General features: G+C 72.3%; 191 protein-coding genes, 2 tRNA genes and 1 pseudogene. 74 read left to right on the top strand and 120 right to left on the bottom strand.

Going from position 1 to position 211,794, the window contains the following annotated elements; all coding sequences use genetic code 11:
• Positions 1-126 precede the first annotated feature (126 nt).
• On the bottom strand, positions 127-498 hold the full coding sequence (locus ACIRSU_RS33860) for a glyoxalase (protein WP_403800576.1): 372 nt from the start codon (positions 496-498) through the stop codon (positions 127-129).
• Positions 498-1,331 carry a trans-aconitate 2-methyltransferase gene (locus ACIRSU_RS33855; protein ID WP_403800573.1) on the bottom strand — a complete coding sequence of 278 codons (834 nt, stop codon included), beginning with the start codon at positions 1,329-1,331 and terminating at the stop codon, positions 498-500. The genes ACIRSU_RS33860 and ACIRSU_RS33855 overlap by 1 nt, the downstream gene beginning before the upstream one ends.
• Before the next feature lie 163 nt (positions 1,332-1,494).
• On the opposite strand from ACIRSU_RS33855, the gene ACIRSU_RS33850 reads away from it, so the two are divergent.
• Positions 1,495-1,992, top strand: a complete 498-nt coding sequence (locus ACIRSU_RS33850) for a MarR family winged helix-turn-helix transcriptional regulator (protein WP_403800570.1) — start codon at positions 1,495-1,497, stop codon at positions 1,990-1,992.
• Here ACIRSU_RS33850 and ACIRSU_RS33845 read toward each other — a convergent pair.
• The 8 genes from ACIRSU_RS33845 to ACIRSU_RS33810 all read right to left on the bottom strand — a co-directional run bounded on the left by ACIRSU_RS33845 (position 1,951) and on the right by ACIRSU_RS33810 (position 12,749).
• Complete coding sequence (locus ACIRSU_RS33845) at positions 1,951-2,673, bottom strand: LuxR C-terminal-related transcriptional regulator (protein ID WP_403800567.1); 723 nt, start codon at positions 2,671-2,673, stop codon at positions 1,951-1,953. The two genes, ACIRSU_RS33850 and ACIRSU_RS33845, sit on opposite strands and share 42 nt — an antisense overlap.
• A 373-nt stretch (positions 2,674-3,046) precedes the next feature.
• A complete protein-coding gene (gene galK, locus ACIRSU_RS33840) occupies positions 3,047-4,195 on the bottom strand; it encodes a galactokinase (protein WP_403800565.1) in 1,149 nt (382 codons plus the stop codon).
• Complete coding sequence (galE, locus tag ACIRSU_RS33835; RefSeq protein ID WP_403800616.1) at positions 4,192-5,169, bottom strand: UDP-glucose 4-epimerase GalE; 978 nt, start codon at positions 5,167-5,169, stop codon at positions 4,192-4,194. Before galE ends, galK begins: the two co-directional genes overlap by 4 nt.
• Before the next feature lie 8 nt (positions 5,170-5,177).
• Complete coding sequence (gene galT, locus ACIRSU_RS33830; protein WP_403800613.1) at positions 5,178-6,215, bottom strand: galactose-1-phosphate uridylyltransferase; 1,038 nt, start codon at positions 6,213-6,215, stop codon at positions 5,178-5,180.
• Between the two features lie 116 nt (positions 6,216-6,331).
• A complete protein-coding gene (locus ACIRSU_RS33825; RefSeq protein WP_403800563.1) occupies positions 6,332-7,006 on the bottom strand; it encodes a LuxR C-terminal-related transcriptional regulator in 675 nt (224 codons plus the stop codon).
• A 162-nt stretch (positions 7,007-7,168) separates the two neighbouring features.
• Positions 7,169-8,899 (bottom strand): PQQ-binding-like beta-propeller repeat protein, encoded by a 1,731-nt coding sequence (locus tag ACIRSU_RS33820; RefSeq protein ID WP_403800560.1) that lies wholly within the window; start codon positions 8,897-8,899, stop codon positions 7,169-7,171.
• 49 nt (positions 8,900-8,948) lie between these two features.
• Positions 8,949-10,811, bottom strand: coding sequence for a PQQ-binding-like beta-propeller repeat protein (locus ACIRSU_RS33815; RefSeq protein ID WP_403800558.1), 1,863 nt, complete (start codon positions 10,809-10,811; stop codon positions 8,949-8,951).
• Between the two features lie 135 nt (positions 10,812-10,946).
• A complete protein-coding gene (locus ACIRSU_RS33810; RefSeq protein WP_403800555.1) occupies positions 10,947-12,749 on the bottom strand; it encodes an ABC-F family ATP-binding cassette domain-containing protein in 1,803 nt (600 codons plus the stop codon).
• 293 nt (positions 12,750-13,042) lie between these two features.
• Here ACIRSU_RS33810 and ACIRSU_RS33805 point away from each other — a divergent pair, with 293 nt between their 5' ends.
• Positions 13,043-14,023, top strand: a complete 981-nt coding sequence (locus ACIRSU_RS33805) for an SMP-30/gluconolactonase/LRE family protein (protein WP_403800553.1) — start codon at positions 13,043-13,045, stop codon at positions 14,021-14,023.
• Between the two features lie 4 nt (positions 14,024-14,027).
• Here the strand turns inward: ACIRSU_RS33805 and ACIRSU_RS33800 are convergent, their stop codons facing one another.
• The 6 genes from ACIRSU_RS33800 to rsmI all read right to left on the bottom strand — a co-directional run bounded on the left by ACIRSU_RS33800 (position 14,028) and on the right by rsmI (position 19,485).
• Positions 14,028-14,924 carry a 4-(cytidine 5'-diphospho)-2-C-methyl-D-erythritol kinase gene (locus ACIRSU_RS33800; RefSeq protein ID WP_403800551.1) on the bottom strand — a complete coding sequence of 299 codons (897 nt, stop codon included), beginning with the start codon at positions 14,922-14,924 and terminating at the stop codon, positions 14,028-14,030.
• A complete protein-coding gene (rsmA, locus tag ACIRSU_RS33795) occupies positions 14,921-15,805 on the bottom strand; it encodes a 16S rRNA (adenine(1518)-N(6)/adenine(1519)-N(6))-dimethyltransferase RsmA (protein WP_403800548.1) in 885 nt (294 codons plus the stop codon). Before rsmA ends, ACIRSU_RS33800 begins: the two co-directional genes overlap by 4 nt.
• 57 nt (positions 15,806-15,862) lie before the next feature.
• Entirely contained in the window at positions 15,863-17,017 is a 1,155-nt protein-coding gene (locus ACIRSU_RS33790) for a ubiquitin-like domain-containing protein (protein ID WP_403800545.1), read from the bottom strand.
• A 72-nt stretch (positions 17,018-17,089) separates the two neighbouring features.
• Positions 17,090-17,959, bottom strand: coding sequence for a TatD family hydrolase (locus tag ACIRSU_RS33785; protein WP_403800542.1), 870 nt, complete (start codon positions 17,957-17,959; stop codon positions 17,090-17,092).
• 67 nt (positions 17,960-18,026) lie between these two features.
• Positions 18,027-18,467 (bottom strand): hypothetical protein, encoded by a 441-nt coding sequence (locus ACIRSU_RS33780; protein WP_403800540.1) that lies wholly within the window; start codon positions 18,465-18,467, stop codon positions 18,027-18,029.
• 139 nt (positions 18,468-18,606) lie between these two features.
• Entirely contained in the window at positions 18,607-19,485 is an 879-nt protein-coding gene (gene rsmI / locus ACIRSU_RS33775) for a 16S rRNA (cytidine(1402)-2'-O)-methyltransferase (RefSeq protein ID WP_403800537.1), read from the bottom strand.
• A 60-nt stretch (positions 19,486-19,545) separates the two neighbouring features.
• On the opposite strand from rsmI, the gene ACIRSU_RS33770 reads away from it, so the two are divergent.
• The 5 genes from ACIRSU_RS33770 to ACIRSU_RS33750 all read left to right on the top strand — a co-directional run bounded on the left by ACIRSU_RS33770 (position 19,546) and on the right by ACIRSU_RS33750 (position 25,111).
• Positions 19,546-21,300: a dolichyl-phosphate-mannose--protein mannosyltransferase gene (locus ACIRSU_RS33770; protein ID WP_403800534.1), complete on the top strand. Its 1,755-nt coding sequence runs from the start codon at positions 19,546-19,548 to the stop codon at positions 21,298-21,300.
• A 115-nt stretch (positions 21,301-21,415) separates the two neighbouring features.
• Entirely contained in the window at positions 21,416-23,059 is a 1,644-nt protein-coding gene (locus ACIRSU_RS33765) for a penicillin-binding transpeptidase domain-containing protein (RefSeq protein WP_403800532.1), read from the top strand.
• A gap of 54 nt (positions 23,060-23,113) precedes the next feature.
• The gene (locus ACIRSU_RS33760; RefSeq protein WP_403800529.1) at positions 23,114-23,602 is read left to right on the top strand and encodes a YbaK/EbsC family protein; all 489 of its coding nucleotides are present in this window, start codon (positions 23,114-23,116) and stop codon (positions 23,600-23,602) included.
• Positions 23,599-24,450: an EamA family transporter gene (locus ACIRSU_RS33755; protein ID WP_403800526.1), complete on the top strand. Its 852-nt coding sequence runs from the start codon at positions 23,599-23,601 to the stop codon at positions 24,448-24,450. The genes ACIRSU_RS33760 and ACIRSU_RS33755 overlap by 4 nt, the downstream gene beginning before the upstream one ends.
• 145 nt (positions 24,451-24,595) lie before the next feature.
• Positions 24,596-25,111 carry an RICIN domain-containing protein gene (locus ACIRSU_RS33750; RefSeq protein WP_403800523.1) on the top strand — a complete coding sequence of 172 codons (516 nt, stop codon included), beginning with the start codon at positions 24,596-24,598 and terminating at the stop codon, positions 25,109-25,111.
• Positions 25,112-25,133: 22 nt separating this feature from the next.
• Here ACIRSU_RS33750 and ACIRSU_RS33745 read toward each other — a convergent pair whose 3' ends face one another.
• The 4 genes from ACIRSU_RS33745 to ACIRSU_RS33730 form a co-directional block, all read right to left on the bottom strand.
• Positions 25,134-26,324 (bottom strand): serine hydrolase domain-containing protein, encoded by a 1,191-nt coding sequence (locus ACIRSU_RS33745; protein WP_403800520.1) that lies wholly within the window; start codon positions 26,322-26,324, stop codon positions 25,134-25,136.
• 121 nt (positions 26,325-26,445) lie between these two features.
• Complete coding sequence (locus ACIRSU_RS33740; protein WP_403800517.1) at positions 26,446-27,201, bottom strand: energy-coupling factor ABC transporter ATP-binding protein; 756 nt, start codon at positions 27,199-27,201, stop codon at positions 26,446-26,448.
• Positions 27,189-27,950 (bottom strand): cobalt ECF transporter T component CbiQ, encoded by a 762-nt coding sequence (cbiQ, locus tag ACIRSU_RS33735; RefSeq protein WP_403800515.1) that lies wholly within the window; start codon positions 27,948-27,950, stop codon positions 27,189-27,191. The genes ACIRSU_RS33740 and cbiQ overlap by 13 nt, the downstream gene beginning before the upstream one ends.
• Position 27,951: 1 nt before the next feature.
• A complete protein-coding gene (locus tag ACIRSU_RS33730; RefSeq protein ID WP_403800512.1) occupies positions 27,952-29,004 on the bottom strand; it encodes an energy-coupling factor ABC transporter permease in 1,053 nt (350 codons plus the stop codon).
• Between the two features lie 150 nt (positions 29,005-29,154).
• Between ACIRSU_RS33730 and ACIRSU_RS33725 the strand changes: the two genes are divergently transcribed.
• On the top strand, positions 29,155-29,550 hold the full coding sequence (locus ACIRSU_RS33725) for an SsgA family sporulation/cell division regulator (RefSeq protein ID WP_403800509.1): 396 nt from the start codon (positions 29,155-29,157) through the stop codon (positions 29,548-29,550).
• A gap of 126 nt (positions 29,551-29,676) precedes the next feature.
• Here the strand turns inward: ACIRSU_RS33725 and ACIRSU_RS33720 are convergent, their stop codons facing one another.
• Together ACIRSU_RS33720 and ACIRSU_RS33715 are read right to left on the bottom strand one after the other, a co-directional pair.
• The gene (locus ACIRSU_RS33720) at positions 29,677-31,866 is read right to left on the bottom strand and encodes an MMPL family transporter (RefSeq protein WP_403800507.1); all 2,190 of its coding nucleotides are present in this window, start codon (positions 31,864-31,866) and stop codon (positions 29,677-29,679) included.
• Positions 31,867-31,999: 133 nt separating this feature from the next.
• Positions 32,000-32,572 carry a TetR/AcrR family transcriptional regulator gene (locus ACIRSU_RS33715; protein WP_403800504.1) on the bottom strand — a complete coding sequence of 191 codons (573 nt, stop codon included), beginning with the start codon at positions 32,570-32,572 and terminating at the stop codon, positions 32,000-32,002.
• Between the two features lie 160 nt (positions 32,573-32,732).
• On the opposite strand from ACIRSU_RS33715, the gene ACIRSU_RS33710 reads away from it, so the two are divergent.
• On the top strand, positions 32,733-36,290 hold the full coding sequence (locus ACIRSU_RS33710) for a S41 family peptidase (RefSeq protein ID WP_403800501.1): 3,558 nt from the start codon (positions 32,733-32,735) through the stop codon (positions 36,288-36,290).
• On the opposite strand, the gene ACIRSU_RS33705 is transcribed toward ACIRSU_RS33710, so the two are convergent.
• The 5 genes from ACIRSU_RS33705 to ACIRSU_RS33685 form a co-directional block, all read right to left on the bottom strand.
• Positions 36,233-36,796 carry a GNAT family N-acetyltransferase gene (locus ACIRSU_RS33705; protein ID WP_403800498.1) on the bottom strand — a complete coding sequence of 188 codons (564 nt, stop codon included), beginning with the start codon at positions 36,794-36,796 and terminating at the stop codon, positions 36,233-36,235. The two genes, ACIRSU_RS33710 and ACIRSU_RS33705, sit on opposite strands and share 58 nt — an antisense overlap.
• Positions 36,797-36,939: 143 nt before the next feature.
• Positions 36,940-37,188 carry a hypothetical protein gene (locus ACIRSU_RS33700; RefSeq protein WP_403800496.1) on the bottom strand — a complete coding sequence of 83 codons (249 nt, stop codon included), beginning with the start codon at positions 37,186-37,188 and terminating at the stop codon, positions 36,940-36,942.
• Positions 37,189-37,300: 112 nt separating this feature from the next.
• Positions 37,301-38,182: an SDR family oxidoreductase gene (locus ACIRSU_RS33695; protein ID WP_403800494.1), complete on the bottom strand. Its 882-nt coding sequence runs from the start codon at positions 38,180-38,182 to the stop codon at positions 37,301-37,303.
• Positions 38,179-39,087 (bottom strand): alpha/beta fold hydrolase, encoded by a 909-nt coding sequence (locus ACIRSU_RS33690; protein WP_403800491.1) that lies wholly within the window; start codon positions 39,085-39,087, stop codon positions 38,179-38,181. The genes ACIRSU_RS33695 and ACIRSU_RS33690 overlap by 4 nt, the downstream gene beginning before the upstream one ends.
• The gene (locus tag ACIRSU_RS33685; protein WP_403800489.1) at positions 39,084-40,613 is read right to left on the bottom strand and encodes a flavin-containing monooxygenase; all 1,530 of its coding nucleotides are present in this window, start codon (positions 40,611-40,613) and stop codon (positions 39,084-39,086) included. Before ACIRSU_RS33685 ends, ACIRSU_RS33690 begins: the two co-directional genes overlap by 4 nt.
• A 310-nt stretch (positions 40,614-40,923) precedes the next feature.
• On the opposite strand from ACIRSU_RS33685, the gene ACIRSU_RS33680 reads away from it, so the two are divergent.
• On the top strand, positions 40,924-41,544 hold the full coding sequence (locus ACIRSU_RS33680; RefSeq protein ID WP_403800610.1) for a MerR family transcriptional regulator: 621 nt from the start codon (positions 40,924-40,926) through the stop codon (positions 41,542-41,544).
• An 11-nt stretch (positions 41,545-41,555) separates the two neighbouring features.
• On the opposite strand, the gene ACIRSU_RS33675 is transcribed toward ACIRSU_RS33680, so the two are convergent.
• Positions 41,556-42,359 carry an exodeoxyribonuclease III gene (locus tag ACIRSU_RS33675; RefSeq protein WP_403800486.1) on the bottom strand — a complete coding sequence of 268 codons (804 nt, stop codon included), beginning with the start codon at positions 42,357-42,359 and terminating at the stop codon, positions 41,556-41,558.
• 68 nt (positions 42,360-42,427) lie between these two features.
• On the opposite strand from ACIRSU_RS33675, the gene ACIRSU_RS33670 reads away from it, so the two are divergent.
• Positions 42,428-42,919 carry a GNAT family N-acetyltransferase gene (locus tag ACIRSU_RS33670; RefSeq protein ID WP_403800483.1) on the top strand — a complete coding sequence of 164 codons (492 nt, stop codon included), beginning with the start codon at positions 42,428-42,430 and terminating at the stop codon, positions 42,917-42,919.
• Between the two features lie 153 nt (positions 42,920-43,072).
• On the opposite strand, the gene ACIRSU_RS33665 is transcribed toward ACIRSU_RS33670, so the two are convergent.
• From ACIRSU_RS33665 to galU, 7 genes are all read right to left on the bottom strand, one after another.
• A tRNA-Ala gene (locus ACIRSU_RS33665) sits at positions 43,073-43,146 on the bottom strand.
• Between the two features lie 97 nt (positions 43,147-43,243).
• Positions 43,244-44,386, bottom strand: a complete 1,143-nt coding sequence (gene glpR / locus ACIRSU_RS33660; protein ID WP_403800481.1) for a gephyrin-like molybdotransferase receptor GlpR — start codon at positions 44,384-44,386, stop codon at positions 43,244-43,246.
• Positions 44,387-44,542: 156 nt separating this feature from the next.
• Complete coding sequence (locus ACIRSU_RS33655; RefSeq protein WP_403800479.1) at positions 44,543-45,172, bottom strand: GNAT family N-acetyltransferase; 630 nt, start codon at positions 45,170-45,172, stop codon at positions 44,543-44,545.
• Complete coding sequence (locus tag ACIRSU_RS33650; RefSeq protein WP_403800607.1) at positions 45,169-45,660, bottom strand: molybdenum cofactor biosynthesis protein B; 492 nt, start codon at positions 45,658-45,660, stop codon at positions 45,169-45,171. The genes ACIRSU_RS33655 and ACIRSU_RS33650 overlap by 4 nt, the downstream gene beginning before the upstream one ends.
• A gap of 113 nt (positions 45,661-45,773) precedes the next feature.
• Positions 45,774-46,259 carry a cyclic pyranopterin monophosphate synthase MoaC gene (gene moaC / locus ACIRSU_RS33645; RefSeq protein ID WP_403800476.1) on the bottom strand — a complete coding sequence of 162 codons (486 nt, stop codon included), beginning with the start codon at positions 46,257-46,259 and terminating at the stop codon, positions 45,774-45,776.
• Between the two features lie 57 nt (positions 46,260-46,316).
• A complete protein-coding gene (gene glp, locus ACIRSU_RS33640; protein ID WP_403800603.1) occupies positions 46,317-47,594 on the bottom strand; it encodes a gephyrin-like molybdotransferase Glp in 1,278 nt (425 codons plus the stop codon).
• 88 nt (positions 47,595-47,682) lie between these two features.
• On the bottom strand, positions 47,683-48,582 hold the full coding sequence (galU, locus tag ACIRSU_RS33635) for a UTP--glucose-1-phosphate uridylyltransferase GalU (RefSeq protein ID WP_403800473.1): 900 nt from the start codon (positions 48,580-48,582) through the stop codon (positions 47,683-47,685).
• Between the two features lie 44 nt (positions 48,583-48,626).
• Between galU and ACIRSU_RS33630 the strand changes: the two genes are divergently transcribed.
• The gene (locus ACIRSU_RS33630; protein WP_403800471.1) at positions 48,627-49,235 is read left to right on the top strand and encodes a 5-formyltetrahydrofolate cyclo-ligase; all 609 of its coding nucleotides are present in this window, start codon (positions 48,627-48,629) and stop codon (positions 49,233-49,235) included.
• 50 nt (positions 49,236-49,285) lie between these two features.
• Here the strand turns inward: ACIRSU_RS33630 and ACIRSU_RS33625 are convergent, their stop codons facing one another.
• Positions 49,286-52,009, bottom strand: coding sequence for a penicillin acylase family protein (locus ACIRSU_RS33625; RefSeq protein WP_403800468.1), 2,724 nt, complete (start codon positions 52,007-52,009; stop codon positions 49,286-49,288).
• Between the two features lie 245 nt (positions 52,010-52,254).
• Here ACIRSU_RS33625 and ACIRSU_RS33620 point away from each other — a divergent pair, with 245 nt between their 5' ends.
• The 5 genes from ACIRSU_RS33620 (at position 52,255) to mscL (ending at position 57,215) form a co-directional block, all read left to right on the top strand.
• Complete coding sequence (locus tag ACIRSU_RS33620) at positions 52,255-53,817, top strand: potassium/proton antiporter (RefSeq protein ID WP_403800600.1); 1,563 nt, start codon at positions 52,255-52,257, stop codon at positions 53,815-53,817.
• 245 nt (positions 53,818-54,062) lie between these two features.
• Positions 54,063-55,340, top strand: a complete 1,278-nt coding sequence (locus ACIRSU_RS33615) for an MFS transporter (RefSeq protein WP_403800465.1) — start codon at positions 54,063-54,065, stop codon at positions 55,338-55,340.
• A 68-nt stretch (positions 55,341-55,408) separates the two neighbouring features.
• Positions 55,409-55,723, top strand: a complete 315-nt coding sequence (locus ACIRSU_RS33610) for an FmdB family zinc ribbon protein (RefSeq protein WP_403800463.1) — start codon at positions 55,409-55,411, stop codon at positions 55,721-55,723.
• Between the two features lie 325 nt (positions 55,724-56,048).
• Positions 56,049-56,585, top strand: a complete 537-nt coding sequence (locus ACIRSU_RS33605; protein WP_403800460.1) for a hypothetical protein — start codon at positions 56,049-56,051, stop codon at positions 56,583-56,585.
• 114 nt (positions 56,586-56,699) lie between these two features.
• Positions 56,700-57,215, top strand: coding sequence for a large conductance mechanosensitive channel protein MscL (gene mscL / locus ACIRSU_RS33600; RefSeq protein ID WP_403800457.1), 516 nt, complete (start codon positions 56,700-56,702; stop codon positions 57,213-57,215).
• A gap of 19 nt (positions 57,216-57,234) precedes the next feature.
• On the opposite strand, the gene ACIRSU_RS33595 is transcribed toward mscL, so the two are convergent.
• On the bottom strand, positions 57,235-57,450 hold the full coding sequence (locus tag ACIRSU_RS33595) for a hypothetical protein (protein WP_403800455.1): 216 nt from the start codon (positions 57,448-57,450) through the stop codon (positions 57,235-57,237).
• Between the two features lie 383 nt (positions 57,451-57,833).
• On the opposite strand from ACIRSU_RS33595, the gene ACIRSU_RS33590 reads away from it, so the two are divergent.
• From ACIRSU_RS33590 to ACIRSU_RS33570, 5 genes are all read left to right on the top strand, one after another.
• On the top strand, positions 57,834-59,018 hold the full coding sequence (locus tag ACIRSU_RS33590) for a low temperature requirement protein A (protein ID WP_403800453.1): 1,185 nt from the start codon (positions 57,834-57,836) through the stop codon (positions 59,016-59,018).
• Positions 59,019-59,245: 227 nt separating this feature from the next.
• Positions 59,246-62,056, top strand: coding sequence for a BTAD domain-containing putative transcriptional regulator (locus ACIRSU_RS33585; protein ID WP_403800451.1), 2,811 nt, complete (start codon positions 59,246-59,248; stop codon positions 62,054-62,056).
• Positions 62,057-62,234: 178 nt separating this feature from the next.
• The gene (locus ACIRSU_RS33580) at positions 62,235-63,035 is read left to right on the top strand and encodes an SDR family oxidoreductase (protein WP_403800448.1); all 801 of its coding nucleotides are present in this window, start codon (positions 62,235-62,237) and stop codon (positions 63,033-63,035) included.
• 21 nt (positions 63,036-63,056) lie between these two features.
• Positions 63,057-64,217, top strand: coding sequence for a P1 family peptidase (locus ACIRSU_RS33575; protein WP_403800445.1), 1,161 nt, complete (start codon positions 63,057-63,059; stop codon positions 64,215-64,217).
• A 170-nt stretch (positions 64,218-64,387) separates the two neighbouring features.
• Positions 64,388-65,167, top strand: a complete 780-nt coding sequence (locus ACIRSU_RS33570; protein ID WP_403800442.1) for a DUF6227 family protein — start codon at positions 64,388-64,390, stop codon at positions 65,165-65,167.
• Between the two features lie 12 nt (positions 65,168-65,179).
• Here the strand turns inward: ACIRSU_RS33570 and ACIRSU_RS33565 are convergent, their stop codons facing one another.
• The 3 genes from ACIRSU_RS33565 to ACIRSU_RS33555 form a co-directional block, all read right to left on the bottom strand.
• Positions 65,180-66,784, bottom strand: a complete 1,605-nt coding sequence (locus ACIRSU_RS33565; RefSeq protein ID WP_403800439.1) for a glycosyltransferase family 39 protein — start codon at positions 66,782-66,784, stop codon at positions 65,180-65,182.
• Between the two features lie 10 nt (positions 66,785-66,794).
• Positions 66,795-67,967 carry a glycosyltransferase gene (locus ACIRSU_RS33560; protein WP_403800437.1) on the bottom strand — a complete coding sequence of 391 codons (1,173 nt, stop codon included), beginning with the start codon at positions 67,965-67,967 and terminating at the stop codon, positions 66,795-66,797.
• 265 nt (positions 67,968-68,232) lie between these two features.
• Entirely contained in the window at positions 68,233-68,847 is a 615-nt protein-coding gene (locus ACIRSU_RS33555) for a hypothetical protein (RefSeq protein ID WP_403800434.1), read from the bottom strand.
• Positions 68,848-69,447: 600 nt separating this feature from the next.
• On the opposite strand from ACIRSU_RS33555, the gene ACIRSU_RS33550 reads away from it, so the two are divergent.
• A complete protein-coding gene (locus tag ACIRSU_RS33550) occupies positions 69,448-69,852 on the top strand; it encodes a hypothetical protein (protein ID WP_403800431.1) in 405 nt (134 codons plus the stop codon).
• A gap of 235 nt (positions 69,853-70,087) precedes the next feature.
• On the opposite strand, the gene ACIRSU_RS33545 is transcribed toward ACIRSU_RS33550, so the two are convergent.
• A complete protein-coding gene (locus ACIRSU_RS33545; protein WP_403800429.1) occupies positions 70,088-71,656 on the bottom strand; it encodes an MFS transporter in 1,569 nt (522 codons plus the stop codon).
• Positions 71,657-71,718: 62 nt separating this feature from the next.
• On the opposite strand from ACIRSU_RS33545, the gene ACIRSU_RS33540 reads away from it, so the two are divergent.
• A complete protein-coding gene (locus ACIRSU_RS33540; RefSeq protein WP_403800426.1) occupies positions 71,719-72,678 on the top strand; it encodes a helix-turn-helix transcriptional regulator in 960 nt (319 codons plus the stop codon).
• Between the two features lie 129 nt (positions 72,679-72,807).
• Here ACIRSU_RS33540 and ACIRSU_RS33535 read toward each other — a convergent pair whose 3' ends face one another.
• A complete protein-coding gene (locus tag ACIRSU_RS33535; protein WP_403800424.1) occupies positions 72,808-73,812 on the bottom strand; it encodes an RNA polymerase sigma factor RpoD/SigA in 1,005 nt (334 codons plus the stop codon).
• Positions 73,813-74,250: 438 nt separating this feature from the next.
• Entirely contained in the window at positions 74,251-75,042 is a 792-nt protein-coding gene (locus ACIRSU_RS33530) for a dioxygenase (RefSeq protein ID WP_403800422.1), read from the bottom strand.
• Between the two features lie 140 nt (positions 75,043-75,182).
• Here ACIRSU_RS33530 and ACIRSU_RS33525 point away from each other — a divergent pair, with 140 nt between their 5' ends.
• On the top strand, positions 75,183-75,671 hold the full coding sequence (locus tag ACIRSU_RS33525) for a MarR family winged helix-turn-helix transcriptional regulator (protein WP_403800419.1): 489 nt from the start codon (positions 75,183-75,185) through the stop codon (positions 75,669-75,671).
• Positions 75,672-75,744: 73 nt separating this feature from the next.
• On the opposite strand, the gene ACIRSU_RS33520 is transcribed toward ACIRSU_RS33525, so the two are convergent.
• Both ACIRSU_RS33520 and ACIRSU_RS33515 read right to left on the bottom strand, forming a co-directional pair.
• Positions 75,745-77,265 (bottom strand): MFS transporter, encoded by a 1,521-nt coding sequence (locus tag ACIRSU_RS33520; protein ID WP_403800416.1) that lies wholly within the window; start codon positions 77,263-77,265, stop codon positions 75,745-75,747.
• A gap of 166 nt (positions 77,266-77,431) precedes the next feature.
• The gene (locus tag ACIRSU_RS33515; protein ID WP_403800597.1) at positions 77,432-78,037 is read right to left on the bottom strand and encodes a TetR/AcrR family transcriptional regulator; all 606 of its coding nucleotides are present in this window, start codon (positions 78,035-78,037) and stop codon (positions 77,432-77,434) included.
• A 496-nt stretch (positions 78,038-78,533) separates the two neighbouring features.
• Here ACIRSU_RS33515 and ACIRSU_RS33510 point away from each other — a divergent pair, with 496 nt between their 5' ends.
• Positions 78,534-79,808: a M6 family metalloprotease domain-containing protein gene (locus tag ACIRSU_RS33510; protein ID WP_403800413.1), complete on the top strand. Its 1,275-nt coding sequence runs from the start codon at positions 78,534-78,536 to the stop codon at positions 79,806-79,808.
• A 100-nt stretch (positions 79,809-79,908) separates the two neighbouring features.
• On the opposite strand, the gene ACIRSU_RS33505 is transcribed toward ACIRSU_RS33510, so the two are convergent.
• The 5 genes from ACIRSU_RS33505 to ACIRSU_RS33485 all read right to left on the bottom strand — a co-directional run bounded on the left by ACIRSU_RS33505 (position 79,909) and on the right by ACIRSU_RS33485 (position 84,672).
• The gene (locus ACIRSU_RS33505) at positions 79,909-81,687 is read right to left on the bottom strand and encodes a class I adenylate-forming enzyme family protein (RefSeq protein ID WP_403800594.1); all 1,779 of its coding nucleotides are present in this window, start codon (positions 81,685-81,687) and stop codon (positions 79,909-79,911) included.
• A gap of 222 nt (positions 81,688-81,909) precedes the next feature.
• Entirely contained in the window at positions 81,910-82,686 is a 777-nt protein-coding gene (locus tag ACIRSU_RS33500) for a TetR family transcriptional regulator (protein ID WP_403800410.1), read from the bottom strand.
• A 248-nt stretch (positions 82,687-82,934) separates the two neighbouring features.
• Positions 82,935-83,621: a ScbR family autoregulator-binding transcription factor gene (locus tag ACIRSU_RS33495; protein WP_403800407.1), complete on the bottom strand. Its 687-nt coding sequence runs from the start codon at positions 83,619-83,621 to the stop codon at positions 82,935-82,937.
• Positions 83,622-83,812: 191 nt separating this feature from the next.
• Positions 83,813-84,247: a MarR family winged helix-turn-helix transcriptional regulator gene (locus ACIRSU_RS33490; protein WP_403800405.1), complete on the bottom strand. Its 435-nt coding sequence runs from the start codon at positions 84,245-84,247 to the stop codon at positions 83,813-83,815.
• Positions 84,247-84,672, bottom strand: coding sequence for a polyketide cyclase (locus tag ACIRSU_RS33485; protein ID WP_403800402.1), 426 nt, complete (start codon positions 84,670-84,672; stop codon positions 84,247-84,249). The genes ACIRSU_RS33490 and ACIRSU_RS33485 overlap by 1 nt, the downstream gene beginning before the upstream one ends.
• 148 nt (positions 84,673-84,820) lie before the next feature.
• Between ACIRSU_RS33485 and ACIRSU_RS33480 the strand changes: the two genes are divergently transcribed.
• A tRNA-Arg gene (locus ACIRSU_RS33480) sits at positions 84,821-84,893 on the top strand.
• Between the two features lie 71 nt (positions 84,894-84,964).
• On the opposite strand, the pseudogene ACIRSU_RS33475 reads toward ACIRSU_RS33480, so the two are convergent.
• The 3 genes and pseudogenes from ACIRSU_RS33475 to ACIRSU_RS33465 form a co-directional block, all read right to left on the bottom strand.
• Positions 84,965-85,410 (bottom strand): annotated as a pseudogene (locus ACIRSU_RS33475) (tyrosine-type recombinase/integrase); the annotation flags it as partial.
• Between the two features lie 73 nt (positions 85,411-85,483).
• On the bottom strand, positions 85,484-86,572 hold the full coding sequence (locus ACIRSU_RS33470; protein ID WP_403800399.1) for a helix-turn-helix domain-containing protein: 1,089 nt from the start codon (positions 86,570-86,572) through the stop codon (positions 85,484-85,486).
• Positions 86,573-86,598: 26 nt separating this feature from the next.
• Complete coding sequence (locus ACIRSU_RS33465; RefSeq protein ID WP_403800396.1) at positions 86,599-87,231, bottom strand: hypothetical protein; 633 nt, start codon at positions 87,229-87,231, stop codon at positions 86,599-86,601.
• Positions 87,232-87,744: 513 nt separating this feature from the next.
• Between ACIRSU_RS33465 and ACIRSU_RS33460 the strand changes: the two genes are divergently transcribed.
• On the top strand, positions 87,745-88,575 hold the full coding sequence (locus tag ACIRSU_RS33460; RefSeq protein WP_403800394.1) for an oxidoreductase: 831 nt from the start codon (positions 87,745-87,747) through the stop codon (positions 88,573-88,575).
• A 133-nt stretch (positions 88,576-88,708) separates the two neighbouring features.
• Here the strand turns inward: ACIRSU_RS33460 and ACIRSU_RS33455 are convergent, their stop codons facing one another.
• Together ACIRSU_RS33455 and ACIRSU_RS33450 are read right to left on the bottom strand one after the other, a co-directional pair.
• Positions 88,709-90,553: an MFS transporter gene (locus ACIRSU_RS33455; RefSeq protein WP_403800391.1), complete on the bottom strand. Its 1,845-nt coding sequence runs from the start codon at positions 90,551-90,553 to the stop codon at positions 88,709-88,711.
• Between the two features lie 314 nt (positions 90,554-90,867).
• Positions 90,868-93,156: a D-alanyl-D-alanine carboxypeptidase gene (locus tag ACIRSU_RS33450; protein ID WP_403800388.1), complete on the bottom strand. Its 2,289-nt coding sequence runs from the start codon at positions 93,154-93,156 to the stop codon at positions 90,868-90,870.
• Between the two features lie 188 nt (positions 93,157-93,344).
• Between ACIRSU_RS33450 and ACIRSU_RS33445 the strand changes: the two genes are divergently transcribed.
• The 3 genes from ACIRSU_RS33445 to ACIRSU_RS33435 all read left to right on the top strand — a co-directional run bounded on the left by ACIRSU_RS33445 (position 93,345) and on the right by ACIRSU_RS33435 (position 95,848).
• Complete coding sequence (locus ACIRSU_RS33445; RefSeq protein WP_403800385.1) at positions 93,345-94,073, top strand: GPP34 family phosphoprotein; 729 nt, start codon at positions 93,345-93,347, stop codon at positions 94,071-94,073.
• A gap of 427 nt (positions 94,074-94,500) precedes the next feature.
• Positions 94,501-95,394, top strand: coding sequence for a helix-turn-helix domain-containing protein (locus tag ACIRSU_RS33440; protein WP_403800383.1), 894 nt, complete (start codon positions 94,501-94,503; stop codon positions 95,392-95,394).
• Positions 95,395-95,647: 253 nt separating this feature from the next.
• On the top strand, positions 95,648-95,848 hold the full coding sequence (locus ACIRSU_RS33435; RefSeq protein WP_403800380.1) for a DUF397 domain-containing protein: 201 nt from the start codon (positions 95,648-95,650) through the stop codon (positions 95,846-95,848).
• 148 nt (positions 95,849-95,996) lie between these two features.
• Here the strand turns inward: ACIRSU_RS33435 and ACIRSU_RS33430 are convergent, their stop codons facing one another.
• Positions 95,997-96,767, bottom strand: a complete 771-nt coding sequence (locus ACIRSU_RS33430) for a hypothetical protein (protein ID WP_403800377.1) — start codon at positions 96,765-96,767, stop codon at positions 95,997-95,999.
• Between ACIRSU_RS33430 and ACIRSU_RS33425 the strand changes: the two genes are divergently transcribed.
• The gene (locus ACIRSU_RS33425; protein ID WP_403800375.1) at positions 96,739-97,023 is read left to right on the top strand and encodes a hypothetical protein; all 285 of its coding nucleotides are present in this window, start codon (positions 96,739-96,741) and stop codon (positions 97,021-97,023) included. The genes ACIRSU_RS33430 and ACIRSU_RS33425 overlap by 29 nt on opposite strands.
• A gap of 21 nt (positions 97,024-97,044) precedes the next feature.
• Complete coding sequence (locus tag ACIRSU_RS33420) at positions 97,045-97,827, top strand: SDR family oxidoreductase (RefSeq protein WP_403800373.1); 783 nt, start codon at positions 97,045-97,047, stop codon at positions 97,825-97,827.
• Positions 97,828-97,841: 14 nt separating this feature from the next.
• Here ACIRSU_RS33420 and ACIRSU_RS33415 read toward each other — a convergent pair whose 3' ends face one another.
• From ACIRSU_RS33415 to ACIRSU_RS33405, 3 genes are all read right to left on the bottom strand, one after another.
• Positions 97,842-98,966 carry an ADP-ribosylglycohydrolase family protein gene (locus ACIRSU_RS33415; protein ID WP_403800370.1) on the bottom strand — a complete coding sequence of 375 codons (1,125 nt, stop codon included), beginning with the start codon at positions 98,964-98,966 and terminating at the stop codon, positions 97,842-97,844.
• A gap of 139 nt (positions 98,967-99,105) precedes the next feature.
• Positions 99,106-101,709 (bottom strand): bifunctional FO biosynthesis protein CofGH, encoded by a 2,604-nt coding sequence (locus ACIRSU_RS33410; RefSeq protein WP_403800367.1) that lies wholly within the window; start codon positions 101,707-101,709, stop codon positions 99,106-99,108.
• Positions 101,710-101,739: 30 nt separating this feature from the next.
• Entirely contained in the window at positions 101,740-102,570 is an 831-nt protein-coding gene (locus tag ACIRSU_RS33405; protein WP_403800364.1) for a TIGR03619 family F420-dependent LLM class oxidoreductase, read from the bottom strand.
• Between the two features lie 92 nt (positions 102,571-102,662).
• On the opposite strand from ACIRSU_RS33405, the gene ACIRSU_RS33400 reads away from it, so the two are divergent.
• A complete protein-coding gene (locus ACIRSU_RS33400; RefSeq protein WP_403800361.1) occupies positions 102,663-104,150 on the top strand; it encodes a CehA/McbA family metallohydrolase in 1,488 nt (495 codons plus the stop codon).
• On the opposite strand, the gene ACIRSU_RS33395 is transcribed toward ACIRSU_RS33400, so the two are convergent.
• A complete protein-coding gene (locus tag ACIRSU_RS33395) occupies positions 104,132-104,752 on the bottom strand; it encodes a hypothetical protein (protein ID WP_403800358.1) in 621 nt (206 codons plus the stop codon). The genes ACIRSU_RS33400 and ACIRSU_RS33395 overlap by 19 nt on opposite strands.
• A 38-nt stretch (positions 104,753-104,790) precedes the next feature.
• Here ACIRSU_RS33395 and ACIRSU_RS33390 point away from each other — a divergent pair, with 38 nt between their 5' ends.
• Positions 104,791-105,549 (top strand): GNAT family N-acetyltransferase, encoded by a 759-nt coding sequence (locus tag ACIRSU_RS33390; RefSeq protein ID WP_403800355.1) that lies wholly within the window; start codon positions 104,791-104,793, stop codon positions 105,547-105,549.
• On the opposite strand, the gene ACIRSU_RS33385 is transcribed toward ACIRSU_RS33390, so the two are convergent.
• Complete coding sequence (locus tag ACIRSU_RS33385; protein WP_403800352.1) at positions 105,480-106,022, bottom strand: GNAT family N-acetyltransferase; 543 nt, start codon at positions 106,020-106,022, stop codon at positions 105,480-105,482. The genes ACIRSU_RS33390 and ACIRSU_RS33385 overlap by 70 nt on opposite strands.
• Positions 106,023-106,100: 78 nt before the next feature.
• Here ACIRSU_RS33385 and ACIRSU_RS33380 point away from each other — a divergent pair, with 78 nt between their 5' ends.
• On the top strand, positions 106,101-106,319 hold the full coding sequence (locus tag ACIRSU_RS33380; protein ID WP_403800350.1) for a hypothetical protein: 219 nt from the start codon (positions 106,101-106,103) through the stop codon (positions 106,317-106,319).
• Between the two features lie 87 nt (positions 106,320-106,406).
• On the opposite strand, the gene ACIRSU_RS33375 is transcribed toward ACIRSU_RS33380, so the two are convergent.
• From ACIRSU_RS33375 to ACIRSU_RS33350, 6 genes are all read right to left on the bottom strand, one after another.
• Positions 106,407-107,972, bottom strand: coding sequence for an APC family permease (locus tag ACIRSU_RS33375; RefSeq protein ID WP_403800347.1), 1,566 nt, complete (start codon positions 107,970-107,972; stop codon positions 106,407-106,409).
• Between the two features lie 227 nt (positions 107,973-108,199).
• Positions 108,200-109,672, bottom strand: coding sequence for an aldehyde dehydrogenase family protein (locus ACIRSU_RS33370; protein ID WP_403800344.1), 1,473 nt, complete (start codon positions 109,670-109,672; stop codon positions 108,200-108,202).
• Positions 109,669-111,408, bottom strand: a complete 1,740-nt coding sequence (locus ACIRSU_RS33365; protein WP_403800342.1) for an amidohydrolase family protein — start codon at positions 111,406-111,408, stop codon at positions 109,669-109,671. The genes ACIRSU_RS33370 and ACIRSU_RS33365 overlap by 4 nt, the downstream gene beginning before the upstream one ends.
• A 234-nt stretch (positions 111,409-111,642) precedes the next feature.
• Entirely contained in the window at positions 111,643-112,767 is a 1,125-nt protein-coding gene (locus tag ACIRSU_RS33360; RefSeq protein WP_403800339.1) for an LLM class flavin-dependent oxidoreductase, read from the bottom strand.
• Between the two features lie 90 nt (positions 112,768-112,857).
• Positions 112,858-113,619, bottom strand: coding sequence for an SDR family NAD(P)-dependent oxidoreductase (locus ACIRSU_RS33355; protein ID WP_403800336.1), 762 nt, complete (start codon positions 113,617-113,619; stop codon positions 112,858-112,860).
• A 14-nt stretch (positions 113,620-113,633) separates the two neighbouring features.
• Positions 113,634-114,554 (bottom strand): TIGR03619 family F420-dependent LLM class oxidoreductase, encoded by a 921-nt coding sequence (locus tag ACIRSU_RS33350; protein ID WP_403800335.1) that lies wholly within the window; start codon positions 114,552-114,554, stop codon positions 113,634-113,636.
• Between the two features lie 280 nt (positions 114,555-114,834).
• Between ACIRSU_RS33350 and ACIRSU_RS33345 the strand changes: the two genes are divergently transcribed.
• Positions 114,835-115,305, top strand: a complete 471-nt coding sequence (locus ACIRSU_RS33345; RefSeq protein WP_403800332.1) for a DUF2690 domain-containing protein — start codon at positions 114,835-114,837, stop codon at positions 115,303-115,305.
• Between the two features lie 32 nt (positions 115,306-115,337).
• Positions 115,338-115,814, top strand: a complete 477-nt coding sequence (locus ACIRSU_RS33340; RefSeq protein WP_403800329.1) for a DUF2690 domain-containing protein — start codon at positions 115,338-115,340, stop codon at positions 115,812-115,814.
• 53 nt (positions 115,815-115,867) lie between these two features.
• On the opposite strand, the gene ACIRSU_RS33335 is transcribed toward ACIRSU_RS33340, so the two are convergent.
• Positions 115,868-117,088 (bottom strand): amidohydrolase family protein, encoded by a 1,221-nt coding sequence (locus ACIRSU_RS33335; protein ID WP_403800326.1) that lies wholly within the window; start codon positions 117,086-117,088, stop codon positions 115,868-115,870.
• Between the two features lie 177 nt (positions 117,089-117,265).
• On the opposite strand from ACIRSU_RS33335, the gene ACIRSU_RS33330 reads away from it, so the two are divergent.
• Complete coding sequence (locus ACIRSU_RS33330; protein WP_403800323.1) at positions 117,266-120,301, top strand: BTAD domain-containing putative transcriptional regulator; 3,036 nt, start codon at positions 117,266-117,268, stop codon at positions 120,299-120,301.
• Between the two features lie 238 nt (positions 120,302-120,539).
• A complete protein-coding gene (locus tag ACIRSU_RS33325) occupies positions 120,540-120,755 on the top strand; it encodes a hypothetical protein (RefSeq protein ID WP_403800320.1) in 216 nt (71 codons plus the stop codon).
• Between the two features lie 447 nt (positions 120,756-121,202).
• Here ACIRSU_RS33325 and ACIRSU_RS33320 read toward each other — a convergent pair whose 3' ends face one another.
• Positions 121,203-122,741 carry a FadD3 family acyl-CoA ligase gene (locus tag ACIRSU_RS33320; RefSeq protein WP_403800317.1) on the bottom strand — a complete coding sequence of 513 codons (1,539 nt, stop codon included), beginning with the start codon at positions 122,739-122,741 and terminating at the stop codon, positions 121,203-121,205.
• A gap of 105 nt (positions 122,742-122,846) precedes the next feature.
• Between ACIRSU_RS33320 and ACIRSU_RS33315 the strand changes: the two genes are divergently transcribed.
• Genes ACIRSU_RS33315 through ACIRSU_RS33305 form a run of 3 tightly spaced genes read left to right on the top strand, consistent with a single transcriptional unit; the run spans position 122,847 to position 125,196 of the window.
• Positions 122,847-123,989: a lipid-transfer protein gene (locus ACIRSU_RS33315; RefSeq protein ID WP_403800314.1), complete on the top strand. Its 1,143-nt coding sequence runs from the start codon at positions 122,847-122,849 to the stop codon at positions 123,987-123,989.
• A gap of 2 nt (positions 123,990-123,991) precedes the next feature.
• Entirely contained in the window at positions 123,992-124,423 is a 432-nt protein-coding gene (locus ACIRSU_RS33310) for a Zn-ribbon domain-containing OB-fold protein (protein WP_403800311.1), read from the top strand.
• Entirely contained in the window at positions 124,420-125,196 is a 777-nt protein-coding gene (locus tag ACIRSU_RS33305; RefSeq protein WP_403800308.1) for an enoyl-CoA hydratase/isomerase family protein, read from the top strand. Before ACIRSU_RS33310 ends, ACIRSU_RS33305 begins: the two co-directional genes overlap by 4 nt.
• Here ACIRSU_RS33305 and ACIRSU_RS33300 read toward each other — a convergent pair.
• Positions 125,183-125,821 (bottom strand): hypothetical protein, encoded by a 639-nt coding sequence (locus ACIRSU_RS33300; RefSeq protein WP_403800305.1) that lies wholly within the window; start codon positions 125,819-125,821, stop codon positions 125,183-125,185. The two genes, ACIRSU_RS33305 and ACIRSU_RS33300, sit on opposite strands and share 14 nt — an antisense overlap.
• A gap of 131 nt (positions 125,822-125,952) precedes the next feature.
• Here ACIRSU_RS33300 and ACIRSU_RS33295 point away from each other — a divergent pair, with 131 nt between their 5' ends.
• Positions 125,953-126,663 carry a hypothetical protein gene (locus ACIRSU_RS33295; protein ID WP_403800302.1) on the top strand — a complete coding sequence of 237 codons (711 nt, stop codon included), beginning with the start codon at positions 125,953-125,955 and terminating at the stop codon, positions 126,661-126,663.
• Between the two features lie 26 nt (positions 126,664-126,689).
• Here ACIRSU_RS33295 and ACIRSU_RS33290 read toward each other — a convergent pair whose 3' ends face one another.
• Complete coding sequence (locus ACIRSU_RS33290; protein ID WP_403800299.1) at positions 126,690-129,170, bottom strand: PQQ-binding-like beta-propeller repeat protein; 2,481 nt, start codon at positions 129,168-129,170, stop codon at positions 126,690-126,692.
• A gap of 225 nt (positions 129,171-129,395) precedes the next feature.
• Complete coding sequence (locus ACIRSU_RS33285) at positions 129,396-130,181, bottom strand: VOC family protein (RefSeq protein ID WP_403800296.1); 786 nt, start codon at positions 130,179-130,181, stop codon at positions 129,396-129,398.
• 231 nt (positions 130,182-130,412) lie between these two features.
• Here ACIRSU_RS33285 and ACIRSU_RS33280 point away from each other — a divergent pair, with 231 nt between their 5' ends.
• On the top strand, positions 130,413-131,060 hold the full coding sequence (locus ACIRSU_RS33280; protein WP_365348631.1) for a TetR family transcriptional regulator: 648 nt from the start codon (positions 130,413-130,415) through the stop codon (positions 131,058-131,060).
• A 115-nt stretch (positions 131,061-131,175) separates the two neighbouring features.
• Here the strand turns inward: ACIRSU_RS33280 and ACIRSU_RS33275 are convergent, their stop codons facing one another.
• Positions 131,176-131,628 (bottom strand): nitroreductase family deazaflavin-dependent oxidoreductase, encoded by a 453-nt coding sequence (locus ACIRSU_RS33275; protein ID WP_403800591.1) that lies wholly within the window; start codon positions 131,626-131,628, stop codon positions 131,176-131,178.
• Positions 131,629-131,649: 21 nt separating this feature from the next.
• Entirely contained in the window at positions 131,650-133,032 is a 1,383-nt protein-coding gene (locus ACIRSU_RS33270) for an acyl-CoA dehydrogenase family protein (protein WP_403800294.1), read from the bottom strand.
• A gap of 116 nt (positions 133,033-133,148) precedes the next feature.
• Here ACIRSU_RS33270 and ACIRSU_RS33265 point away from each other — a divergent pair, with 116 nt between their 5' ends.
• From ACIRSU_RS33265 to ACIRSU_RS33250, 4 genes are all read left to right on the top strand, one after another.
• Positions 133,149-134,315 carry a thiolase C-terminal domain-containing protein gene (locus ACIRSU_RS33265; RefSeq protein WP_403800293.1) on the top strand — a complete coding sequence of 389 codons (1,167 nt, stop codon included), beginning with the start codon at positions 133,149-133,151 and terminating at the stop codon, positions 134,313-134,315.
• 98 nt (positions 134,316-134,413) lie between these two features.
• Positions 134,414-135,649, top strand: coding sequence for an FAD-dependent monooxygenase (locus ACIRSU_RS33260; protein ID WP_403800290.1), 1,236 nt, complete (start codon positions 134,414-134,416; stop codon positions 135,647-135,649).
• Between the two features lie 160 nt (positions 135,650-135,809).
• Positions 135,810-139,187: a hypothetical protein gene (locus ACIRSU_RS33255; protein WP_403800287.1), complete on the top strand. Its 3,378-nt coding sequence runs from the start codon at positions 135,810-135,812 to the stop codon at positions 139,185-139,187.
• Between the two features lie 39 nt (positions 139,188-139,226).
• Positions 139,227-139,892, top strand: coding sequence for a pyridoxal 5'-phosphate synthase (locus ACIRSU_RS33250; RefSeq protein WP_403800285.1), 666 nt, complete (start codon positions 139,227-139,229; stop codon positions 139,890-139,892).
• Between the two features lie 166 nt (positions 139,893-140,058).
• Here ACIRSU_RS33250 and ACIRSU_RS33245 read toward each other — a convergent pair whose 3' ends face one another.
• The 4 genes from ACIRSU_RS33245 to ACIRSU_RS33230 are packed head-to-tail and all read right to left on the bottom strand — an operon-like array spanning position 140,059 to position 143,715.
• Entirely contained in the window at positions 140,059-141,309 is a 1,251-nt protein-coding gene (locus tag ACIRSU_RS33245) for an ABC transporter permease (protein ID WP_403800282.1), read from the bottom strand.
• Positions 141,309-141,998 (bottom strand): ABC transporter ATP-binding protein, encoded by a 690-nt coding sequence (locus tag ACIRSU_RS33240; RefSeq protein WP_403800280.1) that lies wholly within the window; start codon positions 141,996-141,998, stop codon positions 141,309-141,311. Before ACIRSU_RS33240 ends, ACIRSU_RS33245 begins: the two co-directional genes overlap by 1 nt.
• Positions 141,995-143,206, bottom strand: coding sequence for a peptidoglycan-binding protein (locus tag ACIRSU_RS33235; protein ID WP_403800277.1), 1,212 nt, complete (start codon positions 143,204-143,206; stop codon positions 141,995-141,997). Before ACIRSU_RS33235 ends, ACIRSU_RS33240 begins: the two co-directional genes overlap by 4 nt.
• Complete coding sequence (locus ACIRSU_RS33230) at positions 143,203-143,715, bottom strand: hypothetical protein (RefSeq protein WP_403800275.1); 513 nt, start codon at positions 143,713-143,715, stop codon at positions 143,203-143,205. The genes ACIRSU_RS33235 and ACIRSU_RS33230 overlap by 4 nt, the downstream gene beginning before the upstream one ends.
• An 89-nt stretch (positions 143,716-143,804) precedes the next feature.
• On the opposite strand from ACIRSU_RS33230, the gene ACIRSU_RS33225 reads away from it, so the two are divergent.
• Complete coding sequence (locus tag ACIRSU_RS33225; RefSeq protein WP_403800273.1) at positions 143,805-144,464, top strand: response regulator transcription factor; 660 nt, start codon at positions 143,805-143,807, stop codon at positions 144,462-144,464.
• On the top strand, positions 144,461-145,705 hold the full coding sequence (locus ACIRSU_RS33220; RefSeq protein WP_403800270.1) for an ATP-binding protein: 1,245 nt from the start codon (positions 144,461-144,463) through the stop codon (positions 145,703-145,705). The genes ACIRSU_RS33225 and ACIRSU_RS33220 overlap by 4 nt, the downstream gene beginning before the upstream one ends.
• A 131-nt stretch (positions 145,706-145,836) precedes the next feature.
• Here the strand turns inward: ACIRSU_RS33220 and ACIRSU_RS33215 are convergent, their stop codons facing one another.
• The 4 genes from ACIRSU_RS33215 to ACIRSU_RS33200 all read right to left on the bottom strand — a co-directional run bounded on the left by ACIRSU_RS33215 (position 145,837) and on the right by ACIRSU_RS33200 (position 149,634).
• Entirely contained in the window at positions 145,837-147,177 is a 1,341-nt protein-coding gene (locus ACIRSU_RS33215; protein WP_403800268.1) for a dicarboxylate/amino acid:cation symporter, read from the bottom strand.
• A 375-nt stretch (positions 147,178-147,552) separates the two neighbouring features.
• Positions 147,553-147,819: a DUF4229 domain-containing protein gene (locus ACIRSU_RS33210; protein WP_403800265.1), complete on the bottom strand. Its 267-nt coding sequence runs from the start codon at positions 147,817-147,819 to the stop codon at positions 147,553-147,555.
• 106 nt (positions 147,820-147,925) lie between these two features.
• The gene (gene mqnE / locus ACIRSU_RS33205; protein WP_403800588.1) at positions 147,926-149,089 is read right to left on the bottom strand and encodes an aminofutalosine synthase MqnE; all 1,164 of its coding nucleotides are present in this window, start codon (positions 149,087-149,089) and stop codon (positions 147,926-147,928) included.
• Between the two features lie 89 nt (positions 149,090-149,178).
• Positions 149,179-149,634 carry an Lrp/AsnC family transcriptional regulator gene (locus tag ACIRSU_RS33200; RefSeq protein ID WP_403800263.1) on the bottom strand — a complete coding sequence of 152 codons (456 nt, stop codon included), beginning with the start codon at positions 149,632-149,634 and terminating at the stop codon, positions 149,179-149,181.
• A 125-nt stretch (positions 149,635-149,759) separates the two neighbouring features.
• Between ACIRSU_RS33200 and ACIRSU_RS33195 the strand changes: the two genes are divergently transcribed.
• Positions 149,760-149,885, top strand: coding sequence for a hypothetical protein (locus ACIRSU_RS33195; RefSeq protein ID WP_403800618.1), 126 nt, complete (start codon positions 149,760-149,762; stop codon positions 149,883-149,885).
• A 7-nt stretch (positions 149,886-149,892) separates the two neighbouring features.
• On the opposite strand, the gene ACIRSU_RS33190 is transcribed toward ACIRSU_RS33195, so the two are convergent.
• Genes ACIRSU_RS33190 through ACIRSU_RS33180 form a run of 3 tightly spaced genes read right to left on the bottom strand, consistent with a single transcriptional unit; the run spans position 149,893 to position 152,942 of the window.
• Positions 149,893-150,561: a UbiX family flavin prenyltransferase gene (locus ACIRSU_RS33190; protein WP_403800585.1), complete on the bottom strand. Its 669-nt coding sequence runs from the start codon at positions 150,559-150,561 to the stop codon at positions 149,893-149,895.
• Positions 150,562-150,591: 30 nt separating this feature from the next.
• The gene (gene mqnP / locus ACIRSU_RS33185; protein ID WP_403800260.1) at positions 150,592-151,494 is read right to left on the bottom strand and encodes a menaquinone biosynthesis prenyltransferase MqnP; all 903 of its coding nucleotides are present in this window, start codon (positions 151,492-151,494) and stop codon (positions 150,592-150,594) included.
• A complete protein-coding gene (locus ACIRSU_RS33180; RefSeq protein ID WP_403800258.1) occupies positions 151,491-152,942 on the bottom strand; it encodes a menaquinone biosynthesis decarboxylase in 1,452 nt (483 codons plus the stop codon). Before ACIRSU_RS33180 ends, mqnP begins: the two co-directional genes overlap by 4 nt.
• Before the next feature lie 112 nt (positions 152,943-153,054).
• Here ACIRSU_RS33180 and ACIRSU_RS33175 point away from each other — a divergent pair, with 112 nt between their 5' ends.
• Positions 153,055-153,351: a PLD nuclease N-terminal domain-containing protein gene (locus tag ACIRSU_RS33175; RefSeq protein ID WP_403800255.1), complete on the top strand. Its 297-nt coding sequence runs from the start codon at positions 153,055-153,057 to the stop codon at positions 153,349-153,351.
• Between the two features lie 13 nt (positions 153,352-153,364).
• Positions 153,365-154,243 (top strand): LysR family transcriptional regulator, encoded by an 879-nt coding sequence (locus ACIRSU_RS33170; RefSeq protein ID WP_403800252.1) that lies wholly within the window; start codon positions 153,365-153,367, stop codon positions 154,241-154,243.
• Here the strand turns inward: ACIRSU_RS33170 and ACIRSU_RS33165 are convergent.
• From ACIRSU_RS33165 to ACIRSU_RS33155, 3 genes are all read right to left on the bottom strand, one after another.
• Positions 154,155-155,075, bottom strand: coding sequence for a DMT family transporter (locus ACIRSU_RS33165; RefSeq protein WP_403800249.1), 921 nt, complete (start codon positions 155,073-155,075; stop codon positions 154,155-154,157). The genes ACIRSU_RS33170 and ACIRSU_RS33165 overlap by 89 nt on opposite strands.
• Positions 155,076-156,194: 1,119 nt before the next feature.
• Complete coding sequence (locus ACIRSU_RS33160; RefSeq protein WP_403800246.1) at positions 156,195-156,542, bottom strand: hypothetical protein; 348 nt, start codon at positions 156,540-156,542, stop codon at positions 156,195-156,197.
• Positions 156,539-156,868 carry a hypothetical protein gene (locus tag ACIRSU_RS33155; protein WP_403800243.1) on the bottom strand — a complete coding sequence of 110 codons (330 nt, stop codon included), beginning with the start codon at positions 156,866-156,868 and terminating at the stop codon, positions 156,539-156,541. The genes ACIRSU_RS33160 and ACIRSU_RS33155 overlap by 4 nt, the downstream gene beginning before the upstream one ends.
• A gap of 166 nt (positions 156,869-157,034) precedes the next feature.
• On the opposite strand from ACIRSU_RS33155, the gene ACIRSU_RS33150 reads away from it, so the two are divergent.
• Positions 157,035-157,283 (top strand): GntR family transcriptional regulator, encoded by a 249-nt coding sequence (locus ACIRSU_RS33150; protein ID WP_403800240.1) that lies wholly within the window; start codon positions 157,035-157,037, stop codon positions 157,281-157,283.
• 19 nt (positions 157,284-157,302) lie between these two features.
• On the opposite strand, the gene ACIRSU_RS33145 is transcribed toward ACIRSU_RS33150, so the two are convergent.
• Positions 157,303-158,538, bottom strand: coding sequence for an acyltransferase family protein (locus ACIRSU_RS33145; protein WP_403800237.1), 1,236 nt, complete (start codon positions 158,536-158,538; stop codon positions 157,303-157,305).
• A gap of 254 nt (positions 158,539-158,792) precedes the next feature.
• Here ACIRSU_RS33145 and ACIRSU_RS33140 point away from each other — a divergent pair, with 254 nt between their 5' ends.
• A complete protein-coding gene (locus ACIRSU_RS33140) occupies positions 158,793-160,889 on the top strand; it encodes a hypothetical protein (protein WP_403800234.1) in 2,097 nt (698 codons plus the stop codon).
• Between the two features lie 4 nt (positions 160,890-160,893).
• The gene (locus ACIRSU_RS33135) at positions 160,894-162,447 is read left to right on the top strand and encodes an ABC transporter substrate-binding protein (protein WP_403800231.1); all 1,554 of its coding nucleotides are present in this window, start codon (positions 160,894-160,896) and stop codon (positions 162,445-162,447) included.
• A 49-nt stretch (positions 162,448-162,496) separates the two neighbouring features.
• On the opposite strand, the gene ACIRSU_RS33130 is transcribed toward ACIRSU_RS33135, so the two are convergent.
• From ACIRSU_RS33130 to hemL, 8 genes are all read right to left on the bottom strand, one after another.
• The gene (locus ACIRSU_RS33130; protein WP_403800228.1) at positions 162,497-163,030 is read right to left on the bottom strand and encodes an SRPBCC domain-containing protein; all 534 of its coding nucleotides are present in this window, start codon (positions 163,028-163,030) and stop codon (positions 162,497-162,499) included.
• Between the two features lie 37 nt (positions 163,031-163,067).
• Entirely contained in the window at positions 163,068-164,147 is a 1,080-nt protein-coding gene (gene ccsB / locus ACIRSU_RS33125) for a c-type cytochrome biogenesis protein CcsB (RefSeq protein WP_403800226.1), read from the bottom strand.
• Complete coding sequence (locus tag ACIRSU_RS33120; RefSeq protein WP_403800224.1) at positions 164,144-165,919, bottom strand: cytochrome c biogenesis protein ResB; 1,776 nt, start codon at positions 165,917-165,919, stop codon at positions 164,144-164,146. The genes ccsB and ACIRSU_RS33120 overlap by 4 nt, the downstream gene beginning before the upstream one ends.
• Before the next feature lie 10 nt (positions 165,920-165,929).
• Positions 165,930-166,673: a cytochrome c biogenesis CcdA family protein gene (locus ACIRSU_RS33115; protein WP_403800221.1), complete on the bottom strand. Its 744-nt coding sequence runs from the start codon at positions 166,671-166,673 to the stop codon at positions 165,930-165,932.
• 13 nt (positions 166,674-166,686) lie between these two features.
• Positions 166,687-167,292: a TlpA family protein disulfide reductase gene (locus ACIRSU_RS33110; protein ID WP_403800218.1), complete on the bottom strand. Its 606-nt coding sequence runs from the start codon at positions 167,290-167,292 to the stop codon at positions 166,687-166,689.
• A 101-nt stretch (positions 167,293-167,393) separates the two neighbouring features.
• Positions 167,394-168,656, bottom strand: a complete 1,263-nt coding sequence (locus ACIRSU_RS33105) for a hypothetical protein (protein WP_403800215.1) — start codon at positions 168,654-168,656, stop codon at positions 167,394-167,396.
• A 168-nt stretch (positions 168,657-168,824) separates the two neighbouring features.
• On the bottom strand, positions 168,825-169,499 hold the full coding sequence (locus ACIRSU_RS33100) for a histidine phosphatase family protein (protein ID WP_403800211.1): 675 nt from the start codon (positions 169,497-169,499) through the stop codon (positions 168,825-168,827).
• A complete protein-coding gene (hemL, locus tag ACIRSU_RS33095) occupies positions 169,496-170,812 on the bottom strand; it encodes a glutamate-1-semialdehyde 2,1-aminomutase (RefSeq protein WP_403800209.1) in 1,317 nt (438 codons plus the stop codon). The genes ACIRSU_RS33100 and hemL overlap by 4 nt, the downstream gene beginning before the upstream one ends.
• 655 nt (positions 170,813-171,467) lie before the next feature.
• On the opposite strand from hemL, the gene ACIRSU_RS33090 reads away from it, so the two are divergent.
• Positions 171,468-172,037 carry a hypothetical protein gene (locus ACIRSU_RS33090; RefSeq protein ID WP_403800582.1) on the top strand — a complete coding sequence of 190 codons (570 nt, stop codon included), beginning with the start codon at positions 171,468-171,470 and terminating at the stop codon, positions 172,035-172,037.
• Here ACIRSU_RS33090 and ACIRSU_RS33085 read toward each other — a convergent pair.
• Positions 171,982-174,015, bottom strand: a complete 2,034-nt coding sequence (locus ACIRSU_RS33085) for an APC family permease (RefSeq protein WP_403800206.1) — start codon at positions 174,013-174,015, stop codon at positions 171,982-171,984. The genes ACIRSU_RS33090 and ACIRSU_RS33085 overlap by 56 nt on opposite strands.
• Before the next feature lie 97 nt (positions 174,016-174,112).
• Here ACIRSU_RS33085 and ACIRSU_RS33080 point away from each other — a divergent pair, with 97 nt between their 5' ends.
• A complete protein-coding gene (locus tag ACIRSU_RS33080; RefSeq protein WP_403800579.1) occupies positions 174,113-174,490 on the top strand; it encodes a MerR family transcriptional regulator in 378 nt (125 codons plus the stop codon).
• 183 nt (positions 174,491-174,673) lie between these two features.
• Here ACIRSU_RS33080 and ACIRSU_RS33075 read toward each other — a convergent pair whose 3' ends face one another.
• The gene (locus ACIRSU_RS33075; RefSeq protein ID WP_403800203.1) at positions 174,674-175,555 is read right to left on the bottom strand and encodes an ABC transporter substrate-binding protein; all 882 of its coding nucleotides are present in this window, start codon (positions 175,553-175,555) and stop codon (positions 174,674-174,676) included.
• A 175-nt stretch (positions 175,556-175,730) separates the two neighbouring features.
• Between ACIRSU_RS33075 and ACIRSU_RS33070 the strand changes: the two genes are divergently transcribed.
• From ACIRSU_RS33070 to ACIRSU_RS33060, 3 genes are read left to right on the top strand one after another with little or no spacing between them, the layout of a single operon-like run.
• The gene (locus ACIRSU_RS33070) at positions 175,731-175,979 is read left to right on the top strand and encodes a hypothetical protein (RefSeq protein WP_403800202.1); all 249 of its coding nucleotides are present in this window, start codon (positions 175,731-175,733) and stop codon (positions 175,977-175,979) included.
• Positions 175,980-176,033: 54 nt separating this feature from the next.
• The gene (locus ACIRSU_RS33065; RefSeq protein WP_403800199.1) at positions 176,034-177,035 is read left to right on the top strand and encodes a DUF6597 domain-containing transcriptional factor; all 1,002 of its coding nucleotides are present in this window, start codon (positions 176,034-176,036) and stop codon (positions 177,033-177,035) included.
• A 14-nt stretch (positions 177,036-177,049) separates the two neighbouring features.
• A complete protein-coding gene (locus tag ACIRSU_RS33060) occupies positions 177,050-177,583 on the top strand; it encodes a GNAT family N-acetyltransferase (protein ID WP_403800197.1) in 534 nt (177 codons plus the stop codon).
• Here the strand turns inward: ACIRSU_RS33060 and ACIRSU_RS33055 are convergent.
• The gene (locus ACIRSU_RS33055) at positions 177,564-178,007 is read right to left on the bottom strand and encodes a GNAT family N-acetyltransferase (protein ID WP_403800194.1); all 444 of its coding nucleotides are present in this window, start codon (positions 178,005-178,007) and stop codon (positions 177,564-177,566) included. The two genes, ACIRSU_RS33060 and ACIRSU_RS33055, sit on opposite strands and share 20 nt — an antisense overlap.
• Before the next feature lie 391 nt (positions 178,008-178,398).
• Here ACIRSU_RS33055 and ACIRSU_RS33050 point away from each other — a divergent pair, with 391 nt between their 5' ends.
• Positions 178,399-179,133, top strand: a complete 735-nt coding sequence (locus ACIRSU_RS33050) for a Mut7-C RNAse domain-containing protein (RefSeq protein WP_403800191.1) — start codon at positions 178,399-178,401, stop codon at positions 179,131-179,133.
• Positions 179,134-179,146: 13 nt separating this feature from the next.
• Here ACIRSU_RS33050 and ACIRSU_RS33045 read toward each other — a convergent pair whose 3' ends face one another.
• The gene (locus tag ACIRSU_RS33045; protein WP_403800189.1) at positions 179,147-179,632 is read right to left on the bottom strand and encodes a MarR family winged helix-turn-helix transcriptional regulator; all 486 of its coding nucleotides are present in this window, start codon (positions 179,630-179,632) and stop codon (positions 179,147-179,149) included.
• A gap of 463 nt (positions 179,633-180,095) precedes the next feature.
• Entirely contained in the window at positions 180,096-180,656 is a 561-nt protein-coding gene (locus tag ACIRSU_RS33040; RefSeq protein WP_403800186.1) for a TetR family transcriptional regulator, read from the bottom strand.
• A gap of 123 nt (positions 180,657-180,779) precedes the next feature.
• On the opposite strand from ACIRSU_RS33040, the gene ACIRSU_RS33035 reads away from it, so the two are divergent.
• Positions 180,780-182,228 (top strand): FAD-dependent monooxygenase, encoded by a 1,449-nt coding sequence (locus ACIRSU_RS33035; protein ID WP_403800183.1) that lies wholly within the window; start codon positions 180,780-180,782, stop codon positions 182,226-182,228.
• 87 nt (positions 182,229-182,315) lie between these two features.
• Here the strand turns inward: ACIRSU_RS33035 and ACIRSU_RS33030 are convergent, their stop codons facing one another.
• Positions 182,316-182,786: a hypothetical protein gene (locus ACIRSU_RS33030; RefSeq protein ID WP_403800182.1), complete on the bottom strand. Its 471-nt coding sequence runs from the start codon at positions 182,784-182,786 to the stop codon at positions 182,316-182,318.
• Positions 182,787-182,895: 109 nt separating this feature from the next.
• Between ACIRSU_RS33030 and ACIRSU_RS33025 the strand changes: the two genes are divergently transcribed.
• The 3 genes from ACIRSU_RS33025 (at position 182,896) to ACIRSU_RS33015 (ending at position 184,795) form a co-directional block, all read left to right on the top strand.
• Positions 182,896-183,231 (top strand): YnfA family protein, encoded by a 336-nt coding sequence (locus tag ACIRSU_RS33025; RefSeq protein ID WP_403800179.1) that lies wholly within the window; start codon positions 182,896-182,898, stop codon positions 183,229-183,231.
• Positions 183,232-183,293: 62 nt separating this feature from the next.
• A complete protein-coding gene (locus ACIRSU_RS33020; protein ID WP_403800176.1) occupies positions 183,294-184,058 on the top strand; it encodes an SDR family NAD(P)-dependent oxidoreductase in 765 nt (254 codons plus the stop codon).
• 65 nt (positions 184,059-184,123) lie between these two features.
• Entirely contained in the window at positions 184,124-184,795 is a 672-nt protein-coding gene (locus ACIRSU_RS33015) for a DUF2278 family protein (protein ID WP_403800173.1), read from the top strand.
• Positions 184,796-184,829: 34 nt separating this feature from the next.
• Here the strand turns inward: ACIRSU_RS33015 and ACIRSU_RS33010 are convergent, their stop codons facing one another.
• Positions 184,830-186,023 carry an RtcB family protein gene (locus tag ACIRSU_RS33010; protein ID WP_403800170.1) on the bottom strand — a complete coding sequence of 398 codons (1,194 nt, stop codon included), beginning with the start codon at positions 186,021-186,023 and terminating at the stop codon, positions 184,830-184,832.
• A gap of 181 nt (positions 186,024-186,204) precedes the next feature.
• On the opposite strand from ACIRSU_RS33010, the gene ACIRSU_RS33005 reads away from it, so the two are divergent.
• The 3 genes from ACIRSU_RS33005 to ACIRSU_RS32995 all read left to right on the top strand — a co-directional run bounded on the left by ACIRSU_RS33005 (position 186,205) and on the right by ACIRSU_RS32995 (position 189,408).
• Complete coding sequence (locus tag ACIRSU_RS33005) at positions 186,205-187,137, top strand: DUF3558 domain-containing protein (RefSeq protein ID WP_403800168.1); 933 nt, start codon at positions 186,205-186,207, stop codon at positions 187,135-187,137.
• Between the two features lie 118 nt (positions 187,138-187,255).
• Complete coding sequence (locus ACIRSU_RS33000) at positions 187,256-187,990, top strand: DUF3558 domain-containing protein (protein ID WP_403800166.1); 735 nt, start codon at positions 187,256-187,258, stop codon at positions 187,988-187,990.
• A gap of 119 nt (positions 187,991-188,109) precedes the next feature.
• A complete protein-coding gene (locus tag ACIRSU_RS32995) occupies positions 188,110-189,408 on the top strand; it encodes a DUF2637 domain-containing protein (RefSeq protein WP_403800163.1) in 1,299 nt (432 codons plus the stop codon).
• Between the two features lie 77 nt (positions 189,409-189,485).
• Here ACIRSU_RS32995 and lysS read toward each other — a convergent pair whose 3' ends face one another.
• The gene (lysS, locus tag ACIRSU_RS32990) at positions 189,486-191,207 is read right to left on the bottom strand and encodes a lysine--tRNA ligase (protein WP_403800160.1); all 1,722 of its coding nucleotides are present in this window, start codon (positions 191,205-191,207) and stop codon (positions 189,486-189,488) included.
• A 211-nt stretch (positions 191,208-191,418) separates the two neighbouring features.
• On the opposite strand from lysS, the gene argS reads away from it, so the two are divergent.
• Complete coding sequence (gene argS, locus ACIRSU_RS32985) at positions 191,419-193,188, top strand: arginine--tRNA ligase (RefSeq protein ID WP_403800159.1); 1,770 nt, start codon at positions 191,419-191,421, stop codon at positions 193,186-193,188.
• Between the two features lie 54 nt (positions 193,189-193,242).
• Here the strand turns inward: argS and ACIRSU_RS32980 are convergent, their stop codons facing one another.
• The 7 genes from ACIRSU_RS32980 to ACIRSU_RS32950 all read right to left on the bottom strand — a co-directional run bounded on the left by ACIRSU_RS32980 (position 193,243) and on the right by ACIRSU_RS32950 (position 200,535).
• Positions 193,243-193,524 (bottom strand): DUF1876 domain-containing protein, encoded by a 282-nt coding sequence (locus ACIRSU_RS32980; protein ID WP_403800156.1) that lies wholly within the window; start codon positions 193,522-193,524, stop codon positions 193,243-193,245.
• A gap of 111 nt (positions 193,525-193,635) precedes the next feature.
• A complete protein-coding gene (gene hemB / locus ACIRSU_RS32975; protein ID WP_403800153.1) occupies positions 193,636-194,637 on the bottom strand; it encodes a porphobilinogen synthase in 1,002 nt (333 codons plus the stop codon).
• A gap of 523 nt (positions 194,638-195,160) precedes the next feature.
• Positions 195,161-196,831 carry a uroporphyrinogen-III synthase gene (locus tag ACIRSU_RS32970; protein WP_403800150.1) on the bottom strand — a complete coding sequence of 557 codons (1,671 nt, stop codon included), beginning with the start codon at positions 196,829-196,831 and terminating at the stop codon, positions 195,161-195,163.
• On the bottom strand, positions 196,828-197,814 hold the full coding sequence (gene hemC / locus ACIRSU_RS32965) for a hydroxymethylbilane synthase (protein WP_403800147.1): 987 nt from the start codon (positions 197,812-197,814) through the stop codon (positions 196,828-196,830). The genes ACIRSU_RS32970 and hemC overlap by 4 nt, the downstream gene beginning before the upstream one ends.
• Positions 197,811-199,166 (bottom strand): glutamyl-tRNA reductase, encoded by a 1,356-nt coding sequence (locus ACIRSU_RS32960; RefSeq protein ID WP_403800144.1) that lies wholly within the window; start codon positions 199,164-199,166, stop codon positions 197,811-197,813. Before ACIRSU_RS32960 ends, hemC begins: the two co-directional genes overlap by 4 nt.
• Entirely contained in the window at positions 199,163-199,987 is an 825-nt protein-coding gene (locus ACIRSU_RS32955; protein WP_403800143.1) for a redox-sensing transcriptional repressor Rex, read from the bottom strand. Before ACIRSU_RS32955 ends, ACIRSU_RS32960 begins: the two co-directional genes overlap by 4 nt.
• Positions 199,988-200,259: 272 nt before the next feature.
• Positions 200,260-200,535, bottom strand: a complete 276-nt coding sequence (locus ACIRSU_RS32950) for a glutaredoxin family protein (RefSeq protein WP_403800140.1) — start codon at positions 200,533-200,535, stop codon at positions 200,260-200,262.
• Between the two features lie 103 nt (positions 200,536-200,638).
• Here ACIRSU_RS32950 and ACIRSU_RS32945 point away from each other — a divergent pair, with 103 nt between their 5' ends.
• From ACIRSU_RS32945 to ACIRSU_RS32935, 3 genes are all read left to right on the top strand, one after another.
• Entirely contained in the window at positions 200,639-201,601 is a 963-nt protein-coding gene (locus ACIRSU_RS32945; protein ID WP_403800137.1) for an HAD family hydrolase, read from the top strand.
• Between the two features lie 565 nt (positions 201,602-202,166).
• Positions 202,167-202,958, top strand: a complete 792-nt coding sequence (locus tag ACIRSU_RS32940; RefSeq protein WP_403800135.1) for an ECF subfamily RNA polymerase sigma factor, BldN family — start codon at positions 202,167-202,169, stop codon at positions 202,956-202,958.
• A 325-nt stretch (positions 202,959-203,283) separates the two neighbouring features.
• On the top strand, positions 203,284-204,477 hold the full coding sequence (locus ACIRSU_RS32935; RefSeq protein ID WP_403800132.1) for a DUF5667 domain-containing protein: 1,194 nt from the start codon (positions 203,284-203,286) through the stop codon (positions 204,475-204,477).
• 221 nt (positions 204,478-204,698) lie between these two features.
• Here the strand turns inward: ACIRSU_RS32935 and ACIRSU_RS32930 are convergent, their stop codons facing one another.
• The 8 genes from ACIRSU_RS32930 to ACIRSU_RS32895 all read right to left on the bottom strand — a co-directional run bounded on the left by ACIRSU_RS32930 (position 204,699) and on the right by ACIRSU_RS32895 (position 211,676).
• On the bottom strand, positions 204,699-205,754 hold the full coding sequence (locus ACIRSU_RS32930) for a lysophospholipid acyltransferase family protein (RefSeq protein ID WP_403800130.1): 1,056 nt from the start codon (positions 205,752-205,754) through the stop codon (positions 204,699-204,701).
• Positions 205,755-205,768: 14 nt separating this feature from the next.
• Complete coding sequence (locus tag ACIRSU_RS32925; protein WP_403800127.1) at positions 205,769-206,818, bottom strand: NAD-dependent epimerase/dehydratase family protein; 1,050 nt, start codon at positions 206,816-206,818, stop codon at positions 205,769-205,771.
• A 149-nt stretch (positions 206,819-206,967) separates the two neighbouring features.
• Complete coding sequence (locus ACIRSU_RS32920) at positions 206,968-207,066, bottom strand: 30S ribosomal protein bS22 (protein WP_003948845.1); 99 nt, start codon at positions 207,064-207,066, stop codon at positions 206,968-206,970.
• 153 nt (positions 207,067-207,219) lie between these two features.
• Positions 207,220-207,426 carry a helix-turn-helix domain-containing protein gene (locus ACIRSU_RS32915; protein ID WP_389215133.1) on the bottom strand — a complete coding sequence of 69 codons (207 nt, stop codon included), beginning with the start codon at positions 207,424-207,426 and terminating at the stop codon, positions 207,220-207,222.
• A 127-nt stretch (positions 207,427-207,553) separates the two neighbouring features.
• Complete coding sequence (locus tag ACIRSU_RS32910; RefSeq protein ID WP_403800124.1) at positions 207,554-208,369, bottom strand: phosphatase; 816 nt, start codon at positions 208,367-208,369, stop codon at positions 207,554-207,556.
• Between the two features lie 249 nt (positions 208,370-208,618).
• Positions 208,619-209,797, bottom strand: a complete 1,179-nt coding sequence (locus ACIRSU_RS32905; protein ID WP_403800122.1) for an acetoin utilization protein AcuC — start codon at positions 209,795-209,797, stop codon at positions 208,619-208,621.
• Entirely contained in the window at positions 209,766-210,971 is a 1,206-nt protein-coding gene (locus tag ACIRSU_RS32900) for an MFS transporter (protein ID WP_403800120.1), read from the bottom strand. The genes ACIRSU_RS32905 and ACIRSU_RS32900 overlap by 32 nt, the downstream gene beginning before the upstream one ends.
• A gap of 24 nt (positions 210,972-210,995) precedes the next feature.
• Positions 210,996-211,676: an HAD family hydrolase gene (locus tag ACIRSU_RS32895; RefSeq protein ID WP_403800117.1), complete on the bottom strand. Its 681-nt coding sequence runs from the start codon at positions 211,674-211,676 to the stop codon at positions 210,996-210,998.
• Between the last annotated feature and the right edge of the window lie 118 nt (positions 211,677-211,794).

The raw sequence follows: 211,794 nt of genomic DNA, 5'->3' as shown, positions 1-211,794 counted from the left end.
TCCGGGCCGGGCCGGGGGGGGCGCCGCCCCCCCCCCCCGCCGGCCCCCCCCCCCCCCCCCGCGGGGGCCCCCCCCCCCCCGGCGGGGGGGGGGGGGGGGGCCCCCGCCCCCCCCCCCGCCCCCGTGTCACTCCACGGACTCCAGCGGCTCCAGGAACTCCAGCCGGTTGCCGACGGGATCCTCCGAATAGAAGCGCCGGTGCCCCGGCAGGTTGTCGTCCCAGACGACCGCGCCCCCGGCCCGCGCCACGCGGTCGGCGAACGCCTCGATCCCCCGCACCCGCAGCCCGGGGTGAGCCCTACGGGACGGCCTGAAGTCGGCTTCCACCCCCACGTGGAGCTGTACGGCTCCGGCGGCGAACCAGCAGCCGCCTCTGGCGGCGAGCACGGGCGGCTTGGGTATCTCGGTCATGCCCAGGACGCCGCCGTAGTAGGAGCGCAGCAGCGGTTCGCTGCCGACGGGCGCGGCGAGCTGGACATGGTCGACGGCTACTAACATCACGCGGCCTTCCTGGCGACGGCGAAGATGCGGCGGAACGGGAACACGGTGCCGTGCGGGCCCTCGGGGTAGTACTCGCGCAGCCGCTCGCGGTACTGGGCGAGGAAGGCCTCGGTGGCCGCCCGGTCGTCCCTGAGCGCGGTGAGCACGGGCCGCAGGGCGGTGCCCTTCACCCAGTCGAGGACCGGGTCCTCGCCCTGGAGCAGCTGGTAGTACGTGGTCTCCCAGACGTCCGTCTCGCAGCCGAGGTCGGTGAGCCGCTGCAGGTACTCGGCGGGGTCGAGGATGTGGACGAAGCGCCGGCCCTGGTCACCGATGCGGTCGCGCCACTCGGTCGAGGCGCACAGCTCGCCGAGCAGGGCGTGGCTGGGCGAGGTGAAGTTGCCGGGGACCTGGAAGGCGAACGTGCCTCCGGGCCTGAGTCCGTCGATCCAGGGGGCGAAGGACTCGGGGTGGTTGGGCACCCACTGGAGGGCGGCGTTGGAGACGATCAGGTCATAGGCGTCGTCGGGCGTCCAGTGGGCGGCGTCGGCCGGCCGGAAGTCGAGCCAGCCGCCGCCCTTGGTGGTCCCGGCCCAGTCCTTCTCGGCCCGCTCCAGCATCTCGGGAGAGAGGTCGAATCCGGTGATGTGGGCGTCGGGCCAGCGGTCGGCGAGCAGGACGGTGACATTGCCGGGACCGCAGCCGAGGTCGGCGATGCGGGCGGGCCGGCCCTGGGCCGGAAGCTGCGGTATTCGCGCGAGCAGATCGAGGAACGGCCGGGTGCGGTGTTCCGAGTGTCGCAGGTACTGCTGTGGGTCCCACGTGGGTGCGGCGGAGTCCACGGAATGCATGTTCGAAGCCCCCTTGCTGGAACGAGTTGCCGAAGCGGAACGGAGTTCCGGCCCGGTCCCTTCCCCATAGTCAAGAAGACTATATCTTGACATCAAGATTCTTGAAAGCGAACATCTTCACGCCAAGAGACTTTACGTCAACAGACCCTCTACACTGATCGTCATGGAGGACGAGGTCGACCGACTGGTCGCTGCATGGCGCCGCGAGCGCCCGGACCTCGACGTGGAACCGCTCGAGGTGCTCAGCCGTGTCTCACGCCTGGCCCGGCACCTCGACCGCGCCCGTCGGCTCGCCTTCTCCGAGCACCAGCTGGAGCCGTGGGAGTTCGACGTCCTGACGTCCCTGCGCCGGGCCGGCGCGCCCTACCAGCTCTCCCCCGGCCAGCTGCTCACGCAGACCCTGGTCACCTCGGGCACGATGACCAACCGGATCGACCGGCTCACCAAGAAGGGCCTGGTCGAGCGGCTGCCCGACCCCAGCGACCGGCGCGGCGTGCTCGTCCGGCTCACCCCCGAGGGCCGCGACCGCGCCGACCAGGCACTAGCCGGCCTCCTGGCGCAGGAGCGGGCCATCCTGTCCCGGCTCTCCCGCACGCAGCGCGGCGAACTGGCCGGTCTGCTACGCCAGTTGACCGCCCCGTTCGACAACATCCCCGGCTAGGGCGTCCACCGGCCCCACCCCGGCCCGCCGCGCCAACGCGACGGCGGCCAGGGTCGAATGGACCCCGAGCTTCCCCAGCACGTTCTGCATATGGGTCCGCACCGTGTGCGGACTCAGGAAGAGCCGCTCCGCGACGGCCTTCCTCCCCAGCCCCGCCACCATGCAGCGCAGCACCTCGCGCTCCCTGGGCGTCAGCGACTCGACGAGGGCCTCGCTCTCCGTACGGTGCCGCCGCGCCTCCGTGAGCTCCCGCAGCACACCCGTGAGGAGCGCCGGCGGCAGATGCGTCTCGTCCCGCAGCACCCCCCGTACGACCGCGAGGAGCCGCTGCAGCGAGCAGTCCTTGGCGACCCAGCCCCAGACCCCGGCCTGAAGGGCGAGCGCGGCCCGGTGGGCGTCGTCCCTCTCGGCGACCACCACGACACGCAGCTGCGGCCGCCCCTCCCGCAGCTGGGCCACCAGAGGAACGCCGTCGCCGTCCAGATCACCGTCGAGCAGCACGACGTCGAACCTCCGCCCGTCGCCCGCGGCCCGGTCCAGGCAGCGCAGAGCGGCGGGCCCGCTCCCCGCCGCCGCGACCTCGACATCGGGCTCAGCGGCCAGGGCAGCGGCCAGCGACTCGGCGAAGACACGATGGTCGTCCACCACCAGAACCCGGATACGGGCCACGGACACCCCCAACTGGTCGAGGAACGGCCCGGCGCGGGCACGACGCCGGGGACAGGAACCGCCGGTCGCACGGCCGCCGCCGTGGAATGACAGTTACCCCGCCCCGGGCGCCGTACCCGGCGGGTCTCGATACCCCTGAGATCAGCACCGGCCCCCACCGGTGCCGCGACCAAAGTACAAGCAGCCCACCACCGCCGAAGGGAAAACGTGGATGTCCACGGCGGGAAGGCGTGAACCGAACGGGAGCGGGGGCCGTGCAGGGGACCGCGTTCGGGACGTAAAGCGTGATTTGTGGCGCGGAAACAAGTGGCTTTGCCGCTCGACGAACGTGCTCCGCGCCGTAAATCATGCAGTCCCGAACGCGGTCACCGGAGCGGCCCCCGCGTCACCCGAGCCGCCGCGCCCCGGCCGACGGCACGGCGGGGAAGACGCCGGGCTCGCCGTAGCCGGCAGCACTGAACGCCCCCCGCACCGCATCGGCGACGGAATCGGCGGCACCGGCCGGGACCAGCACCACCGCGGACCCCCCGAACCCGCCCCCCGTCATCCGCGCCCCCAGCGCCCCCGCCCCCACCGCCGCCGAGACCGCCAGGTCCAGCTCCGGGCAGGAGACCCGCAGGTCGTCGCGCAGGGACGCGTGCCCCTCGACGAGCAGCGCGCCCACCGCCCGCATGTCGCCCCCGGCGTCGAGCAGCGCGATGGTCCGCGCCACGCGGTCGTTGTCCGAAACGACGTGCCGGACATAGCGACGAACCGTTTCGTCGCTCAAACGCCCGAGCGCATCGGGCAGTTGCGCGGCGCTCACCTCGCGCAGCGCGCGCACGCCGAGCGCCCGCGCACCGGCTTCGCAACCGGCGCGCCGTTCCGCGTACGCGCCGTCCCCGAGCGCGTGCTTCACCCGGGTGTCGACGACGAGCAGCCGCAGTCCGACGGCGGCCAGGTCGAAGGGCACCTGACGGTACGACAGGTCGCGGGTGTCGAGGAACAGGGCGTGCCCCTCCTCGGCGCACGCGGAGGCCATCTGGTCCATGACGCCGCACGGCACGCCGACGAAGGCGTTCTCGGCGCGCTGGGCGAGCAGGGCGAGCCGCGGCCGGTCGAGGCCGAGCCCGTACAGGTCGTTCAGGGCGAGCGCCGTGACGACCTCCAGGGCGGCCGACGAGGAGAGCCCGGCGCCCGTCGGCACGGTGGACGCCAGGTGTACGTCGGCGCCGCCCACCGGGTGCCCGGCGTCGCGCAGCGCCCAGACCACGCCGGCGGGGTACGCGGCCCAGCCCTCGACACCGCCGGGCTTCAGGGCGTCCACGGCGAGCTCGACCACACCGCCGTCGACGTCGCGGGAGTGCAGCCGCAGGATCCCGTCGTCGCGACGGGACACCGCGGCCACGGCGGTGTGCGGCAGAGCCAGCGGGAGCACGAAGCCCTCGTTGAAGTCGGTGTACTCGCCGATCAGGTTGACCCGCCCGGGAGCGGCCCAGACCCCGTCGGGAGCGCGCCCGTACAGCTCACCGAACTCCGCCGCGACACCACTCATCCTCGCTGCTTCTCCTCTTGCTGCTTCCGGGCGAAGGCCCAGGCGTCCGAGACGATGTCGGCCAGGTCGGGCCGGGACGGCGTCCAGCCGAGCCGCTCGCGGGCGGCGTCGGCGGAGGCGACGAGGACGGCGGGGTCGCCGGCGCGGCGCTCCGCCATGACCTCGGGGACGGGGTGGCCGGTGACCTTGCGGACGGTCTCGACGACCTCGCGGACGGAGAAGCCGTTGCCGTTGCCGAGGTTGCAGATGAGGTGCTCGCCCGGGGTCATGGCGTCGAGGGCGCGCAGGTGGGCCTCGGCGAGGTCGGCGACGTGGATGTAGTCGCGGACGCAGGTGCCGTCGGGGGTCGGGTAGTCGTCGCCGTAGACGTTGATCGCGTCGCGCTTGCCGAGGGCCACCTGGAGCACCAGCGGGATGAGGTGGGACTCGGGGTCGTGGCGCTCGCCGCACTCCTTGTAGGCGCCGGCGACGTTGAAGTAGCGCAGCGAGACGGCGGCGAGGCCGTGGGCGGCGCACTCGCCCGTGATCATGTGGTCGACGGCGAGCTTGGTGGCGCCGTAGGGGTTGGTCGGCGCGGTGGGCGCGGACTCGGTGATCGGGACGGTCTCGGGCTCGCCGTAGGTGGCGGCGGTGGACGAGAAGACGAGACGGCGGACGCCGGCCTCGCGCATGGCGGCGATGAGCGCCATCGTGCCGGCGACGTTGTTGTCCCAGTACTTCTCGGGCTTGGCGACGGACTCGCCGACCTGGGAGAAGGCGGCGAAGTGGAGCACGCCGTCGTAGGAGGAGTCGAGCCACTGGGCGGCGTCCTGGATGCGGCCCTCGATGAAGGCGGCGCCGGCGGGGACGCCCGCGCGGAAGCCGGTGGAGAGGTCGTCGAGGACGGTGACCTCGTGCCCCGCCTCCAGGAGGTGGGCGGCGACCGTGCTGCCCACATAGCCGGCCCCGCCCGTCACGAGGTATTTGGACGTCACTGCCTTGCTCAACTGCTTGCCACCTCTCGGAGTCTGTCGGCCGCGGACTCCGGCGAGACGTCGTTCATGAACGCGCCCATGCCGGATTCGGTGCCCGCGAGGTACTTCAGCTTGCCAGAGGCCCGGCGGACGGTGAAAAGCTCCAGGTGCAGCGCGAACTCGTCGCGGTCCTCGGTGGCCGGCGCCTGGTGCCAAGCGGCGATGTACGGGGTGGGCGGGGCGTCGGTGCCGAAGAGGCGGTCGAAGCGCCGCAGCAGCTCCAGGTAGAGCCGGGGGAACTCGGCGCGGGCGGCGTCGTCGAGCGCGGTGAGGTCGGCCACCCGCCGGTGCGGGTAGAGGTGGACCTCGTACGGCCAGCGGGCGGCGTACGGCACGAAGGCGGTCCAGTGCTCGCCGGCGAGCACGACCCGCTCGTCCTTCCGTTCGCGTGCGACGAGGTCGTCGAAGAGGTTGCGCCGGGTGTGGGCGCGGTGCGCGACGGCGTTGCGGAGCATGGTGGCGGTGCGGGGCGCGGTGAACGGGAAGGCGTAGATCTGCCCGTGGGGGTGGGCGAGGGTGACGCCGATCTCGGCGCCGCGGTTCTCGAAGCAGTAGACCTGCGCGACGCCCGGCCGGGCGGAGAGCTCGGCGGTGCGGTCGGTCCAGGCGGCGAGGACGAGGGCGGCGCGCTCCTCGGTCAGGTCGGCGAAGGACGCGGTGTGGTCGGAGGTGAAGCAGACGACCTCGCAGCGCCCGTGTTCGCCCGACAGCGAGGGGAACCGGTTCTCGAAGACGGCGACCTCGTACTCCGCGGCCGGGATCTCGCTCTGCCATTCCCCGGTGGAGGGGCAGAGGGGGCAGCTGTCGGCCGGCGGGTGGTAGATGCGGCCCTGCCGGTGGGAGGCGATGGCGACGAACTCGTCGAGCAGCGGGTCGTAGCGGATCCCGGACGCGGAGACGACGGGTTCGAGGGGCCGGCGGTCGACGGCGTCGCGCCCGCCGCTGTCCCGCGCGTCGAAGTAGATGAGCTCGCGCCCGTCGGCGAGCCGGGTGACGGTCTTCTTCACGTGCACGGTGGACGGCTCCCTCGGCCTCCAGTGAACAGAACCTCCCATAAAAAACCACAACCAAACATCAGTACGCAACACTCAGCGGCGATCGACCACTCGGAGGACGTACGCGCCTACCTGCGCTGCGCCGGCACCCGGTCGAGCAGCCCCGTCCGCGCCGCCAGCGCCGCCGCCTCCAGGCGCGAGCCCACGCCCAGCTTCATCAGGACCCGCTGCACATGCGTCCGGGCCGTGCTGGGCGCGATCGCCATGCCCGCCGCGATCACCCGGGTGTCCTCGCCCTCCGCGACCCGGACCAGCACCTCGGCCTCGCGCGGGGTGAGCAGCCGGAGCAGCCGGAGCCCCTCGTCGTCGGGCTGCGCGGCCGGGTTGAGCAGCTCCGCGAAGGCGCTCTGGACGAGCTGCGGCGCCACCGCCGTCTCGCCGGCCCGGGCCTTCAGCAGGGCGCGCTCGACGCCCTCGATGCGTTCGTCGTGCCGCACGTACCCGGACGCCCCGGCGGCGAAGGCGGCGGCGATGCCGCGCGGCGAGGGGACCGGGCCGAGCACGACGACGGCGATCTGCGGGCGCTCGCGCTTGATCCGTACGACGGGATCGAAGACGCCCGGCTCGGCGGGCGCCGACGTCCCGAGGAGGCAGACCTCCGGCGCCCGGCTCACCACCAGCTCCGCGGCCCCGGCCACCGGCGCGGCCGCGGCGAGCACCCGGTGCCCGCGCAGCTTCAGCGCCGAGGCCAGCGCCTCCGCGTGCAGTCGGTGGTCGTCGACCACCATGAGCCGAACCCCCATCGTCCTCCCCCTCCCGGGCCAGGCCGTCCCCCGGCCTCCGCCCTGCCCCGGCAAGCTACACACTCCCCCGCCCCGCTTTGCCCCAATCGCGCGAAAACACCGAGGGCCCCTCCGTCCCGGAGGGGCCCTCGGTGCGGTCATGTCGACACGACCGGTCGGCGATCAGCCCGCGGTGGCGAAGCCGAGCGCCAGGTACTGCTTGCCGTACGCGGACGTGGTCTTGCTGACCAGCGTGTCCGAGACGAAGAAGTGGCCGCTGCCGTAGAGGTACTCGGCGCCGGTCGAGCTGAAGCTCGTCTCCGCGTCGCGGGTCGTCTTGTCGGCCGGGTTCTCCATCAGGAGCGTCGACTTCATCGTGCCGCCGTTGATGGAGACGATCTGGCCGCCCTTGTCGTACGGCGGGACCTTGTACGCGATGAGGTCGCCGCCGTCCATGCGCAGCGGGATCAGCGTGTACCGGTCGCCGGCGTCGGCCTTCGCCGGCAGCGTCCGGCCGGTGTTCAGGTCGAAGGCGATGATCTCGTTGGTCTCGTCGCCGTACTCGCCGGTGCTGCCCTCGTGCTCCTCGGTGGGCACGTACAGGCGGTTGTTGCCGACCGCCAGCATCGTGCAGCCCTCGACGTGGGTCGAACGGCAACGGCCCGCGTAGTGGTCCGAGTCCGCCGTGATCTTGGCCTTGAGCTTGCCGGTCTTCTCGTCGATGGAGAAGAAGTCCGAGATGCCGCTGCCGTCACCGGCCGCGTCGTTGACGTCGGCCGCGACGACCAGCGGCTTGGTGGACACGATCGCCGCGTAGTCGACGCCCGTGGGCATCTTGAACTGCGAGATCGGCGCGCCGGTCAACGGGTTGAGGTTCTGGACGGTCACCGTCGGGTCGTCGTACGAGCCGCACTTGCGCACCGCGACGAGGCCCTCGCCGCCGCCGTAACCGAGGTCGTCGCAGTCGTTCGCGTTGGCCTGCGGCTTCCAGCGCGGGTTGCCGTTGGCCACGTCGAAGGCGGCGCCGCCGTCGAGGCCGCCGGCCGCGACGGTCTGGCCGGACAGGGTGACCTCGGAGAAGGCCGCCTTCTTGTCGCCGGCGGTGCCGCCGGTGATCGAGGTGGACCACACCAGCTTGCCGGTGGTGAGGTCGACCAGGCCGACCTCGGTGCACGGCTGGTAGAAGCGCGGCGCGACCCGCTTGGTGGCCTCGAAGAGGATCGGCACCTTGAAGTCGGCCGTCATGTGGCGCGAGGCGCCGCAGACCTGACCGGTCAGCGGCAGCGTCCACAGGACCGTGCCCTTGTCGAGGTCGTAGCCGACGACCGAGTTGACGCCCGTCTTCACGTACGCCTTGTCGGTGATCCAGGAGCCGGAGACGTCCGTGACGTCTCCGACCTTGGGCACCCCGACCTGGAGGGTGAGCTTGGACTTCGGGTCGGCCGGGGCCTTCTCCTTGCCGCCCCCGCCGACACCGCCGCCGTCCTGCCCGCCGTCCTTGCCGCCGCTCGCGGCGCCCGACGTGCCCTTGGCGTCGCCGCCCTTCTCACCGCCGCCGGAGTTGGCGTACCACAGGCCGCCGCCGATCAGCAGCACGACCGCGACGACCGCCGCGATGACGATCTGCATCTGCGTCGACAGCTTCTTCCCGCCGCCGGGTGCGGGCGGGGGCGGAGCCTGCGGGTACGGCTGCTGGTAGCCGTACTGCGGCGCCTGGGGCTGCGGAACGGTCGGCGGCTGCTGGTACTGGGGCTGCTGGTACGGAGGCTGCTGCGGCTGCTGCGGATAGCCGTACGGCGGCTGCTGCGGCGGCATCGGCGCGCCGAACCCGCCCGGCGGGGGGTCCTGCGGCGCACCGAAGCCTCCCGGGGGAGGCCCCGGGGGCTGGTTCGGCGGGGGTGGCGGCTGCGTCATGACATTCGTACCTCGGGAAGAAGGAAGAAGGAGGGAAGGGCGCGGTGCGTCACTTGCCGTAGGCCATCATCGTCTTCGTCTCCTTCTCCTCCTGGTCGTTGGCGGCGGAGACCCGGCCGGCCGCGATCACGAAGGTGCCGTTGGAGTAGGCGTACCCGGCGTCGTAGAAGGAGCTCTCGATCTCGGCCGTGGCGACCTGGTGCTGGAGCACCACCTTCGGCGCGCCGCCCGTCGGGGCGAGGGTCGCGACCGCGCCGCCCTTGTCGAATTTCGGCTGGACGTAGAGCAGCACGTCCGAGCCCTCCATGCGCAGCGGCGTCATCTGCTGCTCGGCGGGGGCCTTGGAACGCCACTTCTGCTTGCCGGTGTTGAGGTCGAAGGCGACGACCTCGTTGGACGTGCCGTAGGAGGCGTCGGTGGCCATGTAGAAGGTGTTCGCGTCGGCGGCGACACCGGTGCAGCCCTGGAGGTTCTTGCCGAAGATGACGAAGGTGCCGCCGCAGCGCGGGGCGAACTTGTCGTTGGCGCCGCCCTGGATCTGGGAGCGCAGCGAGCCGTTGGCGTTGAGCGCGAAGACGCTCCACTTCTTCTCGTCGCGCTGGGTGGCCGAGATGACCAGCGGGTTGACCGAGTAGACCCGGTCGACCTCCCAGGTCTCCTTCAGCTTGAAGGTCCACTTGGCCTTGCCGGTGACCGGGTCGATCTCGCTGACCGCCTGCTGCTCCTTGTTCACGTCGCCCGAGGGGCACTTCATGGCGGCGATCAGCTTGACGCCGCCGGCGAACGCGATGGGCTTGCACGAGCCGGAGGAGCCGGCGGCGTAGCCGAAGAGCTGCTTGCCGTCCGCGAGAGAGAAGCCGTAGGCGCTGCTGGTGCCGGCCGCGGTCACCGTGTTGCCGCTGATGGCGAGGGTGTTGTCGGAGAAGGAGAAGAAGCCGGTGCCCTTGGGGACGGACTTCTTCCAGCCGGCCTTGCCGGTGGTGAGGTCCACCTGCTGGAGCTCGGTGCACTTGGCACCGTCCTTGGCGTTCTCCTCGTAACCGAAGACCATGGAGCCGTTCGCGCCCGGCTCCGGCGGCGCGGCGCACAGCTTGAACGGCAGGTCGAGGTGCCACTTGGGCGAGCCGTCGGCCAGGCTGTAGCCGTCGACGCCCTTGAACATGCCCTTGACGACGGTGTCGCCGACGATCCACGGGCCGAAGACGTCGGCGCCGTTGCGCGGCAGGTCGACGTTGTTCTTCAGCAGCCAGTCGACCTTCGCCTCGCCGGGCTTGCGGCCGGCGTTGAGGTCGTCCTCGCCGCCGTCCCCGCCGTCGCCCTTGCCGTCGCCCTTGTCGACGGAGTCGGTCGGCTTGGGCGTGGTGGTGGCGGAGTTGCTCGGCTTGGCGACCGGGTCGTCGTCGCCGCTGCCGCTGAGCGCGAACCAGGCGCCGCCACCGATGACGAGCAGCGCGGCGGCGGCCGCGGCGATGATGACGCCGGGCTTGCCCTGGAAGGGGTTCTTGCCGCCACCGCCGCCGGGCGCGGGCGCGCCGGGCATCGGGGCGGTCGGGTAACCGCCGTAAGGATTCGGCTGCTGGCCGTAGGGGCCGGGCTGCTGGCCGTACGGGCCGGGCTGCTGGGCGTACGGGCCCGGCTGCTGCGGATAGCCGTACGGGCCGGACTGCGGCTGCTGCGGGGGCTGCTGCGGGTAGCCGTACGGTCCGGGCTGGGCCGGCGGGGCCTGCGGCACGGTCGGCGGCATCGGCGGCGCGGCCGGGGCCTGCGGCGGCATGGGCGGCGCGGCCGGAGCCTGCGGCGGCACCGGCGGGGCGGCCGGGGCCTGCGGCGGCACGCCCTGTCCGAGGCGCGGGTCCGGATCGGGTGCGCCGAATCCCTGCGGCGGCGGCTGGTTGCTCGGCGGCTGGGTCATCAGCGCTTCCCCCTTGAAAGTGAGCGGGTTTTCTTTCTACCACTCACCTGATGGCGCAAAAGAGACCGGTCCGTCCCTTGTACCCAAGGGAGGACCGGCCCGTGATGCCCTCGTTACGCGTCCTCTACGAGTTCTCTACGCGTCCTCGGCGAGTTCCAGCCACCGCATCTCCAACTCTTCCCGCTCTCCCGCGAGTTCCCGGAGCTCGGCGTCCAGCTTGGCCACCTTCTCGAAGTCCGTGGCGTTCTCGGCGATTTGGGCGTGCAGCTTGGTCTCCTTCTCGGAGACCTTGTCGAGCTGCCGCTCGACCTTCTGCAGCTCCTTCTTCGCGGCGCGCGCGTCGGCGGCGGACACTCCGGCCTTCGGCGCCGCGGCGGGCGCCGGGGCCGGGGTGGCGGCCTCGATCATCCGCTGCCGCCGCTCCAGGTACTCGTCGATGCCGCGCGGCAGCATCCGCAGCGTCTTGTCGCCGAGCAGCGCGAGGACGCGGTCGGTGGTGCGCTCGATGAAGAAGCGGTCGTGGGAGATGACGATCATCGAGCCGGGCCAGCCGTCGAGGAGGTCCTCCAGCTGGGTGAGGGTCTCGATGTCGAGGTCGTTGGTGGGCTCGTCGAGGAAGAGGACGTTGGGCTCGTCCATGAGGAGCCGGAGCAGCTGGAGCCGGCGCCGCTCGCCGCCGGAGAGGTCGCCGACCGGCGTCCACTGCTTGTCCTTGCCGAAGCCGAACTGCTCGCACAGCTGCCCGGCGCTCAGCTCCCGGCCCTTGCCGAGGTCGACGCGGTCGCGGATCTGCTGCACGGCCTCCAGGACGCGCAGCTCGGCGGGCAGCTCGGTGACGTCCTGGGAGAGGTAGGCGAGCCGCACGGTCTTGCCGACGACGATCTTTCCCTCGGCGGGCTGCTTGTCGCCCTCGGAGACGGCGGCCTCGGCGAGGGCACGGAGCAGCGAGGTCTTGCCGGCGCCGTTGACGCCGACCAGGCCGATGCGGTCGCCGGGGCCGAGCTGCCAGGTGAGGTGCTTGAGCAGCACCTTCGGGCCGGCGGTGACGGCCACGTCCTCCAGGTCGAAGACGGTCTTGCCGAGCCGGGCGTTGGCGAACTTCATCAGCTCGCTGGTGTCGCGGGGCTCCGGCACGTCCGCGATCAGCGCGTTCGCCGCCTCGATCCGGAAGCGCGGCTTCGACGTACGGGCCGGGGCGCCGCGGCGCAGCCAGGCCAGCTCCTTGCGGACCAGGTTCTGCCGCTTGACCTCCTCGGTCGCGGCGATCCGCTCGCGCTCGGCGCGCGCGAAGACGTAGTCGGAGTAGCCGCCCTCGTACTCGTACACCGTGCCGCGCTGCACGTCCCACATGCGGGTGCAGACCTGGTCGAGGAACCAGCGGTCGTGGGTGACGCAGACCAGCGCCGAGCGCCGGTTGCGCAGGTGCTGGGCGAGCCAGGCGATGCCCTCGACGTCGAGGTGGTTGGTGGGCTCGTCGAGGACGATCAGGTCCTGGTCCTCGATGAGCAGCTTGGCGAGGGCGATCCGCCGCCGCTCGCCACCGGACAGCGGACCGATGACCGTGTCCAGGCCCTTCTCGAACCCCGGCAGGTCGAGCCCGCCGAACAGCCCGGTCAGCACGTCCCGGATCTTGGCGCTGCCCGCCCACTCGTGGTCGGCCATCACGCCGATCACCTCGTGCCGGATCGTCGCCGCCGGGTCCAGCGAGTCGTGCTGCGTCAGCACCCCGAGCCGCAGCCCGCCACTGTGCGTGACCCGCCCGCTGTCCGCCTCCTCCAGCTTGGCGAGCATCCGGATCAGCGTGGTCTTCCCGTCGCCGTTCCGCCCGACGACCCCGATCCGGTCCCCTTCGGAGACGCCGAGGGAGACCCCGTCGAGCAGCGCACGGGTGCCGTACACCTTGCTGACGGACTCGACATTGACCAGATTGACGGCCATTTCACTCCTGTACGGGGGGATCGCTCGACATTCCAGGGTAGACGGGCGGGAGGGGTGCGGGAGCGCCCCGGCCCTCCGGGAGGCCGCCGGAGCCGGTCATGGAGACGGAGGAGGGCGAGGGTGCCGGGGGCCCGGGGAGGGCGGCGTCAGCGCGCGGATACCCGACTCGGGCATGAGTACGGATGGCGGGCACCGGTCGGCCGCGCGGGCGACCCCACGGCCCCGGCTGCGCCTTCCGGCACCTGGCGGGCCGTCATCTTCATGAGGTGTCGCATCCCTCCAAGGAGAAGCCCATGCCCCGTCTCCCCCGCCTCGCCGCCCTCGCCCTCGGCACCGCCGCGCTCGGCGTGCTCGCCGCCGGGCCCGCGCCCGCCGCGCCCGCCACGACCGGTGATCCGACCGTGTCGGATCCGCGCATCCTCGCCCACTTCGACTTCACCCAGGGCCAGACGCCCGAGAACATCGCCCTGGAGCCCGACGGCTCCGCCGACGTGACCTTCGCCTTCGCCGGGCAGGTCGCCCGCGTCGACCTGTCGGGCCACACGGAGATCATCGCCCAGCTGCCGCCGGTCGCGAACCCGCAGACGCCGAACATCGGGGCGGCGATCGTCACCGGCATCGCCCGCACGCACGACGGCGTCCTGTACGTCGCCTACGCCACCGGCACCGCCGAGACCGGCATCTGGCGCGTCGCGCCCGACGGCAGCGCGCCCGAGCAGATCGCCCAGCTCCCCGCGAACTCGCTGCCGAACGGCATCGCGGTCGACGAGGAGTGCGGCACCCTCTACGCAGCCGACTCGGTGCTCGGGCGGGTCTGGAGCATCTCGCTCGACGACCCGAAGCCCCGGGTGTGGGCGTCCGGCACCGAGCTGCTGCCGTCGGCCCCGAACGGCTTCGGCGCCAACGGGCTGAAGCTGCACAACGGGGCGGTGTGGGTCTCGAACAGCGACCGGGGCACGCTGCTGCGCATCCCGTTCGAGCCGGACCGGACCGCCGGGCCGGTCCAGACGCGGGCCACCGGCCTGGACGGCGTCGACGACTTCGCGTTCACCGGGTACGGCGACACCCTGCTCGCCGCCCGGGTCCTGCTGAACGAGGTCGACTTCGTACGCGCCGACGGCACCCACAAGGCCGTCCTGACCGCCGCCGCCGGGCTGAAGAACCCGACGTCTGTGGCGGTGCGCGGCAAGACGGTGTACGTCAACAGCGCCTCCTACTTCGAGCAGCAGAAGGACCCGAACCTGCTCCTGGCCCGCATCTCCAAGGACAAGTAGCCGGTCAGGCCAGGACGCGCGCCCCGGCCGCCGGGGCGGTCGCCACCCGGGCGGTCCGGCAGGTGCCGGAGGCGATCAGGGCCGCGGCGACCGCCTCGGCGGCCTCCGCGTCCTTCACCAGGAACGCCGTCGTCGGCCCCGAGCCGGAGACCAGGCCCGCGAGCGCGCCCGCCTCCGTGCCCGCCGTCAGGGTCGCGGCGAGCGAGGGCCGCAGGGACAGCGCGGCGGGCTGGAGGTCGTTGGCGAGGGCGCCGGCGAGGGCGGTGGCGTCACCGGTGCGCAGCGCGTCGAGCAGCGCGGGCGAGGCGGCCGGCTCCGGCACGGCCACGCCCTCGTTCAGGCGGTCGAACTCGCCGTACACCGCCGGCGTCGAAAGACCGCCGTCTGCGACCGCGAACACCCAGTGGAAGGTGCCGCCGACCGGCAGCCCGGTGAGCTTCTCGCCGCGTCCGACGCCGAGCGCCGCGCCGCCGACCAGGCTGAACGGCACGTCGGAGCCCAGTTCGGCGCAGATGTCGAGAAGGTCGGCCCGCGGGGTGCGCAGACCCCACAGCGCGTCGCAGGCGAGCAGCGCGCCCGCGCCGTCGGCGCTGCCGCCGGCCATGCCGCCGGCGACCGGGATGTCCTTGACGATGTGCAGGTGCACGTCGGGCGCGATGCCGTGCCGGGCGGCGAGCAGTTCGGCGGCCCGCGCGGCCAGGTTGGTGCGGTCGAGCGGCACCTTGTCGGCGTCGGGGCCCTCGCAGGTGACCGTCAGCGTCTCGGCGGCGGTCGCCGTGACCTCGTCGTACAGCGACACGGCGAGGAAGACGTTGGCCAGGTCGTGGAAGCCGTCGGGCCGGGCGCCGCCGACCGCCAGCTGGACGTTGACCTTCGCCGGAACCCGTACGGTCACGCTCATGCCTTGGCCTCCGGCTTGTTCTCGGCGATCCGGGCGAACTCCTCCACGGTCAGCGCCTCGCCCCGCGCCTGCGGCGAGATCCCGGCCGCCACCAGCGCCTCCTCGGCCGCCGCCGGCGAGCCCGCCCAGGTCGCGAGCGCGGCCCGCAGGGTCTTGCGGCGCTGCGCGAAGGCCGCGTCGACGACCGCGAAGACGTCCTTCTTGGCCGCGGTCGTGGCGATCGGCTCGGTGCGCCGGACCAGGGAGACGAGACCGGAGTCGACGTTGGGCGCGGGCCAGAAGACGTTGCGGCCGATGGCGCCTGCCCGCTTGACCTCCGCGTACCAGTTCGCCTTCACCGACGGCACGCCGTACACCTTGTTGCCCGGCCGGGCCGCGAGCCGGTCCGCGACCTCCGCCTGCACCATGACGAGGGTCCGCTCGATGGTCGGGAAGCGGTCCAGCATGTGCAGCAGGACCGGGACGGCGACGTTGTACGGCAGGTTCGCGACGAGCGCGGTGGGCGGCGGGCCCGGCAGCTCCTCGACGTGCATGGCGTCGGAGTGGACCAGCGCGAAGCGGTCCTTCTTCTGCGGCATGCGCGCGGCGATCGTCGACGGCAGGGCCGCGGCGAGGACGTCGTCGATCTCGACGGCCGTCACCCGGTCCGCGGCCTCCAGGAGCGCGAGGGTGAGGGAGCCGAGCCCGGGGCCCACCTCCACCACCACGTCGTCCGGGCGCACCTCGGCCGTGCGGACGATCCGCCGCACGGTGTTGGCGTCGATGACGAAGTTCTGGCCCTTCTGCTTCGTGGGGCGGACGCCGAGGGCGGCGGCCAGCTCACGGATGTCGGCGGGGCCGAGGAGGGCGTCGGGGCTGTCGGGGCCGGTGGTGGTGCTCACCGGTACAGCGTACGGGGCGCCCGTGCGCCCGATACACGGCTCACCGCCCCGGCACCGTCACTTGTACAGCCTGCGCCCGCAGTGCGGCCACGGGCTCGCGCCCCGCGTCACGTACAGCTTCTTCGCCCGGAACGTCTGCTCCGCCGCCGTCGCCTCCTGCGCCACGCCGCTGCCGCCGAGGGCGCGCCAGGTGCCGGGGTCGAACTGGTAGAGCCCGCCGTACGTCCCCGACGGGTCGACGGCGCCGGGCCGGCCGCCCGACTCGCAGGCGGCGAGCGCGGCCCAGTTCAGGCCGTCGGCGCCGGCGACGGAGCCGGGCAGCGGGCGGGTGCCGACCCGGACCTTCTGGGTAATCGGCTCGCGCACGGTCTCCTCGGCGATCCGGCGCGGCCGCTGCCGCACCCCGTTGACCGTCCGCAGGGCGTACGTCACCCGGCGCACGCCCGGCACGCCCGGCTGCTCGACGAGCTCGGTGCCCGCGAACAGCTCCGGGTCGCGGGTCTGCTCGACGGCGTACGGGACGGGCTCCTCGCGGATCTCCTGGCTGCCGGTGATCCGCAGCACGGTGATCGTCTGGCCGTCGCGCGGGAAGGAGTCGAGCGGCACGGAGGTGGTGTCCTGGCCCGAGAGGGTGAGCCCGGCCTCCTCGACGGCTTCGCGGACGGTGGCCGCGTTGGTGCGTACGGTCCGCTCGTGGCCGTCGGCGAGGAAGGTGACCGCGCGCTCGGTGCGCACGTCGAGCGCCAGGCCCTGCCGGGAGATCGGCGCGCCGCGGGAGACGGACAGGTACGCCCCCTCGGCCCGCACCCCGAGCTGGCGCAGGGCGCCGTCGACGGTCCTGGCCGTCGTCCACACCTGGCGGCGCTGCCCGTCGAGGGTGAGGGCGACGGGGCGGCCGTAGCGGACGACGACCTCGTCGCCGCTCACGAGGCCGGCACCGGGGGCGGGGGCGACGATGTCGTGCTCGCCGACCGCCAGGCCCTCGTCGGCGAGCAGCTCGTCGACGTCGCCGGCGAAGGTGTGCAGGGTGCGCGGGACGCCGTCGACGGAGAGCCGGACGGCCTTGTCGTTGACGACGAAGGCGCTGGTGCCGCCGGCCAGGAAGGCCACGACGAGGGCCTGCGGGACGATCCGGCGCAGGCCCTCGGCGGCGGGCGCGGCGGCCTTGCGGCGCCGGGCGCCGCCGGCCCGGTGACCCTGGGGAGTGCTCACGAGGCCGGGACCCTAGCCGCGCGGCCGGTCACTCTCCACGACCCCACGACTACGACACGTAACCGTTATGGATCAGTAATCGAAGGCGCGGGCCGTGTTCGCCGCGATCGCGCCCGCCAGTTCCTCCTCGCCGATGCCGCGGACCGCCGCCATGGCGCGGACGGTGACCGGGATCAGGTACGGGGCGTTGGGGCGGCCCCGGTAGGGCGCCGGGGTGAGGAAGGGGGCGTCCGTCTCGACGAGGACCAGGTCGAGCGGGGCGACGGCGAGGGCGTCGCGCAGCGGCTGGGCGTTCTTGAAGGTGACGTTGCCGGCGAAGGACATGTAGTAGCCCTTGGCGGCGCAGATCCCGGCCATCTCCGCGTCGCCGGAGTAGCAGTGGAAGACCGTCCGCTCCGGCGCGCCCTCCTCGTCGAGCACCCGCAGCACGTCGGCGTGGGCTTCGCGGTCGTGGATGACCAGGGCCTTGCCGTGGCGCTTGGCGATCTCGATGTGGGCGCGGAAGGAACGCTCCTGCGCGGCCATGCCCTCGGGACCGGTGCGGAAGTAGTCGAGGCCGGTCTCGCCGACGGCGCGCACGTACGGGAGGGCGGCCAGCCGGTCGATCTCGGCGAGCGCGTCGTCGAGCGCCGCGTCCCCGCCGGCCTGGCGGGCGCCCTGCCGGGACCACCCGTCGGGGTCCCCGAGGACGATCCGTGGCGCTTCGTTGGGGTGCAGGGCGACGGCCGCGTGCACGTTCTCGTGCGCGGCGGCGGTCTCCGCCGCCCACTGTGAGCCCTTGATGTCGCAGCCGACCTGGACCACGGTCGTGACGCCGACGGCGGCGGCCTTGACGAGGGCCTCCTCGACGGTGCCGGACTGCATGTCGAGATGGGTGTGCGAGTCCGCGACCGGGACCAGCAGGGGCTCGGGCAGCGGCGGCGGGGCGTCCTTGGAACTCATGGCCCCGATCGTACGAGGGCCATGAGTTCACCCGCGAAGGAATACCGCCGGGGACGTCCGCGAGCGGTTACCTCTTGCGGAAGGGGTGGAGAAGGTCGGAAAGATGCCAGTGGTGCGGTACCGGGGGCTTTTCCTCGCCCTCCGGGCCGTCCTCGGTCAGCTCCTGGCCGATGGGCCCCGCGATCGACACCGGTCGCGTCGCCTTCGCCCCACGTCCGTGGTGCTCCGTCGCCGCGACCATGTCGAGCACCGAGGCCACCCGTCCCGCGCGCATGATCCGGACGACATGGCTGCCGCAGTTCATGCAGGTCGGCCGGGACAACGGCGACGGCACCCGTTCCCCGTCGGTCCTGTAGACGACGAACTCGTTTCCCTGCACGTCGACGTGGTGCTCGATGTCGTAGGCCTGCTCCCAGCCGTAACCGCACCTCATGCAGGCGAATGCGTACGCCTCGTGCGCGACCTCGTGGGCGACGGGCGGCGTTCCGGTGCCGGTGATCTCACTCATTCCAGCTCCTCTCCACTGATCCAGTGGACGCCTTTTCGGGCCGGAACGCATCAGCTCCGGAAGAACCATGGACGCGCTTTGGCGTTTCCTTGCCCGAAGGCCCTGCGAGCGGGCCCGCCGCCGGGTTCCGCTTTGCCTTTCAGATTAGTCCTTTACCGTTTCCGGGGCCCTGTGCCGCCGCATTCTTTGCCGCGACCACCGCATCGAACACCTCGCGCTTGGGAATACCGGCCTCGGCCGCCACGGCGGCGATGGCCTCCTTGCGCCGCTCGCCCGCCTCCTCGCGCACCCGCACCCGGCGCACCAGCTCCTCGGCGTCCAGCTCGGCCGGCCCGGTCTCCGGGGCGCCCTCGACGACGACCGTGATCTCGCCCCGTACGCCGTCCTTCGCCCACTCCGCGAGCTCGCCGAGCGGGCCGCGCTTCACTTCCTCGTACGTCTTGGTCAGCTCGCGGCAGACGGCGGCCCGCCGGTCCGCGCCGAAGACCTCGGCCATCGCGGCGAGCGTGTCGTCGAGCCGGTGCGGGGCCTCGAAGTAGACGAGGGTCCTGCGCTCGTCCGCGACCTCACGGAGCCGGCCGAGCCGCTCGCCCGCCTTCCTCGGCAGGAAGCCCTCGAAGCAGAAGCGGTCCACGGGCAGGCCGGACAGCGCGAGCGCGGTGAGCACGGCGGACGGGCCGGGCACGGCGGTGACCTTGATGTCCTGCTCGACGGCGGCGGCGACCAGGCGGTAGCCCGGGTCGGACACGGACGGCATGCCGGCGTCGGTCACGAGCAGCACCCGCGCCCCGCCGGCCAGCGCCTCGACCAGCTCGGGCGTCCGCGCGGACTCGTTGCCCTCGAAGTAGGAGACGACCCGGCCCCTGGTGTGCACGCCGAGGGCGCGGGTGAGTCCGCGCAGCCTGCGGGTGTCCTCGGCGGCCACGATGTCCGCGTTCTCCAGCTCGGTGGCGAGCCGGGGCGGGGCGTCCGCGATGTCGCCGATGGGGGTACCTGCGAGTACGAGCGTTCCTGTCACGGAGCCATCCTCCCAGCCCGTAGAGGCGACGCGCACAGGCGCGTTCCCTACGATGGCGCGGTGACCAGTACCGCACCCGAGGCCCTGGAGGGTCCGCACCCCATGGCGCCGACCGTGGCAGAACCCTCTTCGTGGCAGCGGCGGCTGCGGCGCTTCGGCTACCGGCCGCCGGCCTCCGGGCCGCTGTCGATCGGCCTGCGGGAGCGGCTCGTACCGCCGTACACCCGCCCCTCGCCGCGGCTCTGGTCGCTGTTCGGGATCCCGCCGGCGGCCGCCGAACGGGTGTGGCGGTTCGCCGCCTGGGGCGGCCCGCTGTTGGTGGCGCTGGTCGCGGGCCTGCTGCGGTTCTGGAACCTGGGCAAGCCGCACGCGGTGATATTCGACGAGACGTACTACGCCAAGGACTCCTGGGCCCTGATCAACCAGGGCTACGAGGGCGCCTGGCCGAAGGACATCGACAAGACGATCCTGTCCGATCCGGGCGCGGTGCTCGTGCCGACGGATCCGGGATACGTGGTCCATCCGCCGGTCGGCAAGTGGGTGATCGGCCTCGGCGAGAAGCTGATCGGCTTCGAGCCGCTGGGCTGGCGCTTCATGGTGGCGCTGCTCGGCACGCTGTCGGTGCTGATGCTGTGCCGGATCGGGCGGCGGCTGTTCCGCTCGACGTTCCTGGGGTGCGTCGCGGGCCTGCTGCTGACGGTGGACGGCCTGCACTTCGTGATGAGCCGGACGGCGCTGCTCGACCAGGTGCTGATGTTCTTCGTCCTGGCCGCGTTCGGCTGTCTGCTGATCGACCGGGACCGGGCGCGGGCCCGGCTCGCGGCCGCGCTGCCGGAGGACGAGGAGGGGGTGCTGCGGCCGGACTCCTCCGTCGCGAAGACCCTGCGGCTCGGCTGGCGGCCGTGGCGGCTGACGGCGGGCGTGATGCTCGGCCTGGCGGCCGGCACCAAGTGGAACGGGCTCTACATCATGGCCGCGTTCGGCCTGATGACCGTCCTGTGGGACCTGGGCGCCCGCCGTACGGCCGGCGCGTTCCGCCCGTACGCGGCGGTGGCCCGGCGCGACCTCCTGCCCGCCTTCGTCTCGGTCGTCCCGGTCGCGATCCTCACGTACATCGCGTCCTGGACCGGCTGGATCGTCACCGACAAGGGCTACTTCCGGCACTGGGCGGCGGAGCAGGACAGGATCGGCGGGGGCGGCACCTGGGGCTGGCTGCCGGAGTGGCTGCGCAGCCTGTGGCACTACGAGACCGAGGTCTACAAGTTCCACGTGGGCCTGACCTCGCCGCACACCTACCAGTCCAACCCGTGGAGCTGGATCGTCCTCGGCCGGCCGGTCTCCTACTTCTACGAGTCCCCCGCCCCCGGCACCGCCGGCTGCCCGGCGAACGCCACCGAGAAGTGCGCCCAGGAGGTGCTCGCCCTCGGCACGCCGCTGCTGTGGTGGGCGGCCTGCTTCGCGATCCTCTACGTCCTGTGGCGCTGGGCCTTCCGCCGCGACTGGCGCGCGGGCGCGATCGCGTGCGGGATCGCGGCGGGCTGGGTGCCGTGGTTCCTCTATCAGGAACGCACCATTTTCTTTTTCTACGCGGTGGTGTTCGTGCCGTTCCTGTGCCTCGCGGTGACGATGATGATCGGGGCGATCGTGGGACCGCCGGGTTCCTCGGAAAGGCGGCGGACTTTCGGGGCGGTGGGCGCGGGAGTGCTCGTTCTCCTCATCGTCTGGAATTTCATTTACTTCTGGCCGCTGTACACCGGGACGCCCATTCCGATGGACGCGTGGCGGAACCGGATGTGGCTCGACACCTGGGTGTAGCGGATCGCGCACCGGAAACCGACGACTTGGTCGCTTTCCGGTAACGACCGTCGCGGTCGTCACTCCTCGCTCGTAGGGTTCCCCTGGGGCCATACCTGGGGGAGGAGGCGCAGTCATGCGCAGTGGTGCCAAGGTCGCGATCGTCGGCGGGGTGTTCGTCGTCGTCGCGAGCGGGGTCGGTTACGGGGGTTACAACCTCTGGAACGGGGTCACGGGCAGCTCGGGTACGGGCACGCGCTCGGCGTCCGGGACCGACGAGAAGCGGTCCGGGCCGGTCACGTCCGAGGAAGTCACGTCCACCGCGAAGGACTTCCTCGCGGCCTGGGCGACGGGCGAGCCGGAGACGGCGGCGCAGCTGACGAACAACCCGGTCGCCGCGGGCCCGGCCCTGCTCGGCTTCCGCGAGGACGCGAAGGTCTCCGCCGCGTCGATCACGCCGGGGCCGGCGAGCGGGCCGACGGTGCCGTTCACGGTGCAGGCGACCGTCACGTACGAGGGGGTGTCCAAGCCCTGGACGTACTCCTCGCGGCTCACCGTGGTGCGCGGCAGGACGACGGGCCGGCCGCTGGTCGACTGGAAGCCCGGCGTGCTGCACCCGAAGCTGACGACGGCGACGGCGACGCTCCGCACGGGCGGCGCGAAGACCGGCGAGATCAGGGCCGTCGACTACAAGGGGCGGGAACTGACGGCGGAGAAGTACCCGTCGCTCGGCCCGGTCCTGGACCAGCTGCGCGAGCGGTACGGCTCCACGTCGGGCGGCAGGCCGGGCATCGAGGTGTACGTCGACTCGGGCCGGGAGGGCGTGCCCGACACCACGCTGCTGACCCTCGCCAAGGGCGAGGCGGGCAGGCTGGAGACGACGATCGACGCCGACGTGCAGGCGGCGGCCGAGAAGGCGGTGAAGCGGTACGGCACGGCGTCCGTGGTCGCGGTCAAGCCGTCGACGGGCGCGGTGCGGGCGGTGGCGAACAGCCCGGCGAACGGCTTCAACGCGGCGTTCGAGGGCAAGAAGATGCCGGGTTCGACGCTGAAGATCGTGACGGCGGCGCTGCTCCTCGAGAAGGGCCTGGTGAAGGCGGACCAGGTGACGGAGTGTCCGCGGGAGGCGATGTACAACGGCCGGACCTTCCACAACCTCGACTACTTCTCGCTGGACGGCGCGCCGTTCGGCAAGAGCTTCGCCAAGTCCTGCAACACCGCCTTCATCAAGAAGATCGACGACGTCCACGACGACGCCGCCCTGGGCAAGGAGGCGAAGGAGGTCTTCGGCATCGGCCTCGACTGGAAGACCGGCATCCTGTCGTTCGACGGCTCGATCCCGGAGGCGACCGGGGGCGAGGCCGCGGCCCAGTACATCGGCCAGGGCACGGTCCAGATGAACCCGCTGAACATCGCGTCGATCACGGCGACCGCGAAGGACGGCACCTTCCGGCAGCCGTACCTCGTCTCGTTCTCGGTCGACGACCGGCCGCGGGCCCAGGCGGAGCGGAAGCTTCCGTCGTCGGTGGCCCGGCAGCTGCGCGACATGCTGCGCAGCACGGCGACCGCGAGCTACGGGACGGCCACCGGAGTCATGTCGTCGGTCTCCGGCGACAAGGGCGCGAAGACCGGCTCGGCGGAGGTCGACGGCCAGGCCGTGTCGGACTCCTGGTTCACGGGCTTCTCGGACGACCTCGCGGCGGCGGCCTTCGTGTCCGAGGGCGGGCACGGCGGTACGGCGGCGGGCCCGGTCGTGGCGCAGGTCCTGAACGCGGGCTAGCGGCGCCGTAACCCGGTCGCGTGCTCCGTACACGTACCGCTAGCCTGCGGGCCCATGACGACGTCACACGCAGATGCCCATCCGCAGTTCGCCGCCGCCCTCCTGGAGTTGGGCCTCGACGTCGAGGTGCGCCGCTTCCCGGACGAGACCCGCACCGCGCAGCAGGCCGCCGAGGCCATCGGCTGCGCGGTGTCGGAGATCGTGAAGTCGCTGGTCTTCGCGGCGGACGGGGTGCCGGTGCTGGTCCTGATGGACGGCTCGTCGCGGGTGGACGTGGAGCGGGTACGGGCGGAGCTGGGTGCGGCGGCCGTGACGCGCGCCGACGCGAAGGTGGTCCGGGAGACGACGGGCTACGCGATCGGCGGCGTCCCGCCCTTCGGGCACCGCACCCGCACCCGGGTCCTGGCCGACCGCGGGCTGCTCGACCACGAGGTGGTGTGGGCGGCGGCGGGCACGCCGCACAGTGTGTTCGCGCTCGACCCGGAATCGCTGATCACGCAGGCGGGCGGCCTGCTCGTCGACGTGCGCGAGCGCACGGCGTGACGCCGCTGGTGGCCGTGGCGGTGCTGATCGCGGCCGTCACGCACGCCTCGTGGAACGCGATCGCCCACCACGTCAAGGACCAGCTGGTCTCCTTCACCCTGATCTCCGGCGGCGGCGCCCTCCTCGGCGCCGTCGCCGCCTGCTTCGCGCCGATACCGGCGGCCGGGGCCTGGCCCTGGCTGGTGACCTCGGCCCTGCTGCACGTCGGCTACATGGCCCTGCTGATGCGGTCGTTCACGCTCGGCGACTTCGGCCAGATGTACCCGATCGCCCGCGGCACGGCCCCGCTGGCCGTGACCGTCCTGGCCGCCGTCTTCGTCCACGAGATCCCCGACCCCGCCCAGCTCACGGGCGTCGCCGTCGCCTGCGCGGGCCTCACCGGCCTCGCCCTCTGGGGCATCCGCGGCAGGGGCGCCCGCCCCGACTGGCCCGCCCTCCTCGCGGCGGGCGCCACGGGCCTCGCCATCGCCGCCTACACCGTCGTCGACGGCGTCGGGGTCCGCGCTTCCGGCACCCCGCTCGGCTACATCGCCTGGCTGATGATCCTGGAGGGCCTCGCCATCCCGGCCTTCGCCCTCGCCACCCGTCGCCGCGCCCTCCTCCCCCAACTCCGCCCCCACGCCCTGCGCGGCCTCCTCGGCGCGGCCCTCTCCGTCTGCGCCTACGCCCTCGTCCTCTGGGCCCAGACCAAGGCCGCCCTCGCCCCGGTCGCCGCCCTCCGCGAATCCTCGATCATCGTCGGCGCGGCCATCGGCACGGTCCTCTTCAAGGAACGCTTCGGGGGCCCGAGGATGGCGGCGGCGGGTTTGATGGTGGTGGGCATCGGCCTGATGCTGTACACCAGTTGAGCCTCACGCGCCTGGACCTCACGCAGCCGGCTCCGCGCCCACCGGAAGGCCTCCCACCTATCGACAAATCGACCAGAAGTGCGCACCACGCCCTCTATCGTCCTGATCGACAAGATCGATCGCGCACACCTACGAGGGAGATCACATGATCAGGTCGCGCACCGTGGGCACCGCCCTGGCCGCCGCCGCGCTCGCCGCGGGCACGCTCGTCGCCGGGGCCGGATCCGCGTCCGCCCACTACGTGGCGCCGGAGCCGGCGTTCCGCCTCAAGAACGCGTACGGCGGGAAGTGCGTCGTCGTCCAGGGGTTCGACAACGGGACGAAGCCGTTCGGGTGGGACTGCCTGGACTACGCGGACCAGAACTGGGTCTTCGACGAGACGGACGCGCCGACCCCCGGCGTCTTCCGGCTGAAGAACGCCAACAGCGGCAAGTGCCTCGTGGTCCAGGGCTCCGACAACGGGGCCGTCCCGTTCCAGTACGACTGCCTGGGCTACGCGGACCAGTACTGGCAGAAGGTCCTCACCTCCGACCCGGACCGCTTCAAGCTGAAGAACCTCAACAGCGGCAAGTGCCTGGCGATGCAGGGCACCGAGGCGGGACGGATCCCGTTCCAGTACGACTGCGAGGACTACCTCGACCAGGAGTGGTACATCCGCTGACGCCCGCCCGCTCAGGCGCTGGTCAGGCCCCGGCGGTCAGCGCCGCCCGCACCGCCCGGATCAGCGCCTGGGCGCGCGGGTCGGCGGTGACCGTCTTGCGCATGCCGTTGGTGACGTAGCCGAAGCCGATGCCGGAGTCGGGGTCGGCGAAGCCGAGCGAACCGCCGCGGCCGGGGTGGCCGAAGGAGCCTGGGCCGAGGAGCGGCGAGGCCGGGCCGTGGAGCATGTGCCCGAGGCCGAAGCGGGTGCCCACGACGAGGACGCGGTCGGGGCCGGCCGACTCCTCGGTGCGGGCCAGGGTGAGCGTCGCCGGCGCGAACAGGCGCGGGCCGCCGTCGACCGGGCCGAGCGTCGCTGCGTAGAAGCGGGCGAGGGCGCGGGCGGTGGCGACACCGGCCGAGCCGGGGAGCTCCGCGGCCCGGTACACCGGGTCGTTCTCGTCGGGCCGCGGATCGATCACGCCGAAGGCGCGCCGGGTCAGCGACCCCGGGTCCTGGTAGGCGGCGGTGACCGAGGGCTTGGGGCGCAGCTTCAGCATCGGGCTGTCGGCCGGCTCGATCTCCTCCACCGGACCGAGGCGGCCGACCCGGTGGGCCTCCTCCCCGGGCAGCCCGATCCACAGGTCGAGGCCCAGCGGGCGGGCGATCTCCTCGGCCACCCACCGGCCTATCGTGCGGCCGGTGACCCGCCGGACCAGGCCGGAGAGCAGCCAGCTGAAGGTGTGGGCGTGGTAGCCGTGCGCGGTGCCGGGCTCCCAGACGGGGGCCTGCGCGGCTATCGCGCGCATGGCGGTGTCCAGGTCGACGGCCTCGGCGAGGGTCAGCGGGCGGTCGAGCACCGGCACTCCGGCGCGGTGCGCGAGCAGCTGCCGTACGGTCACCCGGTCCTTGCCGGCCGCCTTGAACTCCGGCCAGTACGTGCCGACCGGCGCGTCCAGGTCGAGCTGGCCGCGCTGGTGGAGAAGGAGCGGCACCGCCGCGGCGACGCCCTTCGTGGCCGAGCGGACGACCTGTGCGGTGTCCACCGCCCACGGCGCCTCGCCGGCGCCTTCCGCGCTGGGGGCGTCCCGCGTGCCCGCCCACAGGTCGACGACCTTCACGCCGTCGCGGTAGACCGCGACCGCCGCGCCCTGCTCCCCCCGCTGCTCGAAGTTGCGCAGGAACGCGTCCCTGACCGGTTCGAAACCCGCCGCCACCGTGCCCCGGACGTCCACCTGACCCCACGCTCCCTTTCGTACGAACGACCCCCATGGTGCAACGCGGTCCTGCGCGAAGGGATTCCGGGGTCCGTCAGGCCCGTCCGACCCGTGCGGCCCGTACGGCCCGTATGGCCCGTCAGGCCACCGAGCTCGGCACGAAGCCGTACGGCAGCTCCAGGCGGTGCCGCGCCATCAGCTCCTCGTCCGACAGGATGTCCGCGGTCCGTCCGTCGGCCGCGATCACGCCCTCGCTGAGGATGACGGACCGCGGGCAGAGCTCCAGGGCGTACGGCAGGTCGTGCGTGACCATGAGGACGGTGACGTCCAGGGAGCGCAGGATGTCGGCGAGCTCGCGGCGCGAGGCCGGGTCCAGGTTGGAGGACGGCTCGTCGAGGACGAGGATCTCGGGCTCCATGGCGAGGACGGTCGCGACGGCGACCCGGCGCCGCTGCCCGAAGGACAGGTGGTGCGGCGGCCGGTCCGCGAACTCCTCCATGCCGACCCGGGCCAGGGCCCGCCGCACGACCGCGTCGAGTTCCGCGCCGCGCACGCCGGCAGCCGCCGGGCCGAAGGCCACGTCCTCGCGGACGGTCGGCATGAACAGCTGGTCGTCGGGGTCCTGGAAGACGATGCCGACCCGGCGCCGGATCTCGGCCAGGTTCTGCTTCGCGACCGGCAGCCCGGCGACCGTCACCCCGCCCGCGCCGCCGGTCAGGATGCCGTTGAGGTGCAGGACCAGGGTGGTCTTGCCGGCGCCGTTGGGGCCGAGCAGGGCGACCCGCTCGCCGCGCCCGACGGTCAGGTCCACGCCGAAGAGGGCCTGGTGGCCGTCCGGGTACGCGTACGCGAGGCCGCGCACGTCCAGAGAAGGGGGAACGGTCATAGCGTCCATCCGAGGAGGCAGATCAGGAGGGCGGTGAGCGGGAGCGCGGCGGCCTGGCGCCACTGGGCGGCGGTGGCGGTGACCTCGTCGATGACCGGGATCGAACCCGTGTAACCGCGGCTCACCATGGCGAGGTGGACCCGTTCCCCGCGCTCGTAGGAGCGGATGAAGAGCGCGCCGGCGGACTTCGCGAGGACGCCCCAGTGCCGCAGGCCCTTCGCCTCGAAGCCGCGCGAGCGGCGCGCGACGGACATCCGGCGCATCTCGTCGGTGATCACGTCGCCGTAGCGGATCATGAAGGAGGCGATCTGCACGAGCAGCGGGGGCAGCCGGAGCCGCTGGAGGCCGAGGAGCAGGGCACGCAGCTCGGTGGTGGCGGCGAGCAGGACAGAGGCGGCGACGCCGAGGGTGCCCTTGGCGAGGACGTTCCAGGCGCCCCACAGGCCGGGGACGCTCAGCGAGACGCCGAGGACCTCCGTCTGCTCGCCGGGCACCACGAAGGGCATGAGCACGGCGAAGGCGACGAACGGGATCTCGACGAGCAGCCGCTTCAGCAGGAAGCCGGCCGGGACCCGGGCCCGCGCGGCGACGGCGCCGATCAGCACGGCGTACAGCACGAAGGCCCAGACCGCCTCGCGGGGCGTGGCGACGACCACGACGACGAAGCCGAGGACGGCGGCGAGCTTGGTGTGCGGGGGCAGGGCGTGCACCGGCGAGAGCCCCTGCCGGTAGAGCCGGTGGGCATGGCCCGCGCCCATGTCAGGCCCCCACGGAGCGGTTCGTACGGCGGCGGCGGACGACCCAGAAGGCGCCGGTGCCGACGGCGAGGGTCGCGCCGACACCGATCACGCCGGCCAGGCCGCCGGACAGGCGCGCGTCCGAGACGTCCTTGACGCCGTAGTCGGCGAGCGGGGAGTCGGCGGCGGCGTGCGGCTTGGCCTGGGCGGCGATGCCCTGGTCGGCGGCGACCTTCTCCAGGCCGTCGGGGCTGGCGGAGGCGTAGAAGGAGACGAAGCCGGCGAGGACGAGGGCGGTGACGACACCGCCGATCCACAGCTTCTTCGGCGACCGGGCGGGGGCGGCGGCGGGCGTGGCGTCCACGAGCTCGCCGTTGACGCGCAGCTTCAGCGGGGTGGTCAGGCCGCGGGCGCCGTGCACGAGGTCGGGGCGGACGGCGATGACCGCGCCGACGGTGAGCATGGTGATGACGGCCTCGCCGATGCCGATGAGGACGTGCACGCCGACCATCGCGGTGAGGACCTTGCCGAGGGGCACGTCGGTGGTGCCGCCGATCGCGTAGATCGCGGTGAAGGCGAGGGCCGCGGCCGGCACGGAGACGAGCGCGGCGAGGAAGGAGGCGACGGTCACCGAGCGGCGGGTGCGGGGCAGCACGAGGACCAGGCCCCGGAAGAGCCCGTACGCGACGACGACGGTGACGACGGCCATGTCGATGATGTTCACGCCGAGCGCGGTCAGGCCGCCGTCCGCGAAGAGCACGCCCTGCATGAGCAGCACGACGGCGACGCACAGGACGCCGGTGTACGGCCCGACGAGGATCGCCGCGAGCGCGCCGCCGAGGAGGTGTCCGCTGGTGCCGGCCGCGACGGGGAAGTTGAGCATCTGGACGGCGAAGATGAAGGCGGCGACGAGTCCGGCCAGCGGCGCGGTCCGCTCTCCCCCGTGGCCTCCGGCACGGGAGGTGCCCCCAAGCTCTTTCCGGGCCCCGCGCAGGCTGACGGCGACGGCGCCGGCGGCGACGACACCGGCGACGGCCGATACGGGGGCGTTGATGAATCCGTCGGGTACATGCACGTCCCGAATGATAGAGCGCTCCTGCGAATGGTTTGCAAGAGCGCCCCAGGGTCAGGAGCAGGGTGTCCACCCCGGGCGCCCGCCCCCGAAAGGTGGGACATTAGGGACTAACGACGCGCATATGCGCGTACGAGTGTGAGGAGCCGCCCCATGGCCCGCGCCGCCGATGAAAGAGAAGCCGCAAGCCAAGCCGCGATCGAGGTCCTCGAAGTCGTGGACCACGCCAGAGGCCGGATCATCAGCGACGCCCCGCTCTCACGCCCCGTCCCGGTCGCCCTGCGCTACGACCCCGCCTTCGAGCCCCCGACCGTGCGCTTCGCCTTCCCCGGCAACGTCGAGTGGTCCTTCCCGCGCGCCCTCCTGGAGAAGGGCCTGCGCGCCCCGGCGCGGCGCGGGGACGTCGGCGTGTGGCCGTGCGGGCGAGTGCAGACGGTGGTCGAGTTCCACACGGAGGACGGGGTCGCGGTGGTGCAGTTCGACACGACCGCGCTGCTGCGCTTCCTCCGGCACACATACGCCGCCCGCGCGCCGTTGTCGGCACGCTGACGGCGTACGCGTCGCGCCGGCTCCCCGTCCCCACAGGTTCCGGCGCGGTCCGGGGCTCTCCCCCTACGCCCTGGGGGCGTGGGGGGACCCCCACCGCTCAAGCGGCGGCCCCGGAGATCTCGGGGCTCAGGCCTTCACGAGCTCCTTCTCGGCCGGCCCGGCCGGGTCGGTCGCGCCGGCCGCACCGGCGGCCGCCAGGCCCTCGCCCTCCACGTCCACGTTGGGCAGCACGCGGCCGAGCCACTTCGGCAGCCACCACGCCTTGTGGCCGAGCAGCGCGAGCACAGCCGGCACGATCGCCATGCGGACCACGAAGGCGTCGAAGAGGACGGCGACGGCGAGGCCGAAGCCGATCATCTTCACCATCTGCTCGCTGGAGCCGATGAAGCCGGAGAAGACCGCGATCATGATCACCGCGGCGGCGGTGACCACCCGGGCGCCGTGCTGGAAGCCGGTCACGATCGCCTGCCCGGGGCGGGCGCCGTGCACGTACGCCTCGCGCATCCGCGTGACCAGGAAGACCTCGTAGTCCATCGCCAGGCCGAAGACGACGCCCACCATGAAGATCGGCATCATCGACATGATCGGGCCGGTCTGCTCGACGCCGAACAGGCCGCCCAGCCAGCCCCACTGGAAGACCGCGACGACGGCGCCGAGGGCGGCGACCACGGAGAGCAGGAAGCCGAGGGCCGCCTTCAGCGGCACCAGGACCGAGCGGAAGACCACCATGAGGAGCAGGAACGCGAGGCCGACGACGAGCGCCAGATAGGGCAGCAGGGCGTCGTTCATCTTCTGCGAGAAGTCGATGTTCATCGCGGTCTGGCCGGTGACCAGGACGTCGTCGCCGGTCGCGCCGCGGATGTCGTGCACCAGCTCCTCGGTGGCCGCGGAGGACGGGCGGTCCTTCGGGACGACCGTGATCATCGCGGTGTCGCCGGCCTTGTTCGGGGTCGGCGGGGTGACGGCCGCGACGCCGTCCAGGCCCTTGATGGCCGACATGGCCTGGTCGGCGGCGGCCTTCGGGCCGTCGACGACCACGAGCAGCGGGCCGTTGAAACCGGGGCCGAAGCCCTCGGAGAGCAGGTCGTAGGCGCGGCGCTCGCTGGTGGAGGTGGGCTTCACGCCGTCGTCCGGCAGGCCCATCTCCAGGGACGCGGCCGGCACGGCGACGGCCCCGAGGCCGAGGACGCCGACGAGCAGCACCATCAGCGGACGGCGGATGACGAAGCGGGCCCAGCGGGTGCCGGCGTTCGGCTTGTCCGCCTTCTCCGGCTCGGTGTTCCGCTTCAGGGCCTTGCGCTGCTTGCGGCCGACGATCCTGTCACCGGCGAAGCCGAGCAGCGCCGGGATGAGGGTGAGCGCGATCAGTACGGCGATCACGACCGTGCCGGCCGCGGCGAAGCCCATCTTCGTGAGCATCGGGATGTTGACGACGGCCAGGCCCACGAGGGCGATGACCACCGTCAGACCGGCGAACACCACCGCGGAGCCCGCGGTGCCGGCCGCGCGCCCGGCGGCCTCCTCCTTCTCGCGGCCCTCGGCGAGCTCCGCGCGGTAGCGGGAGACGATGAAGAGGGCGTAGTCGATGCCGACCGCGAGGCCGATCATCATCGCCAGGGTGGAGGTAGTGGAGCCGAGGTCGAGGACGTTGGCGAGCGCGGTGATCGTGGAGACGCCGATGCCGACGCCGATGATCGCGGTCAGCAGCGGCAGTCCGGCCGCGACCAGCGAGCCGAAGGTGATGACGAGCACGATGCCGGCGATGACCACGCCGACGATCTCGCCCGCGCCGGTCTCGGGGATGCTCTGGAGCGCGTCGCCGCCGATCTCGACGGTCAGCCCCTGGCCCTGCGCCTTGGCACCGGTGTCCTTGAGCGCGTCACGCGTCGCGTCGGTCAGCTCCATGGCGTTGACCTTGTACGCGACCGAGACGTAGGCGACCCGGCCGTCGCGGGAGATCGCCTGGGCCGTGTACGGGTCGGTGACCCGTGCGATCTGGTCCGAGCCGGACTTGAGCGCGGCGACGGTCTTCTCGACCTTGGCCTTGTTGGCCGGGTCCTTCATGGTCTGGCCGGCCGGGGCCTGGAAGACCACGCGGGCGGTGGCGCCGTTGGCGTTGGAACCGGGGAAGCGCTGTTCGAGCAGGTCGAAGGCGCGCTGGGCCTCGGTGCCGGGGATCGAGAAGGAGCTGGAGGTCGCGGTGGACGCGGTGGCGGCGCCGACGCCGGCGAGGGCGAGGAGCGCCACCCAGATCAGGGCGACGAGCCGCCGGCGCCGGAAGGCGGAGCGGCCGAGCTTGTAGAGGAACGTGGCCACGGGGGCGTACTCCCGGTTTCGAGTGGGACAGGGCATGGGGAGCCGGCCCGACGGCGTGAGCGGTGCGACGTCAGGTGATGCGGGTGAGGGTGCTGGGGGTGGTTCGGGTGGTGCGGAGGAGGCCGAGTGGGGGTCAGGCGCCGAGTGAGGGGAGCACGACGGCGTCGATGTAGGCGCTGAGGAAGGCGTGGTCCACCGGCTGGTCCTCGATCAGCGGGCGGGCGATGAACGCCCCGATCAGCATGTGGGGGACGAGCTTGAGCGCCGGGTTCGCGGCGTCGATCTCGCCCCTCCGGACGGCTCGGTTCAGGACGTCGTCGAGGCCGGTCATCTCGGGTTCGATGAGCAGCTCGCGCAGCGCCTGGAGCAGTTCGGGGTTGTTGTGGACGGCATGGGCCAGGCCCCGCATCAGCGCGGAGTCCCGCTCCATCTGGCAGTCGTCGGTCCGCTCCAGCATCGCCCGGAAGTCGCCGCGCAGGCTGCCCGTGTCGATCTCGGCGAGCGAGACCGGCTTGTTGTGGCGCAGGGCCCTGGCGACGAGCTCGGGCTTGCTCCCCCACTGGCGGTAGAGGGTGGCCTTGCTGGACCGGGTGCGGGCGGCGACGGCGTCCATGGTGAGGGCGTCGTAGCCGACCTCGCGCAGCAGCTCGAGCACGGCTTCGTACAGCTCGGCCTCCCGCTCGGGGGTGAGCCTGCTGCGTGCCATGTCGGGCCTCCGGTCGACGTGAGCGAACGAAACGGTTTCGTACACCAAGACGATACCCACCCGCCATGCGAAACGAAACCGTTTCGTACGTGTCCTCGCCCACACGGCCTGGACACACGTACGAGTTGCCGCGGCCCCTTTCCGCGGAAAGCATGAGGAGGTGACGGACGACCTCGCGTATCTCCGCTTCCCGCACCTCCACGGCAACCTGCTGTGCTTCGCGGCCGAGGACGACCTCTGGGTCTCCCCCCTCGTGCCCGGGGGCCATCTGCCCGGCCGCGCGTGGCGGATCACCGCCGACCGGACCCGTGTCGGCCACCCGCGCTTCTCGCCGGACGGGCGCCACATCGCCTATACGAGCTGGCGCAGCCTCGACCCGGAGATCCATCTCGCGCCGGTCGACGGCGGCCCCTCCCGGCGGCTGACCTACTGGGGCTCCACCGACACCCGGGTCTGCGGCTGGTCACCGCCGGACGAGGACGGCAACACGGAGATCCTCGCCGTCTCCTCGCACGGCCAGCCCTTCTCGTATTTCTCCTGGGCGTACACCGTCTCCACCGACGGCTCCCCCGGCCGCCGGATGCCGTGGGGCCCGGTCTCCGACATCGCCGTCGCCGATCTGGACGGGCAGCGCCGCACCCTGCTCCTCACCGGCACCCCGCCGCACGAGCCGGCCTCGTGGAAGCGTTACCGGGGCGGCGCCATGGGCCGGCTGTGGCTGCACGGCGAGCAGCTCCTGCCCGCCATCGGCGGCCATCTCTCCGCGCCCATGTTCGTCGCCGCGCCGGCCGGCGAGGGCGGCGACGCGGGCGCGATGCGGATCGCGTTCCTCTCCGACCACGAGGGCATCGGCAACCTCTACTCCTGCCTCCCCGACGGCACCGATCTGCGCCGCCACACCGACCACGACGACTTCTACGCCCGCAACGCCTCCAGCGACGGGCGCCGGGTGGTCTACCAGTGCGCCGGCGAACTGTGGATCGTCGACGAACTGACCGCCGGCTCCCGACCCCGCCGCCTCGATGTCCGGCTCGGCGGCCCCCGCACCGGCCGCCGCCCCTACCAGGTGCCGGCCGCCCACCACGTCGACGCCCTGTCCGTCGACGAGACCGGCCGCGCCTCCGCCGTCATCGTGCGCGGCAGCCTCTACTGGCTCACCCACCGCGACGGCCCCGCCCGCACCATCGCCGACACCCCCGGCGTCCGGGTCAGGCTGCCCGAGATGCTGGGCAGCGGCGGCCAGGTCGCCTATGTCACCGATGCCGAGGGCGAGGACGCCATCGAGATCGCCTACCTGCCCCGGGCCAGCGGCGACCGCCCACCGCGCCGCCTCGCCTCCGGCGAACTCGGCCGGGTCGAGGAGATGGTCTCCGACCCCGACGGCGAACGGCTCGCCATCGCCTCCAACGACGGCCGGCTGCTCCTCATCGACACCACCGAGGAGGAGGGCGTGGAGGCCGTGGTAGAGGCCGAGGAGGAACCCGGCGCGCAGCCCGGCGAGACCTCCGGAACCGGCACCTCGGAGACCGGCACCTCGGAGACCGGCACCTCGGAGACCGGCACCACCGGAACCGACACCTCGAAGACCGGCACCACCGGAACCGGTGCCTCGGAGGCCGAGGACGCCGAGGCCGAGGGCTTCGAAGGCCGCGTGGTGACGGAGGAGGGAACCGTGGTGACGGAGGAGGGAACCGTGGTGACGGAGCTGATCCGCTCGGTCAACGGCCCCGTCCGCGACCTCGCCTTCTCCCCCGACGGCTGCTGGCTGACCTGGTCCCACCCCGGCATCGGCCGCTCGCTGCGCTCCATCAAGATGGCCCGCATCGCCGGACCGGGCGCCCGGGTCATCGTGGACGTCACCAACGGGCGCTTCGAGGACGAGAACCCGGTCTTCACCCGCGACGGCCGCTATCTCGCCTTCCTCTCCTGGCGGGGCTTCGACCCGGTGTACGACGTGCACACCGGCGACCTGTCCTTCCCGCTGGGCTGCCGCCCCTATCTCGTGCCGCTCTCCTCGGCCACCCCCTCTCCCTTCGCGCTGCTTCCCGACGGACGGCCCGCCGCCGGCGGCATGGACCCCGCCGACGAGGAGGCGGGCACCGGGGACGGCACCGTCACCGTCGAGATCGAGGGCCTGCCCGACCGGGTCACGCCCTTCCCCGTGACCGCCTCCAAGTACTCCGCGCTCGAGCCGGTCGCCGGCGGCGGCCTGGTGTGGCTGCGCTGGCCGATCTCCGGCGCCCTCGGTGAGACCTTCGCCAACCCGTCCGACCCCTCCCCCCGCCCCACCCTGGAGCACTACAGCATCGCCAGGGCCCGCAAGACCGAACTCGTCGGCCACCTCGACTCGTTCGCGGTCAGCGGCGACGGCAGCCGGCTCGTCGTGAACGACGAGGGCGACCTGCGGGCCGTCCCCGCGAACGAACCCGGCGACGGCGACTCCACCGTCTACCTCGACCTGCGGCGGATCGTGCACGAGGTGGAGCCGGCGGCCGAGTGGCGGCAGGCCTTCGACGAGGCCGGCCGGATCGTCCGCGCCTACTTCTGGGAGCCGGACATGGGCGGCGTCGACTGGCCGGCGGTGCTCGACCAGTACCGGCCGCTCGTCGAACGGGTCGCCTCCCCCGACGAGTTCGCCGACCTGGTGCGCGAGGTCCTCGGCGAGCTGGGCACCTCCCACGCCTACGTCAGCCCGGCCCGGCGCAACGAGGGCCCGCCGCACTACCAGCGCCCGCAGGGCCTGCTCGGCGCCAACCTGGTGTGCCGCGAGGGCGCTTGGGTGGTCAAGCGGATCCTGCCCGGCGACTCCTCCGACTCCAAGGCCCGCTCGCCGCTCGCGGGCACCGGCATCCGCGAGGGCGCCGTCCTCACCCATGTCGACGGCCGCCCCGTCGACCCCGTGACCGGCCCTTATCCCCTCCTCTCCGGCACCGGCGGCACCACCGTCGAACTCACCTTCACCTCCGCCGAGGGCGAGGGCCGCCCCCGCCGGGTCGCCGTCGTCCCGCTCGTCGACGAACGCCCGCTGCGCTACCAGGACTGGGTGGCCAAGCGGCGCGCGGTGGTCCGCGAGGTCAGCGGCGGGCGCTGCGGCTACCTCCACATCCCCGACATGGGCGGCTCCGGCTGGGCCCAGTTCAACCGCGACCTGCGGATGGAGGTCTCCCGGCCGGCCCTCATCGTGGACGTCCGCGGCAACGCCGGCGGCCACATCAGCGAGCTGGTGATAGAGAAACTCACCCGCAAGATCCTGGGCTGGGACCTCACCCGCAACGCCCAGCCCGTCTCGTACACCTCCAACGCACCGCGCGGCCCGATCGTCGCCCTCGCCGACGAGGCCACCTCCTCCGACGGCGACATGATCACCGCCGCCTTCAAACTGCTGCGGCTCGGCCCGGTGGTCGGCCAGCGCACCTGGGGCGGCGTCGTCGGCATGACGGGCCGGCACCGGCTCGGCGACGGCACCCAGATCACCGTCCCGATGAACGCGGCCTGGTTCCCCGAGTACGGCTGGTCCGTCGAGAACCACGGCGTGGCACCGGACCTCGCGATCCTGCGCACCCCGCTCGACTGGGCCGAGGGCCGGCACGCCCAGCTGGACGACGCCGTGCACATCGCCATCGCCCTGCTGGACGAGAACCCGCCCGCGAGCCCGCCCGGCTACGAGGCCGTGCCGGACCGCTCGCGGCCCAAGCTCCCGCCCAGGTCCAGCTCGTAGGCCGTGCCCGGCTTCCCGTCGCCGTCCCACCCGCCGAGCACGACCCCGCCGACCGCACCGAAGCCGACCCGGGCGAGCACCGCCCGGGAGGCCGCGTTGTCGAGGGTCGTGGCGGCGGTGAGCCGGCGCAGCCCGTACTCCTCGCGGGCCCGTGCGCACAGCTCCCGTATCGCCCTGGTCGCCACGCCCCGCCCGGTCGCCTTCTCGGCGACCCGGTAGCCGAGTTCGGCGCTTCCGTCGGCGACGTCGACCAGGTTGAAGCGCCCCACTATCTCCCCATCGCCCGCCACCAGCACATGGAAGAGGATCGTGCCGGTCGCCTGCTCCGCCAGCAGGTCCCGGAGCCGCTCCTCGAACTCGTCGAAGAACGCGTCGCCGCGGTCCGGCACGGACGCGGCGAAGAAGGCCCGGTTCTCCCGCTCGAAGGCGAGCAGGGCGGGCGCGTGGTCGGGTCGCAGTCGCTCAAGTACGAACGTCGTTACGTCGGTTGCCTCAGTCTCGGACATGGGGATCACGGTACGTAACTCCGCGGTTCCGTGCAGGAAGTTATCCACAGGTGGTGCGGGCCGCCGGCGGCTGTCCGCGAAGTCGTCCACAACGCGCGAAGGCGCACCCGGCGTCCCGGGTGCGCCTTCCTCACAGGACGGCGTCAGGCGTCGTAGTCCGTGTCGAGGCGCTCGTCGGCCTCGCTCATACGGCCCCTGGCCTGCTGCTGCGCACGGCTCTTGGCCTGCGAGGCACGCTCGGACGCCCGGTCCTTCGCGCCACCCATGCCCTGGTGCGGCTGGTGCGGCTGGTTCGACTGCTGCGGCTGCCGCGCCGGCTGCGCCTGTCGCGTCTGCTGCGCCTTGCCCTTGGCCTGTCGCGCCTTGTCCTGCATCTCGTCCTTGATGCCCATGAAGATTCACTCCTAGAGGGGTGAGAGGGGAACGGGGCGGGAATCCGCCCCTTGGGCCTCGACCAGACTGACACGGCAGGACAACGCGTGCATTTCGATCACATACGGACAGTTATACGGGCTGGTTGCGCGCCTGTTCGTCAGCCGCCCCGCCCGCGCCCACGAGCCCCTTCGACACCGAGGCGAGCCGCGGCTCGAAGCGCTTCATCTCGCGCTGTCCGACGGCGGCGATGACGCCCGGCAGATAGCCGCGGGTGGACTGCATCCCGCGCAGCCACCACTGCGCGTACACGTGGGCCGACCGGCGCTCGATGCCCGCGACGATCCTGTCGACGGCGGGGCCGAGCGGGTAGGTGCGGTTGGACGGCCAGGGCAGCCGGGAGCGCAGCTCGCGCATGACGTCGTCCTGGTCGGCGCCGCGCACCATGTCGGTGTCGGTCCAGGAGAGGTAGCCGACGCCGACCCTGACGCCCTTGTAGGCGACCTCGGCGCGCAGGCTGTGCGCGAAGGCCTCGACGCCGGACTTGGAGGCGCAGTACGCCGTCATCATCGGCGCCGGCGTCATCGCGGCCAGCGAGGCGATCTGCAGGAAGTAGCCGCGGGACTCCATGAGGACGGGCAGGAAGGCCCGGGCCGTCACGGCGCCGCCGATCAGGTTCACCTCGATGACCCGCCGCCAGGCGGCCGGGTCGGAGTCGACGAACGGACCGCCCGCCGCGACACCGGCGTTGGCGACGACGATGTCGACCTTGCCGAACCGCTCCTTCACCTCCTCGGCCACCCGCGCCATCGCCACGTGGTCCGTGACGTCGGCGTGCCACCAGTCGGCCTCGGTGTGCAGCCGCCCGGCGACCTCCTTCAGGAGCTCGGGCTCCAGGCCGACCAGCGCGATCTTCGCACCGCGCGCGGAGAGCTTGCGGGCGAGGAGTTCACCGACACCGCGGGCTCCTCCGGTGACGACCGCCACCTGTCCTTCCAGACTCACCCTGCTCATGCCCCTGCCTCCTTCACGGTCTGCTCCGTCACACCCAGGTAGGTGAGCGTCAGTTCGCGGATCTGCGCGGTGACGGCCTCGGGGGCCTCCACCGGCGTCATGTGGCCCATGCCGGCCAGTTCGGTCAGGCCCGTGCAGTGCGGCAGGTCGGCGACCATGCGGCGGGAGTGCACGGGCGGGGTGAGCCGGTCGGCTGTGCCGACGACGACGGCCACGGGCAGCCGCAGCTCCCGCACCTCCGCCGCCAGATCGAGCCCGGCGAGAACCTGCGACCAGCCGTGCCGGGCTCCGCGCGGGCAGGCGTGCACGATCCGGGCACAGGCGTCGACCCGCTCGGGCGCCGAACCCGGTCCCATCGTCGCGTACTTCAGCACCTTCTTCGATATCGGCGTGACCGGCCCGAGCGGCGCCTTCGAGCCGAGTACGGAGCGGGTGAGCCGGGTCCGCAGCCGGCCGGGCCCGAGCGGCACGACGAGCGCCTCCTCGGTCAGCAGGGCCGGCCCGGTCGAGCAGAGCAGCGCGGCGGCGGCGTGCTGCCGGAAGAGCGGGCGCCGGGCGGCGGCCATCAGCGTCATGCCGCCCATCGAGTGACCGGCCAGGACGGCCCGCTCGCCGGGGCCGAGGGTGGCCGCGAGCACGGCCTCCAGGTCGTCGGCGAGCGCCTCGGTGGAGTAGCCCCTGCCGCCGGTCCGCCCCAGGGTGTCGGCGGCCGGGGAGCCGCCGTGGCCGCGCTGGTCGTAGGCGATGACCCGGTGGTCGGCCGCCAGGTCCCGTATCTGCGCGTCCCAGAAACGGGTGGAGCAGGTCCAGCCGTGGGCGAGGACGACGGCGGGGGCACCGGCCCGGCCGTGCACCTCGACGTGGATGCGGGATCCGTCGGCGGAGGTCGCCGTCAGCGCGCTCACTGGACGGCCTCCTTCTTGCGGGCGGCGGCGGAACGACGGCTCGTCGACGGCTTCGCGGGCGCGCGCAGCACCTCGTACTCGGACAGGTCGACGGTCCGCGTCTCGCGCCGGAACTCGTACGTCGTGCCCGGCCACAGCGTGGTGTTGCGGCCGTTGGCGTCGAGGTACCAGCTGTCGCAGCCGCCCGCCTTCCACACCGTCGTCTCCATCCGCTTCTGCACCTTGCGGTTCCAGGCGTTGACGGCGGAGGGGCGTACGGCGAGGGCGGCCCGGCCTCCCAGGACGTCGAGCTGGCGGAGGTAGTCGGCCATGTAGTTCAGCTGGGACTCGATCATGAGGATCATCGAGGAGTTCCCGAGGCCGGTGTTGGGGCCGATGATCGTCATCCAGTTGGGGAAGCCGGCGGCGGTGGCGCCGCGCAGCGCCTCCATGCCGTTCTTCCACCGGTCGGCGAGCGAGTGGCCCTCGGCGCCGATGACGCGCGGGGCGATCGGCATGTCGGTGACGTGGAAGCCGGTGCCGAAGATGATCGCGTCGACCTCGGTCTCCGTGCCGTCGGCACCGACCACGACGTTCCCGCGGACCTCCTTCAGGCCGGAGGCGACGACGTCGACGTTGGGCTGGGCGAGCGCCGGGTAGTACGCGTTGGAGAGCAGGATCCGCTTGCAGCCGAGGCGGTACGAGGGGGTCAGCCTGGCCCGCAGCGCCGGGTCCTTGATGGAGCGGGCTATGTTGGCCTTGGCGAGCCGCTCGACCAGGCCCAGCTCGTCGGGCCGCTTGGTGAAGGCGCTGACCTGCAGCTCGCGGATCCCCCAGAGGATGCCGCGGCGGGCGGTCGCGGTGAACGGCAGCTGCCGGTGCAGCCAGCGCTCGGGACCGCTGATGGCCCGGTCCACGCGGGGCATGACCCACGGGGGCGTGCGCTGGAAGAGGGTGAGCTTCCCGACCTTCGGCTGGATGGACGGGACGATCTGGATGGCGGAGGCGCCGGTGCCGACCATGGCCACCCGCTTGCCGGTGAGGTCGTAGTCGTGGTCCCACTGGGCGGAGTGGAAGACCTTGCCGGTGAAGTCGGCGAGCCCCGGGATGTCGGGGATCTTCGGGTCCGAGAGCGGGCCGGTGGCGGAGACGACGACGTCGGCGGAGAAGCTGCCGCGGCTGGTCTCGATGTCCCAGCGCAGCTCGTCCTCGTCCCAGGTCATCCTCATGACCTCGTGGTTCAGGCGCAGGTGCGGCCGGATCCCGAAGGTGTCGGTGACATGCTCCAGGTACGCGCGGATGTGGCGCTGCCCGGAGAAGGTGCGCGGCCAGTCGGGGTTGGGCGCGAAGGAGAAGGAGTAGAGGTGGGAGGGGACGTCACAGGCGCAGCCGGGGTAGCTGTTGTCGCGCCAGGTGCCGCCCACGGAGTCGGCCCGCTCCAGGACGACGAAGTCGGTGATCCCCTCCCGGCGCAGCCGGACGGCGGCGCCGAGGCCGCCGAATCCCGATCCGATCACCGCCACCCGTACGTGCTCGTGCTTCGCCATGCCGCCTCCCGTGCGCCCGGCCAAGATTCCGCCAGCAATCACTGGCACAATCGGGACTGTAGAGCAGCGGCATACTGAGCGGTAGGGGTACGGCGAGGGAAAGTTACCGGCGGTACAACATAGGCTGGCGGGCGTGGCGAAACGATCAGGAGAAGCAGCGGTACGGGGCTCGGGGCCGGAGCCGGACGGGCAGCCGGGTCAGGAGCCGAAGCCGGAGCGGGGCCAGGACGCAGCACTGGCCGACGCCCCCGGAGGCCCCGACACCCCCGGCGCCTCCGACGGAGACGCCCAGGCCCCGCGCGAGTACCGCATGGCCGACCTGGCCGCCGCGGCCGGCATCACCGTACGCACCCTTCGCTTCTACCGCGAGCGCGGACTGATCCCGCCGCCCCGCCGCGAGGGCCGGATCGCCTGGTACGACGACCGCCACCTGGCCCGCCTGCGCACCATCGCCGGACTGCTCGAACGCGGCCACACCCTCAACGGCATCGCCGACCTCACCGCCGCCTTCGAGTCCGGCCGCAACGTCCGCGAGGTCCTCGAACTCGGCCCGCCGACCGAGGAGGAGCCCGTCCGCCTCACCCCGGAGGAGCTCGCCGACCACTTCGCCGGCGAGGTCACCCCGGAGAACTTCACCGCCGCCCTCGACCTCGGCTACCTCGCCACCGACGGCGAGGACATCGTCCACATCAGCCGCCGGCTCCTCGACGTCTCCGCCGCACTGGTCCGCGAGGGCGTGCCACTGGCCGCCGTCCTGGAGGCGGGCGGCCGGGTGCGCGAGCACGCGGAGGCGCTGGCGGAGCTGTTCACCGAGATCCTCGGCAAGTACACCGCCGCCGGCGACGCGCAGCGGCTGCGCCCGCTCGCCAAGAGCGTGGTGGAGGCGGAGCTGTCGCTGGCCCTCGACCGGCGACTGCGCGAGCCCTCGTAGGGGAAACGGCATCACATGCCGTACACCGCGGTCACGGGCGCGTGATCGCTCCACCGCTCGGCGTGCGTCGCGGCCCGCTCGACGTACGCCTTGACCGCCTTCGCGGCGAGTCCGGGCGTGGCGACCTGGTAATCGATGCGCCAGCCGCTGTCGTTGTCGAAGGCCCGGCCACGGTAGGACCACCAGGAGTACGGGCCCTCCTGCTCGGGGTGGAGGACGCGGACGACGTCCACGTAGCCGGCGTCGGTCTCGTCGAGGACACGGCCCAGCCACGCCCGCTCCTCGGGGAGGAAGCCGGCGTTCTTCTGGTTGGCCTTCCAGTTCTTGAGGTCGGCCTCGCGGTGGGCGATGTTCCAGTCGCCGCAGACGACGACCTCGCGACCGTCGGCGGCGGCGCGCTCCTTGAGCCCCTTCAGATAGGGCAGGAACTCGTCCATGAAGCGGATCTTCTCGTCCTGCCGCTCGGTGCCCACCTCGCCGGAGGGCAGGTAGAGGCTGGCGACGGTGACGCCGGGCAGGTCGGCCTCGATGTAGCGGCCGCTGCCGTCGAACTCGGCCGAGCCGAAGCCGACGCGCACGGCGTCCGGCTCGCGTCGCATGTAGAGCGAGACACCGGCGCGGCCCTTGGCGGCGGCGGGCGCGTGGGCGGTGAACCAGCCCTCGGGCGCCCGCACCTCGGCCGGCAGCTGCGCCTCCTCGGCCCGCACCTCCTGGAGGCAGACCACATCGGCGGAGGTCGCGGCCAGCCACTCGACGAAGCCCTTCTTGGCGGCGGCTCGGAGACCATTGACATTCACGCTGGTGATGGTGAGCATCCCGGGAGAATACCGACACCACGGCCGGCACCCCGTCGCCAGCCCCGCATAGACGTACAGTGGAACGCATGAACATACGCCCGACGCCCTTCGACCACCCCGACGCGGTCAAGCTCAACGACGCCGTCCAGCTGGAGTACGCCGAGCGGTACGCGGACGACGACGGCGAGGGCGAGGGCGACCTCACCCCGCTCGCCCCGGCGATGTTCGCCCCGCCGCAGGGCCTCTACCTGCTCGCGTACGACCCCCAGGGCCGCCCCGTCGCCACCGGCGGCTGGCGCACCCAGGACGCCAACGACGAGGGCTACGCGGACGGCGACGCCGAACTGAAGCGCATGTACGTGGTCCCCGAGGCCCGCGGCCTCGGCCTGGCCCGCCGCATCCTCGCCCTCCTGGAAGCCGACGCCCGCACCGCCGGCCGCACCCGCATGGTCCTGGAGACGGGAACGGCGCAGCCGGAGGCCATCGCCCTCTACACGTCGAGCGGCTACGAGCCGTGCGCGAAGTTCGGCTACTACCGCGACTACCCGAACAGCCGCTGCTTCGCGAAGGCGCTCTGAGCCGGAATCCCGCCGACCCGGAAACCCGCCGACCCTGAATCCCGCTGAGCCGGAAACGCGCTGAGCGGGAGCCCCGGCGCGGGAGACGAGGCCGCGGAAAACGACGAAGGTCCCGTCCGATCTTGCGATCGGACGGGACCTTCGTCGTTGTTGTGGACCTGAGGGGATTCGAACCCCTGACCCCCTCGATGCGAACGAGGTGCGCTACCGGACTGCGCCACAGGCCCTTGCAACGGGTGAAACATTAGCATCCCGAGTGGCCGAGTCGGAAATCCGCTCCCGCCCTGGTCAGCCGGGGGCTGTCACGGGCCCCCGGCCGGCCGGTCATTCGTTGGCCGCGCGGGGGCGGTCGTCGTCCGCGTACTGGTCGAAGAGCGGGGTGCGGCCGTGGTCGCGGCGCGGGCGCTGCGGGGTGGTGCGCTGGCGCGGAGCCGGGGGCGGGGTCGGGTCGGCGGCCGTGGAGGAGCGGGCCGCGCTCCAGGTCTCCGGGTCCGTGATGTCGACGCCGCCCGAGGCGCGCGGGGCGACCGGCGCCGTGACATACGTCGGCAGCGGGACCGGGACCGGGTCCCAGCTGTCGCCGCGGGCCGGGCCGCGATCGCGCTGCTGGTCCACCCACTCCGCGTGGTCCGTCTGCTCGACCAGCGCGCGGCGGTCCGCCTCCTGCGGGGAGACGGTCTGCTCGGGCGCGGGCGCGGCGGCCGGGGCGGGCGCCGGTTCGGGCGTCGGGGCGGGGCGGCGGCTCTCGCGCAGCCGGGCCGCGGCGGCCTCGGCGCTGCGGCGGTCCATCACGTAGACGAAGCGCCGCCGCTCCTGGGCGCGCAGGTAGACGATGTACGCGCTCAGGAGCAGGGCCGGGATCGCCGGCGCCCAGAGGAAGGCGAGGCCGCCGACGGCCGCGACGACCGCACCGAGGGTGAAGGCGAGGAAGAGCATCACCGTGGTGCGCCGGCGCCGGGCGAGGACCTTGCTTCTTCGGGCGCGCTCGGCCGAGGCGTTCGGCTTGGCGCGCCGGACGGGCTTGGGGCCCTGGGCCGGGGCCGCCTGGGCCTGGGCCTGGACCTGGACCTGCGCCGAAGGGGCCTGGGACGGGGCCTGGGACTTGCCCGGGACGGGGGCCGGGGCCTTGCCCCGGTCCGAGGGGCTCGCGTCGGGGAACTCCAGGCGGGCTTCCGTCCTGGCCGCGGGCGCGCAGAAGCCCCGGACGTCGACCGAGCTCAGATGCTCTGTCTCCGCGTCCGGGTCCACGTCGGGCACCACGCCGTCCGCCGCCCGCTCCCGGTCCCTCAGCTCCTTGGCGTAACGGCGCTCCATGCCCGCCCGTCCGGACAGCAGCCGGATGGCGGTGCTGAAGCGTTCCGTCGGACGGGCCTCGTTCAGCTCGTCCTGCCTGCGGAGCCACATCGGCACCAAGTAGGCGGCCCAGGCCCCGACGATGACTGCGTAGATGAGGCCGCTGCTGCTCACGTCTCACACGGTAGAGGGGTTCGGGTGAGGGCATCGGCCAATTGGCCCGGTGTGTCGCACGATCTGGCTGATATCACTGAAATTTTTTGTGATTCTTCAGATCGATTGATGCCGTTCGGCGGTCAACTGCCGATTGAATTCGAACACTTATTGGATTCAATGGTGCTGCTGCCGACGGGTCGCCTGCGTCGTGTGCCAGCGGCGCAGCAGCCCCTCCGGCACCTCCTCCGCCGTCAGCGCGAACACCAGATGGTCCCGCCACGCGCCGTCGATGTGCAGATAACGGGGCCTCAGCCCCTCCTCCCGGAATCCCAATTTCTCCACGACCCGCCGCGAGGGGCCGTTCTCCGGGCGAATGCAGACCTCCATCCGGTGCAGCCCCACCGTGCGGAAGCAGTGGTCGACGGCGAGCGCGACCGCCGTCGGCATGACGCCGCGCCCGGCCACCGCGCTGTCCACCCAATAGCCCACATGTCCCGAGCACATGGAGCCCCAGGTGATCCCGGCGACCGTCAACTGCCCGACCAGCTGCCCCTGGTACTCGATGACGAACGGCATCATCCGGCCCGCGTTCGCCTCCGCCCGCAGATGGCGCACCATCTGACGGTACGTCGGGCGCTGCGCCACCGGTCCGCCCGGACCGGCCGGCGGGACCGTCGCCTCCCAGGGGCGCAGCCAGTCGCGGTTGCGCCGGTTCACCTCGCGCCAGGCCCGCTGGTCGCGCATCTTTATCGGGCGGAGCAGCACATCGCCGTCCACCAGGACCACGGGCCAGGACGGGATCATGACTCCGGGCCCGTTTCCGCCGCCGGTCTCGGGTGGTCGCCGCCGCGGATCTGGTCCACCGCGTGGACGAGCAGCGGCTCCAGGACGGCGAGCCCGTCCCGTACGCCACCGGTCGAACCGGGCAGGTTCACGATCAGCGTGGTGCCCGCGACCCCGGCCAGGCCGCGGGAGAGCGCCGCCGTGGGCACCTTCTGCCGGCCGTACGCGCGGATCGCCTCCGGGATGCCCGGGATCTCGCGGTCGAGGACGCGCCGGGTGACCTCGGGGGTCTCGTCGGTGGGCGAGATGCCCGTACCGCCGGTCGTGACGATCGCGTCGTAGCCGGCCGCGACGCCGGCGCGCAGGGCCGCCTCGACGGGCGCGCCGTCGGGCACGACCTGGGGGCCCTCCACGGCGAAGCCCATCCGGCGCAGTCCGTCGGCGATCAACGGACCGCCCTTGTCCTCGTAGACACCGGCGGCGGCGCGGTTGGAGGCGGTGACGACCAGGGCGGTGTACGAGCCCTTCGCCGCCTGGCGCGCGGACGCCTCGGCAGGTGCCTCGTGGGCCTCATGAGCCTCGTGCTCGTGCTCGTGGACCCCGGTCACCCGGCCCGCCCGGGTCACGACTCGCCCCTGGTCCAGTGGCCGGACTTGCCGCCGGTCTTCTCCTCCACCCGCACGTCGGAGATGACCGCGCCCTTGTCGACCGCCTTCACCATGTCGACGACGGTCAGGGCCGCCACCGACACCGCGGTCAGGGCCTCCATCTCCACGCCCGTGCGGTCCGTGGTCTTCACGGTGGCGAGGATCTCCACGGCGTCGTCCGCGACGGTCAGGTCCAGCTTCACGCCCGAGACGGCCAGCGGGTGGCAGAGCGGGATCAGGTCTGGGGTCCTCTTCGCGCCCATGATCCCGGCGATCCGGGCGGTGGCGAGCGCGTCACCCTTCGGGACGCCCTCGCCGCGCAGCAGCTCGATCACGCGCGGCGACACCAGGACACGCCCGCTGGCGCGCGCGGTGCGCGCCGTGACGTCCTTGGCGGAGACGTCGACCATGCGGGCCGCCCCCGCCTCGTCGATGTGGGTGAGTCCTTGCTGCGTGCTCATGGCGGTGACACTCCCGGTCGCTCTGTGGGACGACACCGTACCCCCACCATGCGCCCCTCAGCCGAGGAGGACCACTTCCAGCTCCGTGCCGGGCGCCACCTCGGTCACCTCCTCCGGTACGACGAGCAGCGCGTCCGCGTGCGCGAGCGCCGCGATCAGATGGGAACCGGCCCCGCCCACGGGGGTGACGCTGCCGGACGCGGCGTCGTACGTCCCGCGCAGGAACTGGCGCCGCCCGGCCGGCGAGGTCAGCACCCGGTCCGCCTTGACGGCCGCGCGCACCCGGGGCCGCTGGGTGTCCGGCCGGTCGGCGAGGCCCATCAGGGCGCGGATCGCGGGCCGCACGAACAGCTCGAAGGACACGTACGAGGAGACCGGGTTGCCCGGCAGGGCGAGCAGCGGGGTGTGCTCCGGGCCGATCATGCCGAAGCCCTGCGGCTTGCCCGGCTGCATGGCCAGCTTGCGGAAGTCGACCTCGCCGTCCGCCGTCAGCGCCTCCTTCACCACGTCGTACGCCCCCACGCTGACCCCGCCGGTGGTGACGACGAGGTCCGCGCGGATCAGCTGGTCCTCGATGGCGGCGCGCAGCGACTCGGCGTCGTCGGCGACCGCGCCGACCCGGTAGGCGATGGCTCCGGCATCGCGCGCGGCGGCGGCGAGCGCGAAGCTGTTGGAGTCGTAGATCTGCCCCTCGGCCAACGGCTCGCCGGGCTGGGTCAGTTCGCTTCCGGTGGAGATCACGACCACGCGCGGGCGGGGACGCACCCGCACCGAGCCGCGGCCGATCGCCGCGAGCAGGCCGAGCTGCGGCGGCCCGAGGACCGTGCCCGCCGCGAGCGCCAGCTCCCCGGCCCGCACGTCGCTGCCGCGGGCCCGGACATGGGCCCGGGCCTCGGCGGACCGGTACACCCGGACCTCGCCCTCGGCGCCCTCGGGGGCGGCGCTCGCCGGGCGCATGGTGCCGGCCGCGCCCCCGCCCGTACCGCCGTCGGTCCACTCGACGGGGACGACGGCCTCGGCGCCGGGCGGCAGCGGGGCGCCGGTCATGATCCGGGCGGCCTGGCCGGGCCCGACCTCGGGCAGCCCGCCGGCACCCGCGGCGACGTCGCCGATCACGGTGAGGACGGCGGGGAACTCCTCACTCGCCCCCGCCACGTCGGCGACCCGCACCGCGTACCCGTCCATGGAGCTGTTGTCGAAGGGCGGCAGCGCGACCGGCACCGTGACGTCCTCGACGAGGACGCAGCCCTGGGCGTCGGGCAGCTGCAGCTCGATGGGTTCGAGCGGGGAGACCGCCGCCAGGATGTCGTCGAGATGCTCGTCGACCGACCACAGGCCCCGGGCCGGGCCGGCGCAGGGGTCGGCGGGCCCCTCGCCGGAGTGGCCGTGGGTCGACGGTGCCGTTCCGCTGCTGCTCAAGGTCCTACATCTCCTCGCTGACGTAACTGCGGAGCCAGGTCCGGAAATCCGGCCCCAGGTCTTCACGTTCGCACGCCAGTCTGACAATGGCACGCAGATAGTCCCCGCGGTCGCCGGTGTCGTAGCGACGGCCCTTGAAGACGACGCCGTGCACCGGGCCGCCGACCTCCGCGTCGACCGCCATCTTCTGCAGCGCGTCGGTCAGCTGGATCTCGCCTCCGCGGCCCGGCTCGGTCTCCCGCAGTATCGCGAACACGGCCGGGTCCAGGACGTAACGGCCGATGACGGCCAGACTGCTGGGCGCCTCGGCCGGCTCCGGCTTCTCCACCAGGCCCGTCACCTTCACCACGTCCGCCTCGCCGGTGGCGGCGACCGCCGCACAGCCGTAGAGGTGGATCTGCGTCGGCTCGACCTCCATGAGGGCGATGACGCTGCCGCCGAACCGCTCGCGCACCTCGACCATGCGCGCGAGGAGCGGGTCGCGCGGGTCGATCAGGTCGTCGCCGAGCAGGACCGCGAAGGGCTCGTCGCCGACGTGCGGGGCGGCGCACAGCACGGCGTGGCCGAGGCCGCGCGGGTCGCCCTGGCGCACGTAGTGCATGGTGGCCAGGTCGCTGGACTCCCGGACCCGGGCGAGGCGTTCGTCGTCGCCCTTGCGGAGCAGCGCCTCCTCCAGCTCGTAGTTGCGGTCGAAGTGGTCCTCGAGCGGACGCTTGTTACGGCCGGTGACCATCAGGACGTCGGAAAGCCCTGCCGAGACCGCCTCCTCCACGACGTACTGGATGGCCGGCTTGTCGACGACCGGCAGCATCTCCTTCGGCGTCGCCTTGGTGGCCGGCAGGAACCGGGTGCCGAGGCCCGCTGCCGGGATGACAGCCTTGGTGAGGGGCGGCGTCTGCGTCATGGCGAGCACCCTAGCCGTTCGGTATGAGAGGAATGTTGGGAGTCGTGGGAGTGGACCCGATCCAGGCGGAACCGACCGAGAAGGCGCTCTTGCGCCGCGCCCTGCTCACCGCCCGCGCCGCGCTGGGCCCCGAGGATGTCGCGGCCGCCGCCGAGGCGCTGGCCTCTCACGCCCTCGAACTGCCCGAGCTGGCCGACGCCGGCACGGTCGCCGCGTACGTCTCCGTGGGGCGCGAGCCCGGCACGCGCGCGCTGCTCGACGCGCTGCGCGCGCGGGGCGTACGGGTGCTGCTGCCCGTGCTGCTGCCCGACAACGACCTCGACTGGGCCGTCTACGAGGGGGCCGAGCGTCTCGCGAAGGCGGGCCGCGGGCTGCTCGAACCGGTCGGCGAGCGACTCGGGCCGGACGCCGTCCGCGACGCGGACGCGGTGCTGCTGCCGGGCCTCGCCGTCGACGCGCGCGGCATGCGGCTCGGCCGGGGCGGCGGCTCGTACGACCGGGTTCTCGCCCGGCTCGTACGGGCGGCGGCGGATCCGGCGCTCGTCGTGCTCCTGTACGCGAACGAGGTGGTCGCGCGGGTCCCGGAGGAACCGCACGACCACCCCGTGCACGCGGTGGTGACCCCGGAGGAGGTCCGGCGCTTCGCGTCGTAGCTCCTCCGGTTCGCCGGCTGGTGTCGCCCTGCTGGTGTCGCCCTGGTGCCTTACGGCTCCAGCTTGAGGGTGTCCTTGGTGGCGGCCTCGACCGCCGCCTGCCCGTACACCCAGTCGAGCAGCTCGCCCTTCACCCACTTGTCCGTCTGGTCGGTGTAGTGGCTGTTGAAGGCGTGGCCGGAGGCGCCGCTGAGGTTGATCCAGCGGGACTTGTCCCAGTCGCCGACGTTGACGACCATCCGCATCGACGGCACCCAGGTGACCTCGTAGCCGCCGGCCGCGTTCCAGCCGGTCGCGTTGACCGCGGCCTCGCCGCCGCCGACGTTCCAGGGGCCGCGGTTGAGCAGCGACCGGACGACGTCGGGGCCGGCGGTGCCGAGGGTCTGGTTGTTGAGGTTCAGCTGGTGCAGACGGCCCCAGCTCCAGGTGGAGATGTCCTTGCCGAGCTTGGCGGTCAGCTCCCAGCGGGCGTCCTTCATGGCCTGCGCGAGCAGCTGGTCACGGGTCTCGGTGGGGGCGTTGAGCCGGTCGCCCGGCGTCTTCCACCAGTGGCTCTTCTCCTGCTTCAGCAGCGGGCGGACCACCTCGTACCAGCGGTCGCCGCCGTCCGGCTGCGCGCTGTCGGGGTCGCGCTGGCCGCACTCGGTGACCAGCTTGTTCTGCTCGTCGACCGGGCCGGTGGTGTCGGAGACGCGCACGTTGATGCACTCGCCCTTGACGCGCAGCTCCTTGGGCAGCTTGTTGCCGAAGGCGAGCTTGAGGACGTTGCGCCAGACCGCGTTGAAGTACGCGGCCGCCGCCGAGTCCGGCTCCTGCTTGTAGTCCCAGCCCTCGAGGAGCTTCTGGGCCTCGCGGACCTGCGGGTCGGCGATGTCGACCTTCAGCAGCAGCGGGTTGAGCAGGGTCGCGATCTCGCTGCGGTTGTCCATCTGCAGGGTCTGCATGTCGTCCGGCGAGATCTTGCCGCCGTCCTTGGTCTTCGACTCGATGAGGTCGTTGATCCGCTGGCTGCGCGAGCCGTAGCCCCAGTCCCGGGTGAGCAGGTGGGGGTACTTCTTCTCGTCGATCACGGCCTGGTTGGCGGTGACGATGTAGCCGCGCTTGGGGTTGTACTCGTAGGGCAGCTCGGCGAAGGGGATGTAGCCCTTCCAGTCGTACTTGGAGTCCCAGCCGGGCGCGGGCATGGTGCCGTCGTAGCCCTTGGCGTCGGAGCGGACCGGGATCTTGCCGGGGGCCTGGTAGCCGATGTTGCCCTCGGTGTCGGCGTAGATCAGGTTCTGCGAGGGAACCTCGAAGTCCTTGGCGGCGGCCCGGAAGCTCTTGAAGTCCTTGGCGCGGTTGAGCTCGAAGACGGCGTCCATCGACTTGCCGGGCTGGAGCGCGGTCCAGCGCAGCGAGACGCCGTAGCCGGTGCCGCGGTCGGGGGCGGCGTTGCCGACGGGGGCGGAGCGGCCGACCTTCTCCAGCTCGGTGGAGCGGTCGGAGACCAGCGGGCCGTGCTCGGTGGAGCGGATGGTGATGGTGCGGCTGCCGCCGCCGGCGACCTTGATGACCTCGTCGCGGGTCGTGAACGGCTTGGTCTTGCCGTCCACGACGTAGCCGTCGGTGCCGACCTTCTCCAGGTAGAGGTCGGTGACGTCGGCGCCGAGGTTGGTGAAGCCCCAGGCGATGTCGTTGTTGTGGCCGATGACCACGCCGGGCATGCCGGAGAAGGTGTAGCCGGCGACGTCGTAGCCGCAGGTGGCCGAGACGGTGCGGCAGTGCAGGCCCATCTGGTACCAGAGGGACGGCAGCATCGGCGCGAGGTGCGGGTCGTTCGCGAGCAGCGGCTTGCCGGAGGTCGTGTAGTCGCCGGAGACGACCCAGGAGTTCGAGCCGATGCCGCTGCCGCTGGGGCCGAGCAGCGCCGGGATCTCGTCGAGACTGTCGGAGAGCGCCGAGAGCTGGGACTGGATGCCCTGCGTCGCGGTGCCGTCGCCGGTGCCGGTGGTGTCCCGAGGCTCGGCCTTGGGGTCGAACTTCCCGGTGATCTTGTCGACGGCGCCCTTGCCGACAATCGGCTGGTGCAGCGCGTACGGGTAGTCCGGGTAGAGCTCCGCGATCTCGCTCGGCTTCAGCCGGCTGGCCATCAGGGAGCGGTCGATCTCCTCCTGCATGTTGCCGCGCAGGTCCCAGGCCATGGCCTTGAGCCAGGCGACCGAGTCGACGGGCGTCCACGGCTCGATCGAGTAGTCGTTGGCGAGGGTGAGGGCCGCGTACTCGACGGAGATGTCGGACGGGTCCCGGTCCTTGAGATAGGCGTTGACGCCCTCGGCATACGCCTGGAGGTTCTTCTTGGTCTCCGGCGACAGGACCTTGTCGTACTCCTCCTGCGCGACCCGGCGCCAACCGAGGGTGCGCAGGAACGCGTCGGTGTCGACCTGGCTCTTGCCGAACATCTCGGAGAGACGGCCGGCCGTCAGGTGACGCCGGACGTCCATCTCGTAGAACCGGTCCTGCGCCTGGACGTAGCCCTGGGCGCGGAACAGGTCGGCCTCGTTGTCGGCGTAGATCTGCGGGACGCCGTACGCGTCGCGCTTGACCTCGACCGGGCCGGAGAGCTTGTCGAGCTTGAGCGTCCCCGTGGTCTGCGGGAACGAGCCCCGGACGGTGTCGACGCCCCAGTATCCGCCGTACCCGATGCCGCCGACCAGGGCGAGGACCAGGACGAGGACGATCAGGCGGGCGCGCCGCCCCTTCTTCTTGGTGGGGGGCGCGGTCGTGTTGGAGGGCATCGCTGTCCTTCGAGGGGCAGGGTGGTCCTGGAGTACGGGAGCAACCTTAGGCGCAGCGTCCGAACGGCCCGGACGCGGAGTCAGGAAGAAGACCGTACTTATCCGTACTGATGTACGTCCGACCATCAGGACGGCGTCAAGAAAGCGTTAAAGATTAGGTAAGGTAACGAAGTACCTGCACCGGAGGAACGATCCGGTGACGCGGTCCGGCTGCGCGTGCGGCGCGCGAGGGGAAGGAACGGCCACTGACTGTCCACCAGCTCAACGAACTCCTGCTCATCAGCTCGCTCGTGCTGCTCATCGCTGTCGCGGCGGTGCGTATCTCGTCCCGCAGCGGGCTTCCCAGCCTGCTGCTCTACCTCGGGATCGGGATCGCCATGGGGCAGGACGGCATCGGCAACGTCGCCTTCGACAACGCCGAACTGACCCAGGTGATCGGCTATGCCGCCCTGGTGGTGATCCTGGCCGAGGGTGGCCTGGGCACCAAGTGGAAGGAGATCAAACCCGCGCTGCCGTCAGCCGTCGTGCTGTCGACCGTCGGCGTCGCGGTGAGCGTGGGCATCACGGCCGCGGGCGCGCACTACCTCGTCGGCCTGGAGTGGCAGCAGGCCCTCATCATCGGCGCCGTCGTCTCCTCCACCGACGCCGCCGCCGTCTTCTCCGTACTGCGCAAGATCCCGCTGCCCTCCCGCGTGACCGGCGTCCTGGAAGCCGAGTCCGGCTTCAACGACGCCCCCGTCGTCATCCTCGTCGTCGCCTTCTCGACCGTCGGGGAGATCGACGCCGCCTGGTACGTCATCGTCGGTCAGATCGTCCTCGAACTCGCGATAGGCGCCGCCGTCGGCCTCGCCGTCGGCTTCCTCGGCGCCCTCGCACTGCGCCACATCGCCCTGCCGGCCTCCGGCCTCTACCCGATCGCCGTCATGGCCATCGCCGTCGTCGCCTACGCCTCCGGCGCCATCGGCCACGGCTCCGGCTTCCTCGCCGTCTACCTGGCCGCGATGGTGCTCGGCAACGCCAAGCTGCCGCACGCCCCCGCCAACCGGGGCTTCGCCGAGGGCCTCGGCTGGATCGCGCAGATCGGCATGTTCGTCCTGCTCGGCCTGCTCGTCACCCCCCACGAGCTCGTCCACGACTTCTGGCCGGCGATAGTCATCGGCCTCGTCCTCACCATGGTCGCGCGCCCCACCTCGGTCCTCGTCAGCCTCCTTCCCTTCCGCATCCCCTGGCAGGAGCAGGCCCTGATGTCCTGGGCCGGCCTGCGCGGCGCGGTGCCGATCATCCTCGCCACCATCCCGATGGTGTCCGGGATCGCCGGCAGCGAGCGGATCTTCAACATCGTCTTCGTGCTCGTCGTCGTCTACACCCTGGTCCAGGGCCCGACCCTGCCCTGGCTCGCCAAGGCCCTCCGCCTCGGCGACCGGGCCGAGGCCGCCGACCTGGGCGTCGAGTCCGCCCCGCTGGAGCGGCTGCGCGGCCACCTGCTCTCCGTGGCGATCCCGGACGACTCCAGGATGCACGGCGTCGAGGTCGCCGAGCTCCGGCTGCCCGCCGGCGCCGCCGTCACCCTGGTCGTCCGGGACGAGAAGAGCTTCGTCCCCGGCCCCGCCACCGTGCTGCGGCGCGGCGACGAGCTCCTCGTCGTCGCCACCGACCCGGTCCGCGACGCCGCCGAACGCCGGCTGCGGGCGGTCGACCAGGGCGGCAAGCTCGCCGGCTGGCTCGGCACCGGCGGCGCCACCGCCGTGGCCGCCCCGGAACACCGCCGTGGCCCCCATCGAGGCCCGTTCCGGCGAACATCCGGTTAATCCCAGGCATTAATTCGGGTCCCAGGGCGTTTTCCCAGGCGGGAAGACGCCCTTCCCTGTACCATGAAGGCACACCTGATCGAACCAACTCTGCCTGACGCAGAGCTGGCGCGACCGTATGGCGGCCGAGGCACCCCCCGCAGTGGGTCCCGGTATCTACCGCAGTTCCGCGCAAGAGGACAGCTCTCGGCGAGCCCGCACCACCGTGCCCGGGATCGCTACCAGGCGGCAGAAAGGCCAGGACCGTGGCGTCCACGGTCGTCACCGAGAAGCGTCCCGGCTACGGACAGCTCATGCGCACCCCCGGCGCTCTCTCCTTCCTGCTCCCGGGCTTCGCCGCCCGACAGCCGTTCGCGATGCTGACCATCGGCATCGTCCTGCTCGTGCAGCACACCTCCGGCTCCTACGGCACCGCCGGCGCCGTCGCCGCCGCGACCGGCGTCTCGATGGCGCTCTTCGCCCCGCAGAGCGGCAAGCTCGCCGACCGCTTCGGCCAGCGGGCCGTCCTCGTCCCCGGCGTGCTCGTGCACACCGTCTCCGTCTCCCTTCTGGTCGCGCTGGCCCTGGCCGGCGCCCCGCTGTGGGCCCTGTTCCTCGCGGCCATCCCCTCCGGCGCCTCCGTGCCGCAGGTCGGCCCGATGGTCCGCGCCCGGTGGGCGGCGAAGCTGGACGGCACGCCCCTGATGCCCACCGCCGCCGCCTTCGAGTCGGTGACGGACGAGTTCACCTTCGTCGTGGGCCCGGTCCTGGCCACCGCCCTGTGCACCGGCATCCACCCGGCCGCCGGTCTGATCGCCGAGGCCGCCCTCACCCTGGTCGGCGGCCTGTTCTTCGCCGCCCAGCGCCGCACCCAGCCCGCCCACGGCCTGACCGCCGCGGCCGGCCACTCCGACGAACCGCGCCGCTCGGCCCTGTCCGTGCCCGGCGTCCGCGTCCTCGTCATCGCCTTCCTCGGCATCGGCTCGGTCTTCGGCGGCATGCAGGTCTCCCTGACCGCCTTCTCCGAGGAGATCGGCAACCCGGGCGTCAACGGCCTGCTGTACGGCGTCTTCGCCGCCGGCAACATGCTCGCCGGCATCGCGATGGGCGCCATCGCCTGGAAGATCGGCCCGCGCCGCCGCCTGATCCTCGGCTACACCGGTCTCACCGTCGCAGCCTCCCTTCTCTGGTCCGCACACTCCGTCCTGCTGCTCGGCGCCCTCGGCCTGGTCGTGGGTCTGTGCATCGCCCCGGCCCTGATCACCGGCTACACCATCGTCGAGACCCTGGTCCCGGCCACCGCCCGCACCGAGGCGTTCACCTGGCTGACCGGCGCCGTGGCGCTGGGCCAGGCCGCCGCCGTCACGGTCGCCGGCCGGCTCGCCGACGCCCACGGGGCGAGCACCGGCTTCCTGGTGCCGCTGGCGGGCACGCTGCTCGCCCTCGTCACCCTGCTCGCGCTCCGCTCGCGCCTCCACCCCCGGGCGACGAGCCGGGTCGCCGCACGTGGTATCGGTCACCGAGTTCCGGTGTCGGTGGACTGAACCGACGGAATACGTCACTATGGATCGTCGTTAGCACTCGATGAGTGTGAGTGCCAGGAGGAAGACAAGTGCCGACCTACCAGTACCAGTGCACCGAGTGCGGCGAGGGCCTCGAGGCGGTGCAGAAGTTCACGGATGACGCCCTGACCGAGTGCCCGAACTGCAAGGGACGCCTGAAGAAGGTGTTCTCCGCGGTTGGCATCGTGTTCAAGGGTTCCGGCTTCTACCGGAACGACAGCCGCGGCTCGTCGTCCAGCAGCTCGCCCGCGTCGTCGAAGTCCTCCACGACCTCGTCGTCCACCTCCTCGTCGGCCACGTCGACGTCTTCGTCGTCCTCCTCGGACTCGAAGCCAGCGGCCTCGTCGAACACCCCGGCGGCCTGACCTCCTCTCCACAGGACCCGCAGGCCCGTAGATCCACCCGATGCCCTGCCGCCTCGCGCGGCGGGGCATTCGGCGTTTCGTACGCGGGACGCACCCGCTCGGACTGCCTGATCCCGCGGGCCGGGGGGTCGGCCGCCTGCGGGAACCGGACTGACTCCAGCGTCCCCGGCCCGCCCCGCCGCGGCAATCGCTCGACGGAGTGAGGAAGTTGTCCACAACTGCCCAGTTGTCCACAGGCCCGAGCACGATCGCCCCGGCTGCGGGACGGTGAGCGCGGTTCGCCGGACGGTCCGGCGAACCGCACGTCACGACAGGCGGTTGCGCGATGACCACAGACTCCTGCTTCCCCCACACCCGCACCTCGGTGCCCGCGCCGTGCGGGGTGCCGCAGTTCGACCCGCTGCGCGTGCGCGGCGCGCGGCTACGGCTGAGCCGGGCCTTGCGCCGCAAGCGGCGGGCGCCCGCCGCGGTCCTCGCGATGACGGCCGCCGCGCTCGCGGCGACCGGAGCGGCCGGCGCCGAGGACCTGACCCCGCAGCCCCCTCCGCCTCCCGCGCACGCGTCGCACCGGCCGGCCGGCGTGCCGCTGGTGTCCGCCCCGGTGCGGATCGCCGACGCGGCGACCGTCCGGCTGCTCAGGCCCGGCGACCGGGTGGACGTGATCGCCGCGCCCAACGCGCCGATGGGCGCCGGCGGCGAGGCCCGCGTGGTGGCCTCGGGCGCCCGAGTGGCCGAGGTGCCGCAGCCGGGTGAGCCCCGTGCGGACGGCGGGGCGTTGATCGTCCTGTCCGTGCCTCGACCGACGGCGACGGCGCTCGCCGGGGCGGGCATCACGTCCCAACTGGCGGTGACGCTGTGCTGATTCGCACTGACGGCCTGTCAAGTAACCGTCCCGTGTGTACGGATTGGACGCCTCTGCGCCGATCACGGCGTAATGGCTCCGCACACAGCAGCACACGCGACGAAAGGCACCCTCGTGGCCGAGAAGAAGGAAAGCTTGCTGGGAGGCTTCAAAGCCTTTCTGATGCGCGGCAACGTGATCGATCTGGCGGTGGCCGTCGTCATCGGTGCCGCGTTCACCAACATCGTGAACTCGGTGGTCAAGGGCATCATCAACCCGATCGTGGGTGCCTTCGGCACGAAGGACCTGGAGGGCTACGCGTCCTGCCTCAAGTCCCCGTGCAAGGTGGTCAACGGCGAGATGCAGGGCATCCAGATCCAGTGGGGTCTGGTCCTCAGCGCCGTTCTCAGCTTCCTGATCACGGCGGCGGTCGTCTACTTCCTGATGGTCCTGCCCATGGCGAAGATCCTCGCCAAGCGCGCCGCGCAGGAGAAGGCGAAGGAAGGCGTCCAGGAAACCCTGGAGGTCAGCGAGCTGGAGGTGCTCAAGGAGATCCGCGACCACCTGGTCGCCCAGCGCGGTCCGTCCCTGAACAACACGGGCGTGGGCTCCCAGGCCAGTGGCGGCGCCGGGGCGCACTCCACCTCCTGACCGACGGCTCGCGTCGGCGTCAGAGGTGGTGCGGCGGCTTCTCGTCGAGGAAGCGCGCGAGGTCGGCGGCGCTGTCGCCGCCGGCCGGAGGCCGCTCGCCCCACCCGCGGTCCGTGTCGTCCGCGGACTGCTGGTCCAGCGGATCGTCGAAGATCAGTGCCGGCCTGGGTTGCGATTCGGGTACGGAGCCGGTCCGCTTCGCTGTTCGCGGTCCGTGGGCGGGGGCGGTGCTCATGTACTCAGGGTACGCCGGGATCACTGCCCCGCACCCGGCTGATCTGCGGGATCGCGATCAACGGCCTGGCGGCGCCCCAGGAGCCTCCGGGGTCAGCGGCCGCTCCGCATCCCGGGACCCTTCGGTGGCCAGGAGGCCTCCGGTGGTCGAGAGGCCCGCCGATGGTCGGGAGGCCGCCGATGGTCAGCGGTCCTTCGGGCCGGGGGCTCGGCCGGTGTGGGCGGAGGCTCGGCGGGGGGCTGCTGTGGCTCGATCACGCGGTCGCCATAAGTTGATCTACGCCCTTACGCCCGTTTTGCCGCAGGGGCGAGTGAGTCTCCGCACGGAAGGCGGAGCGCCGTGGCCTCCCGCTCTGTCGCCCCCGCGTCTGCTGTTCTGGGGGCATGACGCAACCCTTTCTTCCCCTCACCGCCCGCGCACGCGACGAGGCGCACCGGGCCTCCACGCCGCTCGAGCTGTTCTTCGACCTCTGTTTCGTCGTGGCCGTCGCGCAGGCCGGGGCCGAGCTCGTGCATGCCGTCGCGGAGGGGCATGCCGGGTCCGGAATCCTGAACTACGCGATGGTGTTCTGGGCGATCTGGTGGGCCTGGATGAACTTCACCTGGTTCGCCTCGGCGTACGACAACGACGACGTGCTCTACCGCGTGGTCACGCTCGTCCAGATCGCGGGCGTGCTTGTCCTGGCCGCCGGGGTCTCGCGGGCGTTCGAGGACCACGACTTCCTGATCGTCTACATCGGCTACGTCGTCATGCGGCTCGCGCTCTCCTCGCAGTGGCTGCGTGCCGCGCACCACGCCACCGACGCCGCCGAGCGGGCGATGTGCCGCCGTTACGCCACCGGGGTCCTCGCCTGCCAGATCGGCTGGACGGCGCTCCTCCTCGCACCGGAGGACGCGCGGCCGTGGGTGTTCCTGGTGATGGCGATCGCGGAGATGGCCGTGCCGATGTACGCGGAGAAGGACGTGACCACCTCGTGGCACCCGCACCACATCGCCGAGCGGTACGGCCTGTTCACGATCATCGTGCTCGGCGAGACGATCGCGGCGGCGACCGTCGCCGTGAAGTCGGGCGTGACGGAGAACGACGCCCTGACCGAGGTACTGCCGATCGCCGCCGGCGGCCTGTTGATCGTCTTCGCCGCCTGGTGGATCTACTTCGTCGTGCCCGCCCACGACCGGCTCGCCTCGAACCGGGAGGGCTTCCTGTGGGGTTACGGCCACTACCTGATCTTCACCTCCGCCGCCGCGATCGGCGCCGGCATCGAGATCGCGGTCGAGCAGGCCGTAGGCAAGGCGCACATCTCCACCCTGGCCGCGTCCTCCGCCGTGACCATCCCGACGGCGGTCTTCCTGCTCTGCGTGTGGTTCCTGCACGCCCGCTACTTCAAGGTCGGCATCGCCCAGCAGCTCGTGCTTCCGGTCTCGTCCCTCGCCATTCTGATGTGCTCGTTCGCCGGGCACTGGGCGGTACTGGCCGCCGGTCTCGTCGCCGCCGCGACCGTGGCCGTCGGAGTGACCCTCACAGCCACCAACCCGGCCACCAACCCGGCCGCCCGCTCCACCTCCTGACCGTCGGGCCGACCGCCCCAGCCACGGTTGGACGTACCGCCGGACAGGCCGCCGGACCGACCCCCCGACCCACCCTTGGACGTACCGCCGGACCGGCCGTCCGACCGACCCCCGGACCGACCGACCGCCGGACCGGCTGTTCGACCGCCCCCCGGACCGGCCGTCCGACCGACCGCCGGACCGACCGTCCGACCCGACCGTCAGATCTCTGAGCCACAATGCGTCGCATGATCTTCCGGCTTCTCGGCCCGCTCACCGTGTCCGGAGTCCCCGCCGCCGGCGGCCCCCGCGCCCGGGCCCTGCTCGCACTGCTCCTGCTCGACGCGGGCCGGACGGTCACCGCCGAACGCCTCCTCGACGGGCTGTACGGCGACGAGCCCCCGGCCGGCGCCGCCAACGCCCTCCAGTCGCAGGTCTCGCGCCTGCGCCGGACGCTCCCGGACGGCGTCGGGGTGGAGCACTCCCCCGCCGGTTACCGCCTGACCGGGGCCGACGCCGACGACGTGGACGCCCTCCGGTTCGAGCGGCTGGCCCGGGAGGGCGCCCGGGCCGGCGCGGCCGGGGATCCCGTACGGGCGGAGGGGCTGCTGCGCGAGGCGCTCGCGCTGTGGCAGGGGGCCGCGCTCGCGGACGTACGGGAGGCTCCGTACGCCGAAGGGCAGGCGACCCGGCTCGACGCGCTGCGGCTCGACGCCCTGGAGGAGTGGGCCGCCGCGCTGCTCGCCGCGGGCGGAGACCCCGCCCCGCTCGTACGGGAGCTGGCGCAGGCCGTGGCGGCGCATCCGCTGCGCGAGCGGCTGCGCGCGCTGCAGATGCGGGCGCTCGCGAGCGCGGGACGGCAGGCGGAGGCGCTTGCCGTGTACGAGGAGGTGCGCGGGGCGCTCGCCGAGGAGCTGGGCGCGGATCCGGCGGAGGAGCTGACGGCGGCGCATCTGGCCGTGCTGCGGGGCGAGGGGTCAGGGGCGGGCCGTCCGGTACCAGCAGCCCTGCCGCCCTCCCGGCTGCCCGCCCCGCTCACCGACCTCGTCGGCCGGGAGCGCGAACGGGATCAGTTGCGCGCCCTCTTGAGCGCCGCGCGCCTGTCGACCGTGGTCGGCCCCGGCGGCGCCGGCAAGACCCGGCTCGCCCTCGAAGCCGTCAACGGCGACGGAAACGGAAACGTCCAAGGAGACGACGAGGCCGTGTTCGTGGATCTGGCGGCTGTCGGATCCGGCGAGGTGGTGGGGGCGTTCGCGCGCGCCGTTGGGGTACGGGACGCCAGCCCGCACGGGCTCGTGCGCGCGCTCGCGGACCGGTCGCCGCTGCTCGTCATCGACAACTGCGAGCACGTGGTGGTGGAGGCCGCCGGGCTGATACGGGAGTTGCTGGCCGGCTGCCCCGGACTGCGCGTCCTCGCCACCAGCCGGGAGGCGCTCGGCATCACGGGCGAGTCGCTGCTGCCGCTCGGCGCGCTCGCGCCGGACGCGGCGGAGGAGCTCTTCGTACGGCGCGGGGCGGCGGCCCGGCCCGGTTTCGCCGGGCACGCGCGGGTGCCGGAGATCTGCGCGGCCCTGGACGGCCTCCCGCTGGCCCTGGAGCTGGCAGCGGCCCGTCTGCGCAGCCTCACCGTCGACCAGATCGCCGACCGGCTCGGCGAACACCTCGGCCGGCATGCCGACGAAGGGCCCGGCGGGCGAATCGGCCGGCCCTCCGACGAGCAGCCCGCGCCCGATGGGCGAATCGGCCCGCACTCCGACGAACAGCCCGGCGGGCGAATCGGCCGGCATGTCGGCGAGCGGCCCGACAAGCGGATCGACGAAGGGCCCGGGGGTCGCTTCCGGTTGCTCTCGCGGGGTGACCGGACCGCGCCCGAGCGGCACCGGACGCTGGCCGCCGTCGTCGAGTGGAGCTGGGAGCTCCTGAACGCGGAGGAACGGGAACTGGCGGCGCGCTTCTCGGTGTTCCGGGGCGGCGCCACGGCCGAGGCCGTGGCCCGGGTGTGCGGGGTGGAGCAGGCGGACGCGGAGGACGTCCTGGCCTCGCTCGCCGAGAAGTCGCTGGTGGAGGCGGGCGACTTCGACACCGGCGCGGTCCGCTACCGGATGCTGGAGACCGTACGGGCCTACGCCGCAGGGCGGCTCCCCGCCGATGACCCCGCGCCCGCCGCTCACACCGCCCACTACCTGGCCCTCGCCCGCGCCGCCGACCCCCACCTGCGCGGCCCCGCCCAGCTCGACTGGCTCGCCCGCCTCGACGCCGAGGACCCCAACCTCCGTGTCGCGCTGCGCCGCGCGACGGCGCACGCCCCGGCGGACGCGCTCCGCCTGGTGGCCGCGCTCACCCCGTACTGGTGGCTGCGCGGCCTGCGCGGCCAGGTCGCGGGCCTCGCGGCGGAAATCCTCGACGCGGCCGAGCACGCCGGCCTCAACTCCGAGACGGCCGGGTACGACGAGGAGTACGTGCTGTGCGTCCTCGCGGCCGGTGCCGGAGCGGAGGGCCCCGACCCGGAGCGCCCCAAACCGAAGTGCCCCGACCCGGAGCGCCCCAAACCGAAGTGCCCCAACCCGGAGCGCCTCGCCCGTGCCCGCGCCCTGCTCACCTCCCGTACGGAACCCCTCCGTCAGCCCTTCACCGCCTTCCTCTGGGCCACGGCGGCCGGGCCGGAGAGCGGGGCCGAGGTCCGCCTTCCGCTGCCGGACGATGCCTGGACGCGGGCGCTCGGGTTCGCGGGCCAGGGGCATCTGGCGCTCGAACAGGGCGACCGGCAGGCGGCACGGGCCGCGCTGACCGAGGCCCTGGCGGGCTTCCGGGCTCTCGGCGAGCGCTGGGGCACGGCCACCGCGCTCGAAGGACTCGGCGCGCTGTCCCCGGACCCGCTGCCGCTGTTCGCCGAGGCCCTGGCGCTCTTCGAGTCGCTGGGGGTCGCCGAGGACATCGTGGACCTGCTGTGCCGGCGGGCCGCCGTCCACGAGGCGGCGGGCGAGGCCGGGGCGGCTGCGGCCGACCGGGCCCAGGCGGCGGAGGTGGCCCGGCGGGCGGGGCTGCCGGAGCTCCGCTGACGCCCGCCGCAGGCTCCTGTCAGCGGCCATCAGCGGCCGTAAGCGGGCGCCAGCCGGCCGTCAGCGGGCGTCAGCGTCCCGTGCGCGTCCCGTCAGCGGTCCCGGCGACTCTCTCCCTGTCGCGGCGAACGCCCGACACCACGCCCCTTCAAGGAACCCTCAAGGGAGAGCCGTCACCATGCAGAACGCCACCACCTCCCACACCCGCACCGCCCTCGTCACCGGCGCCTCCCGTGGCATCGGGCGGGCCATCGCCCTCCGCCTCGCGCAGGACGGGCTGCTCGTCGCCGTGCACTACGGGTCCGACGCGGCCGCCGCGCAGGAGACCGTGGACCTGATCGCCGCGAAGGGCGGCCGCGCGTTCTCGGTCGGGGCCGACCTCGGGTCGTACGAAGGGGTGCTCGCGCTCGTCGAGGGCGTGCGGGCCGGGCTCGACGCCCACACCCCGGACGCCGAGCGGGCCGGCCTCGACGTGCTCGTCAACAACGCGGCCGTCACCTCGTCCGGCGGGCGCCTGCAGGAGGAGACGGTCGACCGGTTCGACCGCCTGTTCGCGGTCAACGTCCGGGCCCCGTTCTTCCTGGTGCAGCAGTTGCTGCCGCTGCTGCGGGACGGCGGCAGCATCGTCAACATCGGTTCCGGTGTCACTCGGATCGCCCTCGCCGACGAGCTGGCCTACGCCATGTCGAAGGGCGCGATGGAGACCTTCACCCGCACCCTCGCGAACGTCGTCGGCGCCCGCCGGATCACCGTCAACACGGTCGCTCCGGGCCCGACGCAGACCGCCGCGCTCACGGCCGCGCTCGCCGCGATGCCGCAGCTGGAGGAGATGCTGATCGGCGGGCAGGCGCTGCCGTGGGTCGGGCAGCCGGAGGACATCGCGGACCCGGTGGCGTTCCTGGCCTCGTCGGAGGGCCGCTGGATCACCGGCACCGTGATCGACGCCTCGGGCGGCACGTACCTGGGTCCCAAGCGCTGACATCCGTGCTACGCAGGTGACATGACGGAGCTGAAAGCCTCTCTCGACGCACTGACGGACGTGGCCGGCCTGCGGGTCGGCCACGCGCGCGTACCGGGCGCCGGGGCGCTGTCCGGTACGACGGTGGTCCTCGCGCCTGAGGGCGGGATGACGGCCGCCGTGGACGTACGGGGCGGGGGACCCGGCACGCGGGAGACGGACGCGCTCGACCCGCGCAACCTGGTGGAGCGGATCGACGCCGTGGTCCTGACCGGCGGCAGCGCGTACGGGCTCGACGCGGCCGGCGGGGTGATGGCCTGGCTGGAGGAGCAGCGGCGCGGGGTGCGGGTCGGGCCGGATCCGGCGCACGTGGTGCCGGTCGTGCCGGCCGCCTGCGTCTTCGACCTGGGCCGGGGCGGTGACTTCGGTGCCAGGCCGGACGCCTCGACGGGCCGCGCCGCGGTGGAGGCGGCGGCCGCGACGGCGGCGCACGAGCCCGTGGTGACGGGCGCGGTGGGCGCGGGCACGGGGGCGGTGGTCGGCGGGCTCAAGGGCGGGGTGGGGACGGCGAGCACCGTCCTGGAGTCGGGGATCACGGTCGGCGCGCTGGTGGTCGTGAACGCGGTGGGCGCGGCGATCGATCCGGAGACGGGCGTTCCGTACGGTGCCTACTTCTCCTCCGGCACCCGTACGTCGGTGGGACGCCCCGCCCACCCCGATCCTGCCGTGCACGAGGCGGCGCGGCGCCGCCTCGCGGAGGCCCGGGCCAGGCTCGCGCCGCCGCCGATGAACACGACACTGGCGGTGGTGGCGACGGACGCGGCGCTGACCCGCGCGCAGGCGCAGAAGTTCGCGGGGACGGCGCACGACGGCATCGCGCGCGCCGTCCGTCCGGTGCATCTGCTCAACGACGGCGACACGGTGTTCGCCCTCGCGACGGGGGCGCGCGAACTGCCCTCCGCGCCGGGGCCGCTGGCGCTCAACGCGATCCTCGCGGCGGGCGCGGACGCCGTCACACGGGCCATCGTGCGGGCGGTGCTCACGCCGTCTGCCGGCATCTCGGGGCCGGGCGGGGACTTCCCGGCGTACCGGGAGCTCTACGGCGACGCGCAGGCGGACGCGTACGGCACGGACCGAGCCGGCACGGAGCAAGCCGGCACGGACCGAGCCGGCACGCGCGGCACCGGCCGCACGGGCGACTAGCCCGGCCCGCCGACTGCCGGTATACCAAGGGAAGTTGAAGAAAACGCGCGGGGGGCGCGGAAACTCATTGTGCGCCCCGTTCGTTTTCCCGAACGCCGGACACGATGTCAGACCCAGGGACTACGTTTAGCAAGCACCAAGTGACATGCGGCGACGGCCTGGAGACCCCCTTGAACGATCCGCAGGATCATTCTCACGATCCGTACGAGACGACCGAGACCCATCTTGAGCGACTCCTCGGCCGGGCGCTCAACTCCTTCGACCTGCCCGACTCCATGATCGAGCGTCTGGAGTCGGCCCTCGCCCACTCCAGCGCGCTGTACTCCTCGCACCACAGCGCGTCACTGCACCGCACCACGTACCGCCACACCTATCTGCTCCCCGACGGCACGGCGCTCAGCCTGTGGGAGCTGGTGCACAACTCCGGCCGGGACGGCACCGAGCAGCACGAGCTGTACGCGGCGGAGGCCGACGCCCGGCTCGCGGCGTCCCGGCTGCCGGCCGGGCCCTCGCTCGGCTGGAGCGTGGAGCGCGCCGACGGCGCGGTCACCGGCGAGGACGACGACCTGGAGCTGCTGAGCGCGCTCCTGGCCCACCCCATACCGGCCCAGCCCCGGATGTACGTGCCGGACAACTCGGCGGACCACGCCCGCCGGGTGCTGCGCCGCGCGGAGAACGCGGACCGGCCGGGCGAGGCGACCGCGCGCCGGCTGCGGCTGGCGTTCGCACACCACATCACGCAGGCTTTCGGGCGCCAGTGCCCCGTGGCGGGGGGCCGGGACGCCGGCTTCACCCTCTACGAGCACCAGTTCCTGCTGCTCGACGGCAGCGAGCTGAGCCTGTGGGAGGTCGAGCACACGGCGACGCCGGACGGCCGTCACATGTGCGAGGTGTACGAGGACGAGCGCGTCGCGCGCGAGGCGATGGAGTCCCGCTCGCGGGTCCGCTGACGCCGGCGCCCGTTACGAGGCGGCCCTGCGGACCAGCAGCGCGACCGTCACTCCCGTGAGGCGCTCGGTACCGGTCGCCCTGTAGCGGGCGCGCAGGGCGCGGGCCTGGGCGGCCGGGAGGGCGTCCAGCGGGTCCGCTTTGCCCGCCGGGACGACGAGCCAGATGCGCGGCTCGGCGCGCAGACAGCGCTCCGGGTCGGGGCACTCCGCGGGCCACAGGTCCGCCCGGTCGGCGGCCGAGCGGGCCAGGAAGACGTCCCGCGGGCGCAGTTCGCGGGGCAGGTAGTGACGCACGCCCGCGTCGAGCAGCCGCCAGGTGTCGTCGCCCCGGTCGTAGACGACCGCGTCCCCGGGGCGGTGGTACGTCGCGATGGTCGCGGCGGCGCCCTGGAAGTCGACGCCGTGCCAGAAGTGCGCGTACGGCTCGCGCAGCGCCCGCTGCTCGGGCAGCGTGAGCAGCGCGAGGACGGCGAGCAGCACCCCGACGACGGCCCGCGGCCGCACGTGCCGCAGCCCCGCACCCGCCAGGACCGCCCAGGCGGGCAGCGTGAACAGCAGATAGCGGAAGTGGAAGTACGACACCTCTCCGTGCGACACCGCCCACACGACCAGCGGCGGCGCGAGAGCGGACACCGCCACCGCGACCAACAGGCTCCGGCCGGAGGCGTCCGACCGGGCGGGGGCGTCCGGGTCCCTCTCCTCCTCCCGCTCCGGCCGGCGGCCCCACGCCGCCACGGCCAGGGCCATGAGGGCGCCTGCCACGAGGGCCGAGCCGAAGAGCTCGGGCCAGAAGGCGGTGAGGGACCAGAGGTCGGGGCGGGGGATCCAGGAGATCTGGCGGCCGGCCTGGGAGCGACCGAGGACCAGGAGCGGGGCGGTCGCCGTGCCGCCGGCGAGGACGGCGAGCCCGAAGCGTACGGCGACGGCGCGACCCCTGGGGCCTGCCCGCGTGGCGACCGCCACGGCGTGGCCGGCCAGGGCGGTCAGCGCCACCAGGTGCAGTAGCCCGACCGCCGTCACGGCCAGGGCGTACGCACCCCAGCGGCGTCGGCGGTCCGGCCGGTCCAGGGCACGCAGCAGGAGCAGCGTGGCGAGGGCGACCGCGAGGACGACGAGGGCGTACGGCCGGGCCTCCTGGGCGTAGCGGGAGACCACCGGGACGAGGGCGAACAGCAGGCCCGCGACCCGGCCGGCCCGCCGCCCGAAGAGCCGCTCCCCGGTCAGCGCCGTGCAGACCGCCGCCCCGGCGGCCGCGAGCACCGAGGGCATCCGCAGGGCGAGATCGGAGTCGCCGAAGAGGCCGGTCCAGCCGTGCAGGAGGAGGTAGTACGCGCCGAGGACGGCGTCGACGTGCCCGATCGTGTCGAGCAGCCGGCCCGTCGAGCGGGTCGCCATGTCCCAGCTGTTGAGCTCGTCCTCCCACAACTGCGGCGCCCCCGCCCCGTACAGCCCGAGGGCGAGTGCGAGGACGGCAGGCCACAGCCACACGCCGGTCAGCAGCCGGCGGAGGACTCCGGCGCCGGGACCCACGGTGGTGGGACCCGCGGTGTCGGAGCGGGACGTCGCGGGCCGGACCGGTTCGGCGGCGCGGTCGCTTACCGGGGCGGGGGTTCCCATGGACAGCTCCTCAGGCGCGGACGGAGACGGATCCGGCGGCAGCGGCGGCAGCGGCCGGGACGCCGGGAGAAGGCGCGCCGGGAGAAGGCGCGCCGGGAGAAGGCGCGCCGGGAGCCCGGGCGCCGGGAGCCGGGGGCGCGCCGAGCTTCGCCGCGGCGAACTCCCGGTTGGCCCGGGTCTGTTCGCGGTAGACCTCGGGCAGGTCCGGCATGGCGAGGAGCCGGTCGCAGGCGGCGAGCGAGGCCGCGTGGTCGCCGACCCAGTAGGCGGTGATCGAGTACTCGAAGAGCAGCCCCCACCGGTACACCCACGGCTGTAGGAACAGCACGTCGTCGGAGGGCTGCGGCCGGTCGAGGACAGCCGAGACGATCGCGTGGGCGGTGTGGTGACGGCTCGCCTTCCGCAGCCGTGAGGCCAGCTCGTAGCAGGCTTCGAGGCGCTGCGGGCGGGACTCCCAGGCCCGTACGAGGGTGTCCTGCGCGGTCGGCCAGTCGCCGGACTCGGCGGCGAGGATCCCCGCCTGGAGCAGGGCGTAGTAGACCTCCTCGCCCCAGCCGCCCATGGCCGCGCGCCGCTCGTAGAGGGCGGCCGCCTCCAGCCCGCGGCCGCCCATGTCGCGCAGGGTCTGGGCGAGGTAGAAGACCGTACGGGAGTTGTCCGGGTCGCGTGCGAGGTCGGCGCTCAGGAGCCGGGCGTCGCGCTCGAACTTGTCGTGGCGCGAGCCCCCGTCGGCGTGGTCCTCGATGACGAGGGCGTCGAGGTTCCGCTGGACGTGGTCGCGGTCCGCGGTCAGGTACTCGTGCGTGACGCCCTCGTACCGCCACGGCAGGTCGCCCCTGACCAGGCGTTTGATCCGGTACTCCAGCGCGCCCCGGTGTCGTAGCAGGTACGCGTCGGCGGTCAGCGCGGTCAGCGGGCCGTCCTGGCGCAGCACATGGTCGGCATCGAGCAGGAGCAGGTAGTCGGCCCGGCCGCGGGCCCGGGCGATGTTCCGGCTCCGGTTGTGGCCGAAGTCCACCCACGGCTCCTCGCGCAGCTCGCCCGGGATGCCGGCGAGGGCGGCGCGGACGAGGTCCTGGGTGCCGTCCGTGGACCCGGTGTCGGAGACGACCCAGGTGTCGACGAGGTGCCGGACGGAGGCGAGGCACCGCTCGATGACCGCGGCCTCGTTCTTGACGATCATGCACAAGCAGATGGACGGCCGCACGGCAACCCCACTTCCGGTGGATCGGTCGGGGGCCGAGGCTATGCACGGCCGTGCCGGGCACGGCGGCGGCACGCCGCCCGGGCGCGGCGAGTTCGCCGTCGCGTACGCATCCGTTCGGTTAGAGCCGATACGCCATGGCGCTGAGAGTGGAGCGGGGACCTTCAAGGCTTCACATCTGTTATCCGATGATCCGAAAGGAAGGTCATATCCACTTCCGGGACATCACTCGCATCACCACTCATCACTCGCGCCGGCGTGTGAACGGCCGGCGGTGGAAGGAGCATGCATGCGTCCTGATCCAAGGACTCGACCCAGGTCCAGGTCTCGGCTCGGGCCGCTGCCGCGGCGGCGCGCCTGGTTGAGCGGTGGCGGGCTCGCCTCGGTCGCGCTGGTCCTCACCGGCTTCACGCCCACGGCGGCTGCGGCCTGGGACGACCCGGTGGTCGACGACCGGGCGGGCGTCGCGGCGAGCGGCCCCATGGCGGGCGGCGGCGACGAGTGCAAGGACCGGCCGCCGCACGGCGACGGCCATGGCAAGCCACCGCACGACGACGACCATGGCCAGCCACCGCACGACGACGACCATGGCCAGCCACCGCACGGCGACGACCAGGGGCCGCCGCCGTGGGAGCAGGGCGAGGAGGAGGGCCCGCCGCCGTGGGAGCAGGGGCCGCCACCGTGGGAGCAGGGGCCGCAGCCCGGCGGCCTGCAGCAGTTCCTCGACGAGAAGATCGGCCCATGGGCCGCGGGCGGCCCGCACGTCCGTGACCTGAGCGACCTCCGCGACTTGCGCGGCCTGCGCGGCCTGCGCGACCAGCCGGGCCTGCGCGGCCTGCGCGCGCCGTCGGGCGGCCACGACCACTGCAAGACGGGCCCGACAGGACCGACAGGACCGACGGGCCCGACGGGGCCCACGGGACCGACAGGGCCGAAGGGGAACACCGGCCCCACGGGTCCGACCGGGCCGACCGGTCCGACGGGGCCGACCGGTGCGACGGGAGCCACAGGAGCCACGGGCGCGACCGGGGCGACGGGGGCGACGGGTAACACCGGACCCACTGGACCGACGGGACCGACCGGACCCACTGGACCGACCGGACCGACCGGCCCCACTGGAGCCACCGGAGCCACGGGCCCCACCGGCCCGACGGGGCCGACCGGCCCCACCGGACCGACCGGACCGACCGGAGCCACCGGCGACACAGGCCCCACTGGCCCCACCGGACCGACCGGCCCCACTGGACCGACCGGAGCCACCGGAGCCACCGGAGCCACGGGCGACACGGGTCCCACCGGCCCCACTGGACCTACGGGCCCCACTGGCCCCACCGGACCCACCGGGCCCACCGGACCGACCGGACCGACCGGACCCACCGGACCGACCGGACCGACCGGACCCACCGGACCGACCGGGCCCACCGGGCCCACCGGGCCCTGCAATGACGTGGACGCCTACGTGCCCAACAGCAGCGACGAGGTCAAGGGCGTCATCAGCGACGGGATCACCTACGCCGGCATCCGGAAGATCCACCCCAGCGTGGGCGAGTTCACCTGGTACGACCTGACCGACGGCGACCCGAAGGGCAGCTACCCGACGAACGCCTGTTCCGTCTCGGTCGGAGACCACGCCAACGGCACCTCGATCCAGGTGCTGACCACGACGGGGAAGGTGTACGAGACGGTGTGCACCGTCAATCCGAACACGGACACGCTGGCGTGCGACGAGGTCTGGACGCCGCTCACCAGTCCCTCGCCGGGTGACCTGAAGCGGCGGTTCGGTCTGAGCGGTGCCGATCCGAACCACCTGCCGAAGAAGCCGAAGGCGAACCCTAAGGAGAACCCGAAGCCGAAGCGCTCCTGACGGTCCGCGCACGGCCGAAGGGCGGTGCGGTCACCGGTGAACCGGTGGCCGCACCGCCCCTCCCCCACCCCCCGGCCCGCCACCTCTCGGCCCGTCCTCCGCGCGCTGCCACCCGTATGAGGGGGGTACGGAAGGACGGGCGTGCGGGCACACGGAAAGGGCCCTGGAGAGTCGCATCCCCAGGGCCCTTCGCCGCACTCACGTACTCCGTTCCCGTTCTCCGGGCGACGGCGGATCAGCTCGCCAGCGCGGGCTCCTTCTCGACCGTGGTCGTGCCGTCCTCCACCGACTCCTCCTCGCCGCCGCCCTCCAGGTGCTGCTTCGACTTGGCCGGGAGCGCGAACATCACCAGGAAGATGCCGGCGAGCACGGCCGCCGCCCAGCCGAGCGAGTTCTGGAACGCGTGGGTGAAGGCGGCGCTCGTCTCCGCCGGGGCCATGGCCAGGTGCTTCTCGTCGATCGTGCCGAAGAAGACCACCGACACCAGGCCCAGGCCGAGCGCGTTGCCCATCTGTCCGGTCGTGTTGATCAGGCCCGAGGCCGAGCCGGCGTGCTCGCGCGGCACCTCCGAGAGCACCGCGTCCGTCAGCGGGGCAACGATGAGGCCCATGCCCAGGCCCGTCACGACCAGCGGCGGGATCATCTGCCAGGGGTGGATGTCCGCGCCGTAGCGGCCGGCCACGAAGAAGTAGAGCAGGATGCCGGCCACCATCGTCACGGCGCCCGCCTGGAGCACCTTGCGGCCGAAGCGCGGCACCAGCTGCTGCACCGACAGACCCGCCGCCGTGGACACCGCGATGGAGAACGGCACGCCCGTCAGACCGGCCTTCAGCGGGGTCCAGCCGAGCCCGATCTGCATGTAGAGCGTCCAGACCAGGAAGAAGATGCCCATAACGACGCCGAAGGTCAGCTGGACGGCGATGCCGGCCGCGAAGGACTTCACCTTGAACAGCGACAGCTCGACGAGCGGCGAGCCGTCCTTGCGCGCCTTGTACCTCTCGTACGCGACGAGGGCGGCGAACACGACGAGGCTGCCGGCCATCATCAGGTGGCCCCAGAGCGGCCAGCCCAGCTCGCGGCCACGGGTCAGCGGGTAGATCAGCATCAGCAGCGCGACGGTCACCAGGAGCACGCCGACCAGGTCGAGTCGGAGCGCCTTCGGGGCCTTGGACTCGGTGATGAAGCGGCGGCCCAGGATGATGGCGGCGACGCCGACCGGCAGGTTGATGAGGAAGATCGGGCGCCACTCCAGGCCCGCGATGTTCCACTGGGTGAGCAGCGCGCCGAGCAGCGGACCGGAGACCGCGCCCAGGCCGATGATCGCGCCGAACATGCCGAAGACCTTGCCGCGCTCGTGCGCCGGGAAGGTGACGTGCACGATCGACAGGACCTGCGGCACCATCAGCGCCGCCGCCGCACCCTGGAGGAGGCGGGAGCCGACCAGCATCTCCTGGTTCGCTGCGACGCCGCAGAGCGCGGAGGCGAGGGTGAAGCCGGCCGTGCCGGTGAGGAAGAGGCGCTTGCGGCCGTAGATGTCACCGAGCCGCCCGCCGGTGATCAGACCGGCTGCGAACGCGAGCGCGTAGCCGGCGGTGATCCACTGGATCGCGCCGAAGGAGGCGCTGAGGTCCCGCTCGATGCTGGGGATCGCGATGTTGACGATCGTGGCGTCGACCAGGTCCATGAAGGCGGCGGTCATGACGATGGCGAGGGCTATCCAGCGCCTTCTGTCAGCGGCGTCGGCCGCGTCCGCGGCTTCCGGGGCCGCGACCGGAGCGGAGGGGACGGCGTCGTGTGAACTCATACGAGAAAAGTAGAAGCCATATAGGACAGCTCATGTCCTAGTTGGGCCACATCCTGGTAAACATGACGGACACCCCGGCACGACTCCTGAATCTGCTGTCGCTGCTCCAGACCCCGCGCGAGTGGCCCGGGCGCGAGCTCGCCGAACGGCTCTCGGTCTCGCCGCGCACGATCCGGCGGGACGTCGACCGGCTGCGCGAGCTGGGCTATCCGGTCGAGGCGACCAAGGGCGCGGTGGGCGGCTACCGCCTCGTCGCCGGTACGGCGATGCCGCCGCTCCTCCTCGACGACGAGGAGGCCGTGGCCATCGCGGTCGGACTGCGGGCCGGCGCCGGGCACGCCATCGAGGGCGTCGAGGAGGCGTCCGTACGGGCCCTGGCGAAGCTGGAGCAGGTGCTGCCGTCACGGCTACGGCACCGGGTCTCCACCCTCCAGAACGCGACGATCCCACTCACGCGCGGCGACGGCGCCACCGTCACGCCGCAGACCCTGACCGCGCTCGCCGGGGCGGTGACCGGGCAGGAGCGGCTGCGGTTCGGCTACCGGGCGGGCGACGGCGCGGAGACGAAGCGGCTCGTGGAGCCGTACCGGCTGGTGTCGACGGGGCGGCGCTGGTACCTCGTCGCCTACGACCTGGGGCGCGAGGACTGGCGCACCTTCCGCGTCGACCGGGTCAGCGACCCCTTCCCGACGGGTGCGCGCTTCTCGCCGCGCGAGCTGCCGGCCGGCGACGCGGCCGCGTACATGACCCGGTCCATGTCCCGCGCCCAGCCCGAGGTGGACCTCGACGTCACCTTCGACGCCCCGGCCGAGTTCGTGGCGGCGCGGCTGCCCGCGCACCTGGCCCCGACGGCCACCGGTCCGGACAGCTGCCGGCTGCGGACCCGTACGACCGACTCGACCGAGTGGCTCGCGGTGCGCTTCGCCATGGTCGACGCGCCGTTCACCATCCACGGCCCGGAGCCGCTGCTCGCGTACGCGGCGGAGCTGGGCGCGCGCCTGGGCGCGGCGACACGCGGCTAGGGCTCCCTGCCCGGCCGTGACCTCCGGCCGTGATATCCGGCCGTAATTCGCCGGACAGGCCCGACGGGCCCTGCGGGCCCCGCCCCCGGGGCCCGCACGCCCTGGTCGTAACGGCCGGTGCGGCCTGCCTTACGCCACCGCGTCGAAGCCGGTGTCGCGCGCCATCTTCTTCAGTTCGAGCAGCGCGTGCTTCTCGATCTGGCGGATGCGCTCGCGCGTGAGGCCGTGCTCCTTGCCGACCTCCGTCAGCGTGCGCTCGCGGCCGTCCTCGATGCCGTAACGCATGCGGATGATGGAGGCGGTGCGGTGGTCGAGCTTGTCGATGAGGTCGTCGAGCTCCTCGCTGCGCAGCAGGGTGAGGACGGACTGCTCGGGCGAGATCGCGGAGGTGTCCTCCAGGAGGTCGCCGAACTGGGTCTCGCCCTCGTCGTCGACCGACATGTTGAGGGAGACCGGGTCGCGCGCCCAGTCCATGACGTCCGTGATCCGCTCGGGGGTCGATCCGAGCTCCTCCGCGATCTCGGCGGGCTCGGGATCGCGGCCGTGCTCGCGGTTGAACTCGCGCTGGACGCGACGGATCCGGCCGAGCTCCTCCACCAGGTGGACGGGGAGCCGGATGGTGCGGGACTGGTCGGCTATGGAGCGGGTGATGGCCTGGCGGATCCACCACGTGGCGTACGTGGAGAACTTGAAGCCCTTCGCGTAGTCGAACTTCTCGACCGCGCGCACCAGGCCCGCGTTCCCCTCCTGGATCAGGTCGAGCAGGGGCAGCCCGCTGCGCGGGTAGCGCCGGGCCACGGCCACGACGAGCCGCAGGTTGGACTTGATGAAGAGGTCCTTCGCCCGCTCGCCCTCGGCGACCAGCGCCTCCAGCTCCAGACGGGAGGCTCCGCCCTCGCTTTCCACCTCGCCGTCGAGGATCTGCTGGGCGTAGACACCCGCCTCGATCGTCTGGGAGAGCTCGACCTCCTTGGCGGCGTCGAGCAGGGGCGTACGCGCGATCTCGTCCAGGTACATGCCGACCAGGTCGCGGTCGGCGATCTCCCCGCCCACGGCGCGAACTGCCCGGCTGCCTCCGCCCGCGGAACTGCTCGCGGTGGACGACGGACGACGGGCGACGGCACGGGTTGCCATGCGTGCTCCCTTGCTGAGTAGGTCGCGACACCCTCTCGGGTGCCCTGCATCCGACGGAAACAACGACTGGAATCAGGACAGAATTCCCACCCGGCACATGGATTTTCGCGATCATGCAGTATCCTGCGCCGCCCGCGGGCTTCCGAGGGTGCGGGACGCCGGACCCGGGATCCCACGGACCCGCAGGTCAGACCGTGCGCGGCCGGCGATCCGGAGCCCCTCGCCGAGCTCCGCACGCCCGCCCGCGAGCGTCCGCGTGAGACCGCCGTCACATGTGGCCCGTTCCCGCCCTTCACACCGGAGCGGCGGCTTCCTCGGCTCCGCTCCGCCCCTGAAGACGCACCCCGCAGCCGCCAGGTTGCCGACCCGCGCGACCTTCCGACCTGCGCGACCTCCGGACCCACCGACCCGCCGACCTGCGGGCCTGCGGGCCCCGGCCTACCCGAACTGCACCGACCGCTTCGCCAGTCCCATCCAGAACCCGTCGATCACACTGCGCTCCGCGTCCAGGTCGCCGGCCGCGTCCGCCGCGCCCATCGTGACGAAGAGCGGGGCGAAGTGCTCGGTGCGCGGGTGGGCGAGGCGGCCGGCCGGGGACTTGCGCTCGAAGTCGAGGAGGGCGTCGACGTCACGGGCGGCGAGCGCCTCGTGCCCCCACGCGTCGAACTCGGCCGACCAGCCCGGCACGCCGCCGCCGGTGTGCCGCAGGGCGGCCAGGTTGTGGGTGAAGAAGCCGCTGCCGACGATCAGCACGCCCTCGTCGCGCAGCGGGGCGAGCCTGCGGCCGATGTCCATCAGGCGGCGCGGGTCGAGGGTGGGCATCGAGATCTGGAGGACGGGGATGTCGGCGCCGGGGTACATCTCGACGAGCGGCACGTACGCGCCGTGGTCGAGCCCGCGGTCCGGGATGTCCTGGACGGGCGTGCCGGGCGCGCGGAGCAGCTTGCGCACGGACTCGGCGAGCTCGGGCGCACCGGGTGCCGCGTACTGGACCCGGTAGTAGTGCTCGGGGAAGCCCCAGAAGTCGTAGACGAGCGGCACGGTCTCTGTCGCGCCGAGGGCCAGCGGGGCCTCCTCCCAGTGCGCGGAGACCATGAGGATCGCCTTGGGCCGGGGCAGGCCGGCGGACCAGGCGGCGAGCTCGCCCGGCCAGACCGGGTCGTCGGCGAGCGGCGGGGCGCCGTGCGACAGGTAGAGGGCCGGCATTCGTTCAAGCGTGGCGTCGTCCATGGCGTCCGCCTCCTTCACCGCGACTCTGGCGTGTCTTTCCTTGAAGCTCCCGCACTTCCTTGAAGTTTCAAGCTCCAAGCTCGCGCCCAGCTTAGACCAGATCTAGTTCAACTTTCAAGGATTGGTCGTACCATGGCTTCATGACCGAACCCCGCTGGCTCAGCGACGAGGAGCAGCGCACCTGGCGCGCCTACCTCCACGCCACCACCCTCCTGGAGGACCATCTCGACCGCCAGTTGCAGCGTGATGCCGGGATGCCCCACATCTACTACGGGCTGCTCGTCCAGCTCTCCCAGGCGCCGCGCCGCCGGATGCGCATGACCGAGCTGGCCAAGGACGCCAAGATCACCCGCTCCCGGCTCTCGCACGCCGTCGCCCGGCTGGAGAAGAGCGGCTGGGTCGCGCGCGAGGAGTGCCCCTCCGACAAGCGCGGCCAGTTCGCCACGCTGACGGACGAGGGCTACGAGGTGCTGCGCCGCACCGCGCCCGGCCATGTCGGCGCCGTACGGCAGGCGCTCTTCGACCGGCTCACCCCGGAGCAGGTCGAGCAGCTCGGCGCGATCATGCGGACGGTCTCCGAAGGCCTCCAGCCCACGGACCCGAACGCGGATCTGCCCTGGCTCCGCTGAGCGAGAACGCCGAGCGGAACCAGGGCAGAGGGATGCCGGAAGAGGTGGAGAGGTGGAGAGGTGGAGCCGGGGCTCAGTGCGCGATGACCGGGATCTTCACCTCGTCCTCCACGGCTGAACCGGAGCCGGCCACGACACCGCCGCCTGGCTTCCCGGTGGTGATGAAGGTCAGCGCGATGGTCGCGGAGACGACCAGGATGCCGACCGCCCACCAGATGGCGGCCGAGTAGCCCTCGACCATGCCCTGGAGCTGCAGCAGCTTCTGCGCCGACGGGGTGGTCGCGCCGGCCACGTGGTCCGCTATGTACGCGGTGGTGGCGGAGGCGGCGATGGTGTTCAGCAGGGCCGTACCGATGGCGCCGCCGACCTGCTGTGAGGTGTTGACCATCGCGGAGGCCACACCGGCGTCCCGCGGGTCCACGCCGAGCGTCGCCAGGGACATCGCCGGCATGAACGCCGTACCCATGCCGAGGCCGAGCAGCAGCTGCGCCGGCAGGATCAGCCCGGCGTACGACGAACCGACCTCCAGCTGCGTGAGCAGCAGCATGCCGGCCGCGGCGGTCAGGAAGCCCGGCCCCATCAGCCAGCGCGGCGGGACCCGGGTCATCAGCCGCGTACCGATCTGCGTGGAACCGGTGATCATGCCCGCGATCATCGGCAGGAACGCGAAGCCCGTCTTGACCGGCGAGTACCCCTTCACGACCTGGAGGTAGTAGGTCAGGAACAGGAACAGGCCGAACATCGCGATGACGGCGAGACCGAGGGACAGGTACACACCGCCGCGGTTGCGGTCGGTGACGACGCGCAGCGGCAGCAGCGGGGACTTCACCCGGGCCTCGACGAGGGCGAAGGTCGCGAGCAGCAGGACCGAGGCGACGAACAGGCCGATGGTCACCGGGGCCGTCCAGCCGTCGGACTCGGCGCGCGTGAAGCCGTAGACCAGGGACACCAGACCGAGGGTGGACAGGACCACGCCCGGCAGGTCGAGCGCGGAGCGGTTGCGGCCGCCGGCCGGCTCACGGATCACGAAGAAGGCACCGGCCGCCGCGATGATCGCGAACGGGATGTTGACGAAGAACGTCCAGCGCCAGTTCAGGTACTCGGTGAGGAAGCCACCGAGGATCAGGCCCACCGCGCCACCGCCACCGGCGATCGCACCGTAGATGCCGAACGCCTTGGCGCGCTCCTTGGCGTCGGTGAACATCACCGCGAGCAGGGACAGCGCCGACGGCGCGAGCAGCGCGCCGAACGCACCCTGCAGCGCGCGGGCGCCGAGCATCATCGCCTCGCCGGTCGCGGCGCCACCGAGGGCGGAAGCCGCGGCGAAGCCGATCAGACCGACCACGAAGGTCCGCTTACGGCCCCACAGGTCGGCGACCCGGCCGCCGAAGAGCAGCAGACCGCCGAAGGCTAGCGCGTAGGCCGTGATGACCCACTGCCGGTTGCCGTCGGATATCCCGAGGTCGTGCTGGGCGGAGGGCAGCGCGATGTTCACGATCGTCGCGTCGAGCACGACCATCAGCTGGGCGAGGGCGATGAAGAGCAGGGCTCTCCAGCGGCTCGGGTCGGCCTGGGTCTGGGCGATTTTTGACATGGGGGTAGCCACCTCTTGGCGCAGAACGGTGAAAAAGGACTTAAGTGAGAGGGAGGAGAGGGCAGGGGAAGGAGGGCGAGGGAGGGTAGGAAGTTGAGGGGAGGGAAAGGGAAAGGGAAGTCAGGGAGTCACGAGGCGGAGGGCGGCCGGTGTCGGCGGCCGGCTGTCACCCGCGGGCGGCGCAGCTGTTCCTCAGGTCCTCCAGGGTCGCGGCGACACCGGGGAGTTCGGAGCGCACGGGCGCCTCCAGACCGTCCAGGAACACCTGCAGGTGGCGATGGACGAACCGGTCCATGTTCAGACAGGCCGTGCCGGGCAGCGGCCGGGTCAGCTGGGAGACCGCCACCATCAGGTCACCGACGCCCACGTCGGCCCGGAGCCGGCCGGCCTCCTGCGCCCGGTCGACGAGGCCCTGCACGGCCTCCTCCAGGTGGGTGCGCTCGGCCACGAGGTCCGGGTGGTCCTTGTCGAAGGCGCCGTCGAGCATCGGACACAGGGCGCCGACCCGCTCGTCGGCGGCGGCATGCGTGAAGCGGCGGAGGGCGGCGAAGGTGTCGCTCTCCTCCTCCCCCGCCTCCCGGGCCCGCTCGGCTATCCGCGCCATGGAGGAGACGACGACCTCGCGGACGAGGTCGGAGCGCTCGGGGAAGTTGCGGTACAGCGTGGCGTTGCCGACGCCGGCGCGGCGGGCTATCTCGTCGAGCGGCACCTGGGCGCCGAACTCGACGAACATCTCGCGCGCCGCCGTCACGATCCGCTCGCGGTTGCGCAGCGCGTCCGCGCGGGGGCGGGGGACGCGACGCGCGGGCGCGGCGTCGGCGTCAGCCGTGGCGCGCTCGCCGGTGACCGCGGCGCGAACGGTGTCAGCCGTGCCAGCGGAGCGAGCGGTGCGAGCGGAGCGAGCCGTGCCAGCGGAACCAGCGGAGCCAGCTGAGCGAGCCGTGCCGGCGGAGCCAGCCATGTCAGCGGAGCCAGCCGTGTCAGCGGCGTCAGCCCTGTCAGCGGTGTCAGCGGTGCTGATGCTCACTGCCGTACCTCTCCCAAGTGATCCGGGGATCGAGTCCCCACTTCGTCGAACACAGGCATAAACGGGGAACGGATCCCCGGTTATTTCCCCGCTCGCTTGTGACCTGCGTCACATCCCCCGGTCGGCCCACCCGACGCGCGCGCCCCGACCACCCGCCACAGGCTGATCGCACTGACGGAGCTGACTGAGAGAGCTGACTGACAGAACTGGCGGAGCTGACGGAGCTCGGAGAGGCGACCGCATGCAGGAGACGCCCCGGCGGATACGCAGACCCATCGCCCTGGCCGCGGCGGCCGTCCTCGCGATCGCCGTGCTGGCAACGGCCAGCACGACCCTCCCCGGCCCGGCCCCCGCCTCCGCGGGCCCCGTGGCCAACGGGGCCGGGAAGGCGCCGCTGAAGCCGTGCCGGATCGCCACGACGATGGGTGTGCAGATGTCGGAGGGAGTCCCCACCACCCCTGGGTACGCCCGCTCCACCGGCGTGATCCGGGCGCTCAACCTGATGGTCGACTTCCCGGACACCCCCGGGCAGGGCACGGCCATGAGCCGCTTCCGCGAGTTCTTCCCGCGGACGTCCGACTGGTTCCGCGTCAGCTCGTACGGCCGCCTCCAGTACCGCCCCGAGACCCCGATACCCGACTGGCTGCGGATGCCGCGCCCCTTCTCCTCGTACGGCGTCGAGCGCGGCTCACCGTACGAACCGGGCTACCGCAAGCTCGTCGAGGACATCGTGAAAGCCGCCGACGCGCGCGTCGACTTCAGCGCGTACGACCTGGTCAACGTCCTCGTCACGCCGAACGCCGGCCCCTCCGCGCTCGACACCGTCCTGTCCGTGACCTTCTCCGGCAACGACGACGCGCCCTACGCGGACGGCGTCCCGCTCTCCAACACGTCCTTCGTCTACAGCCGCCAGGACGACGGCTCGGGCAGCTACGCCGACACCGGCTACCGGGTGCTGCCGCACGAGAACGGTCATGTCTTCGGACTCCCCGACCTCTACACCTCGGACGGCGGCGGCACGGTCGGGCACTGGGACATCATGTCCGAGGACTGGGGGGCCAACAACGACCTGCTCGGCTGGCACAAGTGGAAGCTCGGCTGGCTCGACGACGACCAGGTCGGCTGCGCCTCCCGGCCCGGCGACTTCGAGTACACGCTGACCCCGCTGGCCGTCACCGGCGGCCCCAAGCTCGCCTTCGTCCCGTTCTCCGGCACCTCCGGCTACGCCGTCGAGGTCCGCACCCGCGAGGGCAACGACGAGGCCGTCTGCAAGCCCGGCGTCCTCGTCTACCGCGTCGACACGGACGTCGACACCGGGCACGGCCCGATCACCGTGACCGACAGCGACCAGGAGAGCGGCGGCTGCACCCGGCGCCCCAACGTCCAGGCGGAGCTGTCGGACGCCCCGTACGCGCCCGGCGAGTCCTTCACCGACCGGGCCAACGGCATCCGGATCACCGTCCTCGACGAGGACCCGGCGACGGGTGCCTACCGGATCCGCGTGTCCCGGAGCTGACCGCCCGCTCGGGCCCCGCCCGGCCCCCGCTTGGTCCCTGCTCGGTCCTGGAGCCGACCGCCGACCGCCGACTGCCGTCCACGTCCCCGGAGCTGACCACTCACGCCGTCCCGGAGCTGACCCCGGCCACGTCCCCGAGCTCACCGCCGACCACGTCCCCGGGCTGACCGGCGACCACGTCCCTGAGCTGACCGGCGACCACGTCCCTGAGCTCGTGCTTGAGGACCTTCCCGGCCGCGTTGCGCGGCAGTGCCGTGTCCCGTACGACGAGATGCGCGGGCACCTTGAACGCGGCGAGCCGCGTCCCCACGTACGCCCGCAGCTCCGCCGCTCCGACCGTCGCCCCGGCCGTAGCGCCAACTATCGTCCCGGCCGCCGCGCCCACGCTCGCCCCGGCCTCGGCGCCGACCGTCCCGCCCGCCAGCGGGAGCGTGCGGAGCCGGACCAGGGCGGCGACCTCCTCGCCGAGGACGGGATGCGGGACGCCGAGGACGGCGGCCTCGACGACGTCCGGGTGGTCCTGGAGCACGCCCTCGACCTCGACGCAGTACACGTTCTCGCCGCCCCGGATCACCATGTCCTTGAGCCGGTCGACGATCGTCACCAGGCCGCCGTCACCGATCCGCGCCAGGTCGCCCGTACGGAACCAGCCGTCCGCGGTGAACGCCTCCCGGGTGGCGGCCTCGTCGCGCCAGTAGCCGCGTACGAGCGCCTGACCGCGCAGCCACAGTTCGCCGACGCCGTCCGCGTCCGGCCGCTCGACCCGTACCTCGGTGGCGGGCGTGGGCCAGCCCACGCTGCCAGGGTGGGCGCGGTACTCGGCGCCGAAGTTCGCGAGGACACCGCCGCAGGTCTCGGTGAGGCCGTAGCCGTTGCGCGGCTCGATCCGCTCCCCGTACGCGGCGGCGATCCGCGCGGCGAGCCCGGGCGGGGCCGCCGCTCCCCCGGTGTTGAACATCGTGACCGACTCCAGCGGGTCGCCGGTGCGTTCGGCGAGGTCGAGCAGTTGGAGCGCGGTGGTGGGGACGCCCGCGTAGTGGGTGACGCGGTGGGTCCGGATCAGCTCCAGGGCCTTCACCGGGTCCCACTTGCGCATCAGGATGAGGGTGCCGCCCGCCGCCATGACCGAGTAGAAGGAGGTGAAGGCGGCGACGTGGAAGAAGGGGTACGTGCTGAGCGAGACCGGCACGGGCCCGGCGCCCGGCCGCGCCCCGCGGCGGAGGGCGGAGGCGGCGGCGAAGTAGCCGGGGTTCATGGCCGCGCCCGCCTGCGCGAGGTGGGTTGCGACGGCGCCCTTGGGGCGGCCGGTGGTGCCCGAGGTGTAGATGATCGTGGCGTCGTGTTCGGGCAGGACGTCGACGGGCGGGGGCCCGAGGAGCGGGTCGGTGTCGGGGACGTACGCCTCGAAGCCCTCGACCCGCTCCCCGCCCTCGCCGTGGAAGACGATGCCGGGTACGGCGTGGGCGCAGGCCCAGGCGGCGACGCGCGGCACCCGTTCGCCGTCCACGAGCAGCACGCGGGGCGCGCAGTCGTCGAGCGCGTATGCGAGCTCCTCCTCGGTCCACCAGGCGTTGAGCGGTACGGCGACGAGGCCGGCGAGCTGGGCGGCCCAGAAGGCGGTCTGCCACTCGGGGTGGTTGCGCATCGCGACGACGACCCGGTCGCCGGGGCGCAGCCCGTACTCGCCGACGAGCCGACGGGCGAGGCCGCAGGCGGCGTCGAAGAAGGCGCGGTAGCTCGTCGTCTCCCCGTTCTCGGCTACGAGGAAGGGCCGGTCGCCGAAGGCCCAGGTGGCCTCGACGAAGTCGCGGAGGGTGCGGGGGCCGGAGGCGTAGACGCCGTACTCGTCGACGGCGAAGGGCGCGCCGGGACCGGACAGGAGGGGGTGGAGGTACGGGTGGGGGTGCTGGTCGGCGTGGGGGTGCTGGTCGGGGTGGGGATGGCCGGGCGACCGCAGGTGAAGGGCGGCGGAGGTGGGCGAGGCGGCGGCCGGCCGGTCCTGGTCGGTCGGCTGCCGGCCGGTGTGCGACTCGTCCACGGTTGCTCCCGCCTCTTGCCTGTCTCCGTCGCCCGTACGCTACCCAGCGCCCGGCAGCACGCGTCAGGAGAGGTCCACGGACCCGCCCTCGTCCCCGCTCTGGTCCCGGCCCTCGCTCCCGCCCTCGCTCCCGTCCTCGTTCCCGTTCCTGTCCCCGATCCCGTTCCCCGAGGCCACGAAGAGCCCCGCCCGGGCCGCGCCGACCACCCTGGGCAGCAGGAACGCCCAGAACCGGGTGAGCGGGGCCCGTTCCAGCCAGCTCGGGTCCTGGTGTCCGAGGGCCGCGTGGCCGGCGGCGACCGCGACCACCGTCGCCGCCACCTCCTCGGCCGTCACGTCGGGCGCGAGCAGGCCCTCGCGCTCGGCCCGTGCCACGACGGACTCGACCCACTCGCACCACAGTCGCCGTAAGTCGGCCGCCGGTTCCGCCGTCTGCGGTTCTGCCATCTGCGGTTCCGCCGTCGCTGGCTTCGCTGCCGCCGGTTTTGCCGCCGGCTGGCCGTGTCCACCGTTCGCGGAGGAGAGGGCGAAGCCGGCGCGGAGGACGGCGTCGGAGCGGAGCCCCTGGACGAGTTCGTGGCTGGCGTCGATGAGGGTCTGCAGCGGGAGCGCCTCGCGCTCCCGGGTGATCCGTACGAGCCGCTCGCCGGCCGCGGCGACGACGGCGTCGGCCAGCTCCGCCTTGCTGGGGAAATGGAAGTGCAGGGCCCCGCTGCTGACCCCGGCACGGGCGCTGATGGTCGCGAGCGAGGCGACCTCGAAGCCGTCCCGGTCGAAGAGCGCGGCCGCCGACTCGACGAGGGCGTTGCGCGTCCGAATCGCCCGCTCCTGCTTGGCCAAGGGACCTCCGTACGCAGCGCCAACCGTCACTTTGCCAGCACTTTAACAAACCGGCCCAGCGGTATTTCGCGTTACGGAAAAGACCTAGCCCGCCGTACGGACTCGGAGAAGCCCCGGGAGCGCCCCCAACACTCCGACAACACAACCGAGTTCAGGTGCAGACCGCCTCTCGACCGACACCCCTCACCATGACCAAAAGTGAGCTGTGAGCTGTGAACTGTGAGCTGTCAGGGGAACCTGGCGAGAGGTCAACTCAACGCGCCGGAAGGGCTCCCGGCCCCGCCGCGCGCCTGGAGTGCCTCCCCGTAGGCGCGCTCGGCACGCGAGGGCGAGAAGTCGAGGCGGACGAGTACGCCGGGGACGGTGATGGCGCTGACGATGGTGCGCATGAGGTCGGAGACCCGCTCCACCATGTCCGCGTGCTGGGTCATGATCTTGGAGAGGACCTGCACGCCGGTGAAACTGCCCGTGAAGAGGCTGGCGGTGGCGGGGATGTCGACGTGCGGCAGCAGCTCGCCGGCCGCCTTCGCCTTGGTCAGGACGTCCACGTTGTGGTCGATCCAGCCCTGCATCGGGACCCGGCGGTCGAGGCCGTCGAGCGGGGAGCCCTGGTCGACGGTGAGGCGGACGCTGCCGCGCACCATGGGGTCGGCGATGTGCAGGAGATGGGCGAGGACGAGGGCCTCGTCGGTGAGCGTCTGGAGGAAGAGCTCACGCTGCGGCACGGGAGGCAGGGCCGCGACCTGACCGGCGAGGACCTCCTGGGCGAGCTCCTCCTTGGAGGAGAAGTGGAAATAGAGGGCCCCCTTGGTGACCCCGCACCTCTTCAGCACTTCGGAGATCGTCGCGGCCTCGTAGCCGACCTCGTCGAACAGTTCGGCCGCCGCGAGCACGATCTTCTGGCGTGTGCGGATGGCGCGTTCTTGCTGTGCCACTACATCCTCCGTACCTCACGGTGCGAAGTAGACCGTAAGGCTGGCGTTTCCAACCGGATGCTTCACGCGTCCACAATTCGAGAATAAAACCACCCAACCGGTTCGACAAGGATGCGGAAACAAAACCGGTTGGTCCGTATCGTAAACGTTCGCGTGTGGCAGGTCACCAGCCTCCTTGCGGAGCCGGGCAGTTAACCTTCCGTCGGCTCGGCGATGCGCCGGAGCAGGGCCACGGCCCCCGCCCGTACGTCCGCGGGGAAGAACCGCGCGTCGACCTCCTCGACGACGGCGATCGCCCGCGGCGCCAGCTCCGCCCCCGCCGCCGTCACGCGCAGCCGCTTGGCCCGGGTGTCCGCCGGGTCGACCTCCCGCTCGACGAGCCCCTTGGCCTCCAGCGCCTTCAGTACCTGCGACGTCATCTTCACGTCGGTCCCGGCCTGCCGCGCCAGCGCCTGCTGCTGCGGCCGCTCGCCGCGCTCGTTGAGCCACCAGGCACAGGCGAGCAGCACGAACTGCACATGCGTCAGCCCCAGCGGCGCAAGCGCGGCCCCGATGTCCCGCTGCCAGCGCAGCGTGGCGTGCCAGAGCAGGAACCCGGGACTCTCCGCCGGTTCGAGCGCCGCCATCACCGCTCCCCCACCTTCGCGAGCGCGGCCTTCACCAGCGCCGCCATCGTCTCGGGCCAGTCCCCGGTCACCGCAGGCCCCACCTGCGGCCCGAGCTCGTCGACGCCGTCCCCGGTGATCTCCATCCGGTACGTGACCCGCGTCCGCGCCCGCTCGCCCGCCCCGACCCGGTGCATCGTCCGCAACACCAGCCCCCCGAACCGCGCCTCGTCCACGAACCGCTCCCCGACCACCGCCTCGGTGACGACCAGCTCGACCGCCTCCTCCGTCCCCGGATTCATCACGATCCCGGCCCCCTCGCCGAAGGGCCGGTCGATCGCGATGCCCTTGATGTCGGCGTTCCACTCCCCCCAGTTCTCCACATCGGCCCACAGCTCCCAGACGGCCCGCCCGGCCGCCTCGGTCTCGACACTGTGCTCGTACACCCACACGGCGATCCCCGCCCCCTCGCATCCAACTTCATCTACGCACAGACTATCTCCGCACAGACCATCTACCAAGGGCTTCCCCGCCTCCTCCCGGACTCCCCGGCCCCGCCCGGCCCACCCGCTACACTGTCGAGCGTTGTATCCCGCCTTCGTAGCTCAGGGGATAGAGCACCGCTCTCCTAAAGCGGGTGTCGCAGGTTCGAATCCTGCCGGGGGCACAAGGGAAAAGGGCAGCTAGTGACGTCACTAGGTGCCCTTTGACATCCACGGCTGACATCAACGGCGGCGGTCACTCACGGCCGGGCCGCCTCCTGAGCAGCCGGTCCATGTGGCTGATCGCCTCGCGCTGGGTGTCCTGGACGACGTGCGTGTACACGTCCATGGTGATGCTGATCTGGCTGTGGCCGAGGATCTCCATCACGACGCGGGGCGCGACGCCGGCGGCGGTGAGCAGCGTCGCCGTCCCGTGCCGGGCATCGTGCAGCCGGATCACCCGGAGACCGGCGGATGCGGCAACGCGGGTGAAGGAGCGGTACACGTTGCGCGGCTCGACCGGGCTGCCCGAACGTGTCGTGAAGACGTAGTCACTCCCCTTCCACTCCTCCCCGCCTTGGCCCGCTGATCGTTCTGCCGCATCCGATGCCAGCGGAGAGGCGCGATGCACATGGCGGGCAGCGGCACAGCGCGCCGGCGACGTCCCTTGGGATCGTCGTCGTACAGGACCCCTCGGCGTCGGCTCCGTAGGCCGGCGCCGTGCTCGTCGCCGACGTCGCCCACGTCGCCGGCCTGTCCTCGCAAGGACTAGAACTCACCGACCGACAAGCTTGAGGCTGGGGCGGATGGGAGCACTGAGCCGATCCCCGCCCTCCAAGACTGTCGGGACCAGACCAAACACGTGGAGATTTAGTTCCTCAACAGTCAAGTTGAGATCATCCGCCATCTCGTGAATTGAGATTTTTTGGGCCCGCAGGGCAGCGAAAACCTTACTCAGGAGCTGCGAACTCTCCCGATTGATACCGCCGGGCTCACCGCTACGATACCCCATTTGCGAAAGCTGCTTCACTGCCGTGCGGTAATTCCATTCCGAAAGAAGATCAAGGTCCTTCAATCGATACGCCAGGGCGACAGCCGCGACCTGCCATTTCAGCTTGGCGCTAAGGATCCTCCGTGCATCTGCCGCGTAGAGCCGCTGAGCCAGCAGTCCGGACCTCGGCATCAAGAAGGAGGAAGCAAATTGCTGAGCCTCCTGCTCCGCCTCGGCTCCATGGGGAATTCGATGTTCGGAGTGCATGACGAGATGACCAAGTTCATGAGCCGCATCAAAGCGCCCGCGCTCTCCGCTTTTCTCAAGATTCAATACGACAAATGGATTGGTGCGCTTCCAGCGGAAAGAGAAGGCGTCAACTGAAGAGCAGTCGGCGGCAAGAGAGAAAACTCGCACTCCGTGGGATTCCAGCAGGTGCACCATATTAGGAATCGGAGCTTCACCTAGGCCCCAAAGCGCACGGACCCGTTCCGCCGCTTCTTCGGGCGGAAGATGCGGGAGGGTCGGGACATCGGCGCGAGGGAGTGCGAACCTCTGCTCAATCCAGTCATTGATCTCAACGACAATGCGGCCAGCACCTCGCGCAGAATCTCGGTCTAGGGCACTCATCTTCGATAGCGCTCGAAAGCTGACCGCGTCGACTGCCAGCTCGTCAACGTCCTGAGCAGTGAAGAAGGAGACCGGCAACTCAAGCGCCTCGGATAGCGAGCTAAGCGTCTCCATGGATGGCACCTTGTGACCGTTTTCGAATGCCGTGAGACTGCGAACGGAGATGCCGGACTCCTTGGACAGACCAGAAAGAGTCATGCGCCTCCTCTTTCGCGCTAGAACCAATCGCGAAGCAGTTAGCATGACTCTCTCCTGGCCTCAAAGGGACCTTACTGGGCTCCCTTGAATTCGACGGGGACTTCCACTGGCGCCATGGCGGGCACCTCATCCAGACGCTTGATATCGAACTCGGCTCCAAGGAACGGGTTGTCATCGAGAATGATGCGCTCTCGCCATGTATCCACGTGCTTCCCGTGCATTTCTACAGGAAGTGACAACTCGAAGCTAAGACCATCCTTGCTCGACTTGTAGAGGAGGAACCACGTCGGCAGGTCATTTGCCTCCAGGTCGTCCACCCCGGAGGAGAGTGCGACCGGGAAGAGCGGGAGTTGCACGTAATTCCGCTCCACGAGCTTCGCGATAGCGCCACCTTTCGGATTCTTAGTCCGAACGTCGCCCGAGAAGCTCGCAGCCTCTTCGCCCACCATACCTGAGCCACTAACCGCAGTGATCGCGAAGGTGCCGGCCGGGTGAATGGTGCGTAGGATTGACTGAGCGTTACTGTACGTCCAACCCTTACGAACCATTCGCTCCCGGAAGGTGCGATTACTCCGGGACCAGAAGGCGTAGCCCGCCATGCCCGGTGCGTCCATTTCCGTGCACAGTCGAGCCTCAGCCGAACCGCCAGCGATCGCCTTGTGCAGGTCCTCAGGCGCGAGGCCCAACTCGCTCAGGCGCTGCACGGCCGCAACGCCAACGTGACACACGGGTTCCACGTGACCTCCAGCACGGATAGGTTCCAAAAATCGTACCTCACGCGAGGGTCGATTTTTGGAACCCATCGAGGTCGAACGTTAGTTCTATCTTGGCTCTAGGGCAACCCGTCGGTTGCAATGCCTAGTAGTGGGTGGGCCGTTGGCTGGGGCTGCAGCCGCCCGAGCGGGTGAGCCTGTTAGGGACGGACGGCGGCTGACATCCACGGCTGACATCAACAGCGGTGGATGCGAAAGGCCGCAGGCAGCCAGCAGCGGCAGGGGAGCCCTCGGTCGTTGGTTGCGTACGGTCGGTCCGATCGAACTCCAAAGCGGGTGTCGCAGGTTCGAATCCTGCCGGGGGCACAAGCGCAGAGGCCCCGGACCGATCATGGTCCGGGGCCTTTGCCATGTCCCCGGGTGTACTCCTGGGCTTGATCTAGAGCGCACTCCAACGTCTAGCGTCGCGCTGTCGAACGGCCGACCGATCAGGCAGGGGAGAACATGGGCGTGTGGTTTGTCACCGGGGCGGCGCGGGGGCTCGGGGCCGCGGTTACTCGGGAGGCGTTGGGGCGGGGGCATCGGGTGGTCGCTACGGCCCGGGACGTGGCGGCGGTGGTGCGGGCTTATCCGGAGCGGCCGGCGGGGCTGTTGGCGGTGCGGGCGGATGTGACCGACGCCGGGGAGTTGGCCGGGGCGGTGGAGGCCGGGGTCGCGGAGTTTGGGCGGATCGATGTGGTGGTGTGCAATGCCGGGTACGGGCTCGTGGGCGCGGTCGAGGAGACGTCCGACAAGGCGGTGCGGGAGCTGTTCGACGTCAATGTGTTCGGGGTCCTGAACACCTTGCGGGCGACGCTGCCGACCTTGCGGGCGCAGCGGTCCGGGCATGTGCTGAACATCGGCTCCGTCGGCGGGTTCGCCACCGCGCCGGCGGTCGGGCTCTACGGGGCGTCGAAGTTCGCCGTCGAGGGGATCTCCGAGGCGCTGCACGCCGAGCTGGCCCCGCTGGGGATCCGCGTCACGATCGTCGAGCCGGGGGGCTTCCGTACCGACTTCCTGAACGGCTCCAGCATCCGGATCGAACCGGCCTCCATCGGTGACTACGCCGTCGGCGCCGGGCCGGTGCGCGAGGCGCTGGCGCAGGTCGACGGGCGTCAGCCGGGCGATCCGGTGAAGGCCGCCAGGGCCATCGTCGACGTCACCGAGGCCGCCGAGCCGCCGCTGCGGCTGCAGTTGGGCGCGGACGCCGTCGAGCGCGTCGAGGCGAAGCTGGATCTGGTCCGGCGGGAGCTCGACCAGTGGCGGCAGGTCGCCCTCTCCACCGACCTCGTGTAGAGGTCAGATCCACCAGCCTCGTGTAGAGGTCAGATCCACCAGCCTCGCCTAGCGGTCAGCTCCACCGACCTCGCGTAACGGTCAGCCCCACCGGCCTCGCCTAGCGGTCAGCCCCACCGGCCTCGCGTAGCGGTCAGCGCAGTTCTTCCGGGCAGGCCGTGCCGCGCGGGAACAGTTTGTACGGGGCGCCCAGGCGGTACGTGCCCGGCTTCGGGGCCAGGAGTTCGGTCCACTCGTCGCCGTCCGCGTCCGGAGCCGACTTCAGCAGACAGCCCTGCTCGTTGGCGAAGACCCTGGGCGGCTCCTTGTCGGAGTCGGCGGCGGACTCGCGGGCCTTCTTCGAGGCCTCCGTCTCCTGCGGGGGTTCGATCTTGGCGCCGTTGGCGTCGAGGAGCGCGAGCCACGGGGAGTAGGGGACGCGGATGCGGACGCGGCCGGGGGCGTCGAGGTGGAGGACGACCTCGTTGGCCCCGGCGCGTTCGACGCGGGCGGGCGGGTCGGCGAGGGGCATCGGGTCGGTGACCTCGTAGAGCCGCCAGTTGTCGTCGGACCAGACCTGCCTGAGGTACGGCAGGCCGTCGTCGACCAGCTCCGCCTCGCGCTCGGCCCCCGAGTCCGGGGCGCCGGTCGGGAGGACGACGTAGTGGACGGCCCAGCGGTCGAGCCAGTCGTGGTAGTTGGCGGCGTTGAGGGTGTCGTCGTAGAAGAGCGGGTTGCGCTCGATGTCGGCCTGGCGGTTCCAGCCGCGGGCCAGGTTGATGTACGGGGCGAGGGCCGAGGACTCGCGGTGGCTGGAGGCCGGCACGACCTCGACGCGGGCCTGCTCGGCGCCGCGCACCTGGAGCTGGTTGATCAGCGGGGCGACCTCGCGCGCCCACGAGGCGTCCGGCGCGGTGCGGATCACGTCGTCGACGCCCTTGAAGCCGATCCACACGTTGAGGCCGACGAAGGCCAGCACGATCGCGTACCAGCGGCGCGAGCGCGGCCGCGCGTACGGCAGGGCGGCGAGCAGCACCACGCCCGCGAAGAGCATCGAGAGGCGGGAGACGTTCGAGCCGATCTGCGAGTCGATCAGCCAGGTCAGCAGCGTGCCGGCCGCGTACACGGCCGCCGCCGTCCGCACCGTGCGCCACTCCCGCGGGACCAGGACCAGCACCAGGACGCCGAAGAGGAACGGCAGGCTCATCGACATCAGCGACATCGGCTGCGTGCCCGAGAAGGGGAACAGCCACGCCGACAGCGCCACGACCGCGACCGGGGCGAGCCCGAGGGCGTACGCTCCCGGGCGCCGCTTGTTGAGGAAGAGCGCCGCCGCGACCACGCCCAGGAACAGCCCCGCCACCGGGCTGCACGCCGTCGCGATCCCGGCGAGCGGCGCGGCGACCGCCGCCTTCGCCCAGCGCCGGTAGCGCCAGCGGTGCGGCCAGCAGAACACCGCCGCGACCGCCCCCAGCGCGAACATCATGCCGAGCCCGAACGTCACCCGCCCCGACAGCGCGTTGCACAGGAACGCGAAGACCCCGGCGAGCGCGCACGCGAGCGGATTGCGCACCGCCCGCACCCGCACCAGGATCAGCGCGGTCAGGGCCGCCGACAGCGTCCCGGCGATCATCATCGTCGTCCGCACGCCGAGCACGGACATGACGTACGGGGACACCACGCTGTACGAGACCGGGTGCATCCCGCCGTACCAGGCGAGGTTGTACGCCGAGTCCGGGTGCCGCCCGACGAACTCCGCCCAGGCGTCCTGCGCCGCCAGGTCCCCGCCGCTGTTGGCGAAGAAGAAGAACCAGAGGAGGTGGGTGAGCGCGGCCGCGGCCGTCGCCACCAGAACCGTGAAGCGGCGCTTGTCCCGCCAGGACGGGGACACGACGTCCACCGGCGCGGGCGGCCGCGGAGACGGCAGATCTATTCGCGATGGTGAAGCAGAGTCCATGGGTCCGGCCTCGGTGGCGCGTGTCGGCTCGACGGTGGTCAAACTGCGGCCCTCTCCCCTGTCCCCTGCCTCTGCTGCCTTTCTCTCGTCCCCGACCGAACGCTAACAGGCAGGCGCCCGGGTGGCTCCCGGGCGCCTGCCCACATCAGTCCAGTCGGGTCATGCGCGGGCGGGTCGGCCCGGCGCCCCGGCCCCGGACCGGCCCCGGCGAGGTCGGCCCGGCGGGGTCGGTCCGGCCGGGTCGGTCAGGCCAGGTCCGTCCGGCCAGGTCCGTCCGGCCAGGTCGGTCCGGCCCGGGCCGACCATTCGGATCAGCCCGGCCGGGGTCGCCCCCGACCGGGTCGCCCTCTGCCGGGTCAGCCCAGGCGGGTGAGCTTCTTGTCGTAGCCCGGCTCCGCCAGGTCCTTCTCCAGCGCCACCGGTGCGCTGACCTTGCCGGTGCCCGTGCCGATCGACACCTCGCCGACCACGTCCCCGGCCTTGCCCTTGTGCGGTACGGCCTTGCCGCCGGGGCCGAGCGTCAGGGAGACCTTCAGGCCCGGCCAGCCGATCGCCTTGACGTCCTTGGTGGCCACGACCGGCGTACGGCCGCCGAGGCCGTCGTCCACATAGCCGACGACCTGCCCCTTCTTCACCACGGTGGCGGAGGTGACGACCTTCTGCGCCTTCTGGATGACCTTGAGGCTGTACGCGATCGCCAGGTCCAGCTTCTGGTAGAGCTGCGCCGCGTCCTTGGCGCCCATCGTGACGCCGACGATCCGGCGCTTCTCGCCGTCGACCACCGTGTACGCGGCCCACAGCAGGTTGCCGCCGGCCGGCGTCGACGAACCCGTCTTGATGCCCGCGACACCCGGCTCGAGAAGGATCGTGTTGTTGTTCTCGATCCGGGTCGGGATGCCGTCGACCGTCACGTTCGGCATGTCCACGACCTCGCGGAACACGTCGAACTGCATGACCGCCTTCGCCAGCTTCAGCTGGTCGAGCGGGGTCGACATGGTCGTCGACTGCAGACCGGACGGGTCCGTGTACGTCGACCCCGTCATCCCCAGCTCCTTGGCGGCGGCGTTCATCTTCGCGACGAACGCCTCCTCCGAACCGGCGTCCCAGCGGCCGAGCAGCCGCGCCACGTTGTTGCCCGAAGGGATCATGAGCAGCTCGAGGAGCTCCTTCTCCGAGTAGCGCTGGCCCTCCTTGATCGGGGCCGTCGACTCGTCCTTCGCCTTCGCCTGCTCGCCGGCGGTCTTGTCGACCTCGATCTGCGGACCCTCCTCGTTCCCCTTGATGGGGTGGTCGCGCAGGATCACGTACGCCGTCATCGTCTTCGCCATGGACGCGATCGGAGCCGGCTGCTGCGCCCCGTACGTACCGAGCGAACCGACGCCCTCGACCTCGGCCGCGCCCTGGCCCTCGGACGGCCACGGGATGTTCGGCTCGCCGCCCTCGAAGGAGAACTGAGGAGCGGCGGAGAGCACCAGCTTGGGGTCCGGGAGCGGGCGCACGATCTGTACGACCGCAAACACGACCAGGAGGAGCAGGACCAGCGGGGTCCAGATCTTCACCCGGCGCACCGTCGTGCGCAGCGTGGTCTCCGGCGGCGGCGGAGTGTTCGTCAGCTCGGCGAGGATCTCCAGCGGCGGGCGCGGCGGCAGCGGCTGCTGCTTGGTCCGCTCCGGCTCGGTGAGCGACGGGGGTACGGGGACGGGCGCGGCCTGCGCGAACCTCGGCGCCGCCTGGGGCTCCGCCTTGGAGGCGGGCGCGGGCGTGGCCGTGGGCGCGGAGGCGGACGCGGTCGGGGAGGCGGACGCGTTCGCCGGCTTCGCCTGCTCCTGGGTGATGTCGCCCTGGAGCGGGCGGAAGGTGGACCTGGGCGGCAGCTTGAGCGCGGTCGTCGGCTGGTCGACGACCGGCGGCTTGACCGCCTTGAAGACGGCGGTCGGCTGGTCGACGGGCTGGGGCTTCGGCTCCGGCGCGGGCTGCGACTTGGGTTCGGCCTTCGGCTCGGGTGCGGGCTGCGACGTCGACTCGGCCTCCCGCTCCGGCTTCGACTCGGCCTTCGACTCGGCCTCCCGCTCCGGCTCGGACTCGGCCTTCGACTCGGGCTGCCGCTCCGGCTTCGACTCGGGCTTCGCCTTGTCCTCGGCGTCGTCCGTCGACCCAGGCTTCGGCTTCTCGTCCGCCTTCGGCTCGGCCTTCTCCTCGGCCTTCGGCTCCGGATTCGACTCAGGCTTCGGCTCGGGCTCGCGCTTCGCCTCCGGCTCGGACCCGGACTCCGGCTCGCCCGCGACAGGCTTGCGCACGGCGAACCAGGACTCGCTCGCAGCGGGCGCCTCGGCCTCCGGCCCGGACTTCTCCCGGGCCTCGGCCTCGTCCTCGGGCGCGACCTCGGACTCGTCCTCGCCTCCGGTCGGCGCCGAGGACTCCCCGGCCTCGTCCTCCGCCTTCGCCGACGCCTCCCCGGCCGGCTCCACGGGCTCCTCGGCCGCCTCCGGCTCCCCCGGCTCGTCCTCCGGGGCCGTGCGCGGGGTCAGCGCCTTGAAGACCGCCGTCGGCTGGTCTACCCGGTCGCGGTCGCGGTCCTGGACGACCGACAGCCGCGGGTCCCGGCCCTCACCCTGCTCCGCCTTGTCGGGGGACTCGCCCGCCACCGTGCCTCCTCCGTGCCTTCACATGACTACTACGAACGAACAACCAACAGTGTCCTGTGTGAACCCCTCGGCTCCCGTGCTAGACGAGAACGACATACCTACTGGTTCCCGGACGAAGCACCCAGGCGCTCTCGACAGATGAATGTGAGAGGGGTCACCCTGTCATTCATCCACGCGGGGAGGCATGGATGGGCAGGAGCCGCAGAACAATTCCGGAGGAGCTTCTGCTGCTCGCTCTGGACCCGGCCACGGGTACCACAGCGCAGCCGCAGTCGCTCGACCTCGGCCTGGCCGGAGCACAGCTAGTGGAGCTGGCTCTGGCAGGACGGATAGCCCCTGACGGGGATCGTATCGCCGTGGTGATGCCACGGCCGACCGGAGATCCGACTCTGGACTCCGCACTGGAACTGCTGCGCAGGCGCGGCAGTCCGGTACGGGCCGTCCACTGGATCGGCGGGCCCCGACTGGGGCTGCGCCAGACGTATCTCTCGCATCTGGAGCGATGCGGCATGGTCCATGCCGTGGAGGGCCAGATGTGCGGGGTGCTGCCGACGACTCGCTACCAGGCGACGGACACGGCCATCAGCCGGGAGATCAGGGCCCGGCTGGACAGTGCGATCCGCACCGGCGTACCGCCGGACCCGCGGACCGCGGCGCTCGCCGCGCTGGCCCACGCGGTCGGTCTCGGCAAGCACCTGTACCCCGGCAACGAAGGACGGTCGTCGCGGTCCCGGCTGCGCGACCTGATCCGGCACGACCCGATGGGCGGCCTCGTGGCCCACGCCGTCCTCGACGTCCAGAACGGCGCGGGCGCCCAGCCCCGCCGTAGCGCGACGGGCAACGCCGGCAGCACGACGGCGGGCGGCGCGGTGCCGTCCCAGCCGCGCCGCGCGACCATGGCGCGCGTCGCCATGTGACGACCGGACCCGCAGAGTCCGGTCGTCATGCGACCACCGGACCCACAGGGCCCACCCACCGCAGCACACCGCACCACATCACGTCGCAACACACCGCAGCGCACCGCACTGCAGTGCACCGCACTGCAGCGCGCCGCACTGCACCTCACCGCAAGACCCGAACCACCCAGGCCCCCGGCCCCCGGTCCCGCCCCCACGCGGTCGCCCGGGCCCCGGGCCCCCCTCACCAGCGGTCCGCCACCGGTTCACCACCGGTCCGCACCGGTCCGCACCGGGAGCCGCATACGTGTGCGGGGCGGTCGTCCAATACGACCGCCCCGCCCGCGCATCTCTGGTCGTTTTCCAGCGCACACCGCACCTTTGGTGGCAGTCTGCCAAGCAGTAGATACTCACAGCTACGCAGCCGACAGCCGGAGGTGCAGTTTCCGTGGCGTCCAGTGTCAACCCCACCGTCAGGCGACGCCGATTGGGCCAGGAGCTGCGCCGGCTCCGGGAGGCGAAGAACATGACGGCCGAGCAGGTCGCCGAGCGTCTGCTCGTCTCCCAGTCCAAGATCAGCCGCCTCGAGAACGGCCGGCGTTCGATCAGCCAGCGTGACGTCCGCGATCTGTGCGGGGTGTACGAGGTCGAGGACGAGCGGGTGGTCGACTCGCTGATGCAAATGGCCAAGGACTCGCGCCAGCAGGGCTGGTGGCACGCCTTCGGCGACATCCCGTACAGCGTCTACATCGGTCTGGAGACGGACGCGGAGAGCCTGCGGGTCTACGAGCCGCAGATCATCCCGGGGCTGCTGCAGACCCACGCCTACGCGGAGGCGGTGATCGCCGGCGCGCTGCCGGAGTCGACGCAGGCCGACATCGAGAAGCGGGTCCAGGTGCGCACCCGCCGCCAGGAGCGGATCAGGGAGGACGGCGAGCGTCCGCTGCGGCTGTGGGCGGTCATCGACGAGGGTGCGCTGCGCCGGGTGGTGGGCGGCCGGCAGGTGATGGTGGAGCAGCTGGAGCACCTGGTCGAGCAGTCGCACCTGCCGCATGTGACCGTGCAGGTGCTGCCGTTCCACATGGGCGCGCACCCGGGCATCAGCGGGCATTACGCGATTCTGGAATTCCCGGACACCTCGGACTCCAGCGTGGTCTACATCGAGGGCGTGACGAGCGACCTCTATCTGGAGAAGGCGCAGGACGTCGGCAAGTACAGCGTGATGTACGAGCACCTGCGGGCACAGGCGCTGAATGCGGACGACACCCGGGCGTACATCATGAAAATGGCGAAGCGGTACGCCGACGCCGGAACCGACCTCGACGGAGAATCGGACGATTGAGGGGCGAATGAGGAACTCCGCGGGCGTCCCGGCCTGAATCCCGTCATTCGGCGGCCATTCGACCGGGGCGCGGGGGAAGAGGCCGGTACGGTACACCCCCGGCTCACCGCGGCGGAAGCTCACTTGGAATATGCCATCCGGTCGAGTGAACGCCGGTCCCGCAGGACGGGGCGGTGCGAGTAGCGTCGATCACACCCGCCAGGAACATTGGCGGGAACCCGACGCACCTCTCGTAGAACCGGAGTTGAGAAGAATGGCCATTATCCAGGGCGCGACCGACAGCTGGACGAAGTCCTCGTATTCCGGCGGAAACGGCGCCTGTGTCGAGGTCAAGTCCCCCGTCGTGAACGCGATCGACGTGCGCGACTCGAAGGCACCGGAGGGCCCTTCCCTCTCTTTCGGCCCGGCCTCGTGGAACGCGTTCGTGGGCGAGGTGAGCGCCGGGGCCGTGTGACCCCGCGCGCACTTCGCACCGCGTTCGCGCAATCAGCGCAGTACGGAATGAGCCCTCTCGACCGGTCCGCCGTCCTGGCCGAGGGGGCTCGGCGTTTTCCCGCCGCCGCCGACCGGTGTCACCGCCACCATCACCGCCACCGTCACCTTCACCTCAGCTCGTCGACGTACCGGTCCGTCCCCGGCACCGTGGGGACGAACGGCGCCACCAGCTCCACCCGGCCGCCCCACTCCACGGAGGCGAGGTCGGCGAAACGGTCCTCCCAGCATGTGCGCGGGTCGGCCTCCAGGAACCACAGCAGGGTCAGCCGGGTGTCGACGCCCTCCACCTGCTTCACGTACGTCATCCGGTCGCCGGGCAGCGGCGTGGGCCGGAAGACCGTGACCATCGCGGCCGGCGAGCCGGCGAGCCGCCGCGGCAGCTCGCGCGAGCGCAGCCGCTCGACCAGTTCGGCCCGCCGCTCGGGCCCCTCCGTGTCGATGACCTGGAGGATCAGACCGCCGTACGGATGGTCGAGGGCGTGGAAGTCGCGCGGACCGGCGGCCCCGTCGCGGTAGACGGTCACCTCGTGGTCCTGGAACGACGTGAAGACGTGGGTGCGGTCGTGGTAGACCCGGGCGTCCCGGTTGAGGCGCTTGTTGATGGCGACGGTCCACTTCATGTGCTCGTCGTAGCGGCCGTCGGTGATCCAGTACGTGGAGAGGTAGCAGCCGGCGGTGACCGGCTGGGCGACCGCGGACTTCTCCGGGCCGCGCAGGAGCTGGAGCTCGCGCGTGGCGACCCAGCGGCGGCCCGCGTACATCCAGGGCATGGCCATGGCGCCCGCGTAGTAGTGGTCGTCCTCGTACCAGCGGTTGTAGGCGTACTCGTGGCCCGGGTGCGGTTCCACCATGGTGATCAGCGCGTGGCCGGGGCGCACACCGTACGGCCCGACCGCCGCCAGCTCCCCGTACGCCTCGCTCGCCCTCGGGTCGCTCGCCCTCGGCTCGCTTCTGCCCGGTTCACTCGTCCTCGGTTCGCTCCTGTCCGATTCGCTCGCCCTCGGCTCGCTCGCCCTCGGTTCGCTCCTGCCCGGTTCGCTCGTCCTCGGTTCACTCGTCCTCGGTTCGCTCATCCTCGTTCCCCTTCCCTTGTCGGCGACACCGACCTACTCTGACGGACCGTCAGATACATGACCAGGGTCCGGGAGGGCGTCGATGCTGCTTCAGGGAAAGACCGTCGTCGTCTCGGGCGTCGGCGCCGGGCTCGGGCACCGGATCGCCGAGACGGTGGTACGGGACGGGGGCCGCGCGGTCCTCGGCGCGCGCACCGGGGCCAACCTGGCCAAGTCGGCCGCCGAGATCGACCCGGACGGCACCAGGACCGCGTACCGCGCCACCGACATCACCGACGAGGCGCAGTGCGAGGCGCTGGCCGCGCTCGCGGTGGAGCGGTTCGGCGGGATCGACGCCGTGGTCCACGTGGCCGCCTGGGACTCGTACTTCGGCGGGCTCGAGGACGCCGACTTCACCACCTGGCAGGGCGTGCTCGACGTCAACCTGCTCGGCACCCTGCGGATGACCCGGGCCTGCCTGCCCGCGCTCAAGGAGCGGGGCGGCTCGGTCGTCCTGATCGGCACCCAGTCGGCGGTGGCCGCGCCCTCGCAGGTGCGGCAGGCGGCGTACGCGGCGTCCAAGGGCGCGCTGACCTCGGCCATGTACTCGCTGGCGCGCGAGCTCGGCCCGCACCGCATCCGGGTCAACACCGTGCTGCCGGGCTGGATGTGGGGGCCGCCGGTGCAGGCGTACGTTCAGTTCACCGCGCACACCGAGCAGGTCCCGGAGGCGGAGGTGCTCGCCCGGCTCACCGAGCGGATGGCGCTGCCGGAGCTGGCGACGGACGGCGACGTCGCGGAGGCGGCGGCCTTCCTGGCCTCGGACCGGGCGCGGGCGATCACCGGACAGTCGCTGCTGGTCAACGCCGGCGAGCTGATGAGATAGCCGCCGGGCCGCGGCTATCCCCTCGGATAGCGGGCCAGCCAGCCCGAGGCCGAGGCCGGGACCGACGGGCCGTGCAGCGCCGGGCCCTGGGTCATCTCCAGCGCGAAGTCGTCGGCGAGCGCGAGGACCGTGGCCCGGCCCTCCAGCTCGACCAGCCAGGCCGGCGGCAGGGCCGTCTCGCCGTGGAGGGCGCCGAGGAGGGCGCCCGTGAGGGTGCCGGTGGCCGCCGACGGGCCGTCGTGGTTGACCGCGAGGCGCAGGCCGTGGCGGATGTCCTCGGCGACCAGGGCGCAGTAGACGGCCGCGGCGAGCTGGGCCTCGGCGCGGTCCTCGCCCGCCCCGAGGGCCGTGACCCGCTCCGCGTCCGGCACGCCCTCCCGTACGGCGGCGAGGGCGGCCTCCAGGGCCTCGGTGACCGGCTCGTGGCCCGGGCGCGGGGCCAGCTGCGTCTGGGCGGTGCGGACGGCGCCGTCGACGCTGTCGCCGCGGGCCACGCCGTGCACGACGACGGCGAGGGCGCCGGCCGAGAGGTACGCGGCGGGGGCGCCGTGCGTCTGGGCGGCGCACTCGACGGCGAGCTGGCAGACCAGCTGCGGCTCCCAGCCGACGAGCAGGCCGAAGGGTGCCGAGCGGACCAGGGCGCCGGAGTCGGCGGCGTCCGGGTTCTTGGGCCGGTCGAGCGTGCCGAGGACGTCGTCGCCGAGGCCGGTGAGGCAGGCCCGGGCCGGGTCGCGGCGGGCGTACAGCCACTCCTCGCGGGCCAGCCAGCCCAGGTCCCGCCGCCGCTCGTCGGGGCCCCAGTCGCGCTGGGTGGCGGCCCAGCGCAGATGGGCGCGGTGGACGTCGGTGGGCGGGTGCCAGACGCCGGTGTCGCGGCGGACCTGGGCGCGGATCAGGCCGTCGACGGTGAACAGGGACATCTGGGTGGCGGCCGTGATCGCGCCCCGGCGGCCATACGCGGGGACCAGGTCGGTCAGGCCCTCGGGGCCGTGCGCCTCGCGCAGCGCGGCGAGGGGGCGGCCGGCCGCGCCGGCGCCGAACGCGTCGCCGACCGCCCCGCCCAGGAGGCAGCCGCGGACCCGGGCCCGGAAGTCCTGCTGTTCGGTGCGGCCCCACACGGCGGCGGCTGTGGTGGTCACGACGCGCCCTTTCCGTATACCGGTCACTGGTCTGTTCACTGGTCCGTCCAGCACTGTAATGGACCGGATGCGCTCGTTAAGGGGCCGGAACGTTATGTGTTCCGGCGCCCTTCAGGCCGTATTTGACCGTACTTTTCCCTCAGTCCTTCGACGGGAGCGGAAGGACCGGCAGCAGCTCCGGAAGGTGCCCGTCCGAGGCGCGGGCCGCGCGCCGCCGCTCCTCCGGGACCTCCCCGTACAGCGTCGTGCGCGGCCGGGACGGGCGGCCCGCGGCCTCGGCGATCGCCTCCAGGTCGCGGATCGAGCGGTACGAGCCGTAACTCGACCCGGCCATGCGGGAGATGGTCTCCTCCATCAGCGTGCCGCCGAGGTCGTTGGCGCCCGAGCGCAGCATCGCGGCGGCGCCCTCGGCGCCCAGCTTCACCCAACTGGTCTGGATGTTGGGGATGTACGGGTGGAGGAGCAGCCGTGCCATCGCCGTCACGGCCCGGTTGTCGCGGACGGTCGGGCCGGGGCGCGCGATGCCCGCGAGGTAGACGGGCGCGTTGGTGTGGATGAACGGGAGCGTCACGAACTCCGTGAAACCGCCCGTCTGTTGCTGGATGCGGGCCAGGGTGCGGAAGTGGCCGAGCCAGTGGCGGGGCTGGTCCACGTGCCCGTACATCATCGTCGAGGAGGAGCGGATGCCCAGCTCGTGGGCGGTCGTGACGACCTCGATCCAGGTGGCGGTGGGCAGCTTGCCCTTGGTGAGCACCCAGCGGACCTCGTCGTCGAGGATCTCGGCGGCCGTGCCCGGGATCGAGTCGAGCCCGGCCTCCTTGGCGGCGGTCAGCCACTCGCGGATCGAGAGCCCGGTGCGGGAGGCGCCGTTGACGACCTCCATCGGCGAGAAGGCGTGCACGTGCATGCCGGGGACGCGCTTCTTCACCGCGCGCGCGATGTCGAAGTACGCGGTGCCGGGCAGGTCCGGGTGGATGCCGCCCTGCATGCAGACCTCGACCGCGCCGACGTCCCAGGCCTGCGCGGCCCGGTCGGCGACCTGGTCGAGGGAGAGGGTGTAGGCGTCGGCGTCGGTGCGGCGCTGGGCGAAGGCGCAGAAACGGCAGCCGGTGTAGCAGACGTTGGTGAAGTTGATGTTGCGGGTGACGATGTACGTGACGTCGTCGCCGACCGTCGCGCGCCGGACGTCGTCGGCGATGCCGCACAGGGCGTCGAGAGCGGGGCCGTCGGCGTGGAGGAGGGCGAGAGCCTGCGGGTCGGTGAGCCGGGTCGGGTCGTCGGCGGCGACGGCGAGGGCCTCCCGCACGTCACCGTCGAGCCGTTGCGGCACCATGCCGGGCGCGGCCGCCTCGCGGAGCGCCTCCCAGTCCCCGTACACCTCGTCGAAGTCCTCGCGGCGGTCGCCGGTGCGGCCCTCGGTGTCGATGGTGCGGTGCAGATCGGTGCGGCCGGCGGAGGTGAACGCCTCGTCGGGCTCCTGCCAGGGCAGGCCGCGGACGGGTGCGTCGGGCCGGGCGAGACCGGTCTCGGGATCCGCGAGCGCCCGCACGTGGGGCACGACCCGCGGGTCCAGCCAGGGCTCGCCGCGCTGCACGAACTCCGGGTAGACGCAGAGGCGTTCGCGCAGCTCGAAGCCGGCGGCGCGGGAGCGTTCGGCCAGCTCGTCGATCTGCGGCCAGGGGCGCTCGGGGTTGACGTGGTCGATGGTGAGCGGCGACACCCCGCCCCAGTCGTCGATGCCGGCGGCGATCAGGCGCTCGTACTCGGCGTCGACCAGGTTCGGCGGGGCCTGCAGGCAGGCGCTCGGGCCCATGATGAGCCGGGCGACGGCGACGGTGGCGACGAGGTCGTCGAGCTCGGCGTCCGGCATGCCGCGCATGGCCGTGTCCGGCTTGGCGCGGAAGTTCTGGATGATCAGCTCCTGGATGCCGTGGTAGGCCCGGCCGATCCGGCGCAGCGCGAACAGCGAGTCGGCGCGCTCCTCGTACGTCTCCCCGATGCCGAGCAGCAGTCCGCTGGTGAAGGGGACGGAGGACCGGCCCGCGTCCTCCAGGACGCGCAGGCGCACGGCGGGCTCCTTGTCCGGCGAGCCGTAGTGCGGCCCGCCGGGCTCGCTCCACAGCCGGGTGGCCGTCGTCTCCAGCATCATCCCCATCGACGGCGCGACGGGCTTGAGCCGCTGGAAGTCCGTCCACGACAGCACCCCGGGGTTGAGGTGCGGCAGCAGCCCGGTCTCCTCCAGGATCCGGATCGACATGGCCCGTACGTACGCGACGGTGTCGTCGTACCCGTGCGCGTCCAGCCACTCCCGCGCCTCGGGCCAGCGGTCCTCGGGCTTGTCGCCGAGGGTGATCAGGGCTTCCTTGCAGCCGAGTTCGGCGCCCCGCCGCGCGATGTCCAGGACCTCGTCCGGGCTCATGAACATGTCGTGCCCGGCACGCCGCAGCTTGCCCGGCACGGTCGCGAACGTGCAGTAGTGGCACTTGTCCCGGCACAGCCGCGTGAGCGGTATGAACACGCTCTTCGAGTACGTGATGACCCCCGGCCGCCCGGCCTGCGCGAGCCCCGCGTCCCGCACCCGCCCGGCCACCGCGACCAACTGGTCCAGATCCGCCCCCCGCGCCTGCAACAGCACGGCGGCCTCAGCCGCGTCGAGCGCCACCCCGTCCCGGGCCCGCCTGAGGGCACGGCGCATGGCGTTCTCGGTCGGGGCGGAGTTGCGTGGTGCCTGGTGATCCGTCATGGACCGAGCATACGAGCGGGTCGATGCAGGTCACAGGTATCGGACGAAGTCGTCGAGAACACCGAGCACCTCCCGCTCGTCGCCCGGCGGCAGCTGGAGCACGACCTCCTCGCAGCCCAGCTCCTCGTAGTGCGCGAGCTTGCCGGGGGTGGGGAGGACCGCGTAGGGGACGACCTGGAGGGTCTTCGGGTCGCGGCCGGCCTGCTCCCAGGCCTCGCGGAGGACCGGGAGCGTCTCCGTCAGGCCGCGGCCGCCGACCGGCATCCAGCCGTCCGTGCGGGCGGCGATCTCGGCGAAGAGCTTCGGGCCGGCGGCGCCGCCGAGGAGGGTGCGCGGGGCGCCGCCCGCGGGCTTGGGCCAGGCCTCGGAGGGGCGGAGGGAGGGGCCGGAGGAGGAGACGTGGGCGGTGGGTTCGGGGGCCCACAGGGCGCGCATCAGGTCCAGGCGGTCGGAGGTGAGGGCGCGGCGGGTGGACCAGGTGACGCCGTGGTCGGCGGCCTCCTCGCGGTTCCAGCCGTAGCCGACGCCGAGCGTGAAGCGGCCGCCGGAGAGGTGGTCGAGGGTCGCGATCCGCTTGGCCAGGGCGATCGGGTCGTGCTGGGCGACCAGCGTGACGCCGGTGCCCAGGCCGAGGCGTTCGGTCACCGCGGCGGCCTGGCCGAGCGCCACGAAGGGGTCGAGCGTGCGCGCGTACTCCCGCGGGAGGGCGACGCCCGCCGGGTGGGCGGTGTCGCGGGAGACGGGGATGTGGGTGTGCTCGGGGAGGTAGAGCCCGGCGAAGCCGCGCTGTTCGAGCTCGCGGGCGAGGCGCACGGGCGTGATGGTCTCGTCGGTCAGGAAGATCGTGGTCGAGATCCGCATGGGGGCACGGTAGGGCGTGCGGCGGGCATTGTCTGCTGTTGTTCCCCTGCCCGGGGTTCCGACGTTCACGCGGCGCCCGGACAGTCGTCCGCATGACCACGGCCTCTCGCCGCGCCGTCCTCGTGACCGGCGCCGCCACCGCCCTTACCTTAGGCAGCGTGAGCTTCGCGCACGCCGCCGAGAACGGTGACGACCTCGTCCGCACCGTCACCGGCACCCTGCCGCCCGGCGCCCCCGACTTCGTCTATCTCCCCGTCGACCTCCCGCCGGGCGTCCGCGAGCTGCGCGTCGCCTACGCCTACGACCGCCCCGCCGTCCCCGCCGGCACCCAGGGCAACGCCCTCGACATCGGCCTCTTCGACCAGCGCGGCACCGCCCTCGGCGGCCGCGGCTTCCGGGGCTGGTCGGGCGGCGCCCGCACGGAGTTCTTCGTCCGCGCCGACGACGCCACGCCCGGCTATGTCGCCGGGCCGCTGCACGCCGGCACCTGGTACGTGGCCCTCGCCCCGTACACCGTGGCCCCGCAGGGGCTGACCTACACCGTGACCGTCACCCTGCGGCTCGGGCCCTCCGCGCCCACTCCCCGCCCGGCCTACCCGCCCGAGCGGGCCCGCGGCCGCGGCCGCGACTGGTACCGCGGCGACTGCCATCTGCACACCGTGCACTCCGACGGCCGCCGCACCCCCGCCGAGGTCGCCGCGCTCGCCCGCGCCGCCGGGCTGGACTTCATCGCCGGCACCGAGCACAACACCCACTCCGGGCACGGCGCCTGGGCCGGCAGCGCGGGCGACGACCTCCTGATCCTGCTCGGCGAGGAGGTCACCACCCGCACCGGCCACGTCCTCGCCCTCGGCACCGACCCCGGCACCTTCGTCGACTGGCGCTACCGGGCCCGCGACAACCGCTTCGGCCGCTTCGCCCGCGAGATCCGCCGCGCCGGCGGCCTCGTCGTCCCCGCGCACCCGCACGCCACCTGCATCGGCTGCGCCTGGCAGTTCGGCTTCGGCGACGCGGACGCGGTGGAGGTGTGGAACGGCCCGTACACACCCGACGACGAGGTCTCGCTCGCGGGCTGGGACGGGGCGCTCGCGGCGGGCCGCTGGACGCCCGCCATGGGCAACAGCGACGCGCACCGCGACCCCGACCGCGTCGGCACCCCGCAGACCGTCGTCCTCGCCGAGGAGCTGAGCCGCGAAGCGATCCTCGACGGGCTGCGGGCCGGACGCTCGTACGTCGCCGAATCCGCCGCCGTCTCCCTGGACTTCACCCTCACCGACGGGCGCGGGCGCTCCGCCGGGCTCGGCGAGCGCCTGACCGTCCCGGCCGACGCGCCCGTGACCGCCCGGCTGCGCGTCACGGGCGCGCCGGAGGGCGGCACGGTCCGCTTCGTCACCGACCAGGGCGTGCTGTTCACGACGCAGGCGCGGGACGGCGCCGCCGAGTGGACGACGACGGCCGCCAACGCCGCGTACGTACGGGCGGAGGTCCGCCACCCGGTCACCGCGCCGCCGCTCCCGGGCGCCCTGGCCGCCTTCACCAACCCGGTCTTCCTCGAAGCCGGTCAGCCCGCCGCCCGCTGACGCGCCGCCAGTTCGCCGTAGCCGCCCCGCTCCCACACCCGCTCGCGGAAGCGCTGGAGGGTGAGCGGGACGGTGTCCTCGCCGGGCACGCCGACGAGGTGGACGGTGCCGCAGCGGTGGCAGTACCAGCCGTGCGCCCACAGCTCCTCCGCCTGCTGCCGCCCACGGGTCCGCCGCGCGAACGCACCCCGGCGCCGGACCAGAACGAGGGTCGCCAGGACGGCGACGCACAGCGCGAGGCCGGAGACCCAGCCCAGGAAGGAGAGGTCGGGTCCCAGGCTGTCGGGCGTCCCGAAGTACGCCCCGTCGGGCATCTCCTCGAAGGCCCGCCCGACGAAGACCCAGCCCAGGAAGGAGCCGACCGCCACGAACCCCGCGAAGGCGGCGACGCCGGCCAGGCCGTGCGCCGGCTCCCTGGGCACAGGCGCCAGCGCGTCGGCGAGCGCGGTGGTCACCCGCCGCGTCACCGTCCGCACCTGCCCGTCGCGGTTCCGCTCCCGGCTCGTGACGGAGTCCCGGCCGGCCAGGTACGCGGCGGGCACCGCCTGCGTCAGGTCGTCCCGCCCGCAGCCCGGGCAGGCGCGGCCGCTGTTCGTATTCATGTTTCCCCCCGATGGTCGGTTTCCGTACGGTAACCGGCATGCTGACGCGCCTTGAGTCCTACTACGACTCCGTACCCCGATCCGCGGCCCGCGCCGAGGAGTTCGGGCCGCTCACCCTCTTCGTACGGGAGGGGGTCGGCTGGCCGTACTACGCGCGGCCCACGCTCGGCCACGCCGGCGAGGTGCCGGTGGAGACGGTGGAGAAAGTACGGGCCCGGCAGCGGGAGCTCGGGGTGCCCGAGGCGTTCGAGTGGGTCGCGGAGACGACGCCGGGGCTGCGGTCGGCGATCGAGGCGAGCGGGCTCGTGGTGCACGAGCACCCGCTGATGGTCCTGGCGGAGCCGGGGGAGGAACCGCCCGCACTGCCGGAGGGCGTCACGGTACGGATGGTGGGCGCCGCAGACGCCGCCCTGGAGTCCGCCGTCGCCGCCCCTTACGCCGCCTTCGGCGCCACCCCGACACCCGGCGTCGCCGACCAGGTCGCGGCCCGCCTCGACGCGGGCCTCACCCGCCTCGCCGCCGCCCTCGACGCCTCCGGCACCGCTCTGGCCGCAGGCCAGCACCAGCCCGTCGGCCGGGTCACCGAGGTCGTCGGCGTCGGCACCCGCCCCGAGTCCCGTCGCCGGGGCCTCGGCCTCGCCGTCACCGCCGCCCTGGTCGCGGACGCCCGCGCGACGGGCGTGGAAACGGTCTTCCTGACCGCCACGGACGAGACGGTGGCCCGCCTCTACGCCCGCCTGGGCTTCCGCACGATCGGCACGGCGCTGATCGCGGAGCCGGTGGAGGAGGCCGGATAGCCGTCGAACGCGGCGGCCACGACCGGCTCCCGCACCATCAGTACGTCGATCGGGTCCTCCGCCTCGACCCTGAAGCCCTCCCGCTCGTACAGGCGCCGGGCCGCGCTCCCCTGGACTACGGTCAGCCGGACCGGGGCCGACTCCGCGTCGGCCCGGGCGAGGAGCGTGCGCAGCACGGCCGTGCCGAGGCCGCGGCCCTGGGCCTCGGGGGCGAGGTAGAAGTGCTCCAGGTAGCGGCCGGGGCCGTGCGGGTACGGGCCGAAGGCCACGCAGCCCGCGAAGGCGCCGGCCAGTTCGATGACCGAGGTGTGCGCGGGGCGGAAGCCGTCCCGCAGCCGCTGCCGGACGCGCTGGTCGTCGTACCGGCCGAGCCGCGTCAGGTCGTCGCGCATGACGACCGCCTTCAGCTCGGCGACGGGCTCCACGTCCTCGTCCCGCGCGGGGCGGAGCGCCCACCCCTTCAATGCATTCATATTCCAAGCTTTGCATATGAATGCACACGGAAGGAAGGGGTGGCGTAACCACGCCCCGCCCTCCGGCGTTCTCGCGGCATGAAGAAGATCCTCACCGCCGCCGCCCTGACCGGCCTCGCCCTCACCGGCGGACTGTCCGCCGCCGGCACCGCCGCCGCCGACACCGCCGGTGCCAACCTGCCCTCCGTCGTCCCGCTCAGCGGCGTGCTCGCCCCCAAGGCGAAGCCCGCCTCGGCCGACCAGATGCCCGCGGCCAACAAGATGGTCGAGAACCTGCTCCCGGTCGGGAACGCGTAGGACGACGAAGGTGGCGGGACCCCCCACGGGCCCGCCACCTCGCCGTTTCCGTCACCGGCGTCCGTCACCGGACGGCCGAGGAGTCCATCAGTCCTCGACGACCAGCGACGGAGTCTCCTTGGTGAGCACCTCACCCCGGAAGAACGCGGGGCTCCTGCGCTGCATCACCAGCATGATCACCACGCCGAGCAGCAGCAGCCCGACGCCGATCACGAACACCGACCCGACGCCGAACACCGCGGAGCCGGAGCCGTAGGCCGGGTCCCACATGTCGTACAGCGTCTTGCCGAAGACCGCCGCGAGCAGGGCTCCGCCGAGCAGCGGGAACAGGCCCTTGAAGACCAGGTCGCGGGCGGAGCGGGTCAGCTCGCGGCGGAAGTACCAGGCGCAGGCGAAGGCCGTCAGCGCGTAGTAGAAGCAGATCATCAGGCCGAGCGCGTAGATCGTGTCGACGAGGACGTGCTCGCTGGCCAGGGTCATCACCGTGTAGAAGACACCGGTGGCGACGCCGGCCACGATCGTGGCCTTGCCGGGCGTCTTGAAGCGCGGGTGGACCTTGGCGTACGACGCCGGCAGCGCCTCGTACGTGGACATCGCCAGGACCGTGCGGGCCACTGGGATGAAGGTGGTCTGGAGGCTGGCGGCGGCCGAGGCGAGGACCGCGACGAAGAGCAGGATGCCGAGCGCGGGGCCCATGACCGGGCCGGCGAGGGCGGCGAAGACGTTGTCGGAGGTCTTCGGGTTGCCGAGGCCGAGGCCCTTGCCGCCGGAGCCGACGGCCATCTGGGCGGCGATGCCGGTGGCGAGGTACGAGCCGACCAGCACGACCATCGCGATGAGCGCGGCGCGGCCGGGGGTCTTCTCGCTGCCGATGGTCTCCTCGTTCGCGGTCAGGCAGGTGTCCCAGCCCCAGTACATGAAGATCGACAGGGAGAGCCCGGCGGTGAACGCGGCGAAGGACTGCACCGCGAACGGGTTCATCCAGGACCAGGAGAAGTGGACCGAGCTCTCGAAGGAGCCCGCCTTCGACAGCGCCATCCCGACGAACACGGCAAGGACGAGCAGCTGGAGGCCGACGAGCGCGTACTGCACGCCCTTGGTGGCGGTCATGCCGCGGTAGCTGATGGCGGTCGCGGTGCCGATCAGCGCCAGGCAGGTGACGATGTGGACGGCCTTGTTGTGGTCAAGGGCGGCGATCGACGGGTTGCCGCTGATCTCGCCGGCGAGCAGCCAGAAGTACGAGGTGGCGACGCCGGCCAGGTTGGAGAGCACGATGATCGTGGCGATCACCAGGCCCCAGCCGCACATCCAGCCGACCTTGGGGCCGAACGCCTTCACCGTCCAGGTGAAGGAGGTGCCGCAGTCCGGCATGGCCTTGTTCAGCTCGCGGTACGCGAACGCGACGAGCAGCATCGGCAGAAAGCCCGCGAGGAAGACGGCGGGCATCTGGAGGCCGACCTGGCCGGCGGTGGAGCCGAGGGTCGAGGTCAGGCAGTAGACCGGGGCGACGGTGGAGATGCCGATGACGGCGCTGCCGACGAGGCCGACGGAGTTGCCGCCGAGGCCCTTGCCGCGCATGCCGTCGCCGCCACCCTGTGCCGGGACGCCCCTCACCGTGTCTCCGGCCGGGGGCCGCACATCCACCTGAGTCATGAACTCGACGTTAAATGCTGCGATTTCCACATCTGGAAGATCGGAATCCGCTCAGCCGATCGATCATAGCCTTGCATTGCGCGGGTCGAATCGGACACCCGCCAATGATTGAAAGATCGACTAACGGAGCTGACCGATCAACCCTCCGCACCGAAACCTGGTGTCCGATATACGGAAACCGCAGCCGCGCCCGGAATGTCCGTTCCCGGATTTCCCTGTGACGTGCGTCACCCCGGCCAGACGACCGCCTGCAGCTCGCTGTAGGCGTGCAGCGCGTACGAGCCGACGTCCCGCCCGACCCCGCTCTTCTTGAAGCCGCCGAACGGCGCCTCCATGTTCCGGCCGATCGTGTTGATCCCGACCCCGCCGGCCCGCAGCCGCCCCGCCACCCGGAACGCCCGGGCCACGTCCCCGGACCACACGTAGTCGAGCAGCCCGTAGTCGCTGTCGTTCGCGAGCGCGATCCCCTCCTCCTCGTCGTCGAAGGGCACCACCACGACCACCGGGCCGAAGATCTCCTCCCGGACCACCCGCATCTCGTTCGTGCACTCCGCGAGCAGCGTCGGCGCCACGTAGAAGCCCTTCGCGAAGTCCGGCCGATCACCGCCCGCGACGACCCGCGCGCCCTCCTTCCGGCCCAGCTCCACGTACGACTCGACGCGGTCGCGGTGGGCCGCCGAGATCACCGGGCCGACCACCGTGCCGCGCTCCGCCGGGTCGCCGACCTTCAGGTAGCCGATGTAGCCCGCCAGCTTCTCGACGAGCCGCTCGTAGATCCCGCGCTGGGCGATCACCCGGGTCGGGGCCGTGCAGATCTGCCCGCTGTAGAAGGAGAAGGTCGTGCCGATCCCCGTCATGGCCGCGTCCAGGTCGGCGTCGTCGAAGACGAGCGCCGCGCCCTTGCCACCCAGCTCCATCAGCTGCCGCTTCATCGCGCGCCCGCACACCTCGCCGATCGCCTGGCCGACGGCCGTGGAGCCGGTGAAGGAGACCATGTCGACGGCCGGCGAGTCCACGGCCGCCTCGCCGACGGCGGGCGAGGCACCTGTGACCACGTTGACCACCCCGGCCGGGACTCCCGCCTCCGCGAGGGCGCGGGTCATCGCGTACACGGAGAGCGGGTCCTGCGGGGCGGGCTTCACGACGACCGTGTTGCCCATGGCGAGCGCCGGGGCGATCTTGCCGGCCGGGTTGGCCCACGGGTTGTTGTACGAGGTGATGCAGGTGACCACGCCCACCGGACGCCGTACCGCCACCGCCCCGAACACCCCGGCCCTCCCCATCGGCCCGGCCTCGTTGATCTGCGGCGGCAGCGCCTCCTCGACCGGCTCCAGGGCGCCGCGCGCATAGCGCCGGAAGCGGGCCGCGCCGACCGCCACCTGCATCCCGCGGGCCGTGGCCGTGGTCGCGCCGGTCTCGGCGCGGGCGAGGTCCGTGTTCCGCTCGGCGTCGCGGGCCATCAGGTCGGCGGCCCGGTCGAGGAGCGCGGCGCGCTCCTCCGGCTTCGTGCGGGACCAGGTGGCGAAGGCGGTACGGGCGGCCTCGGCGGCCTCGTACACCTGGCGCCTGCTCGCCTCCGGCGCGAGTCCGACGACCTCTTCGGTGGCCGGGTTGACCACCTCGTAGTGGCCGGCGTCGGGCTCGACCCACTCCCCTCCTATGTACAGCCGCTCCGTGATCCCGGAAGTCTCGTGGCTCATCGGGTGCTCACCGTCCTCGTGTCCCGGCCCGAGCGCAGCACCCGCCCGGGGATCGCGCCCGTCACCTCGTCGTCCCGCACCGTCTCCACGCCGTTGACCCGCACCGACACGATGCCGACCGCGCGCGAGTCCAGGCGCGGGCTGTCGCCCGGCAGGTCGTGGACCAGGGTCGCCGGGCCCGCGTCGATCCGCTCGGGGTCGAAGAGGACCAGGTCGGCGTGGAAGCCCTCGGCGATCCGGCCGCGCTCGCGCAGGCCGAAGAGGCGGGCCGGGTCGTCGCTGAGCATCCGCACGGCCTGCTCCAGCGGGACGAGCTTCCGGCCGCGCAGGCAGTCGCCGAGGAAGCGGGTGGTGTACGGCGCGCCGCACATCCGGTCCAGGTGGGCGCCCGCGTCGGAGCCGCCGAGCAGGACGTCCTCGTGCTGCCAGGTCTCGCGGCGCAGCGCCCAGGAGGCCGGGTCGTTGTCGGTGGGCATCGGCCACAGAACGGTCTTCAGGTCGTCGTTGGCGCAGATCTCGACGAGCGCCTGGAAGGGGTCCTGGCCGCGCTCGGCGGCGATGTCCTTCACGACCCGGCCGGTCAGGCCGCGGTTCTCGCGGCTGTACGTGTCGCCGATGACGTAGCGGCCGAAGTTCGCGAGCCGCCGGAAGACGCCGGCCTCCCTGGAGTCGGCGCGGCGCAGCATCCCGGCGCGGACGTCGGGGTCGCGGAGCTTCGCGATGCGCTCGGGGACGGGCAGGCTCAGGATCTCGCCCCAGCCGGGGATGAGGTTGAGGGCGCAGAAGGTGCCGAGCGACATGTTCATGGGCGTGAGGATCGGCATGGTGAGCGCGACGATCCGGCCGCCGGACTTGCGGGCCCGCTCGGAGGCGAGGAGCTGGCGCGGGACGCGTTCGGGGACGGTGGCGTCGATGGTGAGGACGTTCCAGTTGAGCGGGCGCCCGGCGGCGGCCGTCATCTCCACGAACAGGTCGATCTCGGCGTCCGAGAACTGGTCGAGGCAGCCGGCCAGGATCGCCTCGATCTGCGTGCCCTCGTGCTCGCCGACGGCGCGGGAGAGGGCGATCAGCTCGGCGGGGCCGGCATGGCGGGAGGCGACGGGGGCGCCGTCGCCGTCGGAGTGGGTCGAGGACTGGGTGGTGGACAGGCCCCAGGCGCCGGCCTCCATGGCCTCCTTGAGCAGCCGGACCATCTGCGCGAGCTGTTCCTCGCTGGGCTGTCCGCCGACCGCGTCCGGCCCCATCACGTACCGGCGCAGCGCGCAGTGCCCGACCATGAAGCCCGCGTTGACCGCGATCCGGCCGTCGAGCGCGTCGAGGTACTCGGCGAACGACGACCACGACCAGTCGACGCCCTCCTCCAGGGCGGCGAGCGCCATGCCCTCGACCTTCGACATCATCCGGCGCGTGTAGTCCGCGTCCTCGGGGCGGTCCGGGTGCAGCGGCGCGAGGGTGAAGCCGCAGTTGCCGCCGGCGACGGTGGTGACGCCGTGGTTCATGGACGGGGTGGCGTAGGGGTCCCAGAAGAGCTGGGCGTCGTAGTGGGTGTGCGGGTCGACGAAGCCGGGCGCGAGGACGAGCCCGGTGGCGTCCTCCTGCGTACGGGCCGGTTCGGTGACGGTGCCGGGCGCGGCGACGACCGCGATCCGGCCGTCGCGCAGGCCGACGTCTGCGGTGACGGCGGGGGCGCCGGTGCCGTCGACGACGGTGGCGCCCTTGATGAGGTGGTCGAGCATGGCGCTCCCTTTCCTGTCCGTGGACTGTCCGTGGGCGCGGACGTGGGCGTGGCGCGGACGTGGGCGTGGACGTGGGCCTGGGCGCGGGTGTGCCCCGGCCGGAGGCCGCCGCGGAAACGGTCTCCGGCCGGGGCCGGTACGGGGTGGCGGTCCGGGAAGACGCCGCCCCGTGCTCGTAGGTCAGCCGTGACGTCGGCTGTCCTGCGTCAGCCGCCCTGCGTCAGCCGCCCTGCGTCAGCTGCCCGCCGACTGCCGGAATCGCGTCGTCCGGTGCACCGGGTCCGTGTCGATCTCCGGGATGACGTGCTCGCCGATCAGCTTGATCGTGTTCATCGTGTCCTCGTAGGAGATGCCGATCGGCAGGCCGAAGGACAGCTGGTCGGCGCCGGCCTGCTCCCAGCGCCGGCACTGGGCGAGGACCTCGCCCGGGTCGCCGCAGATCATCAGCTCCTCGGCGATGAGGAGTTCGATGATCTCGGCGGAGTACTCGGGCAGCAGCTCGGGCCACTCCGGGATGCCCTCGGGCCGCGGGAAGGTGTCGTGGTAGCGGAAGAGGAGGGACTGGAGGTAGTTGAGGCCGCCGCCGACGGCGATCTCGACGGCCTTGTCGTGGGTCTCGGCGCAGATCGCGGTGGAGGTGACCATGACGTTGTCGTTGACGAAGTCGCCGACCGCCTTGGCCTCCTTGATCGCGGTCTTGTAGGACTCGACGACCCACTCCATGTCGGAGACCTTCTGGACGCTGAAGCCGAGGACGCCGAGGCCCTTCTTGCCGGCCATGGCGTACGAGGACGGGGAGCCGGCCGCGTACCACATGGCGGGGTGGGACTTGCCGTACGGCTTGGGGAGCACCTTGCGCGGCGGGAGCGACCAGTGCTTGCCCTGGAAGCCCTCGTACTCGTCCTGGAGCCACATCTTGGGGAACTCGGCGATGGTCTCCTCCCAGATCTCCTTGGTGTGGTTCATGTCGGTGATGCCCGGCATGAACCCGAGGATCTCGTGGGAGCCGGCGCCGCGGCCGGAGCCGAACTCGAAGCGGCCGCCGGAGAGGTGGTCGAGCATGGCGACCTTCTCGGCGACCTTGACCGGGTGGTTGACGGGCGCGAGCGGGTTGAAGATGCCGGAGCCGAGGTGGATGCGCTCGGTGGCGTGGGCGAGGTAGCCCAGGTAGACGTCGTTCGCGGAGAGGTGGGAGTACTCCTCCAGGAAGTGGTGCTCGGAGGCCCAGGCGTACTTGAAGTGGGACCGGTCCGCCTGGATGACGTACTCGGTCTCCTCCATGAGCGCCTTGTGCTCGGCTTCGGGATCGGTCTCGGCGCGCTTGCCGACGTATCCCTGTACGAAGATCCCGAATTCCAAGGAAGTTCACCGCCCTTGTGAGTTTCTGACGTTCCGTCAGATTCTTGGATGTGGTCCTGCGTGTCAATACCTGACGAAGCGTCAGATGAGTCAGAAGAGGCTGACGCCGGCCAGCCAGCCGCCGTCGATCACGAAGGGCTGCCCCGTGATGTACGACGACTCCTCGCCGGTCAGGAAGAGCGCGAGCGCCGCCACCTCCTCCGGCCGCCCGATCCGGCCCAGCGGCACGAGGCCGCGGTACAGCTCCGCCGTCGCCGCCGGGTCCACGCCCTCCGGGTTGCTCATCGCGGTGTCGATGGCGCCCGGACAGACCGCGTTGACCCGGATCCCCTTCCCCGCCAGCTCCAGGGCCGCGACCCGGGTGAGCCCGAGGACGGCGTGCTTGGTGGCGGCGTAGGCGCCGACGCCCGCCATGCCCGTGACACCGGTGTACGAGGCGGTGTTGACGATCGTGCCGCCGCCGGCCGCCTCGATCTCCGGGGCCACCGACCTGATGCCCAGGAAGCAGCCCACCTGGTTGACCTGCACGATCGCCTGGAACTCGGCCAGCGGCGTCGACACCAGCTCGTTGAAGCGCAGGATGCCCGCGTTGTTCACGAGCCCGTCGATCCGGCCGAAGCGCTCCTTGGCGCTCGCCACGGCCGCCGCCCACTCCGCCTCGCTCGTCACGTCCAGGTGGACGTACACGGCCTGGTCGGCGCCCAGCTCCTTGGCGAGCGCCTCGCCCCGGTCGTCCAGGACGTCCCCGAGGACGACCCGCGCCCCCTCGGCGGCGAAGAGCCGCGCCTCCTGCTCGCCCTGCCCGCGCGCCGCGCCCGTGATGACGACGACGCGCCCGTCCAGCTTGCCCATGTGCACCACACTCCTCAGTTCAGATGGGGGGCGACCTCGGCGGCGAACGCCGCCATCTGGTCGGTGAGTTCGGTGCGGCTGCGGGAGCGGAAGCGCACCTGGATCTGGTGCACGCCCATCTCGCCGTACGCGCGCAGCGACTCGGCCAGCGCCTGCGGCTTGCCGCTCAGGGTGCGGCGGCCGGCGTCCCAGCCGGGCTCGCCGACGTACAGCGCCTCGGTGATGGCGCCGACGGTGATCGGCGCCTCGATCCCGGCCTCCTCGCGCAGCCGCCGCAGCTTCGCGATCTGCTCGGGCAGCCGGCCGCGCGGGTCGCCCTGCGGCAGCCAGCCGTCACCCTTGAGCGCGGCGCGCCGCACGGCGGCGGGAGAGGAGCCGCCGACCCAGACCGGCACCCGGTCCTGGGCGGGCCGGGGCCGCTGCCCGAGGTCGCGGAAGGCGAAGTGCGGGCCGTCGTGCGCCGGGTACTCCGCGGGCCCGAGGGCCGCCCGGAGCGCGTCGATCGTCTCGTCGAGCACGCCGCCGCGCCCGGCGAAGTCGGCCCCGACCGCCTCGAACTCCTCCCGCACGTGCCCGGCCCCGACGCCGAGGACGAGCCGGCCGCCGGAGAGGTGGTCCAGGGTCGCGTACGCCTTGGCGGTGACCAGCGGGTGCCGCAGGCCCACGACGGCGACGTGCGAGAGCAGCCGGACGCGCTCGGTGGCGGCGGCGAGGTACGCGAGGGTGGCCACCGGGTCGTACCAGACGGTGCTCATCGCGGCGGCGAGCCGGCGCGGGATGGCGACGTGGTCGCAGCTCGCGACGTAGTCGAAGCCGAGGGCGTCGGCGGCGCGGGCGACCGCGAGCAGGTCAGCGGGCCCGGCGGCGGCCTCCCAGGACTCGGCGTAGAGGGTGCTCTGGGACTGGACGGGCAGCTGCATCCCGTAGACCACCATGGGGACTCCCTCGGGTCATTATCTGACGTGCCGTCAGTTGAGGCGACCGCCCCATGCTGTCCTCTGATGACCCGTCAGACAAGGGTCGTGACAGCCACCGCCTCGGCCGGCCCCTCCGGCCGCCCCCTCCGGCCGGGCCGCTCCTCACGGGAGCGGAGCGACCACAGCGGAGCCCGGCAGCGGACCAGGTGTGCGCATTCGTCCAAGACGACGGGCGGGACCGTGCCGCACCGTGATCACACCCCCCACGGTTGACCCTTCGCACGATCGGACCCCCTCCATGCGTACCCTCCTGCGCCGCACGGCCCTGGCCGGCACCTCCCTCCTCTTCGCCGCGGCCGGCCTCGTCGCCACCGGCGGTTCGGCCCAGGCCGCCACCTACGACGGCTGGGACCCGGCCAGCAGCGGCTGCGGTGGCATCAGCACCGTCTCGTCGGCCGCGATGACCGACCCGCACGGCAACCACCTGGGCACCCTTGAGCTGCGCTACAGCTCGGGCTGCCGCACCACCTGGGCGCGCATCACCATGGACTACACGCAGGGCGCCTGCGGCACCTCGTCGGCCGGCATCGCCTGCCCGAAGGGGTGGATCATCCGCAACTCCGACGGCGCCAGCTACTCCTGCACCGTGACCGAGGGCCACAGCTCCTGCTACACGCCGATGGTCAACGACGCCGGCGTCTCCTCGTACGCGCAGAGCTACACGGACACCGCGGGCGGCGACAAGTACACCCGCACCGCCAGCTACTGATCCGCCCGCCCCACACCCCCGGGAGAGAACTGATGCGTACCCTTCTGCGCCGCACCGCCCAGGTCGGCACCGCCCTCCTCTTCGCCGCGGGCGGCCTGGTCGCCACCGGCGGCTCGGCCCAGGCGGCCACCTACGACGGCTGGGACCCGGCGTCCACCAGCTGCGGCGGCACCACCAGCACGGTCTCGTCGGCGAGCCTGAACGACCCGTACTTCGGCACCTACCAGGGCACGATCGAGCTGCGCTACAACTCGGGCTGCCGCACCACCTGGGCCCGCATCACCCTCGACTACACGCAGGGCGCCTGCGGCAACGCGTCGGCGGGCCACGCGTGCGCCCAGGCGACGGTCATCCGCAACTCCGACGGCCGCAGCTACTCCTGCACCGTGTACGCCGGCTCCAGCTCCTGCTACACGCCGATGGTGAACGACGCGGGCGTCTCCTCGTACGCGCAGGGCATGGTCGACGGCGCCGGCGGCCTCAAGTACACCCGCACCGGCAGCTACTGATGCCTTGAGCCCCCGCACGGCTGCCGACAGGTGGCGCGCGGGGGCTTCGTACGTCACGGGCCGGGCCAGAGGCCGTCCTCCGTCAGCCCGAGCAGCTCGATGGCGTTGCCGCGGACGATCCGCTCGACGACGTCCGGCGCCAGGTGGCCCATCTGGGCCTCGCCGACCTCGCGGGACTTGGGCCAGGTGGAGTCCGAGTGCGGGTAGTCGGTCTCGTAGAGCACGTTACCGACCCCGATCGAGTCCAGGTTCCGCAGGCCGAAGGCGTCGTCGAAGAAGCAGCCGTAGACGTGCTCGGCGAAGAGCTCCGACGGCGGGCGCAGCACCTTCTCCGCCACGCCGCCCCAGCCGCGGTTCTCCTCCCAGACGACGTTCGCGCGTTCGAGGATGTAGGGGATCCAGCCGATCTGCCCCTCGGCGTACATGATCCGCAGGTTGGGGAAGCGCTCGAACTTGCCGCTCATCAGCCAGTCGACCATCGAGAAGCAGCAGTTGGCGAAGGTGATGGTGGAGCCGACGGCGGGCGGGGCGTCGGCGGAGGTGGACGGCATGCGGCTGGACGAGCCGATGTGCATGGCGATCACGGTGCCGGTCTCGTCGCAGGCGCGCAGGAACGGGTCCCAGTGGTCGGTGTGGACCGACGGCAGCCCGAGGTGCGGCGGTATCTCGGAGAACGCGACCGCGCGGACGCCGCGGACGGCGTTGCGGCGGACCTCGGCGGCGGCGAGCTCCGGGTCCCAGAGCGGGATCAGGGTGAGCGGGATCAGCCGCCCGCGCGCCTCGGGCCCGCACCACTCCTCGACCATCCAGTCGTTGTAGGCCCGGACGCCGAGAAGACCGAGTTCACGATCCGAAGCTTCGGTGAAGGTCTGTCCACAGAAGCGGGGGAAGGTGGGGAAGCAGAGGGCGGACTGGACGTGGTTGACGTCCATGTCGGCGAGGCGGTCCGGGACGCTGTACGAGCCCGGGCGCATCTGCTCGTACGTGATCACCTCCAGCCGGATCTCGTCCCGGTCGTAGCCGACGGCGGTGTCGAGGCGGGTGAGGGGGCGGTGCAGGTCCTCGTAGACCCACCAGTCGCCGATGGGGCCTTCGTCTCCTTTGGCCCCCATCACGGGGGCGAACTTTCCGCCCAGAAAGGTCATTTCCTTCAGGGGTGCGCGGACGATCCGGGGGCCGGTGTCGCGGTAACGGGACGGGAGCCGGTCCTGCCAGACGTGCGGGGGCTCCACGGTGTGGTCGTCCACCGAGATGATCTTGGGGAAGCTCTCCATGCGTTTCACGGTAGCGCCGATCTGACGATCCGTCAGCTTTGCGGGGTACGGTCGCCGGTGAGGAAGGGGTCCATCGACCGGTTCGATGCCCGAGATCGACCGACCCGATGCTGACGCACCCCCTCCGGACAAGGCAGACTGTCTTGGGCGAAACCAGCGGTACGGGCAGGGGGAGCTATGCACCGTGAGAACGGGCCGCGAGTTCCGGAGCAGCGGACTCCGACGACGGATTCGGCGGTTCCGGCGGAGGCGGCCGGGCCGGTCGCCGAGCCTCGCGCGGAAGCGGCGGTTCCGGCGGACGCCGCAGACAAGGGCGGCGCCGACCTGCGTTTCGGCGTGCTCGGACCCGTACGCGCGTCCCGTGGCGAGACGGCCCTGCCCACCGGTTCGCCCCAGCAGCGCGCCCTGCTCGCCGCCCTGCTCCTGCGCGACGGCCGTACCGCCACCGCCGCCGAGCTGATCGACGCGATCTGGGGCGAGGAGCCGCCCTCGCAGGCGCTGGCCGCGGTCCGTACGTACGCCTCCCGGCTGCGCAAGGTGCTCGACCCGGGCGTCCTCGTCAGCGAGTCGGGCGGATACGCGATCCGCACCACGAGCGCCGCCCTCGACGTCGCCCGGGCGCAGGACCTGGCCGCCGAGGCGGAGAAGCTGCGCGCGGCCGGGCGCCGCGGGGTGGCCCGCGACCGGCTGAACGAGGCGCTCGCGCTGTGGGACGGCGAGGCGCTGGCGTCAGTACCGGGGCCGTACGCCGAGACGCAGCGCACCCGCCTGGAGGAGTGGCGGCTGCAGCTCCTGGAGAGCCGGCTCGACCTGGACCTGGAGGTCGGGGCGCACGCCGAGGCGGTCTCCGAGCTGACCGCGCTGACCGCGGCGCATCCCCTGCGGGAGCGGCTCCGGGAGCTCCTCATGCTCGCCCTCTACCGGTCCGGCCGGCAGGCGGAGGCCCTGGCCGTGTACGCGGACACCCGCCGCCTCCTCGCCGACGAGCTGGGCGTCGACCCGAACCCCGAGCTCTCCCGGCTCCAGCAGCGCATCCTCCAGGCCGACGCCGAACTGGCCCGGCCCGTCGAGGAGCAGGCGCCGGCCGCCGCACCGATCGCGCGTCCCGCCCAACTCCCCGCCACCGTCCCCGACTTCACCGGCCGGGCCGCCTTCGTACGGGAACTGGGCGACCGGCTCGCCACCGCCGAGGGGTCCGTCATGGCGGTGTCCGCGCTCGCGGGCATCGGCGGCGTCGGCAAGACCACCCTCGCCGTGCACGTGGCCCACGCGGCCCGCCCGCACTTCCCGGACGGCCAGCTCTACGTCGACCTCCAGGGCGCCGGCGCGCGGGCGGCCGCCCCGGAGACGGTCCTCGGCGCCTTCCTGCGCGCCCTCGGCACCCCGGACTCGGCGATCCCGGACTCCCTGGACGAGCGCGCCGCGCTCTACCGCTCGACCCTCGACGGGCGCCGGGTGCTCGTGCTCCTGGACAACGCCCGCGACGCCGCCCAGATCCGCCCCCTCCTGCCCGGCACGGCCGGCTGCGCCGCGCTCGTCACCAGCCGCATCCGCATGCTCGACCTGGCCGGCGCGCACCTCGTCGACCTGGACGTCATGTCCCCCGACGAGGCCCTCCAGCTCTTCACCCGCATCGTGGGCGCGGAGCGGGTGGGCGCCGAGCGGGAGGCCGCACTCGACGTGGTCGCCGCCTGCGGCTTCCTCCCGCTCGCGATCCGCATCGCGGCCTCCCGCCTGGCCGCCCGCCGCACCTGGACGGTCTCCACCCTCGCCGCGAAGCTCGCCGACGAACGCCGCCGCCTCGACGAACTCCAGGCCGGCGACCTCGCCGTCAAGGCCACCTTCGAACTCGGCTACGGCCAGCTGGAGCCGGCCCAGGCCCGCGCCTTCCGCCTCCTGGGCCTGGCGGACGGCCCCGACATCTCGCTGGCGGCGGCCGCGGCCGTCGTCGACCTCCCGGAATGGGAGACCGAGGACCTCCTGGAGGCCCTGGTCGACACCTCCCTCCTGGAGTCCGCCGCCCCGGGCCGCTACCGCTACCACGACCTCGTCCGCCTCTACGCGCGTGCATGCGCGGAACGCGACGAACACCCGCCGGTGGAGCGGGAGCTGGCGCTGTCGCGGTTGCTGGACTTCTATCTGTCGACGGCGGCGCAGGTGTACGCGCTGGAGCGCCCCGGCGACCGCCTCGTCGACCACCTCGAGCCGACGGACTACGCCGGCCTCACCTTCACCGACCGCCACGCCGCCCAGGACTGGCTCTACGCCGAGGCCAACTGCATCCTGGCGTGCGTGCGCCAGTCGGCGCCGGCCAAGGGGACGCTGCGACGGGCGGTGGACCTGCTGTGGGCGGCGCTGGACCTGGGCGAGTCGGGCGCCAACGCGAAGGAGTTCGAGGCCGTGGGCTCCCTGCTCCGCGACGCGGCCCACCAGCTCGGCGACGCGCGGGCCGAGGGCCGGGCGCTGACGGCGCTCGCGGGCGTCCACCACACCGCCGGCCGGTTCACCGAGGCCGACCGCGACGCCGAGCTGGCGCTGCCGCACGCGGATGCGGCGCGGGACCCGTTGCCCGCCTGCTGGTCCGCCAACGCGCGGGGGATCATCGCGCTGTACCAGAACCGCTTCGACGAGGGCGAGGTGCATCTCGCCCATGCCATCGAGCGGTTCCGAGGCATCGAGGACCGGCCGGGCGAGGCGAGCGCCCTGTGCAACCTGTCCCGGATCCACCTGGCGACCGGGCGCACCGCGAAGGCCATAGCGCTCGCCCAGGAAGGCACCCGGATCTACGACTCGATGGGGCACGCGCTGCGCGGCGCCAACGGCCGCTACGCGCTGGGGCTCGCCCTCACCGCGGCAGGGCGTCTGGACGAGGCCGTGGAGCGGCTGAGCGAGGCGCTGGAGGTCTTCCGCGACAGCCGGCAACGGCTCTGGGAAGGAATGACACTGTTCCGTCTCTCCGAGGTCGACATCGCGGCGCGACGCCATGCCCAGGCGGCGGCGAACGCCGAGATGGCACTCACCGTCCTCCGCGGGATCGGCGGCGAGTGGCGGCGCGGCAACGTCCTGACCGTGCTCGGCCGCGCGCTCCAGGGCATCGGGCAGTCCGGCCGCGCCCAGGTCTGCTGGCAGGAGGCGCTCGACATCTTCGAGTCGCTCGACGCACCGGAGGCGTCCGGCGTCCGCCTGCTGCTCGCTCCCGCGGCAGCGGCTTAGGAACCGGGTGGAGGCGGCCGCGTCGCCCCCTCCGCCAGCACGTTCATCGTTCGTTTATCGCCGCCCGGCATGCTCTTCCTTGTCGATCCGTCGCGTCGGGGGGCACACGGGTCACCGGCACAGCCGTCACTCCTGGCAACTAGGGTGAGCGGCCACGAGCGGTCCGTCCGGCTGGTCACGGGGGAGCGGCCGGACGGATCGCAACGGATTCCAGGCATCAGACGCAGGAGTTGACAAGATGAGCAACCCGATCGAGAACAACGCGGTCGTGGCGCCCCAGGACATGCACGCCACGGGCGGCAACGAGGAGATCACCACCAAGGACATGCACGCCACGTCCGAGCCGGCGATCGACGCGATCACCGCGAAGGTCGTGGGTGGCGCGAGCGAGGAGCTCATCACCACGAAGGACATGCACGCCACGTCGGAGCCCTTCAAGCCGACGCAGATCTGAGCCGTCTCACCACGGGGGTAACGGGGGGCGGTTCCGGCGGCACCATCGGGGGAGTCGCCGGGACCGTACGGGACCGGACGGAAGCGCGGGGCTCGGGGGACGCCCGAGGGGACCGGGGGGAATCCTGGGGCAGGGCCCACGCGCACCGAGCGGACCCGAAGGGAGGGGCCGGGCTGAGCCGCCCGGCCCCTCCGCCATGTCCGCGGACCTGACGAAGTCGCCCGGCCGGTTCGCCGCCCGGGCCCGGGCGGGCGCATGATCGGCGGACCTCGTGCGGCGGCTGGTGGGGACCGGTCGTCGCCGTGGGGGGATCGCACGCCACGAGCGCGCAGAGGGGGGAAGGGCCCGGACCGGGACAACCGGTTCCGGGCCCTTGCCATGGCTGCGGGTCGTACGGGTCAGGGGCGCGGACCGGGCGGGCCCTGCCATAGCTGCGGGTCGTACGGGTCAGGGGCGCGCCCGCAGCGCGCCCTTCAGCACCTTGCCGCTCGCGTTCCGCGGCAGCTCCGCCACGAACTCGACCTCTCTCGGCACCTTGTAGTTGGCCATCTCGCGGCGCGACCAGGCGATCAGGTCGTCGGCCGTCAGGCGGGCGCCCGGGCGGCGGACCGCGAAGGCCTTGCCGACCTCGCCCAGGCGCGGGTCCGGGATGCCGATGACGGCGACGTCGGCGATGTCGGGGTGGAGGCCGAGGAGCTGCTCGATCTCGGCCGGGTAGGCGTTGAAGCCGCCGACGATGAACATGTCCTTGACCCGGTCGGTGATACGGAGGTTGCCGGCGTCGTCGAGGACGCCGACGTCGCCGGTGTGGAGCCAGCCGTCCTCGTCGATCGCGGCCGCCGTGGCCTCCTCGTCCTCGTAGTAGCCGCGCATCACGTGGAAGCCGCGGACCAGGACCTCGCCCGACGGCGAAAGGCGGAGCTCCGTGTCCGGGATGGGGCGGCCGGACGTGCTCGCGATCACCTCCGGCCGGTCGCCCCGGCGGCACATCGTCACGATGCCGCTCGCCTCGGAGAGGCCGTACGCGGTCAGGACGGTGCCCACGCCCAGTTCCGCCCGCAGGCGCTCGACCAGTTGCAGAGGCACGACCGCCGCCCCTGTCACCACCAGGCGGAGGGACGACAGGTCGTACGTCGAGCGCGACGGATGGTCGAGGAGGGACTGGTGGAGGGTGGGCGGGCCGGGGAGGACCGAGATCCGCTCCGCCGCGATGTTGGCGAGGACGGTGTCGACGTTGAAGACGGGCTGCGGGACCATCACCGCGCCGCGCTGGAGGCAGGCGACGATGCCGGCCTTGTAGCCGAAGGTGTGGAAGAAGGGGTTCACGATCAGATAGCGGTCGCCCTCGCGCAGCCCGGCGAGCTCGCTCCACACCGCGTAGCAGCGCAGCGTCTGTTCGTGGGTGATGACCGCGCCCTTGGGGCGGCCCGTGGTGCCCGAGGTGTAGATGATGTCCGAGGGGAGGGAACCCTCGACGGCCGCCGCCCGCGACCGCACCTCCTCCGGCCCGACCACCGCGCCCTCCGCCAGGAACGACTTCCACGTCGCGTATCCCGGCTCGTCCGGCGCCGTGTCCCCGAACACCACGACCCGCTCCAGGTCCGGCAGCGCCGCCCCGGCCCGCCGCAGCGACGCCACGTACGAGGTCCCCAGGAAGGTGCCCGTCACGAACAGCAGCCGCGCCCCCGACCGCGCGAGCACGTCCGCGGCCTCCGTGCCCTTGAAGCGGGTGTTCAGCGGGACGAGCACCGCGCCGGCGGTGACCGCGCCGAGCGCGGAGACGATCCAGTCGAGGGTGTTGGGCGCCCAGATCGCGACCCGGTCCCCCACGCGCACCCCGGCGGCGAGGCAGGCCGCCGCCGCCCGTTCGACGCGCGCGCCGAGTTCCGCGTAGCTGATCCGGGTGCGGCCGTCGACGACCGCCTCCCGTTCGCCGTACCGCTCGGCCGACCAGCGCACCAACTCCGGTATCGAGCCCCACTCCATGACCGCTCCCCTCCGTAGCTGACTATCCGTCAGATTAGCTGTAGCCTGACGCGCTGTCAGCAGCTGTCGGCCACCGTCAGCCATCGGGCCAAGCCAGGGGGCGCCGTGCTCAAGGACCGCACCGCCATCGTCGGAATAGGGCAGACACCCTTCGCCAAACACCTCCCGGAGTCCGAGAAGACCCTCGCCTGCCGGGCGATCCTCGCCGCCCTCGACGACGCCGGCATCGCACCCTCCGAGGTCGACGCCTTCGCCTCGTACACCATGGAGGAGACCGACGAGGTGGAGGTGGCGAAGGCCATCGGAGCCGGAGACGTCACCTTCTTCGGCAAAGTGGGCTACGGCGGCGGCGGTTCCTGCGCCACCGTCGGCCACCTCGCCGCCGCCGTCGCCACCGGCCAGGCCACCGTCGGCGTCGCCTGGCGGTCCAGGAAACGGGGCAGCGGGCCGCGGCCCTGGAAGAACACGGCCGTCCAGCTCCCCACCCCCGGGCAGTGGACCCGGCCCTTCGGACTGCTGCGGCCCGCCGACGAGATCGGCATGCTCGCCCGGCGCTACATGCACGAGTACGGCGCCACCCGCGACCACTTCTTCAACGTCGCCCTCGCCTGCCGCAACCGCGCCAACCAGAACCCGGCCGCGATCATGTACGACCGCCCGCTGACCCGCGAGATGTACATGACCTCCCGCTGGATCAGCGAACCCCTCTGCCTCTTCGACAACTGCCTGGAGACCGACGGCGCGCTCGCCTGCGTCGTCGTCTCCGCCGAGCGCGCCCGCGACTGCCGCCAGAAGCCCGTCTACGTCCACGCCGCCGCCCAGGGCCTGCCCGCCCAGCACCACGGCATGGTCAACTACTGGAACGACGACCCGCTCTCCGGCCCCGCCTGGACCGCCGCCCGGCACCTCTGGAAGAACTCCGACCTCACCCCGGACGACATCGACGTCGCCCAGATCTACGACGCCTTCACCCCCCTCGTCCCGCTCTCCCTGGAGGGCTACGGCTTCTGCGGCCGCGGCGAAGGCGCCGCCTTCACCGAAGGCGGCGCCCTGGAGATCGGCGGCCGGCTGCCCCTCAACACCGGCGGCGGCGGGCTCTCCGAGGCGTACGTCCACGGCTTCAACCTCATCACCGAGGGCGTCAAGCAGCTCCGCGGCGTCTCCACCGCCCAGGTGCCGGACGCCGCCAGCTGCCTCGTCACCGCCGGCGAGGGCGTCCCCACGTCCGCGATCCTGCTGAGGAGCTGAACATGCTCGTACCCCTCGTCGACGAGGACGGCGCACCCTTCTGGGAGTACGCCGCCCGGGGCGAACTACGCGTCCAGGCATGCGCGGAAGCGGACTGCGGCGAACTCCGCTTCCCGCCCCGCCCCTGCTGCCCGCACTGCCAGTCCTTCGCCGCCGAATGGCGGCCGATGTCCGGCCGCGGCCGCATCTGGTCCTTCGTCGTCCCGCACCCGCCACTGCTCCCCGACTACGCCGCCCAGGCCCCGTACAACGCGGTCCTCGTCGAACTCGCCGACGCGCCCCGCATCCGCCTCGCCGGCAACGTCGTCGCCGCCCCCGACGCGCCCCTGAACTCCGTCGACCCGGCCCGGCTGCGCATCGGCGCCGCCGTGAAGGTCGCCTTCACCGAGATCGACGGCGTCACCGTGCCCCGCTGGCTCCTGGAGCGCGGATGACGATCTCCGTGGAACGCGACAAGGAGACCGGCGTCGCCGTCGTCACCCTCGACCGCCCCGACAAGCACAACGCGATCACCCTCGACATGGCGCGCCGGCTCGGCGAGGTCTGGCGGGGCTTCCGCTACGAGGACGAGGTCCGCGCGATCGTCGTGACCGGGGCCGGCGGGCGGGCGTTCTGCACCGGCATCGACCGCGAGGACGCCGGCCGGGTGCCGCAGCCCTCGTCCCCGTACACGATCGACGACCCGCTCGTCGCCATCGGCCCCAAGGCCAACGACCTGTGGAAACCGGTCATCGCCGCCGTCGAGGGCATGGCCTGCGGCGGCGCCTTCTACCTCCTCGGCGAGGCCGAGTTCCTGATCGCGGGAGAGGGCGCCGAGTTCTTCGACCCGCACACCACCTACGGCATGGTCAGCGCCTTCGAGACCATCCACATGGCGCAGCGGATGCCGTTCGGGGAGGTCGCCCGGATGGCCCTGATGGGCACCGCCGAGCGGATCTCCGCCCGGCGCGCCCACGAGACCGGCCTGGTCTCCGAGCTGACGGTACGGGGCGGGGCGCAGGCCGCGGCGCGGGAGGCGGCCGCGGTCATCGCCGGGTACCCGACGGAGGCGGTGCAGGGCACGGTACGGGCCCTGTGGGCGGCCAAGGACGCCGGCCGCGCCCAGGCACTGGCCCACGCGCCGCACCTGGTGACGCTGGGGAACCTGCCGCCGGAGCGGCAGGCGGCGCTGTTCACGAGAAGGGGGAGCGGCTTCAGGACGCGCTAGGGGTGGGCGCTGGGGTGCCCTGCGGGACCTCGCGCACCTCGTCCACGTAGCAGCGCTTCACCCGGCCGACGGCCTTCGGGTTCGTCATCGCGAGCTCGAAGGTCTTCGTGCCCCGGCTGCCGACCGTGACCACGGCGTCGGCCCGGTCCACCTCCTTGTAGGACGCGTCGACGAAGGCCACCACGACCCGGAAGGTCTTCGTGTCGAACTCCTCCGAAGTGATCTTCACCGTGGCCGTGGTGTCCGCCCGGCGGGCCGGCTTGCCCTTCCGCTTCGGCTGCGCCGGCTTGACGCAGTCGACGACGTCGGCGAACGCCTCGGCCGACGGGGACAGGCTCGGCGACGGGGTGGCCGTGGAGCCGCCCGAGCCGCCCGAGTTGTCGTAGTCGTCGTCGTAGTCGTCGTAGTCGTTGTTCTTCTTCTTGGAGCTGGTGCAGCCGCCGCCCCCGCCACCGCTGCTCTTGCTCTTGCCCGACCCGCTGCTCTTGCCCGACCGGCTGCTGCTCTTGCCGCTGGAGCTCTTGCCGCCGCTGCCGTGGCCGCCATGGCTGCCCGTCTGGAAACCGGTGAGCGCGAGCACCACCACCGTCAGCGTCGCCGCGAGCTTGAGCCGGGTGCGGACCATGGACGTCCCCCTCCATTTCGACGTGTGCGCGTCACCTTAGCGCCGTACCGCGCCGTGCCGCCGCCGCCTGGCGGGCCCCCTACGCCCGGCGTAGCGTCGAGAACGGGAGTCCGACCGAAGGAGGCCGATCGGTGATCCGCAACATCGTCGGCTCGGTCCTGGCCCTCGCCGGAGCGACGGCCGCCGTATGGAGCCCCTTCCGTGCCTGGTACGACGGCCGTCACGGGCGCGACTACCGCATCGAGGACCTGTTCACCGGCACCGGGATCACCGACGTCAAGGCCGAGGTGATCGGCTCGCTCTTCCTGCCCATGGCGTTCGCCGCGCTGCTCACCCTGATCGGGATCGTGCTGCGCTCCCGTGTGGTCGTCGCCGTCGCCGGGGTGGTCGTGCTCGGCTTCACCATCCTGTGGATGGCCCGGGTCGGGCAGGCCGAGAACGGGCTGAACGTCCATTCGGACGGGCGGGGGCTCGGCAGCGGCGTCGCGCTGGCCCTCGGCGGCGGGGTGCTGCTCCTCGTCGGCGCGTTCGTGATGTCCGGGCGGCCCAGGCCGCACGCCACCCGCGTGGACCGGCTGCCGCCGCCCACGCACCCGACGTCCGACGGCCGCCCGCCGGAGCAAGCACCGCCCTCCGGGGACGCACCGGCACCGTCCTCCTCGGACGGCCCGCGGGCCCCGGGCCGGGACCCGGGACGCGAACCGGGCTGGGATGAGGGCCGGGAGCCAGGGCGCGACCCCGGAAGCGACCCGGGCCAGGGCCAGGGCCAGGGCCGTGACCCGGGCCAGGGCCAGGACCCCGGGCGCGACGACGGGATGCCGCCTCCCGAGCACCGGGCCTGACGCCACCCGTCACCACGTTGACGACGTCACGACGTGCGGTTCGTCGCCGTGCCCTTCACCGCGTCGAGCGCGTACACGCAGCGGTCCTTGCTGCACGCGTACACGACACCGTTCCTCGCCACCGGCGAGCCGGTGATCTCGCCGCCCGTCGCGAGCTTCCAGCGCAGCTGCCCGCCGCTCGCGTCCAGCGTGTAGAGGACGTGGTCGGCCGAGCCGAAGTGCACCCGCCCGTCGGCGACGACCGGCGTGCCGATCAGCTCGCCGCCGGCCGCGAACCGCCACTTCGGGGTGCCGGTGACCGCGTCCAGGGTGTAGAGCGCGCTGCCGCTGCCGACGTGGACGTTGCCCGCCGCGACGAGCACCGGCTCCGTCGACTGCCGGGGCTCGGTCGCGATCCGCCAGCGGTCCTTGCCGGTCGTCGCGTCGAGCGCGTACACCGTGCCGAGGTGGTCGGCGAGGTACACCCCGCCGCCCGTGACGGCCGGGCCGGGCGCGAAGGCGGGCGGGGAGAGGAAGACCGCCGGCGCCTCGAAGTGCCAGCGCACGTGACCGCTCGCGATGTCCACCGAGAGGACCCGGGTGCCGGCCGACACGTACACGCAGCCGTCCTCGGCCGGCGCCACCCGCACCGGCACGTGGGCGCAGGAGGCGGCGTCGCCGATCGGGTACGACCAGCGCTCCGTGCCCGTACGGGCGTCGAGCGCGACCAGCCGGGCGTCGCGCCACACGTACACGGTGTCGCCGTGCACGGCCGGCCCGCCCTCCGGGGTCTCGAAGTCCGTCTGGGCGCCGGTGAGCTCCCACAGCTTGGCGCCGTTGGACGCCTCCCAGGCCTGGACGCCGCCGCCGCGCGTGCCGGTGACGACGGTGCCGCGGTCCACCCGGAGGGAGTACACCCAGGCGTCCGTGTGCAGCCGCCACCGCTCGCTGCCGTCGTGGGCGTCGAGCGCGTAGAGGGTGGGTCCGTCGGAGCCGTGGATACGGCCCTGGGCCACGGCCATCGACCAGGCCACGTCCCGCGTCTTGAACTGGCGCCGGCCGCTCGCCGTGTCCAGGGCGTGCACCTCGAAGGAGGTGACGTAGAGCAGGTCGCCGTCGACGACCGGGGTGCCCCACACGTCGTTGGACATGCGGAAGCGCCACGGGCGCCAGTGCGCGGGCCCCTGCTGCGCGTCGGGCGCCTGGGCCGGGCCGGGCAGCGAACCGTGCTGCTGACCGGGCAGCGGACCGGGCAGCGGACCGGGCTGCGTTCCCGGCAGCGGGCGGGCGCCGGGCGGCGGGCCCGGCTCGGCGCCGTGCGGGCCGCCGCCGGGCGGGCGGATCCAGCCGGTGGCGGTGCCGGCGGCGGCACCGAGGCCGACGCCGACGGCGGCGCGGGTGTCGGCCACCCGGGGGCCGGGGCCGATGGGCACGGCGGCGCCGGCGAGCCGTACGGGACCGCCGTCGCCGGATGCGGGGGCGACGGCGGAGGCCCCGACCGGCTCGGCCGCGGGCCCGGCATGACGGCCGCCACCGGGCCGGTCACCGCCGGGCCGCTCGCCACCGCGCGGATCGCCGGGCGGGCTCGGCGGCACGGGCGGCGCGACCGGGGGCGGCGGGGCGCTGGGCCGGCCGCCGCGGCGCGACTCGATCATGGCCGTGGCGCGCTGCGGCAGCCAGGCCGCGGCCGTGCCGCTGTCGTCGCCGCCGTCCGCCGAACCGAAGAGGTGCGGGGCGAGCATCGCCTGGAGGTCGGCCGGGGTGGGCCGCTTCGAGACGTCCATCTGCATGCACGCGTCGATCAGGGGCCGCAGCTCGTCCGGCAACCCCTCCAGGTCCGGGCCCTCCCGCAGCAGCATGAAGACCGTCTCGACGGGGTTGGCGCCGTGGTACGGGGCATGGCCGGTGGCGGCGAAGACCAGCATCGAGCCGAGCGAGAAGACGTCGCTGGCGCCGGTGACGCTGCGCGAGTCGCGGGCCTGCTCGGGCGACATGTAGGCGGGGGTGCCGACGGCGACGTTGGTCATGGTCAGGCGCGTGTTGGAGACGCCGGACGCGATGCCGAAGTCGATCACCCGGGGGCCGTCCTCGACGACGAGGACGTTGGACGGCTTGAGGTCGCGGTGGACGAGCCCGGCGCCGTGGATCGACTGCAGGGCCTCGGCGACGCCGGCCGCGAGCCAGCGCACCGCCTGGGCCGGGAGCGGCCCGCACTCGTTCACTATTTCTTCGAGGGAGGGAGCGGGGACGTACGCGGTCGCGAGCCACGGCACGGCGGCGCGCGGATCGGCGTCGACGACGGCCGCGGTGTAGAAGCCGGAGACCGCCCGCGCGGCCTCCACCTCCCGGGTGAAGCGGACCCGGAACAGCTGGTCCTCGGCGAGCTCCGTCCGGACGGTCTTGATCGCCACGCGCCGCCCGGACGCCGAGCGCGCGAGATACACCAGGCCCATTCCGCCCGCGCCGAGCCGGCCCAGCACCTCGAAGGGCCCGATCCTTCTCGGGTCGTGCTGCGTCAGCTGCTCCACTTGCCTGCCACCTCCCCGTAGGGCCATGAGGGTACGGCCCCGTGGACCCTGATTGTTCCTGTCCGGGGCGGTGGTTGCGAACCCGGGGGCGGATCGGGGTGTCACAGGTCATTTCGACCGTCCCGGCACCCGTCCTTCCGGTTGCCTTCCGGCTGCCTTCCAGCTGCCTTCCGGCTGTCGCGGCGGCCGTCACGCGGGTGTTCACCCGGGTGTTCACGCGGGTGTTCACCCGGGTGGCTTCGCCGCCCGCTTCTCAAGGACGGCGAAACGCGCGCCCTGGTTGTCCTGGAGGACGGCGGTGCGGCCGTGCGGGGTGTCGGCGGGGTCGGTGGTGACCCGGCCGCCGAGGCGGACGGCGGTGGCGCAGGCGGTGTCGCAGTCGCGGACGGCGAAGTGGACGAGGACATGGCCGGGGAGCTCGGCGGGGAAGGCGTCGGTGATGACGGCGCGGCCGCCGAAGGCGGCGGGCCAGGAGCCCGCCCCGGAGCGGGGCGGGGACCAGACGCGGTAGTCGGCCTCCGTGGCGCCCGCGGGCTGCGACTGGCGGCCGAGCCAGCCGAAGGCGGAGGCGTAGAAGGTGTCGACCGCGTCCGGCTCCCTCGTGTGGACCTCCAGCCAGCAGAAGGCGCCGGGCTCGTCGACGACCTCGAAGCCGTCGGCGTCACCCGCCTGCCGCAGCCCGAAGACGGCGCCGCCGGGGTCGGCGGCCAGGGCGAGGACGCCGAAGGGGCCGACGGGATAGGGCTCCATCACCATCCGGCCGCCGGCGGCCTTCACCCGCTCGGCGGCGATGCCCGCGTCGCCGACCGCCAGGTAGACGGTCCAGGTGGTGGGCATCCGCCCGTCCCGCTTGGGCAGGAGCCCGGCCACGCGGCGGCCGCGCAGCAGGGCCTCGTCGCGGTCGGGGTCGAAGCTCCAGCCGAACAGCTCGCCGTAGAAGCGCTTGCCCGCCTGGAGGTCGGGAAGCTGGGCGTCCACCCAGCACGGGGTGCCCTGTGTGAATACGGCCATGGCTTCAGGATGGGTGCCGGATCCCGGCGGCGCACGCCGCGACGCCCGGCCCGTCGGTTGTCCACCGAAGTTTTCCACAGGCTGTTAATAAGATTGATGTGCTGTGGATGGAGCCGGGCGGCCCCGCGGGCCCCCCGGGCCGGGAGGCGCCGCGGGACCCCTCCGGCGAGGGTGGCCCCCATTTGCAGTCGGCCGAATCGCGCGCGGATCACCCCTCGGTAAGCTGACGGCATGACAGGACAAGTACGCACCGTCGACGGCCGCGTGGCCGGACGACGCGGCCAGGCGACGCGGCAGAAGCTGCTCGACTGCCTCGGTGAGATGCTCAGCTCCTCGCCCTACCGGGACGTCAAGGTCATCGACGTGGCCCGCAAGGCGGGGACTTCACCCGCGACGTTCTACCAGTACTTCCCTGACGTCGAGGGCGCCGTCCTCGAGATCGCGGAGGAAATGGCCAAGGAGGGCGCGGGGTTGACCGAGCTGGTCTCCGGCCGCTCCTGGGTCGGCAAGGCCGGGTGGCAGACCTCCGAGGAACTGGTCGAGGGATTCCTGGACTTCTGGCGCAAGCACGACGCGATCCTGCGGGTGGTGGACCTCGGGGCCGCGGAGGGCGACAAGCGGTTCTACAAGATCCGCATGAAGATCCTGAACTCGGTCACCAACTCCCTCACGGACGCGGTGAAGGAGCTCCAGTCGAAGGGCAAGGTCGACAAGGACATCAGCCCCGCGGCGATGGCGGGCTCGCTGGTGGCGATGCTGGCGGCGGTCGCCGGCCACCAGAAGGGCTTCCAGACCTGGGGTGTGAAGCAGGCCGAACTCAAGCCGAACCTGGCCCTGTTGGTGCATCTGGGGATCACGGGCAAGAAGCCGACGAAGTAACCCCGCAGCCCGGGGAGCGCCCCGCTTCCTTCACCCGTCCTGTCGCGCCGGCGGTGGTCCCGCGTACGTGTAAGCGTGCGTGGGACCACCGCCGGTTTTTTGCGCCCGGCCCGGATCAGGCGCGCGTCAGCCGGAACAGCCGGATCTCCCGCTCGATCCGCGCCTGGTACGTCGCGTACGGCGGCCAGAACGCCAGCACCGCCCGCCACGCCTCCGCCCGCTCCTCCCCCGTGAGCAGCCGCGCCCGTACGGGGAAGCTCTCGCCGCGCCAGCTGACCTCGGCGTCGGGATGGGCGAGCAGGTTGGCGGTCCAGGCGGGATGCCCCGGCCGGCCGAAGTTGGAGCCGACGAGCACCCAGGTGCCGGCGTCCGGCTCCGGCATGCAGGCGAGCGGGGTGACCCGCGGCTGCCCGCTCTTCGCGCCCTTGGCGGTGAGGACGACGCCCGGCAGCATGCGCGCGCTCAGCATCACCTTCCCCCGGGTCAGCCGGTGCACGGCCCGGTCCATGGCGGGGATGAAGTGCGGGGCGACCTTGGCGAAGGTACGGGTGGAGGAGACCTTCTGCATCACGCGCAGCCCGATCGGCACCTACGCCACCTCCCCCGAGGCCCCGGAAGCCGCGGAGCCCGCGGAGCCCGCGAAGGCCCCGAAGGCCCCGGAGGCCGTGGCGGCCTCCCCCGTCCCGCCCGCCTCGCCCGTTCCGCCCGCCCCGCCCGTTCCGCCCGCCCCGCCCGCCTCACCGAAGAGGGCGGCGCGCTCGGCGGCCCGTGCCCGCAGGCCCGCCGCCGGGCCGAAGAGCAGCTCGTCCGCGGCGGCCCGCTTGAAGTACAGATGCGCGTCGTGCTCCCAGGTGACGCCGATCCCGCCGTGCAGCTGGATCGTCTCGGCGGCCGCCGCCCGCTGGGCGTCGAGGGCCTGGGCGAGGGCGAGCCCGGCGGAGACGGGATCGCCGTCCGCCGCCGCGCAGTGGGTGAGCGAGCGCGCCGACTCGATCTGGACGAGGAGGTCGGCGAGCCGGTGCTTGAGGGCCTGGAAGGAGCCGATGGGCCGGCCGAACTGCTCGCGCGTGGCGGCGTGTTCGACGGTGCGGTCAAGGGCTCCTCGGGCGGCGCCGACGGCCTCGGCGGCCAGCGCGACGGCGGCGGCGCACCCGGTCGCGGCGAGCGCGCCGAGCACGTCCAGCGGCTCCTCACCCAGCAACTCCGCTGCCACGTCGCGGAGTTCGAGGGTCGCCTGGGACCGGGTGAGGTCGAGGGTGGCCTCCCGGCGGCGTACGAGACCGGTCGCGCCCGCCTTCACAAAAAAGAGCAGGGTACGGCTGCGCGGGAAGCCGCCGGTGTGCGCGGCGACCAGGAGCAGCCCGGCACTGTGCCCGTCGAGGACGTGGCCGGCCTCCCCGTACAGCGACCAGCCGCCGTCGGGCAGCGGCACGGCCTGGACGCCGCCGGAGCGGCCGCCGCCCGCCCAGGGCGTGGCGGTGTTGTCGCCGACGAGGTCGAGGGCGAGCGGGAGGGAGCCGCCGGGCAGGGCGAGGGCGCAGGTGAGGGAGCCGTCCGCGATGCGGGGCAGCAGGTCGGCGCGCTGCGCTTCGGTGCCGAGCGCGGCGATCAGCGGCGCGGCGAGGACGGCGGTGGCGAGGAGCGGGGAGGGCGTGAGGGCGCGGCCGGTCTCCTCGCAGGCGACGGCCAGTTCGGCGGGGCCGCAGCCGGCTCCGCCGTACCGCTCGGGCAGGGCGAGGCCGGGCAGGCCGAGGGTGCCGGCGAGGGCGGTCCAGAGTCCGGTGTCGTAGCCCTCGGGGGTGGCGACGGCGGCGCGGGTCCCGGCCGGTCCGGCGCGCTTGGCGAGGAGCTCGCGCAGGGTGCGGCGGATCTCCCGCCGCACCTCCTGCCGCTCCTGCCGCTCCTGTTGTGCCCGTTGTTCCTGTTGTTCCTGTTGTTCCCGTTGCTCTTGGGTGACGGCGGCGGTACGCATGGGTCTCCCTTCCGGGGTCCCTCGTATCTGACGGTGCGTCATGCTAGGACCGCGCGGAGCAGAAGCACAGCCCGGCGGACCTCCCGATCCACCGAATCTGATGTACCGTCAGATTCATGCCCACCACCACAACGGTCCGCCGCCGGCGCGTCGCCGTCGTCGGCATATCCCTCTCCGACTGCGGCCGGGTCGACGAGGCCACGCCCTATGCCCTGCACGCCCAGGCCGCCCGGCGCGCCCTCGCCGACAGCGGCCTGGACCGCTCACTGATCGACGGCCTCGCCTCGGCGGGCCTCGGCGCCCTCGCCCCGGTGGAGGTCGCCGAATACCTGGGCCTGCGCCCGCGCTGGGTGGACTCCACCTCGGTCGGCGGCGCCACCTGGGAGGTCATGGCGGCGCACGCCGCCGACGCCATCGCCGCCGGCCGCGCCAACGCCGTCCTGCTCGTCTACGGCTCCACCGCCCGCGCCGACATCCGGGCGCGCCGTCGCACCGGCAACCTCTCCTTCGGGGCGCGCGGCCCGCTCCAGTTCGAGGTCCCGTACGGGCACAGCCTGATCGCCAAGTACGCGATGGCCGCGCGCCGCCACATGCACGAGTACGGCACCACCCTGGAGCAGCTCGCCGAGGTCGCCGTACAGGCGCGGGCGAACGCGGCGCTGAACCCGGAGGCGATGTTCCGCGACCCGGTCACGGTCGACGAGGTCCTCGACGGCCCGATGATCGCGGACCCGTTCACCAAGCTGCACTGCTGCATCCGCAGCGACGGCGGCTGCGCGGTGCTGCTCGCGGCCGAGGAGTACGTACCCGACACGGCGAAGGCCCCGGTGTGGATCCTCGGCACGGGCGAGTACGTCTCGCACACCACGATGTCGGAGTGGGAGGACTTCACGGTCTCCCCCGCCGCCGTCAGCGGCCGGCTCGCCTTCGAGCGGGCGGGCGTGCGGCCCGAGGACGTCGAACTGGCCGAGATCTACGACGCGTTCACCTACATGACCCTGGTGACCCTGGAGGACCTGGGCTTCTGCGCGAAGGGCGAGGGCGGCGCGTACTTCGCGGAGAAGGACCGGCTGCCGGTGAACACGGACGGCGGTGGCCTGTCCGCCTGCCACCCGGGGATGCGGGGGCTGTTCCTGCTGGTGGAGGCGGTACGGCAGCTGCGCGGCGAGGCGCCGGGGCTGCAGGTGCGGCGGCCGGACGGCTCGCTGCCGGAGCTGGCGGTGGCGTCGGGGACGGGGGGCTGGTTCTGCTCCTCGGGAACGGTGGTGCTGGGCCGGAACTGAGATCTATACAGTCGTCATAGACAAGCGTGTAGGACATCCGTATAGTCGTCTGTGCGGGGGCCGGAGCGGCCCCGCACCACCCGACAAGGAGTCCCGCCATGCGTGCTGCCAAGACCGTCCTGATCTCCGGCGCCTCGATCGCCGGCCCCGCCCTGGCCCTCTGGCTGCACCGCTACGGGTTCGTCCCCACCGTCGTCGAGAAGGCGCCCGCCCTGCGCACCGGCGGCTACAAGGTCGACCTGCGCGGCGACGCCATCGGGATCTGCGCCCGGATGGGCATCCTCGACGAGGTCCGCGCCCACTCCACCGACATGGCGGGCGGCTCGTACGTCGACTCCCGGGGCCGTACGGTCGGCGAACTGCCCGCCGAGATCTTCGGCGGCCGCACCGAGCAGGACGACGAGATCATGCGCGGCGACCTCGCCCGGATCCTGTACGAGCGGACCCGCGACGACGTCGAGTACCTCTTCGGCGACTCGATCGCGAGCCTGGCCGAGGACGCGGACGGCGTCACCGTCACCTTCGGCTCGGGCACGGTCCGCCGCTTCGACCTGGTGGTCGGCGCGGACGGCCTGCACTCGCACACCCGCCGCCTGGTCTTCGGCGACGAGCGGCAGTTCAAGCGCCACCTCGGCGCGTACATCTCCATCTTCTCGGCGCCCAACCGGCTCGGCCTGACCCGCTGGGAGACCTACCACGCCCGCCCGGACAAGCTGATCTCCGTCTACGCCACCGCCGGCGAGCGGGCCGGCACCGCCAAGAACTGCTTCGTCTTCGCCGCCCCCGCCGAACTCCCCTACGACCACCGCGACACCGCCGCCCAGAAGCGCCTCCTCGCCGACGCCTTCGCCGGCGACGACTGGGAGATCCCGCGCCTGATCGCGGACGCGGCCGACGCCGACGACTTCTACTTCGACTCCATCGCCACCATCCACATGGACCGCTGGTCCCGCGGCCGCGTCGTCCTCCTCGGCGACGCCGCCCACTGCACCTCCCCCGCCTCCGGCCAGGGCACCGGCCTCGCCCTCACCGGCGCCTACGTCCTCGCCGGCGAACTCGCGGCCGCCGCCGGCGACCACGTGGCCGCCTTCGCCGCGTACGAGGAGCTGATGCGCCCGGGCGTCGAACTCAACCGGCGCTTCGCGGAGAAGTTCGCCAAGGAGATGACGCTCTCCTCCCGCCGGAAGATCGCGCTGCGCATGTTCCTGGTCCGCCTGCTGCCGAAGACCCCGTGGAAGAACCTCATCGCGAAGAAGATCCGCGACGAGATCCAGCGGGCGTCCACGGCGGTGCCGGTGAAGGAGTACGGGACGGCCGCCTGTCCGGCCGCTTGAACGAGTTCGAAATCACCCCCGGCTTGTCCGAGGCCGCTGTTACGATCGCGCCTTCGGACGGGAAGCGCCGGAGGGGGCCGCGCGAAGCACGCGAACACGCGAGCACGCGCGAACGACGGCCACCCGTCCCTGCCTGACAAGGCCCTCGGAGGGGAACCACTTGCACACGCACGCACGCAGAACGCTCGCCGTCGCCACCACACTCGCCGTCGCGGCCGGCCTGACGGCCACGCTCACGGTTTCGGCGACGGCCGCCACGACCGCAACCGACGAGGTCGTGATCCCGAACCCGGGGCGGGACCTGCCGCGGTACGACACCGTGAAGAACGCGGGCACAACCGGCTTCGCCCACGAACTCGAAGGCAGCGGCACGCTCTGGACGGACTATGCGACCGGCAAGGACACGCCGATCGACGCGGCCGGGGCCTACGGCCACTCCGGCCTCTACGCAAAGTTGAGCCCCGAGCCGCTGGACCAGCCCCGTACGGTCACCATCCGGGAAGCCGGCCCCGGCGAGGTGACGAAGACCGTCACGCTCCCGGCCGGGCAGCGCTGGTCAGGCGTCTTCAACGGCGACACTGTCCTCGGCTACACCCGGGACCAGACGGCCGACGGACTGGCCTCTGCCACCCTCTACCAGGCGGCCACGGAAGGCACGACCACCGCGCGCCCGATCCAGGGCCTGCCGGTGGGCGCCACCGGCCTCGGCATCCTCCGGCAGGACCTCAAGGGCGCGGTCCTCCGGATGCCGGGCACACGTGCCGGCTCCGCCCCCACCTACTACCTCCTCGACTACGCGACCGCCACCGTCACCCCTCTCCCGGACGTCTTCCCGCCTGCCACCACCTTCGCCTTGAGCGATCGCCAGATCGTGGGCTATCCCGGCTACGGCAAGCCGCTCTCCTCCGTCCCCCGCGACAACCCGACGGCCGCACCGGTGACGACCGTCCTCCCCGAGGCCGTCGGCAACGAGGGTCCCGGCATCCGTTTCGCGGTGGCCGGTGACAGCGTCCTCTTCCAGCGCACGCGGCTCTTCCCCGAGAACCAGACCCAGGCGGGCCTCCCCCTGCGCGCGATCCCGCTCGGCGGCGGCACAGTCAGCGAGGTCCTGAAGTCCGCCCAGGAAGGCAACTTCATCACCGCCCCCGACGGCAGCGTCCTCGTCGCCGGCGGCACCGGCGCCCTCGACTGGGCCGTCCAGCGGATCAGCGTCGGCGCCGACGGCACGCCCCGGACGACCCGCGTCCGCGAGATACCGCGCGTGCCCCGGGAGATCACCCACCTCGCCCTGGGCGGCGGGCGGCTGAGCTACCTCAGCCCCTCCGGCCGGGACACCGTCGTCGACCTTCTCGACTCCGACATCACCACCGACGCGACCGGCACCACCACGGCCGGCCCGTCACAGCGGCGGTTCGCCTTCATCCGCACCGACCCGTCCGGCCTGGCCTCGCAGGGCGACGGCTCCTCGGTGGTCTCCCAGGGGGCCGACCTCTACTCCCCCACCAGCCTCCACTCCTACCGGGGCTTCTCCCTCCCGGCCGAGAGCACCGTCGCGGACGCCTCCGGACGGTACGTCCTGGCGCGCAGCGGCAGCACGACCTACGCCGGTGACCTGGAGAACTTCCACGCCGACGAGCCGTCCGTCGTGCTCACGCTGCAGAACTCCGCCGCCGCGCTGTGGGACACCAAGGTGTGGAAGCCCACCGCCACCGCGGGTCAGGTCAACTCCTACGACCTGAAGACGAGGACGACCTCGCCGGCCGTCGACGTACGGTCCGGCTGCCGGCCGACCGAACTGCAGGCCGTGGGCCGCTGGCTGTACTGGGCCTGCGGCGCCGCCAAGGCCGGCGTCTACGACCACACCCTGAAGAAGAGCGTGCCGGTCCCGGTCGGCGAGGCCCTGCTCGGCGACGGCTTCGTCGTCCGCCACGAGGGCGACAGGCTGAAGCTCACGGACGCGGCCACCGGGCAGACGAGCGACTTCGCCGATCTGTCCGCCTCGGCGTCCGGTTCGGGCCGCGGGACCACGTGGACCGTGGACAGGTTCGGCGGAGACGTCGCGTACCTCGACGCGGCCGAGGACGTCCGCGTCAAGCCGGTCGGCCAGGTCCGCCAGCCGCTCGCACGGCTCGACGCCTCCGTCCCCGACCTGAGCTTCCTCGACAGCTCCGGCGCCGAACCCGCAGCCACCTGGTCCCCCGTGTGGCGCTTCTCCAAGCCCGTCGGCTCCTGGGAGCTGCGCATCGCGAAGGGTGACGGCGAGGTCGTCCGCACGTTCACGGGGACGCGCGGCACCGGCTCCGCCGTCCGCGTGGAGTGGGACGGCAAGGACTCCCGCGGTCGCGGGATCGAGGACGGGCAGTACCGCTGGGAGCTGATCGCCCGTCCGCTCGACGGTGTCGGCGGCGCTCAGGGGTTCTGGGGCGCCTTCGACGTCCGGGGCAGCTCGCTGACCACCGTCCCCGGCACCTACACGCCGGTGACCCCCGCCCGTCTCCTCAACACCATCGCCGGCGTCGGCGCCCCGAAGGCGAAGGTCGGCCCGAACGGCACCGTGCGGCTCAAGGTGGCCGGCCAGGCCGGTGTGCCGGCCGAGGGGCTGACGGGCGTGGTCCTCAACGTGACCGCGACCAACCCGACGGCGCCGAGCTATGTCTCCGTCTACCCGTACGGCACCCGCCGCACCGCGACCTCGAACCTCAACTTCACCCCCGGGAAGACCATCGCCAATCTGGTGACCGTCCCCGTCGTCAACGGCTGGGTCGAGTTCTACAACCGCTCCGGCTCCGTCGACCTGCTCGCGGACATCGCGGGGTACTACACCAAGGGCACCTCGGGCTCCTCGTACCACCCGGTCACGCCGCAGCGGATCCTCAATACCATCGGCGGGGTCGGCGCGCCGAAGGCGAAGGTCGGCCCGGGCGGGACGGTGAACCTCGCGATCACCGAGCCCGGCGTCACCGCGGTCGCCATGAACGTGACGGCGACGAACCCCACGAAGTCGAGCTACGTGTCGGTCTACCCGTACGGCACCGTCCGCCCGCCCGTGTCGAATCTCAACTTCACCGCCGGACAGTCCGTCCCCAACCTGGTGATCGTCCCGGTCAAGGACGGCAAGGTCACCTTCTACAACCACTCCGGCACCGTCGACCTGCTGGCCGACGTCACCGGTTACTTCAAGAACGGCGCCGGATCGGTCTTCACCGGGATGCAGCCCAAGCGGATCATGAACACGATCGCGGGGGTCGGCGTGCCCAAGGCCAAGGTCGGCGCGGGCCGGACCGTCACCCTGGAGGTCGGTACGAAGTACTCGGCCGTCGTCCTCAACGTGACGGTGACCAACCCGACGTCGGCGGGGTACGTCTCCGTCTACCCGTACGGGACCGCGCGTCCGCTCGTGTCGAACCTCAACTTCACCGCCGGGCAGTCCGTCCCCAACCTGGTGATCGTCCCGGTCAAGGACGGCAAGGTCACCTTCTACAACCACTCCGGCACCGTCGACCTCCTGGCCGACGTCACCGGCTACTACACCGACTGATCACTCGACCCGGCACCGCAGGGCCTCATGATGGACGCCATGGACGACGAACGGCGTTTTCAGGAGGCCCTGCGGTCTCTTCGTGTCTGGGACACCGAGCTGCCCGCCTTCGACCCGGCGGACGTGCCGGAGGAGCCGGTCGCGCTCTTCCACAGCTGGTTCGCCCAGGCGGTGGAGGCGAAGGCGGTCGAGCCGCACACCATGGCGCTCGCCACGGTGGACGCGGACGGGCGGCCGGACGTACGGACGGTGATGCTGCACGACGTGGACGCGCGCGGCTGGCACTTCGGCTCGCACGCCGGCAGTGCGAAGGGGCGGCAGCTGGCCGCCCGGCCCGAGGCCGCGCTCAACTTCTACTGGCCGGCGCAGGGGCGGGCCGTGCGGGTGCGGGGCCGGGTGGTGACCGGGACGGCGGAGGAGGCGTACGCGGATCTGCACGCGCGGACCGCCGGGGCGCTCGCCTCCGCGCTGGTCGGGCACCAGAGCGAGGTGCTCGGCTCGCCGGGCGAGCTGGCGGAGGCGAGCGCGGCGGCCTGGGAACGGGCGCGTCGGGAGCCGGAGGCGGACGCGCCGAGCTGGACGCTGTACGTCGTCGAGCCGGCCGAGGTCGAGTTCTTCCAGGGCGACGAGCAGCGCCGGCACGTACGGCTCAGGTACCGGCTCGGCGAGAACGGCACCTGGGCGCGCGAGCTGCTCTGGCCGTAGCGCCCCGGCCGTAGCGCCCTGGCCGTAGGCCCCGGCCGTAGCCCCGGCCATAGGTCCCGGCCAACCCGGGCCGTACGCGCCCAGGCCGGCCCCGGCCGGAGGCGCCCCGGCCGGCCCGGGCCGTAACGCCCTGGCCGTGCCTGGGGCCGCTCCCTTCCGGCCCCCGCTAGCCCGCCGCCAGGGCCAGCGTCGGTGACAGCCGTGACGCCCGCACCGCCGGATACAACCCCGCCACCGTGCCGATCGCGAGCGTCGCGGCGAAACCGCCCGCCGCCGACCAGGGCGGGACCACCCACGGCAGGCCGCCCGCGGTGGCGTACGCGGCGACGGCCGCCGCGCCGAGGGCCACGCCCGCGAGGCCGCCCAGGCCCGAGAGCATCAGGGACTCGGTCACGAACTGGATCCTGATCTGGCCCCGGGTCGCGCCGAGCGAGCGGCGCAGGCCGATCTCGTGGCGGCGCTCCAGGACCGAGATGATCATGGTGTTGGCGACGCCGACGCCGCCCACGAGCAGGGCGATGCCGCCCAGGCCGAGGAGCAGCGTGGAGAAGGCGCCCTCGGTGGCCGCCTTCGCCTTGAGCGCGGACGACGGGTCGCCGACCGACACGTTCTGCGGGTTCCGCGGGTCGATCGTCGGGGCGAGCAGCCGCTGGACCTCGCGTACGGACGCGTCCGTGGAGCGCTCGTACACCGCCGTCGGATGCCCGTCGAAGCCCAGCAGATCCTTGGCGCCCGCCCAGCCGACCAGGGCCGAGCGTTCGATCTCCGGGGCGAGCGGCAGCGGGGCGAGGATGCCGACGACGGTGAAGTACCGGTCGTCGATCCACACCTGCCGCCCCGGCCGGTCGACGCCCAGGCGCTCCGCGGCCACATGGCCGAGCACCACCGCCGGATAGCGGCTGTTGGCGGCGTTGAGCCAGGTGCCGGAGGCCGTCCGGCCGTGCAGCACGTCGAGCAGGCCCTCCGTGGCGGCCTTCACCGCGATGCCGCCGGTCTCGCCCGCCGGGATCTTCTCGGAGCGCCGCACCGAGCGGTCGAGGTCACCGGTCGCGCCGGCCTTCTCGACGCCCTCGATGCGGGAGACCGTGCCGACCGCGTCCTCGGGCAGCTTGATCTGCTGCCCGCTGAACATGCCCTCGCCCGCCTTGGCGACCAGCATGTTCGTGCCGAGCGCGTCGAGCTGCCGCAGCAACTGGGCCTGGCTGGAGGCCGAGATGCCGACGACCGCGATCATCGTCGCGATGCCGATCGCGATCCCGAGCGCGGACAGCACCACGCGTACGGGGCGGCTGCGCAGCCCGGCCGAGCCGACGTGCAGGACGTCGCGCGGGCCGAGCCGGGCCGCCCTCAGGGAGGCCCCACGACGAGCGGCGCCACCACGAGTGGTTCCACGAACTTTCGCACGAGCACGTGTCATCAGGCCGCGACCTTTCCGCGTGCCGTGTCCGCCACCACGCGCCCGTCGCGGACGCGGACCTGGCGCGGCAGCCGGTCCGCGATCTCGGTGTCGTGCGTGATGACGGCGATCGTGGCGCCCTCGGCGTTCAGTGTGCGGAGCAGCTCCATCACCGCTTCTCCGGAGGCCGAGTCCAGCGCGCCGGTCGGCTCGTCGGCGAGCAGCAGGGCGGGTTCGCCGACCACCGCGCGGGCGATGGCGACGCGCTGCTTCTGTCCGCCGGACAGCTCGTGCGGCCGGTGCCGCATCCGGTCGGCGAGCCCGACCCTGGCCAGGGCGTCCGCGGCCATCCGGCGGCGCCGGGCCCGGGGCAGGCCGGAGTACAGCAGCCCTTCGGCGACGTTCTCCAGCGCGGCGACGCCGGGCACCAGGTGGAACGCCTGGAAGACGAAGCCGATGCGGCGGGCGCGCAGCGCGGAGAGCCGCCGGTCGGTGAGCGCGGCGACGTCGTGCCCGGCGATCTCCACGGTGCCGGCGGTGGGCCGGTCGAGGGTGCCGACGATATGCAGCAGGGTCGACTTGCCGGAGCCGGACGGTCCGACGATGCCGACCAACTCGCCCTCGTCGATGCCGAGATCGACCCCGTCGAGGGCGCGGACCCCGCCCGAGTACTCCTTGACGACGCCCCTGAGTTCCACGACACGGCTCATGCGGACGGCACCCCCACCTTCATGCCCTCGCGCAAGCCTCCGCCGGCGACCTCCACCCGGCCCTGGCCGAACATGCCGAGCTCGACCCGGACGTCCCGGGCGCCGCCCCGCTCGACGACCTGGACGCCGAAGCCGCCGTCGGGCAGGGCGAGCAGCGCGTCGACGGGAACGGACAGGACGTCGTGCCGGGTGCGGCCGGTGAGTTCGACGGTGACCGGTGACTGGTCGACGCCCCTGGCCTTCTCCGGCTCGTCGAAGGAGACGGTGATGTCGATCTTCGGGGTCCGGTCCTGCGGGTCGGTGCCGACCTGCGCCGTCTTCCCGACCGCGGACACCTTCCCGGGCAGTTCGGTGCCGTCCGGCAGCCGGACCTTCACGCGGGTGCCGGTCTTCGCCGACTCGGCTTCGGCGGCGGGCAGTTGGAAGCGGACGACCCGCTCGGAGCCGGTCACCGTGAGCACCGGTGTGCCGGGGGCGATCCGGTCGCCGGGCGCGACCCGGCCCCCGCCCCCGCCCCCGCCGTCCCCGGAGCCGGAACCGGCTCCGCCGCCCGGCTCCTTGACCCGTACCGCGCTGCCCGCGAAGGCGATCCGGTCCGGGCCGATCGTGCCGGTCTGCTTCAGGTCGTGGGACTTCTGCCAGCGCTTGACGGCGGCGGCGGTCTTCGCCGTGTACTCCTCGTCGACGTCGAAGCCGGTGAAGCCGAGCGCGGCCAGGTTCTCCTCCAACTGCCGTACGTCCCTGCCCTTGTCGCCCGCCTTGAGCGTCCGGTACATGGGCTGGTCCCCGTACATCAGCCGGACCGGCTCGCCGTCGACCTCGTAGAGGCGCCCGTCCCGCCCGACGACCGAGCCGTTCGGGGCGAGCCAGGTGAGGGTGCCGCCGGTGCCGCCCGCGTTGATCCTCCGCTCGCCGAGGTGGCCCAGGGTGCCGTCCCGCTGGGAGCTGTCGCTGAGGTCGCCGCGGGTCACCGGGGCGGTGGCGGGCGGCAGTCCCCGGGAGCCGGCGGACCCGGCCGGCGGCTCCTGTCCGCGGCCTTGGGCGAGGGCGGTGACGGCGACGCCGGCGCCCGCGACGGCGACGACGGCCACGAGGGCGACAAGCAGCCGGCGCCGTCCGAGCGGGCGCTCGCCTTCCGGCCGCTGCGTCGGCTCGCCTTCGGGTCGCCGTGTCGGCTCGCCTTCCGGCCGCTGCGTCCGCTCGCTCATCGGGCCACGCCCTCGCAGGCCTTGGCGGCCTTGTCGAACTTCTGCTTCTCCGCGCCCTGCGGGATCGGCATGGCCTGCATCCCGCCGCCGTCGAACTTCGGATCCGGCATGTTGAAGCCGTTCTCGCGCATGCACCGCGCGAACGCGAGGGCCTTGTCCTTGTCGGCCTGGGTCGGTCCCTTGCCGAAGCCGGAGCCCGCGCCGTCGCCGGCCTTGCTCTGGCACGCCTTGAAGGCCTGCTCCATCTTCTCCTTGGACACGCCGTCGCCGCCGATGGTGAGCCCGACGCCCTTCTCGCCCGGCTTGGGCTCGGGCACGTCGAGGCCGTGCTCGCGCAGGCACTTGCGGTGCTCGAAGGCCTGGTCGGCCTTCTTGCCCTCCTCGCTCCCGCTTCCGCCTCCGCCGTCCTTCCCGGCCGGGCCGGAACCGGAGCAGGCGGTGGCGAGGAGGGCGAGGGCGGCGGCCAGGGAGCCGGCGGCGGCCGCGCGGCCGATGCGTCGAATCGTCATGGCGGCGAGACTGCCGCGAAGGGATGTTTCGCTTCTCTCAGCGGTTTCGTTTACGCCGGCGAAAGGTCCCTTTCGGATACACAGGGGCCATGCGCGTACTGCTGGTGGAGGACGAGGCGTTTCTCGCCGAGATGATCGCCGAGGGGCTGCGCCGCGACGCGCTCGCCGTGGACGTCGCGGCCGACGGCCTCGAAGCGCTGCGGAAGCTCGGGCTCGGGGAGTACGACGTCCTCGTCCTCGACCGCGACCTGCCCGGGATGCACGGCGACGAGGTGTGCCGCCGGGTGGTCGCGCAGCGGCTGATGACCCGGATCCTGATGCTGACGGCGGCCGGCACGGTACGGGACCGGGTCGATGGCCTGGGACTCGGCGCCGACGACTACCTGACCAAGCCGTTCGCGTACGACGAACTCCTCGCCCGGGTCCTGGCCCTGGGCCGGCGCGCCCGGCCCGCGCTGCCGCCCGTCCTCGAACGGCGCGGGATCGTCCTGGACACCGCCCGCCGCCAGGCGAGCCGGGACGGACGGCATCTGCACCTGTCGCGCAAGGAGTTCGGCGTCCTGGAGGCGCTGCTGCGGGCCGAGGGGGCGGTGGTCAGCGGCGAGGACCTGATCGAGCAGGTCTGGGAGGAGCACACCAGCTACCGCACGAACGCGGTACGGGTCACCCTGAGCAAGCTGCGGGCCAAGCTGGGCGAGCCGCCGGTGGTGGAGACGGTGCCGGGCGCGGGCTACCGGATCGCGTCGTGAGGGCGCCGCTGCGCGGGGAACGGGCCCGGCTCACCGCCCTGTACGCGGCTCTGCTCGTCCTCGCGGGCGCCCTGCTCACCGGTGTCGTGTACGCGCTCGTGCAGGAGGGCCTGTACTCGACGATCAGCACGGCCGTCACCACCGCCGTACCGGCCCGGCGGCTCCAGGACCTGCCGGACCCGTGGGCGACCGCCGGGCCGGCCGCCCCGCTGCCCAGCGCCGTCCCCGCGAGCCCCGGCCCGGCCACCGGCCGGTGGCTGGTCCCGAGCGAGACGCTCGCGATCACCCGGTCCGTCAGCGACGCCGCCGGGTCCGCCGCCCTCGACCGGCTCCTCACGGTCTCCGTGGCCGTCCTCGCCGGGTACGCGCTGCTCTCCGTCCCGGTCGCCTGGTGGGCGGCGGGGCGGGTGCTCCGGCCGGTCGGCGTGATCACCGACACGGCCCGCCGGCTCTCCGGCGAGAACCTGCTCGGGGGTGCCCCCGGAGGTTCCTGGGGGCGGATCGCCCTCGACGCGCCGCCCGGCGAACTCAAGCGGCTCGCCGACACCTTCGACGGCATGCTCGGGCGGATGGAGCAGCTCGTCTCGGCCCAGCAGCGGTTCGCCGCGAACGCCGCGCACGAGCTGCGCACCCCGGTCGCCGTGCAGCGCGCGGCGGCGGAGATCGGGCTCGCCGGGGAGCCCTCGCCCGAACGGGTGGCGCGGATCCGGTCCAAGCTCATCGAGGTCGCCGACACCAGCGAGCGGATCATCGAGGGGTTGCTGCTGCTCGCCTCCTCCGACCAGGGCATCCGGGAGCGGCGCCGGGTGGAAGTGGACGGGCTCGCCCGTGAGACGGCCGCGGCCCTCGCGGGCGAGGCGGACGGGCGCGGGGTGCGGGTCGTCGTACGGGCCGGGCCGCTGACCGTCGACGGGGACCCGGTGCTCCTGGAGCGCCTGCTGCACAACCTGCTCGCGAACGGTGTCCGGCACAACGTGCCCGGCGGCCGGGTGGAGGTCCGCACCGGCCCGGCCGGCATCGAGGTGGCGAACACCGGCCCCGTCGTGCCGCCGGAGTCCGTGCCGCTGCTCTTCGAGCCGTTCCGGCGCTCGGCCGCCCGCACCCACGCGCCCGGCGAGGGCGCGGGCCTCGGCCTGTCGATCGTCGACTCGATCGCCCGGGCGCACGGGGCGACCGCGTCGGCCTCGGCGAACCCGGCGTCCGAGGGCGGCGGCCTGACGGTCCGGATCACGTTCCCGTAGCGGGCCCCGCCCCGCATCCCGTGGCCGCCCCCGACGGTCACCGGGCCGCGCACGCCCCGCGCCCCGGACCGTCGGGTCCGGGGCGCGGGGTGCGGTTCGCGGTTCGCGGTTCGCTCTATACGGCGTCGGTGTCAGGCGGCGGCCGGGACCGCCACCTTCTGCTCGGCCTGCTCGGCGTCGGCCGGCTCGTCGACCGGGGAGGCCGAGGCCGACTCGTAGGCGGCGAGGTCGAGGATCTTCTCGCGGGCGGAGACGATGACCGGGACCAGGGCCTGGCCGGCGACGTTGGTGGCGGTGCGCATCATGTCGAGGATCGGGTCGATCGCCATCAGCAGACCGACGCCCTCCAGCGGCAGGCCCAGAGTGGAGAGGGTCAGCGTCAGCATGACCGTCGCACCGGTGAGGCCGGCGGTGGCCGCCGAGCCGATGACCGAGACGAAGGCGATGAGCAGGTACTCCTTGACGCCCAGCTGGACGTCGAAGATCTGCGCGATGAAGATCGCCGCGAGCGCCGGGTAGATCGCGGCGCAGCCGTCCATCTTGGTCGTGGCGCCGAACGGCACGGAGAAGGAGGCGTACTCCTTCGGGACGCCGAGGCGCTCGGTGACCCGCTGGGTGACCGGCATGGTGCCGACGGAGGAGCGGGAGACGAAGGCCAGCTGGATGGCGGGCCAGGCGCCCTTGTAGAACTGCAGCGGGTTCAGCTTGGCGACCGTGGCGAGCAGCAGCGGGTAGACGCCGAAGAGGACGAGCGCGCAGCCGACGTAGACGTCGACGGTGAAGGTCGCGTACTTGCCGAGCAGGTCCCAGCCGTAGTTGACGATGGCGCGGCCGATGAGGCCGGCGGTGCCGATCGGGGCCAGCCGGATGACCCACCACAGGGCCTTCTGCAGCAGCTGGAGCGCGGACTCGGAGAGGGTGAGCAGCGGCGCGGCCTTCTCGCCGAGCTGGAGCGCGGCGATGCCGGCGACGGCGGCCATGAAGACGATCTGCAGGACGTTCAGCTCGGTGAAGGGCGTGATGACGTCCGTCGGGATGATGCCGGTGAGGAAGTCGATCCAGCTGCCGTGGTGCTCGGGCAGCTTGCCGTCCTTCGGCGTGAGGCCGGTGCCGGAGCCCGGGTTGGTGAGCAGGCCGATCGCGAGGCCGATGGAGACGGCGATCAGCGAGGTGATCATGAACCAGACGAGGGTCTGCACGGCCAGCCGGGCCGCGTTGTTGACCTTGCGGAGGTTGGTGATCGAGACCAGGATCGCGAAGAAGACGAGCGGGGCGACGGCGAGCTTCAGGAGCTGGACGAAGATGCCGCCGACCTGGGTCAGGGTCTCCTGGAGCCAGCCGACGTCCTGGCTGCGGGCCACCCAGCCGAGCAGGACGCCGATGACGAGACCGGCGACGATCTGGGCCCAGAACGGGACCTTGGGTATACGGGACTTCGCCACGGAAGCGGGCGCGGACGCGGACACAGGCACACTCCACTGGTGCGTATCGGGGGAATACGGGACGGGGGTGCGGCACACACGCGCTTTCGCGCGGGCCGCTGCATGATGCCGGATCAGAAGGCGCGGCAACAGACCGCGGACATACAGCGGCACAGATCGACGTGCAGGCGCGCCACGAGCAGGCTGCTCGCGGCCTCACGGGGGCGCACTGCGGTCTTCATGGCGAGAACGTTAACACTTGCACTTTGAGAACCTCAAAGCAGTTCTTTGAGGTAAAGGGGTGACGGGGCGGCGTCTCAGCCTTCGGAACGCAGAAAACCCCTGGCGGGAGCCTTCGAAGCTCCCGCCAGGGGCGGAGTCTGTGATGCTGCTTACGCGGCCTTTATGCGGCTGCGGCCCTACGGCTCAGGCGGCGTCCTCGGCGGAGCGGTTCGCCTCCAGGCGACCCTTCGCCCGGTCGACCCTCGCCACGATGTCGACGCTCATCCGGTCCCGCTCCTTGCGCAGCAGGACGAAGCTCAGCGGCGCCGACACGACGACGGACAGCAGGAGCACCCACAGCATGTTGGAGTCGCCGAGGCCGCGCGGCAGCACGTGCGCGTAGACGAGACCCCACAGCACGAGGAAGCTGCCGGCGAAGATGCCGAGGCGCATGAGGGTGTAACGGAGCATGCGAGTTCCTCCCATACCGGACGAGCGTCCCTCCAGTGAAGCACGCGCGGGCCGGACCCCCGGGAGGGGGGTCCTCAGACGGGCGCGGGCCGGTCGCCGGAGGTCCTCAGACGCGCATCGGCTGCGGCGACTCGCGGCGCTCGGCGTCCGGGCCCGGGTACTCGCGGATGACCTCGTAGCGCGTGTTGCGCTCCACCGGCCGGAAACCGGCGTCCCGGATGAGCTCCAGGAGGTCGTCCCGGGTCAGCTTGTTCGGGGTGCCGTAGTTGTCGGCGTCGTGCGTGATCTTGTACTCGACGACCGAGCCGTCCATGTCGTCCGCGCCGTGCTGGAGCGCCAGCTGGGCGGTCTGCACGCCGTGCATCACCCAGAAGACCTTGACGTGCGGGACGTTGTCGAAGAGCAGCCGCGAGACGGCGAAGGTCTTCAGGGCCTCGGCTCCGGTGGCCATCGTGGTGCGGGCCTGGAGCCTGTTGCGGACCTTGCCGTCCTTCATGTCCACGAAGTCGTGCTGGTACCGCAGCGGGATGAAGACCTGGAAGCCGCCGGTCTCGTCCTGCAGCTCGCGCAGCCGCAGCACGTGGTCGACGCGGTGGCGCGGCTCCTCGATGTGGCCGTACAGCATGGTGGCCGGGGTCTTCAGACCCTTCTCGTGCGCGAGCCGGTGGATCCGGGACCAGTCCTCCCAGTGGGTGTTGTGGTCCACGATGTGCTGCCGGACCTCCCAGTCGAAGATCTCGGCGCCGCCGCCGGTCAGCGACTCCAGACCGGCCTCGATCAGCTCGTCGAGGATCTCACTGGCACTCAGCCCCGAGATGGTCTCGAAGTGGTGGATCTCGGTGGCGGTGAAGGCCTTGAGCGAGACGTTCGGCAGCGCCTTCTTCAGCTCGGAGAGCGAGCGCGGGTAGTAGCGCCAGGGCAGGTTGGGGTGCAGCCCGTTGACGATGTGCAGCTCGGTGAGGTTCTCGCCCTCCATCGCCTTCGCGAGGCGTACGGCCTCCTCGATGCGCATGGTGTACGCGTCCTTCTCACCGGGCTTGCGCTGGAAGGAGCAGTAGGCGCAGGAGGCGGTGCAGACGTTGGTCATGTTCAGATGCCGGTTGACATTGAAGTGCACCACGTCGCCGTTCTTGCGGGTCCGGACCTCGTGGGCCAGCCCGCCGAGCCAGGCGAGGTCGTCCGACTCGTACAGGGCGATGCCGTCCTCACGGCTCAGCCGCTCGCCGGCGAGGACCTTCTGCTCCAGCTCACGCTTGAGCCCCGCGTCCATCACGGCCGCCTCCCTTATCTCCGAAACCAGGCTTGCCAACCGTACTCCCCCACCTTTCGGGCGGGAGGTACCCCCATGGACGCTTCGCGTCAGCCCTCCTCCGGCAGATCCCCGACCCGGTTCTCCCACTTCGTCGACAGCACGATCGTGGTACGCGTCCGGGACACGCCCTTCGTGCCGCTGAGCCGGCGGATCGTCTTCTCCAGGCCGTCGACGTCCGACGCGCGGACCTTGAGCATGAAGGAGTCGTCGCCGGCGATGAACCAGCAGTCCTCGATCTCGGCCAGGTCCTTCAGCCGGCGGGCCACGTCCTCGTGGTCGGCGGCGTCGGAGAGGGAGATGCCGATGAGGGCGGTCACGCCGAGGCCGAGCGAGGTGGCGTCGACGGTGGCGCGGTAGCCGGTGATGACCCCGGCGGCCTCGAGGCGGTTGATGCGGTCCGTGACGGAGGGGCCGGAGAGCCCGACGAGCCGTCCGAGCTCGGCGTATGAGGCCCGGCCGTTCTCGCGCAGGGCCTGGATGAGCTGCCTGTCCACGGCGTCCATAGGTATGAAGCCTTCCATTGTCCAGCGATACCGCGAGTATAGGTATAGAATCTAAGGCACACAGGGGCGACACCCTGTGAATCTTTCAGTGGATCAAAGACGATCTTTCAGGAGTGGTGTTCACCGTGTACACGATCGAGATGGCCTACGCCCGTATGCGCGAGCTGCAGGAGATGGCCAACCGCTCGCGTGCGTACAAGACCTCCGCCGCTTCGAAGCGCGCCGCCAAGAAGGCCGCCAAGAAGCGCTAGCCCTCTACTACCGGGGCGGGGATGCTCCACCGAGCTCTCCCTCCCAACGGCGGTACAGCCGGTGCGGCACCCCTGCCGCGTCGAGCACCCGCCCCGCGACGAAGTCCACCAGGTCCTGGATGTGCGTCGCACCCGCGTAGAACGCCGGAGAGGCGGGCAGCACCACGGCGCCCGCCTCGTCCAGCGCCACCATGTGCCTGAGCGTCTGCCCGTTCAGCGGGGTCTCCCGTACGGCGACGACCAGCGGCCGCCGCTCCTTGAGCGTCACGCTCGCCACCCGCTGCAGCAGATCCTTCGAGAGCCCGAGCGCGACCCCCGCCACGGCGGCCGTCGACGCCGGCACGATCAGCATCCCCTTGACGGGGTACGACCCCGAGGACGGCCCGGCGGCCAGGTCCCCGGCCGCCCAGTACCGCACGTCGCTGACATCGACGTCGAAGGTGTCGGGCTTCCCGTCGGCGCCCCGCGCCAGCCAGGTCGCCAGGTCCTCGCGCCAGTGCGCGTCGCGGAAGGCGATCCCCGTCTCGTCGAGCAGCGTCAGCCGCGAGGCCCGCGAGACCACCAGGTCCACGCTCTCCCCCGCCGCGAGCAGTCCCCGCAGCACGGATGCGGCATACGGCGTGCCCGACGCCCCGGACACCCCCACGACCCACGGACGACGCTGCTGCTTGTTCACCGGCTCCACGCGGCCGAGCCTATCCGGCCACTAGGGCGTCAGCCCGCGCACGAGGAGGTCGAGCAGCGCGCACACGAAGAGCGCGATCCCGATGAAGCCGTTGACGGTGAAGAACGCCCGGTTCAGCCTCGACAGGTCGTGCGGCTTCACGATCGAGTGCTCGTAGCAGAACGCCACCACCACGATCACCAGGCCCGCCCAGAAGAAGCCGCCCGCCTGCGTCGCCAGGGCGTACCAGACGAGCAGCGCCGTCGTGACGACCGCCGAGACCCGCGCGCCCCACAGGGCGGCCGGGATGCCGAAGCGGGCCGGGACGGACATGACGCCGTGGGCGCGGTCCGCCTGGACGTCCTGGCAGGCGAAGATCAGGTCGAAGCCGCCGATCCAGATGCCGACGGCGAGACCGAGGATCACCGCCTCCCACGACCACTCGCCCGTCACGGCGAGCCAGGCGCCGATCGGGCCGATGGACTGGGCGAGGCCGAGGATCGCGTGCGGGAAGTTCGTGAACCTCTTCCCGTACGGATAGACCACCATCGGGATCACCGCGAGCGGCGCGAGCGCCAGGCACAGCGGGTTGAGCAGTGCCGCCGCGCCGAGGAAGACGACGACGGCGATGCCGGCCCCGGTCCACGCGGACTTCACCGACACCGCGCCGGTCACCAGCTCCCGGTTCGCGGTGCGCGGGTTACGGGCGTCGATCTCGCGGTCGATGATCCGGTTGCAGGCCATGGCGAAGGTCCGCAGGCCCACCATGCAGACGGTCACCAGGAACAGCGTCCACCAGTGGATCTGCTGGTCGAGCCGGTACATGGCCGTCAGGGCGGCGATGTACGCGAAGGGCAGCGCGAAGACCGAGTGCTCGATCATCACCAGGCGCAGGAACGCCTTCGTGCGCCCCGGCTGGGCGCCGGGGACGGCCGCGGTCGTCACAGCCCGTACTCCTTCCAGCGGCGGTCCACCAGGGCCGCCGTCGCCGGGTCCGACTCGACCATGTCCGGCCAGCCGCCGTCCCGGGTGTAGCCCTCCTCGGGCAGCTTCTTCGTCGCGTCGATGCCGGCCTTGCCGCCCCAGAACTGCTGGTAGGAGGCGTGGTCCAGATGGTCCACCGGCCCCTCGACGACGGTCAGGTCGCGGGAGTAGTCGGTGTTGCCGAGGGCCCGCCAGGACACCTCGTGCAGGTCGTGCACGTCGCAGTCCTTGTCGACCACGATGATCAGCTTGGTCAGCGACATCATGTGCGCGCCCCAGATGGCGTGCATGACCTTCTGCGCGTGCTTCGGGTACTTCTTGTCGATCGAGACGATCGCGCAGTTGTGGAAGCCACCGGACTCCGGCAGGTGGTAGTCCACGATGTCCGGCACGATGATCTTGAGGAGCGGGAGGAAGAACCGCTCCGTCGCCCGGCCCAGCGGCCCGTCCTCGGTCGGCGGGCGGCCGACCACGATCGACTGGAGCAGCGGGCGCCGCCGCATCGTGATGCAGTCGATCTTCAGCGCGGGGAACGGCTCCTGCGGGGTGTAGAAGCCGGTGTGGTCGCCGAACGGCCCTTCCGGCAGCATCTCGCCCGGCTCCAGCCAGCCCTCGATCACGACCTCCGCCTGTGCGGGGACCTGGAGCGGCACGGTCTTGCAGTCGACCATCTCGATCCGCTTGCCCTGCACGAAGCCCGCGAAGAGGTACTCGTCGATGTCGCCGGGCAGCGGCGCCGTCGAGGCGTACGTGACGGCCGGCGGGCAGCCGAAGGCGATCGCGACCGGCAGCCGCTCGCCCCGCTCCGCGGCGACCGCGTAGTGGTTGCGGCTGTCCTTGTGGATCTGCCAGTGCATGCCGATGGTGCGCTTGTCGTGCCGCTGGAGGCGGTAGAGGCCGAGGTTGCGGACCCCGGTCTCCGGGTGCTTGGTGTGGGTGAGCCCCAGGTTGAAGAAGGAACCGCCGTCCTTGGGCCAGGTGAAGAGGGCGGGGAGGGCGTCGAGATCGACGTCGTCCCCGGTGAGGACGACCTCCTGGACGGGCGCGTCCTTGACCTTCTTCGGAGGCACGTGGACCATCGAGCCCAGCTTCCCGAACGCCTCGCGGACGCCGACGAAGCCCTGCGGCAGCTCCGGCTTGAGCAGCCCGCCGATCTTCTCGCTGATCTCCTCGTACGACTTGAGACCGAGCGCCTTGAGGAGCCGGCGGTCCGTGCCGAAGACGTTCATCGCCAGCGGCATCGAGGAGCCCTTGACGTTCTCGAAGAGGAGCGCCGGGCCTCCCGCCTTGTTGACGCGGTCGACGATCTCCCCGACCTCCAGGTACGGATCGACTTCGGCCTTGATGCGCTTGAGGTCGCCTTCGCGCTCCAGTGCCCTGAGCAGCGAGCGGAGATCGTCGTAAGCCATACGGGCAAGTATCGGTCACCGGCTAGTCTGAGCCTGTCACCGGGGCCGCCGGACGCGCCCCCGCCACCGCTTGGCCGCCGCTTCGGCCGCTGCTTCCAGGGGGCTTGTCCACATGCTCAGGGCGCTGCTGTTCATCCTGCCGCTGGCGCTGATGATCTACGCCTTCATCGACTGCCTGAACACCCCCGAGGACGAGGTGAAGCACCTGCCGAAGGTGGTGTGGGTGATCGTCGTCCTGCTCTTCTGGGTCGTCGGGGCGGTCGGCTGGCTCGCGGCGGGCAAGCAGCGCCGGGGCACGGCGCGCGGCGGCCGGTGGGTCGCGCCGGACGACAACCCGGAGTTCCTGAGGTCGCTCGACGAGCGGGAACGGCGGGACAGGGGCCGGGACGAGGACGGCGAGAAGTCCTGAGGGGACCGCGCTGATGGAGCTCCGACTCCTCGTCACCTTCGAGAAGGTCGCCACGGTCCTCTCCTTCACCCGGGCCGCCGCCGAACTGGCGTACGCCCAGTCGTCCGTCACCGCCCAGATCCGCGCCCTGGAGTCCGACCTCGACGCCGAGCTCTTCGAACGGCTCGGCTCGCGCATCCGCCTCACCGAGGCCGGCGAGCGGCTCCTGCCGTACGCCCGGCAGATGATCGCGCTCGCCGCGGAGGCCCGGGCGGCGGTCGCGGCCGGGGACGGCGAACCGGCCGGGACGATCACCGTCGGCACGATGGAGTCGCTGACCTCCTACCGGCTGCCGCCGCTCCTGGAGCTCTTCCACCACCGCTATCCGGGCGTCCGGCTCTCGCTGCGCCCCACCCTCGGCGACGCGACCCGGCAGGCGCTGCGCCAGGGCACGTACGACCTGGGCCTCCTGATGGAGCGGGAGACCGCGCACGAGGGCCTGGAGAGCGAGGTCCTCGGCGCCGAGCCGCTGGCCCTGGTGGCCGCGCCCCGGCATCCGCTGGCCGGCCGGACCGGACTGACGACGGCGGACCTGGCGGCGGTGGGTCTGGTGGGCACGGAGCCGGGCTGCGCCTACCGGGACCTGTTCGAGGCGGAGTTGCGGCCGTATGGTCCGGTCTTCACGGAGTACGGGACGATCGAGGCGAGCAAGCGGGGCGTCGCGGCCGGCCTCGGCATCGCACTGCTGCCCCGGATCACCGTCGAAGGGGAACTGGCGTCCGGGGAGCTGGTGGCGCTGGACTGGGAGCCGCCGTTCACCCTCTTCACGCAGATCGCGTGGCGGCGGGGGAAGCGGCTGCCGGCGCACGTCCGGCTGTTCGTGGAGCAGGCGCGGCGGCTCGCCCAAGAGTGACCTTCAGGCTCGCGAGCACGATCAGCGGCACGCCGAGCGCCTGGACGAGCCCGATGTGGTGCCCGTACACGGCCCAGTCGACGCCCATCGCGACGGCCGGGTAGGTGAAGGCGAGCACCGCGATCCGGGCGGTGGGCAGCTTGGCGTACGCCGCGTACATCAGCACGTACATCACCCCGGTGTGGATGAGCCCGAGCCCCGCGAGCCAGCCCCACCCGGCCCCGAGCCGCGCCGCCTCGCCGAAGCCGGCGAACGGCAGGAGCAGCGGAATTCCGACGGTGACCTGCACGAGCGCGATGAGGTGCGGCCGTACGCCGCTGATCCGCTTGGTCACGATGGTCGAGAGCGCGTAGAGCACGGCGGCGGCGAGCGCGAACCCGAGCCCCTTCAGTGACGCGGTGTCCCCGGGCCGCACCCCGGAGACCAACACCAGCCCGGCGAAGGCGACCACGAGCCACCCCACCTTCGCCGCCCCGATCCGCTCCCGCAGCACGACCGCGCCGAACAGCACGAGGAAGAACGGCTGCGTGTGGTAGACGACGGTCGCGAACGAGATCGAGGTGGCCTCGTACGCCTCGAACAGGAACACCCAGTTGAAGACGATGAACGCCCCGCCGAGCGCGGCGAGCCCGAGCTTCCGGGGCGTGAACCCGTGGCCGGTGAAGAACCCGCGGGCGAGGGAGTAGACCCCGAGCGCGAGCGCGCCGAAGAGGCACCGGAAGAACACGACGGTGAACGGGGAGGCGCCCGACTGGACGACGAAGACGCCGAGGGTGCCGGACAGCACCATGGCGAGGGTCAGTTCGAGGGTCCCGCGTGTCTCGTTTCTCATATGAACGACGCTATGGAGGCGGGCCGGGGGCGGTCCACGAGCCAGCGGGGGGTGCTGGCGATGGGGCGATCGGCGAAGCCGATGGCGTGACGCGCGAGTGGGGGCGGGGGCCTGAGGCGGCCGGTGTTGGCGCTGTCGACTTCGGCGACGTGCGGCCGGGCCGCGCGGGGGTCCGGGGGCCGCCCCGCGCCGTAGGCGGGCTGGCTGCCGTGTGGTGGGGGGCTCCGGGTATCGCTCCCGAGCAGGGGACTTCGTACTGCCCGGCGGGTGGGGGCTCGACTTGCGGCCGGGGCCGGGGGAGCAGTTCGGGCCGTCCGGGGAGCGCGGTCGTGGAATGGGGTGCCCCATCCCGCCATAGCGGCTGACGGCCACCAGTTGGTCGAGCCTCATGCCCCGCTGGTCACCGCCGGTGGGTGGTGAGGTGGTGCGGAACAGCCCTTCGCCCGCCATCAACGCCCAACAGACCCATTCCATGCGGTCAGACCGGTGTGTCTTGGCAGGTGGAAGTGGTTGATGGCGGGGAAAGGGTTGGCGGCGGCGGGAACCGGCCGGGGTTTCCGAACCCTTCGCCCGCCGGCGCGCGAAATCCCCGGCCCTGGTGGGGCAGAAGAGAACTCCTGTGACTCCAGAGACGACCCGGGACCGGCCATGGCGGGGAAAGGGCTCGCCACGGCGGGAACGATCACCGCCCCTGGGAGTGACCAGCGGGGCATGAACCCCAACCAAACGGCGACAGATGGCCGCTGAGCCGGGACTGGGCACCCCATTCCACGTCCGCGCTCCCCGGACGACCCGAACTGCTTCCCCTGTCCCGGCCACAAACCGAGCCCCCACCCGCCGGGCAGCACATGCTCCCGCTCGGGAGCGATACCCGGGCCCACCTACCACGCACCCGCAGCCCGCCTACGGCGGGAATGGATACCCGGACCCCCTGCGCGGCCCTGCCCCCGGCCGCCCTCCGAGTGTGAAAAGGCCGTCGGAGCCACCGGGTCAAGGGTGGGCGCAGCCCATCGCGCAGCGACGCGACGAAGGAGCGCCCTTGACGCGGTGGTGGAGGGGGCCACACTCGGAGAGAGGGCGGCCGCACGTTGCCGACCCCAGGCCGCCCGCCCCGACCACCTACTGTTCCCCGGCCACGTGGCAGACGCACCCGCACACCAGGTAGCGCACCCCCGGTACGCCCGAGTCACGCGGCACATGGTCCCGGCAGCGGTCGTGGAAGCCGACGATGCAGCGTGGTGACTGGTACTCCGGCTCGGGCGCGGCCCCGACGGCGTGGGCCAGCAGCGACACGCTCACCGCGTCGGCGATCTCACGCGTCACCCACCACGCGTCACCGGCGCGGTCGCGGTGCGGGCCGTCGTGCCCCGCCGCGAGCACGCAGACCGAGCCCGCGCACACCGGCCGCATCACCTCGACCACGGCGATGACGGGCCGCCGCGCCCCGCAACGGCTCAGGCGGCTCACCGGACGGCCCGGGCGTGGATGTTCCGCTGGTCGATGTCCACGCCGACCGTGGCCAGCCACAGCGCCCGCCGCCGCCTGCGCTGCGCCGCTCGCGCGGCGGGCCCGGACACGTAGGGCCGTGCGAGTGGCGACCGCGCGCCGTCGATGAGCGTCGACTGCTCCCGCGCGTACGGGGAGCGCCGAACGGGGGCCCGGTGCCGCGGCGCGCAGGCCGGCGGCGCCGGGCGGGGGCGGTGCCTGCCGGTGGGTGGCAGGGTCAGCATGAGCAGCCAGAGGAGGGCGGGAATCAGGACCCGGCCCAGTGGGTGCGCGATAAGGTTCCGCACGTCGTCAACTCCTACGTGTTGGCGGCCATGCCCCGGGACCGGTACCAGCGGTCGCCGGGGTCTTCCGTTCGTGCCCAAACCGTAGTGGCGTGCTACACCGTGCTACATCACTCTGTAGCTAGAGTCATCCAAACGTGTCTCTGTATGACTATCTAGCGTTGGAAGCATGAGCCTGGATCCGGAGTCGGGACGCCCGCTGTACATGCAGCTGGCCGAGATAATCGCCGCGAAGATCGAGACCGGGGAGTTCGCCCCGGACCGGATGATCCCCACTCCGGCCCGTCTCGCCGAGGAGCACGGCATCGCCGTGCTGACCGCCCGCCGCGCGATGCGCGAACTGCGCGAGCGAGGTCTGATCATCACCGTGCCCGGCAAGGGCTCCTACGTCACTCCCCTGGACCACGGGAACACGTAACCCCGCCCCGCGACACGGCTCAGCGCCCCGCCGCCACCGGCTCCGACCGTTCCGCCTCCGCCGCGCGCTGCCCCGGGATCGTACGGCCGCCGGCGCCCGGCGTACGACGCCGTCCCAGGTCCTTCAGGCGCAGCGCGGGGCGTTCGACGAGGTGCCAGGAGAGCGCCGCGCAGAGCAGCGTGAGGACCATGGTGATGGCCAGGTACGCGGACATGCCCCAGCGGGTCCAGCCGAGGACGGCCAGGGTCTGCTGGACGACGAAGCCGTAGATGTAGATGCCGTACGAGTAGTCGTTGCGGGCGCCGATGCGGCGGAACGGGGCCGGGAGACGGATCGCCAGCCACAGCAGGGTGTACGCGAGGGCCGGGATGCCGGCGACGAAGAAGTAGCCGTAGTGGAGGCTGCCGGCGAGGACCGCGACGGCGGCGACGCCGAGCCAGTCGCTGACCGGGATGCGGTCGCGGTAGACCTCGATGAGGACGCCGAGGCAGAAGGCGAAGCCGAGGTAGATGATGAACGCCGGGGTCACGACGCCGAGCAGCGGCAGGTCGATCGCCTCGAAGTAGCGGGCCTTGCTGGGGCCGCCCCAGAAGGGCGTGCTGAGGGCCTGTCGGGCGATGAGCCAGAGCAGGAGCCCGGTGATGAGCACGATGGCGCGGCGGGCCCGGGTGAGGACGCCGGTGACGGCGAGGACGGCGACGCCGATGTAGCAGAGGAACTCGTAGCGCAGGGACCACAGGGCGCCGTCGAAGGCGCCGTTGTGCAGCGTGCCGGTCGACCGGAGATGGCCGAGAAGTCCGGAAATGTCGTACTGCCGCATGGCGAGCGACCAGTTGCTGCGCAGATAGTCCACCGGGCCCTGCGGGCCGTCGAATCCGTCCAGGCTGCCGTAGGTGCGCCAGTACAGGTACGGCGCCACCCCGAAGGCGGTGACGAGGAGGCACACCCAGAACCCGGGCAGGATGCGCAGCACCCGGTGCCAGAAGTAACGGCCGATCGGAAGCCGGGCGCCGCTGCGGGACACGAGGATGCCGGAGAGCACGAAGAAGCCGTACACCGCGATGGTGCCGAGCGTCAGCTGGCCGTGGCTGAAGCCGAGCAGATGCTCCTCGCCTCCGTACCCGAGTATTCGGGCGTGGGAGACGACGACGGCCGTGGCGAGGCCGAGCCTGAGGAAGCCGAGGCTGTTGTCGCGGCCGGTGAACAACTCGGCCACGGTCCCATGGGACCAGGGCAGCGCGAAACCGCGACGCATGACTATTTCCTTAAGGTTCGACCGGCCGCACATCATCGGCCACCCTGTTCACACTTGTCCAGTCCTGTCCGATGCCCACGCTCGGTTCCGGACAACGCGCACAACCGGCCGCGACCCCGGCCCCGGGCCCGACGGCACGGGCACCGCCCGGCCACGAACATCCGCACAAACCCTGGCCGAACCCCAACACCCCACGGATATCCTGGACTTGAGGATGTGACGGGGCACGTCTGCTGGGATGCGGGGGGTGTCGGGTGGACAGAGTCCTGTACGGCCGCGAGGCGGTGTTCCATCGCACCGGGCTTGCCGCGCGGCTGGTCGGGCTCGACGGGGAACGGCTCGGGGCCGTCCGGTACGAGCACGGGGACGACCCGCCGGTCGTCGTGTTCACCGGCGGGCGCGGGATGGGAAAGACCGCGCTGCTCAAGCAGCTGCGCAACACCTACAAGGGCGCCACGCCGCTCGCGTTCGTCGACTGCGCGCACATCGAGCCGCCCGCCGACCACGGGCCGGGGTGGACCGAGCTGACCGGGGCGCTCGCCGAGCTGGCGGTGCAGCTGTCGCCGAAGGTGACCGGGGCGCGGCCGGTGAAGTTCCCGCGGCTCTCGCTCGGTCTCGTCGCGGTCGCGTCGATCAGCTGGACGCGGGAGGACGAGGAGCGGGCGCAGGGCGATCTGCAGCGGCTCGGGCCGGTGCTCTCGACGGTCGACGCGACGAAGGGCGCGGCGACGAACTGGGTCACCAAGGTGCTCACCAAGCTCGCCGCGACCTTCGCCGAGACCGCCGCCCCACTCGCCGGGCTGCTCGCCGAGGCGACCGTGGAGACGGTCCTGGAGGAGGTGTTCGGCCGGGTCCAGCAGAAGTCGGAGGGCTGGTACGGCACGTACCGCAACGCCGGCGGCCGCGGCAAGGCCGGCCTCCAGCAGCTCGCCATCGACTTCGCGCAGGGGGGCCGGCGCCGCCAGGAGGCCGAGGACTTCCTCGTCGGCGCCCTGATCGAGGACCTCGGCCAGGCGTACAAGGGCCTGGCCCGGGCCGGCACCCGCCGCGGCCGGCCCGTGCTGCTGCTCGACAACGCGCACGGCGAACTGGGCCGCCGGCTCGTCGAACCGGTCCTGCGCGCCCGCCACGAGGGCCGCCGCGACAAGGTGGTGGTGTTCGCCACCTCCCGGGTGCACGACCACGAGGGCATGCGCCACGCGCACCGCACCCGGCTGCCCGAGACCACGCACCGGGCGCCCGCGCCGCGCGGCGGCGACATCACCTCCGGCATCCTCGCCGTCGCGCTCACCCCGCTGTCGCCCGCCCAGACGCAGGCCGCCTTCGACCGGCTCGACCCGTCCGGCCGTACCCCCGCCGACCTGGCCCGCGGCGTGCACCGGCTCACCGGAGGCCGCCCGCTCGGCGTGACGCTGCTCGGGCAGGCCACCGCCGAGGCCCCGCGCGCCGAACGGCCCGGCCTCACCCCGGGCGCGCTGCTCGACCTGACCGTGGAGCTGCGCGAGGACGCCCGGCCGGTGCCGGTCGTGCCCGCGCTGCTCCAAGCCCTCCTGCCCCAGCCGCGCCTGGAGCCGTTCACCGTCCTGGCCGCCGCCCATGACGAGGAGTCGGCCCGGCTGCTCGCCCGCACCCGGCTGCACACCGAGTCCCGGGACGGCGACATGGCGCTGCGGGTACGGGACCTGCTGCGCGCCGAGGACTGGGCGGAGGGCCCCGAGCACTTCGTCGCCGACCCGCTGCTGCGCGCCCTGCTGCTGCACCGGCTGCGCTTCGCCGACGGCGACCATCCGCGGCACGCCGCCTGGCGCGCCGTCCACGAGACCCTGCACCGGCACTACGACCAGGACGCCACCCGCCCGTATCGGCTCTACCACGAACTGGCCCTGGGCCGGGTGGAGAACGCGGTGACCCATCTGCGGACCACCTTCCCCGAGCCCGACGTGCTCGGCTGGCTGGGCCGGCTCCGTTTCATCGCCTCCGCGCCCTACCCGCGCGAACCGCACGCCACGGGCCGGCCCGCCGGGCCCGACCCGCGACGGGCCGTCGCCCTCGGACAGGAGTCCCGCCGGCAGACGCCGGACGCCCTGCCCGCCGGGCTGAACGCCGACGGCAAGGCCCTGCACCTGTCCGTACGGCGCCTGCTGCACGCCGTATGGCTGCTCACCGATCCGCTCGCCCTGCCCGACGGCGAGGTGACCGAGAAGCTGGCGCACGAGCTGCGCCAGCTCTCCGTCCGCCATCTGACGGGAAACAGCCCCCTGTGGGACGCGGCCACGCACTGGCCGAAGGACATCCACGCCTGGCGCCGGCTCACGCTGCCGCCGGGCCGCGACCGCGAGGACGGAGTCTGAGGTCATGGCCGACCGGCTGAGCAACTTCCTCCGCACATTCCTCTACACCCCGCGGCAGAAGCTCGTCGCCGCGCTGATCGCCCTGGTCGTCGTCGGCGTGCCGCTGGGGTACGGGATCAAGTCCGTGACCACGCCGGAGGACCGCTCGTGCGCGCCGGGCGTCGCCCGCCCGCAGGACTCGGACGAGTGCGTGGGCGTCGCCACCGCCGGCGACGGCTACGCCTTCGGGCTGCCCGACCTCGCCGAGATCGCCGGCCGCATCGGCGCCGAGAACGCCACGCTCAAGCCCGACGAGTACGCCACCGTCGCCGTCCTGCTCCCCTACACCTCCACCGACCCCGGCATGCGCGTCAAGGTGCTGCACGAGACGCAGGGCGCCTACGCCCGCCAGTACCGCGCCAACCACGAGTCCAACAGCGAGACCCCCAAGATCCGCCTGGTCCTCGCCAACAGCGGCAAGAACAACGCCCACTGGCAGAGCGTCGTCGAGCAGCTCAAAGCCATGACCGACGCCCCGCACCGGCTGCGCGTGGTGACCGGCATCGCCACCTCGTCCGACCCGATACGCGGGACCGTCGCCGCCCTCACCGGCGCGGGCATCGCCGTCGTCGGCACCACCATCACCGCCGACGACATCGCCGACGGCCCCGGCGCCGCCCACGACCGCTACCCCGGCCTCGCCCGGGTCTCCCCCACCAACAACGACGAGGCCAAGGCGCTCGCCCACTTCGGCAAGGTGAACGCCGGCAAGGCGCTGCTCGTCCAGGACACCCGCAACGGCGACCACTACACCGACACCCTCAAGTCGGCCTTCGCCGCCTCCCTCAAGGGCGCCCCCTACGAGCCGCAGCTCTTCACCTCGCCCGCCGACCCCACCGACGAGGGCAACACCGCCAACACCTTCCGGCAGATCACCCACCTCATCTGCGACACTCGCGCCGAGACCGTGTTCTTCGCCGGCCGCCACACCCAGCTGCGCCAGTTCATCAACGCGCTGGGCGCCCGCGGCTGCGCCGAGCGCTCCTTCACCGTCCTCACCGGCGACGAGGGCTCCTACCTGGGCGCCGACAAGCTGCTCGACCGGCAGGCCCTGAAGAACCGGCTCACCGTCCGGTACGCGTCGCTCGCCCACCCCGACGCCTGGCTGCCCGCGCCCGGCCGGCCGGTCCCGGCGACGGGCGGTTCGACCGTCGCGTACCAGACCTTCGTGACCGACATCGCCCGCGCCTCCGCCAAGCCGGTCGCGCTCGCCGACGGGCAGGCCATCGTCGCGTACGACGCCATGGCCACGGCCGTCCACGCCATCCGCCAGGCCACCCCGGACAACGCCGCCCATCCGGACCTCGCCGACGTCCGCACCCAGTGGCCGCAGGTCAAGGGCTCGCTACGGGTCGAGGGCGCGGGCGGCTGGATCTGCCTGGACAACTACGGCAACCCGTACAACAAGGCGGTCCCGATCGTGCAGCTGGCGCAGGACGGCAGCCAGCGCTTCGTGGCCATCGCCTGGCCGGAGGGCGCGCCGCCGGCGACGAGCTGCCTGCCGCCGCGCAGGGGATGAGCCCTGCAGGTCCACAGGGCTGAACCCTTACGGGTTCACGGCTCCGGGTTCACGGCTCCCAGGCCGGCCACGGCGCCTCGTCCCGCGCGTACACCTCCCGCAGCTGCCGCCACCGCGCGTCCGTCCAGTCGCGCCAGTCCGTCGGCCGCCCGTCCAGCGCGTCCCGCAGCCGCTCCAGGTGGTCGTGCCAGCCCGCCAGCATGTCCAGCTTGGCCTCGCGCGTCCCGTGGAAGTCCGCCGTGAAACGCAGCACGGTCGACCCGGCCGCGTCCGGCCGGCCCGGTTCCAGGTGGAAGCGGATCCGGCCGTGCGGCGGGCCGACCGTGTACTCGGCCACGACCTCGGGGTCCCAGGCGGTCACCCGCCCGGACACCACCGTGTCGCCGTTGAGCCAGCGGAGCGTGACGCGCCCGCCGAGCCGGGGCTCCAGCGGATCCGCCGCGCACAGCCACGAGGGCAGGCCCTCGGGCGAGGCGACGGCCGCCCAGACCACCGGCACCGGGTGCGGGAGGTCGACCACGTACCGCAGCAGGTGCTCGTCGATGTCGTGGGTCTCGGCCCTGCCCCGGGGTATCTCGCTCATACCTCCAGCGTGACCCCGGGGCAGCCGGCCCGCTAGCTCACACCCCGGCGTACGAGTGCTTGCTGCTCACGAAGATGTTGACGCCGTAGTAGTTGAAGAGGAAGCAGCCGAAGGCGATGAGCGCGATGTACGCGGCCTTGCGGCCCTTCCAGCCGGCCGTGGCCCGGGCGTGCAGGTACGCCGCGTAGCCGACCCAGGTGATGAAGGACCAGACCTCCTTGGCGTCCCAGCCCCAGTAGCGGCCCCACGCGTCGCCGGCCCAGATCGCGCCCGCGATGATCGTGAAGGTCCACAGCGGGAAGACCGCCGCGTTGACGCGGTACGCGAACTTGTCGAGCGTCGCCGCGGCCGGCAGCCGCTCCAGGACGGAGCGGGTGAAGGAGCTCGGGCTGCCGCCGAGCGCCAGCTTGTTCTCGTACGAGTCGCGGAACAGGTACAGCAGGGTGGCGACGGCGCCGAGGTAGAACACCGCGCCGCAGAAGATCGCGGTGGAGACGTGGATCCACAGCCAGTACGAGTGCAGCGCCGGGACCAGCTGGTCGCTGTCGGTGTAGAGCCAGGTGGTGGCCACGCCGAGGTCGAGCAGGACGGTCGTCACCAGCGGCAGACCCATCCAGCGGATGTTCTTCCGCGCGGCCAGGAAGCCCAGGTACGCGCCGGTCGCCACCGTGGAGAAGGTGACCGAGAACTCGTACATGTTGCCCCACGGCGCCCGCTGCACCGAGAGCGCGCGGGTGACCACGCCGCCCGCCTCGATGAGGAAGGCGAGCGCGGTGAGCGAGACGGCCATCCGGCCGTACAGGTCGCCCTTCTCCGTGCCGCCGGCCGCGCCGGGGCCGTCCGGGACGTCCCGGGCACCGGCCGCGGCGCGCGTGACGACCTTCGGCCGGTCGAGCACGGCGGTGCCTCCGCCGGCCGTCTTGACCCGCACGGCCGGGGCCGAGGCGGCGGCGGTCTGCGTCAGCGCGGCGGCGGTGCGGCCGACCTTGCTGCGGCTGCCCAGCACCCACTCGGCGATGTGGGCCAGGAAGGCGAGGGTGTAGACGGCCATCGACGAGTAGATGAGGTAGTTACTCGTCTGCGCCAGGCTCTCGTTGGTCGCGGCGGCGAGGATCACTTCTCAGCCCCTTCGGACTCTGCGGCAGGTGCCTCGTCGACAGGTGTGTCGGCGGGTGTGTCGGCGGGTGTGTTGGCGGGTTCTTCCGCCGTTGCCGGCGTGGGTTCGGGATCCGGCGCCGTCGGCGCCTCGGCGTGGAGCAGGACCGCGAGTTCGGCCAGCTCCTCGGGCAGCTTGGCGGACTCGCTCCGCCCCAGGCCCGCCATCTCGACGACGGTGACGCCGTCCGTACCGCGCACCGCCCGGACCCAGATCCGACGGCGCTGGATGAAGAGTGAGCCGGCGAGACCGGCGATGGCGGCGATCGCGCCCGTCAGGGCGAGGCCGGTGCCGGGCTGCTGGGTGATCTGGAAGCTCGCCCACTCCTTGATCTCCTTCTCGAAGGTGATCGAGCCGGCGCCGTCCGGCAGGGTCATGGTCTCGCCCGGCAGCAGCCGGTTGGCCTTGCCGGTGCCGCCCGCGACCGCGAACTGCTTCATCTTGGACGTGTCGAGCTGGTACACGTTCTGCGGCAGACCGGAGTTCACGCGCAGGTCGCCGTGGTAGCCGGTGAGCGCCATCACGGGGAAGCCCAGGCCGGGGAACTGGGAGAACATCGTGCCCTTGCCGGCACCGGCGAAGGTCGGCACGAAGAAGGCCTGGAAGCCCAGCTGCTCCTTCTTGCCGTTCTTGTCGCGGTAGCCGTCCATCACCTTGACGGCGCCGGTGGAGGTGATGTTGTTGTCGATGGGCAGCAGCGGTACGGGCTCGTGCATGACGACCTTGCCGCGCCCGTCCCGGACGGTGACCATCGGCGCGTACCCGTGGGCGATCAGATAGACCTTCGCGCCGTCGACCATCAGCGGCTCGTTGACCCGGATGACCGACTTCTTGTCGGGGCCGCCGCCCTCCGAGTACGTGACCGCCGCCTCGAAGGTGCGCGGAGTGCCCGCCTGCGGGCCGGTCTTCTCGTACGTGCCGGTGAACTCGTCCAGCCTGAAACTGAACGGCGGCAGGTCCTCGACGCCGAAGAGCGAGCCCGACTTGAAGTCGTCGTACTGGGTGAGCGTGTTGGAGAAGCCGTCGCCCTCGACGATCAGCTTGCCGCCCTCGGACTTGAACAGCTGGCCCCAGGCGAAGGCGACCAGCATCACGATGAGCGCGACGTGGAACATCAGGTTGCCGGCCTCGCGCAGATAGCCCTTCTCCGAGGCCACGGCGTCGCCGACGGTGTGGGCGCGGAAGCGGCGGCCCTTGAGGATGCGCAGCGCGGCCTCGCGGACCTGCTCGGGCTCGGCCTCGGTGCGCCAGGTGGTGTACGCGGGGAGGCGGGTGAGCCGCTTGGGGGCGCCCGGCGGGCGGCTGCGCAGCTGGCCGACGAACTGCCAGGTGCGGGGCACGATGCAGCCGATGAGCGAGACGAACAGCAGGATGTAGATCGCGGAGAACCACACCGAGCTGTAGACGTCGAAGAGCTGGAGCTTGTCGTAGATCGGCGCGAGGGTCCGGTGGGCCTCCTTGAAGGTCCGCACCTTCAGCTCGTCCGCGCTGTTCTGCGGGATGAGCGAGCCCGGGATCGCGCCGAGGGAGAGCAGGAAGAGCAGGATCAGCGCGACCCGCATGGAGGTGAGCTGCCGCCAGAACCAGCGGATCCAGCCGATGACCCCGAGGGTGGGGCCGCCGATGAGGGTGTCGTCGGCGAGCTCCTGGGGCGCGGTGGACAGCTGGGCCCCGGCCGCGCCGAGACCGCCCTCCGGCTGCTCGCGCTCTTCTGTCGTCTCTGTCTTGCTCATCTCGGAACTCTCAGATCCCCACCGTGAAACCGCTGGACCAGCTCTGCATCGTGGAGACCATGGTGTCCCATGCGCCTGTGAGCAGCAGGACGCCGGTCACGATCATCATGCCGCCGCCGATCCGCATCACCCACGTGTAGTGCTTCTTCACCCAGGCGAACGCGCCGAGCGCCTTGCGGAAGGCGACGGCCGTCAGGATGAACGGAAGGCCGAGACCGAGGCAGTACGCGACGGTCAGGATCGCCCCGCGGCCGGCGCTGGCCTCCTGCGCGGCGAGCGCGTTGACGGCGGCGAGCGTCGGGCCGATGCACGGCGTCCAGCCGATGCCGAACAGCGCGCCGAGCACGGGCGCGCCGATGAGTCCGGTGCTCGGCTTCTTGTGGAAGCGGAACTCGCGCTGGGTGAACCAGGGCATGAGGCCCATGAAGAACACGCCCATGACGATCATGAGCACGCCGAGTATCGTCGTCAGGGTGTCGCGGTGCTCCTGGAGCGTCCAGCCGAAGTAGCCGAAGAGCGCGCCGCTGGAAACGAAGACGGCGGAGAAGCCGAGCACGAACAGGGTCGCGCCGGCGGTCATCCGGCCGCGCCGGGCCTCGCCGAGGTCGGTGCCGGTGACGCCGGTCACGTAGCTCAGATAGCCGGGGACGAGCGGCAGCACGCACGGCGAGAAGAAGGAGACGAGTCCGCCGAGCGCGGCGATCGGCAGCGCGAGCAGCAGGGTGCCGCTCAGGACCGTCTGGTTGGGATCCACGTCAGGTTCCCCGTCACTTCTCGGCGAGCAGCGGGTCGATCATGGAACGGAGCTTGGTCTCGTCGAGCGCCATGAGGGAGCGCGCGGCGATCTTTCCGTCCTTGTCGAGAACGATGGTGGACGGAATGGCCTGCGGAATCATGGAGCCCTTGGGGAATCCGTTGAGAATGAGCTTTCCGGCCGGGTCGTAGAAGCTGGGATAGGTGATCCCGTAGTCGGCCTCGAACTGGTGGGGCTTGGTCTTGTCGAAGTCGCGGGTGTTGATCCCGACGAACTCCACGCCCTTCGCCTTGTACTCCTGGGAGACCTTCGCGAAGTGGGGGGCCTCGGCGCGGCAGGGGGGGCACCAGGAGCCCCAGACGTTGAGGACGACGACCTTGCCCTTGAAGTCGGCGACGTCGAGCTGCTTGCCGTCGAGGGTCTCGCCGGCCAGCTTGCCGGTCTTCTCCCGCTCGCCCTTGGCGACGGTGGAGATCCCGCCCGTGTTGGTCACGAAGTTGGTGCCACCACCGCCACCGGACTTGCCGTTGGAGTCGGAGCTGCATGCGGTCAGCGCGAGCGCGGCGGCCAGGGTTCCGACCGCCAGCAGGGCGCGACGAGGGGCGCGGCTAAGGCTCATGTGAAAAGTTTCGCATGGGCGTTTCGGGGATCTTGGGCGCCCCCCTACGTGCCCGTAAAGCCCCTTGTCAAGAAAGCCTAAGCATGTCCGTCAGCCGTATCTCAGACGGTCTTCAGGAATGTGCTCCAGCCGCCCGCCGGAGACTGGCCGACTTCAAGAGTACGCAGCTTCGCGAGGATCTTCGGATCCTGCACGTCCAGCCAGTCCGTGAACTGCTTGAAGGAGACGAGCCGGACGTCCTTCTTGCCGGCCATCTGCTTCAGGGCCTCCTCGACGGCGTCCATGTAGATGCCGCCGTTCCACTGCTCGAAGTGGTTGCCGATGAAGAAGGGCGCGCGGTTCGTCTCGTACGCGCGCCTGAAGCCCGACACGTACGCCTCGGTGGCCTGCTCGCGCCAGCCCGGGTAGCGGGAGGGCATGCCCTTGGTGGTGTTCTTCGACTGGTTGGCCAGCATGTTGTAGTCCATCGAGAGGACCTCGAAGGAGTGACCCGGGAAGGGCACGGCCTGGAGCGGGAAGTCCCAGATGCCCTTCCGCTTGACCGGCCACATCTGGCGGCCGCCCGGCGAGCTGGCGTCGTAGCGCCAGCCGAGCCGCTTGGCGGTCGGCAGCAGGTTGTCCTGGCCGAGCAGGCAGGGGGTGCGGCCCCCGACGAGCTCCTTGGCGTAGTCGAAGGGCAGCGCGTCGAGGTCGCTCCAGCCACTGTTCGTCTTCCACTTCGTCACGAAGCCGATCGCCTGGTCGATCTCGTTCTGCCAGTCGGCCGGGGTCCAGTGGGCGACGGAGCCGGAGCCGCCGCAGAAGTGCCCGTTGAAGTGGGTGCCGATCTCGTGGCCCTCCAGCCACGCCTGGCGGACGTACTTCAGGGTCGCCTTGACGTGCTCGTCGGTGAGGTAGCCGATGTCGGAGGCGCCGACGCGGTTGTTCGGCGGCCGATAGAGGTCCTTCTTCGACTCGGGCAGCAGATAGAGCCCGGAGAGAAAGAAGGTCATCCGCGCGTCGTGGTTCTTGGCCAGCTCGAGGAAGCGCGGGAAGAGGCCGTTGCCGACCTCGCCGGCGCCGTCCCAGGAGAACACCACGAACTGCGGCGGGGTCTGACCGGGCTGCAGCGGCACGGGGGCGTCGGGCTGGTTCGGCTGCTTTCCGGTGTCGGAGGTGGAACCGTCACCGATGGGCTTGCCGTCGTTCTGCGTGGGCGTGGGGGAACCGTCCGGGCCACCGTCCGCGTTCCCGTCCTTGCCCGAACCCGAACGGCCACCCTTGTCCGGGCCGTTGGTGCTGCACCCGGCGATCCCGAGCGCCGCGGCCGCCCCGACGCCCGCGCCGAGGAGCTTCCTCCGGCTGACCTGCCCGATCCCGCGCATCCGATCCCCACATCCCGCAAATACAACGACGCAACCGACATCCAGTGAGATGCCGGGAGGAACTCGGAGGTTCCGGGAAATAACACAATAATTTCAGGGCGGCCGTTCGCCCGTGCAAGACACGAACGAACGACCGCCCTGATGATGTGCCAGGAAGCCCGGTGCGGGCTACGCCCCGAAGGCCTTCGCCTTCCCCTTGACCGGCTTGGCCCCGGCGCGCAGATGCTCCGGTACGAGGTCCAGGGCCGGCTCGCTGTAGCCGACGGACACGATCCGGTCGCCCTGGTACGTGAACGAGGTCAGCGAGGCCAGCGTGCACTGCCGCCGCCGCGGGTCGTGCCACAGCCGGCGCTTCTCCACGAAGCTGCGCACGATCCAGATCGGCAGCTGGTGGCTCACGCACACCGCCTCGTGGCCGCGCGCCGCGTCCTTCGCCGCGTCGAGCGCGCCCATCATGCGCACGACCTGCTCCAGGTACGGCTCGCCCCAGGACGGCTTGAACGGGTTGGTGAGGTGCCGCCAGTTGCCCGGCTTGCGCAGCGCACCGTCGCCGACGCCGAAGGTCTTGCCCTCGAAGACGTTCCCCGCCTCGATGAGGCGCGGGTCGGTGGCCAGGTCAAGGCCGTGGGTCTTGGCGATCGGGGCCGCCGTCTCCTGCGCCCGCTCCAGCGGGGAGGACACGACATAGGTGATGTCCCGGCCGGCGAGGTGCTCGGCGACCCGGTCGGCCATCTGACGGCCCAGCTCGGAGAGGTGGTAGCCGGCGCGGCGGCCGTAGAGGATGCCGTCCGGGTTGTGGACCTCGCCGTGCCGCATCAGGTGGACGACGGTGACGTCGGTCATGCCTGGACCTCCGTGGCCTCGGCGGCGGCGCGGGCGGCCGCGGGCAGGGCGGCGGCGATGCGCTCGACCGCGCGCTCGTCGTGGGCGGTGGACACGAACCAGGACTCGAAGGCCGACGGCGGCAGGTAGACGCCGTCCGCGAGCATCGAGTGGAAGAAGGCGTTGAAGCGGAACGCCTCCTGCTTCTTCGCGTCGTCGTAGTTCCGCACCTCGTCCGCGGTGAAGAACACCGAGAACATGTTGGACGCGGTCTGCAGCCGGTGCGCCACGCCCTCCTTGGTCAGCGCGTCCGTGACCAGGCCCTGGATCTCCTCGGACACCGCGTCGACCTTGTCGTACGCGGCCTGGTCGAGCAGCTTCAGCTGCGCGAGTCCGGCGGCGGTCGCGACCGGGTTACCGGAGAGCGTGCCGGCCTGGTAGACCGGGCCGGCCGGGGCGAGGTGACCCATGACGTCGGCGCGGCCGCCGAAGGCCGCGGCCGGGAAACCGCCGCCCATGACCTTGCCGAAGGTCATCAGGTCGGGGCGGACGCCGTCGACGCCGTACCAGCCGGCCCGCGAGGTGCGGAAACCGGTCATGACCTCGTCGGAGATGTACAGCGCGCCGTTCTCCCGGCACAGGTCCGCGAGGCCCTGGTTGAAGCCCGGCAGCGGCGGCACGACGCCCATGTTGCCCGGCGACGCCTCGGTGATCACACAGGCGATCTCGCCCGGGTGCGCGGCGAACGCGGCGCGCACCGCCTCCAGGTCGTTGTACGGCAGCACGATCGTGTCACCGGCCTGGGCGCCGGTCACGCCGGGCGTGTCGGGCAGGCCGAAGGTGGCCACACCGGAGCCGGCCGCGGCGAGCAGCGCGTCCACGTGGCCGTGGTAGCAGCCCGCGAACTTGACGACCTTCGCCCGCCCGGTGAAGCCGCGGGCGAGCCGGATCGCCGACATCGTCGCCTCGGTGCCGGAGGACACCAGGCGGACCTGCTCGACCGGCTCGATCCGCGCCACGATCTCCTCGCCGAGCGCGACCTCGCCCTCGCCCGGCGTGCCGAAGGAGGTGCCGCGCGCCACCGCCGCCTGGACCGCCGCGGTCACCTCGGGGTGCGCGTGCCCGAGGATCATCGGCCCCCACGAGCAGACGAGGTCGACGTACTCGCGACCGTCGGCGTCGGTGAGGTACGGACCGGTACCGGACACCATGAACCGGGGCGTTCCGCCCACGGCCCGGAAGGCTCGAACCGGAGAGTTCACGCCGCCGGGCGTCACAACCGAGGCGCGGTCGAAAAGCGTCTGTGAGACTGGAGCTTCGTATGAATACGGCACTGTGATCCTGACCTGCGAGTACGACGTGTGATACGGAGGGACGGTGTGGGCACCCTGTGAATTACGCCGGGGCGTCTGTCCTCCGCGTCTGCGAAACTGGGGCGTCATAGGGATGGCTCACGGAATCCATGGTGTCAGAGGCCACGGCGATCTTGCGGACAGGTGTTTCACCGCAGGACCCTGGGGGAGGTCACTGTCACGATGATCGGACCGCGTGGCGGACGCGTGCGGCCTGGAACAGTAGTCGGGTGGAGATATGCATCGCGGTGGCGGACCGGGTGAGGGGACTGACGACCTGGGTCCCGACCCTGTCCGGCGGGGGAGGCACCGGCGCCGGAGGACGGAAGAGCCGAGGGCCAACGAGCCGCGCACGGGCGAGCCGAGACCGGGCGATCCGAGGTCGAGCGAGCCGAGGTCGACTGAGCCGAGGCCGAGTGAGCTGAGGGGGAACGAGCCGAGGGGGAACGAGCCGCGACCGGGCGAGTCGCGGGTGAGCGATCCCCGGAGGAACGAGCCGAGAATGGGCGAGTCCCGGACGGGCGAGGGGCGCATGGGTGAATCTCGTACGGGCGAGTCGCGCCTGGGCGGGGAGGCTCCGAAGAGCGGCGACGCTTCGAGGGGCGGCGAGCCGCCGGCCGGGGATCCGGGCGGTGTCGTGGACGACTCGCGACTCGGCCGGGCCAGGGCCCGGCGTGCCCGGGCGGCGCGCGAGGCACGGGAGACACGGGAGACCACCGACCGGATCGACGGACCGGCGGTGGACGGCGCGAGTGTCGGGAGAGGCCGCTTGGGGGTGACGTACAAGTACTTCGGCGCACCGGACGGCGCGACCGCAGCCCGTGTCCCGATCTCGATGCGTCCCGAGGAGCTCGGCGGCGACGAGCTCGGCATGGGCGGCATGTTCACCCGGATCAAGCCGGAGACCATAGCCGCGATGGTCCTCACCGGCATCCAGGGCATGCCCCTGCACAAGGTCCCTCCGCTCGAGCTCGTCGTCCTGCACCCCGACTACGCGGTGGTGAAGCTGCCCATGACCGCCGTCGACCCGCTGCGCGGGATCGGCGAGGAGTCGGTCGGCGCCGCGGCCTTCATCTGGTCCACGGTCCCCGACCGCGGCGGCCCGCAGGACGCCTTCAACGTCTACCAGCTGCTGCACGAGTGGCAGGACTTCAGCCACCGTCTGCACGAGGCGGGCCACCAGCCGTACTGCCTGGTGTGGCCGTAGGGCCCGGACCACCCGAACCGCCCCTGCCGCCTCCGGCGCCCGCGGCCGCCAGCTCGCGCGCGGACGCGAGCCGGTAGGGGACGTCGATGACCACGACGTTCCTCATGAACAGCAGCCGGGCCTTGAGGCGCAGCGCGCTCTGGTTGTGCAGCGGCTGCTCCCACCAGTGGCCCACGACGTATTCGGGGATGACCACGGAGAAGACCGCGTCGACGCCGCGTTCCGGCGCGTCCCGGATGTGCCGCAGGACCGGCTGCACGATCGAGCGGTAGGGGGAGTTCAGGACCGTCAGCGGCACGTCGATGCCGTGCTCCTGCCACGCGGCCTCCAGCGCCTCCGCCGCGTCCGGGTCCTCGGCGACGGTGACGGCGGCGAGCGAGGCGGGCTTCAGCGTCTTGGCGTACGACAGGGCGCGCAGGCTCGGCGCGTTGACCGAGGCGACCAGGACGAGGACGTGGTTCTCGGCGAGCGGGCGCGGGTGGGCACCGGGCGCGACCGCGACCTCGGCGGCGACGGTGTCGTAGTGGCGGCGCACCCCCTTCATGCCGACGAAGAGCAGCGGCATCGCGATGACGACGATCCAGGCGCCGTGCGTGAACTTGGTGATGAGGACGATCACGAGCACGACGGCCGTCAGGCAGGCGCCGAAGGCGTTGATGGCGAGCCGGCGCAGGACGTTGCGGCGGGCGGCCGAGCCCTTCGGGGTGGCGTCCCGGTTGGCGAGTTCTCGCCGCCAGTGCTTGACCATGCCCGCCTGGGACAGGGTGAAGGAGACGAAGACGCCGATGATGTAGAGCTGGATGAGCCGGGTCAGGTTGGCGTCGAAGGCCACGATCAGGGCGATCGCGGTCAGGGCCAGGAGGATGACGCCGTTGGAGTAGACGAGCCGGTCGCCGCGGTGGACGAGCTGGTGGGGCACGAAGCGGTCGCGCCCCAGGACGGAGGCGAGCATAGGGAAACCGTTGAAGGCGGTGTTGGCCGCCAGGACGAGGACGCCCGCGGTGACGGCCTGGAGGGCGTAGAAGAGGACGTGCCAGTCGCCGAAGGTGGCGCGGCCGATCTGGGCGAGCGCGGTGGAGGTCGGGGTGCCGGGCGGAAGCCCCAGCTGGGTCGGGTCCTCGGCGACGTGCACGTGATAGACCATCGCGAGCGTCGTGATGCCGAAGAACATGGTCACGGAGAAACCGCCCATGATCGCCAGCGTCATCGCGGCGTTGCGGCTCTTCGGCTTCTCGAAGGCCGGTACGCCGTTGCTGATCGCCTCGACGCCGGTGAGCGCGGTGCACCCGGACGCGAAGGCACGCAGACCGAGCAGGACGAGCGCGATGCCCGAGTACGTGGAGACCTCGTTGACCGGCAGGTCCGCGGACTCGGCGCGGATCGTGGCGCCGGTCGCCATCCGGACCGCCGCGACCGCGAACATCAGGTAGATCACGGCGATGAAGGCGTACGTCGGCACGGCGAACCAGCGGCCCGACTCGCGCACCCCGCGCAGGTTCAGCCAGGCCAGCAGGACGACGAAGAGCACGGACAGCAGCGTCGCCGAGCCGTCGAGCGCGGGTGCGGCCGAGGTGATCGCCGCGACCCCGGAGACGACGGAGACGGCGACGGTCATCACGTAGTCGATCAGCAGCGCGCTGGCGGCGGTGAGCGCGGCCGTGGTGCCCAGGTTCTCCGAGGAGACGATGTAGGCCCCGCCGCCGCCCGGGTAGGCGTAGCAGGTCTGCCGGTACGAGGCGACGACCACGAGCAGCAGCACGACGATGCCGATCGCCGCCCACCAGGCCAGATGCAGCACGGCGAGGCCGCCGAGCGCCAGGATCAGCAGGATCTCCTCCGTGGCGTAGGCGACGGAGGAGAGCGGGTCGCTGCAGAAGATCGGCAGGGCGAGCCGTTTGGGCAACAGGGTCTCGCCGAGCCGCGCGCTGTCCAACGGACGTCCTACCAGCAGGCGTTTCGCCACGTTTCCAGCTCTCATAAGTGCTGAAGTTAGGACGAATCAGATCTAATGCGCGGAAGCCGCGCCCGTCCGGAAGGACCAGTCTGTGCTGAGCGTTGTGCCCACCGCCCGCCCCATGAAGATCGGCGAGGTCGCGGAGCGGACCGAACTCCCCCTGCGCACCATCCGCCAGTACGAGGACAGCGGCCTGGTCGTCCCCTCCGCCGCCTCCGAGGGCGGCTTCCCCCTCTACACGGACGCCGACGTCGCCCGCCTGATGGTGATCCGCCGCATGAAGCCCCTCGGCTTCACCCTCGACGAGACCCGCGACCTCCTCACCGCCCTCGACCACCTCGCGTCCCCCGACGTCGACCTCGACCCGCCGACACGCGCCGCCCTGGTAGCCCGAGTCCGCCGCTACGAGGAGGCGGCGAGAGCCCGAGTGGCGGAACTCCGCGAGCAACTGACGAGAGCGGAGGACTTCGCGACGTCGCTGGGAGGCTGGCTGGCGTAGGGACGAGGCGGGGTCCCCTCCCTCTCGTGTGGGCAATCGTCCCGCTGGGGGTCCCCCAGGGCGAAGCCCTAGGGGGAGGGACGGGTGGGCACACGGGACGGCGCCCTTGCGGGCGCGTTCCGCCTGGGGCCTACGCCGCCCACGACGGACGCCGCCTACAGGACCGGCCCCGGAAACGCGTCCCTACACCCCCGCCTCCAACGCCCCCGCCACGTCCTCGAAGAACCGCGCATACGCCACCGCACTGGGCGGCGTCTCCGGATTCCACGGCGCCAACCGCGCCCCCGCCGGCACCCGGTGCGGCGGTACCGCGTTGACCCGGCTGTCGAAGAGCACCAGATCAGACCCGAGCCCGACCGCGTACTCCCAATCCGTCGTCAGCCAGTTCGCCCCCGGCCCCGGCCCCGGGTCCACGAAGCGCACCCCCAGCTCGGCGAGCCGCGCCAGCTCCGGCCAGGCGTGCGGCCGCGCCAGATGCACCTGCTCGGGGCCCGCGCCCGACAGTGCGAGCACGTGGACCGCGCCGCGCCCGGCGGCAGCCCGTACCGCCGCCTCCGCCACATCCGCGGCCTCCGCGTCAGCCGCTCCCGTCCCCGCCGCTCCCAGCGCCCCCGCCAGCTCCCCGAAGCGCGCGACAATCCCCGGCAGCGACAGCTCACTGCCCACGGACAGCGCGACCAGCGGCGCGCCGAGCCGCTCCGCGAACGCCTCGTCGAGCGCGTACGGGCTCTTGCCGTCGTATGTCACGTCCACGACCAGGTCCGCGCCGCCCAGCTCCCGGATCCGCGCCACCGCCGAATCGCCCAGGGCCCGGCCCGGCCCCAGGTACGGCACCTCCGCCGCCGCGAGTCCGCCCGCCTTGACCGGGTCGAGGAGCTCGCCGTCGTGCCCGGATCCGTAGACGGCGACCGGCCGTACGCCCAGGTCGAGCAGGGCCGCCCCGGCCCGTACGTACGCCACTACCCGCTCCGGCCGGCGCCCCGCCGTCAGCGTCGTACCCCGGTCGTCCGTGAATCCCCACGCGCCCGCGCCCGTGCCCGCCCCCGCGCCCGCCGTGTCCGACATGCGGCTGCTCCTCCCCGGCCGGAAATCTCCGTCCCCGCCACCTTGGGACGGTTCCGCGGCCCGCACAAGAGGGCCTCGGGCGGCCCGGGCCCCTGCCGAAAGACCCCCAGGTGGGTGTTAACTGAACGAGTCGGGAGGAAGCAGTAGGAATCGTCTCGCGCCCCCGGAGTCAGCCATGACCTTGCCCGGCCAGTTCTCGGACCCCCGCGTGCTCACCCTGTTCGGCCTGCTGGCCGTCTCCGTCACTGTCACCGTCTGGGTGGCCCTCGGCCTGCGCGCCCGTACCCGCCGCGAGAGGGCCGCCGCCCCACTGGAGCGGGTCTGGCACCCGCAGGAGTCGGTCGCCCTCACCCCGGCCGAGGAGCGGGCCTTCGGCCAGGTCGTCTCGCGCCTGTCGCCCGGCCCGGCGGGCCGCCTGGGCTGACGGCGTGCGCCCACGGCTTGAAAGAGGCAGGCCGGAGCGGAAACCATGCGGCACATGACCGCCTCCGGAGCCGCCTCAGAAACCACCGCGGGCCCCGACGTGGAAACCGGCCCCGGCGCGGAAACCGGCGCCGGCCCGCGCCGTGACACCCGGGGCATCGTGGACCCCGCCGAGCTGCTGGCCCGTGTCCGCTTCCGGCGCCACCTCCCGGCGCCCGCACTCCGCCCGTATCTGGAGCACTACTGGCTGATCGACTGGGACCTGACCGAGCCGTACGCGTCCCAGGTCGTCCCGCACCCGTCGGTGAACGTCGTCTTCGAGCGCTCCTCCGAGACAGGGGACTCCGCCGTCGTCTCGGGCATCGGCCTCGAACTCTTCACGAAGAAGCTGACCGGTACGGGCCGGGTCTGCGGCGTGCAGTTCCGCCCGGGCGGCTTCCGCCCCTTCGCGCCCGCGCTGCCGGTCTCGCACTGGACGGGCCGGATCGCGCCGCTCGCCGAGGCGTTCCCGGGGGCGGGAGCGGTCCGAGAGGCCGGACCTGGGCCGGGACCGGGACAGGGGGCTGGACCGGGACAGGGACCGGGACCGGGGGCGTGGCCGGGGGTGGGGCCCGAGGGCATGGCGCAGGTGCTCGCGCCCGCCGACGACCCCGCGCGCGTGGCGGCGCTCGACGCGTTCCTGCTGGCCCACGGCCCCGTCGCCGACCCGGCCGCCGAACAGGCGATGGCCCTGGTCGACCTGGTCCGCACGGACCGCACGCTCCGCCGCGTCTCCGCCCTCGCCCGCACCGCCGGGCTGTCCGCGCGCTCGCTCCAGCGCCTGTTCGCCTCCCACGTGGGCGTCGGCCCCAAGTGGGTCATCCTCCGCTACCGCATCCACGAGGCCCTGGAACGCGCCGACGGATCCGGCGCCAACCCGCCCAACTCGGCTCCCCCGGACTGGGCCCGGCTCGCCGCCGAGCTGGGCTACAGCGACCAGGCCCATCTCGTACGGGACTTCACGGCGACGGTCGGGGTGCCGCCGACCGCGTACGCGCGGGCGTTGTCAGACCCGTGACCTAGGGTGCGGACATGGAGACCACACGCACCTCCGTCCGCCTCGAACCCTGGTCCGAGGGCGACTTCGAGCTGCTCCGGGCCATGAACGCGCCGGAGCTGATGACCCATCTGGGCGGCCCCGAGACCGACGAACAGCTCGTCGCCCGCCAGCAGCGGTACGAGACGGTGGCCGCCGACGCGGAGCGGGCCGGCTGCATGTTCCGGATCGTCGTGCTGCCGGAGGGCATACCGGCCGGCGCCATCGGCTTCTGGGAGTCCGAGATGGACGGCGAGCCCGTCTACGAGACGGGCTGGACGGTCCTGCCCGGCTTCCAGGGCCGTGGCGTGGCCACGGCCGCCACCCGCGCGGTGGTGGAACGGGCCCGCGCCGAGGGCCGGTTCCGCCATCTGCACGCCCTCCCCTCGACGGAGAACGCGCCGTCGAACGCGGTGTGCCGCAAGGCCGGCTTCACCCTCCTCGGCGAGGAGGACCTGGAGTACCCGCCGGGCCGCCCGATGCGGTGCAACAACTGGCGCTTCGAACTCGCTACGACGCCGGAGGGCTGAGCTCGCGGCTGAAGTGGAAGGCCACGATGTCGAAGCGCTCGCGCAGATAGAAGCGGTGCGCTCCGGTCCGGTGCGTCCCGGAGTCCAGGTTGAGCTGATGGCACCCGGCCGCCCGGGCGCGCCCCTCCAGGTGGGCGATCAGCGCACGCCCCACTCCGGTGGAGCGTGCGGTCTCCCGCGTCACGAGATCGTCCACGTACAGCGACCTCACCGAGCTGGTGTTGACGACGATCCGCCATCCGGCCACGCCCGCGCACTGCCCGTCGTCCGCGTACACGGCGGTGAAGCGCAGGCCCTGGGCGTGCCCCTCGGCGTAGACGTCCCGGAACAGCTCGGACGTGAGATGCGGACGCAGCTCGCGCAGCACGGGCAGAAGCTCGGTCTCCAGACGGGGATCGCCGGGCTCGAGGTCGATGATCTTCATGCGTGGACGGTATCGCGGAGCGTGGCGCGGGTGGGAGGGGGCGGGGCATGGCCCCGGGCGGGAGGGGGGCTCGGCCTGGCGCGGAGGGCAGGGCGCTGGGCCCGCTCGCGGGCCGCGGCCGTGCCCGGAGCCGGAGGCCCGGAGAGGCCGGGGCCCGAGCCGAGGCGGGAGCCCGAGCCGCAGCCGCGGCGGGGTCAAAGCCCGAGCCCGGAGCCCGAGGCCACAGCCCGAGCACGGAGCCGAAGCCGGGGCCCGAGCCGGAGCCGGGGCCGGAGCCCGAGCCGGGGCCCGGAGCCGCAGCCGCGGCGGGGCCACGGCCCGCGGCCGCGCTGGGCTCCCGCCCCGTCGAAATCCCTGGCCGCGCCTCCGCACCCGGTGACATCCTGGCCCCGTGAACGGACCGGAGATCCAGATCAGCTTCGACCCCGGCCTGCGGCTCTTCGTCGCGGCGGAACGGCGCTCGGGGCACACCGCCGTGGCCACCGACGGCGCCTCGTCGCTCGGGCATGTGGTGGAGTCGCTGGGCGTGCCGCTCACGGAGGCCGGGCGGCTGCTCGTGGACGGGCGGCCCGTGGACCCGTCGCATGTGCCGGCGGACGGCGAGACGGTCGACGTGGAGGGCGTCGAGCGCCCCCAGCCGGTGCCCGGCGCACCGCTGCGGTTCCTGCTCGACGTGCACCTGGGCACCCTCGCCCGCCGGCTCCGCCTGCTCGGCGTCGACGCCGCGTACGAGAGCGAGGACATCGGCGACCCGGCGCTCGCCGCGCGCTCCGCGCAGGAGCGGCGCGTGATGCTGTCGCGGGACCGGGGGCTGCTGCGCCGCCGTGAGCTGTGGGCGGGCGCGTACATCTACAGCGACCGGCCGGACGAGCAGCTGCGCGACGTCCTGGAACGCTTCGCGCCGCGGCTCGCGCCCTGGACCCGCTGCACGGCGTGCAACGGGCCGCTGGCCGACGCCGACAAGGACGCGGTGCGCGACCAGCTGGAGTCGGGCACGCAGAAGTCGTACGACGTCTTCGCGCGGTGCACGGAGTGCGGCCGGGTGTACTGGCGGGGGGCCCACCACGCCCGCCTGGAGGCGATCGTCACGGACGCGGTCCGCGAGTTCGGCGGGGCGACCGCGTGACGCGGGACGCGCGCTAGTCGAACTCGCCCGACCTCAGCCGCTCGATCTGGGTGGCGCTCAGTTCGACCGTGCGCCGCATGTGGGTGGTGAGCAGGGTGAGTTCGGCGTCGCCGTAGTCGTCGTAGAGGTTGCCCCAGGTGCTGTTCAGGCGCCGCCAGAACACGCCGAGCTCGGCCATCCGCTCAGGCACGGCGGCAACCATGACCCGGCGCCGGTCCTCGGCGTCCCGCTCGCGCCGGACGTAACCGGCCCGTTCGAGGCGGTCGACGAGCCGGGTGGCGGACCCGGTGGTGAGCCCGGTGAGCTCGGCGACCCGCCCGATGGTGACCGGCTCGGGCTCCAGGCTGAGCAGGTTGAGGCACTGCACGTCGGTGGGGTGCAGATGCAGGTGATCGGCGACGGCCTGGTTGAACAGGGCGTAGGCGGCCATGTACCGGCGGGCCTCGCTGTGCAGCTCGGCCATGAGGGCGTCCCGACGGGCGGATTTCTGCTGCGGCATGCAGAAAGTGTACGAAGCAGCGACCACGGCCAACGCCCCACGGCCAGGCCCGCGCCGCCGACTCGCCCTTTCAACGCCATCAGCCCGCGCCAGGCAGCCGGCCTTCACCGCCCCCTGGGCCGGCAGACACGCCGCCGGCCGGCCGGCACCGCTACCCCGCCCCGCCAGCCTCTTCCGCCCAACCTGTCAGCCTTGCCCCGCGGCCGCCGGCCAGCCCGCGGCGCGCCTCGCGCCCGCCCGGCGCGCGCGGCCCCGCCTGTCAGCCGGCCCCGAGGCCGCCAGCCAGCCCCCCGGCGCGCCCCGGGTCCGCCGGCGCGCGCCGCCGCCCCGCCGCCCTGGCCCGCCACCCCCGCCAAGCGGCGGCCCGCACGGCGGCCGACGCACAAACCGGGCGGCGGCCCACACCGGGCGGCCGACGCACCGGGCGGCGGCCCACACCGGGCGCCCAGCCCACCCCGTCGCCCTACGGCGCCTCCGCCGTCAGATACCGCTGCACCGTCGGCCCCAGCCAGGCCACGATCTCCTCGCGGGACATCTCCACAGCGGGCGGCAGCCGCAGCACGTAGCGGGCCAGCGCCATGCCGAGGATCTGCGAGGCGGCGAGCGCCGCGCGGCGCGGTGCCTCGGCCGGGACGGGGCAGACGCCGCGGGTGACCGGGCCCAGCTGCTGGGCGAAGATCGCCTGTACCCGTTCGGCCCCGGCGGCGTTGGTGACGCCGACCCGCAGCATGCCCGTCAGCACGTCGTCGCGCTCCCAGCGGTCGAGCATGTGCTCGACGAGGGTGGTGCCGACGTGCCGGGCCGGCAGCGAGCCGAGCTCGGGTATCTCCAGCTCGATCGCGGAGGCCGCGGCGAAGAGCCCCTCCTTGTTGCCGTAGTAGCGCATGACCATCGACGGGTCGATCCCGGCGTCGCGGGCGATGGCCCGGATGGTCGCGCGCTCGTACCCGTCGGCGGCGAAGCGCTCGCGGGCGGCTTCGAGGATCGCGTGGCGGGTGGCGTCGGAGCGGCGTGCGGTCGTCATGCCAACAACTGTAGGCCAACAGGTGTTGACACGCCAGCACGCCCGGCCTACATTTGCCAACAAGCGTTGACCAACATCCGTTGGCCAACAAGCGTAGGCACGCAGGCATCCCTGGAGGCAGCGATGAGCACCACGGGCACCACTTCTCCCACCCCTGCGCACGACACCGGCGCCGAGGTCGACACCGACGTCCTCGTCGTCGGCGCCGGCCCGACCGGACTCCTGCTCGCCGGCGACCTCGCCGCCGCCGGCCTGCGGGTCACGCTCGTCGAGCGGCGCGCCGCCGGCATAAGCAATCTGACGCGCGCCTTCGCCGTGCACGCCCGCACCCTGGAACAGCTCGACGCCCGCGGCCTCGCCGACGAACTGCTCCCCACCGGCACCCGGCTCACCCGGCTGCGCCTGTTCGGCCGCGCCGCCCTCGACCTCTCGGCCCTGCGCACCCGCTTCCCGTATGTGCTCATCACGCCGCAGTACGAGGTCGAGCGCCTCCTCGAACGCCGGGCGCTGTCCACAGGCGTGGAGTTCCGGTACGGGACGGAGCTGCGCGGCCTGCGCCAGGACGCCGGCTCGGTCACCGCCGAACTCTCCGACCCCGCACCGTCCGGCCACGAGCCCTCCCGGCCCGTCACCATCCGCGCCCGCTACCTCGTCGGAACCGACGGCGTGCGCAGCGCGGTGCGCGGCGCGCTCGGCCTGCCCTTCCCGGGCAAGTCCGTAATCCGCTCCATCGCCCTCGCGGACGTCCGCCTCGCCGAGAAGCCCGAGAACCTGCTGACCGTCGCGGCGGGCGGCGACTCCTTCGCCTTCATCGCTCCCTTCGGCGACGGCTGGTACCGGGTGATGGGCTGGGACCGCACCCGCCAGGCCCCCGACGACGCGCCGGTCGACCTCGAAGAGCTCCGGACCATCGCCCGCCGCGCCCTCGGCACCGACTACGGCATGCACGACGCACGCTGGGTCTCCCGCTTCCACAGCGACGAGCGACAGGCCCCCGCCTACCGCTCCGGCCGCGTCTTCCTCGCCGGCGACGCCGCCCACGTCCACTCCCCCGCCGGCGGCCAGGGCATGAACACCGGCCTCCAGGACGCCGCCAACCTCTCCTGGAAGCTCGCCGCGGTCGTCCGCGGCGAGGCGTCCGACCCCGAAGCCCTGCTCGACAGCTACCAGGCCGAGCGCCACCCGATCGGCTCCCGCGTGCTGCGCAGCAGCGGCGCCATCGTCCGGCTCACCATGGCCCACACCCCGCTCCAGCGCGCCGCCCGCACGCTCGCCGCCCGGCTCCTCGGCACCGTCAAGCCCGCCGCCGCCCGCGCCATGGGCCAGATCAGCGGCATCGACATCTCCTACGGCCCCGGCGCACGCCGCGTCCCCGACCTGAAGCTGCGCGAGGGCCGGCTCTACGAAGTCCTGCGCAAGGGCGAGTTCGTCCTGGTCGCCCCCGAGGGCGCCGAGCCGGCCCTGCCCCGTACGGCACCGGTCACGGCGGACCGGGTCATACGGGCCACCTGGGCGAACCCGGCCCGCCGCGACAGCGTCCTGGTCCGCCCCGACGGCTACACGGTCGCGTAACCACCGCCGGAGTCCCGGCCCCGACCCCGGCCTCGGGGGCCCGGGTCCCGACCCCGGCCGCGACCCCGACCCCGACCCCGACCCCGGTCAGAAGACGTACGGGTCGCCGGTCGCGAGGACCAGGACGCGGTGGCGGTCGTTGTGCGGGTTGGCGTCGGTGACGCCGTCGCGCCACGCGGTGCGGATGTCCACGGTCAGCTCGTCCGGCCGGCCCGCGGTTCGCAGGTCGAGCGCGAGCCGGCCGGGCGCGCTGGCCGCCCGCAGCTTGCCCGTACGGCAGGACACGACCCGGTCGCTGCTCCACAGACAGGCCGGCGGCAGCTCCTGACCGCCCGCCATCGGCACGGAGAAGGCGATCCGGACGGTCGCCTGGGAGACGTCCGAAGGACCGTGGTTCTCGCTGACCAGGCGGACTCCGAGCCGCCCGTCCCAGAGGGAGAGGTGACCGTGGTGGGACAGATCCGCCTCCGGGCCGGCGGCCCGGGCACCCGCGCCCGTACCGGTCACCAGGGCAGCGGCCAGGGTCACGCCGAGCAGCACCTTGCGCATCGCACTCATGCCCCGAAGATACCGACTGATACCCATATGTTCTGACTAACCATCAGTCGCGTGTCCCGAGACGCCCGTGACACCGCAGCGCCCGCGGCACCCGTGAAACCCTTCCACCATGCTCATCGCCCGCTCCGCGCTCCTCTTCCTCGTCGCCGCCCTCTTCGAGATCGGCGGCGCCTGGCTCGTCTGGCAGGGCGTCCGGGAACACCGCGGCTGGATCTGGATCGGCGCCGGCGTCCTCGCCCTCGGCGTCTACGGCTTCGTCGCCACCCTCCAGCCCGACGCCGAGTTCGGCCGCATCCTCGCCGCCTACGGCGGGGTCTTCGTCGCCGGCTCCCTCGCCTGGGGCATGGTCGCCGACGGCTACCGCCCCGACCGCTGGGACGTCACCGGCGCGCTGATCTGCCTCGCCGGCATGGCCGTCATCATGTACGCCCCGCGCGGCCGCTGAACGCCCCGTCCTATCCTGACCACGCCATCGACACAATCGACCGCACGCGCGAGGAGCACCCCATGACCGCCGCCGGCAAGCCCATCGCCGTCGTCACCGGAGCCAGCAGCGGCATCGGTGCCGCCACCGCCCGACAGCTCGCCGCCGCCGGCTACCGCGTGGTCCTCACCGCCCGCCGCAAGGACCGCATCGAGGCCCTCGCCGCCGAGATCACCGAGGCCGGCCACCAGGCCACCGCCTACGCCCTCGACGTGACCGACCGCGCCGCCGTCGACGAGTTCGCCACCGCCTTCCGCACGCTCGCCGTCCTCGTCAACAACGCCGGCGGCGCCCTCGGCGCCGACCCCGTCGCCACCGGCGACCCGGACGACTGGCGCCGCATGTACGAGGTCAACGTCATCGGCACGCTCAACATGACCCAGGCCCTGCTGCCCGCCCTCACCGCGAGCGGCGACGGCACGGTCGTCGTCCTCTCCTCCACCGCCGGCCACGCCACCTACGAGGGCGGCGCCGGCTACGTCGCCGCGAAGAACGGCGCCCGCGTCCTCGCCGAGACCCTCCGCCTGGAGATCGTCGGCACCCCGGTCCGCGTCATCGAGGTCGCCCCCGGCATGGTCAAGACCGAGGAGTTCGCCACCACCCGCTTCGGCGGCGACACCGAGAAGGCCGCCAAGGTCTACGCCGGCGTGGCCGAGCCGCTCACCGCCGACGACGTCGCCGACACCATCACCTGGGCCTGCACCCGCCCCCCGCACGTCAACATCGACCTGCTGGTCGTCCGCCCCCGCGCCCAGGCCTCCAACACCAAGGTCCACCGCGAGCTCTGACCCGGACGAGGCCCGGCCCGGAGCGCCGCCGGGCCGGTCACGGCCCGCGGTGCTTCACTGACGGCATGCCCTTCGAACACTACGGCGTGCTCTCGGGAATCCTGTACCGCCACTACCGCGACCGGCCGGACAACCAGGGCCGCTGGTTCCACGTCCACGCGGAGGTGGACGCGCCGGGCAGGCGCTACCACTGCGCGATCGACGTCGACAGCCACCAGTCCAACGTCGGCGTGCACTGGAAGACCTTCACCCTCGACGCGTCCGCCGTCGGCCCGGCCGCGACGCTCCCCCAGGGCCTGCACAACCTCGCGTCCACACCGGACTCCGGCGCCCTCGACTACCTGCGCCACCCGGCCCTGGTGGACCGCTCCGGAGTCCTCTTCCAGCGCCGCCCGCCGTCCTGGCTGCAGGAACTGCTCGACCTGTTCGGCTCCCGCCCCTGGCAGGAGGGCTCCAACCTGGACGCCGCCACCGCACTCGAACCGATGCTGACCCCGGGCCGGCACGCCCTGTTCTTCGGCGAGCCCTTCGACGACGGCCCCGAAGGCGAAGCCGGCCTGCACAACATCCACCAGAACCAGGGCGACCCCGCCGGCTCCCAGTGGTGGCCCGAGAACGGCATCTGGCAGGACGGCGCCACCCTCACCCAACGCCCCGACGGCCGCTGGGACGTCTTCCTGAACAGATTCTCCAGCCAGTCCGACCACACGGACACAGCCGGCCACCCCGCGGCCTGAACGCGGCGAGCGCCGCGGGTGGGACCCGCGGCGCTCAGCCCTTCACGCAGATGACCTGCTTCAGCTTCGCGACCACCTCGACCAGGTCCCGCTGCTGCTCGATGACCTGCTCGATCGGCTTGTAGGCGCCCGGGATCTCGTCCACGACTCCGGAGTCCTTACGGCACTCCACGCCCCGGGTCTGCTCTTCGAGGTCCCGCGTCGAGAAGCGCCGCTTCGCCGCGCTCCGGCTCATCCGGCGACCTGCGCCGTGCGAGGCGGAGTTGAAGGAGGCCGCGTTGCCGAGCCCCTTCACGATGTAGGAGCCGGTGCCCATCGAGCCCGGGATGATCCCGTACTCCCCGGAGCCGGCCCGGATCGCGCCCTTGCGGGTGACGAGCAGGTCCATGCCCTCGTACCGCTCCTCCGCCACGTAGTTGTGATGGCAGGAGATCACCGGGTCGAAGGTCACCTTCGCCTTGCGGAACTCCCGGCGGACGACCTCCTGGAACAGCGCCATCATGATGGCGCGGTTGTACTTCGCGTACTCCTGTGCCCAGAAGAGGTCGTTCCGGTACGCCGCCATCTGCGGGGTGTCGGCGACGAACACGGCGAGGTCACGGTCGACCAGGCCCTGGTTGTGCGGCAGCTTCTGCGCCTCACCGATGTGGTACTCGGCCAGCTCCTTGCCGATGTTCCGAGATCCGGAGTGCAGCATGAGCCACACCGAATCAGACATATCGACACAAACCTCCGCAAAGTGGTTGCCGGCTCCGAGTGTCCCCATCTGCTTCTCCGCCCGGTCCCGCCGGAACTTCACCGGATCGGCCACCGTGTCGAACCGCGACCAGAAGTCCCCCCACCCCGCCGTGGGGAACTGGTACAGCCGCCCCGGGTCCACCATCTCCCGGTGCATCCCGCGCCCGACCGGGATCGCCTGCTCGATCTTCGACCGCAGCCGCGACAGGTCACCCGGCAGGTCGTTCGCCGTCAGTGACGTCTTGACCGCCGACATGCCGCAGCCGATGTCGACGCCGACCGCCGCCGGGCACACCGCGCCGTGCATCGCGATGACCGAGCCGACCGTCGCGCCCTTGCCGTAGTGCACGTCGGGCATGACGGCCAGGCCCTTGATCCACGGCAGGGTCGACACGTTGTGCAGCTGTCGCATCGCTCCGTCCTCGACGGAGGACGGGTCGGTCCACATCCGGATGGGCACCTTCGCGCCCGGCACCTCGACGTACGACATACTTCCTACTTCCCCCGAAAAGTCTGAAAACGCAAAAACCGGAGCCAAAGCCCGTACAGGTGACCGCGGACCGGCATCAACGGCCGTGCGTGCGATACACATTGTGTTCACCGCGCCATGCGGGGCGGCAAACAGTTTTCGGGGGATTCCTCCGGGAGTCCGGAGAAGGGAGCCTGGGATCGTGCAGCGTAAGGCGTACGTGCTCTCCGCGGTCGCTCTCGCCGTCGGTCTCGGGATCGGCCTGGCGGGCTGCTCCTCCGGCACGGCCGCCGACGTCGGCGCCGTCGACTCCAAGGCCGGCCCCGCCGCCGCCTCCGCCGCGCCCCCGGGGCGCTACCGGACGCTGTTCGAGCCGTGCGGTGCCGTGCCCCGGGCCACGCTCAAGGACCTGCTGCCCGGTGCCGCCGGGCTGCCCGACGCCGAGCGCGACCGCGTCTACCGCGGGACCGCGGCGGCGACGTTCGACACCGACCGGCGGGTGGGCTGCAGTTGGAAGGCCGCCACGCCCGACGCGACGCACCAGCTGACGCTCGACATCGAGCGGGTGGTCTCGTACGACCCGCTGGTCAGCGACGACGACCGGGCGCAGCAGGTGTTCGCGAGCAAGCAGACCGGCGCCGGCATCGCGCCGCTCGCGCCGACCGCGACGCCCCCGGCGTCGCCTCCCGCGTCGAACCCCGCGGCGGCCAAGCCCAGGGCCACGCCCCCGCCGTCCGCGTCCACCGATCCCGCGTCCGCCCCCGACGCCGCGTCGCCGATGGCCGGCCAGGAGCCGGCCCACGCGCCGCAGGGCCCGGTCACCCCGCCGCCCGCCCGGACCGCGGTCGCGAGCAGCACGGCGGCGACGCCTCCGGCCGTGTCGCCGTCGGCGGGTCTGGAGCCTCGCGTGCTCGACGGTCTCGGTGACGCCGCGTACCTCGACGACACGCTCGTCACCACCGGTCCGTCCGGGCAGCAGCGGCTCGTCAGCGTGGTGTTCCGCACATCGAACGTCATCGTGACCGTCTCCTACGAGGAGCAGACGACCTCCTCCGCCGTTGCCCCCGACCGCGCGGAACTGCAGGAAAAGGCCCGGAATCTGGCCGGTCTGCTGGCCGACCGGCTGGAGGAGTAGCGGTCGGGATGCGTTCCGTGACCGCCGCCGGACCGGGTCCGACCACGTAACGTGTCGGCGTACCGTGGCCGCCCGGCCGCCGGCCGCCCAAGCGACTGCCCAAGCGACTGAAGGAACCATGCAGCGATCAGCCCCGCGACTCTCCCGCATACTCGCCTGCGCCGCCGTCCCGGTGATGCTCGTCGCCGCCGGCTGCTCGTCCGGCTCCGACTCCGGGGACAAGGGCTCGGGCACGCCGGACAAGGCCGCGTCCTCGGCGGCCGTCACGCCGTCGGCGGCGCCGACGACGAAGAAGGTCGAGCCGGCGAGGTTCGCGAAGCTGCCGGAGATCTGCACGTCGCTGTCGTCGAAGACGATCGACGAGCTCGTGCCGAAGGCGAAGAACAAGAAGGGCACGGCCGCGACCTCCAGTGATGTCACGAGCCGTGGCGGCTGTTCCTGGAACGGCCTGGAGGACAAGGGCACCAAGGGCTCGAACTACCGCTGGCTCGACGTGTCCTTCTACCGCTACGAGTCGGACGCGACGCTCGGCAGCGGTCAGGAGCGCGCCGCCGAGAACTACGCCAAGGAGCTGGCGAAGGTCCAGGCGACCGAGGGCGCGAAGAACCTGAAGACGACGAAGACGCCGGGCCTCGGCGACCAGGCGGACCTGGTGTCGTACGAGCTGCGCAAGACCGACGAGGACTTCGAGTACGCGTCGGTCGTGGCCCGCACGGGCAACGTCGTGGTGCTGCTCTCGTACAACGGTGCCGGTTACGCGGGTGCCAAGACGCCGTCGGACAAGTGGATCGCGGACGGCGCGGTGAAGGCGGCGAAGGAGGCCGTGGCGGCGGTCGCCGCGGCCAACAAGTAGCCGATACGTAGCGGTTCGTACCGCTTTGCGCGAAGCCCGTGCCTCCCCCGGAGGCCGGGCTTCCCGCACATGTGCCAGTCTGTGCCCGCGAGATGTCGTTCGACGGGAGGGGATCGCGGGTGGCCGCGATGCAGCTGACACGCACGCACCGCATACTCATCGGCATGGTCGTCGCCGGTGCGGTGGTGATCGCCGGGATCGGTTTCGCCGGCTCGTACGCGGCGGTGCGCGCGCTCGCCGTCGCCAAGGGCTTCGGCACCTTCTCGTATTTCTTCCCGATCGGCATCGACGCGGGCATCTGTGTGCTGCTCGCGCTGGACCTGTTGCTGACGTGGATCCGGATCCCGTTCCCGCTGCTGCGTCAGACGGCGTGGCTGCTCACGGCGGCGACGATCGCGTTCAACGGCGCGGCGGCGTGGCCGGATCCGCTGGGTGTGGGCATGCACGCGGTGATCCCGGTGCTGTTCGTGGTCGCGGTGGAGGCGGCGCGGCACGCGGTGGGCCGGATCGCGGACATCACGGCGGACAAGCACATGGAGGGCGTGCGGCTGACGCGTTGGCTGCTGTCGCCGGTGCCGACGTTCCGGCTGTGGCGGCGGATGAAGCTGTGGGAGCTGCGTTCGTACGAGCAGGTCATCAAGCTGGAGCAGGATCGGCTGGTGTACCAGGCGCGGCTGCAGGCCCGTTACGGGCGTCTGTGGCGGCGCAAGGCGCCGGTGGAGGCGCTGATGCCGCTGCGGCTGGCGAAGTTCGGGGTTCCGCTGGCGGAGACGGCGCCGGCGGGTCTGGCGGCGGCGGGCGTGGAGCCGGTGCTGCTGCCGCTGGCGCCGCAGGTCGCGGTGGCGGAGGTGGCCGCGCAGCCGCTTGCTCCGCAGCCGGCCGCTCCGCAGCTGGAGCAGGCGCAGCCGCAGCCCGTCGAGTCCCTGCAGACGCAGGTGCCGGTGCCGGCGCAGGTCCAGGCGCAGGCGCAGGCGCAGGCCCAGGGGCAGGTTCAGGCGCAGGTCCAGGCACAGCCGGTGAACCACGACAGCCCGTGGTTCGACGCTCCGCAGGTCTCGCCCGAGGCGTACGAGGGCACGTACAACCCGAACATCGTGGAGGGCCTGGAGCCGACTCCGGTGCCGGTTCCGCTCGGCCCGGAGGACGTTCCGCCGGCGACGGGTCCGGAGGAGTTCGTGGAGTACCCGGAGTACGTCGATCCGGAGCCGCCGATCGAGCTGTTCGAGGAAGCGGTCTACAAGGCCATGTACGACTACACGCAGGAGCAGCAGCAGTACCCGACCATCGAGCAGCTCGACATACTGCTGAACGAGCGGTACGGCGTGCATCACCCGCGCGGTGTCGTGCTGCTGCGTCAGATCGCTCCCTTGGTGCGCCAGCGCCTCGACCAGGAGATGGCGGACAACCACATCGCCTGACCCGGCCGGACGGACCGTACGACGAAGGCCGTCGCCCGCGATCGCGGGCGACGGCCTTCGTCGTGTCCTGGTGACGCTTACGCGCCGAGGAGCTTGCGCACCCGGTCCGCGCCCACCGCGAGCAGCAGCGTGGGCAGGCGGGGGCCCGTCTCGCGGCTGACGAGGAGCTTGTAGAGCAGGGCGAAGAAGGAGCGCTGGGCCAGCTTCAGCTCGGGGGTGGGCTTGGCCTCGGGGCTGAGGCCGGCCATGACCTTCGGGACGCCGTAGACCAGAGTGGTCAGGCCGTCGAGGGACCAGTGGGTGTCCAGGCCCTCCAGGAGCAGGCGGAGGGACTCGCGGCCCTCGTCGTCGAGGGTGCCGAGCAGCTCGGTGTCGGGCTCCTCGCGGACGATGGTGCGCTGGTCGGCCGGGACCTGGGTGGTGATCCAGTTCTCGGCGCGGTCGAGGCGCGGGCGGACCTCGTCGAGCGTGGTGACCGGGTTCTCCGGGTCGAGCTCGCCGAGGATGCGCAGGGTCTGCTCGTCGTGGCCGGCGGTGATGTCCATGACCGAGGCGAGCGTGCGGTACGGCAGCGGGCGCGGCGTGCGGGGCAGCTCGCCGGCGGCGGTGCGGGCCGCGCGCGCGTACGCGGCGGCGTCGGCGGGGAGGACGGAGCCGTCGGCGACCTTGGCCTCCAGCTTGTCCCACTCGTCGTAGAGCCGCTGGATCTCCTGGTCGAAGGCGATCTTGAAGGACTGGTTGGGCTTCCGGCGGGCGTACAGCCAGCGCAGGAGCTGCGGCTCCATGATCTTCAGGGCGTCCGACGCGGTGGGGACGCCGCCGCGCGAGGAGGACATCTTGGCCATGCCGCTGATGCCGACGAACGCGTACATGGGGCCGATGGGCTGGACGCCGTCGAAGATGCCGACGATCTGGCCGCCGACCTGGAAGGAGGAGCCGGGCGAGGAGTGGTCGACGCCGGACGGCTCGAAGATGACGCCCTCGTAGGCCCAGCGCATGGGCCAGTCGACCTTCCAGACCAGCTTGCCGCGGTTGAACTCGCTCAGCTTGACGGTCTCGGAGAAGCCGCAGTTGGAGCAGGTGTAGGAGAGCTCGGTGGTGTCGTCGTCGTACGAGGTGACGGTGGTGAGGTCCTTCTCGCACTGCCCGCAGTAGGGCTTGTACGGGAAGTAGCCCGCGCCGCCGCCGGAGCCGTCGTCCTCGGCGGCGGCGCCGGAGCCCTCGGCGGCCTCCAGCTCGGCCTCGTCGACGGGCTTCTGCGACTGCTTCTTCGGCGCCTTCTTCGTCCGGTACTGGTCGAGGATGGCGTCGATGTCACCGCGGTGGCGCATGGCGTGCAGGATCTGCTCGCGGTAGGCGCCGGAGGTGTACTGCTCGGTCTGGCTGATCGGGTCGTACTCGACGCCGAGCTCGGCGAGCGCCTCGACCATGGCGGCCTTGAAGTGCTCGGCCCAGTTCGGGTACGAGGAGCCGGCCGGGGCCGGGACCGAGGTCAGCGGCTTGCCGATGTGCTCGGCCCAGGACTCGTCGATGCCCGCGATGCCGTTCGGCACCTTGCGGTAGCGGTCGTAGTCGTCCCAGGAGATCAGGTGCCGGACCTCGTACCCGCGGCGGCGGATCTCGTCGGCGACCAGGTGCGGGGTCATGACCTCGCGCAGGTTGCCCAGGTGGATCGGGCCGGACGGGGAGAGGCCGGAGGCGACGACGACCGGTTTGCCAGGCGCACGTCGCTCCGACTCGGCGATGACCTCGTCCGCGAAACGGGAGACCCAGTCGGTCTCGGTGCTGCTCTGAGCCACGGTCGGTTCGTCCTTCTTCCTTGGTTCCCTCGAAGCCTTACGGCTCTGGGCCTCTCGGCCCTGCCTCAGTCATTGTCCCAGACGGAACGACGGTCTCCGAGGTTGTCCACAGGGTGGAAGTTGTCCACAGCCGGAGAAAACTCGTTGCCCGCCCATGGGACACTTGACAGGCGAAACAGCCCGTAAGAATTCCTCACAGGAACGGAAGCTCATGGCCTCGGTCCCTTCCCTCGCTTCGACCGTGCAGCAGCGCCTCGCGGAAGGCCTCTCGGCAGCCCTGCCGGAGGCCGGGTCCGCCGACCCGCTGCTGCGACGAAGCGACCGGGCCGACTTCCAGGCCAACGGCATCCTGGCGCTCGCCAAGCAGCTCAAGGGCAACCCGCGTGAGCTGGCGACGAAGGTCGTCGAGTCGATTCCGGCGAACGACGTGCTGCAGGAGATCGAGGTCTCGGGCCCCGGCTTCCTCAACATCACGGTGTCCGACCGGGCGATCATCGACACGCTGGCCGCCCGGGCCGCCGACGAGCGGCTCGGTGTGCCGTTCAACCCGTCGGCCGGCACGACGGTGATCGACTACGCGCAGCCGAACGTGGCGAAGGAGATGCACGTCGGCCACCTGCGGTCCGCCGTGATCGGCGCCGCGATGGTGGAGATCCTGGAGTTCACGGGCGAGCAGGTGGTCCGGCGCCATCACATCGGCGACTGGGGCACGCAGTTCGGCATGCTCATCCAGTACCTGATCGAGCACCCGCACGAGCTGGACCACAAGGCCGAGGGCGCGGACAAGGAGGTCTCCGGCGAGGAGGCCATGTCCAACCTGAACCGGCTCTACAAGGCGTCCCGCGCGCTCTTCGACTCCGACGAGGAGTTCAAGACCCGGGCCAGGGCCCGGGTCGTGCAGCTGCAGGCGGGCGACGAGGAGACGCTGACGCTCTGGCAGCGGTTCGTCGACGAGTCGAAGATCTACTTCTACTCGGTCTTCGAGAAGCTCGACATGGACATCCGCGACCCCGACATCGTCGGTGAGTCCGGCTACAACGACATGCTGCAGGAGACCTGCCGCCTGCTCGAGGAGTCGGGCGTCGCGGTCCGCTCCGAGGGCGCGCTGTGCGTGTTCTTCGACGACGTGAAGGGCCCGGACGGCAACCCGACCCCGCTGATCGTCCAGAAGTCCGACGGCGGTTTCGGTTACGCGGCGACGGACCTGTCCGCGATCCGCGACCGGGTGCAGAACCTGAAGGCGTCGTCGCTGCTGTACGTGGTGGACGCCCGCCAGTCGCTGCACTTCAAGATGGTCTTCGAGACGGCCCGCCGGGCCGGCTGGCTGAACGACGAGGTGAAGGCCGTCCAGCTGGCCTTCGGCACGGTCCTCGGCAAGGACGGCAAGCCGTTCAAGACCCGTGAGGGCGAGACGGTGCGGCTGGTGGACCTGCTGGACGAGGCGATCGAGCGGGCGTCCGCGGTCGTCCGCGAGAAGGCCCAGGACCTGTCGGAGGAGGAGATCGCCGAGCGGGGTGCCCAGGTGGGCATCGGCGCGGTGAAGTACGCGGACCTGTCGACGTCGGCGGCGCGGGACTACAAGTTCGACCTGGACCAGATGGTCTCGCTCAACGGCGACACGTCCGTGTACCTCCAGTACGCGTACGCGCGTATCCAGTCGATCCTGCGGAAGGCCGGCGACGCCAGGCCGGCGGCCCACCCGGAGCTGGAGCTCGCGGCCTCGGAGCGGGCGCTCGGCCTGCACCTGGACTCGTTCGGCGAGCTCGTCCACGAGACCGCCGCGGAGTACGCGCCGCACAAGCTGGCCGCGTACCTCTACCAGCTGGCGTCGCTGTACACGACGTTCTACTCGGAGTGCCCGGTCCTGAAGGCGGACACCCCGGAGCAGGTCGAGAACCGTCTGTTCCTGTGCGACCTGACGGCGCGGACGCTGCACCAGGGCATGGCGCTGCTCGGCATCCGGACGCCCGAGCGTCTCTGACGGCAGTACGGCGAAGGCCCGGGCGGGAGTCCCCGGCCGGGCCTTCGTGCGTGTTCAGCGGTTGATCGGGTGGGAGGTCCGCCCGGAGACCTGGTCGATCTCGACGTGGGCCTTCTGCAGCAGCTGCGAGGCGATGTCCATGAGCGCACGGGCGCCGGCGATCTCCTCGCCGACCCGCAACTGCTCCGGGTCCGAGGGGTGGCGATTGGCATTGCCGTGGCCGCGGATCTCGGTGCCGTCGCTGAGCCGCACCATGGCCGCCGCCCGCGTGCGGTCGCCCTCCTCCTCGAACTCCGTCTCGATGTGCCAGCCGACCAGGGTGTGGGACTGCATCATGAGGACCACCTCCAGAGAGGTACCTGTCGGGTACCTCTCCAGGGTGCATCGGGAGACCGGAGGTCCGCGCGCTCAGAGGCCGGGCCCGTGGGGCGGGCCCGGGGACCGGGCTCAGAGGCCGCGGGCGAGCTTCTGGGCGGCCTCGGTCGCCCAGTAGGTGAGGATCATCCGGGCGCCGGCCCGGCGGATGCCGGTGAGGGTCTCGAAGATCGCCTTGTCACGGTCGATCCAGCCCTTCTCGGCGGCGGCCTCGACCATCGCGTACTCGCCGCTGATCTGGTACGCGGCGACCGGCACGTCCACCGATTCGGCGACCTTGGCCAGGATGTCCAGGTACGGGCCGGCCGGCTTCACCATGACCATGTCGGCGCCCTCCTCGAGGTCGAGGGCGAGCTCCCGCATGGACTCGCGCATGTTGGCGGGGTCCTGCTGGTACGTCTTGCGGTCGCCGGTCAGCGAGGAGCCGACGGCCTCGCGGAAGGGGCCGTAGAAGGCGGAGGAGTACTTCGCGGTGTACGCGAGGATCGACACGTCCTCCTTGCCGATGGTGTCCAGGGCGTCGCGGATCACGCCGACCTGGCCGTCCATCATCCCGGAGGGCCCGACGACGTGGACGCCGGCGTCGGCCTGGACCTGGGCCATCTCGGCGTACCGCTCCAGGGTGGCGTCGTTGTCGACGCGCCCGTCGGCGTCGAGGACGCCGCAGTGGCCGTGGTCGGTGTACTCGTCCAGGCACAGGTCCGACATGATCACCAGGTCGTCGCCGACCTCGGCCCGCACGTCCCTGATCGCCACCTGCAGGATCCCGTCCGGGTCCGTCCCCGCCGTACCGGCCGCGTCCTTCTTCGCGTCCTCGGGCACGCCGAACAGCATGATCCCGGAGACGCCCGCCTCGACCGCCTCCACGGCGGCCTTCCGCAGGGTGTCCCGCGAGTGCTGCACGACGCCCGGCATCGCCGAGATCGGCACGGGCTCGGTCACGCCCTCCCGCACGAACGCGGGCAGGATCAGATCGGCCGGATGCAGCCGCGTCTCGGCCACCATCCGCCGCATGGCGGGCGTCGTACGCAGCCGCCGCGGCCGCGCTCCGGGGAAGGATCCGTACGAGTTCATGCCTTCGAGGCTACGCCGGTGGGTGGGGTGCACTTACCGACACGGTGTTGCCGCCCGAGGCCGCGCGGGGCCGCCGCCCGTAGGGCGCCTGGAGGCCGCCGCGTGCGGGCCACGCACCGCCGCCGCCACCCCGTGCGGGCCGGGGCCCACGCCCCACCCCGTGTGGGCAATCGTCCCTCCCCCAGACTTCGTCCGGGGGTGCCCCCAGGCGGGATGGGTGGGCACACGGGGCGGCGCCCTTGGCGGCGCCTCCGCCCCCTGGACCTACGTCCGCCACGACGCGCGGCGCCCTCGTGGTGCGGGTCAACGCGCGGGGAGCCTAGGCCCGGCAAGGGGCATCGTCCCGTTGTGCCCACCCGTCCCGCCCTGCGGGACAACTGCCCACAACGGGGGGGGACGGGGGTGCCGCGCCGCGCGCCGCGCGGCACCCCGGCCGGCGGTCGGCGTCGTCGGAAACGCGCGCGGGGCGCGAGTCCTCAATGGAATCGCGCCCCGCGGGCGTCACGCGGCCTGCAACCGACGGCTACGTCGTCCTGCGCCTCCGCGCGCCCGGGCGGCGTTCGCTCGGGCGGGTCACCGGGTCGCCCGCCTCCAGCGCCGCCGCGCGGCGGCGGAGGCCGAAGTCGGCCAGGGCCTCGGCGAGCTTGTGGACGGACGGCTCGGGGGAGAGGACGTCGACGCGCAGGCCGTGTTCCTCCGCCGTCTTGGCCGTCGCGGGGCCGATGCAGGCGATGACCGTGACGTTGTGCGGCTTGCCGGCGATGCCGACCAGGTTCCGGACCGTCGACGAGGACGTGAAGAGGACCGCGTCGAAGCCGCCGCCCTTGATCGCCTCGCGCGTGTCCGCCGGCGGCGGCGAGGCGCGGACGGTGCGGTAGGCGGTGACGTCGTCGACCTCCCAGCCGAGCTCGATCAGACCGGCGACCAGGGTCTCCGTGGCGATGTCGGCGCGCGGCAGGAAGACGCGGTCGATCGGGTCGAAGACCGGGTCGTAGGGCGGCCAGTCCTCCAGGAGCCCCGCGGCGGACTGCTCGCCGCTCGGCACCAGGTCCGGCTTGACGCCGAAGTCGACGAGCGCGGCGGCGGTCTGCTCGCCCACCGCGGCGACCTTGATGCCGGCGAAGGCGCGGGCGTCGAGCCCGTACTCCTCGAACTTCTCGCGGACGGCCTTGACGGCGTTGACCGACGTGAAGGCGATCCACTCGTAGCGGCCGGTGACGAGGCCCTTGACCGCGCGCTCCATCTGCTGCGGCGTGCGCGGCGGCTCGACGGCGATGGTCGGGACCTCGTGCGGCACGGCGCCGTACGAGCGCAGCTGGTCGGAGAGCGACGCGGCCTGCTCCTTGGTGCGCGGTACGAGCACGCGCCAGCCGAAGAGCGGCTTGGACTCGAACCACGACAGCTGGTCGCGCTGCGCGGGCGCGCTGCGCTCGCCGACCACGGCTATCGCGGGGCGGTGGCCCTCGGGCGAGGGGAGCACCTTGCCCTGCTTGAAGACCTGGGCGATGGTGCCGAGCGTCGCGGTCCAGGTGCGCTGGCGGGTCGTCGTACCGGCGATGGTGACGGTGAGCGGGGTGTCCGGCTTACGGCCAGCCGCCACCAGCTCACCGGCCGCCGCGGCGACCGAATCCAGGGACGTGGACACGACGACGGTGCCATCGGAGGCGCCGACCTCGGCCCAGCACCGGTCGTCGGCGGTGCGGGCGTCGACGAAGCGGACGTCGGTGCCCTGCGCGTCGCGCAGCGGGACGCCGGCGTACGCGGGCACGCCGACGGCCGTGGCGACGCCGGGGACGACCTCGAAGGGGATGCCCTCGGCGGCGCAGGCGAGCATCTCGCTGCCGGCGTTGCCGTCGAGGCCGGGGTCGCCGGTCACCGCACGGACGACCCGCTTGCCGCCCCTCGCGGCCTCCATGACAAGATTGGTCGCATCCCTCAACACGGGGACACCGACGGTTGTTGACGCCTCGTCGACAACCGTCAGCTCAGGCGTGCTCACGCCCGCGCGCGCATGCCCGCGAACGACTTCGAGCACCTCCGGCTCGGCGATCAGGACGTCCGCGCCGGCCAGGGCCTCGACGGCCCGGAGCGTCAGCAGTCCGGGGTCGCCGGGTCCGGCGCCGAGGAAGGTGACGTGACCGTGGCCGTAACAGGCGGCGGACGCGGGGCTGGTGGTCGGGCTGGTGGGGCTCAAAGTGCTCGCTCCCCCATAAGACCGGCCGCACCCTTGGCGAGCATCTCGTCCGCGAGTTCGCGTCCGAGCGCCGTCGCCTCGTCGTAGGAGGTGGGTACGGGACCGGTGGTGGACAGCTGCACCAGCGTGGAGCCGTCGGTGGTGCCGACGACGCCGCGGAGGCGCATTTCGGTGACAACCTGCTCGGAACGAGGGCCGTCTGCCAGCAGGTCGGCCAGCGCACCCACGGGTGCGGAGCAGCCGGCCTCCAGGGCGGCGAGCAGGGATCGCTCGGCGGTCACGGCGGCCCGGGTGTACGGGTCGTCGAGCGCGGCGAGCGCGGCGACGAGGTCGGCGTCGGACGCCGGACACTCGACGGCCAGGGCCCCCTGGCCGGGGGCGGGCAGGACCACGTCGACCGACAGGTGGTCGAGCGACAGGGAGCCGGTGAGCTCCTCGGTTCCGCCGATGCGGTTGAGACCGGCCGCGGCGAGTACCACCGCGTCCAGCTCTCCCTTGCGCACGTAGCCGACGCGGGTGTCGATGTTCCCGCGGATCGGCACGGTCTCGATGGTCAGGCCGTGGCTGCGCGCGTACGCGTTGAGCTGGGCCATGCGGCGCGGCGAGCCGGTGCCGACGCGGGCGCCGGCGGGCAGCGTGTCGAGCGTGAGCCCGGCGCGGGCGACGAGCACGTCGCGCGGGTCCTCGCGCTTCGGGATGGCCGCGAGCACCAGGTCGGGGTGGAGCGCGGTCGGCAGGTCCTTGAGGGAGTGCACGGCGAAGTCGACCTCGCCGGCGAGCAGCGCGTCGCGCAGCGCGGCGACGAACACACCGGTGCCGCCGATCTGCGCCAGGTGCTCGCGCGAGGTGTCCCCGTACGTCGTGATCTCCACGAGCTCGACGGGCCGGCCGGTCAGCTGCCGGACGGCGTCGGCCACATGTCCGGACTGGGCCATGGCGAGCTTGCTGCGCCTGGTCCCGAGCCTCAGTGCCCTCTCGGTCATACTCGCCCTCGGTTCTTGACGTCACCGTCGTTCAGGTCGGCCCGGCTGACAGAGGCAACCGTCTCCGGGTCGAGGTCGAAGAGTGTCCGCAGTGCGTCCGCGTACCCGGCGCCGCCGGGCTCACTGGCGAGCTGCTTGACGCGCACGGTCGGCGCGTGGAGCAGCTTGTCGACCACGCGGCGCACGGTCTGGGTGATCTCGGCGCGCTGCTTGTCGTCGAGGCCGGGCAGCCGGCCTTCGAGGCGGGCCATCTCGCCGGCGACCACGTCGGCGGCCATGGCGCGCAGGGCGACGACGGTCGGCGTGATGTGGGCGGCCCGCTGGGCGGCGCCGAAGGCGGCGACCTCGTCGGAGACGATGGTGCGCACCTGGTCGACGTCGCCCGCCATGGGCGCGTCGGCGGACGCCTCGGCGAGCGACTCGATGTCGACGAGCCGGACACCGGGCATGCGGTGGGCGGCGGCGTCGATGTCGCGGGGCATCGCGAGGTCGAGGAGGTACAGGGGCTTGTCGCGCCCCTGTACGGCGGTCTCGACGGCCTCGCCGGTGAGGACGAGTCCGGTGGCGCCGGTGCAGGAGACGACGATGTCGGCACGTGTCAGTTCGTCGCCGACGGCAACCATCTCGGCCGCGCGTGCGGCCACGCCCGTACCTCCGGGCTCGGTGAGGATCTCGACGAGCCGCTCGGCGCGGGCCATGGTGCGGTTGGCGACGACGATCTCGGCGACGCCGGCCCGCGCGAGGGTGGCGGCGGCGAGCGAGGACATCGAGCCGGCGCCGATGACGAGGGCGCGCTTGCCCGCGGCCCAGTCGGCGACCTCGGCCTCTTCGGCGAGCTGCTGCAGGCCGAAGGTGACGAGGGACTGACCGGCCCGGTCGATGCCGGTCTCGCTGTGGGCGCGCTTGCCGACCCGCAGGGCCTGCTGGAACAGGTCGTTCAGGAGCCGCCCGGCGGTGTGCTCGTCCTGGCCGACGGCGAGGGCGTCCTTGATCTGGCCGAGGATCTGGCCCTCGCCGACGACCATGGAGTCCAGGCCGCAGGCCACCGAGAAGAGGTGGTGGACGGCCCGGTCCTCGTAGTGCACATAGAGATAAGGGGTGAGCTCTTCGAGTCCGACGCCGCTGTGCTGGGCGAGCAGCGTGGACAGCTCGGCGACCCCGGCGTGGAACTTGTCCACGTCGGCGTAGAGCTCGATGCGGTTGCAGGTGGCCAGGACGGCGCCCTCGGCGGCCGGTTCGGCGGCGAGGGTGTCGTGCAGCAGCTTGACCTTGGCGTCCGCGGAGAGGGAGGCCCGCTCCAGGACGCTGACGGGGGCGCTGCGGTGGCTGAGGCCGACGACGAGGAGGCTCATGCGGGCATCACGGCGGGCATGTCCCCGTCAGGTCCGTTACGGGTGGGGTCCGCGGCGCTCCGGGCGGCCGCCGGGACGGGGGCGGCGACGGAGCCGGCCGGTACGTGGCCGGTCTCGGCGGCACCGGACTCGGCCGTGCCCTGCTCGGCGCCCGGCTCCTCGCCGGCCTTGCGCTGCTCGTGGAAGGCGAGGATCTGGAGCTCGATGGAGAGGTCGACCTTGCGCACGTCCACGCCGTCGGGCACGGAGAGCACGGTCGGCGCGAAGTTCAGGATCGAGGTGACCCCGGCGGCCACCAGCCGGTCGCAGACCTGCTGGGCGACGCCGGCCGGGGTGGCGATGACGCCGATGGAGACCCGGTCCTGCTCGATGATCTTCTCGAGGTCGTCGCTGTGCTGCACGGGCATGCCGGCGACCGGCTTGCCCTTCATCGCCGGGTCGGCGTCGATGAGCGCGGCGACCCGGAAGCCACGGGAGGCGAACCCGCCGTAGCCGGCGAGGGCGGCGCCGAGGTTACCGATGCCGACGATCACGACCGGCCAGTCCTGGGTCAGGCCGAGTTCGCGGGAGATCTGGTAGACGAGGTACTCGACGTCGTAGCCGACGCCGCGCGTCCCGTACGAGCCGAGGTAGCTGAAGTCCTTGCGCAGCTTCGCGGAGTTGACCCCCGCGGCGGCCGCGAGCTCCTCGGAGGAGACCGTCGGAACAGAGCGCTCCGACAGTGCCGTGAGGGCACGCAGATACAGCGGGAGACGGGCGACGGTGGCCTCGGGAATTCCTCGGCTACGGGTCGCCGGTCGGTGAGTTCGGCCAGTTGCCACGGTGCTCCTGCGGGATGAGCGGGGCTGCAGGCGGCCATGCGTCCCAGGACCGCCCCGTCGAATGCAGGCTATGTCTTTGTGAACGCGTGCACAAAGATGGTGTCCGTTTTGTCCGGCCAAAGTGACCGGGGTCACGCGGCCGGTTCCCGTCATCGTGGAACCGCGGAGCGCGCCGGAGCGTTGAGATCCCGAAGGGGGCAAAGCCGCACACTCTCCTTGTGACGCTGCCCCCGAAACCCAACAAAACGTCCTCGATGGTAGCCGTCTTTCGGTCACGCACCCAGTTCGCGCCGCAGCCGCCCCGCGTCCACCCGCCAGAAGGTGTGCTGTTCGCCGTCGACGAGCACCACCGGGATCTGCTCCCAGTACGCGCGGTAGAGCTCCTCGTCCTGTGTGATGTCCTTCTCCTCCCAGCGTGCACCCGTCTCGGCGCACACCGCCTCGATCACCGCCCTCGCGTCGTCGCACAGATGGCACCCCGGCCTGCCGATCAGGGTCACCGTGCGCGGACCGCTCTTCTTCTTCGTACGACCGAACGTCCCGAACATGGCGTCCATTCTGCGGCCCGGCCGACAGAGGAGTCCCCGACTGTTCACGCCGCGGCATCCTCACGAGTCGGGAAGTACCGAACAGAGCATCTATGCTCGCAACATGGCCGCTCTGGGATGGCTCACCCCCCGTAGGCGCTCCGCCACCGCGCGCAGCGTCCTCGCAGGCGAGGCCGCCGCCGAGGCGGCGCGCAAGACGTCGGCTCAGCTCGAGCAGGAGCGGGAGGAAGCCGCCGCCGAGGCGGCGGAGATCCCCGAGACCCTCCCCGCGGAAGCGGAGTTCCCGGTCGTCGGCGACGAACTGGCCGCCGCCTTCTTCGACCTCGACAACACCGTGATGCAGGGCGCCGCGCTCTTCCACTTCGGCCGCGGCCTGTACAAGCGGAAGTTCTTCGACAGCCGCGACCTGGCCCGGTTCGCCTGGGCGCAGGCGTGGTTCCGGCTCGCCGGCGTCGAGGACCCCGCGCACATGCAGGAGGCCCGCGACAGCGCGCTCTCCATCGTCAAGGGCCACCGGGTCTCCGAGCTGATGTCGATCGGCGAGGAGATCTACGACGAGTACATGGCCGACCGGATCTGGCCCGGCACCCTCGCCCTCGCCCAGGCACACCTGGACGCCGGCCAGAAGGTGTGGCTGGTCACCGCCGCCCCGGTCGAGACCGCGACGATCATCGCCCGCCGGCTCGGCCTGACCGGCGCGCTCGGCACGGTCGCCGAGTCCGTCGACGGCGTCTACACCGGACGGCTCGTCGGCGAGCTGCTGCACGGCCCGGCCAAGGCCGAGGCGGTACGGGCGCTGGCGGCCGCCGAGGGCCTGGAGCTGGCCCGCTGCGCCGCGTACAGCGACTCGCACAACGACATCCCGATGCTGTCGCTCGTCGGCCACCCGTACGCGATCAACCCGGACGCCAAGCTGCACCGGTACGCCAAGGAGCGCGAGTGGCGGCTGCGCGACTACCGGACCGGCCGCAAGGCGGCCAAGGTGGGCATCCCGGCCGCCGCGGGCGTCGGCGCCCTCGCGGGCGGCGCGGCCGCCGCGCTCGCGCTGCACCGCCGCCGCCGCTGAGCGCGAGCCCGTCCCGCACCGTCGCGCTGCCCGCCGCCTCGCTTCCCGCCGTCCCGCTTCCCGCCGTCCCGCTCCTCACGGCCTCGCTGCTCGCCGTCCCGTCCCGCGCGAGCCTGTTCCGCGCGTCTCGTCCGTAACGGCCCGTGTCCGACCGTCCCGTAGGGATCATGCGGATACGTTTCGGCTGCGATCGCCTGCGACAACCACGGACCGACGGCGCTCACCCGTCCGTGGTCGAACACGCCCGCACACGGCGACGCCCGGGCATTCCGCGCTTCCTACCCGGCAGCGGCACCGATCACTCCCCCGCCCCGCAGTCGGCCACAACCGACTCCGGCTTTGATCACACTCGGAAGCAATTCGATCAATAACAGATCACCAAGTGCGACTAGTTCCGCCTTGAAGCGGTAATGGATGCGACCGAAACGATGATTTCAGCAACTCGGTGTAGCGCTGCCTGTACGAAGCGTTATTCTCCTCAGACGCACAAGGGACCCCACACGTCGCCACGACGAGTGAACGGTCCCGCACTGCACGTGATGGAAGCTCTGCCTCTGGGAGTCCCGTGTACCCACACGTCGGGGTTGACGCCTCGGGCCTGGCTACGCTGCGCGCAACGGTCCTCGACCACTTGCGCGGCTTCGTCCCCACCGCGTACGCCGTCCCCGTATCCGCCTTCGCCTTCACCGGCCCGGCACCCGCCGGACCCTGCTACGCCCTGGCCGAAAGCGGTGCCGCCGTCGGCAGACGCGGCACGCGCGGCGGCGCCGGAACCTCGACCGCCGCCCGCAGGCCCACCGCCGACAGCGACAGCGCCCGCATGATGGACCTGGTCGAGCGCGCCCAGGCCGGCGAGGCCGAGGCCTTCGGCCGGCTCTACGACCAGTACAGCGACACCGTCTACCGCTACATCTACTACCGCGTCGGCGGGAAGGCGACGGCGGAGGACCTCACCAGCGAGACGTTCCTGCGCGCCCTGCGCCGCATCTCCACCTTCACCTGGCAGGGCCGCGACTTCGGCGCCTGGCTCGTCACCATCGCCCGGAACCTGGTCGCCGACCACTTCAAGTCCAGCCGCTTCCGCCTGGAAGTCACCACCGGCGAGATGCTGGACGCCAACGAGGTCGAGCGCAGCCCGGAGGACTCCGTCCTCGAGTCCCTCTCCAACGCGGCCCTCCTCGACGCGGTGCGCCGGCTCAACCCCCAGCAGCAGGAGTGCGTCACCCTCCGCTTCCTCCAGGGCCTGTCGGTCGCCGAGACCGCCCGGGTCATGGGCAAGAACGAGGGAGCGATCAAGACCCTCCAGTACCGGGCCGTGCGCACCCTGGCCCGCCTCCTCCCGGACGACGCCCGCTGACCGCTCGGCGCCCCCCACACACGCCCCCGCCGCTCGCCCCGCGACTCGTACCTCCGGTCGCCCCTCCGATCGCCCCGCAGTCCGTCCCCCCACTCACTCCCACCACCCCGTCCCAACTCACAGTCGGTGACGCCTCGATGACGCACTGGTCCGATCATCTTTCGCGCGTAACCCAAGTGCCGCGCCGCTCGTTGTGCGAAATGCAGGCTCCCTGTGGTCACGCCGTGTCCACTTCCACTCACTCTTTCGTGTGGAAGCGCTCAAGGTGTGCAACCTTCCGAACCCCCCAGGGAGTCGACCGTCATGACGAGAGGAGGTGCCGCCAGTGATCGCGAACGTTTCGGCGCACCGGCGGGCGAACGCCTTCGCCCAGACCCTGGAGGATCGGACGTCCGGGGGCGGGGCGGCCGAACAGCCCGAGGCACCGGCCGAACCGGCCGAGCACGGACCGCTGTTGGCCCTGGCGCACGGTCTCGGCGAGCTGCCGAAACCACAGATGGACCCCGAGGTGAAGGTGGTGCAGCGAGCCCAGCTCGTCGCCGCCATGGAAGCCATGTTCGCGGAGGGGAGCGCCGCCGCGGGCCCTACGGTGCCGGAGCAGCGGACCGCCGGGAAGGGAGCCCACCGGGCCTCCCCGCTCCGCAAGTTGCGTCCGCGCTCCCGCTGGACCAAGGGCCTCGCCGCCGGCGGGCTCACGGTCGGTGTGGCCGCCGGGGCGTTCAGCGGAGTGGCCGCTGCCAGCTCCGACGCCCTCCCCGGTGACTCCCTCTACGGCCTCAAGCGGGGCATGGAGGACATCAAGCTCGGGATGGCCGACGACGACGCCGACCGGGGCGGGATCTATCTCGACCAGGCGTCCACCCGGCTCAGCGAGGCCCGCCGTCTCATGGAGCGCGGCCGGTCCGGCGACCTCGACCACGAGTCCCTCGGCGAGATCCGCCGGGTCCTCGACGGCATGAAGCACGACGCCTCCGAGGGCCACCGGCTGCTCCGCCAGGCGTACGAGCGGGACGGTGAGATCGGCCCCATGGCCCGGCTCAACTCCTTCGCCCAGGCCCACCGCGCCACCTGGGACGGCCTGCGCGACCGGCTCCCGGTCCAGCTCACGGACGTGGGCAACGAGGTGAACGACGTCTTCAAGGCCATAGACGAAGACGTCGAGCCGCTCCAGTCGGTCCTGCCGCGCACCCCCGACCGCGGCGCCGTGGGCTCCGGCGGCCCGAGCACGCCGCGACACACCCCGGCGGCCGACCCCAGGGGCACGCACACCTCGTCGGCGACGCCCTCGCACGGCGGCGACGCCTCCCAGCCGTCGCCCTCCGGCTCCGGTCCGGGCACGCCCTCCGACGACGGCCTCCTCGGCGGCGGCCCGGGCGGCCTGCTCAGCCCGCCACAGACGGGCCCGAGCACGGCACCGTCCGGCGAGGAGTCGCTGCCGCCCGTCCCGGACGTCACCATCCCGCCGATCCTGCCGGGACTGTTGCCGGGCCTCGGCATCGACAGCAGCGACGCGAAGTAGCGCGCGGGGTTACGAGGTGGGGCGCCGCCCGAGCAGGGCGGCGCCCCACCCCCGTACGGTCAGAAGAACACCGACCGCCGCTGCACCAGCAGCTTGGCCCCTCTTTCTCTGCCGCCCTCGCGCCCCTCGGCCCCGGGGCCTCAGGGGCTTCGGGCGGCTGCGCCGGACTCCGTCCGTCGATCGGGGCGCCCCCGGTCCGGGCCCCGCCCTGCCCCTTCGTCTCAGAAGAACACCGACCGCCGCTGTACCAGCAACTTGTACAGCGTGTGCTGGATCTGCTCGCGGACCTGGTCCGTCAGGTTGAACATCAGCATGGGGTCCTCCGCCGCCTCCAGCGGATAGCCGTCCGTCGGGATGGGCTCGCCGAACTGGATGGTCCACTTCGTCGGCAGCGGCAGCGCGCCCAGCGGCCCCAGCCAGGGGAAGGTCGGGGTGAGCGGGAAGTACGGCAGACCGAGCAGCCGCGCCAGCGTCTTGGCGTTGCCGAGCATCGGGTAGATCTCCTCCGCGCCCACGATCGAGCACGGCACGATCGGCACCCCGGCCCGCAGCGCCGTCGACACGAAACCGCCCCGCCCGAAGCGCTGCAGCTTGTACCGCTCGGCGAACGGCTTCCCGATGCCCTTGAAGCCCTCCGGCATCACGCCGACGATCTCGCCGCCCTTCAGCAGCCGCTCCGCGTCCTCCGCGCAGGCCAGCGTGTGTCCGGCCTTGCGGGCCAGCTCGTTTATCACCGGCAGCATGAAGACCAGGTCGGCGGCGAGGAGCCGCAGATGACGGCCCGCCGGGTGGTGGTCGTGGACGGCGACCTGCATCATCAGGCCGTCCAGCGGCAGCGTCCCGGAGTGGTTGGCGACCACCAGGGCGCCGCCCTCCTTCGGGATGTTCTCGACGCCCTTCACCTCCACCCGGAAGTACTTCTCGTACACCGGGCGCAGCAGCGGCATCAGGACCTGGTCGGTGAGCTCCTCGTCGTGGCCGAACTCGTCGACCTCGTACTCGCCGGTGACCCGCCGCCGCAGGAACGCGAGGCCGCCCGCGAGCGTCCGCTCCCAGCCGTCCCGCGCGCCCGCGCCCGCACCCGCGCCCGCGCCGGACGCCGGGGCGCCGGACGCCCCGGCCTCGGGCCCGTCCGGCGCGTCGGGCGCGGTCTCGGGCTCCTCGGCGACCGCCTGCGCCGGCAGCGCCCGTACGGCGGCCTCCCGGCCGTTCGTCACGGGCCTTCGGCGCGTCCGTGACCGGTCGTCGTCGAACGGAATGACCTTGGCGTCCGCCATCGGATCTGGGCTCCTCACATGCCGTTCTGAAGAGTGGAGGGCGCGAGCCGCCCGGCGAGCCGGTCCACGGCCCCGGCGAGCAGTTCCGGCGGCAGCAGCCCCGGTCCCTGGCTGCGCGCGAAGTCCGCGAAGGCGTCGGCGGTGGTGCGGGCGGGTGTGAAGCCGAGCGTCTCGCGCATCTGAACGGTGGAGACGACCCGGCCGTGGGTGAGCAGCCGGATCTGCTCCGGCGCGAAGTCGGTGATCCCGACCGTGCGCAGCGCCTGCCCCACCCAGGTCACCGCGGGCAGCAGCACCGGCACGGTCGGCCGGCCGAGCCGGCGGGCGCACTGGGAGAGCAGCAGCACCCCGTCGCCGGCGATGTTGAACGTGCCGCTGTTGAGGGTGGCCCGGCGCGGCTCGCCCGCGGCCAGTTCCAGGACGTCCATGACGTCGTCCTCGTGGACGAACTGCAGCCGCGGGTCGTAGCCGAAGACGGTCGGCAGGACCGGCAGGGAAAGGTACTCGGCGAGCGGGGAGTCGACCCGCGGCCCGAGGATGTTCGCGAACCGCAGCACGCACACCGCCACGTCCGGGCGGCGCCGGGCGAAGCCCCGTACGTATCCCTCGACCTCGACGGCGTCCTTGGCGAAGCCGCCGCCCGGCAGCGACTTGGCCGGCGTCGTCTCCGTGAAGACCGCCGGGTCGCGCGGCGCGGCCCCGTACACGCTCGTGCTCGACTTCACCACGAGCCGCTTGATCCGCGGCGACTTCTGGCAGGCGCCGAGCAGCTGCATGGTGCCGATGACGTTGGTCTCCTTGACCGACGTCCGGCCTCCGGAGCCGAGCGCCATGCCCGTGACGTCCATGTGGACGACCGTGTCCACGTCGTGCTGGGCGAGGACCTTGGCGATGGCCGGACGGCGGATGTCGGCGCGCACGAACACCGCATCGCCCAGCGGGTGCGGGGAGTCGACCCGGTCCACCGCGATGACGCGCTCGACCTCGGGGTCGCGCTGGATCCGCCGTACGAAACGGGCGCCGAGGTGCCGGGCCGCACCGGTGACGAGCACGACCTTGCCCAAGACGAGCGCCTTCCGTCGGTGTTCCGCTGACTGCGTTGCGTTGACGGCCACGGTAGCGCGTGCAGGTTTCGACGCAATGAAAACGTGGCCCCCACCGGCGAACCGGTGGAGGCCACGTCGACGCGAAAACGCCCGCTGGGGCGTCGCGCTTACTTCTTGTTGCGACGCTGAACGCGCGTGCGCTTGAGCAGCTTGCGGTGCTTCTTCTTCGCCATCCGCTTGCGCCGCTTCTTGATAACAGAGCCCACGACTACCCTCGCTCACTTCTCGGAACATCCCCGCGCCAGCGGGGATCGGTGCGGGGCGTCTGGGCCCACACGACCTACGAGGGGCTAGCCTACCGGCTAGAACGTCGCCCTTGTTAACCGAGGACGTATTCGGGGCTTACGGCTCCGCGCTCGCTACGCGGTCGCCACCCCCACGAAGGACTCCCTGAGGTACTCGTGAACGGCTTGTTCCGGGACCCGGAAGGACCTTCCCACCCGGATCGCGGGCAGATGACCGCTGTGCACCAGCCGGTACACGGTCATCTTCGAGACGCGCATCACCGCGGCAACCTCCGCCACGGTCAGGAACTTCACCTCGTTGAGAGGCATGCCAGCAGCCATGACCCACCTGTACCTTCCGTACGCGACGCCCACCGGCTTCCCCTCCGGTGACTCTTCGTCGCTGCACGCTCACGCCCAGAGTAGGGGCGGGTGGTACGAGTGGGGAAGAGGAGCTGCGATCAGCTGTTTACCGTGACAGACACGCTCGATTGAGTACATAGCGCGTGAGTGGACGGTAGTAGTCCGAACGGACCCCGTCATCAAGCGGAACGGTCACGGACACCTGTCCCTCGGCCTCCCCGACGAACAGCGCGGGATCGTCCGTGTCGGCGAGCCCGATGGCCTCGATACCCAGCTGACCTGCCCCGCAGACCCAGCCGTGGTCCCCCACCACCAGCTCCGGCAGCGGCCCGCCGGCCACCGCCGCGCTCTCCAGGGCCGCCCTGACCGGCAGCGGTGAGTGGGTGTGCGCCCCCGGCTCGCGCCCTGCGGCCGGCAGGCCCGGTTCCCGCACCAGAGCCACCCCCCGTACGTAGTCGAGAAGGTGCGTGCGTACGCCGAACCGGGTCGTTATGTCGACACATCTCCCCTGCGCCGGGGTGAGAACAAGACATCCCGCCGCCGACAAAGCGTCTGCGAGCCCGGCGTAGAAACCCAGCAACCGGTGCGGATGGCCCGTCCCCAGGAGCACCGGAGCCCGCCGGCCCGCCGCCTCCCCCAGCCGTTCCGCGAACGCCGCGAGCGCCCCCAGGGTCCGCTCCGGGTCGATCGCGTCCGGCCCCGAGCGGTGCGCCGGGTCCGCCGACACCCCGCACCGGTCCGCCATCAGCCGCAGCAGCCCGGCCTCGTCCCAGGACCGCGCGGGATCGAGCCCGAGGGTCACCCGGGGATCGCGCGCGGCGAAGGCCCGGTAGCTCCGCAGACTCGTCTCCCGCGGCGTCGCCACCGTCCCGGCGAGCCCCGCCGCCAACAGATGCGCCCGCAGCGCCCCGGTACTCAACACCCACACGATGCTGCCGGACCGGCCCCGGCCGGGGACCAAAAACCGTACGAGACCGCACAGTTGGCGTAACAATGCGGTCGCGGGGCGCTAGGGGGTGTCTCGTCGATCAGGCCGGATCAGGGAGCGGCGTCTGGTGCCGTGCATCGCAAGGCGGAGGAGGGAGTCCATGCGGAGCATCGGCGACCGACGACAACGCGGCGAGGCGCGGTGCCAGGCGTCGCGAGCCCGGCATGATCGGCGAGACACCCCCTAGGCCAGCAGACCGCGCAGCGGGAACGCCGCCCGTCGCGTCGCCAGGACCGCCTGGTCGAGCCGGTCCGCCGGATCGTAGCCCTCGGACCAGTCCCGCCAGGCCACCGGCCACCTCCCGTCCGTCATCCGCCGCGGACCCGGCTGCCGCGTCCGCGCGTACGCCTCGTCCCGCCACGACTCCGGGATCACCGACTCCGGATCCACCGGAGCGTGCGCCGCGATCCCCACCAGATGCGTCCACGACCGCGGTACGACGTCCACCACCGCGTACCCGCCACCGCCGAGCGCCAGCCACTTCCCGCCCTCGACATGCGCGTGCGCCAGCTCGTGGCACGCCTCCTGCACCGCCCGCTGCGCGTCGAGCGACACCGCCAGATGCGCCAGCGGATCCTCGAAGTGCGTGTCCGCGCCGTGCTGCGTCACCAGCACCTGCGGCCGGAAGTCGGCGAGCAGCTCCGGCACCACCGCGTGGAAGGCCCGCAGCCACCCCGCGTCCCCGGTGCCCGCCGGCAGCGCCAGGTTCACCGCGCCGCCCTCCCCCGGGCCGGCCGCACCGGTCTCCTCGGGCCAGCCCGTCTGCGGGAACAGCGTCCGCGGATGCTCGTGCAGCGAGATCGTCAGGACCCGCGGATCCTCCCAGAACGCCGCCTGCACCCCGTCCCCGTGATGCACGTCCACGTCCACGTACGCCACCCGCTCCGCGCCCAGTTCGAGCAGCCGGGCGATCGCCAGCGACGCGTCGTTGTAGATGCAGAAACCGGAGGCCGACCCCGGCATCGCGTGGTGCAGGCCGCCCGCGAAGTTCACCGCGTGCGCCGCGTCCCCGCGCCACACCGCCTCCGCCGCGCCCACCGACTGCCCGGCGATCAGCGCGGACACCTCGTGCATCCCCGCGAACGCCGGATCGTCCTCCGTACCGAGCCCGTACGCCTGGTCGGCCGCCTTCGGATCCGCCGACGCGGCCCGCACCGCCGCCACGTAGTCCTCGCGGTGCACCAGCCGCAGCGTCGACTCCCCGGCCGGCTTCGCCGCCACCACGTCGACCCGGCGGTCGAGCCCGTACGCCCGCACCAGACCCATGGTCAGCGCGAGCCGCACCGGATCCATCGGGTGCTCCGGACCGAAGTCGTAGCCCGTGACCGCTTCATCCCACATCAACAGTGCGCGGCTGCTCATGCCCGCCACCGTATCGGGCCTTCTGAGCGCCGAACGACGTGGCATACACCACCGTCACCAGGACCAGCACCATCGGCACCAGCATCGCGCCCCGGTACGACCACGCGTCACCGAGCGCGCCCACGAGCGGCGACCCCACCAGGAAGCCCACGTAGTTGAAGACGTTGAGCCGCGCCACGGCCGCGTCGCTCGCCCCGGGAAACAACCTCCCGGCGGCGGCGAAGGTCTGCGGCACGATCACGCTCAGGCCCAGGCCCAGGATGGTGAACCCGGCCATCCCCACCCAGGCCCCCGGCGCCGCCGCCACCACCGCGAAGCCGAGCGCCGCGAGGACCGCCCCGCACCGCACCACCAGGACCGCCCCGAAACGCCGCACCCCGAAGTCGCCGACAGCCCGGCCGAGCAGCGTCGTCACCATGTACGCGTTGTACGGCACGGTCGCCAGCTCCTCCGAGCTGTGCAGCACGTCCTGCAGGTACTTCGCCGACCAGTTGGAGACCGTCGAGTCCCCGATGTACGCGAAGGTCATCACCAGGCACAGCGGCAGCAACAGCCGGAACACCACACCCTGCGAGCCGCCCGGCCCGTCCTGGGTAGCCTCGGCGGCCTCCGCCCCGCCGTCCACGTACCAGCGGCTCCCGACGAACGCGACCGGCAGCAGCACGGCCACCACCGGCAGATACGACACGAACAGCGACAGATGCCAGTGCGCCCCCACCCAGGCGAGCGAGGCGCCGGCGATGCCACCGAGGCTGTACGCGGCATGGAAGCCGAGCATGATGGACCGCCCGTACGCCCGCTGGAGGCTCACCCCGAGCATGTTCATGGACGCGTCGAGCGAGCCGACGGCGAGCCCGAACGCCCCGAGCGCCACGGCCGCCCACGCGAGGCCGGAACCGGCCCCGGCTGCAAGGAGCGCGAGCAGCACCAGCGGCTGCGCCCAGCGCAGCACGTTCGACGGGCCCACGCGGGCGACGACCTTCTCGGTGACCACGCTCGACACGCCGGCGAGCACCGGCACGGCGGCCAGGAACACGGGCAGCAGCCCGTCGGATATCCCGTACTGGTCCTGGATCGCCGGAATCCGGGTCACGAGCAGGGCGAAGGTGACGCCCTGCACGAAGAAGCTGACCGCCAGAGAGCCCCGCCCACGCCGCAACCGCGCATCTGTCATGGCGGCACAGCGTAGGGCCGGAACCTACCGCTGGGTAGATGGATCACCATCACAATCTGGCAGGGAGAGCCGGGCGGGGAGCTCCGCCATCCATCCGAAGAAGCCGGTGGCCCCCGCCAGCTTCTCCTCGGTGCTCATCGCGGTGAACCCGTACACGTCCATCCCGGCCGCGACGGCCGCCTGCACCCCGAGCCGGCTGTCCTCGACGACGACGCACCGCTCCGGCGCCACCCCCATCCGTGCGGCGGCGTGCAGGAAGAGGTCCGGCTCCGGCTTGCCCCGGCCGACGTCCTCGGCACTGAAGATGTTCTCGTCCCGGAACCAGGCGTCGAGCCCGGTCTTCCGGTGCCCGACCCGGATCCGCTCGTGGCTCCCCGACGAGGCGACGCAGTACGGAATCCCTTCCGCGGCCAGCCCCTTGAGCACCGCGGCGGCCCCGTCCACGGCCTCCAGCTCGCGCTCGAAGGCGGCGAAGACCTGCGCGTGGAACGTGTCGTCGAAGTCCGCCGGCAGCCGCTTCCCGCTGCGCTCCTCGACCAGCTCGTGGATCCGGTGCATGGCCGACCCCATGTAGTCCCGCAGCGACTCCTCGTACGTGGTGGGGTGCCCGAGCTCGGTGAGGTAGCCGGCCAGGATGCGGTTGGAGATCGGCTCGCTGTCGACGAGCACACCGTCGTTGTCGAAGATGATCAGGTCATAGCGCATGCCCGGATCCTAAACGGCCCCAGAACGCAGAAAAGCCCCGCACCATACGGTGCGGGGCTTTCCCACAATGATTGTTCGGCGGCGTCCTACTCTCCCACAGGGTCCCCCCTGCAGTACC

Source organism: Streptomyces sp. NPDC101160 (assembly GCF_044768205.1).
GTDB lineage: Bacteria > Actinomycetota > Actinomycetes > Streptomycetales > Streptomycetaceae > Streptomyces.
This window is presented reverse-complemented; position numbering and strand designations above follow the sequence as displayed.

Coding starts and splice junctions, on each gene's coding strand:
- ACIRSU_RS33860 (WP_403800576.1), bottom strand. CDS start 498: ATGTTAGTAGCCGTCGACCATGTCCAGCTCGCCGCGCCCGTCGGCAGC.
- ACIRSU_RS33855 (WP_403800573.1), bottom strand. CDS start 1,331: ATGCATTCCGTGGACTCCGCCGCACCCACGTGGGACCCACAGCAGTAC.
- ACIRSU_RS33850 (WP_403800570.1), top strand. CDS start 1,495: ATGGAGGACGAGGTCGACCGACTGGTCGCTGCATGGCGCCGCGAGCGC.
- galK (WP_403800565.1), bottom strand. CDS start 4,195: ATGAGTGGTGTCGCGGCGGAGTTCGGTGAGCTGTACGGGCGCGCTCCC.
- ACIRSU_RS33825 (WP_403800563.1), bottom strand. CDS start 7,006: ATGGGGGTTCGGCTCATGGTGGTCGACGACCACCGACTGCACGCGGAG.
- ACIRSU_RS33820 (WP_403800560.1), bottom strand. CDS start 8,899: ATGACGCAGCCGCCACCCCCGCCGAACCAGCCCCCGGGGCCTCCCCCG.
- ACIRSU_RS33815 (WP_403800558.1), bottom strand. CDS start 10,811: ATGACCCAGCCGCCGAGCAACCAGCCGCCGCCGCAGGGATTCGGCGCA.
- ACIRSU_RS33810 (WP_403800555.1), bottom strand. CDS start 12,749: ATGGCCGTCAATCTGGTCAATGTCGAGTCCGTCAGCAAGGTGTACGGC.
- ACIRSU_RS33805 (WP_403800553.1), top strand. CDS start 13,043: ATGCCCCGTCTCCCCCGCCTCGCCGCCCTCGCCCTCGGCACCGCCGCG.
- ACIRSU_RS33800 (WP_403800551.1), bottom strand. CDS start 14,924: ATGAGCGTGACCGTACGGGTTCCGGCGAAGGTCAACGTCCAGCTGGCG.
- ACIRSU_RS33785 (WP_403800542.1), bottom strand. CDS start 17,959: ATGAGTTCCAAGGACGCCCCGCCGCCGCTGCCCGAGCCCCTGCTGGTC.
- ACIRSU_RS33780 (WP_403800540.1), bottom strand. CDS start 18,467: ATGAGTGAGATCACCGGCACCGGAACGCCGCCCGTCGCCCACGAGGTC.
- ACIRSU_RS33765 (WP_403800532.1), top strand. CDS start 21,416: ATGCGCAGTGGTGCCAAGGTCGCGATCGTCGGCGGGGTGTTCGTCGTC.
- ACIRSU_RS33760 (WP_403800529.1), top strand. CDS start 23,114: ATGACGACGTCACACGCAGATGCCCATCCGCAGTTCGCCGCCGCCCTC.
- ACIRSU_RS33750 (WP_403800523.1), top strand. CDS start 24,596: ATGATCAGGTCGCGCACCGTGGGCACCGCCCTGGCCGCCGCCGCGCTC.
- ACIRSU_RS33740 (WP_403800517.1), bottom strand. CDS start 27,201: ATGGACGCTATGACCGTTCCCCCTTCTCTGGACGTGCGCGGCCTCGCG.
- cbiQ (WP_403800515.1), bottom strand. CDS start 27,950: ATGGGCGCGGGCCATGCCCACCGGCTCTACCGGCAGGGGCTCTCGCCG.
- ACIRSU_RS33725 (WP_403800509.1), top strand. CDS start 29,155: ATGGCCCGCGCCGCCGATGAAAGAGAAGCCGCAAGCCAAGCCGCGATC.
- ACIRSU_RS33715 (WP_403800504.1), bottom strand. CDS start 32,572: ATGGCACGCAGCAGGCTCACCCCCGAGCGGGAGGCCGAGCTGTACGAA.
- ACIRSU_RS33705 (WP_403800498.1), bottom strand. CDS start 36,796: ATGTCCGAGACTGAGGCAACCGACGTAACGACGTTCGTACTTGAGCGA.
- ACIRSU_RS33700 (WP_403800496.1), bottom strand. CDS start 37,188: ATGGGCATCAAGGACGAGATGCAGGACAAGGCGCGACAGGCCAAGGGC.
- ACIRSU_RS33695 (WP_403800494.1), bottom strand. CDS start 38,182: ATGAGCAGGGTGAGTCTGGAAGGACAGGTGGCGGTCGTCACCGGAGGA.
- ACIRSU_RS33685 (WP_403800489.1), bottom strand. CDS start 40,613: ATGGCGAAGCACGAGCACGTACGGGTGGCGGTGATCGGATCGGGATTC.
- ACIRSU_RS33680 (WP_403800610.1), top strand. CDS start 40,924: ATGGCCGACCTGGCCGCCGCGGCCGGCATCACCGTACGCACCCTTCGC.
- ACIRSU_RS33675 (WP_403800486.1), bottom strand. CDS start 42,359: ATGCTCACCATCACCAGCGTGAATGTCAATGGTCTCCGAGCCGCCGCC.
- ACIRSU_RS33670 (WP_403800483.1), top strand. CDS start 42,428: ATGAACATACGCCCGACGCCCTTCGACCACCCCGACGCGGTCAAGCTC.
- ACIRSU_RS33655 (WP_403800479.1), bottom strand. CDS start 45,172: ATGATCCCGTCCTGGCCCGTGGTCCTGGTGGACGGCGATGTGCTGCTC.
- moaC (WP_403800476.1), bottom strand. CDS start 46,259: ATGAGCACGCAGCAAGGACTCACCCACATCGACGAGGCGGGGGCGGCC.
- galU (WP_403800473.1), bottom strand. CDS start 48,582: ATGACGCAGACGCCGCCCCTCACCAAGGCTGTCATCCCGGCAGCGGGC.
- ACIRSU_RS33625 (WP_403800468.1), bottom strand. CDS start 52,009: ATGCCCTCCAACACGACCGCGCCCCCCACCAAGAAGAAGGGGCGGCGC.
- ACIRSU_RS33605 (WP_403800460.1), top strand. CDS start 56,049: ATGACCACAGACTCCTGCTTCCCCCACACCCGCACCTCGGTGCCCGCG.
- ACIRSU_RS33595 (WP_403800455.1), bottom strand. CDS start 57,450: ATGAGCACCGCCCCCGCCCACGGACCGCGAACAGCGAAGCGGACCGGC.
- ACIRSU_RS33590 (WP_403800453.1), top strand. CDS start 57,834: ATGACGCAACCCTTTCTTCCCCTCACCGCCCGCGCACGCGACGAGGCG.
- ACIRSU_RS33585 (WP_403800451.1), top strand. CDS start 59,246: ATGATCTTCCGGCTTCTCGGCCCGCTCACCGTGTCCGGAGTCCCCGCC.
- ACIRSU_RS33580 (WP_403800448.1), top strand. CDS start 62,235: ATGCAGAACGCCACCACCTCCCACACCCGCACCGCCCTCGTCACCGGC.
- ACIRSU_RS33575 (WP_403800445.1), top strand. CDS start 63,057: ATGACGGAGCTGAAAGCCTCTCTCGACGCACTGACGGACGTGGCCGGC.
- ACIRSU_RS33565 (WP_403800439.1), bottom strand. CDS start 66,784: ATGGGAACCCCCGCCCCGGTAAGCGACCGCGCCGCCGAACCGGTCCGG.
- ACIRSU_RS33560 (WP_403800437.1), bottom strand. CDS start 67,967: ATGATCGTCAAGAACGAGGCCGCGGTCATCGAGCGGTGCCTCGCCTCC.
- ACIRSU_RS33545 (WP_403800429.1), bottom strand. CDS start 71,656: ATGAGTTCACACGACGCCGTCCCCTCCGCTCCGGTCGCGGCCCCGGAA.
- ACIRSU_RS33540 (WP_403800426.1), top strand. CDS start 71,719: ATGACGGACACCCCGGCACGACTCCTGAATCTGCTGTCGCTGCTCCAG.
- ACIRSU_RS33535 (WP_403800424.1), bottom strand. CDS start 73,812: ATGGCAACCCGTGCCGTCGCCCGTCGTCCGTCGTCCACCGCGAGCAGT.
- ACIRSU_RS33530 (WP_403800422.1), bottom strand. CDS start 75,042: ATGGACGACGCCACGCTTGAACGAATGCCGGCCCTCTACCTGTCGCAC.
- ACIRSU_RS33525 (WP_403800419.1), top strand. CDS start 75,183: ATGACCGAACCCCGCTGGCTCAGCGACGAGGAGCAGCGCACCTGGCGC.
- ACIRSU_RS33520 (WP_403800416.1), bottom strand. CDS start 77,265: ATGTCAAAAATCGCCCAGACCCAGGCCGACCCGAGCCGCTGGAGAGCC.
- ACIRSU_RS33510 (WP_403800413.1), top strand. CDS start 78,534: ATGCAGGAGACGCCCCGGCGGATACGCAGACCCATCGCCCTGGCCGCG.
- ACIRSU_RS33490 (WP_403800405.1), bottom strand. CDS start 84,247: ATGGCGGCGCTCGAACCGGCGGAGAGTCCCGGGTTCCTGCTCTGGCAC.
- ACIRSU_RS33470 (WP_403800399.1), bottom strand. CDS start 86,572: ATGCTAACTGCTTCGCGATTGGTTCTAGCGCGAAAGAGGAGGCGCATG.
- ACIRSU_RS33460 (WP_403800394.1), top strand. CDS start 87,745: ATGGGCGTGTGGTTTGTCACCGGGGCGGCGCGGGGGCTCGGGGCCGCG.
- ACIRSU_RS33445 (WP_403800385.1), top strand. CDS start 93,345: ATGGGCAGGAGCCGCAGAACAATTCCGGAGGAGCTTCTGCTGCTCGCT.
- ACIRSU_RS33435 (WP_403800380.1), top strand. CDS start 95,648: ATGGCCATTATCCAGGGCGCGACCGACAGCTGGACGAAGTCCTCGTAT.
- ACIRSU_RS33425 (WP_403800375.1), top strand. CDS start 96,739: ATGGTGATCAGCGCGTGGCCGGGGCGCACACCGTACGGCCCGACCGCC.
- ACIRSU_RS33420 (WP_403800373.1), top strand. CDS start 97,045: ATGCTGCTTCAGGGAAAGACCGTCGTCGTCTCGGGCGTCGGCGCCGGG.
- ACIRSU_RS33410 (WP_403800367.1), bottom strand. CDS start 101,709: ATGACGGATCACCAGGCACCACGCAACTCCGCCCCGACCGAGAACGCC.
- ACIRSU_RS33405 (WP_403800364.1), bottom strand. CDS start 102,570: ATGCGGATCTCGACCACGATCTTCCTGACCGACGAGACCATCACGCCC.
- ACIRSU_RS33400 (WP_403800361.1), top strand. CDS start 102,663: ATGACCACGGCCTCTCGCCGCGCCGTCCTCGTGACCGGCGCCGCCACC.
- ACIRSU_RS33395 (WP_403800358.1), bottom strand. CDS start 104,752: ATGAATACGAACAGCGGCCGCGCCTGCCCGGGCTGCGGGCGGGACGAC.
- ACIRSU_RS33390 (WP_403800355.1), top strand. CDS start 104,791: ATGCTGACGCGCCTTGAGTCCTACTACGACTCCGTACCCCGATCCGCG.
- ACIRSU_RS33385 (WP_403800352.1), bottom strand. CDS start 106,022: ATGAATGCATTGAAGGGGTGGGCGCTCCGCCCCGCGCGGGACGAGGAC.
- ACIRSU_RS33380 (WP_403800350.1), top strand. CDS start 106,101: ATGAAGAAGATCCTCACCGCCGCCGCCCTGACCGGCCTCGCCCTCACC.
- ACIRSU_RS33375 (WP_403800347.1), bottom strand. CDS start 107,972: ATGACTCAGGTGGATGTGCGGCCCCCGGCCGGAGACACGGTGAGGGGC.
- ACIRSU_RS33370 (WP_403800344.1), bottom strand. CDS start 109,672: ATGAGCCACGAGACTTCCGGGATCACGGAGCGGCTGTACATAGGAGGG.
- ACIRSU_RS33365 (WP_403800342.1), bottom strand. CDS start 111,408: ATGCTCGACCACCTCATCAAGGGCGCCACCGTCGTCGACGGCACCGGC.
- ACIRSU_RS33355 (WP_403800336.1), bottom strand. CDS start 113,619: ATGGGCAAGCTGGACGGGCGCGTCGTCGTCATCACGGGCGCGGCGCGC.
- ACIRSU_RS33350 (WP_403800335.1), bottom strand. CDS start 114,554: ATGGTGGTCTACGGGATGCAGCTGCCCGTCCAGTCCCAGAGCACCCTC.
- ACIRSU_RS33345 (WP_403800332.1), top strand. CDS start 114,835: ATGCGTACCCTCCTGCGCCGCACGGCCCTGGCCGGCACCTCCCTCCTC.
- ACIRSU_RS33340 (WP_403800329.1), top strand. CDS start 115,338: ATGCGTACCCTTCTGCGCCGCACCGCCCAGGTCGGCACCGCCCTCCTC.
- ACIRSU_RS33335 (WP_403800326.1), bottom strand. CDS start 117,088: ATGGAGAGCTTCCCCAAGATCATCTCGGTGGACGACCACACCGTGGAG.
- ACIRSU_RS33330 (WP_403800323.1), top strand. CDS start 117,266: ATGCACCGTGAGAACGGGCCGCGAGTTCCGGAGCAGCGGACTCCGACG.
- ACIRSU_RS33325 (WP_403800320.1), top strand. CDS start 120,540: ATGAGCAACCCGATCGAGAACAACGCGGTCGTGGCGCCCCAGGACATG.
- ACIRSU_RS33320 (WP_403800317.1), bottom strand. CDS start 122,741: ATGGAGTGGGGCTCGATACCGGAGTTGGTGCGCTGGTCGGCCGAGCGG.
- ACIRSU_RS33310 (WP_403800311.1), top strand. CDS start 123,992: ATGCTCGTACCCCTCGTCGACGAGGACGGCGCACCCTTCTGGGAGTAC.
- ACIRSU_RS33305 (WP_403800308.1), top strand. CDS start 124,420: ATGACGATCTCCGTGGAACGCGACAAGGAGACCGGCGTCGCCGTCGTC.
- ACIRSU_RS33300 (WP_403800305.1), bottom strand. CDS start 125,821: ATGGTCCGCACCCGGCTCAAGCTCGCGGCGACGCTGACGGTGGTGGTG.
- ACIRSU_RS33285 (WP_403800296.1), bottom strand. CDS start 130,181: ATGGCCGTATTCACACAGGGCACCCCGTGCTGGGTGGACGCCCAGCTT.
- ACIRSU_RS33280 (WP_365348631.1), top strand. CDS start 130,413: ATGACAGGACAAGTACGCACCGTCGACGGCCGCGTGGCCGGACGACGC.
- ACIRSU_RS33275 (WP_403800591.1), bottom strand. CDS start 131,628: ATGCAGAAGGTCTCCTCCACCCGTACCTTCGCCAAGGTCGCCCCGCAC.
- ACIRSU_RS33270 (WP_403800294.1), bottom strand. CDS start 133,032: ATGCGTACCGCCGCCGTCACCCAAGAGCAACGGGAACAACAGGAACAA.
- ACIRSU_RS33265 (WP_403800293.1), top strand. CDS start 133,149: ATGCCCACCACCACAACGGTCCGCCGCCGGCGCGTCGCCGTCGTCGGC.
- ACIRSU_RS33260 (WP_403800290.1), top strand. CDS start 134,414: ATGCGTGCTGCCAAGACCGTCCTGATCTCCGGCGCCTCGATCGCCGGC.
- ACIRSU_RS33250 (WP_403800285.1), top strand. CDS start 139,227: ATGGACGACGAACGGCGTTTTCAGGAGGCCCTGCGGTCTCTTCGTGTC.
- ACIRSU_RS33245 (WP_403800282.1), bottom strand. CDS start 141,309: ATGACACGTGCTCGTGCGAAAGTTCGTGGAACCACTCGTGGTGGCGCC.
- ACIRSU_RS33240 (WP_403800280.1), bottom strand. CDS start 141,998: ATGAGCCGTGTCGTGGAACTCAGGGGCGTCGTCAAGGAGTACTCGGGC.
- ACIRSU_RS33235 (WP_403800277.1), bottom strand. CDS start 143,206: ATGAGCGAGCGGACGCAGCGGCCGGAAGGCGAGCCGACACGGCGACCC.
- ACIRSU_RS33230 (WP_403800275.1), bottom strand. CDS start 143,715: ATGACGATTCGACGCATCGGCCGCGCGGCCGCCGCCGGCTCCCTGGCC.
- ACIRSU_RS33225 (WP_403800273.1), top strand. CDS start 143,805: ATGCGCGTACTGCTGGTGGAGGACGAGGCGTTTCTCGCCGAGATGATC.
- ACIRSU_RS33210 (WP_403800265.1), bottom strand. CDS start 147,819: ATGCTCCGTTACACCCTCATGCGCCTCGGCATCTTCGCCGGCAGCTTC.
- mqnE (WP_403800588.1), bottom strand. CDS start 149,089: ATGGACGCGGGGCTCAAGCGTGAGCTGGAGCAGAAGGTCCTCGCCGGC.
- ACIRSU_RS33200 (WP_403800263.1), bottom strand. CDS start 149,634: ATGGACGCCGTGGACAGGCAGCTCATCCAGGCCCTGCGCGAGAACGGC.
- ACIRSU_RS33180 (WP_403800258.1), bottom strand. CDS start 152,942: ATGGCTTACGACGATCTCCGCTCGCTGCTCAGGGCACTGGAGCGCGAA.
- ACIRSU_RS33175 (WP_403800255.1), top strand. CDS start 153,055: ATGCTCAGGGCGCTGCTGTTCATCCTGCCGCTGGCGCTGATGATCTAC.
- ACIRSU_RS33170 (WP_403800252.1), top strand. CDS start 153,365: ATGGAGCTCCGACTCCTCGTCACCTTCGAGAAGGTCGCCACGGTCCTC.
- ACIRSU_RS33165 (WP_403800249.1), bottom strand. CDS start 155,075: ATGAGAAACGAGACACGCGGGACCCTCGAACTGACCCTCGCCATGGTG.
- ACIRSU_RS33150 (WP_403800240.1), top strand. CDS start 157,035: ATGAGCCTGGATCCGGAGTCGGGACGCCCGCTGTACATGCAGCTGGCC.
- ACIRSU_RS33145 (WP_403800237.1), bottom strand. CDS start 158,538: ATGCGTCGCGGTTTCGCGCTGCCCTGGTCCCATGGGACCGTGGCCGAG.
- ACIRSU_RS33135 (WP_403800231.1), top strand. CDS start 160,894: ATGGCCGACCGGCTGAGCAACTTCCTCCGCACATTCCTCTACACCCCG.
- ACIRSU_RS33130 (WP_403800228.1), bottom strand. CDS start 163,030: ATGAGCGAGATACCCCGGGGCAGGGCCGAGACCCACGACATCGACGAG.
- ACIRSU_RS33120 (WP_403800224.1), bottom strand. CDS start 165,919: ATGAGCAAGACAGAGACGACAGAAGAGCGCGAGCAGCCGGAGGGCGGT.
- ACIRSU_RS33110 (WP_403800218.1), bottom strand. CDS start 167,292: ATGAGCCTTAGCCGCGCCCCTCGTCGCGCCCTGCTGGCGGTCGGAACC.
- ACIRSU_RS33105 (WP_403800215.1), bottom strand. CDS start 168,656: ATGCGCGGGATCGGGCAGGTCAGCCGGAGGAAGCTCCTCGGCGCGGGC.
- ACIRSU_RS33100 (WP_403800211.1), bottom strand. CDS start 169,499: ATGACCGACGTCACCGTCGTCCACCTGATGCGGCACGGCGAGGTCCAC.
- ACIRSU_RS33085 (WP_403800206.1), bottom strand. CDS start 174,015: ATGAGAGCTGGAAACGTGGCGAAACGCCTGCTGGTAGGACGTCCGTTG.
- ACIRSU_RS33080 (WP_403800579.1), top strand. CDS start 174,113: ATGAAGATCGGCGAGGTCGCGGAGCGGACCGAACTCCCCCTGCGCACC.
- ACIRSU_RS33075 (WP_403800203.1), bottom strand. CDS start 175,555: ATGTCGGACACGGCGGGCGCGGGGGCGGGCACGGGCGCGGGCGCGTGG.
- ACIRSU_RS33070 (WP_403800202.1), top strand. CDS start 175,731: ATGACCTTGCCCGGCCAGTTCTCGGACCCCCGCGTGCTCACCCTGTTC.
- ACIRSU_RS33065 (WP_403800199.1), top strand. CDS start 176,034: ATGACCGCCTCCGGAGCCGCCTCAGAAACCACCGCGGGCCCCGACGTG.
- ACIRSU_RS33060 (WP_403800197.1), top strand. CDS start 177,050: ATGGAGACCACACGCACCTCCGTCCGCCTCGAACCCTGGTCCGAGGGC.
- ACIRSU_RS33055 (WP_403800194.1), bottom strand. CDS start 178,007: ATGAAGATCATCGACCTCGAGCCCGGCGATCCCCGTCTGGAGACCGAG.
- ACIRSU_RS33045 (WP_403800189.1), bottom strand. CDS start 179,632: ATGCCGCAGCAGAAATCCGCCCGTCGGGACGCCCTCATGGCCGAGCTG.
- ACIRSU_RS33040 (WP_403800186.1), bottom strand. CDS start 180,656: ATGACGACCGCACGCCGCTCCGACGCCACCCGCCACGCGATCCTCGAA.
- ACIRSU_RS33035 (WP_403800183.1), top strand. CDS start 180,780: ATGAGCACCACGGGCACCACTTCTCCCACCCCTGCGCACGACACCGGC.
- ACIRSU_RS33030 (WP_403800182.1), bottom strand. CDS start 182,786: ATGAGTGCGATGCGCAAGGTGCTGCTCGGCGTGACCCTGGCCGCTGCC.
- ACIRSU_RS33025 (WP_403800179.1), top strand. CDS start 182,896: ATGCTCATCGCCCGCTCCGCGCTCCTCTTCCTCGTCGCCGCCCTCTTC.
- ACIRSU_RS33020 (WP_403800176.1), top strand. CDS start 183,294: ATGACCGCCGCCGGCAAGCCCATCGCCGTCGTCACCGGAGCCAGCAGC.
- ACIRSU_RS33015 (WP_403800173.1), top strand. CDS start 184,124: ATGCCCTTCGAACACTACGGCGTGCTCTCGGGAATCCTGTACCGCCAC.
- ACIRSU_RS33010 (WP_403800170.1), bottom strand. CDS start 186,023: ATGTCGTACGTCGAGGTGCCGGGCGCGAAGGTGCCCATCCGGATGTGG.
- ACIRSU_RS33000 (WP_403800166.1), top strand. CDS start 187,256: ATGCAGCGATCAGCCCCGCGACTCTCCCGCATACTCGCCTGCGCCGCC.
- argS (WP_403800159.1), top strand. CDS start 191,419: ATGGCCTCGGTCCCTTCCCTCGCTTCGACCGTGCAGCAGCGCCTCGCG.
- ACIRSU_RS32980 (WP_403800156.1), bottom strand. CDS start 193,524: ATGATGCAGTCCCACACCCTGGTCGGCTGGCACATCGAGACGGAGTTC.
- hemB (WP_403800153.1), bottom strand. CDS start 194,637: ATGAACTCGTACGGATCCTTCCCCGGAGCGCGGCCGCGGCGGCTGCGT.
- hemC (WP_403800147.1), bottom strand. CDS start 197,814: ATGACCGAGAGGGCACTGAGGCTCGGGACCAGGCGCAGCAAGCTCGCC.
- ACIRSU_RS32960 (WP_403800144.1), bottom strand. CDS start 199,166: ATGAGCCTCCTCGTCGTCGGCCTCAGCCACCGCAGCGCCCCCGTCAGC.
- ACIRSU_RS32950 (WP_403800140.1), bottom strand. CDS start 200,535: ATGTTCGGGACGTTCGGTCGTACGAAGAAGAAGAGCGGTCCGCGCACG.
- ACIRSU_RS32945 (WP_403800137.1), top strand. CDS start 200,639: ATGGCCGCTCTGGGATGGCTCACCCCCCGTAGGCGCTCCGCCACCGCG.
- ACIRSU_RS32930 (WP_403800130.1), bottom strand. CDS start 205,754: ATGGCGGACGCCAAGGTCATTCCGTTCGACGACGACCGGTCACGGACG.
- ACIRSU_RS32915 (WP_389215133.1), bottom strand. CDS start 207,426: ATGGCTGCTGGCATGCCTCTCAACGAGGTGAAGTTCCTGACCGTGGCG.
- ACIRSU_RS32905 (WP_403800122.1), bottom strand. CDS start 209,797: ATGAGCAGCCGCGCACTGTTGATGTGGGATGAAGCGGTCACGGGCTAC.
- ACIRSU_RS32900 (WP_403800120.1), bottom strand. CDS start 210,971: ATGACAGATGCGCGGTTGCGGCGTGGGCGGGGCTCTCTGGCGGTCAGC.
- ACIRSU_RS32895 (WP_403800117.1), bottom strand. CDS start 211,676: ATGCGCTATGACCTGATCATCTTCGACAACGACGGTGTGCTCGTCGAC.